Below are 225,433 nucleotides of genomic sequence, written 5' to 3' on the forward strand. Positions count from 1 at the left end.
CCGGGAATTGCGCAACGCTGCGGACCGCTTCGCGCTGGGCCTGGAAACCGACGTGTCCGATGCGTCGCCGGCGTTTCAGGATGATGGCAGGTCGGCTCTTGCCCCGAGGGTCGCGGCATATGAAAAAAGCCTGATTGCGCAGGCCATCGCAGCCCATGGGGGAAATCTGAAATCCGTTTATGAGAACCTCGGCATCTCCCGCAAAACCCTTTACGAGAAGATGCAGAAATACGAGCTTCACCGGCATATGACCGAGATCTGATGGGTGGATTTCCACCCATCTTTAGGCCGTCATGGGTTGAAATCCACCCATTATCTTTGGTTACACGGATAAAACTGCGTTTCATCGCAACAGTGCCGTTGCTGAATGTCACTTCGGGATCGCAAATATCGTCACCCCGGCCGCCATGGAGGAGCATGCGCGGCTGAAGTGGCGATCATTTTCATCCGGGAGGAATCGATGAAAATACTGAAGACAGTTTCCGGCCTTGCTGCCGCCGCTGCCGTTTCCCTTTTCGCGCTGTCCGCATCCGCTCAGACCTATCCCGAGCGTAACATCACCATGGTCGTGCCTTTCTCGGCCGGTGGCCCGACGGACACGGTGGCGCGTCTTGTGGCTGAATCCATGTCGAAGGATCTCGGCCAGCAGATCATCGTGGAAAATGTCGGCGGCGCTGGCGGCACGCTTGGCGCTGGCCGCGTTGCCTCCGCAGATCCCGATGGTTACACCATCCTTCTCCACCACATCGGCATGGCGACCAGCGCCACGCTCTATCGAAAGCTCGCTTACGACACGACCAGTGCTTTCGAATATGTTGGTCTGGTCACGGAAGTGCCGATGACCATCCTGTCGCGCAAGAACCTTGAGACCACGGACCTCAAGGGGCTGATCGATTACGCCAAGGCGAACAAGGACAAGGTCACCGTTGCCAATGCCGGCATCGGCGCGGCCTCTCATCTGTGCGGCATGCTGTTCATGAGCGCCATCGAGACGCCGCTCGTTACCGTTCCCTACAAGGGCACCGGCCCTGCCATGACCGATCTGCTGGGCGGCCAGGTGGACATCATGTGCGACCAGACCACCAACACCACCAAGCAGATCCAGGGCGGCACTGTGAAGGCTTATGCCGTAACCTCGCCGAAGCGGCTGGATGTGCTGAAGGACGTGCCGACAGTTGCCGAAGCTGGCTTGCCCAAACTCGAAGTCGGCATCTGGCACGGCATCTACACGCCGAAGGGCACGCCTGCGGAAATCAACCAGAAGCTCTCCAAGTCGCTGCAGATCGCGCTGAAGGACAAGAATGTCGCGGCGCGTTTTGCGGAGCTCGGCACTACGCCGTCGCCGGAAAGCGATGCGACACCGGCGGCGCTGAAGGCCAAGCTTGAGAGCGAAATCGCCCGCTGGAAGCCGGTGATTGAGGCTGCCGGCCAATATGCCGACTGATGAACGCGGAAAGACCGGCGGTTTCCTGCCGCCGGTCGACCGTGATCAACTTTAACAGGCGAACCGGCTGAATGTCGGGCGCCGTGGAGGGGCATCTTTCATGAAGTCGTTATTTAATGACCCTGCCGAAGCAGTCTGCGGGGCAATTTTTATGGGGCTTGGCGTCTTTTTTGCCTTGCAGTCCTATGGTCTGGAAATCGGAACCGCCTTCCGTATGGGGCCGGGCTACTTCCCGCTGGTACTCGCGATCATCCTGATCCTGCTTGGCGGCGTCATATTCCTGCGCGCAACCCGGCCGGCTGGCGAGGGCATCGGCGCAATCGCCTGGCGCGGCATATTTTTCATCCTGCCTGCACCGATCTTTTTCGGTTTCACTGTTCGGGGCCTGGGTTTTGTGCCGGCGCTGTTTTTCAGCGCGCTCATTGCGTCCTTCGCCTCACACAAGATGAGCCCGTTGATGGCGGTCGTTCTTTCCGCGGCTATCACCGTCTTTTCCGTCGCTGTTTTCAATTATGGTCTTGGCCTGCCTTTCCAGCGCTTCGGCCCCTGGCTCAACTTCTGAGGTATAGCGATGGATTTGCTCGATAATCTTGCGCTCGGTTTCGTCACCGCCTCGTCGCTGGCAAACCTCTTTTTCTGCCTGATCGGCGTGCTGCTTGGCACCCTCATCGGCGTTCTGCCCGGCATCGGCGCGACGGCGACGATCGCCATGTTGCTGCCGATCACCTTCCAGCTTGAGCCCGTCTCGTCGCTGATCATGCTCGCCGGCATCTATTACGGTGCGCAATATGGTGGGTCGACCACGGCGATCCTGATCAATATGCCCGGCGAATCGTCCTCTGCCGTCACCGCCATCGATGGTTACCAGATGGCACGCAAGGGCAAGGCGGGTGCAGCGCTTGCCATCGCCGCCATCGGATCGTTCTTCGCAGGCACGGTGTCCACTTTCCTTGTGGCGATCTTCGCGCCGCCGCTCACGGCAATCGCGCTGGAATTCGGCGCGGCGGAATATTTCTCGCTGATGGTCGTCGGCCTTGTGTCTTCCATCGCGCTCGCCCATGGCTCCATCGTCAAGGCGTTGGCCATGGTCGTGCTTGGCCTGCTACTCGGTCTCGTCGGCACGGATATCTATAGCGGCACGCCGCGCTTCACCCTCGGTATCCGCGAATATGCCGATGGCCTGAATTTCGTGGCTGTGGCTGTGGGTGTCTTCGGTATCGCCGAAATCCTGCGCAACCTCGAAAACGAGCGGACCCGTTCGGTGCTGATCGCCAAGGTTAGCGGCTTGATGCCGACCAAGGATGATTTCAAGCGCATGGTAGGGCCGGTTCTGCGCGGCACGGCCATTGGTTCGGCTCTCGGCATCCTGCCGGGTGGCGGGGCGATCCTTGCCGCCTTTGCCTCCTACACCGTGGAGAAACGTGTCTCCAAGAACCCGGAAGAATTCGGTCATGGTGCGGTCGCCGGTGTGGCCGGTCCGGAATCGGCCAACAATGCCGGTGCCCAGACGTCGTTCATTCCGCTGCTCACGCTCGGCATTCCGGCCAATCCGGTGATGGCGCTGATGATCGGGGCGATGATCATTCAGGGCATCGTCCCCGGTCCGAATGTGGCGACCGAACAGCCGGCGCTGTTCTGGGGCATCATCGCCTCCATGTGGATCGGCAATCTGATGCTGGTCATCCTCAACCTGCCACTGATCGGGCTGTGGGTGAAGCTGCTGACGGTGCCCTATTACGTGCTCTTCCCGATCATCATGGCCTTCTGCGCCATCGGGGTCTACAGCGTCAATTCCAACGTCTTCGATCTCTATGCCGTCGCCTTCTTCGGCTTCATCGGCTATGTGCTGGTGAAACTGCGCTGCGAACCTGCCCCGTTGCTGCTGGGCTTCGTGCTCGGTCCGCTGCTGGAGGAGAACCTGCGGCGCGCCATGATCCTCTCGCGTGGCGATCCGTCGACCTTCGTGACCCGGCCGATCAGCGCAACCCTGCTTTTCATTGCGCTCGCCGTGCTGATCATCGTCTTCCTCCCCAGCGTGAAGAAGAAGCGCGAAGAGGTTTTCGTAGAAGAAGACTGAGAATGCGATAAACTCATGTGGCCGGCGATGGAGACATCGCCGGCTTTTCTGTCTCTGTTTCCGCCATGCCGAATTCGCTTCACGAAAGCGACATATGGTTGACTCGCGAGCCTTTAGGCCCAAGGAAGGGCTGGAAAGAGAGGTCACCATGACGTCGGAAACCGAAGAACGGATCATCGCGCTCGAGGAAACGGTCGCGCATCAGGTGAAGGTGATAGAGGAACTGTCGGACCAGCTGGCGGAGCAGTGGAAGGTTGTTGAACAGACCCGCGCCAAGCTTGATCGCCTGACGGAGCGGTTCCTGAGTCTTGAGGAGCAGTCATTGGACGCGCCCGCCATCACAAGGCCACCGCATTACTGACGGGAGAACAGCATGAAAAACGACACAGCCAAGCTCGCTGAAGAAATCGTCGATTTCTGGAAGAAGGCTGGCCCGGAAAAATGGTTCGACAAGGACGCCGCCTTCGACAGTCACTTTCACGACCGGTTCCGTGACGCTCATTTCGCTGCCGCAAGGCGGGAACTGGATGGCTGGCTGGAGGGTGCAGAAAGCAGCCTCGCCTTGATGCTGCTGCTGGATCAGTTTCCACGCAACTGCTTTCGCGACACGGCCCACATGTATGCGACCGATCCTCTGGCGCGGCTTTTGGCCGATGAAGCCATCCGGCGCGGACATGATCAGGCGGTGAGTGAGGATCTGCGGGTCTTCTTCTATCTACCGTTTTCTCACGCAGAAGATCTGGAGGCGCAGCACCGGGCGTGCCGTCTCAATCAGCCGCTTGGCGGGCTTTATCTGCATCACGCCGAAGAACATCGCGAGATCATCGAACGTTTCGGCCGCTTTCCGCATCGTAACAAGATATTGTTGCGGGAAACGACACCGGAGGAGCGACGATATCTGGAAGAGGGTGGCTTTTCAGGCTGACCCCAAAAAGAAAACGCCGCCAGTCCAAGGGATGGCGGCGTTTCTGATGGTGAAGAACGGCGGCACTCAGCCGTCGAAGAATTCCTTCATCCGGGCGAAGAAGCCCGTCGATTCCGGATTATTCTCCTTGGAAGACAGCTGCTCGAACTCTTGCAGCAGCTCGCGCTGTCGCTTGCTGAGTTTCTGCGGCGTCTCGATCTGAATCTGGATATAGAGATCGCCCGTCTGCGCCGAACGCAGCACCGGCATGCCCTTGCCCTTCAGACGGAACTGCTTGCCCGATTGGGTGCCTTCCGGAACCGTGACGCGCGACTTCGTGCCATCGAGCGTCGTGACATCGAAGGTGCCGCCGAGCGCTGCCGTCGTCATCGAGATCGGCACGGTGCAATAGAGATCGGCACCGTCGCGCTGGAAGAACTCATGCGGACGCACGGACAGGAAGATATAGAGATCGCCCGCCGGACCGCCACGCATGCCGGCTTCGCCTTCGCCCTGCAGACGAATGCGTGTGCCGTCCTCGATGCCCGAGGGAATGTTGACCGAGAGCGAGCGCTCTTCCGTTACGCGGCCCTGACCATGGCACTTGCCGCAGGGGTCGGAGATCGTCTGTCCACGGCCATGGCAGGTGGGGCAGGTGCGCTCCACCGAGAAGAAGCCTTGCGCGGCGCGCACGCGGCCTGAACCCTGGCAGGTGGCGCAGGTCTTCGGCTGCGTGCCGGGCTTGGCGCCCGAGCCGGAACAGACGTCGCAGGTGATCGAGGTCGGAACCCTGATCTGCGCCGTCTTGCCGGTGAAGGCTTCTTCCAGCGTGATTTCCATGTTGTAGCGAAGATCGGCACCGCGTTCGCGACCGCCGGAAGACCGGCGCGCGCGACCGCCGCCCATCATCTCGCCGAAGATGTCTTCGAAAATATCCGAGAAGCCGCCATTGGCGAAACCGCCGCCGCCAAAGCCGCCACCGCCGCCCATACCGCCATTTTCAAAGGCCGCGTGGCCGAAACGGTCGTAGGCCGCGCGCTTCTGCGGATCCTTCAACGTTTCGTATGCTTCGTTGATTTCTTTGAATTTCCGTTCGGAATCGGCATCATCAGGGTTTTTGTCCGGATGGTACTTCATCGCGAGTTTGCGGAAGGCGCTTTTCAGCTCTTTTTCGTCCGCAGTCTTGCTGACGCCGAGTGTTTCGTAAAAGTCTGCTTTCGCCATTCAGTTAACAAGCCCCGCAAATGGATTTCCGGCTGCACGCGGCAGCCGGATGTCTTGCATAATTGTCAGGAGACGGAAAGTCGCGCGATTATGCGGACTTCTTGTCGTCCTTGATTTCTTCGTAGTCAGCGTCGACGACGTCATCCTTGCCGCCTTCGGAAGCATCGCCAGCCTCGGCCTGCTGCGCTTCATAGATGGCCTGACCGAGCTTCATGGAGACTTCCATGAGGGTCTGGGTCTTCGCCTGGATGTCGTCGGCGTCAGGCTCGGAAGCCTCAACCGCGGTCTTCAGGGTGGCAATGGCGTCTTCGATCGCCTTGCGGTCGGTTTCGGAAACCTTGTCACCATATTCCTTCACCGACTTCTCGGTAGAATGGATGAGGCTTTCAGCCTGGTTCTTGGCTTCCACGCCCGCACGACGCTTCTTGTCGGCCTCAGCATTGGCTTCGGCGTCCTTGACCATCTTTTCGATGTCGGCGTCAGAAAGGCCACCGGAGGCCTGGATGCGGATCTGCTGTTCCTTGCCGGTGCCCTTGTCCTTGGCCGAAACCTGCACGATACCGTTGGCGTCGATATCGAAGGTAACTTCGATCTGCGGAACACCACGCGGTGCCGGCGGCAGGCCAACGAGGTCGAACTGACCAAGCAGCTTGTTGTCCTGCGCCATTTCGCGCTCACCCTGCGAGACGCGGATGGTCACGGCCGACTGGTTGTCTTCGGCGGTCGAGAAGGTCTGGCTCTTCTTCGTCGGGATCGTCGTGTTGCGATCGATCAGACGCGTGAAGACGCCACCCAGCGTTTCGATGCCGAGCGACAGCGGGGTCACGTCGAGCAGCAGAACGTCCTTGACGTCGCCCTGCAGAACGCCAGCCTGAATGGCCGCGCCCATGGCAACAACTTCATCAGGGTTCACGCCCTTATGCGGCTCCTTGCCGAACAGCTGCTTGACGACTTCCTGCACCTTCGGCATGCGGCTCATGCCACCGACGAGAACGACTTCGTCGATCTCGGAAGCGGAGACGCCGGCGTCCTTGAGCGCTGCCTTGCAAGGTGCAACGGTGCGCTGCACGAGGTCGTCGACCAGGCTTTCGAACTTCGCACGGGTCAGCTTCAGCGTCAGGTGCTTCGGACCGGAAGCGTCAGCCGTGATGAACGGCAGGTTGATTTCGGTCTGCTGCGAGGACGACAGTTCGATCTTCGCCTTTTCAGCAGCTTCCTTGAGGCGCTGCAGAGCGAGCTTGTCGTTCTTCAGATCGATGCCCTGATCCTTCTTGAACTCGCCGGCCAGATACTCGACCAGACGCATGTCGAAGTCTTCACCGCCAAGGAAGGTATCGCCGTTGGTGGACTTCACTTCGAAGACGCCGTCGCCGATTTCCAGAACGGAAATATCGAAGGTGCCGCCGCCAAGGTCATAAACGGCGATCGTCTTGCCGTCCTTCTTGTCGAGGCCGTAAGCGAGTGCTGCCGCGGTCGGCTCGTTGATGATGCGCAGAACATCAAGACCGGCGATGCGGCCGGCATCCTTGGTTGCCTGGCGCTGCGCGTCGTTGAAGTAGGCGGGAACGGTGATGACGGCCTTCTCGACCTTTTCACCGAGATAGGCTTCAGCGGTTTCCTTCATCTTCTGCAGGATCATCGCGGAAATCTGCGAAGGGGAATAATTCTTGTCCTGCGCCTTCACCCAGGCGTCGCCATTGTCGCCCTTGACGATCTCGAAGGGAACAAGAGCCTTGTCCTTCTCGACGGTCGGGTCTTCATAACGGCGGCCGATCAGGCGCTTTACCGCAAACAGGGTGTTAGTCGGATTGGTGACCGCCTGGCGCTTGGCCGGCTGGCCGACAAGGCGTTCGCCATCATCGGAAAATGCCACCATGGACGGCGTGGTACGTGCGCCTTCCGCGTTTTCAATAACTTTCGTGTCCTTGCCATCCATCACTGCGACGCAGGAGTTGGTTGTGCCAAGGTCGATACCGATTACTTTTGCCATGCTCTTCTCTCCTTGAAGCGCGCTGTCTGAACCCCGTGAGGCATTCCTTTGACAGCACCTTGACTTGGATTTGCAGCCTTCGCTGCTGTTATGCGGCGTATATAAGGAGCGATTTTTGCGGCTGCAAGGCGCAAGAGCAGGGGAAAGGCAGCAAAAAAGCGCCGGAAACTCTTTCTTTGCAGATGCATAGCCATCAAGGCTTGCGTTAGCCGAAAAACGCGACTTTGACGCTATGCTGCGCAGTCATCCGGCGCCGCAGGCACAAGGACTTCCGGGATGCCATTATAATGGTTTGAAGTGGGCGAAATGGCGGACAGGGTGGGATTCGAACCCACGGTACGCTTTCACGCACACACGCGTTCCAGGCGTGCGCCTTAAACCACTCGGCCACCTGTCCTTTTACAAGTCTGCATGTCATGAAGAATGCAAATCACTGGAACGGCGCGATATATACCGATGAATTCGCAGGGATCAACACGAATCTGACAGTTTTTTGAATTGTCGGCAATTTCATGCCTTTCGATGCGATTGCAATCGCGTTTTCCGGCCTTTATCCATGCAGGAAATGTTTCAAAATGTGGCTGCCGTAAGCGGCAGACCGTGAGCGAGGTATCCCAATGAAAGCTTTTTTGCGGTTTTTGAGCTTTCTTTTCCTCGCCGCAGCGATTTTTCTGGGTGTGCTCGATTCGATCCGCTCTGTTTCCACGTCATCAGTCACCATCACCGGCATAATGTCAGTCTGGAACTATCTTCTTCCTGCTTCGCGAACCATGGTGGAAGCGTCTCTGGCTCACTATATTCACCCTGAAGCGTGGCGCTTCATAGAAAATGCCCTGTCGGCACTGCCTGCATTTGCCTTTTTCCTCGCTCTGTCCCTCCTCTGCTGGATGGCCGGTTACAGAAAATACAAGGCGACGAGACGTTTGTCGGTCTGACGGGGCTGGCGCCCGCGGATGTGAACCGTGAGAAGCGGCGGAACTGGCCGCATGGAGGACCGAATGTTCCTGTTCGATACGCTTTCTAAAAAAACGACGATGCCGACCGAAGAGACGGCGTTGCCTGGCCGTGAAGAGGCTCTCGTTGTGCCGGAACTTCACTTCGTCAACGGCAGACCTCTGAAGGGGCCTTATCCGGATGGCTTCGAGACCATCTATCTCGGCATGGGTTGCTTCTGGGGCGCGGAGCGGTTGTTCTGGAAGACGCCCGGCGTTTGGGTGACGGCGGTCGGTTATGCCGGCGGCTTTACCCGCAATCCGACCTATCAGGAAACGACGACGGGTCAGACGGGCCATGCCGAGGTTGTCAAGGTTGTCTACGATCCGGCGACGATCTCGCTCGGGGCGCTCTTGAAGATATTTTTCGAGGAGCACGATCCCACTCAAGGCATGCGGCAAGGCAACGACGTCGGCACGACCTATCGTTCCGCCATTTATGCGACAACGGAAGGGCAGCTGCAGCAGGCACAGAAAGCTCGAGACGCATTTCAGCAGGCTCTGGAAGAGGCTGGCCATGCCGGCGCCATCACCACCGAGATCGGGCCGCTTGAAACGTTTTATTACGCTGAGGACTATCACCAGCAATATCTTGCCAAGAACCCGGGTGGCTACTGCGGCCTCAGGGGAACCGGCGTAAGCTGTAATATCGACTAGTTTTTTTGCAGTTCTGCCCGGTGGAAAGACTAAAAAATCGCCAGATCAAAGTTTTTCCACCGGGTCAAAAAAACCGGATGAATTTTTCATTGAGCCATGCAAGGATATGAGGCAAGCACAGCCGGTATAACGGCTGGCGGTTCCGCAGACATTCCCGGGAAACGGGATTGCGGGAGGACCCTTAAAATATCAATTGCAACAACAGGGCTGCACAATGAAAAAATCCCTTCTGACGCTTTTTGCGCTTGCCGCAATGTCGGCCTCCGCGCTCGCCGCGGATATCAAGCCTGCGCTGGTCTATGGCACGGGCGGCAAGTTCGACAAGTCGTTCAACGAGGCCGCTGCGGCCGGCGCTGAAAAGTTCAAGGCGGAAACGGGCATCGAATTCCGCGACTTCGAACCGACCAGCGACACGCAGGGCGAACAGGCCATCCGCAACTTCGCCAGCAAGGGTTTCAACCCTGTCGTCGCCGTATCCTTCGCCTGGACGTCGGCCATGGAAAAGGTTGCCGCCGAGTTCCCCGACACCAAGTTCGTCATCGTCGATTCCGTCGTTGAACTGCCGAACGTCCGCTCGGTCGTCTACAAGGAGCACGAAGGTTCTTACCTCGTCGGTCTGCTGGCCGGCATGGCTTCCAAGACCGGCAAGGTCGGGTTTATCGGCGGCATGGACATTCCGCTGATCCGCAAGTTCGCCTGTGGTTACGCTCAAGGCGCCAAGGCTGCCAACGACAAGATCGAAGTCTTCCAGAACATGACCGGCACCACCGGCGCTGCCTGGAACGACCCTGTGCGCGGCGGCGAGCTTACCAAAAACCAGATCGATCAGGGCGCGGACGTGATTTACGCGGCAGCCGGTGCGACCGGTATCGGCGTGCTCCAGACTGCCGCCGACAACAAGAAATTCTCGATCGGCGTCGATTCCAACCAGAACCACCTGCATCCCGGTTCGGTTCTGACCTCGATGGTCAAGCGCGTCGATCTGGCCGTTTACAACGCCTATAAGGACGCCAAGGATGACAAGTTCACGCCTGGCATCGTCGCTCTCGGCGTCAAGGAAGACGGCGTTGCCTACGCGCTCGATGATAACAACAAGGCGCTCATCACGCCTGAAATGACTGCTGCCGTGGACAAGGCCAAAGCCGACATCATCTCCGGCGCCGTCAAGGTCCATGATTACATGGCGGACAATTCCTGCCCGAAATGATATGATATGTGGCTGGGGCGCGTGATGTTTTTCATCTTGCGCCCTTTTCATATCCAGCCTTCGGAGAGGTTTCGGTTTGAATATGGACCCTGCAATCGAACTCGTGGGCATCGACAAGAAATTCGGTGCCGTACACGCCAACAAGAACATCAATCTGACAATTGCCAGGGGTACGATCCACGGCATCATCGGGGAAAACGGTGCCGGAAAGTCGACTTTGATGTCGATCCTCTACGGTTTTTACCAGGCGGATGCCGGTGAAATCCGGGTGAACGGCACGCCGGTTTCGATCCGCGACAGTCAGGCCGCCATCAATGCCGGTATCGGCATGGTGCATCAGCACTTCATGCTGGTCGAAAATTTTACCGTGCTGGAAAATGTCATGCTGGGCGCAGAAGGCGGTGCGCTGCTGGCCAATGGCCGGGCTGGTGCACGCAGGGAGCTGAAGCGCCTGGAGGACGATTATGGACTGGAAGTCGATCCCGATGCGGTGATCGAGGAATTGCCAGTCGGCCTCCAGCAGCGCGTCGAAATTCTGAAAGCCATGTATCGTGGCGCGGAAATCCTGATCCTTGACGAGCCGACCGGCGTTCTGACGCCGGCAGAGGCCGATCACCTGTTCAAGATCCTCGGCGTGTTGCGTGATCAGGGCAAGACAGTCATTCTCATCACCCATAAGCTGCGCGAGATCATGGCGATCACGGACTCCGTCTCCGTCATGCGTCGTGGCGAGATGGTGGCGACCCGGAAAACCTCCGAGACGAGCGTCGAGGAACTGGCCGAACTGATGGTCGGCAGACGGGTGCTGCTGCGGGTGGAGAAGGGCGAAACGACGCCGGGCGACGTTCTTCTGTCGATCCGCAATCTCACCGTCAAGGATAGCCGCGGCGTCACCATGGTCGATGACGTTTCGCTGGATGTCCGAGCAGGTGAAATCGTCGGTATAGCCGGTGTCGCAGGCAACGGCCAGTCGGAGCTGCTGGAAGCCATCGCTGGCATCCGAAAGCCCTATTCCGGCGAAATCTGGGTGGACGGAAAGAAGGTGGATCGCCCCGATCCCGCAATTTTACGCAGGCTTGGCCTCGCCCACATCCCGGAAGACCGCCATCATATGGGGCTGGTGCTGAAATTCGAGGAATATGAAAACTCCATCCTTGGTTATCATCACGACGAACGTTACGGCAAAGGGCCGTTCCTCAACCCCGAGGCCATTCGCAGGGATGCGGTCGAGAAGATCGAGAAATACGATATCCGCCCGCCAAACCCGCAGCTGAAGACCGCCAACTTTTCCGGTGGCAACCAGCAGAAGATCGTTGTCGCCCGTGAAATCGAGCGTGACCCCAAGATGCTGATAATCGGCCAGCCGACACGCGGCGTGGATATCGGCGCGATCGAATTCATTCATCGCCGCATCATCGAAATGCGCGATGCTGGCAAGGCGATTTTGCTGGTTTCCGTCGAACTCGATGAAATCCGGTCGCTGTCGGACAGGATCATGGTCATGTTCGCAGGCCGGGTCGTCGGAGAAAAAACGGCGGAAGCCGAAGAACAGACGCTGGGCCTGATGATGGCCGGCATCGCCGCATGAGGCATGAATGAGCACCGCTTCCGTACCGCTGCCAAACTGGATTACTTACGGCCTCCTGCCGTTTCTCAATGTCGTTACCGCCTTTCTGATTTCCGGCCTCGTTGTCTGGTCCATCGGTGAAAACCCGCTGGCGGCGCTGCGCCTGCTGATCGAAGGGGCGCTCGGCCGTGGTGATGCCATCGGCTTCACGCTGTTTTATACGACGAGTTTCATCTTCACCGGCCTCTCCGTCGCCGTCGCCTTCCATGCCGGGCTCTTCAACATCGGCTCCGAAGGTCAGGCCTATGTCGGTGGCCTTGGCGCGGCGCTGGTGGCGCTGGCGCTCGATCGCTATGTGCCATGGTACGTGACGATGCCCTTCGCCGTCATCGGCGCTGCTGTTTTTGGCGCCGCCTGGGCCTTCATTCCGGCCTGGCTGCAGGCAAAACGCGGCAGTCACGTGGTCATCACCACCATCATGTTCAACTTCATTGCTGCGGCCTTGATGGTTTACCTGCTGGTGAACGTGCTGATCGTGCCCGGCAAGATGGCGCCGGAAACCCGCACTTTTCTGCCGGGCGGCCAATTGCCGAAACTCGACTGGCTGATGGCTCTCTTCGGCCTGAAGCTTGGTCCGGCGCCGTTTAACGTCTCCTTCCTGATAGCGTTGGTGATGTGTTTTCTGGTCTGGGTGCTCATCTGGCGCACCAAGCTCGGTTATGAAATGCGCACGCTCGGCATCAGCCCCTCCGCCGCCATTTATGCCGGTATTCCCTATGCACGCACCGTCATCATCGCGATGCTCATCTCAGGCGGTCTGGCGGGCATGATGGCGCTGAACCCGGTTATGGGCGCGTCGGCCCGTCTGCAGGTGGAATTCGTCGCCGGTGCGGGCTTCGTCGGTATCGCCGTGTCGCTGATGGGCCGAAGCCATCCGCTCGGCATCATCTTCGCGGCATTGCTGTTCGGCATTCTCTATCAGGGCGGCGCAGACCTTTCCTTCGAGATGCCCAACATTACCCGCGAGATGATCGTGGTCATTCAGGGTCTTGTGATCCTTTTCGCCGGCGCGCTGGAATATATGTACCGGCCTGCAATCGTCCGCATTTACCAGCGTCTGGCAAAGGGGTGAGCTGACATGGATTTCTTCGATATGCTGGTCAGCATTCTGGGCTCGACCGTTCGTCTCACCATTCCGCTTCTCTTTACCGCACTGGCCGGGCTCTTTTCCGAGCGGGCCGGCGTGTTCGATATCGGCCTTGAGGGCAAGATGCTGGCAGCGGCCTTCGCTTCCGCCTGCGTTGCCTATATCACGGCGAACCCCTGGGCTGGCCTCTTGGCCGGTATTGCCGTCTCGATCCTGTTCTCGCTGATCCACGGCTTTGCTGTCATCACCAATCGCGGCAACCAGATCGTGTCGGGCGTGGCGTTGAACTTCATTGCCGCCGGCCTGACCGTGGTACTGGGACAGGCCTGGTTCGGCCAGGGCGGACGCACACCGCAGCTTCCGGGCGAGGGGCGTTTTGCCCCGATCATCCTGCCCGGTGCTGATGCCATGCGCGAGGTTCCCTTCATCGGCCCGCTCTATGCAAACGTCATTTCCGGCAACAACATCCTCACCTATCTTGCCTTCCTGGCGGTGCCGCTGTCCTGGTGGGTGCTTTACCGAACGCGTTTCGGCCTGCGCCTGCGCGCGGTCGGTGAAAATCCGGGCGCTGTCGATACGGCTGGTATCTCGGTGACGTGGATGCGCTTCCGCGCTGTCATTGTCGCCGGTTTTCTCTGCGGTTTTTCGGGCGCCTATCTTGCTGTGGCTCAATCCGCTGCCTTCATCGCCAACATGTCGGCGGGCAAGGGCTACATCGCGCTCGCGGCGTTGATATTTGCGAAATGGAAGCCGGTGCCGGTCATGTTCGCCTGCCTTCTGTTCGGTTTTCTGGATGCTGTCGCGAACTTCATGCAGGGTAAATCCGTGCCTGGCATCGGCGAAGTGCCGGTGCAGATATTCCAGGCCATGCCCTATATTCTGACCTGCATCCTGCTTGCGGGTTTCATCGGTGTTGCCAAGCCCCCGAAGGCCGGTGGCGTTGCTTATGCGAAGGAGCGTTAACCCCATGTCCTCCGACCCGAAATCCGATCCGCAGGCCCATGCCCTGTTTGAGGCGGCAGTAGAGGCCATGGCCTTCGCCCATGCCCCCTATTCAAAATTTCCGGTCGGTGCGGCAATCCGCGCCGAAGACGGCAAGATCTACAAGGGCGCCAATATCGAGAACATCTCCTTCCCGCAGGGCTGGTGCGCAGAACCATCAGCCATCAGCGCCATGATCATGGGCGGGGCGAAAAAGATCAATGAAGTCGCCGTTATTGCCGAGAAGCTGCCGCTCTGCTCTCCTTGTGGCGGCTGCCGCCAGAAGATCGCCGAGTTCGCCACGCAGGAGACAAAGATCTATCTTTGTGACGAAACCGGCGTCCAGAAGGTCATGACCATGGAAGAGCTGCTACCCTCCGTCTTCAAGACCGAGCTGCCCTGATGACCGACGGTTTGATCGACATTCTGGTGGACCGCCTGAACGGCCTCATGCCGCGCGTCGCCATCGTGCTTGGCTCCGGTCTGGGATCGCTGGTGGAAGAGGTGAGCGAGCCGATCCGCATTCCTTACGCCGAGCTGCCCGGCTTTCCAGCTGGCGGCGTTTCCGGCCATGCGGGCGAACTGGTGGCCGGTTATCTCGGCGGTGAGCCCGTCATGATGCTGTCGGGTCGGGTCCATTTCTACGAAAAGGGTGATCCCGCAGCGATGCGCCCGGTCATCGAAGCGCTCGCCGGCCTGGGCGTGCAGTCGCTCATCCTCACCAATTCGGCGGGCTCGGTCAGGCAGGATATGCCACCCGGCTCCGTCATGCAGATCACCGATCACATCAATTATTCCGGCATGAACCCGCTGATCGGTGAGGAAAGCGACCGCCGCTTCGTCGGCATGACGACGGCTTATGATCCTGATCTTATGCTTGCCATGCGCAATGCCGCCATCCGTGCGACGGTGCCATTGTTCGGCGGTGTCTATATGTGGTTCTCTGGCCCCAGCTTCGAAACACCGGCGGAAATCCGCATGGCGCGGCTGCTGGGGGCGGATGCCGTGGGCATGTCTACCGTGCCGGAAGTCATCCTTGCGCGCTTTTTCGGGATGCGCGTCGCTGCCGCATCGGTTATTACCAATTACGGTGCCGGCATGACCGGCGCGGAACTGAGCCATGAAGAAACCAAGGACATGGCTCCCGTGGGTGGCAAAAGGCTTGCCGCCATTCTGAAGGAAATGATCGCAGGAGGAGCGTGACCATGGAACTCCAGCGTCCGCGCGAAGCGGCTGCCCTCACTTTGTCCTTGCTGGACCTCACCAACCTCAAGGAAGACTGCACGCCACAGCAGATCGCCGCGCTCTGCCAGCGGGCGCATACGGAGTTTGGCAATACGGCCGCCATCTGCATCTGGCCGCGTTTCGTGGCGCAGGCGCGCGCCGCCTTCGGAAAGGACCACGCGATCCGCATTGCAACGGTCGTCAATTTTCCGTCGGGTGATCTTGATGTCGCAACCGTGGTCGCGGAAACCGAGGTGGCGATCCGCGACGGTGCGGATGAAATCGATCTTGTCATTCCCTATCGCAAATTCATCGCGGGCGATGAAACCGCGGTTTCCGACATGGTGGCCGCCGTTCGCAAGGCCTGCGCTACACCCGTGCTGCTCAAGGTCATTCTCGAAACCGGCGAGCTGAAGGACAAGGCCCTGATCCGTCGGGCTTCCGAAATTTCAATTGCCGAAGGCGCCGATTTCATCAAGACCTCGACAGGAAAGGTTGCCGTCAACGCCACGCTGGAGGCGGCTGACATCATGTTGCAGGCGATCCGCGACAGCAAACAGAAGGTGGGCTTCAAGCCGGCCGGCGGGATCGGTACCGTGGAGGACGCGACACTTTACCTGCGGCTGGCGGAAACCATCATGGCGCCGAACTGGGCCATGCCTTCGACGTTCCGTTTCGGCGCTTCAGGTCTCCTTGACGACGTGCTGAACGTTCTGGCCGGCGGAGAGCCCGCCAGGACCGCCAGCGGGTATTGAGCTTGATCCCGCAGGAAACCATCCGCCGCAAACGCGATGGCCTGGCGCTCTCGCCGCAGGAGATCGCCGCATTCATCGAAGCGCTGTCGAAAGACGGCATCTCGGAAGGGCAGGCGGCGGCTTTTGCCATGGCGGTGTTTTTCCGTGGCATGAACCGGGATGAGATGGTGGCATTGACACTTGCCATGCGTGACAGCGGTGATGTCCTGTCCTGGAGCGATATAGGCAGGCCGGTTGCCGACAAGCACTCGACCGGTGGCGTTGGAGACAATGTCTCTCTGATGCTCGCCCCGATCGTAGCCGCCTGTGGTCTCGCTGTGCCGATGATTTCCGGCAGGGGCCTTGGACATACCGGCGGCACGCTGGACAAGCTGGAAGCGATTCCCGGTTACAATGTCATGCCGGACGAGGCTCTGTTTCGCCGGGCGGTGAAGACGGTCGGCTGTGCCATCATCGGTCAGACGGGTGACCTCGCCCCCGCTGACAGACGCCTCTATGCCATTCGCGATGTGACCGCGACGGTCGATTCCATACCGCTGATTACGGCTTCCATCTTGTCGAAGAAGCTGGCGGCCGGGCTGCAGACGCTTGTGCTTGATGTCAAGGTCGGCAACGGCGCCTTTATGCAAAGCATTGACGATGCACGAACGCTCGCCCGCGCGCTGGTCGATGTGGCTGTTGGCGCAGGTTTGCCGACAACGGCGCTGATAACAGATATGAACCAGCCGCTTGGCGATGCCGCCGGCAATGCCGTTGAAATCGTCAATTGTCTCGATTTTCTGGCTGGTCGCAAGGCTGGCAGCCGTCTGGAAAACGTGGTTCTGTCTTTCGCGGCGGAAATGCTCGTGCAGGCTCAAAAAACGGCCACACTGGAAGAAGGCGCAGCACTGGCATCGGCCGCCCTCTCCTCCGGCCGGGCAATGGAAATTTTCGCGCGAATGATTTCGGCATTGGGCGGGCCGACGGATTTCGTTGAAAATCCTTCCCTTTATCTGCCGTCCGCGCCAGTCACTCTTCCGGTCCAGGCCGCGAGCAGCGGCTGGCTGACATCCTGCGCAACGCGCGAACTCGGCATCGCCGTCGTCGGACTTGGCGGCGGCAGACGAAAACCCTCGGACAGGATCAATCCCGCCGTTGGTATTTCGAATATCCTGCCGCTTGGGATGAAGGTGGAAAAGGGAGAACCGATTGCCATTGTCCATGCAGCGTCCGGAGAAGACGCAGCCTACGCCATTAAAGCGATAACGGCCTGCTATGGAATCAGCGACGACGCGCCGGAAGTCGCTGCACCCGTTATCGAGCGGATCACCTGACCAGCCGCATTTCGCCGCCAGAAACCTTGAACGACGATAATTGCTTCAGGAAGCTCATGCCGACCAGCATGTTGCTCAGTGCATTGTCCTTCAGCACCATGGCGTCGACATTCTGCACGCGGATCGTGCCTATCTCCACCCGGTCGAGCTTCACATAGGCGGCCATGGTCTGACCGTTGGCGGTTGAGATCGCGTATTTGAAATCCAGACTGTTGACGCCGTATCCGAGCCGACGTGCAATCGTCTCATTGATGGCAACCGTTGAAGCACCGGTGTCGATAAGTCCGTCGAATGATTTGCCGTTGATACGAAAGGTGGCGTTGAAGTGGCCGCGGGCGTCAGCTTTCAGATTGACTCCGCCCAACGAAGCAGGCTGGGGTTTGGCTGCTTCGGCCACAATTTCGGTTTTTGCTACGCTGCTTTCCGGGCGCGGCTGAAATTTGTCCATCAGAATGGGTATTTGCGTAGCGCCGATGGAAAGGCCAACAAGCAGAAAAATCGCGCGCGCCAGCAAGTCTTCACTCCTCCGAGGGCCGGTTACCCCTGGCAAGAATAGACGCAAAACATGCCGAAATCTTAAAAGAAAAAGCCATCCGCCGCTGATCGGGCGGCGAATGGCGTAAAAGGTTAAGCGATGATGAATGGTTACTTGGTGCCGTACATGCGGTCGCCGGCATCACCGAGGCCGGGAACAATGTAACCCTTCTCGTTCAAATGCCTGTCGATCGCGGCGGTGTAGATCGGCACATCGGGATGTGCCTCACGGAAATTCTTGATGCCTTCGGGGGCTGCCAAAAGACACAGGAAGCGGATGTTCTTCGCACCACGCTCCTTCAGCTTTTCCACGGCGGCGATGGAGGAGTTGCCGGTCGCCAGCATGGGGTCGACAACGATGACCAGACGGGCATCGAGGCTTTCGGGAGCCTTGAAATAATATTCGACGGCCTCGAGCGTATCGTGGTCGCGATAGACGCCGACATGGGCAACGCGCGCCGAAGGCACCAGTTCGAGCATGCCTTCCAGAAGGCCGTTGCCGGCGCGCAGGATGGAGGCGAAAACCAGCTTCTTGCCTTCCAGCACCGGTGCCTGAATGGTCTCGAGCGGCGTATCGATGGTTTCCATCGTCATTTCAAGATCGCGCGTCACTTCATAGCAGAGCAGCGTCGAAATCTCCCTGAGCAGGCGGCGGAAGCCGGCTGTGGAGGTTTCCTTCTTGCGCATGATGGTGAGTTTGTGCCGCACCAGCGGATGTTCGATGACTGTGACGCCGTCCATGAAACTGGCCTTCCTTTTTTCTTGTGCCCCTGTAATTGACCGAAAGTCGGCTTTTCGCAAGCCTTCTTCGTGGTTTTACCCTGCCAACAGCTGCATCAGGCACCGTCGAGTTTTTTAAGCAGCCTTCCGCGCGTTGCCTCGTCAACGAAGGCACATTCCAGTGCGGTGCGGGTCATGCTGTTTATCTCGCCATCGCTGAAGCCGAACTCGTCGGCGGCCAGCGCATATTCCCGTGCAAGTGATGTAAAGAAGAATGGCGGGTCGTCGGAGTTGATGCAGACCCGCACTCCCGCGTCGCTGAGGGCTCTCAGCGGATGGCTGGCGAAGTCGGGATAGACCTTGAGCGCAATATTGGAGCCGGGGCAGACTTCAAGGACTGTTCCGGTTTCGGCGAGCCGTGCAACGAGACCGGCATTCTCGATTGCCCGCACGCCATGCCCGATGCGGGATGGTTTGACGAGATCGAGTGCATCGGCCACGCTTTCCGGCCCGCAAACCTCGCCGGCATGAATGGTCAATCCGAGGCCGGCATCGCGTGCGATATCGAAGGCGCGCGCATAATCGGCGACGCGGCCCATACGCTCCTCGCCCGCCATGTTGAACCCCGTCACCAGCGGATGTTGGGTGCGCGCCGCATATTCGGCCGCGGCGATCACCCGCTCCGGACCGAAGTGCCGTTCGCCGGTGATGATGATGCGGGTTTCGATACCCGTCTTGTCCCTTGCAATCCGGATGCCTTCGGCAATGCCGGCCAGATAAGCGTCGGCGCCAAGCCCGATGCGGTCGCCATGGTCGGGCGAAATGATCAGTTCGCTATAGATCGTATTGGCTTCCGCGAGTTCGGTCAGATAGGCTTCGGTGAGAACGGAATAATCCTCATCCGTCTTGAACACCTGTGCCACCGCATCATAACAACGGATGAATTCGGCGAAATCCGACCATACATATTGGCCGTTCCGCAGAAAGCTGCTGGTGTCGATTCCGTATTTTTCAGCCTGTTTCGCGACGAGGGCGGGCGGGGCCGCACCTTCGATGTGGCAGTGAATTTCCGCCTTCAGCAAATGCGATGTCAAATGAAGCTCCTGCCGTGAGAACCGGCCTCGATACCTAGATGGTGGGCGATGCTTTCGCCGATATCGGCGTAGCTTGAACGAATGCCGACATCGCGCGAGCGAATGCCCGGGCCGAATGCCATGATCGGCGCCCTTTCCCGTGTGTGGTCCGTGCCCCGCCACGTGGGGTCGCAGCCGTGATCGGCGGTCAGAAGAGCGATATCGCCAGGCGCCATCTTGCGGTGGATTTCGGGGATTCGCGCATCGAAAGCCTCAAGGGCGGCGGCGTAACCGGCGACGTCGCGGCGATGGCCATAAAGCATGTCGAAATCGACGAAATTGGTAAAGACGAGATCGCCGTTTTCCGCCTCGTCGATAGCCTGCAGCGTCGCATCCATCAGGGCGGCGTTGCCGTTTGCCTTGATGACGCGTGAAACGCCCTGGTGGGCATAGATATCGCCGATCTTGCCGATGGCGTGCACTTTTCGGCCGGCCTCCACAAGCCGGTCGAGCAGAGTAGGCTCCGGTGGCAGCACGGAAAAATCGCGGCGGTTGCCGGTGCGTTCGAAGGTCGCGACCGTTTCGCCAACGAAGGGGCGCGCGATGACGCGGCCTATGTTCAGCGGATCGAGCAGCTTGCGTACCGTCTCGCAGAGCGCGATGAGCCGCCCCAGGCCAAAATGCGTTTCGTGCGCGGCAATCTGGAACACGGAATCCGAAGATGTGTAACAGATTGGCTTGCCGCTCCGGATATGTTCTTCGCCGAACCGCGCGATGATCTCGGTGCCGGAAGCATGGCAATTGCCAAGAATACCCGGAAGATCCGCCTCCTCGCAGATCGCTGTCACCAGTTCCGGCGAAAACGCATCGCCCTCCGTCGGAAAATATCCCCAGTCGAACGTCACCGGCGTTCCCGCGATCTCCCAGTGACCGGACGGAGTGTCCTTGCCCTTCGAAACTTCGCTGGCGCAGCCATGCAGGCCAAAAATGCGTTCCGGCGCCTCCATGCCGGCGGGAATGTCACCACTTGCCTGCCTGGCGATCTCCAGCAGGCCGAGCGAACACATGTTCGGCAGCTTCAGCGGACCGGACCGTAGTCCCGTTCTGTCAGCTGCACCGGCTGCGCAGAATTCCGCGATGTGACCGAGCGTATTCGCTCCAAGATCGCCATAGTGCTCCGCATCGGGCGCACCGCCGACGCCGAAGGAATCCAGAACGAGAAGAAATGCTCTTGCCATAACTCACCGAAACGAAGCTGCGCCGACGGGCATGTCAGGCCGAACTGTCGTTATAGATCAGCAAAACGTGAAGAAGGAAGGGGTTTTGTGAACCATTCGGTAAAATCGGCCGCTCAATCCTTGCCCTGCTTTGACCTCGGGGCGTTCAGATTGCGCAGCACATACCAGCCCGCCGCGACGACCATGGCCGCGAGAATGTACCAGGTAATGGCGTAGGAGAGATGGTTGTTTGGGAAGGTAAGCATTGTCTTGCCGCCGACCGGCAGACCGCCGGGATTGGGTGCCGCATCGGCATCGACATAAAACGGTGCGACGCCCGAAAGGCCGGAGGCCTGCGATATCTGCGGAATATTGCGGGAGTACCAGCGTCCATTTGTGGGGTCATTGGTGCGGAGGAAAAGCCCGCCTGTCTCGGGGGCACGCATCAGCCCGATGACCTCCGCGCGGCCTGTCGGCTGACCTTCCTGTCGCGATGACGGGTCTCGCCTGTCGGACGGGACAAAGCCGCGATTGACGATGATGCTCGTGCCATCATCTCGTCTCAGCGGTGTCATGATCCAGTAACCCGGGCCGAGATCGGTAACGGTATAGACCTGGACCTCTTTGTCGTTGAGGAAAGTGCCCGAAAGTCTCACACGGCGATATTCGTACTCCGCTGGCTCGCCGAGCGCCGGCCACTGCCCGGCGGCGGGCGCATCGGTGGGTTCCGCGTGCACACGGGCCTCGACACGCTCAATCAGGTCGAGCTTCCAGGAAAGTCTTTTGACCTGCCAGGTTCCAAGAGCCAGCAGCAGCCCTGTCAGGGCGACGGTCAGAAACAGAACGACGATGGCTGCGGGGCGAATGCCGCGCTTGGGGGGCGTTGTTTTGGTCATGTCACGGTCCTTGAGAAGCATGTCTGGCGGAGGTGTCGTCCACCTGACCGGGCCTCATCGCCCCGAATGCGCTTCTTCCAGCAGATAACCCCATAAATCGCGCCACGATTCATGGGGTTATGTGTTGGCGCGGAAGGCGGCCTGCCGGGCTTCCGGCAGGCCGCAATTTCTGGTTAAGGCAGGTTTTTCACATCTTCGATGTGCAGCGGCATCATGTTCTTGTTCATGTTGTACATGACCCACAGCGAACCGGAGAGCGTGATCAGCAGCACCACGACGGTGAAGATCAGCGCCATGAAGGTCCAGCCGCCTTCCGACTTGGTGTCCATGTGCAGGAAATAAATCATGTGCACGAAGATCTGGATGACGCCGAGGCCCATGATGGCGATGACGAGCAGCGTCTTGTTTTCAAGGACGTCGCCCATGACCAGCCAGAAGGGGATCGCCGTCAGAATGACCGAAAGGATGAAGCCGATCATGTAGCTTTTGAACGTGCCGTGGCTCGCGCCATCATGGTGATGATGGTCGTCGCCATGCGCGTCGTGATGTGCGTGTACTTCGGAACTCATCAAAGAACTCCCATGAGGTAAACGAAGGAGAAGACGCCGATCCAGATGACGTCGAGGAAGTGCCAGAACATCGACAGGCACATCAGGCGACGCTTGTTCGCCGCGATCAGGCCATGCTTGGCGACCTGCACCATCAGCGTGACGAGCCAGATGATGCCGAAGGTGACGTGCAAACCGTGGGTGCCGACCAGCGCGAAGAACGACGACAGGAAAGCCGAACGGTGCGGACCGGCTCCTTCTTCGATCAGGTGGTGGAACTCGTAAAGTTCGACGGCAAGGAAGGCGAGGCCGAAGAGACCGGTGATTCCGAGCCAGACCAGGGTCGTCTTCACCTTCTTCTTTTCCATTTCCAGCATGGCAAAGCCATAGGTGATGGAGGAGAAAAGCAGGAAGCCGGTGTTGATGGCGACGAGCTTGAGATCGAACAGATCCGCGCCCGAAGGTCCGGCCGCATAGCTGCGGCCGAGGACGGCGTAGGTGGCGAAGAGCACGGCGAAAATCAGGCAGTCGCTCATCAGGTAGAGCCAGAAGCCGATCGAAGTGCCGTTCTCGGGATGATGGTCTTCCTTCAGGTAAAAGACCGGTGGTTCAGCGCCGTCGACGCTTTGTGCAGGTGTATGAGCCATGTTTCGTTACGCCTGTTTCGCGAGCAGCTTGGTACGCTCCGCCTCAACCGTGGAGACGTCGGAGGCTGGAATGTAGTATTCGCGATTGTAGTTGAAGGTATGGGCGATCGAGACCGCGACGATGCCGATGAATGACAGAACTGCCAGCCACCAGATGTGCCACACCAGGGCAAAGCCCAGCACCACGCTGATGGCGCTGATGATGACGCCCGAGCCGGTATTCTTCGGCATGTGGATTGGGATGAAGCCTTCCAGCGGGCGGCTGTAACCGCGCTTCTTCATGTCCGTCCAGGCGTCAACATCGTGAATGACGGGCGTGAAGGCGAAATTATACTGCGGCGGCGGCGAAGACGTCGACCATTCCAGCGTGCGGCCATTATAGGGGTCGCCGGTGACGTCACGCAGCTTGTCGCGCTTCAGGAAGCTGACGATGAGCTGGATGACGAAGGAGGCGATGCCGAGCGCGATCAGGAAGGCGCCGAAGGCGGCAATCAGGAACCAGATCTGAAGAGAGTTGTCTTCGAACTGGCTGAGGCGGCGGGTAATGCCCATCAGGCCGAGAATATAGAGCGGCATGAAGGCAAAATAGAAGCCGGTGAACCAGAACCAGAAGGACAGCTTGCCCCAGAACGGATCGAGACGATAGCCGAAGGCCTTCGGGAACCAGTAGACGATGCCGGCGAGAACGCCGAACACCACGCCGCCGATGATCGTGTTGTGGAAGTGGGCGATCAGGAACAGCGAGTTATGCAGCACGAAGTCCGCTGGCGGTACGGCGAGAAGGACGCCGGTCATGCCGCCGATGACGAAGGTGATCATGAAGCCGATCGTCCACAGCATCGGCACGTCGAACTTGATGCGGCCCTTATACATGGTGAAGAGCCAGTTGAAGATCTTCGCACCCGTCGGAATCGAGATGATCATCGTCGTGATGCCGAAGAAGGCATTGACGTTTGCGCCAGAACCCATGGTGAAGAAGTGGTGCAGCCAGACGATATAGGACAGGATGGTGATGACGGCAGTGGCGTAGACCATCGACGCGTAACCGAAGAGGCGCTTGCCCGAGAAGGTGGCGACGATTTCGGAGAAGATACCGAAAGCCGGCAGTACCAGAATATAAACTTCGGGATGGCCCCAGATCCAGATGAGGTTGACATACATCATCGGATTGCCGCCGAGGTCGTTGGTGAAGAAATTCGTACCAGCGTAGCGGTCAAGGGTCAGAAGCGCGAGCGTTGCGGTCAGGATCGGGAAGGATGCCACGATCAGGATGTTCGAACACAGCGACGTCCAGACGAAGATCGGCATACGCATCATGGTCATGCCCGGCGCGCGCATCTTGATGATGGTCACGATCAGGTTGATGCCTGACAGCGTCGTTCCGACACCCGCGATCTGCAGACCCCATATATAATAGTCGACCCCCACTCCCGGGCTTCCGTCGATGCCGGAAAGCGGCGGATAGGCAAGCCAGCCCGTCTGCGCATATTCACCGATGAACAGCGAGATCATGGTGATGACGGCGCCAGCCGTGGTCATCCAGAAGGAGAAATTGTTGAGGAACGGGAATGAAACGTCGCGGGCGCCGATCTGCAGCGGCACGACGAAGTTCATGAGACCGGTGATCATCGGCATGGCCATGAAGAAGATCATGATGACGCCGTGGGCGGTGAATATCTGGTCGTAGTGATGCGGCGGAAGATATCCCTCCGATCCGCCGGAGGCGATGGCCTGCTGCACGCGCATCATGATGGCGTCGGCAAAACCGCGCAGAAGCATGATAAGCGCCAGAATGATGTACATGATACCGATCTTCTTGTGATCGATGCTCGTGAACCATTCATTCCAGAGGTAGCCCCACAGCCTGAAATAGGTGATGGCGCCGACGACGGCGATGCCGCCCAGAGCCACGGCCGCGAAGGTGGCGACAAGAATGGGCTCGTGAAGCGGGATTGACTCCCAGGTTAGCCGTCCGAACAGGAACGACGTTTGATCGGAGTTGACGACCATTTTAGCCTCTTGCGATTCAAAGACGTAAATTCGGCGCGGACAGGCCGCGCCGCAGAATGCCGGGACGTATCGTCAGCCAGCGACTTGTTTGGTTTCCGGCAGCGCCGCAGGTTCGAAAGTCTGGCCTTCGATAGCAGCCGGAGTGGATTGTGGACCGCTGGCGACGCCATAAGGCGCAAGCGGGGTGCAGACGACGGAGTTAAGCGCCTTGGCGATGTCGATGCCTTCCTTGCCGCCGCCGCCATTGGCGTCGATATGCATCATGTCGCGCATGCAGAGCTTGTTGGGCTCCACGCAACGGTTGAGGATGGCGCTGTAGAGTTCCGGATCGACCGAAGCGAAATATTGCACCGGCTCGCGCTCCGAAGGCTTGGCGAATTCGAGATATTCCTGGCGCCCGAAGCCCTTGCCGCCTTCCTTTGCCTTGGCCACCCACTGGTCGAAGCCCTGCTGGCTGAGGCCGTGGAATTTGAAGCGCATATGCGAGAAGCCGGGGCCGGAGAAGTTGGCCGAGAAGCCGTCATAGACGCCTTCCTTGTTGATCACGGCATGCAGCTTGGTCTGCATGCCGCCCATGGCATAAATCTGGCCGGCCAGTGCTGGAACGAAGAAGGAGTTCATCGCCGTCGTGCCGGTGATCTTGAAATTGATCGGAACATCGATCGGAGCGGCGAATTCATTGACGCTGCCAATGCCGAGTTCAGGGTAGAAGAACAGCCACTTCCAGTCCATGGCCACAACTTCGACGGTGATCGGCTTGATATCGGCGGTGACCTGACGGTTCTCGTCGATGCGTTCCAGCGGCCGATAAGGGTCGAGTCGGTGGGTGGAAATCCAAGTCACGGTACCGAGCATCAGAATGATCGCGACGGGTGCCGACCAGATCACCATCTCAAGGCGCGTGGAATGGTGCCACTCGGGATCGTAATCCTCGGCCTTGGCCGACTCGCGGTACTTCCATGCGAAGAACAGCGTCAGGGCAATGACGGGAACGATGATCAGCAGCATCAAGACCGTGGACGTGATGATAAGATCGCGCTGCTGGATGGCGACGTCGCCCGAGGGATTCATGACAACAAGGTTACAGCCGCTGAGCAGCAGCATTGCCGGAATTGCCAGGAGGGCGGATGGGAGTTTTTTGATCATGCGCACGTTCTTTGAACTCGTACAGTTTGGATTATGCCGCGAATAATTGCCGAACATCATTTTTCAAATGAGGTATATTGTCGCGGTGCAGCGAAATCGTTGCGATGCACCATGTGGCGGTCAAAGCTGCGTTTACAGGCGGAGCGCGTGCATTATCGCATAGGAAGCCCGTGGGGCAAGCCTTTCTTCTCAAACTTCAATTGACGTTACGTAGGGTGCGTGTGACAATCCGTCGCATCGTAACGCAACGGAAGAGGAGCCTGCGCGTTACATGAAATGGTTCGTCCATGACGCAGGAGGAATATTATGAGTTATACGAATGCTGCTCCATCTTTTGGGCAGGCGCCAGAGGCGAACGGACACGGTGCCGGCCCCGTAAAGGTCGATCCGGATCGCATTACGATTGCAGTCATTCTTGCGAGAATGACGGAGTTTTTTGATTTTTTCATTTACGCCATCGCCTCCGCGCTCGTTTTTCCGCATGTCTTCTTCTCTTATGTGGATCCGCTGACGGCCACGCTTTATTCCTTCGCTGTCTTCTCTCTCGCTTTTATCGCAAGACCGATCGGTTCTCTGATCTTCCTCCAGATCGACCGCAGGTTTGGCCGCGCCGTCAAGCTGATGGCCGCGCTCTTCACGCTCTGCGGTTCCACCATGGCGATCAGCTTCCTTCCATCCTATGCCGAGGCTGGCATGCTGGCTCCCTGCCTGCTGGCGGTTTTCCGTATCGGCCAGGGCCTTGGCCTCGGCGGCGCCTGGGATGGCCTTGTCTCGCTGCTCGCCATGAACGCTCCGCCGAGGCAGCGCGGCTGGTACGCCATGATGCCGCAAATCGGGGCGGCCATGGGTTTTGGTCTCGCCAGCGCCTTCTTCATCGTTTTCGTCACGCAGCTTTCCAGTGCAGAGTTTTTGGCCTGGGGTTGGCGTTTCCCCTTCTTCGTGGCGCTGGCGCTGAACGTGCTTGCGCTCTTTGCCCGCCTTCGCATGATCGTGACGCCGGAATTCCAGGCCATGCTGGAACAGCATGAACTGGAGCCGCGTCCCATGTTCAGAATGCTGCGGTCGCAGTTCCCGGTGGTTGTCACCGGCGCTTTCGTGCCGCTGGCGAGCTTTGCGCTCTTCCATCTCGTCACCGTCTTCCCGCTGAGCTGGGTTTCTCTCAACACCAGCCAGCGCGTGTCGGACTTCCTCTTCGTGCAGTTCGTCAGCGCCATCATTGCCGGCGGCATGATTGTCGTTTCTGGTATTCTGGCGGATCGCATAGGGCGGCGGAAACTTCTCGCCATCGCGGCGGTCCTGATTGGTCTCTTCAGCCTTGTGGCCCCCGTTCTCCTCAGTTCCGGTGATATCGGCCGTTATCTTTTCGTGCTGATCGGCTTCTCGCTGCTGGGCCTGTCCTTCGGTCAGGCGGGTGGCGCGCTCGCCTCCCGCTTCAGCCGCGAGTACCGCTACACCGGCGCATCTTTGACCTCGGACATTTCCTGGCTGATCGGTGCCGGCTTCGCGCCGCTCGTGGCGCTCGGATTTTCGTCCAAATTCGGCCTTTTCGCGGTCGGCATCTACCTCATGTCGGGCGCCCTGTGTACGCTTATTGCCCTCTGGTTTAGCCGCACGCTCGAAATGCCATCTGAGTGATCTGGGCAATTTAAAAAACTCCTGAAGCAGTCACGCCGCGGAATCCTTTCGGATTTCGCGGCTTTTTTGTTTTTTTATTGCGCCGGATCGATTTTAATCTTGACTTTCTTAATCATGAAATATTACGTAAGCAATACTGACGTAATTCGGCGTGTTTTTGCGCTTGAAAATCGACCATCAGGGAACGCGATGCGAACGAACACGATCATTATTTGCGAAAATGCGGCGATTGCTGCCCAGCCGTTTGACGGCCGCAAAACGACCGTTCTCGTCATCAAAAGCCGATAAGCAGAAGAAGAGGAGCAGCCAGGTCGCCTGCGGCTCCGCCCGCAGAGCGCCGGCTGACGCGCCGGATTCGGGAAAAAGGCGATGCCGCGCGAATTGCGCAATGAGAGGAGAGAGCCTTGAGCGTGACGGAGCAAAAATTCGGCCTTTACGATGCCGCCTTTGAAAAAAGCAGCTGTGGCGTTGGTTTCATCACCCGCAAGGACGGCGTGCAAACTCACGATGTGTTGAAGCGCGGCCACGAGGCGCTCTGCGCCGTCCCGCATCGCGGTGGCATGTCGGCAGAAGGTGTCGGCGATGGTGCCGGGGTGTCGCTGGATTTGTCGCTCTCCTTCTTTCGGAAACTGACTGGCGAACACGGTTTGCAGACCGGCCAGTTCGGCGTCGGCAATTTTTTCCTGCCGCAGAACTCCGCGTTCCATGATGAGGCGGTTGGCATCATCGGCAGCGCGCTGCAGGAACAGGGATTTTCGGTCCTCACCGTCCGTGATGTACCGGTAAATGACGCGGCCATCCGTGCTGCCGCCATCCCTTACCAGTTGCCGATCCGCCAATGGGTTTTCTCTGCTCCGGCCGAATGCGCAACTCTGGCGGAATTCGACTGGCGTATCCACAAGGCACTGATTGCCATTGAGGCGCTTGCGTATAGCGTGCCTGATCTCGCCGGCTTTTATCCGCTCTCGCTCAGCGCCCGCACGCAGGTCTTAAAGGGCCGCCTGAACTCCCATGAGGTGATGCCCTATTTCTGCGACCTGACGGATCCGCGCCATGAAGTGCATACGATGTATTTCCACACGCGGTTCTCCACCAATACCGATCCGCACCCATCCATGGCGCAGCCTTTCCGCCTGATGGCGCATAATGGCGAACTCAACACCGACAAGAAGAACCGCCTGTCGGAAGCGGCAGTTGCCCTGGCGAAGAATGCCAGCATCGTCAGGCCGAAAGGCCAGTCGGATAGCTGCCGTCTGGACCAGACCTTGCAGGCGCGGGTTATGGAGGACGGTCTTGACCTCGTTACCGCTGTGGTCTCGATGATGCCGCCAGCCTGGGAAAACGACGACACCCTGTCGCCGGACGTGAGGGCGATGCTGGAATATTTCTCTCTCTATGAGGAGAAAAATGACGGTCCGGCCGCGCTGATCTTCGGCGACGGCACTATCGTTGGCGCGCGCCTCGATCGGCTTGGCCTGCGCCCGCTACGCACCGTCGAGACGGACGAATATCTCTGCGTCATGTCGGAGGCCGGGCAGATCGCCTTTCCGGCGGAGAGCGTTATCCGGCGCGGCCGCATCGAGGCGGGCGGCATGCTTTATTACGACCACGCCGCGCGCCGCGCCTTTTCCACCGTCGAGGCGCTGGAGCTTCTCGCCGCGCGCCGCGACTATTCATCCCTGCTGCGCGAAGCCCGTGTCATGCTGGAGGATCTGCCGGAAGTGCCAGCGGAAAAGCAGGGCTCACCGCTGCGTTATAATGGTGATCTCAAACGTCACCAGCGTTACGTCGCCTATTCGCACAATCAGGAGAGTTTTAAATTCCTGATGGACCCGATGCTGGCTTCCGGTTCCGAAAAAATTTCGGCGATGGGATACGGCAATGCCATCAACGCGCTTTCCGATCAGGAAGGTGGGGTCGCCAAGTATTTTTCGCAGCGTTTCGCGCAGGTCACCAATCCGCCGCTAGACAGTATTCGCGAAGCTGATGGCATGACGCTACGGGTGGCCCTGGGTGCCAAGCCGAACAGCGGCGCTAAGAAGGCCCGCCAGATCGTCGTGCGCTCGCCAATCCTTAGCCACCTGGACATGCTGCGCATCCGCGAGCAGACCGAGACGCCGGTGCGCCGTTTCGAAATGCTCTATGCGCCCGTCTTCGATACAGGGGAGGCCAATGAAGCGGCATTGAGAGAGGCGATAGACGGACTGTGCGCTGAGGTCGCCGCTTTTGCCGCTGGCGAAGGTGGCATTGCCGTGATCACTGACCGGCATGTTTCCGCGCGTCGTGCCGCTTTGCCGATGATCATGGTGGTTTCCGCCATCAATCAGCGGCTGATCGAGGAAGGCCTCAGGCTGCGTGTGTCCCTGATCGTCGAAAGTGGACAATTCTCCTCCTCCCATCACATTGCAGCCGGTCTCGGCTTTGGCGCTTCGGCGGTCTATCCGCTCGCCGTGCAGTTCCGCGCCGAGGAGAAATTCGGCAGCGAAGCCGACAAGGCCTTCAAGCGCTTCGCCAAGGCGGCGGAAAAGTCGCTGATGAAGACCATGGGCAAGGTGGGCCTGTGTACGGCGGAAAGCTATATCGGGGGCGAGTTCTTCGAGCCGAACTTCCTCGATACGGAAGATGACGTGCTGAAGCGTTATTTCCCGAATGTGAAAACGCCGGTCGGCGGCGTGAGCTTCGCCGTCATCGCCCAGGCCGTGGCGGACTGGCACCGCAAGGCGCTGTCTGTAAAGGGAGAAAGCGACATTCCGCTGCTCGGTCTTTTCAAGGAGCGTGCCGAAGGGGCCGGCCATTCCTATGGCACGACGGCCGTGCGCGGTTTCGTGGATATGACGGAGGAAAAGATCGGTTTCGACAAGGGGACCGAAAACGAAGAGGCGTTACGTCTCCTGCCGCTCAACCGCTTGGAAGATGCCTTCGGTCTCGACGACGCGGCCTATTATCACACCAGTTTTGACCGGTTGACCCCGGAGGCGATCGATGCCTTCGAGGTAACGACTGGATACCGCGCATTTGCCCGTATGATGGCGGAAGAAAGAGCACGTCGCCCCGCCGCCCTGCGCGATGTCCTGGAATTGCCAGCTGATGTGACGTTCGCCGGTTCGGCGGAAGAGTTTCGCCGTGAAATGGGTCGGTTTTCCCGCAAGGGCAATAACAGCTTCATGGTACGGGGCTTGCTCTGCGAAGGCGCAGAGGAAGGCGCCTTCCGGCTGCAATTGACCGGCCCGCACGGCCATGAGCTTGCCAAGCTCGCAGCACTTGGCCAATCGCTGATCGATCGCTTCGGCGAGGACATAGTCGGACATTGGCTTGAAGGGGGCGCTCTTCTGGTTCAGGCGAGGGGCGAGGCTTCCGATTACCTCTCGCTTGTTCGCACCGCGCCGGCGAGCATTTCGCTCAATGCCGTGCAAAATGCCAGCGAGATCACCATGACCCTCGCCTCTGGTGCAATGAGCCATGGCGCGCTTGTCGCGGCCGCCCATGAGGCTGTGGCGCACGGTACCAACATGGTTGGCGGCATGTCAAATTCCGGTGAGGGCGGCGAGCATATATCGCGATACGGCACCATTCGCGCCTCGCGCATCAAGCAGTTCGCATCGGGCCGCTTCGGTGTCTGGGCCGGCTATCTTGCCGATCCGATGCTGGAAGAGATCGAGATCAAGATCGGCCAGGGCGCAAAGCCCGGCGAAGGCGGACAATTGCCGTCTCCAAAGGTCACGGTGGAAATCGCCGCCGCGCGTGGCGGTACGCCGGGCGTCGAGCTTGTCTCGCCGCCGCCGCATCATGATACCTATTCCATCGAGGATCTGGCCCAACTCATCCACGATGCCAAGGCAGCGCGCGTGCGGGTCATCGTCAAGCTGGTCTCGTCAGAAGGCATCGGCACGATCGCGGTCGGTGTCGCCAAGGCGGGAGCGGATGTCATCAACGTCGCCGGCAATACCGGCGGCACGGGGGCGGCGGCCGTCACCAGCCTCAAATATACTGGTCGCGCCGCGGAAATCGGCGTTGCCGAGGTGCATCAGGCGCTTTGCGCCACAGGCCTGCGCGCCAAGGTGCTGTTGCGCTGCTCCGGCGCACACCAGACGGCGAGCGATGTCGTGAAATCAGCTCTTCTCGGTGGGGATAGTTTCGAATTCGGCACCACGGCGCTGATGATGTTGAAATGCGTCATGGCGAAGAACTGCAACATCAAATGCCCGGCCGGTCTCACCACCAATCAGGAGGCGTTTAACGGCGATCCGCGGGCGCTGGCGCAATATCTCATGAACATCGCCCATGAAACGCGCGAGATCCTGGCCGCACTCGGGCTGCGTTCGCTGCGGGAAGCGCGGGGCCGCTCAGATCTTCTTCACCTACTCGATCATCCCGCAAGCGTTGGCCAGCTTGACCTCCGGGCAATGCTAACCGTGGTCGAGGAAGTGAAGATCGACAGCCCGGTCTATATGGAAAAGGACTTCGCGCTGGACGATGCCTTCATCGAACTCGTGCGCTCGGCACTGGTCGACGGCGGGCGCGAAAGCATCGAGCTTGGCGGCAACCGTTTCCTTAACAATTGCAACAAGAGCGTCGGCGGCCAGCTCGCCGTCGATATCGAACGTATGCTGAACCATGAGCTTTCCGGCGAAGAGGCGGATGCGCTGCCGGCCGTCAGACGGGACAGCCGTGGCCGTCGATTTCTGGAAGCGGGTTCGGTGCGCATCGATACATCAGGTTCGGCTGGACAATCCTTTGGCGCTTTCTGCAACGACGGCATGATCATGGTCCATACCGGTACCTGCAATGACGGCGTCGGCAAAAGCGCCTGCGGTGGCACCATCGTCGTGCGTTCTCCCGGCGGCGGTTCGCAGGAGGCGGGCGGGAATGTGCTGGTCGGTAATTTCGCACTGTTCGGCGCAACCGGCGGCCGCACCTTTGTGGAAGGGCAGGCAGGCGACCGTTTTGCGGTGCGCAACTCCGGCGCGACCGCCGTTGTGGAAGGCGTGGGGGATTTTGCCTGCGAATACATGACCAACGGTGCGGTGCTTAACCTCGGCAGTTTTGGCAAGGGCTTCGGCAACGGTATGAGTGGCGGTTTCGTCTATCAATACGACCCCTATGGCGACCTGCCGAAGAAAGTCAGCCACGATTCGATCCTGCTTGGCTCCATCACGGGCGAGGACGAGCAGGCGGCGATCCATCGTCACGCCGTTCACCAGCTTCTGAACTGGCACGCGGTGGAGACTGGCTCAGCGAAGGCCACATGGCTGCTGGAAAACTGGGAGAGCGAACAGCACAATTTCGTTTACGGCATGCCACGCGCGCTGCTGCTTTATCAGGACAGTGACGAAATTCTCAAGGCCAAGCCGCGCAAGGAATTGCTGGAGGAACTGGCTTCCGCACTTGCTGCCCATCAGCTGCGGAAGTTCAAGCTGGCCTATCGAGATCGCAAGTCCGTATTGAACGGCACCGTGCCGGCCTATGGCCAAACGGATACGGAAGACATGTACGCACTGATCAACAATTACACTGTGTTGAGCATGGCGCAGGCCATCGCCTTGCAGCGATTGCCGATGGCATCGGGTCCTTCCGACGCCGCCATCGAAAAAGCGGTGCGCAATCTCATTCTTACGGAAGATTATGCCCTGATGCAGCGTCTGCTGAAATATGCGCGCGAGGCTCTTTCCGACCATAGCGACGGACAGCTTGCGGTGATGATCGCCGCCAAGCGACTTGATGACTACAAGCAGGCACTGGCGCGCCGCAACATCTGGTCGGTGGACAGTCCAGGCACCTATGGCTGGATCATTCAGCAGAGCCGCAAAAACATCGAGAAGATCGGTCGTCTGCCGGGCTTCGAAGAGCTTTTCGCGGCCCGCGCCATTCCTGACCTAACCGCCGCATCCAGCCAGAACAGGGCAGCATGATGAAGATACCCTACATTCCCGAAGACGCGCCCTTTAACGGCGACCAGCGCGCCTGGCTTGCAGGTTTTTTAGCCGGGCTCCACTCCCGCGCGGCCATTGGCCTGGAGGCATCTGTCGCCGCTGCCGCTCCCGAGACGGCGGCGAGCGTGCTGAACATCCTCTTCGGCACACAGACCGGCAATGCCGAGGCGCTGGCGATGGATATCGCCGCCGCCGCCCGCACGCAGGGTATGCAGCCGGCGGTGATGGCGCTTGACGACGTGTCCATGGAACGCCTCGGTTCGATGAAACGGGTCATTGTCGTGACCTCGACCTATGGCGAGGGTGAAATGCCCGATAATGCGCAGCTATTCTGGGAAGCGCTTGCCGCTGATGGTGCGCCACGACTGGAGGCGATGAATTTCGCCGTGCTGGCGCTGGGTGATACGGGGTATGACGGATTTTGCCAGGCCGGCAAACTCATCGATACGCGCTTTGAGCAGCTCGGCGGCAAACGTATGAAAACGCGGATTGATTGCGATATCGACTTCGAGGACGCTGCCGCCGCCTGGATCGATGAGACCCTGCCCATTGCACTTGCGCTCGATGGCGACCAGGCGGCGACTGTCGTGATGCCTCGTCCGGCCCAACTCCCCAGGCGGGTGACACAGGAATGGAACCGGAAGAATCCCTATCTGGCGCGGCTAAGCGTCAATCACCGTCTTTCCGGTCCGGCTTCATCGAAGGAAATCAGGCATTACGAATTCGATCTCGGGGAAAGCGGCCTCAGCTATGAGGCGGGTGATGCCCTTGGTGTCGTTCCCGTCAACTGCCCGAAACTGGCTGGTGCGTTGCTCGACCATTTCGAGGCGGAAGCCGATAGCGAAGTGGCCGGGCTGGATCGTTCGGTGGGAGACGCATTTCTCCGCATGTTCGAAATCTCGACGCCCTCGCGTGAACTGGTCGCCGAAATCGGCAAGCGCGCGGGTCATGACGAACTGGCGCATGTTCTTGCGAACGGCGACAGGGAGCAGCTGGCCGCCTTTCTCTGGAGCAAGGATATTCTCGACCTGCTCAATCTTGGCGGCAGGCGTCTTTTCGATCTTGCTGAATTCGTGACTTTCCTGAAACCGCTGCAGCATCGGGCTTACTCCATCTCCTCCAGCCCCCTTGCCGCGGGAAACAGCGTGCATCTGACGATCGCCAGCGTGCGTTATCGCGCTCACGACCGCGAGCGCGGCGGCGTGTGCTCCACCTATCTGGCAGATCGGGTGGAGGCAGGGGCGACTGCCGGGGTTTTCGTTTCGCCCAACAAGGCGTTCCGTGTGCCGCAGAACGACGATGCGCCGGTTATCATGGTGGGTCCGGGCACGGGAATAGCGCCGTTCCGGGCCTTCCTGCAGGAACGGCTGGCGCGGGGCGCCACCGGCCGGAACTGGCTGTTTTTTGGTGACCAGCACCGGCAGTCGGACTTCATTTACGAGAGTGAGCTGGGTGAAATGAGCCGTGCGGGCGTGCTGACGCGTCTCGATCTCGCCTTTTCGCGCGATCAGGCGGAAAAGATCTACGTGCAGACGCGCATGCGGCAGAATGGCAAGGCGCTTTATCAGTGGCTCGAAGAGGGGGGCTATTTTTACGTCTGCGGTGACGCGACCCGCATGGCGAAGGACGTAGACGATGCCCTGCACCGGATCATCATTGACGAGGCCGGCCTCTCTGCGGAAGCAGCAAGCGAATATGTCAGCCAGCTGAAGCGCGAAAAGCGCTATCTTCGCGATGTCTATTAGCCGTCAGCGCGAGGGGATCCGGATGCAACGGTGCATTCAGCAATTGCTGCAGACTGTCTCCGCATCGCGCTGCTTGAAGAAATAATCGCGGCCGATGGTGATCGACTTGACGCCAGAGGAGGAGATGTCGGTCATGAACATCAACAGTTCATGCGGGACAGAAAGTTCGACATGGATGAGGAAGCTGTCAGCAATCAGCAGGCGGGTCGGCACCACCACCGCAGAGCCGACCGCATAGGGCCGCTGGTTCTTCTCATCCCAGGACCAAGTGATTTTCGCCTGTTTCTGGGCATCGATCTTGATACCGCTGATCTTCAGCCGGAGACCCTTCGTGCTATAGGGCGCGAAGACTGCGGATGCTACATCCCCCATGCCTGCAAGATAGGTCTTGTCTACAGAACCCGTTTTCGAAATCAGGTCGTTGATCGTCGCGGCGGCGCTGCTTGCCCGCTTGTAGGTATTGTAGCCGATGGTGAGTTCGAAGGACGTCACATAAAGTGCGAGCAATATCGGGAAAATGATCGCGAATTCCACCGCGCCAACACCGCGGCGATCTCTTGCGAAGCGTGAAGCAAGCGCAATGAAACGCAGCCTGCCTTGCGTCACGGCGGCAATCAGACCTGCCATCAGGAGCCCCCGCTTGTCGTGTATTTTTCGTTCATGAAAGCGTCGGTCGCGACGATCAGGAAGTGAGAAGGCATCGATCCATCGGCCGGGCGAATTTTTGTAAGATAGGGGCGAATGATATCGGCGGTCACGCGCCAGCGATAATAGACACGCAGCATGTTGATCGTTTCCGGCCCACCCGGCTTGAAGCCGAATTGCGCCGTATCAAGATCGTAATATTCTCCGAAGGCCTTCAAAGGTATGGCGGTGGGGATATCCTTGAAGGTGGTGAAGGAGCGAAGATCGATATAGAGCTTCTGTTCCGTTTTGATCTCATCCGCCGAGCAGGTGATTATCACCGAGACTTCGTTGCAGAAGTTCTTTCGGAAATCTTCTTTCGAAATCGAACTGCTGATCTGCCCCGTCCTCAGCCGCCGGGCCATGCTTTCGGTGGCATTGACGACCACCTGCTCCGCGATCATGGCGATGAAGGTTTCGATGATTGCGAAAACAACCAGGAAATAAGGGATGGCGAGGATCGCGAATTCGATGGCTGCGGTCCCGTCGCGCGAAACTCCGAATTTTTCCAGCAATGGCTTCAGTTTGGCCAGTCGCATGAGGCAGTGTCGATCTCTAAGCATATGCGGCAAGCGCAACCGTTGAATTGTTGCGGACCATAATCAACCGATGTTTAAAATCAGTTACCTCGGTGATTTATACTTTAGTGATTTATGAAAATGACACAGACGCCAAATGAAAAAAGCCCGGCACGGTGCCGGGCTTTAATAAACGAGGGACGGTGATTATTCCGCGTCCGCTTTGGACAGAACCTCGAGCGTGGGTGTCGAGGTGATATTATAGCCGCAGTCTACGTAATGGCACTCGCCCGTCACGCCGCGCGAGAGGTTGGACAGAAGGTAGAGCGCAGACCCGCCGATATCGTCGATATCCGCCGTCCGTCTCAGCGGCGCGTTCTTCTGGTTCCATGCGTAAATGGCGCGCGCGTCGGAAATGCCCGCACCTGCGAGCGTGCGGACCGGACCGGCCGAGATGGCGTTGACGCGGATATCGCGCGGGCCGAAATCTGCAGCGAGATAACGCACGGAAGCCTCGAGCGCCGCCTTGGCAACGCCCATGACGTTATAGTTCGGAATGACGCGCTGCGAACCGTTATAAGTCAGTGTCAGCATGGAGCCGCCATTCGTCATCAGCTCGGCGGCGCGCTTGGCGATTTCCGTGAAGGAGAAACAGGAAATGACCATGGTGCGGCTGAAATTCTCGCGCGTCGTATCCGCGTAAAGGCCCTTCAGCTCGTTCTTGTCGGAGAAGCCGATGGCATGCACGACAAAATCCAGCGCGCCCCATTTTTCGCGAATCGTCTGAAACAGCGCGTCCACAGAAGCGATATCTTCGACATCGCAAGGCACGATGAAGTCGGAGCCAAGTTCCGCGGCGAGCGGTTTGACACGCTTGCCGAGCGCTTCACCCTGATAGGTGAAGGCCAGTTCCGCGCCCTGTGCCGCAAGTGCCTTGGAGATACCCCAGGCGATGGAGTGATTGTTAGCGACGCCCATGATGAGGCCGCGTTTACCCTGCATGATGCCGTTCATGGGCAATTATCCGTTATGACGCTGGAAGACGAGCGTGGCGTTGGTACCGCCGAAGCCGAAGGAATTGGATAGGATGGTGTCGATCTTGGCATTGTCGATGCGGCTGCGAACGATCGGAACGCCCGCAAATTCCGGATCGAGTTCGGAAATATGCGCGCTCTCGCCGATGAAACGTTCCTGCATCATCAAGAGGCCGTAGATCGATTCCTGTACACCAGCCGCGCCAAGCGAATGGCCAGTCAGCGACTTGGTCGACTGGATGTGCGGGATCTTATCGCCGAAGACTTCGCGGATCGCGCCGATTTCCTTGCTGTCGCCAACCGGCGTCGAGGTGCCGTGGGTATTGATGTAGTCAATGTCGCCCTTGACGGTGGAAAGAGCCTGCCGCATGCAGCGGATTGCGCCTTCGCCTGAGGGGGCAACCATGTCGTAACCGTCAGAGGTCGCGCCATAACCGACGATTTCGGCATAAATCTTGGCACCGCGTGCCTTTGCGTGTTCCAGCTCTTCGAGAACCAGAACGCCCGCACCGCCGGCGATGACGAAGCCGTCGCGGTTGACGTCATAGGCGCGCGAGGCGACGTCCGGGGTCTCGTTGAATTTGGACGACATGGCGCCCATGGCGTCGAAAAGGTTCGACATCGACCAGTCGAGGTCCTCGTGGCCGCCAGCGAACATCACGTCCTGCTTGCCCCACTGGATCATCTCGGCGGCGTTGCCGATGCAGTGCGCCGAGGTGGAGCAGGCCGAAGAGATGGAGTAGTTGACGCCGTGGATCTTGAACCAGGTCGCGAGCGTGGCCGAAGCGGTGGAGGACATCGCCTTCGGCACGGCAAACGGACCGATGCGCTTCGGGCTGTTGTTCTTCAGCGTAATATCGGCAGCTTCGACGATGGTGCGGGTGGAAGGACCCCCCGAGCCCATGATGATGCCGGTGCGCTCATTGCCGCTGATATCGCTCTCTTCCAGACCGGAATCGGCGATTGCCTGCTTCATGGCAACATGGTTCCACGCGCCGCCCTGCGACAGGAAGCGCATGGCGCGGCGGTCGACCAGATCGGTGGGGTCGAGAGAAGGCTTGCCCCAGACCTGGCACTTGAAACCGTGTTCGGCAAAATCCGGCGAAAAAGAAATGCCGGATTTGGCATTGCGCAGCGACGCGGTGACTTCAGCGGCATCACCGCCGATGGAAGAAACAATACCGAGGCCGGTGACAACAACTCGTCTCATGAAAGGGACCTTTTCTTAAGATTTCGGCTGGACAACCGAAGCCGCCCGGCGTTTGTCTGAACTATTCCGTCTGCCTCAGGCAGCCTTTTCCTTGGACAGGCCGACCCGCAGGTCTGTCGCCTGATAAATGGTTTCGCCGTCCGCCTTCAGCCAGCCGTCCGCAGTTCCAAGCACCAGACGGCCACGCATCACGCGCTTGAAATCAATACCATATTGAAGGAGCTTGGTGTGAGGGCGCACCATGCCCTTGAACTTCACTTCGCCAGTGGAAAGCGCCATGCCGCGGCCTTCTTCGCCCAGCCAGCCGAGGAAGAAGCCGGTCAGCTGCCACATGCCATCAAGGCCGAGGCACCCCGGCATGATCGGGTTGCCCTGGAAATGGCAGGGAAAATACCAGTCATCGGGGCTGACATCATATTCGGCACGGATGAAACCCTTGTCGAACGCGCCGCCGGTTTCTGAAATTTCGGTGATGCGGTGAACCATGAGCATGGGGGGCAATGGGAGCTGTGCATTTCCCGGGCCGAACAATTCGCCGCGACCGCAGGACAGGATCTCCTCGTAATTGTAACTTGATTGCCTCGTTGCCATACCGCTTTCACTTCCCCAATTACTGGTGTTGATCGACTTCACTAGAGCAAGTTAGGTTCAAAATGAAGCGCTGCAAGGGCAGAGGCGGTTCCGCCCCCATTCTTTGTCTTCGAACCTTCTTTGCAGAAGTCATTACCTCAATATGCCGTCCGCATACAGGAACCATCCGGCCGGAACCAGAGGAAATTTGCAGGAATGGCCGGTTTGCGGCCATTTGCGACACTCGGCGGCGCTGAAACTATTGAAAGCATTCCCTGCAAAAGATATATGCTATTGCAATTGACGGGTGGCATACCTCTGTTTGGAATGGGATTGCATGGCATTTGACGCCACATTGGATATCGGAACGAGGCTGCGGCGCTCTGGGCTGAGGCCCACGCGCCAGCGCGTGGCTTTGGGCGATCTTCTCTTCGCGAAAGGTGACCGCCACCTCACCGTCGAGGAACTGCATGATGAGGCTGTGACAGCTGGCGTGCCCGTTTCTCTCGCAACGGTCTACAACACGCTGCATCAGTTCACCGAGGCCGGTCTCATCCGGGTTCTCGCCGTGGAAGGTGCCCGTACCTATTTTGACACCAACGTGTCGGACCACCATCACTTCTTCGTGGAAGGCGAGAACGAGGTTCTCGATATACCTGTCAACAATCTCCAGATCGGCAATCTGCCGGAAGCGCCTGAGGGCATGGAAATCGCCCATGTGGATGTGGTGATCCGCCTCCGCCGCAAGCGCGGCTGAAGTTCTTCGGTTCGACAATGGATGTGCAAATGGCGCCCGCGGGCGCCATTTCTGTTTTCAGCGTCGTTCCATGGGTCACTTCATGACATCTTCCGGGCGTCTGCCGGGCTTGCCTTTATAGGGCGGGAAAGTCCAGCCGAAGATCAGCGCGCCGGACCGGATCCCAAAGGCCATCAGCACGCCCGCTGCCGAAGCGGCGTAAAGCGGCGCGCCGAAGAAATAGACGACAATGAAGGTGGAAGAGCCCAGAAGCGCGCAGGTGATGTAGATTTCCGGCCGCAAGAGCACGGACGGCTCACCGGCGAGAATATCGCGCAAAACCCCACCAAATGTTGCCGTCAGAACGCCGGTGACAATGGCGACAGTTGCCGAACCGCTTGCTGCGAGGCCCTTGGCCGCTCCCATGACGCAATAAGCAGAAAGGCCGAGCGCATCGAGCCAGATCAATACCCGGTAACGGGATTCGAACAGATGTGCCGTGAAGAACAGCAGCACCGCCACCGAGACGCAGACGAGAATATAGGTGGGGTTGATGACCCAGAACACGGGCGTTCTGCCGAGCACGAGATCACGCACCGTGCCACCGCCGATACCGGTGGCCGCCGCAAAAAACAGGAAGCCGATCAGGTCGAGCTGCTTGCGCGAAGCGGCAAGCGCACCGGTTGCGGCAAACACTGCCACGCCGGCGTAGTCGAGAAAACCCAGAAGTGTCATGAAAAGGTTCCCCCCGGAACACGGGCGGCGAACACGTCAGTGTCGCGCAAGCACTAAACTCTAGGCTGGCCGCCCGGATGATCGCAACATCCATAACCCAAACGGATGCAAAGGAAAATGCCGTGCGAATCGCTCTCGTTGCCGCTCTTCAGGCGCTGGTTCTCTTGATGTTCCCGGTGGCGCTCTCGGCGCAGCAGCAGCTGGTGAGCGATCCGGAGATTTACGAGAAGGATCATTTCCGCAACGAGTGCAAGGTGGCAGCATTCGGCGACGATTTCGTCACACGGCTGGATATCAACAATGACGGGTTGATGGATGCCGTCGTCAATCACGGGGTTCTGGATTGCGATGGCGAAAAAGGCCGCGCCTGTGATGACGAGGGATGCCCCTATAATTTTTACGTGCAGGTGAAAGAAGGCGGCTACCTGATGATCGCGACGGCCCGCATCTACGGTTATGACTTCATCAAGCGGTTCGGCAACATGGTCTTCGTGCTGAAGATGCATCCGCGTTATTGCGAGCGTACTGATAAGGAGCCCTGCCTGATGACAGTGCGGGTGCGCGGGACAAAATTCGTCACGATCTCGCGAAAGTGAGCGCAACGGTTGCTACGGCGTAATCCGCCGGATTTTCACCCTCTGATTATAGCGCTGTCGGAGTGAGCGCGGAATGATGAGTGTGGCGATGGCGACAACGAAGACAGCGACCGCCACGACCCAGAGAGCATCCGACTGCATCTTGGCCCCGAGAACGGCACCGCATATCGCACCGCTCAGCATGCCCAGCCACGGCACGATCTGGATGCCCCAATCAAAGCTCCGGTCACCGAGAAGAAAGCGGCCGATGCCTCGGCCGAAACGGGAAAGGGCACCCGTCACATAGGTAAGGCCGATCGGCAGTCCCTCGATATGCTCGACGGCCGCGTTGACCATGCCCATGGCGAAGACCACGAGGTAAAATTGCACGAGGCCCGAGCTCTCGCCACGAAGCAGTGCCGAAATGGCCACAAGCGATCCGACCGCCATGAGGACTGCAAATATACGCCGCTCGAACTTGTGGGCCACCACGATCCCGCCCGCGTTGCCCGCCACAAAGGCAATGATCGCGACAAGGAGTTTCACGGCGTGGGAATAGATGCCCGCTTCCGCTGAAACCGCGGCGCGCGTGGTATTGCCGGTCATGAAGGATACGAAGTCGCCGGAAATATGCAGTCCAACCGCATCCGTCATGCCCGCGATGAAGGAAATGGCGGCAACCAGCGCGATACCCGTGCCGGTCCTTCTGGCCTTGATGATATTACGACGTCTCTGTCTGGTCATGGAGAGCTCGATACGGGAAATCGTTGGGCCTGCTCGCCGGCCGCGTTCTCTATGTCTAGAATGGCTGGCCGTGCATTTGCAATCACTTCAGGGATGTGCGTGCGCTTTCTGTTTTGTCTAGACAAATACAAAATGCCTGCCTACGATGCCTCAAATAAAGCGAAAAACAATGTCGCACAAAAATAAATCAAAAGGGGTTCCGATCATGAAAAAAACCTGGGTTTTCGCCGCTCTGGCGGCACTTTTCTCATCCGCTTCCGCCTATGCCGAAACGTCCGTGACGATAGGCATGTCGGGCTGGACGGGTTTTGCACCACTGACGCTTGCAAAACAGGCCGGCATTTTCGAAAAGAACGGCCTGAAGGTCGAGATCAAGAAAATCCCGCAGGCCAGCCGCCATCTCGCTCTCGCTTCCGGCGACATCCAGTGCGCCGCCACCACGGTGGAAACCTGGATCGCCTGGAACGCCAATGGCGTGAAATCCACCCAGATTTTCCAGATGGACAAATCGCACGGTGCCGATGGCATCGCGGTGCGCAGCGATGTCGCAAAGGTCGCGGACCTCAAGGGCAAGACGGTGGCCGCGTCCGCACCGGGCACCTCTCCTTATTTCTTCCTCGCCTGGATCCTCAAGGAAAACGGCCTGACACTGAAGGATGTGAAGGTCGTCAACCTTGAGCCGGGGCCGGCCGCGCAGGCTTTCGTCGCCGGACAGAACGATGCAGCCATGACCTATGAACCCTATCTCTCTACCGTGCGCGCCGCTCCCGACAAGGGTAAGATTCTTGCCACGACACTGGATTATCCCGCGGTTATGGACACGTTTGGCTGCACGCCAGACTTCCTGAAGGCCAATCCGCAGGCAGCCAAGGCTCTGGCGGACAGCTATTTCCAGGCACTTGATCTTATCAAGGCCGATCCCGAAAAATCCTATGCGACGATGGGCGCGGATGTGAAACAGTCCGGCGAGGCCTTTGCCGCTTCGGCAAAATTCCTCGAATGGCAGGACAAGGCCGCCAACCAGAAATTCTTCGAGGGCGAGTTCAAGACTTTTTCCGAAAAATCGGCTGACCTGCTGCTCGAAATCGGCGTGATCAAGTCGAAGCCCGATCTTTCGACCCTCGCGGACACGTCCTTCATCAAATGACGGAAACAGCCAGCTGCATTTCCCTCTCGGATATTGCAGCCAGTAAGAAGCGCGACAGTGTTCCCGCATCTTGAGTGCGGGAACATGTTGATGGCGTGGCGAAGTGCCGCGCCGGTTCGGGACAGGCGACAGAATGCAACCACTTCAACCCATAAAGAACAGCACGAGGATAGCGCTCGGCATCCTGTTCTTCGTGCTTTTTTTCTCTGCCTGGGGCTTTGCCACGCTGAGCGGTTTCGTGTCGCCGACCTTTCTGGCCGACCCCGTCACCATGCTGAAGGATGGTATCTATCTGCTGACGGATCAGGGTTTTGCCAGCGATATCGGCATGACGATCTGGCGTGTCGTGGGCGGTTTCGTGCTGGCCTCCATAGTCGCCGTCCCCCTCGGTATCGCCATGGGGGCTTATAAGCCCATCGAGGCGCTGCTTGAGCCTTTTGTCTCCTTCGCGCGTTACCTTCCGGCTTCCGCCTTTGTGCCGCTGCTCATTCTCTGGGCCGGCATCGGCGAGATGCAGAAACTGCTGGTGATCTTCATCGGCGCCGTCTTCCAGATCATCCTGATGGTGGCTGTGGCCGTCGCCGGCACGCGGCGGGATCTGGTGGAGGCCGCCTATACGCTGGGCGCGAGGGATCGGGGTGTGGTGCGTCGAGTCCTCATTCCCGCCAATGCGCCCGACATTGCCGAAATCCTCCGTCTCGTCCTCGGCTGGGCCTGGACCTATGTCATCGTCGCGGAACTGATCGGCGCCTCCTCCGGTATCGGCTACATGATCATCAACAGCCAGGCGCTGATGGCGACCGGCCAGATCATCTTTGGCATCATCGTCATCGGTGTTATCGGCCTTATCTCGGATTTCGCGTTCAAATCGCTGAACCGGAAGCTTTTTGCCTGGAGGCTTGCCTGATGAGCGAACTCGTTATCAAGGGCGTCAGCCGCACCTTTCCAGGCGTACAGGGCGGGCAGCCGACGCTGGCCCTGCAGCCCACCAATCTGGAAATCCCACGCAATGATTTCGTTACCATCCTCGGTCCTTCGGGATGCGGAAAATCGACCCTGCTGCGCATCATCGCCGGGCTTGACCGTCCGACAACGGGCGAGGTGCTGTTGTCAGGCGGGGCGGTGACTGGCCCGGGGGCGGACCGCGGCATGGTGTTCCAGTCCTACACGCTGTTCCCTTGGTTGACGATCCGTGAAAACGTCGCTTTCGGCCTGCGCGAACGCGGCGTTGCGGAGAAGGAAAAATGGGAGATCGTTGACAGCTATATCGACAAGGTCGGCCTGCGTGGTTTCGAAAACCATTGGCCGAAACAACTCTCCGGCGGCATGCAGCAGAGAACGGCCATTGCCCGCGCCCTGGCAAATGGCCCGAAAATCCTGCTGCTCGACGAGCCTTTCGGCGCTCTCGACAATCAGACCCGCGGGCTGATGCAGGAATTGTTGCTCGGCATATGGGAGCGTGAGCAGAAGACGGTCATTTTCGTCACGCACGATATTGAGGAGGCGGTTTTCATGGCGTCGCGCGTGGTGACCATGTCTGCGAGGCCGGGCCGTATCAAATCGATCACGCCGGTCGACCTGCCGCATCCGCGCCACTACACCGTCAAGGCCAGCCCGGAATTTTCCGAACTGCGTGCAAGGCTGACGGAAGAAATCCGCAGCGAAGCGATCGCCGCCGCCGCTCACGGATAGCAGCGTATGGAACGGGGAGGATAGAAGCATCGGGATGAGGGGCACAGGCGCCGATCTTCAGGAAAAGTCACTGCACGAGCGAATCCGCAACGATGTGGAGCGCCACATCATGTCAGGCGAATGGCCGCCGGGATATCGTATCCCATTCGAACACGAAATGACCCGCCAATATGCCTGTTCGCGCATGACGGTGAACAAGGCTTTGGGAGAACTGGTGCAGCGGGGTCTTATCGAAAGACGCCGGCGTCTCGGTAGTTTCGTCCGTCAGCCCCACGCGCAATCGGCCGTGCTGGAAATCCATGATATCGAACGCGAGGTGCAGGCACTTGGGCTGACTTACAGGTATCGCCTCGATAAGCGGCGTCTGCGGCCAGCGGGTAGAGACGATGGAGCGGCTATGGCGCTTGCGGCCGATGCGCCCGTGCTGGAACTCACCTGCACGCATTTTGCGGGTGGCGTCCCATTTTGTCTGGAAGAGCGCCTCATCAATGTCACTGCTGTTCCGGAGGCCGAGTTTGCCGATTTTTCGCAGATCGGCCCCGGAACGTGGCTGCTGAAGATGGTGCCCTGGAGCGCTGCCGAACATCGCATCAGCGCCGTCTCGGCCGACCGCAAAAATGCCGCTGCGCTGGGTATCCGATCGGGAGCCGCCTGTCTGGTCATCGATCGCCGGACCTGGCACGGAACGGATTACATCACCCGCGTGTCGGTCACCTATCCCGGTGACCGACACGCGCTCGTTGCGCAGTTTTCGCCTTCGCAGAGCAGCTGAAGACGGTAGATCGGTCAATTTTTTGTAAAGAAGAGTTTACGGGTCGTCTTTTGGCAATATAATAGTTGTCAAAAGAACTCAGGTTTATTATCGGAACGTCAAGCTTTTACGACGGCATCCGTTATGACCCCGGTTTCAAACCGGTCAATCTGCGGATGGGTTCATCGACGGAAATCCGGGATAAAAAACATGTCAGTTGCGACCACCACTTCTTCCGCGTCTCTCAACAAGGCAAGCAGGACACGGCGCATTTCCCTTGCCACGACGGTTACCTTACTGGTTGGATTGAGCGCCGGTGCGGTCTTCGCTCAGACGGCATCCGAACCCCAGATTCAGTCCGCACCGCAAGCGGAAACGGTCCAGCCGGCACAGCCGTCCCCACAAACCCCGGCGGCGCTGGACGCTCCGGTCGTTCAGCCGAACCAGCCTTCCATGCCCGCACAGGAACAGCCGGCAGCCGTGGCGCCTGCACAACCTCAAAACAATGAAGCCGCGCCTGCACAGCCCGCACAATCTTCAGTCGCTCCCGCCCTGACACCCGAAGGTGCCGCGCCGACCAACGAGGTTTCAACCCCGGTAGAGCCCGTCGGCGCCGAACCGGCAAGTGCCGAACATCGCGCGGATATCCCACACAACCTGTCCCCCTGGGGCATGTTCATGGCGGCGGACTGGGTCGTGAAGGGTGTCATGATCGGTCTGGCCTTCGCCTCGCTGGTGACCTGGACGGTGTGGGTTGCAAAGTCGGTTGAACTTGCAGGTGCGCGTGTTCGGGCCGGCGCAACGCTGAAGGTCATTCGCAAGGCGAAAACTCTTAACGAGGCCACCGAGGCTGTCGAGAAGAAGGGCGGACCTGCGGCGCTCATGCTGCGCATGGCAACTCATGAAATGCAGCTTTCCGATGCCGTGGTCGAACATACGGATGGCGGCGGTATCAAGGAACGTGTCTCCTCGGCGCTGTCGCGTATCGAAACCCACGCCGGTCGCCGCATGTCACGCGGGACGGGCGTTCTGGCAACGATCGGTTCCACCGCCCCCTTTGTCGGCCTGTTCGGCACCGTCTGGGGCATCATGAACTCCTTCATCAGCATTTCGGAATCGCAAACCACCAATCTCGCCGTCGTCGCGCCCGGCATTGCCGAAGCGCTTTTGGCCACCGCCATCGGCCTCGTTGCCGCCATTCCCGCAGTGGTGATCTATAACGTCTTCGCGCGCTCGATCACCGGATACCGCCATCTGCTGGCGGATGCCGCAGCGGGCGTGGAGCGCCTCGTCAGCCGCGACCTCGATTTTCGCCGCATTCCGCCGGGCAGCACCAGCAAACCCGCAGTATCGCTGGTTGGACGGTGATCGGACATGGCTGGAGGAATTCGCGAAAACAGCGGTGACGATCTCTCCGAAAACCATGAGATCAATGTCACGCCCTTCATCGATGTGATGCTGGTTCTGCTCATCATCTTCATGGTGGCCGCGCCACTCGCCACCGTCGATGTGAATGTCGATCTTCCCGCATCCACCGCAAAACCCGCGGAGCGACCGGAGGAGCCGCTGTATCTTACGGTCAAAGACGATCTCTCGCTTAATCTGGGCAATGATGCGGTGGCCCGTGAAGCCTTGGCGGCCGCCATCGACCGCCAGACGGGTGGCAAGAAGGATACCCGCATCTTCCTGCGTGCAGACAAGGCGGTTGATTACGGCCACTTCATGGAAATCATGAACCTGCTGAGAGATGCCGGTTATCTGAAGATCGCCCTTGTGGGGCTGGAAAATGCCGCTGCCGTATCGCAGCCTCCGGCTGCTGGCCAGCCCGCCCCGTCGGCGGTGCAGGAAGCGACGCCATGAGTGAAAACGGCTATCCACAGGCCCGACATTCCCGCCTTTGGGAGGTGACGCTGTGGTCCGCCGCGGCGTTGCTGATGCTCAGCGTCCATGCCGGGTTCGCCTATTATCTGATGCAGGAGCCGGATGAGCTTGAGGCCGGCGGGCCGCCCCCCGCCGCCATCATGATCGAAATGGCGGCGATACCGGAAGCCGTCCAAACTGAAGAAACGACGCAGGCACAGGATGTCGAGGACGCCGAAGAAGTGAAGAGCGACAGCAGCGAACCGGTTGAGGAAGCTGCTCCCGAAGAGACCCCTCCACCACCTGAACCGGTTGCCGAAACGCCGCCACCGGAGCCGGTGCAGCCGCCTGAGCCACCGGTCGAGGAGATCGTCGAACCGCAGGAAATTCCCGAGCCGGTTGAGCCTGTCGATCCCGTTCAGGAGCAGATGATGGCGGAACTTGAAAATGTCGAGGTCCCCTTGCCCGTCATGCGGCCTCCGCCTCCGCCCGTCGAAAAGAAGGTGGAAAAGAAAGAGCCTGAAGAGAAAAAGAAGGTCGAGCGCCAGCGCCCCAAACCGCAGCAGGCCTCGGAACTGCGTGAAACTGCGAAGGCGGAAGCCCAGCAATCCGACCGCACGGCCGCATCGCGCAGCAATGCCGGCTTCTTTTCTTCGTCATCCGCCTCCCCGGCAAAATGGGGATCGAAAGTCCGCTCGCATATTCAGCGCCGCAAACCACGTTCACTCCGCAGCGATGCAATGACTGCGACGGTGCGGTTCCGCGTCAATGATGCCGGTGCCATCAGCGGTGTCAGCGTTGTTCAGTCCACCGGCGATTCGTCCGTGGATCAGCAGATCGCCGCCTGGATTCAGAGCGCGTCGCCCGTGCCCGCCCCGCCGCCGGAAGCAAACAGGACGATCACGCTGCCGATCAGCATCCGCTAGCAGCTCCCCTGGCGGGACCGATTTTTTCCGACCTGTCCCGTGGTGTGGCCTCAATGATATTTCGCGAATGTTCTCGATGGTGTAGGTCTTGACGACATCACAAGCAGAGGCATTCCGGAATGAAATTCTCAATCGCAGAGGCGGAGGATCTCGTATCCTCTATCTTTGAGCGCAACGGCGTCCTACCGCAAAACGCCCGCTCGGTGGCAAAGGCGCTCGTCGCCTCCGAGGCCGCCGGGCAGGGTGGTCATGGTTTTCGCCGTATACCCGTTTACGTGCGTCAGGCCCGTGTAGGCAAGGTCGATGGCAAGGCGCGTCCGGTGGCCACACGGGTGAAGCCCGGCGTCCTCTCGGTCGACGCCAATCATGGTTACGCCTATCCGGCGATCGATCTCGCGCTTGAGGAATTGCCTGAAATGGCGCGCCAGCAGGGGATCGCGCTCGCCGCCATCCACCGTTCCCATCACGCCGGCGTCATGGCGCTGACTGTCGAACGTATTGCCGAAACGGGTCTCGTGGCGCTGATGTTCGCCAATGCGCCTGCGTCCATGGCACCCTGGGGCGGCAGCAAGCCGCTTTATGGTACGAACCCGATTGCCTTTGCCACGCCCGTTGGCGGCGCTGATCCACTCGTCATCGATCTGGCTCTCTCTAAGGTCGCACGCGGAAAAATCATGGCGGCGCGCCAGAAGGGGGAGACGATTCCGGGCGACTGGGCGCTTGACAGAAATGGCCGACCGACCACCGATCCGGAGGAGGCCATAGAAGGAACCATGGTTCCTGCGGGCGAAGCCAAGGGCGCAGCGCTGGCGCTGATGGTGGAAATCATGGCCGCTGCAATTACCGGCGGAAACTTCGCCTTCGAGGCTTCCTCCCTTCTGGACGACAAGGGTGCGCCCCCCTCGCTCGGACACACCATTATCGCAATAGACCCTGTATCATCAGGCGGCTCTGCCTTTACCGAAAGGCTGGCTCTCATCGCCCAGGAGATAGAAAAACAGGAAAATGTCCGCCTGCCCGGTCGCCGCAGCCAAGGTATCCGCAAACAGGCGTTGGAAAGCGGTATCGTGATCGAAAGCGATATTCTTGGCGAAATTCAATCGCTTTGACCGGACATTAAAAACCCGGCGGGTCGACCGTGACCCGCCGGGTAAACCGTAAATGGCTGCGTTTATCTGCATCGATGGGACCGGACATCATGTCCAGCCGCCATTTGGTCCGCCGATCCCGCCATTGATATGGAAGGATTTTGACGCAGAAAGCCGCTCATCCGGTTTTCAGCTTCCGGAAAGGACTTTGTCGCGGAAGCTTGAGTTGAGCAGGTGGCGATTATGCCTCCTGTTCGATCAGGCCGCGCAGCAGGGCAATACTGACGGTATTCAGCAGATTGGTCGCACCCAGCCTGTGGCGCACCTTTTCCAGAGTATCCTTGACGTCCGCCTCGTCGGCGCCGACTATCACGGCGACGTGTGAGGGATGTTTGCCCCGCGCGACCAGCCCCAGATATTGCCGCTCACGCTCCGAGAGGACGACTTCATGCATCTGGCGATGTTCATGCGGCGTATTTGAAGACATTTCTTTCAGCCTCAAAAAAGATTGCCCTTCCCGGGCAGGAGCAGGCAGTGTTCATTCTCCGACACCAGCTCGTTGGCCGCTCCGTCCACACGCGAACAGAAACGCCAATTTCGCCAATAGGTTTCATCTGGCCTCAGGAGTTTTGCGGTAAGGGGCCGCTTTCGCAGCCTGTAAATCCGATGCGGACGTTCTATTCCAGCCATTGAGGGCCTGCGACAACGACGCCCAGCGACGACAATCTGTCTGGCGTAAAATGCAGTTTCAAAGCTTTGGAATGTTTTCGTCACACCCGAAGGAGATCGGCGCTCTAATAATCGATGTGTTCCACCGATAAAATAACATGACGCGCCAAGTTTTTCATTTTATTGTTATGTTTCGGCACACATCGCGACAACTGTTGATATATTCATCAACTTTAATGCCTCGTTCCGAAATATTGATGCTGTAGCCATGTATTATCCGGCGGAATGATGCGCGTGTTTCCGGCGAATATCCGTAGGTGTTGCCCCGAACCAGCGGGAAACGGAGCGGGAAAATGCACCTGGGGTCGAATATCCAAGCCGGTAACTGATGTCGGAGACCGGAAGATCACTTTCCACCAGAAGCTTGAATCCGGCATTCTTGCGAATGGCATCCTTTATCTCGTTGAGATTGGTCCCGAGTTCGGCAAGGCGCCGCTGAAAACTGCGTTCCGAAAGGTTGAAATAAGGGGCAATCTCGCTGAGCGAAAGCTCCGCATCGGAAAGCCTCATCTGCATATACCGCTTCACCTGATCGATGAAATGCGTCGCGTCCGCCGATGTCTCCGGTCGGAGCATCCGGCACTGCAAATTCATCAATTCGAACAGGCGTTCATCGGCGTTGGGATTGGCCACCTCGAGGAGAGATAAGGGAAGGCGCATGGTATGGATCGGTTGGGAAAAGCTGATCCGCTTCGTCATTCTTTCTTTAAATAATTGAATATTATCGGGTTTCGGTCGCTCCATCCCAATCTCGATCTGATGGATGCGCTCTCCCAGAATATCGCGGAGTCGCTGTATCAGGATTGCCAGGGACAGATCGACATATTGATCACGCTTGACAATCACCGGTGCAAAAGACCATGACAGCGTCACCCCGGTCGCATCTGCAACCATGGTGAAATTGCTGTTATTGGTCGCATAATAGACGTGATCCTGAAGAAAGCGCAGAAACGCCCGCACCGTCGGGGCGCTGATCAGGCCATATCCGAAAGCACCGGACGCGCCGGCGGGAAAAGTGGAGGCGCACTGCAATCCGAAAGCGTCGTCGCCGGATATCAGGGCGCAGGTTTCCAGCAGACGGCATAATCTATCGAGGCTGATGCGCTCTGTGAGACTTCCGAAATTGTCGGGATCGATCTCAAGAGCCTTGCAGATGGGTGCGATATCGATGCCACGCCCCCGCGCATAATTGTTGACGCCGGCGGCCAGACCGGCCACCACAGTTATTTCGTCGCTGAGCCTCTTTTCGGGCATCCCTAGCCTTGGCGTACCATGTTTGGAAATTGTCGCCTGATGGTAAGCCTCGCGCACCCGTTTGTCGAGCAGCGCGGCCGGGGATTTTATGTACGGTTGCGGACGCTTTGCTCCAGAAGCTGCATCATTGTTTTTCCCGCATCTTCGATCGCGCCGCTGTTGTCCACAGTGATCACGTCAAAATCGCCGTCGACACAGAGAGCACTACGTTCCAGCCGTCGCAGGATATCGTCGCGGCTCTCCCGTCCTCGCTGTTCCAGCCTTCGTGCCAGAACCTCCGGTCGCGCCACGATATTTACGACCTTCAGGCGGGAAAAAGCAATACCGAACTGAGGCAGGGCCGACCGGGAACCGTTGGCGATAACCACGTCCCCGGCGTCCAGCTGACGATAGACAGCGGCCGGAATGCCATATTTCAGCCCATGCGCCTGCCAGGAGACTGCGAAAGCGCCTTCACTCTCAAGCCGGTTGAATTCCTGCATGGAAACTGCGTCGTGGTTTTCACCGCCCGCGTCGCCACTGCGGGTAATGACGCGGCGGGTAAAGTGAAAGCCCGGCCGGCCTGACAGCTGCATTGCCGCATAATCCATCAGCGTATCCTTGCCGGCCCCGCTGGGGCCGACAATGACGATCATGGTTCCGGGCGATCCCTCGCGCCGGCTGTCTTGTCCGTCGCCGGTCATGCCACGCGCTTGCCCAGACGCCAGACGGAACGTGCCACGGGAACGCCATCTTCGCGGTGAACCCGGACCAGATCGGCCCGCAGACCGCCGGCTATGCGGCCGCGGTCGTGAAGACCAACGGTCCGCGCCGGTGTGGCGGTGACCATACGCAGAGCTTCCGGCAGCGTGATGGCTTCCACCTGATCGGCAAGCAGGAACGGCGCGAAGAGCAGGCTGAAGGGCACGTAGTCGGAAGAGAGAACATCCAGAACACCAATTTCGGCCAGATCGCGGGCGGCGATGTTGCCGGAATGGGATTTGCCGCGAACGATGTTCGGGGCGCCCATCAAGACACTCATGCCGGCGCTGTGCGAAGCTTTTGCCGCCTCGACGCTGGTGGGAAATTCCGCCAGCTTCACGCCGTGACCAATCGCTTCGCCGACATGCGCTTCGGTTGCATCGTCGTGGCTCGCAACGGTGATTCCACGCTCGGCGCAGCGGGCAGCCAGATAATCACGATGTTTGGCGGAATATTCCGCCGACGCCGCCTGCCTGCGCCGCACGAATTCGGCGAACGCCTCGTCGCTCAGACCGCGCTTCTTCTGATAATAGAAAATATACTGATCCATCGACTGGAACTGGCGCTGGCCCGGGGAATGATCCATCAGCGAAATCAGCCGCACGCGCGGATCGGTTTCGAAATCTTCAAAATGCTCCAGCACATCGGCGGAAGCGACCTCACAACGCAGATGCAGCAGGTGGTCCGAGCGCAGGCGGTTCTGATCCGCCGCCGCCTCGATGGCGTCAGCCATTTCCCGCATTTCACCTTTTTTGAAACCACCGTCTTCATCCGAGCCAAGTCGCAGGCAATCGAATACGGTGGTGATGCCGGAGGCCGCCACCTGTGCGTCATGGGCCTGAATGGCGGCAATCTTGTCCCAGATGACACCGGGGCGCGGCGAATAATGCTGCTCGAGATGGTCGGTATGCAGTTCCACCAGGCCGGGAATCAGGAAATCGCCTTCAAGATCTTCTCCGGTCTTGGAGGCGCCTTCGCTGATATCGGCGATCTTGCCGTCGCGGATCAGAACGGAGCCCAGAATAATATCGTCTTCCAGAACGATACGGGCGTTGGAAAGGGCGTGCTCAGTCATGGTGTCGCATCTTCCTTTGGCTGCTGGTCAAGCGGGTGCCAGCTGTGAACGGTGAAGGGGGCGCCGCGCGTTTCTTCAATGAACAGGGCGAGGCCGGAAACGGTGAGGGGTTTGTCGGTGAATTCGGCAAATCGTGCGGTGAGAAGCTCACGCACGGCGGGCTGTTCGCTTTCGTCGATCCGGCCGGTCAGCGTCATGTGAAAACGGAAATCATCCATGACATGCGGATAGCCCCAGAGCGAAAGATTTTCCCGCTGGCTTTCGGTCAGCATCTGCGGCCGGCGGCGGGCAATATCTGTTTCGGACAGGGGGGCGCGGAACCGGTCGAAATGATCCACGATCTCCGCCGCAAAGTCTTGCAGCGGCTGGTAAATGCGATCCGGCACCAGGGCGAAGAATGGCCCAAGTGCACCAACCACGATACGCGGAATGTCAAAGGCCGGCTGGCTTGCAGCAAAGTCCGCGACGGCCACCAGCAGCTCTGCTTCGCTGTATTTCTCGGACAGCTCGAAAGGCGCTTTCAGGGTTGCGTGGAAGCCATAACGGCGGGGCTCTTCCGTCATCTCTGCATAGTCGGCATGGTCATCATGCAGTCTGCCGGAAAACGCGTTTCGTCCAAGCCAGCGGGATGCCGTTTCGGTCAGAGGATGATCTTTAGCCGGAGAAAAATAGATGGCATAGCGCACGGCAAGCACTCTTCGGTGTCATGGAAAACCAGGGATGAGAAGCTATTTGGCGTGACTCGCCCGCCTCCCGCAAGGTCAGGAGTGCGAAGTAATCTCTTTCCGTGACAGAATGATGATGCGGATGGAAAAAAGCGCACCCGGAACCTCATAGAGGTTAAGGGTGCGCTTGGGGATAAGTTAGCCCTACGGACGCGGGACGGAGAAAGGATCAGTCGCTTCTCCTGATGTGCGGGGCGGGATGACCAACGCTTGCGGCGTCACGTGAAGTCCCGCCTTGCCGGGTTTAATGCTGCGTTTTTCCGATCAGACGCGAACGCAGCGAGTTAGAAATGTGGTCGAACAGGAAAACGACGAAGAGGATCAGCAGGACCATATAGGCCACCTTGTCCCAGTCGGCATTGGTGCCCATCGCTTCCAGCAATTTCAGGCCGATACCCCCGGCTCCCACCGCACCGATGATGGTGGCGGACCGGGTGTTGCTCTCCCAGAAATAGAGTGACTGTGAAATGAACACCGGCAGAACCTGCGGCAGCACGCCGAAGCGATTGACGGCAATCGGCGAGGCGCCGACCGATTTGACACCCTCGCGCTGCTTGTCGTCGACATTCTCCAGCGCCTCGGCATAGACCTTTCCGAGCGCGCCGGTATCGGTGAAGAAGATCGCGGCAATGCCGGGGATCGGTCCCGGGCCGAAGCTGCGGGTGAAGAACAGTGCCCAGATGAGCATGTCGATCGAGCGCAGAAAATCGAAAAGGCGCTTCATGCCCCAGTTCGCCGCCCTGTTCGCGGTGATGTTGCGTGCGGCGATAAAGGCGAGCGGCAGGGCAACGACGGTGCCGAAAAGCGTACCCACGAAAGCCATGACCAGCGTTTGCATCAGCTTGGACAGGATGTCGGCGTGTTGCCAGACACTGTTGTCGAGAAAATCATCGACCATATGGCTGAGATTGGAGCGCGCGGGATCGAGCCTCTCTTCCCAGAGAGCGAGAGCGGCAAGCTCGCCATAACCCTTGCCCCAGAATTCCGATTTCGTATCGAACAGGAAGTTCGCCCATCCAAGGAAACGGCGCTGCACATAAACCTGACTGGTGCGGATTTCCGCCTGACCGGCGAAACCGTAATGCACCAGCACCTTCTTGCCGTCCTGCTGGATTTCGGCAGGCAGCCCCTGTGGTGCAACAACGCCGTCGTCGTTGATCATGACGGGATAGTTCTTGCCGTCGACATAGACATCCACGCGGGTTGGCGTCACATCGAGGCGGTTTTCCGAACCCACATAAACAACGCTGTAACCGCCATCGGGCAGGGGTTGCAGCCAGTCGATCTTCGCATCGACCGGATATTGACCGCGGCTCGACCATTGCGGTTCAACCTTGCCGGCTTCGAAACGGAGGCGCGGTTGGGCGCGCCAGGAATACCAGTCCTGGATGTAGCTGGAGGCGCGATCCCATCGGCCCTGCATGAAAGCCGGACCAACATTGAAGAGGAAAAAGCAGCCGACGAGGTAGGCGGTGACGGCAAGAAGTCCGACAAGCAGACCATATCGCTGCATGAAACTGCGATTGAATACCTCAGGATGCGCAGCCGTCAGCCTCTCGCGCTCGGCAGTGTTGAGAATGAAGCTGGAAGACATCAGGCCGCTCCCCGTCCGAATTCGAAGGATTGATGGCCGATCAGCCTGCGGCGCAGCCAGCCGGAAAACTGATCGACGGCGATGATGGTGATCAGCAGCAGAATGATGATGGCATAGGTCTTCGACGCATGATCATTGCCGATGGACAGCCGGAACACTTCGCCGATGCCGCCGCCGCCCACGGCGCCGATGATGGTGGAGGCGCGCACGTTGATTTCGGCGCGCAACAGCGCATAAGAAACGAAATTTGGCAGCACCTGCGGCACGATGGCGAAACGCACCCGCTCCAGCCAGTTGGCACCGGCGGCGCGCAGGCCTTCATCCGGCTTCATGTCGGCATTTTCCACCACTTCGAAGAAGAGCTTGCCGAGAGCGCCGATGGTATGGACCGAGATTGCGATGATCGCCGCGATCGGACCGATCGACAGAATGGCTGTCAAAAGCCCGGCGACGACGATTTCAGGAAAGGCGCGCAGCACTTCCATCACCCGGCGCACCAACCAGCGCACAAGGCCGGCGCCAACGAGATTGGTGGAGGCGAAGAAGCAGAGCACGAAGGCGAAGCCGGTGCCGATGATTGTCGAGACCAGCGCAATATTGAGAGTGATGATCAGCTGGTAGATGAAGTGCGGGATGTAGAAACTGCTGGTGATGTAAACGCGATCCGCGACATAGTTGTATTTCAGCGAACCGTCCGCATAGGGCGACGGCAGGTCAAACATGGCCCGGAAGATTTCCAGCGGACTATCGGGTACGAAGGTCTTCATGAAATCGAAGAAATAGGGCAGGCGCTCGAAAAATTTGCCTGAGTTGGCCGCATTGGCGAAATTCAGGGAGACGGCAAGGATGACGAGAAAGATCACGAGCGAAATGACGGTATAGATTCGCCGAGTCGCAAGCTGCTGTTGATAATGACGCATGACCGTCTGGGACGATGCGCTCAATCCTTCTGGCGAGAAGGTACCATGGTGCAGTGTGGTCGCCATGCCGCTTTTCCTTTATTTGCAAAAGCGGCGGCGCCGCAAGGCACCGCCGCTTCCGGATATGATCTGAGGATCAGCCGCCGATAACCGACTTACGGGCGTCGATGATCGTCTGGTAGAAAGACGGATCGACCTTGATGTAGGCGGTGTTCTTGCCCTGGGTGAAGCCCTGGAAGCAGGCGAGGTCCTTCTTCGGCAGTTCCATGAAGAAGTTTTCGACCTTCTGCTTCATCGCGTCGCCGAGCTTGTTGGTGACCATCAGCGGGCCGTTCGGGATCAGTGGCGACTTCCAGACTTCGACGATATCGTCCATGTCAAGGTTGCCCTTCTTGACCATCTGGTAGAGGTTGCCGGCCGTGTAGCCTTCTTCCCACTTGCCCACGCCCGAACCAAAGGTGGTGCCGACATCGAACTTCTTGTCGAGAACGGCGAGAACGAGGTTCTCATGGCCGCCGCCAAAGCCGGTTTCGGAGAAGTATTCCTTGACCGGAACGCCGGTTTCCTTCGGAATAGCGACGTTCGGAACGAGGAAGCCGGAAGTGGAATCCGGGTCCGCGAAGCCGATCTTCTTGCCCTTGGCATCAGCCAGCGTCTTGATGCCGCTGTCCTTGCGGGCAACCATGATCGTGTAGTAACCGGTCGAGCCGTCAGCGCCGGCGGTGGTCAGAATCGGATCAACGGCCTTCGGATCGGCCAGGGCGATCTTGGCGTAGGAAGAAGCGCCCATGGAGGCGATGTCGATGGTGCCGCCGAGCAGACCCTGGATGACGCCGTTATAGTCCGGCGATGGGAAGATCTGAACTTCGGAAACGCCGGTCGCGGCCTTCAGGCCATCGGCTACGCACTTCGTGTTGCGGATCTGGTCCGCTTCGTTTTCGGAACCGTCGAGACCGATGCGCAGGACCTTGACGTCCTGGGCCATGGCGGAACCGGCCAGAACGCCAAGGGCGACTGCCGAAAGAAGGATTTTCTTCAACATGGACTTTCTCCTGTTTCCCGGCAAGCCGGAGTTTGTTGTGAACCATCGGCCCTTGACGCGGGCGCAAACGATGCTGGGCGGTTCCCTCAGAGCCCGGCGAGAGCGAGCGGTTCGGGACCGGCAGATTGCTGCACCGGACGCGCGGCAAGCTGCGCGCCGGGAATATTGATGCTGGTCGAGGTCATGGTCTCGTCGATGCCGGATCCCTGAGAATCGGTTCCGTAAATCTCGGTAACGGCTGCGGCCGTCAGTTCGGCGGGCGTTCCGTCGAAAACGACGCGGCCCTGAGACATGCCGATGATGCGTTCGCAATAGTTGCGCGCGGTATCCAGAGTGTGCAGGTTGGTAATGACGGTGATACCTTCACGCTCATTGATGTCGCGCAGCGCGTCCATCACGATCTTGGCGTTCAGCGGGTCGAGCGAGGCGATCGGCTCGTCGGCAAGGACCATCTTCGGAGACTGCATCAGGGCGCGGGCTATGGCGACGCGCTGCTGCTGACCGCCGGAAAGCGTACCGGCCGCCTGCATGGCCACATGTTCGATACCAAGCCGCTCCAGCGCGGCGATGGCCATCAGGCGCTCTTCATGTGTGAAGATATTTAAAAGGCTCAATGCCGTGGAACGGTGGTTGAGGCGTCCAAGCATGACATTGGTGAGCACGTCGAGGCGCGGAACAAGATTGAATTGCTGGAAGATCATGGCGCAGTCGCGCTGCCAGTTGCGCAGTGCAGCCCCCTTCAGCGACGAGACTTCCGTGTCATTGAAATAAATGGAACCCGAGGACGGATCGACGAGGCGGTTGATCATGCGCAGCAGCGTCGACTTGCCGGCGCCTGAACGTCCAATCACGCCGACCATCTGGCCCTGCGGAATTTCGACATTCACGGAATCGACCGCGGTGTGATTGCCGAAACGGCGCGTGACTTGCTTCAGGTGAAAGCTCATTTCCCCGTCCAATCTTCTTTTGACGGGGTTCGGCGTAACAGCGGGGCGTGAAGTGCGAATGTCAGTTTGATGAAGAAAATATTACAAAGAGCTCAAGTGTTGCGGCCGCATGTTTGCCGGCGAATGTCTGGGAACCGGCCCGCCGCGTCTTCAGGACACCAAACTGAAAAAGCAAACCCCGGGAACTTCCCGGGGTCGATCAGGTCTGTAATGTTTCAGCCGCGATATTTTATGATGAAATCCTCGGCCGCCATGCTGCGAAAATCATCGAGCGCGTCGCGCAGTCTTCTGTGATCCCAATCCCACCAGCGGAGGTCATCCATCTGCCGGCCCAGTTCTGCGGGGAAACGCTCCCGGATCAGTCTTGCGGGTACACCTCCCACGATGGTGTAGGGCGCTACGTCCCTCGAGACGACAGCACCTGCTCCGATCACCGCGCCGTTTCCAACGGCGACCCCAGGCAGGATGGTGGCGCCGTGGCCGATCCAAACATCGTGACCGATCACAACGCGTCTGGCGCGGCGAGCGGCAAAAAAATCGGTCTCGTCTTCCGCATCGTCCCAGTAATTGCGCGCGCGATAGGTGAAATGATGCAAGGTCGCCCGCTGCATGGGATGATTGGTGGCATTGATGCGGACGGAGGCAGCGATGTTGACGAATTTGCCGATGGTCGCGCACCAGATGGCGCCGTCCTGCATGACATAGGAATAGTCGCCCATCTCGACCTCCTCGATGCGGCAACGCTCCGAAATTTCGGTGTAGCGGCCGATCGCGCTGTTGGTGACGCGGGCGGTTTCGTGGATGACGGGCTCAAGGCCGACCTTCACACTCATGCTGCAGCCTTCCGCGGAGAAAACTGCGAAACGTCGAGAATGCGGTCGGCCACGGCTTCCCGCACTTCTTCATCATGAAAGATGCCGAGCAGTGCCGTGCCCTTTTCCTTTTTCTCCCTGATCATCTCAACGACGACACGCCGGTTGGTGGCATCAAGGGAAGCAGTTGGCTCGTCGAGCAGCAGGATCGCATGATCGGTGATGAAGCCGCGGGCGATGTTGACGCGCTGTTGTTCACCACCTGAGAAAGTGGCGGGCGGCAACGACCACAATTCGCGCGGCAGGTTAAGTTTCGAAAGCAGAGCGGCCGCCTGCTCACGTGCCTCTTCAGTGGCAATCCTGCGCGCCAGAAGCGGTTCGGCAACAACGTCTATGGCGGCGACTCGGGGTACCGTGCGGAGGAATTGGCTGACATAACCGATGGTGCGATGGCGAATGTCGAGGATCGTGCGAGGGGAGGCGCTGCCGATGTCGACAACTTCACCCTCATGGCGGATCAGAATCTGTCCGCTGTCTATGGCATAGTTGCCATAGAGCATCTTCAGGATCGAGCTCTTGCCGATGCCGGAGGGCCCGCCGAGCACGACGCATTCGCCGCTGCAGACAGAGAAATTGACATCGCGGACGACAGGCAGTTCGATGCCGTCGCGAAGATGCATGGTGAAGCTTTTGAAGACTTCCGAAACGATGAGAGGCGTCGGCATGGCGTCAAACCTGCAAGATGGAGGAAACAAGCAATTGCGTATAGGGCTCGCGCGGATCGTCCAGCACCCGGTCGGTCAGGCCGTGCTCGATGACGTCGCCGCCCTTCATCACCATCATGCGGTGAGACAGCAGCCGGGCTACCGCGAGGTCGTGGGTGACGACGACGACGGCGAGGCCGAGATCGTTGACGAGGCCACGCACAAGATCAAGCAGACGCGCCTGCACGGACACATCGAGACCACCCGTTGGCTCATCCATGAAAACCAGGCGCGGCGAGGTGACGAGATTGCGGGCGATCTGCAAACGCTGGCGCATGCCGCCTGAGAAGGCGCGCGGCTGATCATCGATACGGTCGGTGCCGATTTCCACCCTCTCCAGCCATTCGCTGGCAGATTGCCTGATATTCCCGTAATGCCGGTTGCCAACTGCCATCAGCCGCTCGCCGACGTTTGCACCGGCCGAAACCGCCATTCGCAACCCGTCTGCCGGGTTCTGATGCACGAAGCCCCAGTCGGTGCGCATCAGGAAACGCCGTTCGGCCTCACCCATATGGTAGAGATCGCGCATAGAGCCGTCGCGCATGCGATATTCCACGCTGCCTGCCGTTGGCATCAGCCGGGTGGAAATGCAGTTGAGGAGCGTGGTTTTGCCGGAACCGGATTCGCCGACTATGGCGAGAACTTCACCTGGATAAAGTTCGAAAGAGACATTGCGGCAACCGGCTCGGTCACCGTAATATTTTGAAACGTCACGGACTTTGAGAAGCGGTGCGTCGCTCATTCTGCGGCCTCCTTCACATCCGCCAGCATATGGCCCTTGTGGCCATGGGCGCGGCGGTCCTCGCAATGATCGGTATCGGAGCAGACGAACATCCGTCCGCCTCTGTCATCAAGCACCACCTCGTCGAGATAGACATTTTCTGCGCCGCACAGGGCGCAGGGCTTGTCGAAGCGCTGGATTTCAAAAGGATGATCCTCGAAATCGAGGCTGACGACGTCGGTGTAGGGCGGTACGGCATAGATGCGCTTCTCGCGCCCGGCGCCGAACAGCTGCAACGCGTCCGACATGTGCATTTTCGGGTTGTCGAATTTCGGGGTTGGCGATGGATCCATCACATAACGCCCGGCCACCTTCACCGGATAGGCGTAGGTGGTGGAGATGCGGCCGTTGCGGGCAATGTCCTCATAGAGCTTGACGTGCATCAGGCCATATTCCTCCAGCGCGTGCATGACGCGCGTTTCGGTCTCGCGCGGCTCGAGGAAACGCAACGGCTCGGGAATGGGTACCTGATAGACAAGCACCTGGCCGGAATGCAGTTCCTCTTCCGGAATGCGGTGCCGCGTCTGGATGATGGTGGCATCCTTCGTTCGGGTCGTGACGGCAACATTCGACACCTTCTGGAAGAAGGCGCGGATGGAAACCGCATTGGTCGTGTCATCGGCGCCCTGGTCAATTACCTTCAGCACGTCGTCGGGGCCAAGAATGGAGGCTGTCAATTGCACACCGCCCGTGCCCCAGCCATAGGGCATGGGCATTTCACGGGAAGCGAAGGGAACCTGATAACCCGGAATCGCGATGGCTTTCAGGATTGCCCGGCGGATCATCCGCTTGGTCTGTTCGTCCAGATAGGCGAAGTTGTAGGCAGCCAGTCCGTCGTCAAATGAAACTTCTTCAAGCATTGCGCGTTAGCCTTGTGAAAAAAGGAGTACAAGCTCATGGAGATTGGAATTCTTGTAGCCGTGTTCTTTGCTGTCTTTGCAGCAACGACCGTCTTTTGTGCTTACTGGTTCGGCGAGCAGCACAGCCGCTGAGTCATTCGGCCGCATCGCCCATCCATTCCGCGCCAGTCGCGTTCGTCGCTTCGAAATCAGCACGCATTTTTCGGACGAGCCCGAGTTCAGCCTGGAAATCCACGTAATGCGGCAGTTTCAGATGTTCGACGAAGCCCGTTGCCTGCACGTTATCGGCGTGTGAGATGACAAATTCTTCGTCCTGCGCTGGCGCGACGACATCTTCGCCGAATTCGCCGGCGCGTAGTGCACGGTCGACCAGCGACATCGCCATCGCCTTGCGCTCGCTCTGACCGAACACCAAGCCATAACCGCGCGTGAATTGCGGAGGGGCCTTGGACGAACCCTTGAACTGGTTCACCATCTGGCATTCGGTAACCTGGATATCGCCCAATGAGACCGCGAAGCCAAGTTCTGGCACGTCTAGCTGGATTTCAACTTCACCGATGCGAATCTCGCCGACAAAAGGATGTGTCCGACCGTAGCCGCGCTGCGTGGAGTAAGCGAGCGCCAGAAGAAAACCCTCATCGCCGCGTGCCAGTGATTGCAGGCGCAGATCGCGCGACATCGGGAATTCCATCGGTTCCCGCGTCAGGTCACCGGCAATATGGTCGTCCGGCAACTCGCCATCGCTTTCGATGAGCCCTTCCTGGGCAAGAATATCGGAAACGCGCATGACATGTTCCGGCTCGCTATCCCGCTGGGTTGCTGCTTCGACCGCTTGGTCTTCGAGAAGAGAGGGGTCGAGCAGGCGGTGGGTATAATCGAAGGTCGGCCCCAGCAATTGTCCGCCCGGCAAGTCCTTGTAAGTCGCGGAAACGCGCCGCTTCACCGTCATATCAGCTGTGTCCACCGGTACCGAGTAACCGAAGCGCGGCAGCGTGGTGCGGTAGGCACGCAGCAAAAAGATGGCTTCGATCATGTCGCCGCGCGCCTGCTTGATGGCAAGGGCCGCGAGCGACTGATCGTAGAGAGACGCTTCCGCCATTACCCTGTCGACAGCGAGCGAAAGCTGTGAAACGATCTGCGCGACCGTCATGGCCGGCAGGTCCCGGTCTCCGCGCCGCTTGTCGGCCAGAAGCCGGTGGGCATTGGCGATGGCGGTTTCACCGCCTTTGACAGCAACATACATCTTATGACTCCACGAGTTTGATGCGCGTCGTGCGCGGCAGGCAGACGAATTTATCGCCAGCCGTCAGGATCACGTCGACGCCGCGCGGGAAGAAGGCGTTGTTCTCCGCCCAGAGCCTCGGGAATATGTCGGGCAGACCAGAAGGACTGATCACGTTGACGTGGCGGATGCCAGGGCCGGAAAGCTGCAATTCCCGACCGCCATCGAGATCAGGCAACTCGATGATGAGCGTGGTGGAACGGTCGGGATATTCCTGGCTTCCCAGGGCGAAGAGACCGAAGGACGAGATGGCGCTGCCGGCCTCGAAGACCGCGAAATGTGCCGCGCCCTTTTCTTCTGTCGCAGCTGCGCCAGTGTGAAAACCGATCCAGCCGGAGACAGCGGTTTTTCGTAGTGCACCGCTCAGCCAAACCGGAGTGTCATGGTCACAGAGCGCCAGCAGAACCGCTCCGGTCGCCGCGGCAAGCGGCAGCGGCGGAAAGACTGCTGTTTCGACCGCCTGTGTGGTGCCCGGACGGGCCATGCCGTCCATCAGTTTTTTGAAAACCCGTTGGGAATCGAAGACGGCGTCGGAGAAGCCGCCCGTCAGTGCTTCGGCCTTCACACCCATCAATCTTCTCCTCGAACCATCGTAAAGAAATCGACCCGTGTGGCGGCAGTCTCTTTCATTGTCCGCTCTTTCTCTGCGGTCAGCCTTGTTTCGAGAGGCGAGAGAAGCTCGGTCTCGATGAAATCCCGTGTCGGGCTTTCCTGCCAGAGCGCATCGAAAACGGCGGCGTACCAAGCTTTTTTGCGACCGGTGCCGAGAACATGCGCATGACCCACGGTGCCGGAGGCCAGCTTGATCGTCGCCCGGGTGACTGTCGTTTCACCGAGGTTGAAAGGAGCGCCGCCACCGCCGATCCGGCCCTTGACCATCACCAGCCCGGTTTCCGGCCCGCGTACGGTTTCCGTTTTGGGGTTCTCACCCTGGCGGTTCCAAGCCGTTTCAAGTTCCTGAACCGTGGCGCGGGCAAGAAGCGCTGCCGCTCTTTTTCTGCCTGCGTGTATGTCTGCCGTATCGTTTGTCATCGCTTGACCTCTAATGTCTATTGATATAGACAACTATACAATATAAGCTACAAGTAATGGCGATGAATGACAAGCGTGTGACATGAGCCCTTCGGCAACGATGAAAAGAAAGAATGGAGTGGCGCTCTGGCGGCAGATCGCCGACCGGATCAGAGGCGAAATCGCCGCTGGTGATCACGACGAAACCGGCATGTTACCGCCGGAAATGACATTGGCGCAAAAATTCGGCGTCAACCGCCATACTGTCCGGAGTGCCATTGCCGCACTGGCGAGCGAGGGCATACTCGAGCCGATGCAGGGACGCGGCACGATCATCGCCCGCAAGGAGCGTCTGAGCTTTCCGATATCGCTACGCACGCGCTTTACGGCTGGCATCGGCGATCAGGTAAAGGAAATGGAGGCGCTGCTGCTTTCCCACATCACCGAGCCGGCCAATGCCGATCTGGCGGCGCGACTACAATTGCCGCTGGGTACGCCGCTCATACGTCTCGAAACGCTCCGCAAGGCGGACACTCGCCCGGTCTCTCGCTCGACCACGTGGTTCCCCGCCGACCGTTTTGCCGGAATAGGAGAGGCCTATCAGAAAAGCGGCTCCATTACGGCTGCGTTCAAGATGCTTGGCGTGGCTGACTACGTGCGCATTTCGACCGTCATTTCCGCTAGTCACGCGGATACGCGCGATCTCGCCGATCTCGAATTGTCGCCAGGCGCCATCTTGCTGATAACCCAGGCGCTGAACGCAGATATGGACGGCGTGCCGGTGCAATACGCCATCAGCCGCTTCTCGGCCGATACGGTCGAATTCACGGTGGAAAACTAGGGTCAAAATCGAGGTGGAAGACTATTCCGCCTGCGACAACCCCAGCACATCCAGCATCGAATAGAAACCGGGCTTCTTGTCGAAGGCCCAAACCGCTGCCGTGATTGCGCCGCGCGCGAAGATGGAGCGGTCGCCGGCGTAATGGGAAAGTTCGACGCGCTCGCCTTCGCCGGCGAAGATGACAGAATGTTCACCGATCACCGAACCACCGCGCAGGGTGGCAAAGCCGATGGTTCCGATCTCACGCGCCCCGGTATGGCCGTCACGCACACGAACGGATGACGTGGAAAGATCGACGTTGCGGCCGGCGGCGGCGGCTTCGCCCAGCAGCAGCGCTGTGCCGGAAGGTGCATCCACCTTGTGCTTGTGGTGCATTTCCAGGATTTCAATATCCCAGTTCTCCGCATCCAGCGCCTGCGCCGCCTGCTGCGTCAAGACGCTGAGCAGGTTGACACCGAGGCTCATATTGCCCGACTTGACGATGCGAGCGTGGCGCGACGCCGCCTTGAATTTTTCCTCATCTTCCTGCGCGCAGCCCGTGGTGCCGATGACATGCACGATGCGGGCCTGTGCAGCGAGACCGGCAAAGGTGACGCTGGTTGCCGGTGAAGTGAAGTCGATCACCCCTTCGGCGTGGAGAAATGCCTGCAGCGGATCGCTGGTGATTTCGACGCCGATGGGGCCGAGACCGGCAATCTCCCCGGCATCGCGGCCGACAAAGGCCGAACCCTCGCGCGCGACCGCAGCATGCAGCTGAACGCCCGGCGTCTGGTGAATGAGGCGGATCAACGCCTGTCCCATGCGGCCCGCCGCGCCGACCACCACCAGTTTCATGCCGCTGCTGCCCATGCTGTCACTCACTTCTCATGTCGGGCGGATCGGAACCCGCCGGTATCGGATGTTTGATGTGTTCCGCATTGACGTTAAAGACCGTCCGCCCGCTTCGCAAGCATCACGTCGGAACGGTTCGGGCGATCAGACCCTCCAGCGCCGCCCGTCCAGCGCCAGGCCGAAATCGGAAGGTGTTCTCGCATAGGTGGCGAGGCCGGAAAGGGCCGCCTGCGGGTGGGTGACGACGAAAGTGGGGATGGTCCGCATCAGCGCACTGTGCGGCGCCTTGTCTTCAAAGGCGGTCCGGAATTCCGGGCTCTTGAGCGCCGGAATGATCTTCTGCGAAATGCCGCCCGCGAGATAAACGCCGCCCTTGGCCATGAAGATTAGCGCGAGGTCGCCCGCCACGCGGCCGAGATAGGTGCTGAAAAGCGAAAGCGTTTCTTTGGCCTGTGCATTCTCACCCGTGAGCCCCTGCGCGGTAATATCGGCCGGATCGGAAAAGACGGCTTCGATGCCATCGGCCTTGCAGACGGCGCGGTAAAGATTGACCAGCCCGCGCCCGCACAGAATCTGTTCGCCAGCGACGCGACCTTCGATGGTTTCGATATGCGGGAAAACCGCGTAATCACGCGCGCTTCTCGGGCCGATATCGATATGGCCGCCTTCGCCCGGAACCGGAAACCACATATGGCGCGCATAAACCAGGCCGGCCACACCAAGTCCCGTGCCCGGTCCAAGAACGACGCGAGAGGCCAGCACGTCTTTTTTGCCGGAGCCGATGGCGTCGCGGTTGTTGTCATCCAGAGCCGCAATCGCGAGCGCCTGCGCCTCGAAGTCATTGATGACGATGACGTCCTTCAGGCCGAGATTGGCGAGCATTCCCTTCGGCTTGACGACCCAATGGCAGTTGGTGAGCGGTATCTCGTCACCTTCGATCGGGCCGGCAATGGCAAGGATGGTCGAGACGGGCTGAAGCGAGGTCTTGTCCAGAACAGCCTGCTGGATGGCGTCGTCAATAGTTGGGTATTCCGCCGTCTTCACCGTTGTAAGGTGCACGGGCTCCGCAAAGGAATCGATCAGGATGGAAAAGCGGGCATTGGTGCCGCCGATGTCGCCAAGAAGGATTGGAAAGGACAGATATTCGGTATCGGACGTCTTCGGCATTGCCTGTTCCATGGTGGGAGGGTCAGTTGGCGACGTGGAAGTCGATGAGATTTTCTGCGGTGGCGCGGTTGAGCGCCATGGGAATATCATAGACCGTGGCAAGCCTCGTCAAAGCCTTCACGTCGACATCATGCGGCATTGCCGTCAGTGGATCGGTAAAGAAGATCAGCATGTCCACTTGGCCAGTGGCGATCATCGCGCCGATCTGCTGGTCGCCGCCGAGAGGGCCGCTTTTGAGGCGAATGACTTCAAGCCCGGGGCAGGCTTCCTGCACCCGTCCACCGGTGGTGCCGGTTGCGACAATCTTGAAATTGGCAAGCGCCTTCTGGTGATGACGGGCGAAATCCGCCATATCGTCCTTTTTCTCGTCGTGAGCGATGAGCGCGATACAGCGTTGTCCTTCCATGGTCCCAGCCCGTCCCCGTAGAATTAAATCGATTTGAAGCCTTCTATAACAGCTTGCCGCCATTTGAAAAGGGAAGCTGTTGAATGCCTCATTTCTGTTTCAGTTCAATGTCGGGCGCTGGGTCGGAAGTGGAATATCCGAAGGCGGCTGCAGGGCGGGGGCCGCCTGAATGACCTGTTCCACGCTTTGCTGGCGTACGGCCTGGGTCGGCGAAGTTGAATAAGCCTGGGCTGCAATCCCCTCGGGGTTGGCGGAAGGAGCGGCGGCCACGGCGGCGCAGGCAGCGGGCAGGTCGGAAACCATGACGGGACGCGGTTTCACCGGCTTGGCAGTGGGGTCCTTTTTCGGCGGCGCCCATGGCTCCTTGGTGAACCACCAGGCAAGAGACTTGTCGCAGCCATCGCCCTTGCCGACGGCGGCCTGCGGCTTGCAGTTCGGCGCGCCGGGCGGGCATTCGAGACGGATGTGGAAATGCTCGTCATGGCCGTAGATCGGCCTGATCTTCCCCATGAAGGTGCGATCGCCGGTCCAGGTCTGGCAGAGCTTCTGCTTGATCGCCGGGTTGACGAAAACACGCTCCACCTGCGGGTAACTTGCCGCCATCATCACCAGCCGTGCATTCAGCGGCGACCACTTGCGGTCGTCAACCGTCAGAAACTTGCTCTTGTCCAGCATGGAGATGAAGGGCACCGTTTCGCGCTGTTCGACAGTGAGCCGGGGAGTGGGCATGGGCCGCCACCAGACATCTACATCGAGGCCGATCTGGTGCGAGGCATGGCCTGTCAGCATCGGACCGCCGCGCGGCTGGGAAATGTCGCCAAGCAGCAGGCCCGGCCAGCCGATTTTCTGGGCGTCCTGCGAAAATTGCTCAAGGAAGGAAATCAACTGCGGCTGGCCCCAGCGCCGGTTGCGCGAAAGGCGCATGGCCTGCCAGCCGGGACCATCCGTTGGCATGGCGACTGCGCCGGACTGGCAACCCTTGGCATAGGAGCCGATCGGCTGCGATGCGGCGGCGGAAGGCAGCGCCATGTGGCCGAACACTTCTTTTGCGGGCCTGTCTTCGGCTGACGCGGTTTCGATCTGCAACTGCAGCGACGAGACGACCGACATCGCCAGCATGGTCGCCTTGAAAATTCTCGATGATCCCGCCGTCATATAGCCGTGCCCGTCCGATCAGTTGATTCTCTTGCCCCAAGAATAAACTGGAACGGGATTTTGTTAAAACCGTGTTTCGTGTTGCCCTTCAGGGCGGGATAACGACGCTGATAAAGAGCTTGTGAGACAGCGCATCTGTTTTTTGCCAATGTTTCTTTTATGCTCTCCGCAACAGGCACAAAAACAGGGACATTGACCCGATGATATTGGCACCACTGAAATCCCGACTTCTTATCGCCCTTATGGCGTCCGCCCTTCTGATGCCGGCGGCGGCTTCCGCCCAGTCGGGCGATGTCTGGCGAAAGGGGATTTCGACGGTCGGGGAGCTGAAGCATCCCGATGGATTTGACCATTTCGATTATGTAAACACCAATGCACCAAAAGGCGGCACGTTGCGCCTCTCCACATCGGGCACCTTCGATACGCTGAACCCGCTGCTGGCGAAGGGCGAGGCGGCGACGGGCCTTTCGCTCGTCTTCGATACGCTGATGAAATCGACGGAAGAGGAACTGTCGGCCTCCTATGGTTTGCTGGCGGAAGGCGTCAGCTATCCCGACGATATCTCCAAAGCGACGTTCCGCCTGCGTCAGGAGGCCAAGTGGGCGGATGGTAAGCCTGTGACGCCTGAGGATGTCGTTTTCAGCTTCGAAAAAGCCAAGGACCTGAGCCCGCAGCTTGCGACCTATTACACCCACGTCACCAAGGCGGAGGTGAGCGGCGACAGGGACATCACCTTCACCTTCGATGAAAAGAACAATCGCGAGCTGCCGCAGATCGTCGGTCAATTGCTGATCGTTCCCAAGCACTGGTGGGAGGGCGCGGGCCCGGACGGCAAACCGCGTGACATATCGCGCGGCACGCTGGAGCCTGTGATGGGTTCCGGCCCCTACAAGATCGCTGCCGTCGCCCCTGGATCGACCATCACTTATGAACGCCGTGACGATTATTGGGGCAAGGACGTCAACGTAAATGTCGGGATGAACAACTTCAAAACCATCGCATACACCTTTTTTGCCGATCAGGACGTGGAATTCCAGGCGTTTAAATCGGGCACGATCGATTTCGCGCGGGAGGCTTCCTCCAGCCGCTGGGTCACGGGTTATGATTTTCCCGCTGTCAAAGACGGCCGGGTGAAGAAGGAGGAGCTGCCGAACATCTACCGTTCCGTCGGCATCATGCAGGCCTTTGTGCCGAACATGCGGCGGGAAAAGTTCCAGAACCCGAAACTGCGCAAGGCGCTGAACTATGCTTTCGATTTTGAGGAACTCAACCGCACGCTGGCTTACGGTCAGTTCCAGCGTATCAACAGCTTCTTCATGGGCAGCGAACTGGCTTCGTCAGGCCTGCCGACGGGTCGCGAACTGGAACTGCTTCAGGAGCTCAAGGATCAGGTCCCGCCTGAGGTCTTCACGACGGAATACAAGAATCCCGTGGCGGGCGATCCGGCCAAGCAACGCGACAATCTGCGCGAAGCCGTCAGGCTGATGAAGGAGGCGGGATATGAACTGCGCGGCAATCGCATGGTCAATGCGAAAACCGGCCAGCAACTCGATATGGAATTCCTGATTGATTCCGCCGGCATGGAACGAACGATACTTCCTTATGTCCAGAGTCTGAAGAAAATCGGCATCAACGCGACCATCCGCACGGTCGATGCCTCGCAATTCACCAACCGCACCCGCAGCTTCGATTACGACATTATCGTCAAGCTCTGGGCGACGTCGGCCAATCCGGGCAACGAGCAAGCCGATTACTGGGGTTCGGCGGCTGCTGATCGTCAGGGATCGAACAACCTCGCCGGCATCAAGAATCCGGCCGTCGATGCTTTGGTGCGCAAAGTCATTTTTGCGCCCAATCGCGATGAGCAGGTCGCTGCTGCCCGCGCGCTCGACCGCGTGCTGCTCGCCAACAGCTATGTCATTCCGCAATTCTACCGCGGCGAGCTGTTCATCGCCTATTGGAACACGATTGTCCGCCCGGAAAACCTGCCCGAATATGGCATCGGTTTTCCTGAAGCCTGGTGGTCCAGCCAGGCCGGAAAATGACGCCGGCCTTGCTTTCGCGATCAAGGCTTGATTCACATAGGCCGAGACGAATCGCTTGAAATGCGCGTGACGCCGCTTTGAGGAAAGGACCGGGCTTGACCGAGACGAAAATCGCTGACCGAACGGCTGGGGGAAGAGGCTGATGGGCGCCTATATCCTCAGACGTCTGGCGCTGATGATCCCGACCATCATCGGCATCATGGGCATTTCGTTTCTTGTCATCCAGTTCGCCCCGGGTGGGCCGGTGGAACAGGTCGTCGCGCAGCTGACGGGTCAGGGCGACAGCGCCTCCGACCGGCTCTCGGGCGGCGGCGATCTCATGGGGCAATCAGGCGGCTTCGATGAAAGCGGTTCGAAATATCGCGGTGCACAGGGGCTCGATCCGGAGCTGATCAAGAAGCTCGAAAAGCAGTTCGGTTTTGACAAACCGCCGCTCACCCGGTTCCTTGAAATGATATGGAATTACATTCGCTTCGACTTCGGCGACAGCTTCTTCCGCAATTCGTCGGTCATCGATCTCATCATTGACAAGCTGCCGGTCTCAGCCTCGCTCGGTTTCTGGATTCTCATCATATCCTATGTGATTTCCATTCCGCTCGGCATCAGGAAGGCCGTTTCCGATGGCTCGACCTTCGATGTCTGGACCTCAGGCATCATCATCATCGGTTACGCGGTGCCAAGCTTCCTGTTCGGCATCCTGCTCATCGTGCTTTTCGCCGGCGGTTCGTTCTTCGACTGGTTTCCGCTGCGCGGCTTGGTCTCGGACAATTTTGACCAGCTGAACTGGTGGCAGAAGATCATCGACTATTTCTGGCATCTTACCCTGCCGTTGATCGCGCTGTCGCTCTCCGCCTTTGCGACAACGACGCTTTTGACCAAAAATTCCTTCATCGACGAGATCAAGAAGCAATATGTCATCACTGCCCGCGCCAAGGGTCTCACCGAGCGCAAGGTCCTTTATGGGCATGTTTTCCGCAACGCGATGCTGATCGTGATCGCCGGCTTTCCGGGTGCTTTCATCTCGGCCTTCTTCACCGGATCGCTGCTCATCGAGAATATCTTCTCGCTGGATGGTCTCGGCCGCCTCGGTTATCTCTCGGTCGTCAACCGGGATTACCCGATCGTCTTCGGCACACTGTTCATCTTCTCGCTGATGGGCCTTGTCGTCGGCCTGCTCTCTGACCTCATCTACACATGGATCGATCCGCGTATCGACTTCGAGCGGAGGGACGTGTGATGTCGCTCGCTCATCCTGCAGGAACCGAGACGCTGGTAAATCCCAAGCGCCCGTGGTTTTCGCCGACGACCAAGCGCCGCTGGCAGAATTTCAAGGCAAACCGCCGTGGATACTGGTCATTCTGGCTGTTCCTGATCCTGTTTTTCCTGAGCCTGATGGCGGAATTTATCGCCAATGACAAACCCATCCTCGCCTCCTACAAGGGCGAGCTGCTGGTGCCGGTCATGGTGGATTATCCGGAGGAGAAATTCGGCGGGTTCCTGGCCCAGACCGACTACAAATCCTCTTTCATTCAGGACGAGATCAACGCCAATGGCTGGATGATCTGGCCACCGATCCGCTACTCCTACCAGACGGTCAATTCCAATATTCCGCATTCCGCGCCCACGGCACCTTTCTGGCTGATGGATAAAAAGGAGCGCTGCTCGGCCTATCCGCAGGGCGATGCCGATCCCGGCTGCACGCTTGGCAATCTGAACTGGCTCGGCACCGACAATCAGGCCCGCGACGTCACGGCGCGGATGATCTACGGCTTCCGCATCTCCGTGCTGTTCGGCCTGACGCTGACCATTGCTTCCGCCATTGTCGGCGTCACCGCCGGCGCCATTCAGGGCTATTTCGGCGGCTGGACGGACCTGCTTTTGCAGCGTTTCATCGAAATCTGGTCGTCCATGCCGGTGCTCTACATCCTGCTCATCATTGCGGCCATTCTGCCGCCCGGCTTCTTCGTGTTGCTTGGGATCATGCTGCTCTTCTCATGGGTCGGCTTCGTCGGTATTGTCCGCGCCGAATTCCTGCGTGCCAGAAACTTCGAATATGTCCGTGCCGCCCGCGCACTTGGCGTCGGCAACTGGACGATCATGTTCAGACACCTTCTGCCCAATGCCATGGTGGCGACGCTGACCTTCCTGCCCTTCATTCTCTCAGGGTCGATCACGACACTCACCTCGCTCGATTTTCTCGGTTTCGGCATGCCGCCGGGATCGCCGTCGCTGGGCGAGATGATTGCGCAGGGCAAGAACAACCTTCAGGCGCCCTGGCTCGGTCTCACAGCCTTCTTCACGATGTCCATCATGCTGTCGCTCCTTATTTTCATCGGCGAGGCCGTTCGCGACGCCTTCGATCCACGCAAGACGTTCCGGTGATCGCCATGACGGAAACAAATATCCAGCCGCTGCTCTCCGTTCGTGATCTCTCTGTCGCCTTCCACCAGGGCGGCGCGACAAGTGTTGCAGTCGATCACGTGTCTTTTGATCTGATGTCGGGCGAAGTCGTTGCCCTTGTCGGCGAATCCGGCTCTGGCAAGTCGGTGACGGCCAATTCCATCTTGAAACTGCTGCCCTATCCGGCAGCAAGCCACCCCTCGGGACAAATCCTGTTTGATGGTAAGGACATGCTGACATTGCCGGAGCGCTCGCTACGTGCGGTGCGCGGCAACGACATCACCATGATCTTCCAGGAGCCGATGACCTCGCTCAATCCGCTTCACACCATCGAGCGACAGATCGGAGAGATTCTTGAGCTGCATCAGGCAATCACGGGGAGCGAGGCGCGTGAACGCACACTGGAGCTTCTGCGCCAGGTCGGTATCCGTGAACCGGAAAAACGCCTGAAAGCCTATCCGCACGAATTGTCCGGCGGCCAGCGACAGCGTGTGATGATCGCCATGGCGCTGGCAAACCGGCCGAAACTGCTGATTGCCGACGAGCCGACGACGGCGTTGGACGTGACGGTTCAGGCCCAGATTCTTGAACTCCTCGGTGATCTGAAAAAGCAACACGGCATGTCCATGCTGTTCATCACCCATGACCTCGGCATCGTCCGTAAATTTGCCGACCGCGTCTGCGTCATGACGAAGGGGAAGATCGTAGAAACCGGGACCGTCGAACAGGTTTTCAACGATCCGCAGCATGCCTATACACGCCACCTGCTGGCGGCGGAGCCCAAGGGCGAGCCACCGGTTTCCGACAGCAGTAAGCCTGTGGTCATGCAGGGCGACGATATCAAGGTCTGGTTTCCCATCAAGGCGGGGCTGATGCGTCGCGTTGTCGACCATGTGAAGGCGGTGGACGGTATCGATATCACGCTGCGTGCCGGCCAGACGGTGGGTGTGGTCGGGGAATCCGGGTCCGGAAAGACAACCCTTGGTCTCGCGCTCTCCAGGTTGATCGCATCTGAAGGACGTATCAGCTTCATCGGCCAGTCGATCGACCACTATTCCTATGAGATGATGAAGCCGCTCAGGAACCGGCTGCAGGTCGTGTTTCAGGACCCCTATGGTTCACTCAGCCCGCGCATGTCGGTGGGTGAGATCGTCGCCGAGGGCTTGAAGGTGCATGAGCGGTCGCTGTCTGCCGACGAACGCGATACGCGCGTCGCCACCGCGCTGGAAGAGGTCGGTCTCGATCCGGCCACCCGCTGGCGATATCCGCATGAATTTTCCGGCGGCCAGCGCCAGCGCATCGCCATTGCCCGTGCCATGGTGCTTAAACCCCGTTTTGTCATGCTGGACGAGCCGACATCGGCACTCGACATGAGTGTGCAGGCGCAGGTGGTCGATCTCTTGCGTGATCTCCAGGCAAAGCATGAACTCGCTTATCTCTTCATCAGCCACGACTTGAAGGTGGTGAAGGCACTTGCCAACGACCTGATCGTCATGCGTCACGGCAAGGTGGTGGAGAGCGGCCCGGCGGCGGAAATCTTCGCCAGTCCACAGCAGGACTATACCCGGGCGCTCTTGGCGGCTGCCTTCCACATCGAGGCCGTGAAAACGAAGGCGATTAGCCAGTAGGCCGCGTGGTGTTTCTGTTAAGGCAATGATTTTTCTGTTGCTTCGCGAAAAATGCCGACCCATGTTGCTGGGTATGTGACGCAAAGACGGATTGATTGCCATGGTAGTGGATGTGATCGTTTTGGGGGCGGGGATCATTGGGGTTTCCACCGCCTTGCAGCTGGCCCGCAGGGGCAGGTCGGTGGTGCTGGTCGACCGGCGCGGACCGGGTGAGGAAACCTCTTTCGGCAATGCCGGGTTGATCCAGAGAGAAGGTGTGGTGCCCTATGCCTTTCCGCAGGATATCGCCCTGCTGCTGCGCTATTCCCTGAATAACAGCATCGATGCCCGTTATCACCTCTCAGCTCTGCCCAAGATCGCGCCTTTTTTGGGCCGCTACTGGTATAATTCCGCAGCCGCGCGCCATGCGGCAATTGCCCGGGCCTATGCACCGCTGATCGAGCACTCGGTATCCGAGCACAACATCCTGATCGAGGAGGCCAAAGCCGGTGACCTGATCGTCAAGAATGGCTGGATGGAAGCCTACCGGACAGCCGCACGGCGGGACGCTGATTTTGCCTTTGCCGAACGTCTGGCGCGAGACCATGGCATTTCCCATACGAAACTTGACGCTGAGGAACTTGCCGCTGCCGAACCGCATCTGAGCCATGATTTCGTCGGCGGCCTGAAATGGAACGATCCCTGGTCGGTGCTCGATCCGCATGCGCTGACGCTCGCTTATGTCCGGCTGTTCGAGAGCCTCGGTGGACGCGTGTCAAGGGGCGATGCGTCCACCCTCAGTCAGACGGCAAGCGGTTGGACGGTGCGCACCGAAACCGGCGCAGTCGAGGCCGAACATGCCGTCGTGGCGTTAGGCCCCTGGGCGGATACCGTCACCGAGCGACTGGGCTACCGTTTTCCGCTCGGCGTGAAGCGCGGTTATCACATGCATTACGCGCCGCAGGAAGGCACTAAGCTCAATAACTGGCTGATCGATGCCGAGCGGGGATATTTCCTTGCGCCGATGCGAAAAGGTATCCGGCTGACGACGGGGGCGGAATTTGCCGAACGCGATGCGCCGAAATCGCCCGTGCAGATTGAACGGGCGGAGCGGGTGGCGCGGACCGTCTTTCCTCTTGGCGGCCGGCTGGATGCGGAACCGTGGATGGGTGCCCGGCCCTGCACGCCGGATATGATGCCGATAATCGGCAAGGCGCCACGTCACCGGACTTTATGGTTTGCCTTCGGCCACGCCCATCACGGGCTGACGCTCGGGCCCATTACCGGTCGTGTTCTGGCTGAAACGATGCTGGGCGAAACGCCTGTTATCGCGATTGACGCGTATCGCCCGGGAAGGTTCAATCCCTGAGAACGAAATCCGCTGGCCTTATGGTAGCAGGCCACGTAACATGGTCCCATGCAAAGGGGAAAAGGGGCAGACGTCATCATGGTGGCGAGGTTTCTCATCTATCAGCAGCAGGATGATTTTCGCTAGCGAAGATTGCTGCGCATGATCAGAGATGGAAACGGCTTGCTGGTGCATGATGGATGATATTGAAAACGCAAAGAAATTTTTCGTCGATAACCCCGATATCGAAATACTCGAAGCCTTTGTCATAGATGCCAACGGCGTGCCGCGCGGCAAATGGATTCCGCGCGAACGGGCAATCGACGTGCTTGAAAAGGGGATGGCCATTCCCCGTTCCGTTTATGCGCTGGATATCTGGGGCCGTGATGTCCACGCTGCGGGCCTCGCGGAGGGCACGGGTGATCCGGACGGCTTCTGCTTTCCCGTTCCCGGCACACTGTCGCGGGTGACATGGCTCGGCCGGCCGACGGCGCAGGTTTTGCTCGCCATGAAGAATCCGGATGGAACCGGTTTTTACGGCGATCCGCGCCATGTTCTGGCGCAGGTTCTCAATGCTTATAAAAAAGCGGGTTTGACCCCTGTCGTGGCCACTGAACTCGAGTTTTACCTGATCGATCCCGTTCGTTCGGCGCTCGATCCCGTGCGTCCGCCGCACAGCCGCGAGGGCCGGTGGCATACGGGCCAGACGCAGGTCCTGTCGATTTCAGAGTTGCAGGATTTCGAAGATGTTTTCCACGACATCGCGACAGCGTGCCGCGCGCAGGGCGTGCTTGCCGATACGACGCTGCGGGAAAATGGTCCCGGCCAATATGAGATCAACCTCAATCACGTGCCTGACGCGTTGCAGGCTGCCGATTTTGCCGTTTTTCTAAAGCGTATCGTTAAAGGAGTGGCGCGTCGGCATGACCTCGACGCCACCTTCATGGCCAAGCCCTATGGGCTGCAGGCAGGCAATGGCATGCATGTGCATTTCTCCGTTCTCGACAGGGATGGCAGGAATATCTACGCGGGAGAAAACGGCCCTTCGGATGCGCTGCTGCATTCGGTCGGCGGCCTCCTTGAAAACATGGGAGAGAGCATGGCGATCTTTGCACCTCATGCCAATTCCTATCGCCGCCTCACACCGAGCGAACATGCGCCGACCTATGCCTCCTGGGGTATCGATAACCGCTCAGCAGCGGTGCGCGTCATTGTTGCCAGCAAGGCGGCGACGCGTATCGAACACCGCGTCGCCGGCGCCGACACCAACCCCTATCTGGTTCTCGCGATGATACTGAGCGCCGCGCTCGCCGGCATGAAGGAGAAGCGCCAGCCCGGCGGCGCGATTTCCGGCGACAGTCACGCGATCAACCATGAGCCGCTGCCCACCAACTGGGACTATGCGCTGCAACGCTTCACGCGCTCCAGCTTCGCCTATGCGACGCTTGGCCAAAAATACCGTACGCTGTTTTCCGCCTGCAAACAGCAGGAGCTTTCCGAATTCTCCCTGCGTGTAACCGACGTCGAATATGACGCCTATATCAGGACGGTGTGAAATGGTTGAGGTCACCAACGTTCCCAATCCCGGCCACACATCGTCATGGTATGCGGCCTCCGCTAATGTCAAAACTGTGCGGCCGACGCTTGAGGGCGCGCTGGAAGCCGACGTCTGCGTGATCGGCGGCGGTTTCACCGGCATTTCCGCCGCCCTTGAACTCAGTGAACGTGGCTACGCGGTCATTGTGCTGGAAGGCGTGCGGGTCGGCTTCGGCGCGTCGGGGCGCAACGGCGGGCAGATCGTCAACGGTTACAGCCGGGATCTCGAAACCATCGCCGGCCGCTATGGGCATGACAAGGCGGTGAAGCTTGGGGAGATGTCGCTTGAAGGCGGCGCGATCATCCGCAACCGCATCGCCAAATATGCCATCGACTGCGATCTGGTCGACGGCGGTTTCTTCGCCGCCTTCACGTCAAAACAGATTCGCGAAATGGAGGCACACAAGGTCCATTGGGAAAAACATGGTCATGGCGGCCTGGAAATGGTCTCCGGAGCGAATGTCGGCCGCTACGTGAAGACCGATCGTTACGCCGGTGGCATGATCGATCGTTTCGGCGGCCATATCCATCCTCTTAATCTCGTGCAGGGCGAGGCGGCGGCTGCCGAAAGCCTGGGCGCTCGGATATTCGAAAATTCGCGGGTCATTGCGGTAGAGCAGGGGGAAAACCCCGTCGTGCGGACGGCAACGGGCAGCGTGAGGGCGAAATATATTCTCGTTTGCGGCAATGCTTATCTCGGCAAATTGCTGCCGGAAATCGGCGAACGGATGATGCCGGTCTCGAGCCAGGTCATGGCAACGGAGCCCCTTAACGCCGATCTGATTGAGGCGCTTCTGCCCGCCAATTACTGCGTCGAAGATGCCAATTACATTCTCGATTATTACCGTCGCACCTCGGACAACCGTCTGCTTTACGGCGGAGGTATCGGTTATGGCGGCAGCGATCCGGCCGACCTGACAGGCGTGATCCGCCCGAACATGCTGAAGACCTTCCCGCAGCTGGAAAAGATAAAGATTGAGTATGCCTGGAGCGGCAACTTCGCCTTGACCCTGACGCGTATTCCGCACATCGGCAAACTGTCGGACAATATCTACTTTTCCCATGGCGACAGCGGTCACGGGGTAACGACCACGCATCTGCTCGGCAAGATATTGGGCGAGGCCGTTGCAGGCCACGCCGAACGTTTCGATATCTGGAGCTCCTTGCCGAACTATCCCTTCCCGGGTGGCAAGACGTTCCGCGTTCCGCTGACCGTACTTGGCGCCTGGTGGTATGGCCTGAGAGACAGGCTCGGGCTTTAAAACACGACCGTTTTCAAAGCGGAAAGCGCGTTCGAAACGATCTCTTCCGGGGTCGTATCGATGCTGACAGCCACGACGCCGGGCTCTCCCGTTGGTACTTCCAGCGTGGCAAGCTGGGTCTGAAGCAGCGAGAGCGGCATGAAATGGCCCTTGCGCTCGCCCATCCGGCGGCTAAGCAGCTCCAGGCTGCCATCCAGATAGACGAAAGCCAGCGGGCCGCCTGTGGCCCGGCGGAGGCGGTCGCGATAGATTTTCTTGAGCGCTGAGCAGGAAACGACGACACCGTTGCTTTCGCTGCCTTTGCGAAGTTCCGCGCCGACGAGATCGAGCCAGGGCCAGCGGTCTTCATCCGTAAGGGGAATACCCTCTGACATCTTGTCGACATTGGATTTGGGGTGGAGTTTATCGCCCTCAATAAAGGCAATGCCCAGTTTCTCCGCCAGACCTTCCGCGACCGTGGACTTGCCAGAACCGCTCACTCCCATCACGACGATTGCCTGTGTCACCCGAACCTCTGAAATTTCTGTTTCGACGGTCTGCCCCTACCATGTGCGGCGAACGCCGGGAATATAAAATGTGATGCATGTCCTGTTCATTACCCGGTTCTGCGGGCCGCGGTTCTTTCCAGGGCGGAAAAGCCGGTGTGGATCAGGATCGCCAGTGCCGCAACGATAAGCCCGCCCTGAAGGATGAAAGCGAGATTGTTGGATTGCAGGCCGGCGATGATAACTTCCCCAAGCGTCCTTGCGGCAACCGTTGAGCCGATGGTGGCGGTGGAAAGGCTGATGACCGCCGAAAGTCGGATCCCGGCGAGGATGGCCGGCAGGGCGAGCGGCAGCTCCACTTTTACGAGCCGTTGCCAGCCGGTCATGCCGCTGCCTCTTGCGGCATCCACCACTGCTGGCGGAAGGGTGGTAAGTCCGGTCAGCGTATTTTCGAAGACAGGCAGCAGGGCATAAAGAAACAGCGCGATCAGAGTGGGTTTTTCGCCAAAACCGATTATCGGCACCGCAAGCGCCAGAACCGCCACAGGGGGAAAGGTCTGGCCGATATTGACGATGCTGCGGGAGAGCGGAAGGAAATCCCTTCCGAAGGGCCGGGTTACGAGAATGGCGAGCGCACCCGCCATCATCGTGGCAAGCCCCGTTGCGATAGCGACAGTGGCGAGATGCGAAAGGGTGAGGGAAAGCAGATTGGCCTGCGTGTAGATGGCTGGCGCATTGGCCTGCACAAGGGGGCTGAACAGGGGCGAGAAGCTCTGGGGCGAGGCAAGAAACGCCATCAGCGCCAGCACCAGAAATCCCAGGGCGAAGAAAGAAGCGGCTTTTCTCATCGGTTTCCGGCGGCGCGCTGGAGGAGAACGTCACGCCGCACCAGGCCCGCGGGCTGTCCGCTGTCTTTTATCACTGGCAGGACATCGCGGCCCGCCCATAACATGGCCGAAAGCGCGTCGCGCTGGCTTGTATGTTCGCTTAGCGGCTCGCCCTCGGCGCTTCCCGGCTCCACGACATCGGCAACCGAGAGGACCGAGAGCAGTTTCAGCGCGCGTTCGTTTTCCCCGATCATGGTGCGCACGAAGTCATTCGCGGGTTTCAGCACCAGTTCTGCCGGCGGACAGTCCTGCACGATACGTCCCCCGTCCATGACTGCGATACGATCAGCCAGATGAAAAGCCTCGTCCATGTCGTGCGTGACGAGAACGATGGTCACGCCAAGCTTCTTCTGTATATCGATGAGGTCTTTCTGGGCCTTGGCCCGGATAACCGGATCGAGAGCGCCGAATGGCTCGTCCATGAGGAGAATGTTCGGTTCAGCGGCCAGCGCCCGCGCCACGCCGACACGCTGCTGCTGGCCTCCGGAAAGTTCATGCGGGAAACGCTCGGCATAAAGCGCAGGTTCGAGTTGGAAGAGGTGCATCAGCGCATCGATCTTCGCAGCGATGCGTTTGCGGTCCCAGCCGATCAGCTGCGGCACGGTCGCGATATTCTCCGCCACCGTTCGATGCGGAAACAGGCCATGGCCCTGAATTGCATAGCCTATCTGGCGGCGAAGCCTGAATCCGGGTATCGCGCTGGCATCTTTTCCGTCTATTCGGATTGCGCCGGAAGTTGGCTCCACCAGCCGGTTTATCATGCGCAGCAGGGTGGTTTTTCCCGACCCCGACGTGCCGACGATGACGGTGACGGTGCGCGGCGCGACCGTTAGTGACACCTGGTCCACAACGGTCGTATCGCCATATCGCTTCGTGATGGTGTCGATCTCGATCATGCCTTTTGCCTTCCGCCTGCGCTGAAGAGATTGCTGTCGATGAGGGCGTCAAGCATGATTGCAGCCGCAAAGCCGAGGAGAACGGTCGGCACGGTACCCAGCAGCACGAGGTCCATCGCCGTCTGCCCGATGCCTTGGAAGACGAAAACGCCAAAACCACCGCCGCCAATCAGCGCCGCGATCGTCGCGAGCCCGATATTCTGCACCAGCACGATGCGGATGCCGGTGAGGATGACCGGCATGGCGAGCGGAAACTCCACCCGCAGCAGGCTTTGCGTCGAAGTCATGCCGAGTCCGCGCGCCGCCTCCCGGACTGCTCGCGAAACGCCGGAAAGGCCAACCACCGTGTTGGAAACCACCGGTAGCAGCGAATAGAGAAATAGCGCCACGAAGGCGGGCGCCATGCCTATGCCGGCGATGCCGATCTTTGCCGCGCCCGGCACCGTCGCTGCGATCCATCCAAGCGGTGCGATCAGCAAACCGAAAAGAGCGATGGAGGGTATGGTCTGGACGATGTTGAGGGTGTTCAGCACGCCCGCCCGCAGCCGCTCCACCTTGTAGCAGAGGAGGCCGAGCGGAATGCCCACGAGCGTCGCCGCAACGAGCGAGCCGATGGCGAGCTGCACGTGCCGCAGTGCCTCGGTCCAGAATGTGTCGGCTCTCCCGGTATATTCCCTGATGATCGAGAGATCGTTCCAGAGACCGCTTGTCAGCACGGCCGCAAGTGCAGCCGCCGCCAGCAGCAACAGCAAAATCCGAACGACCGGCCTGGGCCTGAGACGGGCTATACAATCCGTAGCAAGCAGGGCCAGCCCGGCAAAAATCAGCCAGAAACCACTGGCAGGCGAGACGCGGGCAAAACTATTGCCCTCCGGTGTCAGGAAAGAGGCAGCCTGACCGACGAAAACCGCCAGTACCGCAAGCCCGACCAGCGCAATCGTGAGCTTGAGGCGGGCGGAAAAGCGAAAGAACGCGATGAAAGCGGCAAGAAGAACGACGGTGGTGATAATGGCGGCAGCCGAAGCCGGGAGGGCTTCGAAAACCGTTCGTGTCTCACCCTGAACGATCCGGTTCGCACGGAATGTCATGAAGGGCGCCACGAGAAGGGCATAGAGAAGCAGGCATGAAATCACCACCCCCACCTTGTCAGGCCATTTCGTCAAAATCCCGCTCCCCTGTCTCATCGATCAGGCGAAGGCCGGAAGAACGAATTTTTCCCGACCCGTCGCCCGGAACCACAGACTATTACTTGACGAAGCCGTTCTTGGTCAGGAAGTCGAGCGCGACGGTTTTTGCCTGCTCGCCGCCCACCTGCACACGGGCGTTAAGCTCCTGCAGGGTCGCCAGATCGAGCTTTTCAAACACGGGTTTCAAAAGTTCCTCGATATTCGGATGCTTTTTCAGGACTTCTTCGCGAATGATGGGCGCCGGCTGATAGACAGGCTGCACGTGTTTGTCGTCCTCCAGCACCACGAGACCGGACGGGGCGATGCCGCCATCCGTGCCGTAGACCATGGCAGCATTGGCGTTGTTGGTCTGGTTGGCTGCGGCTGCGATGGTAGCGGCCGTATCGCCGCCGGACAGCGTGATCAACTGGTCCGGCTTCATGGTGAAGCCGTAAGTGGTCTGAAACGCCGGCAGGGCAGCAGCGGAGTTGACGAACTCGGAAGAAGCGGCAAGAACCACTTCACCGCCGTCGGCAACATATTTGCCGAAATCGGAGAGCGTCTTCAGCTTGTTTTTGTCCGCAACATCCTTTCGCAGCGCGATTGCCCAGGTATTGTTGGCCGGGGAGGGCGTCAGCCAGACGATCTTGTTGGCGTCATAGTCGAGCGTCTTTGCTTCCTGGTAGGCCTTGGCAGCGTCCTTCCAGAGAGGGTCATCCGCCTTGGAGAAAAAGAAGGCGGCGTTGCCGGTATATTCGGGGTAGATGTCGATCTCGCCCGCGGTAATCGCCTTTCTGACGACTGGCGTTGCGCCGAGCTGAATGCGATCCGTCGTCTCGATATTGTTCTTGCTGAGAACGGCGAGAATGATGTTGCCGAGAACGCCACCCTCCGTGTCGATTTTCGACGACACGACCACTTGCGCCTGAGCGATCGAAACAGAAAAGGCAAGCGCAAGTCCGGCGCCCGTCAACGTCATCAAGCGGTTCATGAATGGTCCTCCGATGGGTCAGCCTGCCGAGCAGGCGAAAGGTCGCCGCCCGCAATTGCGGCTAAGCCTGAACGTGCCGGAGAGAAAAAGGTTGCAATGCTGCCAGCATTTTTCCGGCAGATGTCAGGTTTCGCCGTCTCGTTTTCGGGCATCCTTTCCCATGACGAGCGGCATAAGAACCGACAGGAACAGAAGCCTGATGACGTGATGCGAGCCGACATAGGCGGTATCTGCGTGCATCATGACCGCCATCGCAGCCATGGTTTCGAGGCCGCCCGGTGAATAGGCGATCATTACCGCATTGAGCGGAACGCCGGTCACGTGGGAAATCATCCAGGCAATACTGCCGGCGATCACCATGACGGCGATGGTGACGACAAAGCCCGCTACAAAGCCCTTGCGCACCTCCATCAGCGAGACATTCGAAAACCGTGTCCCGATCAGGCAGCCGATCAGCACATACACTGGAAGGCTGAGCCAGGTCGGGACGCCGCCTTCAGTGAGGCCGGTAATATGCGTGCCAATGGAGATCGCGACGCCGCCGAGCAGCAGGGCAGCAGGAAACTTCCAGCGCAGGAAAAGCCAGCCGGTCAGCAGGGAAGCGACGATGGTCAGTCCCAAGGTGAGGAGATCCATCGGCGGTTTGGTGAGGAGCGGTTCGGTGCTGACAAGATCGAAATATTCCACGATCAGCGGTACGGAAAGAGTGAGCGCAAGTACCCTGACGCTTTGCACGATGCTGACGGTTGCGAGGTCGCTTTTCGTCTCGGCCCCGAGGCTGATGATATAGCTGAGGTGGCCGGGGGAAGCGCCGAGCATTGCCGTGGTCCGGTCGTAACCGAAACCGTAATGCAGTATCCAGTAAGCGACATAGAGCATGATGACGACAGCGACGAGGACGACGACAAAGCTCACCGGCCAGGTCTTCGCAGCGTCTATCACGGAGGGCGTCACGCTCGTTCCCATCGAAATGCCGACAACGACGAAACAGGCATTGCGGATGAAGGCGGGAATGCCAAGCCTGAGGCCTGCCAGTCCAGAGATCGTCACCGCAAGTGCCGGGCCGGATAGAAAGGGTGCCGGGATATCGATGAGGCTGGCGAGCAGCGCACCTATGCTGCCGATGAGCGCGGTAAGCGCAAATGTATGGAATTCAGGCTTGATGATCATTGCGACGCTGATTGGTTGCTTGAAAAAGCTCGCGACCAAATGCGCCGCTTCCGTTCGCGAGGTCAACACGCGGGATCAAAAATATTCTGTCTCGCGCGGCTTCCTTAAAGAAAAGCCCGTGACCTCATGGGCACGGGCTATGGTGTAATCGCCAGGGAAGCAATAAGACGATCATGCAGCCGGAAGGGCAGCGACCTTCGGCATCGTGGTGTCGAGGCCAAGCAGAAAGTTGATCTGCGGCCGAGCCTTGACGAGATCGTCGATCGAATATTCGGCCAGCACGTCGAAGAAGGCGTTGAGCGCCTTGCGCAGCGCAGAGTTCAGGCCGCAGCTGTCAACAAGAGGACATTCGACGGCGCCGTCCTCGAAACATTCCGCCATGGCGAAGCTGTCTTCGGTGACCCTGACCACATCGAACAGACTGATCTTTTCGGCAGGCTTGCCAAGCCGCACGCCGCCATTGCGGCCGCGAACTGTTTCCACCAGGCCGGCCTTGTTGAGCGGCTGGAGGATCTTGAACAGGAACAGCTCGGAAACGCCATAGGCCTTGGCAATCTCCGGAATGCGGCTCAGATGGCCTTCATTTGCGGCGCAGTACATCAACATGCGCACGGCATAGTTGGTCTGTTTGGTCAAGCGCATGCTGGTCTCCTAACTCTCAATGTGGAGTTATATAGTCTCTTTTTCAGTTTAGAACAATTCCAGAAACCGAAAAAACTGGCATCCATCCGAGATTTCTCAAACAGCCTTGTTGACCGCCTTCATGATTCATGAACAAACAAGTCAAGAATCGGAATGTAATGGAGGCATTCACAATGGCAAGCTTGAAATCATATTTTTCCGCTGCCGTTTTTTCAGGGATGATGATCCTTTCCTGCACACCCAAAGCCTGGGCAGAGGGAGAGGTTAATGTCTATTCCTATCGCCAGCCTGAATTGATCCAGCCGCTGCTCGACGCCTTTACCAAGGAAACGGGAATAGAGACGAATGTTCTTTTTCTCGACAAGGGACTGGTGGAACGCATCCAGGCAGAAGGCGTCAATTCGCCGGCCGATGTGCTGTTGACGGTCGATATCGCCCGTCTGGTCGAGGCCAAGGAGGGCGGTGTCACGCAGCCTGTTCTCAACGATCCCGTCATCGAAAAGGATATCCCCGCCAATCTGCGTGATCCCGAGGGCGAATGGTTCGGCCTGACGACACGCGGCCGGGTTGTCTATGCCTCGAAGGAGCGGGTGAACCAGAAGGATATCACCTATGAGGAACTGGCGGATCCGAAATGGAAGGGCAAGATCTGCATTCGCGACGGCCAGCATTCCTATAATATTGCGCTGATCGCCTCAATGATTGCACATCATGGTGTCGATTATACCCGCACCTGGCTTACCGGCCTGAAGAACAACCTTGCCCGCAAACCTGATGGAACCGACCGCAGCCAGGCGAAATCAATCTTTTCCGGGGAGTGTGATATTGCCCTTGGCAACACCTATTATGTCGGCCTGATGCTGACAAATGACCGCGAGCCGGAAGAAAAGGAATGGGCGGGTTCCGTGCGCGTCATTTTTCCCAATGCGGGCGACCGCGGCACCCATGTGAATATTTCCGGCATGGCCCTGACGAAATACGCCCCCAACAAGGACAATGCCCTGAAACTCATGGAATTCCTGGCATCGCGCGAGGCACAGGAAATCTATGCCAGGCAGGTCTTCGAATATCCGGTGCTGCCCGGCGCCGAGCCATCGGATGTGGTGAAGGGCTTCGGCCCCATCAATCCGGACAGGTTGCCGCTGACGGACATCGCCGCCCATCGCAAGCAGGCATCCGAACTGGTGGACGAAGTGGGCTTTAATGACGGCCCGACCAACTGATCTCAGGCCCTGCTTCCAGCACGGATGAATTCCAGTCAAAAAAGCCCCGCTGCAAAACAGCGGGGCTTTTTTGTATTGCCTGCTTGCGGCTTATTTCATCGTCGGCATGACGAATTCGGCACCCGACTTGATGCCAGACGGCCAGCGCGAGGTGATGGTCTTGGTCTTCGTCCAGAACTTGATCGAATCCGTGCCGTGCTGGTTGAGGTCGCCGAAGCTCGAAGCCTTCCAGCCGCCGAAGGAATGGTAGGCGAGCGGAACCGGGATCGGAACGTTGATGCCGATCATGCCGATATTGACGCGGCTTGCGAAATCGCGGGCTGCATCGCCGTCACGGGTGAAGATGGCGACGCCGTTGCCATATTCATGCTTCATCGGCAGTTCCAGCGCCTCTTCGTAGTTCTTGGCACGAACGACCGACAGAACCGGTCCGAAGATTTCCGTCTTGTAGATGTCCATGTCAGGGGTGACGTGGTCGAACAGGCAGCCGCCGACAAAATAGCCGTCTTCATAGCCCTGCAGCTTGAAGTCGCGGCCGTCGACCAGGAGCTTTGCGCCCTGTTCCACGCCGCTGTCGATCAGGCCCTTGACGCGCGTCTGGGCTTCCTTGGTGACGAGCGGGCCCATATCAGCCTTGTCATCGGTGTAAGGACCGATCTTCAGTGCCTCGATTTGCGGAATGAGCTTTTCAACGAGACGGTTTGCCGTCTCTTCGCCGACAGGAACTGCAACGGAAACAGCCATGCAGCGCTCGCCGGCCGAACCGTAACCGGCGCCCATCAGCGCGTTCACGGCCTGATCGAGATCGGCGTCCGGCATGATGATCATGTGGTTCTTTGCGCCGCCGAAGCACTGCGCGCGCTTGCCGTTCATGGCAGCGGTGCCATAGACGTAACGGGCGATCGGCGTCGAGCCGACGAAGGAAACCGCGCCGATATCGGGATCGGTGAGGATGGCGTCGACGGCACCCTTGTCGCCGTTGACGACGTTCAGGATGCCGGCCGGAAGGCCGGCTTCGATCATCAGTTCCGCGAGGCGGATCGGCAGCGAGGGATCGCGCTCGGAAGGCTTGAGGATGAAGGCGTTACCGCAGGCGATCGCCGGGGCGAACATCCACATCGGGATCATGCCGGGGAAGTTGAACGGGGTGATGCCTGCGCCGATGCCGACCGGCTGGCGGATCGAATACATGTCGATGGCCGGGCCCGCGCCTTCGGTGAACTCACCCTTCTGCAGATGCGGAATGCCGCAGACGAATTCGCAGACTTCAAGCCCGCGGACGATATCGCCCTTGGAATCTTCGACGGTCTTGCCGTGCTCGCTGGAGAGCAGCACCGCCAACTCGTTCATGTCTCGGTTCAGAAGTTCGACGAACTTGAAGAAAACGCGGGCACGACGCTGCGGATTGGTCGCAGCCCATTTCGGCTGTGCCGCCTTGGCGCTTTCGACAGCCGCGCGCAGTTCGGCGTCGCTGGCAAGCGCGACCGTAGCCTGAACTTCGCCCGTGGCCGGATTGTAGACATTCGATGTGCGGCCGCTGGTGCCCGGCACATGTTTGCCATTAATGAAATGACCGATTTCCTTCATGGTGTTCCTCCAGAATGTGATGGCGCAGCATTGCCTTTCGATTTGCACAAATCAATCGCCTGAAATAAGCATCAATTGTGCAAAAATAGACACAAGGAACGTGGCATGAACTGGGATGATGTACGTTTGTTCCTGAGCGTGGCGCGAAGCGGCCAGTTTCTTTCCGCGGCCAGAAAGCTCGGTGTGAACCATGCCACTCTCAGCCGCCGGGTTTCCGCGCTGGAAGCCGCCATCGGCACCCAGCTCTTCCTGCGCAGCACCAATGGCTGCGAACTGACGGAGGAGGGTCAGCGGCTTCTTGCGAGTGCGGAGCGCATGGAAACTGAAATGCTGAATGCCCAGGCTAATCTCGGTCGCGTCGATACGGCGGTTGCGGGAACGGTGCGCATCGGCGCGCCGGACGGCCTCGGCGTATCCTTCCTCGCGCCAAGGCTTGGCAGACTGACGGCGCGGTATCCCGATCTGAAAATCCAGCTTGTTCCGGTGCCGCGTTCCTTTTCGCTGTCGCAACGTGAGGCCGATATCGCCATCACTATCGAAAGGCCGGAACAGGGCAGGCTGATGTTTTCCAAGCTCACCGATTATTCACTCGGCCTCTATGCCTCGGCGAATTATCTGGCTGACTACGGAACGCCTGATGATGTCGAGGCACTGAAACGCCACCGGCGGATCGGTTACGTGGAGGACCTGATCTTTTCGCCTTCGCTGAACTTCACCGGCGAAATCATGCGTGACTGGGACGCCGCCTTTGAAATCTCAAGCGCTACCGGCCAGACGGAAGCAGTACGATCCGGTGCGGGAATCGGCATCCTGCACAATTACATCGCGGGCCAATATCCCGAACTTATACGGATCATCCCGCATCTCACCATCAGCCGGTCCTATTGGACAGCTTATCACGAATCCGCTCGCCAGTTGGTCCGTGTCCGCACAGTGGTCAATTTTCTCCAGGAACTCGTGGCCGAAGAACGACGCATCTTCACCTGATATCCGAAGCCCCGGCGCAATAGTACTATTAATTGTGCAAACCCGTCCGTTCTGGACTTGACAAAGGACGGCTGGTTGGACGACCAATGCAACCATTGGGAGATCGGAACTGACATGTCGACTATGATAAAAAAGCTTTCGCCGACGGGCCTCGGCGTGGCCGTGATGCTGCTTGGAATGCTGCTGTTCGCGTTGAACGACGCCATGGGAAAGTGGCTCGTATCGACCTACAGCCAGGGCCAGGTGATCCTTATCCGAAGCGCCGCGGCGCTGGTCATCCTTGTTCCGATCGTCTGGAGAGCCGGCCTCTCCGGGCTCGTGAAAATCGAGCGGCCCGGCCTTCAGGCGGCGCGCGTCTTTTTCTCCACGGCCGAGCTTTTCTGTTTCTATTTCGCGGTCGCGGCGCTGCCCCTGGCGGACGTCATGACCTATTGGCTCGCGGCGCCGATTTACGTGGCGGCGCTCTCCCCTTTTCTGCTCGGAGAAAAGGTCGGCTGGCGTAGATGGACGGCCATTGGCATCGGTTTTGTCGGCGTTCTCATCGCGCTCAAGCCGAGCTCGGCAAGCCTCACCTCCGCTGCACTCTTTTCTATCCTCGGCAGCGCTGCCTTTGCATTCATGATGTTGTCCGGCCGCCAGCTGCGCAATACGCCCGACACGGTGCTCGCCTTCTGGCAGATCATCGGCGCGGCGCTTGCGGGCATTGTCGCCGTGCTCGTCACGCCATCGGGATGGCTGCCGGTGCAATCCGGTTTTGATCTTGCCTTCCTCGGCCTGCTTGGCGTCGTCGCCATGGCGGCGCATGTGCTGGTCAACCGGGCGCTCAAACTTGCCGATGCTGCAACGGTTGCGCCGCTGCAATATACGCTGCTGCTCTGGGCGGTCATTTTTGGATGGCTGTTCTTCGGCGATGTGCCCCAGACAAGTATCGTGGTCGGCGCGGGCCTGATTGTTCTTTCGGGCCTTTACATCTTCTTTCGCGAAAATACGCTCAAACGCCGTCGCGAAACCGCCGAAGATCTGGCCGCAGAGCAGGTTTGATCTCTGGTTGCAATCACGGGACTTGACGAAGGCGTGATCTTCAGGGAGTAAGAAGGGGCCCTGCGATGATTTGTCTCGCAAGGGCAGAGGAAACAAAGGTGCCGGGCCCCTCTGGCGAGAGTTTTACGGCGCTCTCGTGATGTCGGTACCGCCTGCAAAATTCGCCGGCGGATTAAAAACTATGAAAAACCTGAATGTGCTTCGCGCGCGTGCTTTCTGCGTGCGGCCTGACGCCCCGCGTCGGTCTGCAACCGTCCTCGTAATGAACGGTGACCGGACATGAGCGCTGCCCAGAAAACCACGCTCTCCTACTTCAAGTGGGCTTTTATCGTCACCATCGTCGGTCTCATCCTCGGCGGCTATCTTGGCTGGGAAATGACCGGTACGGTTGGCGGTACCGCGACGATCTTCTTCATCTGCGTCGTTCTGGCGGTGCTGGAAATCTCGCTTTCTTTCGATAACGCCATCGTCAACGCGAACAAGCTGAAGGACATGACGCCGGTCTGGCAGCACCGCTTCCTGACATGGGGCATTCTCATTGCCGTTTTCGGCATGCGTATCGTCTTCCCGCTGCTGATCGTTGTCGTCGCCGCCAATGTCGGTCCCTGGACGGCCATCGTCATGGCGGCAACCCAGCCGGAACGTTATGCGGAAATCATGCAGGATGCCCATCTGCCGATTGCGGCTTTCGGCGGCACCTTCCTGATGATGGTCGGTCTCAACTTCTTCTTTGACCATGAAAAGGACGTGCATTGGGTGCGCTGGATCGAGGAAAAGGCTGCGACCTATTCTTCCGTCAAGGGCATCGAGATCGCCTTCGTGCTTGTTGTCATGCTGATCTTTTCGCGCATCATCGGCGCCAGCGACAACCCGGAACTCGGCCCGGTCGCGGCCAACACGTTCTTCCATTCGGCGATCTGGGGTCTCTTGACCTTCCTGCTGGTAGAAGTTGTTGGCGGCATTCTCGATCGTAGCCAGGAAATGCTGGAAGGCGCAGCAAAGGGCGGTTTCGGTGCGTTTCTTTATCTCGAAGTGCTTGACGCCAGCTTTTCCTTCGATGGCGTGATCGGTGCCTTTGCGCTGACGCAGAACCTGTTCATCATCGCCATCGGCCTCGGCATCGGCGCCATGTACGTGCGCTCGATGACGATCATGCTGGTCGAGAAAGGAACGCTTGCCGAATATCGCTATCTGGAGCACGGCGCCTTTTATGCGATCCTGATCCTGTCGGTCATCATGTATGTGCAGACCATGGTGCATATACCTGAAGTCATCACGGGCCTTGGCGGCGCAACCCTGATCGGTATCTCGCTCTGGTCGTCGATCCGCTATAATCGGCAGCAGAATGCCGATGCAGTCGATGCCGCACGCGGCGCAGAGATTTGATCCACAATACCCCTGTCTTCCGCCGTCACGGCGGGAGACAGTTTTTAAGCATTGAGTTCGTTCCTGCCTCTTTTTATCGCCATTTACGCCTTGCAAACGCCTTCGCCGCGCGCGTCATTTATCCATTAAGTCCCTGATTTAAAATATACTTGTGCGGCGCAGAAAAACTGGCACGATTTCTGCATCTCATCTTGCAAGTCCAGAGGGGACATATGGCCCAAAAATGGGTCAACAATTACCGCCGCGCCGCGCGATCTTTCGGATCTGCGCCGTGCGGCGGTTCTGTTTGTGGGGATGGTTCTTGAGTTTTTCGCGCTGTTGCATGAAAACGATAGGACAACGACTGGAAGGTTTATCGGCTTGCCTGCAGAACTTTCGCCCACGGCCGCCCTCGGGCTCTGGCATCGCGTCTCGATGGCGCAGGTCACGGCCGATGCGCCCGATTTGACCTTGCGTCAGACGGCCATCCTGCTGCAGATTTATCTTGTGCCGCCGCCGCATACCGTGCGCGGCCTCGCCGGCCTGCTGGGCGTGACCAAGCCGGTCATCACCCGCGCGCTCGACAGTCTCGGCGCGCTAGGGCTGGTTGACCGGGCCCGGGATGAGCGGGACAGGCGCAATGTCGTGATAAAGCGCACCGTCGCAGGTGCGCTTTATCTGGAAAAATTCGGCGATCTGATTATTGATCAGGCCCGTAATATCTAACCTCTGGACGTGAACCCCATGATGCTCGACCGCCGCCTGAATATCTTCCGCTCCGATCTCGCCGACGAAAAACTGCAAGGGGCGGTGCAGGCCGATCGTTTCGTCAGCGGATCTCCCGCACAGGTCGTGGTACCTGTCATCGGCCTGCGGCCCACGCCGGACCTTGTCGCCGGTATCGATACCGAACTGCTGTTCGGCGAGACCCTGCGCGTTTTCGACAGGGCGAACGGCTGGGCCTGGGTGCAGGCGGATGCGGATGGTTATGCGGGTTACGTGCCGGAAACGGCCATTGGTGATGTCGTCGCGGCCACTCACCGTATCGTTGCTCCCCGTACCTTTGTTTATCCTTCGGCCGAACTGCGCAAGCCACCGGTGGCGGCGCTGTCCATGGGCAGCCTGATCCGGATCGTCGGTGAAGAGGAGACCCGTGGCACCCGTTATCTCATGACCGAAAATGGCGAAGGCGTCATTGCCGCCCACTGCCGGACCGTCGATGCTGCCCCTGACGACGACTATGTCGCGGTGGCGTTGCGCTTCATCGAAACCCCCTATCTGTGGGGCGGTCGCTCCGGCTTTGGTATCGATTGTTCAGGCCTCGTACAGATTTCCATGGCGATGGCAGGCCGGCGGGTGCTGCGCGATACCGACATGCAGGTGAAATCGCTCGGTGTGGAAATAGAGCGGGACGAGTTGCGGCGCGGCGATCTGGTTTTCTGGAAAGGCCATGTCGGGCTGATGGAAAATGAGGAAACGCTGCTGCACGCCAACGGCCATACCATGAATGTCGCGCGCGAAAATCTTGCTGCAGCCATTGAGCGCATCGGTTGGCTTTATGAAAAGCCGACGGCGTTCCGTCGCATGGAGGACTGATGGAGCGCTTCACGAAATTGTTCCCGTCTTGCCCTTTGTGCGACAGCCGTCGCCGGCCTACATGCTGTCAATAATGGTACGGGACGGACACTGATGAAGACAAGAACGGCGGCACGATTGGCAGCGATCCTCGCGGCGGTCCTATTGAGCACTTCGGCAGAGGCCCAGACGGTGTTCCAGAACGGTTTTGCCCCGGCACCCGACGCCTATGCCAACCTGCCCGGTGTAAAAGACCCTCGAACGCTCCAACCCAAGGTCCGTTATAACTGCCATAGCGAACTGGGAAGTACCGGATATTCACGTGGGCCCTACCGGACCGTCTTCGGCAGTCGCGGACTTCCCGTCCAGGGTTACCGCTGCACCGATGAAAACGGTATTTCCAGCTTCGGCGGACGTAACCCCGTTTCCAAGGATTGGTACCCTGGCATCAATCCCGTTGATCCGACTTTCTGACGCGGCGTGCCCGTAGCCCCTGGCTGAAAACGATAACGAGGTTGCCGGGAAATCAACGCGCGGGCGGGCTGGTGAGGCATTTGCCGGGCCGGTGCTCTGGACTTGTTGTCGCTTTTTCAGATAAATCTTCCGCATGACGGGTTGATACCTGCCGGGGTGCGGATTGACATCGGCTATTCTGACCTTTGGCCGATACTGGGGAATGCAAGTATGACGAAGACCGATATAGCCACCCGTGTCCACAATCATACCTGGAAACTTGACCCGATCGTCCGCAGCCTGATCGATACGGATTTCTACAAGCTGTTGATGTTGCAGATGATCTGGAAGCTTTATCCGGAAGTCGACGCGACGTTTTCGCTGATCAACCGCACCAAGACGGTGCGGCTGGCCGAGGAGATCGACGAGATGGAGCTGCGCGAACAGCTCGATCATGCGCGTACGCTGCGTCTTTCCAAAAAAGAGAATATCTGGCTTGCGGGTAACACGTTTTACGGCCGCTCGCAGATTTTCGAGCCGGAATTTCTCTCCTGGCTATCAAGCTATCAGCTGCCGGAATATGAGCTTTTCAAGCGCGACGGGCAGTACGAGCTGAATTTCCACGGCCGCTGGATGGATACGACGCTCTGGGAAATCCCGGCGCTCGCCATCATCAACGAGTTGCGTTCGCGTAGCGCCATGCGCTCGCTCGGTTATTTCACGCTGGATGTTCTCTATGCCCGCGCAAAGGCCAAGATGTGGGAGAAGGTTGAGCGGCTGCGGGAACTGCCGGGCCTGCGCATTTCCGATTTCGGCACCCGCCGCCGCCATAGCTTTCTGTGGCAGCGCTGGTGCGTCGAGGCGTTGAAGGAAGGCATCGGGCCGGCCTTTACCGGTACGAGCAACGTGCTGCTCGCCATGGATTCGGACCTTGAAGCCGTCGGGACGAACGCGCATGAACTGCCGATGGTGGTCGCGGCGCTGGCGCAGACTGATGAGGAGCTGGCTGCCGCGCCCTATCAGGTTCTGAAGGACTGGAACCGGCTTTATGGTGGCAACCTGCTGATTGTTCTGCCCGACGCCTTCGGCACGGCGGCGTTTCTGCGCAATGCGCCGGAATGGGTGGCTGACTGGACGGGTTTCCGCCCGGACAGCGCACCGCCGATCGAGGGTGGCGAGAAGATCATCGAGTGGTGGCAGAAGATGGGTCGGGACCCGCGCAAGAAGATGCTGATCTTCTCCGATGGCCTCGATGTCGATGCCATCATCGACACTTACAGGCATTTCGAAGGCCGCGTTCGCATGAGCTTCGGCTGGGGCACCAACCTCACAAATGATTTTGCTGGCTGCGCGCCAAAAACCATCGCCAGCCTCAAGCCGATCTCCATCGTCTGCAAGGTCAGCGACGCCAATGGCCGGCCGGCTGTGAAACTCTCGGACAATCCGCAAAAAGCAACCGGTGAACCGGCCGAAGTGGAGCGTTATCTGAAATTCTTCGGCCAGGAAGATCACAAGGAACAGAAGGTTCTGGTTTGATCAAAGCGGGGCGCTCCGGTCGACGAAGCGCCCCTAAAGCCGCTATTTCGTGAACTGATGTGCGATATAATGGAAGAGGGCGCGAATACCCTGCGCTTCTCCACCGATCGATGAGTGGTGCCTTTCACTCAGCGACCAGCCGTAAATATCGAAATGCGCCCAGCGCCGTGTGTTGGTCACGAAACGCTTGAGAAACAGCGCGGCGGTGATCGACCCGCCCATGCCGCCGGAAGGCGCATTGGTAATATCGGCCGCGCGCGAGCGAATGTCCTTGTCGTATCCCATATAGAGCGGCATGCGCCACAGCGGATCGTCGGTATCGATGCTGGCTTCAGCGATGTCGTGGGCCAGATCGTCGTCGTCAGTGTAGAAGGGCGGCAGATCGGGACCGAGCGCGACGCGGGCGGCGCCGGTCAATGTTGCCATGTCGATCATCAGGTCCGGCGCGTCCTCATCGGCATAGGCCAGAGCGTCCGCCAGAACGAGGCGGCCTTCCGCATCGGTATTGTCGATCTGCACCGTCAGCCCCTTGCGGCTCCGGTAAATGTCGCCGGGACGAAAGGCGTTGGAAGAGATGGAGTTTTCGACGGCGGGCACGAGGACGCGCAGGTCGACCGGCAGCTTCGCGTCCATGATCATCAGCGCCAGGCCAAGGACATTGGCCGCGCCGCCCATGTCCTTCTTCATCAGGGCCATGGACGCTGCGGGTTTTATATCGAGACCGCCGGTGTCGAAGCACACGCCCTTGCCAACAAGCGTCAGACGCGGATTACCCTTTTTACCCCAGTTCATTTCCAGAAGGCGTGGTGCGCTTTCGCTGGCGCGGCCGACGGCGTGGATGAGGGGGAAGTTTTCCTTCAGCAGGTCGTCGCCGGTGGTCACCTTCACCTTCGCCTTGTAATGGGCGGCAAGGCCCCGGAAAGCGATCTCCAGCTCATCCGGTCCCATGTCGTTGGCAGGCACATTGATGAGATCGCGCGCGAGGAAGACGCCCGCGAGAATGCGCTTGATCTCGCCGTCTTCGGCATCCTGGGGAATGAGCAGCTTCGCCCCGCTGGTTTTGGTGGTCTTGTATTTGTCGAAGCGGTAGCTTCCGAGACCGAAACCGAGAGCGAGGCGATTGGCCGTCAGTGGTGCGGTCTCGATGTGCCACTCGCCTTCAGGCAGTTCGCGGGCGAGTTTGCCGGTGATGAACGGGATTTCAGAGGGATTGCCGCCAAGGCCGAGAAGCACGCCGCCGAGCGAACCATCGGCAGAGGGAACGAGCAGGATGGCACCGGCCTCCGCCTTGAATCCTGCTTTCTTTGCCCAGTCCAGAGCGACGGGGTCAATGGCGCCCTGCTCGATGTGGGCGGGCGTGACTGCGAAAACCGGCAGTGTACTGCCTGCCTTTGAGCTGAAAGGGGTCGGGCGTTCAATGAACTGATAGGGCGCCATTATATGCTTCCGTAAATGTCGAGAATCGGTGCGATTAACGCTCTGTTAGGGTTAACAGATTATTGCTTAAGCGAAAGTTGCGTCATGTGAGTCTGTCGTTTGTCGGGCGCAAGATTGATCATTCTTGGGCGAGGGCGCTGCCATGACTGCTTTTTCTTTGGCTGAGACAGGCCGGACAGGGTTGCTGCGGGGCGCGTGTTTTGCCGCATTGGTTCTTGCGGTTTCTGGATGTGCAAGCACCAACAAACCGGACCGGATGTCTACCGGCTCCATTCCCGCCGCCCCGCGCTCCTATGATCACATGAACATGGACCAGCTTCGCCAGGCGGAAGAAACCGCCGGCAAAGCCTATGAACGCAATCCCAAGGACAAGTCGGTGGGCATGAATTATGCCAGCGTCTTGATGATGACGGGCAAGAACACGCAGGCTCTTGCAGTCATGCAGCAGATAGCCATCGCCAATCCCGCCGACCGCGACGTGCTTGCCGCGTATGGCAAGGCACAGGCGGCTGCGGGACAGCTGGAGCAGGCGCTTTCAACCATCCAGCGGGCGCAGACACCCGATCGACCCGATTGGCGCCTCTACTCGGCCGAAGGCGCGGTGCTCGACCAGCTTGGACGTTCCAGCGAAGCCCGCTCCCGCTATCGGCAGGCGCTTGACCTGAAGCCGAACGATCCGAGCGTGCTTTCAAATCTGGGCATGTCCTATGTGCTGTCGAGCGATCCGCGCACTGCCGAAACCTACCTGCAATCGGCCATCGCCCAGCCTGGCGCCGACAGCCGCGTTCGCCAGAACCTCGCGCTCGTTGTCGGCCTCCAGGGTCGCTTCGCCGAAGCAGAGCGTATTGCGGTACAGGAACTCTCGCCGCAGCAGGCTCAGGCAAACCTGACTTATCTGCGGGCAATGCTGTCCCAGCAAAATTCCTGGCAGCAGCTCGCAAAAAAAGATGGAAAGCCGGCGGGCTGATGCTTCGCGCGATGCCGCGTCCTTATATCCGGAACTTGACGCGTCGCCGCGAAATTCGGGCGGCATGTTTTTCAGAACGTGTCCAAAACGCGGATGATGGCAGGGCCTAGAATGACGGCGATGAGGACCGGCAGGAAAAATACAATCATCGGCACGGTCAGCTTCGGCGGTAGTGCAGCTGCTTTTTTCTCCGCTTCGTTCATGCGTTCGTCGCGGCCTTCCTGTGCGAGAACGCGCAGCGCCTGAGCGAGCGGCGTTCCGTAACGTTCCGCCTGAATAAGCGCTTGCACCACGCTTTTCACGGCTTCGAGCTGTGTTCGTGTGCCGAAATTCTCGAGAGCGACCCGCCGGTCCTGCAGGAACGACAGTTCCGCCGTCGTTAGCATCATTTCTTCAGCCAGTTCGGGTGACTGCTCGCCCATTTCCTCTGCCACGCGGCGCATCGCGGCCTCCATGGACACGCCGGATTCGATGCAGATCAGCATGAGGTCGAGCGCATCCGGCCAGGCTTTCTTGATCGACGCCTGCCGTTTGTTCATGCGGTTCGACACATAAATATTGGGAGCATAGAAACCGATATAGCCGAACAGCAACACAGCCATCAGCCGGACGATGAAGGCTTTGTCGGAGAGATTGCCGAGCACGAAGATCCAGGTGAAGGCTACGGCCAGAAAAATGAAAGGCAGGATGAAGCGGGCGGCGAGAAACGTGTTGAACGCGTTTTGGGAACGAAGCCCTGCTGCCCGCAGCTTGTTCATCGTGTTCTTGTCCGCAAGCGCTTCCTGGAGGTTGAATTTTTCCACGATGCGCCGGGCGGACTTGTTATTGTTGCCGCGCAAGGAGGTTTTGCCTTCCCTGGTAACGGTCGCAAGCCGCTCGCGCTCGCGGCTGCGGATGAGATCGCGTTCCGACGACACGGCTTTCATGCGTTTGGCGAAATCCTTCCGCTCGAAAACCGGCATGATCAGCGTATAAAGGGTGGCGAAAACCGCCAGCGTCACCAGAACGGCGACGATCGTTTGCGGATTGGTGAGGCTCGAAAGAAAACTCCCGCTCATTCTGCGCCCTCAAATATCGAAATTGATCATTTGGCGCATGATGAATATCCCGATCAACATCCAGACGGCTGACGCCCCAAGAATGATATGGCCGCGAATATCGGTAAAAAGCACCGATAGATATTCGGGCGAGGTAAAGTGCACCAGCATCATGACGACAAAGGGCAGCGAGCCGATGATGACCGCAGACGCCTTTGCCTCCATCGAAAGTGCATTCACCTTGGCACGCATCTTCTTGCGGTCGCGCAGAACTTTTGAAAGGTTCGACAGCGCTTCGGAGAGGTTACCGCCGGCCTGCGCCTGAATGTTGATGACGGTGCTGAAAAAGCTCACTTCGAAAAGCGGCATTGTCAGCATCATGCGCTCGATCGCCTGCGGAATGCCGATGCCGACCTGCTGCGCGTCGACAACCCGCTGGAACTCAGTTTTCACCGGCTCCTGCCCGTCAGATGCGATCAATCGCACCGCGTCGTTCAGCGGCAAGCCGGATTTGATCGAGCGACACATGACATCAAGTGCGTTGGGAAACTCTTCGAGGAATTTTTTCTGCCGGCGCTTGAGGAGGAACGCCAGTGCCCAGCGCGGCAGCCCCAGCGCGATAACGGCGCCTATCGGTAGGGCGATAAGCAATGACAGGCCATAAAGAAGTGCGATGAGGGTGGCAAAGCCCGCCGCGCCGACGCTCAGCAGCTGAAACTGTCGCAGAGACAGCGTCAGCCCTGCCTGAACGAGCTTTTCGCGCAAACCGACATTTTTGGCCTTTTTTGCCCTCTCATTTTGTTTTTTCTCCATTTCCCGCAGGTTGTCCTGCATGGATTTGCGGCGTTTGCTGAGCTCATGCACGCGGTCACGTGCGGCTTTGATGTTGGTGTGGTCCGTCTCCGCGGCCTGGACCCGCTTGAAGCGGCTGGTGGTCTTTTTTTCGACTTCTATCTGCTGGAAAAGAAAAGCGTAAGCGAGCGCGCCCGCCGAAACGGCGACGAGTGCGGCCAATAAGAGGATTGTCGGGTCCATGGCGGTCGCTTTCCCTTAGGAGGTCTTTTCCATTTCATCGAGCGCGGCGGCCAGGCGTTTTTCCTCGCCATAATAGCGTGCACGGTCCCAGAAATGGGGTTTACTGATGCCCGTCGATACATGTCTGCCGATCAGTTTGCCGTTGGCATCCTCACCTTCGATTTCGTATCGCATCAAATCCTGAGTGACGATCACGTCGCCTTCCATGCCGATCACTTCCGTGATCTGGGTTATCCGGCGTGAACCATCACGCAGGCGCTGCGCCTGAATGACGACATCGATCGATCCCGAGATGATTTCACGCACGGTTTTGGCCGGCAGAGTGAAGCCGCCCATGGCGATCATGGATTCGATGCGGCTGAGGCACTCGCGTGGTGTATTGGCGTGCAGCGTTCCCATTGAACCGTCATGGCCGGTATTCATCGCCTGGAGCAGGTCGAATACCTCCGGTCCGCGCACTTCGCCGACGATGATGCGTTCCGGCCGCATGCGAAGGCAGTTCTTGACGAGATCCCTCATCGTGATCTCACCTTCCCCTTCGATGTTCGGAGGCCGCGTTTCGAGTCTGACGACATGCGGTTGCTGCAGCTGCAGTTCGGCGGTGTCTTCGCAGGTAATGACGCGCTCATCCCTGTCGATGAAGCTCGTCAGGCAATTGAGAAGCGTGGTCTTGCCGGAGCCGGTGCCGCCCGAGATGACGACGTTGCAGCGGACACGACCGATGATCTTGAGCAGTGTCGCGCCTTCGGGTGTGATCGCACCGAAACGCACGAGCTGGTCGAGCGTAAGCTTGTCCTTCTTGAATTTTCGGATTGTCAGCGCCGGGCCGTCGATGGCGAGCGGCGGCGCGATGACGTTGACGCGCGAGCCGTCCGGCAGGCGGGCGTCGCATATGGGGCTCGATTCATCCACACGTCGGCCAACCTGGCTGACGATGCGCTGGCAGATGGAAAGCAATTGCGCGTTGTCGCGGAAGCGGATGTCGGATTCAATGGTCTTGCCGCCGACTTCGATGAAGGTCTGGCCAGAACCATTGACCATGATATCGGCGATGTCGTCGCGGGCAAGAAGGGGCTCAAGCGGCCCATAACCGAGAACGTCATTGCAGATGTCTTCAAGCAGTTCTTCCTGCTCGGCAATCGACATTGCGAAATTCTTGATCGTGATGATGTCGTTGACGATATCGCGAATTTCCTCGCGCGCGCTCTCCGCATCAAGTTTGGCGAGCTGCGAAAGGTCGATCGTATCGATGAGCGCGGAAAATACCTGGCTCTTGGTATTGTAATAATCCTCCGTGCGGGCGCGCTTTTTTTGCGCCGGCTGCGTGACCGCCATCTGTCGCGCTACGGGTGATTGGCCCGGCTCGAGCGTGTCGATGGAGAGAGAGCGCGGCTCGGGCGCCGCCACCTGCATGGGGACAGGTGCGACGGGATCCGGCTTCGTGCTTCTGGCTGGGCCCTCGGCCCCGCGTTTTCCGAACATCGGCGTTTCCGTCAATAGGCGCGGAGGGAATCCCTACTTGCGCTTGAGAATATTCTTAAGTCTGTCCAGACCGCCGCGCCGGCTTTTGCGCAGCACCGTGCGACCGGTGATGGTATGGGCAATTTGCGAGAAGGTTTCTGCGATCTGGGATTTTTCATCCATTTCGCTAATCATGCGTCCGCTGTTTGCGGCGTTTCCAAACAATTGCGCCTCGAAGGGAATGATCGCAATCGGCTCGATTTCCAGCGGGTCGAAAAAATCCGCCGGAGCGATTTCGGGTCGCTTCGGCATGCCCACCTGGTTGAGGATGAGATGCGGCAATTTATCGTTGGGGCGCAGTTTTATCAGCGCGTCGAACAGGTTCTTCGTGTTGCGAAGATTCGCAAGATCCGGAACCGCGGTGATGACGACCTCATCCGCTTCCGCAAGCACAGCCCTTGTCCAGTCGCACCATTGGTGGGGAAGGTCGAGGACGGCGACGGGGGCGCTACGCTGCAAAACCTCAAGGATCGGCAGAAAGGCCTGGCGGTCTAGATCGTAAGTCCGGTCAAGAAGCGACGGTGCCGCGAGCAGCGATAGGTGATCGGAGCATTTCGTCAAAAGGCGGTCGAGAAATACCTCATCCAGCCGCTCCGGCGAGAAAACCGCTTCCGCCATGCCCTGGGCCGGATCCTGATCGAAATCGATATTGGCTGTGCCATAAGCCAGATCCATGTCGGCGAGAATGGTTTCCGTCGAAAACAGGGTCGAGATGCCGAAGGCGCAATTATGTGCGACCGTCGAGGAGCCCACCCCACCTTTGGCGCCAATGAAGGCGATGTTGCGGCCAAGCGGCTCCGCTTCGGGGTCGACGAAGATCGCGGCGATCGAAGCCAGAAGATCGGCCATGTTGACCGGGGCGACCAGATATTCGGAAATACCGTTGCGGATGAGGTCGCGATAGAGCGTTATGTCATTGTGGCGGCCGACAATGATGACACGGGTGGAGGGGTCGCAAACCTCCGCGAGAGGAGCAAGATCATCCAGCAGCGAAGCCGGCGCGCTTGCCGTCTCCAGAATGATGAGATTTGGCGTAGGCGAGGCAGAGAACATCGTGGCCGCAGCGTTGATGTCACCCTTCGTCACCCGCAATGTTACCTTGCTCATGCGCCTGTCACCGGACAATGCGTCCATGACGCCCTGCATGTTGTCGCTGACGCAGAAGGCGTGGATGGAGATGCGGGGCAGGGGCCGCAGGCGGTCCATATCGGAGGTGCGCACCGGCTGCAGGGTGTCTGCTCCGTCGCTTGACTTGATGTCGTATTCTACAGCGCTCATCGTCTTTCCTGCCGTGACAATTGTTGGGACCGCATCAGTTTGCGGTGGCCGTGTTCTTGCCGTTACGATACGTATCGATAACCACTGCGCGGCGCTCGGCATCGATGGGGCTCATGCCGCGCGGGCCGACCAGATCCATCGGATTGGCGACTTGAGCCGCGAGATTGCTTTGCGAAGCGCACCCGAAATTGTACCAGTTCTTGTTGGCGAAGGTGTTGTCCGAAAGGTCTTCCGGCCACTGGCCGCATTGCCCGGTCATGGCGGTAATAGCGACATAGCTCAGTCGGATGGGGGCGGAGTCGCCGTTCGGGGAGGCGGCGTAGCGCGTTTCCATGATCTTGCCCGGTGCGACCCCGGCGCCGGACAGCGTAGTGCGGATCTGTTTCGCCATTCTAGCGGCGCTTGCCGAATTGGCTGATCCCGATGGCATCTGGATGTTGATGACACCCGTCGACATCGACGCATAATTCTGGGCGAAACCACGTATATTGTCCGCCATCGCCGTGGTGAGACGGCTATCGCCTGCCGAAACCGGGATATCAAGCGAATGTTCCGCTTCCGACAGGGTGATCGGATGGCGGGTTCGGTAATCGTCGGGAATGGCGTTGGTCGTCAAAGGGTCACGCGCGCAGCCCTGCAGAAGGCCGGCGGTGAGCGCAACCATGGCGACGAGACCGGCGCGTTTGATGGACAAAAAGGAAGAGGTTTCCTGCATGATGTTTCCTGCCCCCGCCGGGCTTGCTCTGAAGAGGGGATTTCGTGCGCGTTTGGTCATTTGTAGATGAACCCCACCGATCCCTGATAAGGAGCCGCCTGAACCTGGTCCTTGCGGCCATAGACCTTGTTGACGCGGTTCATGAAATACATGGCTGCATCGTTTTCCGGATTGAAGTTGTCATCCGGCCGGGCGATCTGGTTGCGCGCGACTGGCCGCACCAGATAGGGCGTCGCGATGATGACCAGTTCCGTTTCGTTGCGGATGAAGTCCTTGCTGCGGAAAAGCGTACCGAAGATCGGAACCTTTGAAATGCCCGGAAGCCCCGACATGGCCTGGCGGATATTATCCTGGACCAAGCCGGCGATGACGATCGAGCCGCCCGATGGGAGTTCGACCGTTGTCGAGGTCTCGCGCTTGCGGATCGACATATAAGTCGAACCTGGGATGTTCCGGCCTGCATTTCCGGTTACCACGTTACCTTCATAGGTAGGCTCGGAAACATTGGTCTCGATCTTGAGGCTGATCCGTCCTGGCGAAAGCACGACCGGCCGGAAATTCAAGGTTATGCCGTAGTCGACCGTGTCGGTCGTGCGCGTTATGGTCTGCTGGCCCGTATCCTTGTCGATGGTGACTTCCTGTTCCGCAGGCAGACGGAAATCGCCCCCGACATAGAACTTTGCCTGCTCGCCGGAAATGGCGGTGAGGCTGGGTTCGGCCAGCGTGCGTACGACACCGGCCTGCTCCATGGCATTGAGATAGGTGGCAAAGTTGAGCGAACCGGAGCCGATCGCGCCGCTGGCGATCCGCGAGGCGCCGCTGATTGCATTTCCAAGATTGGACGGATTTGCGAATTCGAAGCCGTTATTGCTTGTCGAACTGCTGATGGAGCCATTGAAACCCAGCTGTTTCAGCACCTGCCGGCTGACCTCGGCGACGGTAACCTTCAGCGTTACCTGATCTTCGCCTTCGATCGTCAGCATATTGACGATTTGCGATACCTGGCGGTTTTCGGCAAAAATTGCGGCGTCTCCGCCATTGTCGCCACCTGTCAGCGATATGTTACGGGTGGTGGCTTCACCACCCTTCAGAAAGGCTTCGGCAAGCTGTACTGCCCGTGCCGAGTCCTGCGGTGTACGAACCGTTCCCGTCAAAACGATATTGTCTGAAACAATTTCGACCTTGATGTCGGAGTCGGGAATAAAGCGGCGAATATTGGTCTCCAGCCCGACGATATCGCGCTCCACCTCGAGATCGAGGCTGACGATTTCACGGCCACTATCGCCGAAAATGAAAATATTGGTCTGCCCCACCGTTTTTCCGAAGAGATAGATTCGTCTCGACGTGCGGGTCACGGCATCGGCAAGGCTGGGGTCAGCAACGAGAATATCATGGGCGTCCTCGGGCAGGTCGATGACCAAAGCCTTGTTGAGGCCGAGTTTCAGGCGTTTGCGAACGCCCGAGCCACTCTCGGTGATGCGCACGATGCTGGCGCTTTGTGCCGCGGCCTCGCCGAGACGCAGAAATTCGGGCGAATGCGGGCCTGGAATGCCTGAAAAAGCCACGCAGAATGCAAGTCCGCCCAGCATCGATGAACGCAGGTGTTTTTTAACGCGCTTTGCCATGAACCCCCCGGTCATTGTGATGCTCCCTGATTGCCCTTGACGATTGAACCGGATTTGATCACCTGAATTTCCGGTTGGCCGGAGCCACCGTTGAGAAGATAGCCCGCCGAAAGCGTGTCGTTTTCCTGTGCATCGGCGATCGAGCGCAGGGCGAGAGTGAGGCGATCCGCCATCTGCTGCGCCACCGTTATGATCTTCGCCTGCTCAGGCGTCAGTTCCAGTGTGGCCGTTGCGCCCACGACGGCGGAAATCCCGTCTTCGCCTTCCTTGATCTGCTGGTCGATCGCGAGAACCCGGACATTGTTCAAAACATTCTCGGTCAGGAAGTTTCCGTTCTCACCCTTGCGAACCATGATGACGTCGACACGGTCATTGGGCAGTACGAAGCCGCCCGCGCCGGTTGAAACGGAAATTTCCGTGGCGACGGCGCGTTTTCCTGCCGGCAGAAGCGATGACATGATGCGGGTACTGGAATCGACGACTTTTTCCGGCCGCACCGGTTCCCCCTCGAACAGGGGCAACCGCACGACGGCGCCGGTGAGTTCGGTGATTGCGTTGGGGTTTTTGGCTTCGGTTATGAAGCTGTCGACGACATTGCCCTGCGGCCAGGGCGTCCAGCGCACCGAGCTGTCATTCAGACGGCTGCCGACGGGTAAATTGACCGAGGAAACGAGAACGTTGACCGTCGGCTCTTTCTGGATGATCGTTTCCGCCTTTTCGATAACCTGTTTTGCACCGGAAATCTGCATGGCGACAAGACCGGCAAGGCCGGCTGCAACCAGGGCAACGGAGAGAATGACGATACGCGACGGTTTCATGCTCGATCCTTGAGGGAATCAGATTCTTCTCCCGTCAGGATGGCGCGTCATTGGTATAATTATGGTTAATATTATACTTGGGTTTGTGGTTAACGAGCCTTTAATTTCGGTCCTTGAAGTAATTCATTCAAAGAAGACCGGCGATGGCGGCCTTTACCATCGGTGCTTCACCGTATGTCAGAAGTCCGGCAATGGCGATACCGATCCCATAGGGGATCTTCTTTGCCACCATCAGTGAATCTGGGATAGGAATGCCTATCGCCATTATTTCCTGTGAGCGGGATCGCAAAAGCAGGATGCCAAGTGTCAACACACCGCCGATGAAGGTCACTGCGAGCAGAAATTCTATGAGGGAGATGTTGAAGCCGTACCACACGGCAGCGGCCGTCAGAAGCTTGGCATCTCCTCCACCCATGACATTGGCGGCGAAAAGCGCAAAACAGGCAAAAAATACAATAGCGGCGGCCGCGAGGCTCATGGCAAAAGTATGCCAGTCCATTCCGGAAAAAGGGGCTATGACCACAAAAGACGATAGCAGGAAAAGTGTTATCCTGTTCGGTATCGTCATGCTGAAGAGATCATTCAGAGCCGCAAAAGCGAGGCAAAAAGGCAATATCAGGAAAATTGCAGCGACTACCACGACCATCTCCTCGTGCTGCTTTTCACGGCAGCTACTCTATCGAAGGTATTCATAAAAAAGACACGCCGCCTCAAGGGCGGCGTGTCCACTTCTGATTCAGTAACGCTTAGTTTGTTGGGGCAGGCGCATTGGCGTTGATTCTCTGAGAAAGAGCGGTGAAGAAAGCATTGAGCCGCGTACCAACGGCCGAAGCGCCGCCGATGATTGCAACGGAAATAAGCGCGGCAATCAGGCCATATTCAATTGCCGTAGCGCCGGATTCGTCCTTGAGGAAACGAGCGAAAATCTTGGTCATGAGTATCTCCTAACTCTTGTGTAGTTCAGCACGCCGACAACTGTTCTCCGTTGTTCGGTTGCCTTCAAACTACAGACGAGCGATTTCCAAGCGCTTAAAAAAAAGGATTAACTCAAAGTAAACGGCAGGATGAGTTTCCTTTGGTAAATAAATATGAAAAGTATTTAATGTATTTCTATATTTGCTTATAAACAAACTTCTTCTGTCGAAGGGCTGTTCTCATTTCGGGAAAACGGGTTTCTCAATGAGACAAAGATGTTCAGTTATGATGCGGGGCGGCGCAGGTCGGGAATGCCAGGAATTATGCATGGTTACCATGCGCATCACGCATTTTCGTGACTTAACGCTTCATTCACTAAAACCACGCATTCTTTGACGCGGTAAACTGCTGATTAGTGAGCAAGGGCAAAAAGCGTGTCATCCGGAAAACTGACGAAAATTGTGGTCGGCTTGTCGGTCATTCTGGGAGGGGCGTTCCAGTCCGGTTTTGCCGAGGAAGACATATTGCGCGTCTCGATGAATCACGCCCGCGTCCTCCGTCTCGACCGTCCTGTCAGCAAGGTTATCGTCGGCAACTCGAAGGTTGCCGATGCCACGGTTGCCGACGCTACCACGATCGTGCTGACCGGTCGCAGTTTCGGCACGACAAATCTCGTACTTCTCGACGCCGAAGGGAATCCAATCGTCGATGAGCGGATTCTCGTCTCCATTGATGAAGGCAATACGGTCCGTGTTTTCCGCCAGACGGAGCGAACCGTTCTTTCCTGTACGCCCAATTGTGAGCAGCATTCGCAAAACAGTGGCGACAAAGACGCCCAGCCGTAACAAGGCTTGGTCCGCCTCAAATCCGAACGATCGAGCCGCCGTATTCGATGACGTGAAGGCGTGAGCCTTGGCTCGTCATCTGCATCTTTTCCTAAGGGTAAGATTCGCGCTGGACGTCAGCAAAACGAAAAACCGCAACATGTACCCTGCGTTCTGCAGGAGGTCCAAATGTTGCTGTTTTTTCGTCTAAGTATTTGATCTGGCTAAGATCAAAATGGAATGGTGCCCAGAAGAGGACTCGAACCTCCACACCCTTGCGAGTACCAGCACCTGAAGCTGGCGCGTCTACCAATTCCGCCATCTGGGCGACGGAGAGCGATGTACGAGGGCAGCCGCCCGGTGTCAACAGGCTTTTTGAACTTTTATGACGGTCATTGATTTTAAAGGGAAAAAACTTGTCTGATGCCGTTGAAACCCGTCGCCGGGTCAGGTGTCGAGGCCTTCGTGCTTCGTCCTGTCGACATGACCGAGGTCTCGGTCCGGGTCGATGATGTCGCGGATTCTCTGTTTGAGCTCTTTTGGGCCGGGAAAACCGCCGTCACGTTTACGTTCCCATATAATGGTACCGTCCACCCCGATCTCGAACACGCCGCCGGTTGAGGGGACAAGGCTCACTTCGCCGATATCCAAGGCGAAGGTTTGCAGGATTTCCTGCGCCATCCATCCAGCCCGCAGCAACCAGTTGCACTGGGTGCAGTAGCGTATCGTTATGCGCGGTTTGGTGTCGGTCATCATCACGTCTCCTTCGCGGCCGAGTCACGATAATGTTAACTTTAACGCTCATGTTTTTACCCGGCATATGCTTGTTCTTATCACGGGGCTTTGCGAACAGATAAGTCAATCGAATGCTCAAACAGAGAGATCCTATGGCCCAGTTCGACAATAATCGTCAGCGTCTGTTCGTTCCCGCCGTTGCACCGCTTTATAACGGGACACACGATGTGGTGGAGACCATTTTGCGTGTCACGGCGGGACTTCTGCTGGTTACCCATGGGTTCGGCAAGATTCTCAATCCCTTCGGGGCGGTCGGCATGGTGGAGAGCCTCGGTTTTTACCCGGGCGTCTTATGGTCGCCGCTGCTGGCGGCAACGGAATTCTTCGGCGGTATTTTCATCGCCATCGGCCTTTTCACGCGGCCAGCATCCTTCGCCGCCATGATCGTCCTTCTGGTAACGGTCTGGTTCCATGGTGTGGTGAAGGCGGAAGGTCTGGGCGGTGCGGAAAAATCGATTCTCTGGGCGGCGATTTTCCTGTTCTTCACGATTCGGGGCGGCAACCGGCATTCGGTCGACGCGAAGCTCTCGCGGGAATTCTAATATCCAGTGGCGGGGCCCATGCTGTGCCACGCCACTGCTGCCGTACCTCTTGAAAATCCCTTTTCATCATGATGAAGCTTGGATTCAATCGGCGAAACCCGCCGGCTGAATCATCTGTTATCATCAAGAGGTCGCATGCGCGTCGCAATTATCGAAAACATGGCGGGCACGCCGCATGGACAACTCGGCGTGGCATTGGCGGAGGCGAATGCGGAGGTGCGCGTCATTCGCGCCTATGCGGGGGAACCGCTTCCGAAAGATGCGGGCGGTCATGATGCCCTTATCGTTCTGGGCGGAGAGCAGAACGCACTCGACGATGCCCTATATCCCTATCTTCCAGAGCTTGCGCGTTTGATGAAAACCTTTGGCGATGCGGGCAGGGCAGTCATGGGTGTTTGCCTCGGCAGCCAGCTGCTGGCCCGCGCTTATGGTGGCGATAACATTCTTTCCGGTCCACCGGAATTCGGCTGGAAAAAGGTGTCCCTCACGGAAGAGGGCATATCCGATCCGCTTTTGGCCGGGCTGGATAGAGCTTTTCCGATTTTTCAATGGCACTGCGATACATTTACACTACCACCCGGTGCCACCCGGCTTGCGACCAATGCCGCGACACGGAATCAGGCCTTTCGCCTCGGACGGGCGGTCTATGGCACACAGTTCCATTTCGAGGCCTCCGCAGCAGTCGTTGACGGCTGGTGCGAGGCCTTTCCCGCTTCCATCGAAAAAATGGCGCCCGGCTGGCTGGCACAATATCCCGATCATCGCGACCTGCGCGCAGGGATGGCGGATGCAGCGGGTCTGGAGATTGCCCGTGCCTGGGTGCGGCTCATCTGACGGATTTTCTGTTGCGAATATCATGGTGCCAGACCAGAATTGCGTGGAGTTCATTTTTCAGCGCGAAGGAGCCGCAAAGCCCATGTACAAATTCGAGATCTATCAAGACAAAGCCGGAGAATTTCGCTTTCGCTTCAAGGCTTCGAACGGCGAGACGATGTTTGTCTCTGAAGGCTATAAGGCCAAGGCCTCGGCCATTCACGCGATCGAGTCGATCAAGAGAAATTCCCCCGGCGCCGATACCGTTGATCTCAGCACCATGACGGCCTGAGTCGTACAATGAGAACCGGAATGCAATTTACCTGCCAGAAATGAAGGGCGCATTGGTGGGTGCCGGCGTAAAGATAAGATTCAGTCTTTTTTGATAATCTTCCGTTAGCATTTGTATTTCGAGGTCTCCGGGTGGCGCCAGTGCGTCCCCGATTTGTTTTGCGTACGGGTTCTCATGCGTTCTTCGGCTGTGCCAGCACTTCTTTTCGGTTGCCTTCTGATTGGCGGCTGCACGTCCAGTTCCGGTCCGGAAAGCCTGGTTGCCGGCTTGCCGTCGAAGGAAACCACGAGTTCTGTCACGCCATCAGCGCCGGTGCCGCAGGCAAGCGTCGGCTCGCAGCCGATAACGGCTCAACCGCGGCAGGAAGTACTGGCCTGGGGTGGGCCGGTGCCGGAAGAGCCCAAGGCTTTTTCCGCCGTCACGCCGAGGGCGTCGCTGCCGCAGGATGCGCCTGAAATCCGTTTGCCGGTCCCGCCGCAGGCCGGGATGATACGCCCGACCGAACGGCCGATGGAGCGTCCGGTCCAATTGGCCATGGCGGCGGCTCCGGCGGCGAGCGCCGGTGCGCAGATCCGCTCGCGCATTTTCCGTTCCAGCTTCAGCGATGCGAAACCGATCAATTTCGGCCGGGTTCAGCCGCGGCATTTCCAGGTGCACGGCGTGGATGTGTCGCGCTGGCAGGCCAATATCGATTGGCCGTTGCTGCGCACCCGCGGGGCCAACTTCGCCTTCATCAAGGCCACGGATGGCGGCGATCACCTTGATCCGATGTTCCGCACCAACTGGCAGGGTGCAAAGGCCGCGGGCATTCGCCGTGGCGCCTATCACTTCTTCTACTGGTGCCGTTCGGCCAGCGAACAGGCAGACTGGTTCATTCGCAACGTGCCACGCGATCCCGACGCGCTGCCACCGGTGATCGATGTGGAATATAACGGCGAGTCGAGCTGCAAGACGCGCCATTCCCGTGAGCGCGTTCTGGAAAAGATGCGCGTCTTCATGAACAAGCTCGAGCGCCATTACGGGCAGCGGCCAATCATTTATACCGCGCCGGATTTTTACAAGGATAACCTGACCGGCGAGTTCCAGGACTATCCTTTCTGGCTGCGCGCCGTCGCCCAGCACCCATCGGTGGTCTATCCCGGTCGCAAATGGCTGTTCTGGCAATATTCCGGCTCGGGCCTGTCACATGGCGTCGATGGCCGCATCGATCTCAATGTCTTCAACGGCAGCGAAGATGCGTGGCACCGCTGGGTGGATCGCCGTTCCAGCTGAAGGATCGCCCGTGTCAGCGCGCGAATCTTCTGGCGCCCGCGACGCACAGCACCACAACCAGCGTAACGGCAATCATGGCAGGGCTTACCTCTTCGTGCAGCAGGGTTGCGGCAAGCGCGAGGCCGAAGAACGGCTGCAGCAGCTGCAATTGTCCGACTGCCGCAATGCCGCCCTGCGCCAGGCCGCGATACCAGAAGATGAAGCCGATCAGCATGCTGAACAGGGAAACATAGGCAAGGCCGCCCCAAGCCTGGGGATCGATGCCGGCGAGCGTTTGCGGCCCTGTGAAAAACGCGAGCGGCAGCATCACCGGCAGGGAGAGAACCAGCGCCCAGGAAATGACCTGCCAGCCCCCCAGCCTGCGGGAAAGGGCGGCACCCTCTGCATAACCAAGTCCGCAGACGATGATTGCGCCGAGCATCAGGAGATCACCGGTAAGCGAGGCCTCAAGCCCGGTCGAAAATGAATTCCACATCGAAAAGCCCGCCACCAGGGCGCTGCCCGCGCAGGAAAAGAGCCAGAAGGCCGGGCGCGGGCGCTCGCCTCCGCGCAGAACCGCAGAGATTGCGGTGGCCAGCGGCAACAGCCCGACAAAAACAATGGAATGCGCCGAGGTAACGTGTCGGAGGGCAAGCGCCGTCAACAGCGGAAAGCCCACGACAACCCCAAGCGAGACGATGAAGAGCGATGTCAGATCATGGCGCGCCGGGCGCTTTTGCCTGAAAACAAGCAGCAGCACCACCGCCAATAGACCCGCAATGCTGGCGCGGGCCACAGTGAGGAACACGGGATCGAAACCCGTCACCGCAACGCGCGTGGCGGGCAGCGAGCCGCTAAATATCACCACGCCCGTCAGACCGTTCAGCCAGCCGCTTGTCGCCTTGTCCATCGTCATCTCCTGCATTTTGTCCTTCTTCCTCCGGAACTGCTGGCGGCAACAGCGACAGTCATGTACAATTTAAAGAAACTGTTATGGTTGATGTTCCAGTACGGATGGAGAGAGTTGTGGACGGGCGGTTTTCAACCCTCGCGCAGATCGAGCCCGGTACGCGCATAGAAAAGGTCATGGCGAGCATTCGCCAGCGCATTGCTTCGCGCAGCCTCGTTCCAGGCGCGCGCCTGCCTTCGGTGCGCGGGCTGGCGAAAGCCATGCACGTTTCCACCTCCACTGTTGTCGAAGCCTATGACCGGCTGGTGGCCGATGGCACGATAAGCTCGCGGCCGGGCTCCGGATTTTTTGTAGCCGGTCCGCTTGCGCCCCTGTCTCTCGCCGATATCGAGCCCCGGCTGGACAGGGCGGTGGACCCGCTATGGGTATCCCGTCAGGCGCTGGACGAAGGGTCCGTCCTCGCCAAGCCCGGTTGCGGCTGGCTTCCCGCGTCCTGGATGCCGGAAGAGGCAATGCGGCGGGCGATCAGGGGGCTTGCGCGCGCGGATGCCGCCCTGCTGACGGATTATGCGAGCCCGATGGGGCTTCTGCCGCTGCGGCAACTCCTGTCGCGCAGGCTGGCCGATCACGGGGTTCAGGCCGGGGCCAGCCAGATCATGCTGACCGATTCAGGTACCCAGGCAATCGATCTCCTGTGCCGCTTTTTGCTGCAGCCTGGAGATACAGTAATCGTCGACGATCCATGTTATTTCAATTTCCACGCCCTTTTGCGCGCGCACCGCGTCAGGGCCATTGGCGTGCCCTATACACCTACAGGGCCGGACCTGCCGATTTTCGAGCAGGCGCTGAAAGAGCACCGGCCGCGGCTCTATATCACCAATTCCGCGATCCATAATCCCACTGGCGCGCGGCTCTCCGCCGTTCATGCCCACCGCTTGTTGATGTTGGCCGAACAGTCGGGACTGACCATCATTGAGGATGATATTTTCGCCGATTTCGAAACTCAGGCCGCCCCGCGTCTGGCTGCTTTCGACGGCCTGAACCGCGTTGTCCAGATCGGTAGTTTTTCAAAAACACTGTCGGCTTCCGTGCGCTGCGGTTTCATAGCAGCGCCCCTGGCGTGGGTGGAAGCGTTGACCGACCTCAAGATCGCCACCGCTTTTGGCGGAGCGCATTTCTCAGCCGCGCTGGTCCTGTCGCTTCTGACGGATGGCAGTTATCGCAAACATGTCGAGGCGCTTCGTCTGCGGCTTGCGGCGGCGATGCCGGAGGCGGCGGCGCGCCTCGTCTCACTTGGATGCGTACCGTGGATCGAACCGCAGGCGGGCATGTTTTTATGGTGCCGCCTGCCGGAAGGCGTGGATGCTGCCGATGTGGCGCGCCGCGCGCTCGCGCAGCAGTTGGTGCTCGCGCCGGGGAATGTGTTTAGTTCCTCGCAGAGCGCGTCCGGTTTCATGCGTTTCAACGTGTCGCAAATGGGTGGTCCACACGTCATGACCGTGCTTGCAGACGCTCTTCGTCAGCCACCCGTTTCACCTTCGTCCTGACCGCAGGGGCGACTGATCGGAACAAAATCGCGGGAACGTCGTTTTCTCGGCAGAATGAAGAGGAGGAAACACCATGACATTCGATCCCAACAACCCGCGTCCGGACCGCGATCTTCGTCCGGAACTGAATATCAACAACGAACCGCGTGCCCGCACCTCGTCGTCCTGGGTGCCGTGGCTGGCAATCATCGTCGTCGTACTGGTGGGCGTCTTCGCCTGGTCGCAGATGAGCGGCCCGACCACCGATCCGGCCACGACGTCGTCCACTACGCCGCCCGCTGCGACGGACCAGGCGCCGGCACCGATGGCACCGACTACCCCGGCAACGCCGCCGGCAAATAACGCCGCCCCGGCAAGTCCGAACACGGGTGGAACCCAGACCCAGCCTTAATGGCTGACTGGACACGATGAAGCCGCCTGCTTCCGAGCAGGCGGTTTTTTCGTTTGCACAATCGCTAGTTTACTCGCTCAGAGCTGGTCCATGGCGGAAGGATGATTGGAGACTTTTGACCAGCGGGTGATCGATTCTGCCGCCAGCGCCGAAAGCGTAATATTTCCGAAGCGGGATAACAAAATGCTCTCCGCCTCGGTCATGGCCTCGAAAAGTGCAGCATTGACTGCCTGTTCAATAACACAATCCGGATTGTCACCTGCCAGCCCGATAGAGAACAGTTCGGGCGCGCCAAGCGCTCTGTAGATATCGAGTAATGTAATCTCATTGAGTGGGCGCGCCAGAACCCATCCTCCGCCATGTCCTTTTTCGGAAGAAACATATCCCTGCTCGCGCAGGCCCGCCATCGTCCTGCGCACCACCACCGGATTGGTCTGCAACATGGCTGCGATACTTTCCGAAGTCGCCGCGCCCTCATGTTTTTCCATATGGATCAGAATATGCAGCACCCGGGAAAGTCGCGTGTCGTGTCTCATTGTTGAAGCCCGCCTGTTTGCATTCACGCTTACCACCCTCCGGCTGACGTAACAATATAAGTTGCATGACCATTGACTCGATCTTTCATGTAACAATATAAGTAGCATGATGTGGACCGCGGTTACGGTCGGCCTCAAAACATGGGTGCATCATGAAATTCGACGTGATCATAATAGGCGGCAGTTACGCCGGGTTATCCTCCGCCCTGCAGCTGGGCCGCGCAAGGAAGCGGGTTCTGGTTGTGGACGCAGGCGAAAGACGAAATCGCTTTGCCAGCCACTCCCATGGTTTTCTTGGGCAGGACGGCAAGGCGCCCGGCGAAATCGTGAGCGAGGCACGCAGCCAGATCGAGCGTTACCCGACGATCGAGTGGGCGCGGGGCAGCGTAACGGATGCGGAAGGGACTTTTGGTGACTTTGAGGTCGAAATCGATGGCGGTCGCCGTGAAAGCGGCGCCCGTCTCATTCTCGCCATGGGCGTCACCGACGAACTTCCGGATATAGCCGGGCTGAAGGACCGCTGGGGGTCCTCTGTTTTCCACTGCCCTTATTGCCATGGCTACGAACTGGATCAGGGAAAGATCGGCGTTATCGCGGCTTCACCTCTGGCCATACATCATGCACTGATGCTCCCGGACTGGGGGGAGACCACCTTCTTTACCAATGGCGTCTTCGAGCCGGATGCTGATCAGGATGCGCTTCTGTCTGCTCGCGGGGTCCATGTGGAAAAAACGCATATCCGGGAAATCGCCGGACATGCGGATATCGCTCTGGTGGATGGGCGTAATGTTGCACTGGCGGGCCTTTTCACCCAGCCGAAATTGCGTATCGCCTCAGACTGGGTAAAAAAACTCGGCTGCGCCATCGAGGAAGGACCAATGGGATCGACCGTCGTTACCGATCCGATGAAACAGACCACCATTGCCGGCATATTTGCCTGCGGCGATGTGGCAAGGGCTGCCGGCTCTGTGGCCCTTTCGGTTGGCGACGGCGCAATGGCCGGTGCGGCGGCGCATCGGTCGATCCTGTTTCCGCAATGATCAGTGTGAAACGAGGTTGAGCCAGCGCCCCGGTGGCATGCCGAAGGCATTTTTGAAATGCCGCGTGAAATGTGCCTGATCCGCGAACCCGCAGGCGAAGGCTGTTTCCGCAAGGCTGCCACCGGCCCGCATCATCTCCTTGCATTTTTCCAACCGCCGCATGATGAGATAACGGTGCGGGCTCGTTCCGAACAGGAAACGGAAATGCCGAAAAAGCGTAAAGCGGTCGAGTCCGCTTATCTCTTCCAGCTCTTCCGACCCCACGGTTGCGGCGCTGTTCTCCAGCAGGTAATTCCTGCACCGCAGGACGGCGGCCCTGTCAACTCGCTTGATATTCCCAGTTCTTTCATTCGAATGTTTGCAGAGCAGATCCGCAAGTCGCGCCTGCCAGTCTGTCACAAGTAGATTGTCCGGCTCGCTTTCGAGGTTGGCAAGCACTTCGATCAGGCATAGGCGAAAGGCCTCGTCCTCGATAACGGGATGTTTGGAAAAAGGCAGCGACTTATGTCCTGCCTGCATCATCTTTTCAGGCGGAAGGTAAAGCATGCGGTAGCGCAGGCCCTCATCCGTGCCGGCGCCGCCATCGTGAACTTCGTCGGGATGCAGCACGATCACATTTCCGGGCATGCTGAAATGCGATGCGCCACGATAGGAAAAGGTCTGAACGCCTGAGAGCGTGACGCCCAGCGCATAGGTATCATGCCGGTGCGGCGCGTAAGCATTACCGTGAAAGCGCGCTTCTATGCGCTCGAAACCGTCGCTCGCGGGGGCCTGCACGATGCCCTCGAATTTGCACGAACGTTCAAGATCGGTGGCATGCAGAGGCTGTAGGATTGCTTCTCGTTCGTAACCACAGCCAGATTGAGTTCGCATGTTTGATACCAAGATCGCCGTCGTCCTTCGTGACGACCTTGCCGTTTGGCAAAAATTGAACGTCACCGCATTTCTCATGTCCGGGATCGTAGCCCAGACCGGAGAGATCATCGGGGAACCATACCGCGACAGGGCGGGGAACGTCTACAATCCTCTGTCTGTCCAGCCGATTGTCGTGATGGCCGCGGATCAGGAGGCGTTGCGCAAAATCCATCAGCGTTCTCTTGAGCGTGATGTCACGACATCGCTTTATATCGAGGAAATGTTCTCCACCGGACACGACGCGGCGAACCGTCAGGTCTTCTCGGAATTTTCTCCGGAAACCGCAAAGGTTGTCGGAATGGCGCTTAGAGCCGATAAGAAAATCGTCGACAAGATTACAAAAGGCGCGAAGCTGCACGCCTGAGAACGGTGTTTTTGAAAGGAAAAGGGAGGCCGTAAGCCTCCCTTTCAAAAGCAATCGCGGTACTTCGCCGCTTATTCGTCGTTCATCTTCAGAGCGGCGATAAAGGCTTCCTGCGGAATTTCGACCTTGCCGAACTGGCGCATGCGCTTTTTGCCTTCCTTCTGCTTGTCCAGAAGTTTGCGCTTGCGTGTGGCGTCGCCGCCGTAGCACTTCGCCGTCACGTCCTTGCGCAACGCGCGCACGGTTTCGCGGGCGATAACCTTGCCGCCGATGGCGGCCTGGATCGGGATCTGGAACATGTGCGGCGGAATGAGTTCCTTCAGCTTTTCGCACATGCCGCGCCCGCGCCGGTCGGCCGCCGAGCGGTGGACCAGCATGGAAAGCGCATCGACGGGATCGCCATTGACGAGGATTGACATCTTGACGAGATCGCCTTCGCGATAATCGATGATGTTGTAATCGAACGAGGCATAGCCCTTGGAGATGGACTTCAGGCGGTCGTAGAAATCGAACACCACTTCGTTGAGCGGCAATTCATAGGTGATCATGGCGCGGTTGCCGACATAGGTCAGCTCGGTCTGCAGGCCACGCCGGTCCTGACAGAGTTTCAGGATGCCGCCGAGATATTCATCCGGCGTCATGATCGTCGCCTTGATCCAGGGCTCGCGGATTTCCTTGATCTTCACCACGTCGGGCATGTCCGCCGGGTTGTGAAGTTCCTTTTCCGTGCCATCCGTCAGTGTCATTTCGTAGACGACCGAAGGCGCTGTCGCGACGAGATCGAGATTGAATTCGCGCTCGAGGCGTTCCTGAATGATTTCGAGATGAAGCAGGCCCAGGAAGCCGCAGCGGAAACCGAAGCCGAGAGCGGCGGACGATTCCATTTCGAAGGAGAAGGAGGCATCGTTAAGGCGAAGCTTGCCCACCGCCGCGCGCAAATCTTCGAAGTCGGCCGCATCGACCGGGAAGAGGCCGCAGAACACCACGGGCTGCGCGGGCTTGAAGCCGGGCAGGGCCTGCGCCGTCGGACGTTTGTCGTCGGTGATGGTATCGCCAACGCGTGTATCGGCCACCTCCTTGATCGAGGCGGTGATGAAGCCGATCTCGCCGGGGCCGAGACTATCGACATTGACCATCTTCGGGGTTAGGACACCGACGCGCTCGATGCCGTATTTCGCGCCCGAACCCATCATGCGGATCTGCTGGCCCTTGCTCAGCACGCCATCGATGACGCGCACCAGAACCATGACGCCGAGATAGGTGTCGTACCAGCTATCGACCAGCAGCGCTTTCAGCGGCCCGTTTTCGCCGACATCGCTCTTCGGCGGCGGCAGGCGGTGGACGATGGCTTCCAGAACATCGGGAATGCCGAGACCTGTCTTGGCGGAAATCATCACGGCGTCGGAAGCGTCGATGCCAATGACTTCCTCGATCTGTTCCTTGATGCGGTCGGGTTCGGCCGCCGGCAGGTCGATCTTGTTAAGAACCGTGACCAGCTCATGATTATTGTCGATTGCCTGATAGACATTGGCGAGCGTCTGGGCTTCCACACCCTGCGAAGCGTCGACCACCAGCAGCGAACCTTCGCAGGCCGAAAGCGAGCGGGAGACTTCGTAGGCAAAGTCGACATGACCGGGCGTGTCGATAAGGTTCAGCACATAGGTCTCGCCGTTATTCGCCTTGTAATGCAGACGAACGGTCTGAGCCTTGATGGTGATCCCGCGCTCGCGCTCGATATCCATCGAATCGAGCACCTGTTCCGACATGTCGCGTTCGGCGAGGCCGCCTGTCGACTGGATCAACCGGTCGGCCAGCGTCGATTTGCCGTGATCGATGTGGGCAACGATCGAAAAGTTGCGTATATGGTCCAGGGGCGTGCGGGTCGAATTTGTGCTCATGTTCCGCGCTATAGCAGGGGCTTGTCATGCCGCAAAGCGGGAATTTGGTTAAAAGCCCTTTAAAATGGGCTTTCAGACCGCAAATTGCTCCGGCCAGTCGCGGCGGGTGGCAACCTGCCCCTCGGTGCGGAGCCTCGCCACTGCGGCAAGATCGATATCGGCGATCAAAAGGCTGCTTTGCGTCACCGCATCACTTTCGCTTTCCGCGGTGATGCCGGATGCTGGCATGCCGTAGTCCGACGGCACGTAAAGGGCAGCGCGACCACGATTTTCATCGACGGCCGGGGACCATGGCGCTTCCCCGGCGGTGGGCGATGACAGGACGGCATACTGGTTTTCCAGCGCCCGCGCCTGCGCGCCGATGCGGACCCGATAGGCACCCGCGAGGGTATCGGTGCAACTGGGCGCTAGGACCAGTTCGACGCCGAGTTCCGCCAGCCTGCGGCCAAGCATCGGGAACTCGTTGTCGTAACAGATGAGAATGCCCAGCCTGCCGATCGGCGTCTCGAAGGCTTTTAGACCCTCGACGCCGGCATGAATGTTCCATTGCTCCCGTTCGAAGCGGGTCATGATCTGCTTGTCCTGATAACCGATCAGGCCATCCGGACCGAAAAGCCACGCGCGATTGCGGAATTTGCCGTCCGGGTCCTTCACAGGCGCGCTGCCGGGCTGGAACAGAATTTGATGTTGCCGCGCCAGCTCCTCGCATAGCTCTACCCAGGAGGGGATCATCGGCTGTATCTCTTCGATGGAACGGTGCAGATCAGAACGGATGTCGGGTGGCAACTGACCGGTCAGCGTCATAGCCGAATATTCCGGCAGCAGCAGCAGTTCTGCGCCCTCGCTCTTGGCCTCGCGGACAACGGCGGACAGATGGGCGGTATAGGCCTCCCATGTCTCGATCAGCTCGATGGCATATTGGCTGGCGGCGAGGCGTGTCATGTGTCTCCATCTCCGGCAAGGATGGTCTTCATCCAGAATGACAGGGGTTTGGGGCTCTCGGTGCTTTCGTCGAGGTCCTGCCAGATGAAGCTTGTATGCAGCTCGGGGTGGTGGCGATAACCGCGCTTTTCCCAGAAGGCATTGAGCGGCACGTAATCCGTCGGCCGGCGGGGATGGTCGGCAGGCCGCTCGACAGCGCAGAAGGTGCACTGGTTGAAGCCGAGCCGCTTTGCATGTGCCTCCCGCTCCTCGAAGAAGCGCACGCCGACGCCGTGGCCGCGATAGCCGGGAAGCAGCACGCTTTCACCGAAGTAGAATACCCGGTCCGGATCGTAGCCCGCTTCCACGAATGGCGTTTTCACCTCGTCGGTTTCGGCGGCCATCGGCATGCCGGTGGACATGCCGACCACTCTGCCGTCATCGAGCGCCAGCACGAAGATCGCCCCGTCCGTATCGGCATAGGTCGCAAGATATTTGCGCTCATACTCCAGCGAGCCGTCATAGAGATACGGAAAGGCGCGAAACACCTCGATCCGCAGGCGCGCGAGGTCATCGAAATAAGGTGTGGCGTCAATGCCGGAAAGAGACTTGATTTCGACGGTCATGGGCATTTTCACTCTCGGTTGCACTGGTTATACCGTCATGGAACACCCGCGCAAGCATGAACGGAGAAGACGATGACCGCTGCCGAGACCATCCGCGCCTATTACGATGCCTTCAACCGTCAGGATATGGATGCCTTCCTGGCGCTGCTTCACGATGAGGTGGTGCATGACATTAATCAGGGCGAGCGCCAGACCGGCAAGCTCGCCTTTGCCTCCTTCATGGATCATATGAACCGCTGCTATAAGGAAAATCTTACCGATATGGTGATCATGGCGAGCGAGGATGGAAAGCGCGCGTCCGCCGAATTCATTGTCAATGGCGAATATCTCAAGACTGACGAAGGGTTGCCCGAGGCGAACGGTCAGACATATGTGCTGCCGGCCGGCGCCTTTTTTGATCTGAAAGATGGAAAGGTTAGTCGAGTAACGAACTACTATAATCTGAATGACTGGATTGCCCAGGTCGGCGTCTGACGCCTATTTGCCGATAAGCACCCGGCGGAAAAATGACAATTTCCACTATGAAGGATATTGACTCCATCATGTGAGAGTGAAATTCTCATATGATGGAAAACGAAGATCACATTCTCGAACGCTCGATCGGCGAGCGCATCAAAACGTTGCGGGCTGAAAGCGGCCTGACGCTGGACAGGCTTGCATCCGAATCGGGCGTCAGCCGCGCCATGATTTCCCGTATTGAAAGGGGAGAGGCGAGCCCCACCGCGTCGCTGCTCGCCCGCATCTGCGCGGCATTTGGCCTGTCGCTCTCCGGTTTCTTCGCCGAAAATGAAGAGACCGTTTCTCCGCTGGTGAGAAAGCGCGACCAGCAGCTCTGGAAAGATCCCGAGACAGGCTATGTCCGCCGCGCCATTTCCCCGCCGCGTGTGGGATCGGATGTCGATATTGTCGAAGTCGAATTTCCAGCCGGCGCGCGCGTCGGTTTTCCGCCGCATGCGGCAAGCCGGGGCATGACGCAATATGTCTGGCTTTTCGAAGGCGTGCTGGAAATGACGAGCGGCGGAAACGTTCACCGGCTGGAACCGGGCGATTGCCTTTTCATGCCGGTCGGAGAAGGGCACGTCTTCCACAATCCTTCCGAAAAACCTGCTCGTTATGCCGTGGTGCTGGATCAAAGACAGCGCTGATTTCCCCACAGGAGTTTTTATGACCATCATCCGCATGTTGAACGGGCAAGAGACCATCGATGCCCTGCCAGAACTCTGCGAAGTCCTCGCCGCCTGCGTGAACGGCGGCGCCTCCGTCGGCTTCATGTTGCCCTTTTCCCCGCAGGATGCCGAACCCTTCTGGCGATCCGTGGCTGAAGCGGCAGGTCAGGGTGCGACTATTCATGTGGTAGCGGAAGTGGATGGCAAGGTGGTCGGCACCGTGCAGGTAGGCCTTGCCTCAAAGCCCAATCAGCCGCATCGCGGCGATCTGATGAAACTTCTCGTGCACCCATCCGCCCGAGGCCTTGGCGTCGCTCGCAAGCTCATGCAAAGGGTGGAGGAGGAAGCGGCAAAACGTGGCCGTACCCTTCTGGTTCTGGATACGGCAACTGGCAGCGATGCAGAGGCGATTTATCCCCGTCTCGGCTGGGAACGGGTCGGCGTCATTCCGGATTACGCCCTGTTTCCGGATGGACGCTTTTGCAGCACGACCCTGTTCTATAAGCGGATCGGCTAGGCCTTTGAGACTGCAGCCTCACTGGCCCGGCTTCAGCGTGCGGTTGAAAGCTGTAAGGATCATCGTCTCCAATTGTGCGTGAATATCCGCTCGGTCTCGTGGTCCGGCCGGTTCGCAGATCGGATCATGCTCGCCGATGGATTTGAGAAATGCATCGGCATCCGGTTTGCAGAGGGGCAGGAAGCTGAAATGGTTGGCGTCGTCCACCCGCAGGTAGGTCGCGCCGGGCACGTCGTCTGCGAGTTTATCCGCAAGCACGGCCGGCGGAATTTTACCTTTGCTGCCGAGATTGATGAAGGTCAGCGGAATATCGATCGCTTTCAGGCTCTCCGGTTTGAAAGCCAGCGCCAGGCCGGGATCAACCAGCACGGCGGAACGGATGCGGGGATCGCGGTTCTGCTGCTCGAAATGGGCCTTGTCGAGGGTTCTTATATCCAGCTTCGGAACGCTGACCGGCTCGCCTTTGAGGTAACCCCGGCCGCCGGCGAACCACTGGCAATCCATCATCGAAGAATAGTCCTCGCAATAGCGGGCATAGGCATCGAGATCGGCGCGCGCACCCACGATCTCCATCGCCGCGCTGCCGCCCAGCGAGAAGCCGAGAACGCCGATCCTCTTCGTGTCGATCGCATTCGACCACTTGCCTTCTGCCGTCATGACCGTAATGATCGTTGAGAGATCGTCCGTTCGCTCCCAGATTTTCGGCGTATCGGCGGGCGTGGAATCGCCGCTGGTGGTGCCGGGATGGTTGGTGCCGGCGACGATGAAACCCTCACTCGCAAGCTTCGCGGCGATCCATGCCATGCCGGACACTCTTGAACCTGAGCCGTGGGACAGAAGCACGAGTGGCAAACGGCCCGGTTTCACCGCACCATCCTTGAACACGGGCGTGCCCTGAAAAATTCGGTCCTCGCCGGAAGGCGCCTGTGTGCCCTTTCCGTCAGATGGATACCAGACGGTGAGAGCAAGGTCTTTGCCGCGAGCTGGCGAATGAACGGTAGTTTCGCTGATGCCGACGGCGTCCGCCGCAAAAACCGGTTGAGTGACGAAAGCGGAAAATAACATGGTCGCTATGGTGGTGACAGGGCGCATGAAAACCTCGTGTGTTTGGGAAGAACGGTGCTCAATCTGCGCCGCCACGTATTTTTTGCGTCCTTGATCGCGTTAAAGGTCGTACCGAAACGCGATCTGGTCCATGAAGTGCGACAAGGTTTCGCTCCGGGATGGTTATCGTGCTTTTCATTCCCCTGCCTTTCGTCGTGGCGCTGTTGTTGGTGGTCATGTTCATCGTCTTCTTTCGAAGCGGAGACGATGTGCGGACAAACCGCGTATTTTTGGCGCTTATCGCCCTTTGCGCCGTGCAGTCTGTGCTCGTCGGCCTGCGCTGGGGATATGGGGTGAGCCTGGTGCGATACGTGCTGCCGGTTTTGGCCGCCTGCCTTCCGCCACTTGTGTACATTGCCTTTCGCGGCCTGATGAAGGTGGGGCCGGAAAGCAGAAGGGCCATGCTGGCAAGCCTCGCCCTGTCCCCTCTGCTGATCATTCTTCTGGAATTCACACTCCCGGTCGCTATCGATCTTGGCCTGATTGCCCTCTTTGTTGGCCATGCCACCGCCCTGCTGCTGCTCGGAAGAAAAGGGCCTGATGGGCTGGACGAGGCGCAATTCGCCAGCGTCGCTTCGGCACACAAGGCGCTCATCATCGCTGCTGCGGCGCTGTGCGTTTCCGCGATGTTCGATCTTCTGGTGTTTCTCGATTTCGAATGGGCACATGGCGAGAACGTCGCGGCGCTCGTCAGCAACGCCAATCTTTTCGGCCTGTTGCTGATCGGGCTGATGGCGGCCATGGCCGGGAAAAGCAAGGCGTCGCAAGCGGCCGCGGAGCCGCCGGCAGAGGTGCCGCCTCCTTCGGAACCATCACAACAGGACCGCGAGATTGTTGCGGGCCTCGATCGCCTGATGACGTCGCAGGCGCTCTACCGCGACGAAAATCTCAACCTGTCGCGCCTAGCAAGACGCCTCGGCCTGCCAAGCCGGCAGATTTCCGGGGCGATCAATCGTTCGCTCGGCATCAACGTCTCGCAATATGTCAACCAGCTCCGCATTCGCGAAGCCTGCCGGTTGCTGGAGGAGACGGATCAATCGGTGACATCGATCATGTTTTCTTCCGGCTTTCAGACCAAGTCCAACTTCAACCGGGAATTTCGCCGCGTCACCGGCATGAGCCCGATCGACTGGCGCGAGCGGGAAGTCTGGAAGCTGGTCTCGTCTAACAAAACGGCCACCCGGCAGATGCCGGATGACCGTCTGAAGATCGTCGGGAAATGATTGTCTATCAGAGCGTGCCGTTACGCTGCTGGATCATCATGTAGGTGTCATAGGTGTATTCGGCGATCTGTGCCCACAGATAGGCATCCTTCTTGAAGGCCTGCTGGCTCTCGTAGATTTTCTTGAAGCTCTCGTTCTTGGCCGAAATCTCCGCGTAGGTTTCCTGCGCCGCTTTGTGGCAGACATCGAGGATTTCCTGGCTGAAGGGGCGCAGGATCGCGCCCTGCGCTACCAGTTCCTTCAGCGCCTTCGGATTGCGTGCATCGTAGCGTTCCAGCATGCTGGCGCTGCCCGCGGCGCAGGCGTCTTTCAGGATGCGCTTGTAGTTTTCCGGCAGTTCGTTGAACTTCTGCAGGTTGACGAAGGCATGAACGGCCGGGCCGCCTTCCCACCATGCGGGGTAATAGTAATATTTCGCGACCTTGTAGAAGCCGAGCTTCTGGTCATCATAGGGGCCGACGAACTCGGTGGCGTCGATCGTGCCCTTTTCGAGCGCGGCGTAGACATCGCCGCCGGCGATCTGCTGCGGCGTCACGCCAACCTTCTGCATCACCTGGCCGGTGAGGCCGGCGATACGCATCTTCAGACCCTTGAGGTCGTCGATGGTGTTGATTTCCTTGCGGAACCAGCCGCCCATCTGGGCACCGGTGTTGCCGAGCAGGATCGAGTAGATATTGTGCTGGGCAAGGAACTCATTGAGCAGCTCGTTGCCGCCGGCCTGGTTGAACCAGGCATTCGTCTGGCGCGCATTGAGGCCGAAGGGAACCGAGGTCCCGAGCGCGAAGGTCGGGTCCTTGCCAACGTAATAATAGGCGCATGTATGCGCCATTTCGACGGTTCCGGCCGTCACCGCGTCCGCAGCCTGCAGGGCCGGCACGATCTCTCCGCCCGCGAAATGCTGAATGACGAAATTGCCGCCGGAAGCTTCCTTAACGTGATCGGCGACGATCTGGCCCGCGCCGAACAGAATGTCGAGGCCCTTGGTGAAGGACGACGTCATGCGCCAGGTAATCTTGGGATTTTCTTGTGCGATGGCCGGAGCGGCCAGCGCCGTTGCGGTAACACCGGCGCCCACGGCGCCAGCCTTGCGGATAAATGATCTGCGATCCATGTCGATAAGCCCTGCTATGCTTCATATTACAGGCGAACCGCACGGTACGCCTCCCGCCGGCTACTAAACATTTATCCTTGCGGCCATCAAGAGGGAATGTTCGAAACCTGCGCGCTCCTGCGCGGCGCTTCGTCATAGTTCCAACTCTGCAATCAGGTGCCGTACCCAGGCCCCGCGCCTTGCGGTTAAGACGACGATCGCGTCAACGCGGGATCATCGAGCGCCGGATTGTAAAAGAGCGAGAGCGTCAGGCTTCTGGCGATGCGTTCAGCGGTTTCCATAAACCAGTCGTGCGCCTCTCTGCCCGGTGCAATGTCATCGAGTGTGGCGGAAAACAGCGCAAGCCATTGGGGGAAAAGCTCGGCGGTCATACCTTTTACGCCAAGATGGGCTTGGACCGGCTTGCCGCCATAGCCGCCATTCTTGAACGCGACGGCCGCCCAGAACTGCTTCATCCTGGCCATATGTTCCGGCCAGCGGCCTGCAAGCCGCGCATCGAAAACGGACCCGAGCGCGGGGTGCTCCCGCACGCGACCGTAAAATGTTTCCACCAGCAGATCGATGAAACGGGCATCGACACCGATAGCCGCCATCGCTTTTTCTGCCCTGTCCTGAATTTCTGCGCTGTGGGCGGCTCTTGCCGCGGCTGGGTTCTGCATCATCGATCCTTTCCCGACGAATTTACGCCGCTGGGCTGCCATCGGCAATGCGGCGCTTTGACTGGTTAGAATTATTCTAAGATGGCTTGATCGCGGGGTGCAGCGGATGTATTTAGAATTATTCTAAAAAGGTTTCAGCCATGTTCCACAGTCTTTTCTCGCTTTCCAAACGTCCCTTTTCCTCCCTCAGCGAACAGGAAATCCTGGCGCTCGCCATCTCGTCGGAAGAAGATGACTCCCGCATCTACCGCTCCTATGCCGATCACCTGCGCGCGCAATATCCTCAATCGGCGAAGGTTTTTGACGACATGGCCGAGGTCGAGCAGCAGCATCGAAACGTGTTGATCGACATGCATCGCCGCCGCTTCGGAGAAACCATACCGTTGATACGCCGGGAACATGTGCGTGGTTTCTACGAACGCACACCGGACTGGCTGGTGAAGAATCTCTCACTGGAAAAAATTCGCGCCCAGGCGGAATTGATGGAAGCGCAGGCAATCCGTTTTTATGACGAGGCCGTCAAGCGCACCACGGATGCCTCGACGCGCAAGTTGCTCGGTGATCTGGCGGAGGCAGAGCGCGGCCACGAGGATATCGCGCATATGCTCGAGGAAAAACATCTCGATGAAAACGGCAGAACGGAAGAAGAGGAGACCGCCAAGCGTCAGTTCCTCCTGACCTATGTGCAGCCGGGTCTCGCCGGCCTTATGGACGGTTCCGTGTCGACGCTGGCGCCAATCTTTGCAGCGGCCTTTGCCACACAGGATACCTGGCAGACCTTCCTCATCGGTCTTTCCGCCTCCGTCGGCGCGGGCATCTCCATGGGGTTTACGGAAGCCGCTCATGATGACGGCAAGCTTTCCGGTCGAGGCTCGCCACTGAAGCGCGGCCTGGCATCGGGAATCATGACGGCCATTGGCGGCCTCGGCCACGCGCTGCCCTATCTCATCCCGCATTTCTGGACAGCCACGGCTATTGCCGCGATCGTTGTTTTCGTGGAACTCTGGGCTATCGCCTTCATTCAGAACCGCTTCATGGAAACGCCATTCCTGCGCGCCGTCTTTCAGGTGGTCCTCGGTGGCTCATTGGTGCTGGCGGCCGGCATTATCATCGGCAATGGCTAAAGGCAGAAGCCCGCGGCGCGTGCCGCGGGCTTTTCGATATAATCGATTTCATGCAGATCAGCGCAACGCGCCGACCAGAACGTCCCGACCATCCTCGATGGAAACCCAGCGGCCCGTATTAAAGGACGCCTGCCGCTTCAGATAGGTGTAGTTTGTGTCGGTCCAGAGCTTCACGTCGTCGGTGAGATTATCGAGAATATAGTCGCCATCCGTGGTGCGAAGGGTAAGCACCGCATGACCTTCACCATCAGGCTTGCGAACGACTGTTATCAGCAGGTCGGCCACAGAAAATCCGCGCTCGATCAGCTTCTTGCGCTTCAGCAGTACGAAATCTTCGCAATCGCCTGCGGTTGTCGGGTATTCCCAGACCTCGTCCTTGCCATAGATTTCCTGGTCGGTCATCGCCACGATGGTCGTGTTGACGGAGGTGTTGACCTCGCGAATGACGCCCCAGCCATAGTCGGTGACGCGTGGCGGCGGCGTCGCCTTGCTGCGAATGTTGCACTCGTCGGCATATTTCTGACAGAACTCGTAATGGCCGATCGGCTGGGAGGTGATCCCGCCCGTCACCATGGAAGGGCTTCCCTTGGTTTCCGCCATGGCGGAGGCAGCAGTCATTAGCCCGGCGGCAACTGCAGACAGCAGCGCACGCGCCAGCGGTGCGTTCATCATGAAACCCGTCCCTTAATTCTTAATGAAAAGTTAAGAGGGTTGGGGGGCAGGAGTCAATCTTTAGCAATCAATGGCGCGCAAGACTCGTTGAATATGGTTAAGAGCGTTGCGGAAATGCCTATGTTGCAAGGGCTCTCACCGCCGTGAGCATCCTTTCAATGTCCTGTGGCCGGGAGAGCCGGTGGTCGCCGTCGCGGATCAACGTCAGAACCACGTCGTCGGCTGGCAGGTGTTCCAGAAGTTTCAGCGCGTGTTGATAGGGCACGTCGGGATCGCGCATGCCCTGCAGGATGTGAACGGGGCAACCGGTGGTGATGATGCCCTGCAACACGCGGTTCTGCCGGCCGTCTTCCATGAGCGCGCGGGTGAAGATGTTGGGCTCGGGACTGTATTCCGAGTGCTCCTCGAAATATCCCCTCTCCAGCAGCGATGTCTTTTCTGCCTCCGTGAGGCTGGGCTCTATCAGTTCCGCCGTGAAATCAGGCGCAGGCGCGATGAGGATCAGGCCTGCGACGGATGGGGCGCCACCTGTCTTGCGTAGTTCCTCAACCATGCGCAAGGCGATCCATCCACCCATCGAAGAGCCGACGAGAATGACGCTCGACTGTGCCTTTGCACGCACTACGGCGAGAGCCTCTTCCAGCCATCGGGAGATCGTGCCTTTTTTGAAATCTCCGCCGGACGCGCCGTGGCCGGAATAGTCGAACCGAAGGCAGGCAAGGCCGTTTTCCGCTGCAAAGCGATCCAGTTCGACCGCCTTTGTTCCGGTCATGTCTGAACGATAGCCGCCGAGCCACACCAGCATGGGTGCGCTTTTGCCGGAAATCGCCGGACGATGGAGAATGGCAATCTCGCGGCTGTTGTTATCGGGACCTACGCGCAGGAATTCGGCGGCTTGTTCGCTCATGTATATGCAATTCTCCTGATTTTAGTGCAACAACGGCGGCGTATTTGCAAAAACCGTGACAACAGGTGATCTTTTCGGGCAGATATGCTATTGACTTCGCCACGGCAATAACGACATTTCCGCCGCTTGTACCAAACAAGCTGTTTTTTGCCGACGTGATCCAGAAACAGATCAGGAGAATACGACCATTCGCAGACCTTTCAAAGCCGATGCCCCCGTCAAGGAGGGGCCGCGCTCCAACCGGGAAATTCGGGTTCCCAGAGTTCAGCTTATTGATGAAGAGGGCCAGAACCTCGGTAGCATGCCGACGGATCAGGCATTGAAACTGGCGGAGGAGGCCGGTCTCGATCTCGTTGAGATTTCGCCGAACGCTGAACCGCCGGTGTGCAAGATCCTCGATCTCGGCAAACTGAAATACGCGACCCAGAAAAAGGCCGCTGAAGCGCGCAAGAAACAGAAGATCGTCGAAGTCAAAGAAATCAAGATGCGCCCTAACATCGACACGCATGATTATGACGTGAAGATGAAGGCGATGGGCCGTTTCTTTGAAGATGGCGACAAGGTGAAGGTGACGCTGAAGTTCCGTGGCCGTGAAATGGCTCACCAGGAACTGGGCATGAAGCTTCTTCTTCAGGTGAAGGAAGACACTCAGGCGATTGCCAAGGTGGAGGCCGAGCCGAAGCTTGAAGGCCGTCAGATGATGATGGTTCTCGCGCCGAAATAACTTATACCGCCACAGAACTGGCGTAATGAGCCGCACGGGGAAGTTCGCTTTCCCCGTTGCGCTTTTAACCGACTGCGGTTATAAGCGCGCGTCCGAACGGTCCGGCAGGGCATGCCGAGGCCGTTCCTGAATAGCTTGAAATAGGCCTCGTCTGCCTGTTTCGATACAAAAACGGAGTAGCAAAATGCCCAAGATGAAGACGAAGTCCGCTGCAAAGAAGCGGTTCAAGATCACTGCAACCGGCAAGGTTGTTGCAGCCGCCGCCGGTAAGCGCCACGGCATGATCAAGCGTACCAACAAGTTCATTCGCGACGCGCGTGGAACCATGGTTCTCGCCGAAGCTGACGGCAAGAAGGTCGTCAAGAACTACCTGCCGAACGGTCTCTGAGACTTTTCCGCATTTTTGGACACTTTAAGGAGATCATGACATGGCACGCGTAAAACGTGGCGTAACTTCCCGCGCCAAGCACACCAAGACACTCAAGGCAGCCAAGGGTTTCTACGGCCGCCGCAAGAACACCATCCGCGCAGCAAAGGCTGCCGTGGATCGTTCCAAGCAGTACGCTTACCGCGACCGCAAGGTCAACAAGCGCAACTTCCGCGCTCTTTGGATCCAGCGTATCAACGCTGCTGTCCGCGAATTCGGCCTCACCTATGGCCGCTTCATCGACGGCCTGAACAAGGCTGGCATCGAAGTGGACCGCAAGGTTCTGTCCGACATGGCTATCCATGAGCCGGCAGCATTCGGCGCGCTCGTCGAAGCAGCGAAGAAGGCGCTTGAGTACCTCAAGGATGCTGGTACGGCCAACGAGTTTGAAACCGCTGTAAAGTAATTACGGCGCGGACAATCTGTTGTTCATTTGAACCCGCGTCGGGCAACCGGCGCGGGTTTTTTCTTTTCAGCTGCCATACATTTCTATCGGCGTTTTTTAATTTAGAAATTTAGAAGACTTGGAGTATTCACGCCGTTTGAAGCGAAACCTTTGGTGGACGAAATGCAGGTCAATAAAAGTGAGGTTGTGGAAGCGGAAGGTTTCCGCGTTCATCTCGACGACGATGACATCGCAACCGTGATGCGTGTCCTCCTGAAAAGTGACCGTCGCATTCAGAAGGTTGAACTCTCGCAGCTGACGGTGTGGATCAAACGGCAGGGCACGGAGCGTGTGACGTGGTGGATGAAAATTCAGAAGCTGCTGTCAAAACTGCTGCCCTACGCTTTTCTTCGCCCTTCCGAGCCGCTTGATGGCGCGGGCCTCATGCAGCGAGAACTGGAAACCTTGCAGCAGTTCCAGCAGCGCGGCTTCCCGGTTCCGCCGCTGATCTACTCATCCCGCACGGCCGTGGTGCTGGGAGATGTAGGCCCGACGCTCATGGAGCGCATGGATGCCCTGAAGGCCTCCGATCCGATCGAGCATGACGCCCTGCTTGTTAAATCCGCAGAAGCACTTGGCGAGCTGCACGCCGCAGGCCTCTGCCACGGCCGCCCGCATGTACGAGACTTCTTCTTGAAGGATGGCCGTATCGGTTTCATGGATTTCGAGGAGCGCCCTCAGGATGTCATGCCGCTGGAAACGGCGCAGGCTCGTGATATCTGGCTGCTGTTTCTGCAGGTTGCCACGCGCGCCAATGATGCCCCCAAAACCCGCGACGCCGCCTTTTCGCGCTGGCTCGAAAATGCTCCACCCCGCGCACTGGAAGAATTAACCCGCTTGACCCGCATTCTCGGGCGTTTTTTACCGCTTGCCCGGTTGATCGGGCGCGTGCGGATGGGTAGTGATCTGCGACGCTTTATCATGGCGACCGACTATCTGATGAATGCTGTGAACACCGACGCCGCTGTTAAAAAATCCGGCAAGGCAGGAAAAGATGACTGAACTTGATACCTTGAAATCGCAATTGATGTCGGAGATCGCCGCCGCTGCCGATGAACCGGCCATCGAAGCCGTGCGCGTCTCCGCGCTTGGCAAGAAGGGCTCGGTTTCGGAGCTTCTGAAGACGCTTGGCAGCATGAGCCCGGAGGAGCGCCAGACCCGCGGCGCCGCCATTAATCAGCTCAAGACCGAAATTACCGACCTTATCGGCGAGCGCAAGAACGCGCTGAAAGATGCCGCCATCGCCGCGCGTCTCAAGGCCGAAACGGTGGACGTCAGCCTGCCCGTCCGCCAGTCTCCGGCAGAGCGCGGCCGCATTCATCCCATCAGTCAGATCGTCGACGAAATCACTGCCATCTTCGCGGATATGGGTTTCTCCATCGCCGAAGGTCCTGACATCGAGACTGACTATTACAATTTCACGGCACTGAACTTCCCGGAAGGCCACCCGGCCCGCGAGATGCACGATACCTTCTTCTTCCAGCCGGACGAAAAAGGCGAGCGTAAGGTGCTGCGCACCCATACCTCACCGGTGCAGATCCGCACCATGGAGAGCCAGAAGCCGCCGATCCGCATCGTCATCCCCGGCAAGACCTATCGCCAGGATTCCGATGCCACCCATTCGCCGATGTTCCATCAGGTCGAAGGTCTTGTCATCGACAAGAAGGCGCATGTCGGCAATCTGCGCTGGATTCTTGAGGAGTTCTGCAAGGCCTTCTTCGAGGTCGACAGCGTCGTCATGCGCTTCCGCCCGTCCTTCTTCCCCTTCACGGAGCCAAGCTTCGAGGTGGATATCCAGTGCGACCGTTCCGGCCCCATCGTCAAGTTCGGCGAGGGCAAGGACTGGATGGAAATTCTCGGCTGCGGCATGGTGCACCCAAACGTGCTGCGCGCCGGCGGGCTGGATCCGGATGAATATCAGGGCTTTGCCTGGGGCATGGGTCTCGACCGCATCGCCATGCTTAAATACGGCATGCCCGATCTGCGCGATTTCTTCAACGCCGATGTCCGCTGGATGAACCACTACGGGTTCCGCCCGCTCGACATGCCGACGCTGTTCGGCGGTCTGAGCGTTTAGTCCGGTTAGCCAAGGAGCAAAGACATGAAATTCACTCTTTCCTGGCTGAAAGAGCATCTCGATACCGATGCGACGCTGGACGAGATCTGCGCGCGGTTGACGGCGATTGGCCTTGAGGTCGAGGATGTTGACGACAAAGCGGCCTACAAGCCCTTCGTCATTGCCAAGGTTGTTTCCGCTGAAAAGCACCCCGAGGCAGACCGCCTGAAGGTGCTGATGGTCGATGCCGGTGACGGCAAGCCGGTGCAGATCGTCTGCGGTGCACCGAATGCGCGCGCTGGGCTCGTCGGTGCGCTCGCACGTCCCGGCACCTATGTCCCGGGCATCGATGTCACGCTCGCCATCGGGAAGATCCGCGGTGTGGAAAGCCATGGCATGATGTGCTCCGAAAAGGAGCTCAACATTTCCGACGATCACGACGGCATCATTGACCTGCCGGCGGATGCGCCTGTCGGTACTTCCTTCGCATCATATGCCGGCCTCGATGATCCTGTCATCGAGATCAATCTCACGCCCAATCGTCCGGACTGCACCTCGATCTACGGCATTGCGCGTGATCTCGCGGCCTCCGGTCTCGGCAAGCTGAAGACAAAGCCTGCACCCTCCTTCAAGGTGGAAGGCGCAACGCCCGTCGATGTGAAGCTGGAACTGGACGATCCCGCCCTCTGCCCTGGCTTTTCACTACGCATCGTGCGCGGTGTGAAGAACGGCCCCAGCCCGAAATGGATGCAGCAGCGTCTTCTGGCGATCGGCCTGCGTCCGATCAATGCGCTTGTTGATATCACCAACTACATGACCTTCGATCAGGGCCGGCCGATGCACGTCTTCGACGCCGCCAAGGTCAAGGGTGATCTGACCGTTCGCCGCGCAAAGGAGGGTGAGACGATCCTCGCGCTCGATCAGCGTGAATATAAGCTCGGCCCGAACAATGTCGTCATCGCCGATGAAAAGGGCCTCGAGTCTATCGGCGGCGTGATGGGTGGCGAACATTCCGGCTGCGACGAAAACACCGTCGACGTGCTGATCGAATCCGCCCTCTGGGACCCGATCAACATTGCCAAGACCGGCCGTTCGCTCGGCATCATCACCGATGCGCGCTACCGTTTCGAGCGCGGTGTCGATCCGGAATACATGGTTCCGGGCCTGGAGCGGACCACCGAACTGGTTCTGGAGCTCTGCGGCGGCGTTGCCGGCGAAGCCAAGGTCGTTGGTTACAAGGGATATCAGCCCAGGGTCGTGGATTTCCCGCTTGCGGAAGTGAAGCGGCTGACGGGGCTCGAAGTCTCGGCTGAAGAGAGCCTGGCCATCCTCAAGGGCCTGGGTTTTGGGGTCGAGGGAACGGGCGAGCGCGTATCCGTCACTGTGCCGTCCTGGCGCCCGGATGTCGACGGCAAGGCTGATCTGGTTGAAGAGGTCATGCGCATTCATGGCGTTGACAATATCAAGCCGGAACCGCTGGAAAGCTTCGGTGCCGTCAACGGTCGCATCCTGACCACGCTGCAGGTCCGCACGCGCACCGCGCGCCGTGCGCTGGCAAGCCGCGGCATGCTGGAGGCCGTCACATGGTCCTTCATTCCGGAAGCGCAGGCGAAGCTATTCGGCGGCGGCTCGCCGGCGCTGAAGCTCGCCAACCCGATTGCGGCCGATATGTCGGATATGCGGCCCTCGCTGCTGCCGGGCCTGCTGACCGCCGCACAGCGCAATGCCGACAAGGGCTATGGTGACGTCGCAATCTTCGAGGTCTCCGGCACCTATGAAGGCGACACGCCTGAGACGCAGCGCCGTGTTGCTGGCGGTGTTCGCCGTGGCACGGCCTCGCTCGCTGGCAGCGGCCGCATGTGGTCCAATGCGTCCAAGGGCGGCGGCAAGCCCGTGGATGTCTACGACGCAAAGGCGGATGCACTGACGGTGCTGGAAGCCTGCGGCCTCCCCATGGCCAATGTCCAGATCGAGGCAGGCGGGCCTGCCTGGTATCATCCCGGCCGCTCCGGCACCATCAAGATGGGCCCGAAGGTCGTGCTTGGTTACTTCGGTGAATTCCATCCGAAAACACTGTCCGATCTGGATGTGTCGGGTGTCTATTGCGGTTTCGAGATTTATCTCGACGCCATGCAGGAGCCGAAGAAGAAAGCCACCCGCACCAAGCCTGCGCTCGAACTTTCCCCCTTCCAGGCGGTCAAGCGCGACTTCGCCTTCGTGGTCGACAAGGCCGTAGAGGCGGGGGCGATCATCAAGGCTGCAACGAGCGCTGATCGCAAACTGATCACAGGCGTCAATGTCTTCGATATTTTCGAAGGCGCATCGCTCGGAGAAAACCGCAAGTCGGTCGCCATCGAAGTGCAGATTCAACCGGTCGACAAGACTCTGACCGATGAGGATTTCGAAGCCTTGACGGCCAAGATCGTCGGCAATGTCGAGAAATCGACAGGCGGCGTTCTGCGCGCCTGACGTCGGATAACAGATTGAAAAAAGCCGCGGCAACCACCGCGGCTTTCTGTTTTTTAACGATTGGCCATCTGTGACATGCGTTCGGGATAACGTTCGCCCGCAACCTTGGACGGAGCCAGCAACGCGCCAAGGCTTTCGACTTCTTCCGGCGTCAGGGACACATCAGCGGCCGCGACGTTTTTCTCCAGATTGGCAATCTTCGTGGTGCCCGGGATCGGTACGATGAAATCCCCCTGCGCCAACACCCAGGCCAATGCCAGTTGCCCGGCAGTCACACCCTTTTCGGCAGCCATGTCTTCCAGAAGTCTGACCAGCGCCAGGTTCGCGTCGAAGTTTTCACCCTGGAAACGCGGCAGGCCACGCCGGAAATCATCGGCTGCAAGTCCGTCCAGCGATTTCAGCGCTCCGGTCAGCGCACCGCGCCCAAGCGGGCTGAACGGTACGAAACCGATGCCCAGCTCACGGCAGGTATCCAGCACGCCATTTTCTTCCGGGTCGCGGGTCCACAGCGAGTACTCGCTCTGAATGGCGGCAATCGGGTGGGTGGCGTGGGCTTTTCGAAGCGTTTCGGCACTGGCTTCGGAGAGGCCGAGATGTTTTACCTTGCCCTGCTTCACCAGTTCCGCCATAGCCCCCACAGTTTCTTCGATTGGCACATCCGGGTCGACACGGTGCTGGTAAAAGAGGTCGATGGCGTCAACGTCGAGGCGCTTGAGGGAGGCTTCGGCGACGGCACGAACATTTTCCGGTCGACCGTCCGTTCCCACCATCATCTGGCCCGCGGGTTTGCTGCCATCAATCTTGAAGCCGAACTTGGTGGCAATCACCACCTTGTCACGATAAGGCTTCAGGCCCTTGCCGAGGAGAATTTCGTTCGTGTAGGGCCCATAAACTTCCGCCGTATCGAAAAATGTTACGCCGAGGTCAACAGCGCGATGCAGCGTCGCGATCGCACTGCTTTCGTCACCGGTCGGGCTATAGGCATGGGTCATTCCCATGCAACCGAGGCCGAGCGCCGATACGGTCAGATGGTCTCCAAGGGTTCTGCTTTTCATCTGTTCGTCCTTCCATAAGGAACCGCCCGTCATCAGGGCGTGATGGGAACATAGCGAATGAGAACAGCAAAAATAATCACTGCAAATCCGCGTGGGTTGTTCTATAATTTAGAACAATGAACCGTGTGCAACTCTCCCAACTGGCCGTTCTCTCCGCCGTTGCCGAAGGCCGGAGCTTTCGCAAGGCGGCTGCCGAACTCGGCATTGCCCCTTCCGCCGTCAGCCATGCGGTCTCGTCGCTGGAGGCGAGCCTGGGCCTGCGGCTACTTCACCGTACCACCCGCAGCGTTTCTCCGACAGAGGAGGGAAAGCGGCTTCTCGAAACCTTGGGTCCGGCGCTTGCCGATATCGACGCCGTCATCGATACTCTTGCCGAACAGGGCGGTCGACCCGCAGGTCCTTTGCGCATCACTCTCCCCAGACTTGCCGCCGAAGATCTTATTGTGCCCCGGCTGGGGGAATTCCTGCGGCTCTATCCCGAAATCTCCCTCGAAATTTCGACCGATGATCGCTTTGAAGATATTGTCGCAAAAGGTTTCGATGCCGGGCTTCGTCTCGGGGAACATCTCGATGCAGATATGATCGCGGTGAAAGCGAGCGGGGCCTGGCGTGGCGCGATTGTCGGCGCGCCGTCCTATTTTGCGGAAAATCCGCCTCCCCGTGATCCGAGGGACCTCATCCGGCATCGCTGCATCCGCCGGCGTTTTGCGAGTGGATTGATCTATCGCTGGGAGCTGGAGAAAAATGGCAGAGCGCTTGTGGTCGACGTTCAGGGGCCGCTGATCCTGTCGGACCAGAGTCTCATTCGCCGGGCGGCGATAGACGGTGCAGGGCTTGCCTTCGTTTTTGAACAGCGTGTCGAAGACGATATAAGGGAGGGCAGGCTGATCAGCGTTCTCGAGGATTGGTGCGCGCCGTTTGATGGATTTTACATCTATTACCCCTCGCGCCGGCAGATGCGTCCGGCGCTGAGGGCCTTCGTGGATTTCTTCCGCTTCCGGGGATGATCAGAAGGTGATGCGATAGCGGATATGGCCGTCGCTTTTCACGTAGCTGTCGTAGAGCTTCTGGGCGCGGTGATTGTCCTCGCCGGTGTTCCAGTAAAGCCTGGACCAGCCCTTTTCCTTGCAGATAGCGATAAGGTCGTCCATCAGCGCCCGGCCCGTCCCCTTACCGCGGATTTCGCCATCGACAAAAAGGTCTTCCAGATAGCAGTCAGGCGTTTTCACCCAGGTGGAATCATGGAAGTGGTGAATGGCGAAACCGGCCATGCGGTCGCCAAGCATTGCCACCCGCATCGAAACGCGGGAGGCGGGGTCGAGAATGCGCTCCCAGGTATGGTCGGTTACCTCGTCGGCAAGATCGACATCGTAAAAGGCGAGATAGTCGTTCCATAGGCGCAGCCATTCCGCCCGGTCAGCCGGCTGCGCATCGCGAATTACAAGCTCCATTTATGCACCCGCCTTGTCGAGAAGCGTCATCATCTCATCCGTCAAGGTCAACTCAACGGCGCGTTTGAAGCTTTCGAGCTGGGACAGGCTGGTGGCACTGGCGATGGGCGCGGTTATCGCCTTCTTTCTCAACAGCCAGGCCAGTGCAATATCTGCAAGCTTGGCCCCCGTTTCGACTGCCACCGCATCCATGGCCCCCAGGACGGCAAGGCCGCGGGCATTGACATATTCGCCCACGCGATAGCTGCGGGCGACGCCCTCTGTATCAGCCTTGGCACGATATTTCCCGGTCAGAAAGCCGGCCGCTAGGCTGTAATAATTGATGACGCCAATCTCTTCCTTCTGGCAAAGCTCGGCAAGCGGGCCTTCGAAATCCTTGCGGTTATAGAGGTTGTATTCCGGCTGCAGCACGTCGTAACGCGGAAGATTATTTTTTTCTGCCGTGTCCAGCGCATCCTGAAGCTGGCCCGCGGAATAGTTGGAGCAGCCTATGGCGCGAATTTTTCCCTGTTCCTTCAGTTTTGCGAAGGCGGCAAGTGTTTCTTCCAGCGGCACGTCGGCATCCGGCTTATGCGCGAGGTAAAGGTCGATATAATCAGTCTGAAGCCGCTTCAGCGAAGCTTCGACGGCTTCGGCGATCCACTTGGCACTGAGGCCGGTCTTCTGGCCGCGATTGTCGAAACCTACCTTGGTGACGATCACCGCGTCCTCGCGCCTGACGCCGGATTGTTTCAGCCACTTGCCGATGATGGCCTCGGATTCACCGCCCACATGCCCATCCACCCAGGCGGAATAGACATCTGCCGTGTCGATGGCGTTGAACCCCGCATCAAAAAAGGCGTCAAGCAGGGCAAAGGACGTCTTTTCATCCGCTGTCCAGCCAAACACGTTGCCGCCGAAGACGATGGGGGCGATGGAGAGGCCGGTGCGGCCGAGGCTTCGTTTTTCCACGGGGAATGCTCCTGTTGCTGTCTTATCGCAAGGTTAGCAACTGCCCGCCGGCATAACCATTCAATTCCTTTGATGGCAATCATCAGGCTGCGGGAGGTCCGAGATTATCAGGCGTGAAAGCCGCGATAGTGGCTGGGCGGATAACGGTTATGCTGCTGCCAGACCCGTCGCAAATGCCGGGCGGAGGCAAAACCCGCCCGTTCGGCAATGGCCTCCATATCAAGGCGGCTGTTTGCGAGAATATCACGGGCGAGGTTGACCCGCATCAGGTTGACATAATCGATGACGCTGATGCCGGCATGCTCGCGAAACAGACGTGAGAGATGCCTTTCGCTGAGCGCGGCGATATCCGCTAGCCGCTCCAGCGACCAGTCCTGCGCCGGTTCGGCCATTACGCGATCCTGCACCCGGTGAATGGCGGGATGGATGTGGTTGCGGCCTGTGAGCCAGGGGGAGATTTGCGGATCGTTACCGCTACGCCTGAGATAAACCACCATGGTTTTGGCGATGCGTGCCGCAACCGCAGGCGATGTCAGCCGGGAGACCACATGCAGCATCAGGTCGATGCCGGTGGAAATACCGGCGCTGGAGAAACGGTTGCCGTCCTCCACGAAAAGGCGGTTTTCGGCCACCTGTGACAATGGCGCAATGCGGCGTAGCCCCTCTATACAGTCGGCATGGGTCGTGCAGTTGCGTCCATCGAAAAGGCCCGCTTCGCCCGCCAGAAGCGCGCCGGAGCAAATGGAAATCACCGTGGTGTCGGGACGCACTGTACGGCGCAGCCATGTCGCCAGCGCCTGCCGCTCACGCTGCGTTCCCGGATCACAGTCGAAGCGTGTTGTGCTCCCGGAGATCAGTAGAAGAGCATTTTCCGGCAACGTCGCCGGCAAGCTCTCAAGCCGGGCAAGCGCAAGACCAATGGAAGTTTGTTGTTCGTCGCTCTCAGCAATGTACCGGCAGTCAAAATGAATGTCGCGCTGTTCCCCGTTGGCATAACGGATCACCTCGAGCGGGCCGGCTATATCGAGCAACAGCGCATGTGGCGGCACAAGCGTATAAAAGGGAATGACGCGGGTGCCGCCCTCATCCATCAGGTGGCCTCTTTGACGGATGCAAGCACGTCGCTGACAGTTGCGATGCGCGCGAAGCGGCCAGCCAGCACCAGTTCGGTTCGCTTGCGGATATCTTCCGCACTGAAAACGGTGCCGGAAGCATGTGTCATCGGGAAAGTCAGCGTCGCTTCGCTGACGTAGTCGACTTTGTAACCAAGATCGGAAGCGTGCCGGGTCGTGGTTTCGCAGCATTGCTCGGTACGGATGCCGGAGACGATCAATCGGTTGATGCCCTTCTCAGTCAGCCAGATTTCAAGACCGGTGCCGGCAAAGGCCGAATGGCGGTTCTTGTGAAAGGTGACATCTGGGGTAATTCTTACGCCCTCAAGTGCACGGATGTAACCGCTGTCTTTTGAGAAGGCCTTGTCACCATCGACATGGAAGATCTGCACAACGGGAATACCAGCAGCTTTGGCGCCATCGATGAGCGCCTGCTGTTTCTCAAGATAAAGCGTGAGGCCGCTTTCATCAAAGTAGGGGGCGTGACGAAAGGATTCCTGAACGTCGATGACAAGCAGCGCGGTGTTGGAAGAGGACATTTCACGGTTCTCCGTTGGGTTCATGTCTAGCATCATTTCCCTTTTGATGTACGTATAAAAGCAGCCAGACCGACAATGGCCGGACAGATCCGGCCATTCTTTATCAGTCGCGCTGCCGCGGCTTGCCAGAGTGTGTGGCGGTGCTAAGTTTCCAGGAATGACAGAACGGGAGAACGAAATGCTGCGCTTCGGAATAATCTCAACGGCGAAAATCGCTCAGGACCACGTTATTCCGGCAATACAGGATGCACAGAACTGTGTGGTCAGCGCCATCGCCAGCCGCGATCCTGCCAAAGCGCGCGCGGTGGCCGATCGCTTTTCAGTGCCCTACGCTTTCGGCTCCTATGAAGAAATGCTGGCTTCTGATGTCATCGATGCGGTTTATATTCCGCTTCCCACCTCGCAGCATGTGGAATGGACCGTCAGGGCGGCTGATGCCGGCAAGCATGTTCTTTGCGAAAAGCCGATTTCATTAAAGGCCGAGGAGATAGACGCCCTTATTGCCGCGCGCGACCGTAACGGCGTTATCGTATCCGAGGCCTTCATGGTGGCCTACGCTCCGGTCTGGGCGAAAGTGAAAGAACTGCTGGCTTCGGGCGCAATTGGTTCGCTGAAACATGTGCAGGGCGCTTTCACCTACTTCAACCGCGATCCCGGTAATATGCGTAATATTCCCGAACTGGGCGGCGGCGCCCTGCCGGATATCGGCGTCTACCCGACGATCGTGACGCGTTTTGCCACCGGTGCGGAACCAAAACGTGTGCAAGCGACCGTCGAACGCGACAGTGAATTCGGCACGGATATCTACGCTAGCGTCAGGGCCGATTTCGGCGGTTTTGAACTGAGCTTCTATCTGGCGACACAACTCGCCTCCCGCCAGCTCATGGTCTTCCATGGCACGGACGGTTACATCGAGGTAAAGTCGCCCTTCAACGCCAATCGGTGGGGTGCGGAAGAGATCGAGTTAACCAATCAGACGCATAACGTCTCGCAAATCTTCCGGTTTCAGGACAGCCGTCAGTACAAGCTGGAAGCGGAGGCCTTTGCCCGTGCGGCGAAAGGTGAGGACGACGTCGTCACGTTGGAAAGCTCAAAGAAGAACCAGCTTTTCATCGACGCCATCTACCGGGCGGCGGAAAAGGACGGCTGGGAAACGGTTTAGTCTCGCTCTTGCCGTTGCCTTTGAAGCCGCCAATAGCCGTAAAGCGCCAGCACCAGTGCCGCGAATGCTGAAAAGACAAGTGGCACGAGCGGTTGCACGAGGGGGTTGCGCCATTGCAGCAGCGCAAAAAGCCCGACGCTGACAATACGTGAGGTAATAGTTACGGCGTTCATCAAAAAACCGTTCGGCCTAACTGATGCCTCAGCATTGACCCGGTTCAGCCGCCAGCTTGTTGCGAGCCCCGTTGCCGCGCCGGGCACGCGGGCGACGAGCGCATCAACGCCGAGATAGGACATAAGCAGACAGGTAACGATAATGTCGGCGGCCAGCCCGCAAATCTCGGTAAGGGCAAAGCGCGGAAGCCTCAAGGCCGGGGACTTTTAGAGGGTTGGCTGAGTGGAACGCGGGCGCTGCAGCACGAGAAGGCTGATAACGACACCGACGACACCGAAATTGTAACCGGCGAGTGCCAGAAGCAGCGACATCAGCGGTACGGCCGTGGGAGAAAGTGCGATCGCCACGCCATAGGCACCGATAATCATCATGCAAATGAAAACGATGCTGAAAACCGAACGTAACGCAACTGCGGTTACGCCAAGCAATGTGGCGGTAAGAAAAATCATGATGCCGCCTCCTCTTTGGTTGCCGGGCCTGGGACAGACGTAACGCCGTCTTCCCTAAAGAACCCTTGTTTTCTCCTCCATTCCCCATTTTCCTAACTCGGTAGTTGAGGATATGGTTTCATCGCGGTTAAAAAAGCGCTGGCCGGCGCTGGCATTTCCGAATCGACGGCTTTTGGTTACAAACAGGCATGAGCGATATCTTCTCCCACGCCGCATTGAGCAATCTTGCCGAATTCTCGGTCTCCGAACTGTCGGGCTCCATCAAACGCACGGTGGAGACGGCGTTCGAACAGGTGCGGGTGCGGGGCGAAATTTCTGGTTATCGTGGGCCGCATTCGTCAGGACACGCCTATTTCTCACTGAAGGATGATCGTGCCCGCATCGATGCGGTGATCTGGAAGGGCACCTTCTCGCGGCTGAAATTCCGCCCGGAAGAGGGCATGGAAGTCATCGCCACCGGCAAGATCACCACCTTTCCCGGTTCCTCGAAATATCAGATCGTCATCGAAAACCTTGAGCCTGCCGGCGCCGGCGCGCTGATGGCGCTTTTGGAAGATCGCCGCCGGCGGCTGGCGGCGGAAGGGCTGTTCGATCCGGCCCGCAAGCGCCGCCTGCCTTTCATGCCGCGCGTCATTGGAGTTGTGACCTCGCCAACGGGCGCGGTCATCCGCGATATTCTCCACCGCATTTCGGATCGTTTCCCGGTCCATGTCGTCGTCTGGCCGGTCAAAGTGCAGGGCGAAGGCTCGGGTGAGGAGGTGGCGAACGCCATTCGCGGCTTCAACGCGCTTCAGCCCGGCGGCGAGATTGCCCGCCCCGATGTAATGATCGTTGCGCGCGGCGGCGGCAGCCTCGAAGACCTCTGGAGCTTCAATGACGAAATCGTCGTGCGCGCAGCTGCCGAGAGCGAAATCCCGCTGATTTCCGCCGTCGGACACGAGACCGATACGACATTGATCGATTATGCCGCCGACGTGCGCGCCCCGACGCCGACGGGAGCCGCCGAAATGGCGGTGCCGGTGCGGGCGGAACTCGAAGCGCAGCTGTCGGGCCTCGCTGCCCGCCTTTCCGGTTCGGTCTTGCGGCAGATGGACAATCGCCGTCAAGGCGTGCGGGCGCTGGTGCGCGCGCTGCCTTCGCTCGATCAGCTTCTTGCTTTGCCGCGCCGCCGGTTCGACGAGGCCGCGAGCGGTCTCGGTCGCGGATTGGAAATAACAGCCCTCAACAAGCGCCGTGCCTTCGAACGTTCTGCCTCGGGTCTCAGGCCGGAAACCCTGTTGAACGGTCTCAAACACCACAGGCAGGGGATCAGCGAACGTATACACCGGGCCGAGACCCTGGTGGAACGCCGCCTGTTGCAGGGCAAGGGCCGCGTTGATGCTTTCGATTCCGCGTTGCGTTCGCTCCCTGCCCGACTTCTCGGCCAGCTGGAGCGGCAGAAGGAACGCGTCGTCACCGCGTCTCGTCGCGCCGATACCGCCGTGTTGCATCGCATGGCGCAGAACCGTTCCGGTCTCGCCGCCCATGATCGTATCCTGCAATCGCTGTCCTATAAGAACGTGCTGAATCGCGGTTATGCGGTGATCCGCGATGATGAGAACCGGCCGCTGACTCGTGCTGCGGCTATCGCGTCAGGCGCTGTTGTCTCTATGGAATTCGCCGACGGTCGCGTCTCCGCCATCACAACGGGAGAGGGGACGCCGTCCCCGGATGCGCCCGTCGCGTTGAAAAAGAAGCCGGTAAAACCGGCTTCTTCGGACCCTGGCAATCAAGGCAGCCTGTTCTGATCAGATTGATGCCGCATCTGAAAAACGGCGGCTGACGGTGAAGGTTTTTTCGATATCGGGATGCAGCTCCATGCCAAGGCCAGCGCCTGGCGGCACGGTGATCATGCCGTTCTTCACTTCCGGCAATGCGGTCACGAGATCGCGATACCAGGTCTTGTAGAAGGCACGCACGCTTTCCTGCACCAGCGCATTCGGCGCATTGAGCGACAGATGTGTGGAGGCGCAGAGCACCACCGGCCCGGTGCAATCATGCGGGGCGACCGGCAGATGCCAGGCTTCCGCCATCGAGGCAATCTTACGCGCTTCGGAAATCCCGCCGCACCAGCTGATATCAAGCATCACCACACCGGCAGCACCTGTCTCGAGCAGGTCGCGGAAGGCCCAGCGGGAGCCAAGCGTTTCGGACGCGGAAATCGGTGCGGGCGAAACAGCGGCATACCGCGTCAGGCTGGAAAGGCTGTCCATCTTGATCGGGTCTTCATGCCAGAAGGTCTGGTATGGCGTGAGCGCCTTGGCGATCTGCATGGCGGGCAGAAGCTGCCACATGGAGTGAAACTCCACCATGATATCCATCTTGTCGCCCACCGCTTTGCGGATTTTTTCAAACGGCTCAAGCGCTGCCTTCAGGTCCGGCATCGAGATATATTGCCCGCGCGTCTTCTCCGCCGCTGCATCGAAAGGCCAGATCTTCATGGCCGTGATGCCGTCTTCCAGCAGCGAATGGGCAAGCTCGTCCGCGCGATGCAGGAAGCCGTTCAGATCGTCATAATCCTTGCCACCGGAGAGGCCGTAATTGGCCGTCTGCTGGCCGGTGGCTTTCTTGATATATTCCGTGCCCGCGCAGGTATTGTAGGTACGGATTTCCTTGCGGCTGAAACCACCGAGCAGCTGGGCTATCGGCTGGTTGGTGGCCTTGCCGAAAATATCCCAAAGCGCAATATCGAATGCCGAATTGCCGCGCACTTCCGCACCGGATGAGCGGAAGCCGAGATAACCGACGAGATCCTGCGCCAGAAGGTCGATCTGCAGCGGATCGCGGCCGATGACCCTGGGTGCAATATATTCATGCACATAGGTCTCCACCGTCTCGGCGCCATAAAAGGTTTCGCCAAGCCCGGTAATGCCTTCATCCGTATGGACCAGAACCCAGAGCAGGTTTGCCCGTTCCGCCACGCGGACGGTCTCGAGTTTGGTGATTTTCATGAAGTGTCTCCTCCAGAGGCAGTCAGTTTCCGTCTGGGACTGCGTTGAAAAAATCAGGCGATGCCGGCCGCCAGAAGCGCGTGAACGCTTTCATCGAAATGACGCGCCATCAGCGTTGAAGCGGTTTGCGGGTCACCGGCGGCAATGGCCTGTCCGATGGCGATGTGAAGTTCGCCTGCAGCATGTCGCTGTGCATCGGATGTGCGGCTTTTCCAGCCGATCGGCCACGTCTGGCGCGTCACATTCTGAAAGGCGCCGAGAATGAGTTCGAAAACCGGGTTCTTGGAGGCTCTTGCAACAGCAAGGTGAAACGCCAGATCATGTTCCATGACCTTGTCATTGTCGCCAAAGTCCCGCTCCATGTTGTTGGCATGGTCGAGAATGGTGAGCGCTTCCGCATCCGTTCGTCTGAGCGCCGCGAGCGTCACGGTTCTGACCTCGATCGTGCGGCGCACATCGTAGATCTGCTGAATGTTGATCTGCTCAGTGTGAATGCCATGTTCGAACATCAGCGACATCGCACCATGATCCAGCGTCGCCACCGTAGCGCGTTTGCCGGCGCTGACATCGATCAGCCGCATGGCCGATAGGGACCGGAAGGCCTCACGGACGACGGTGCGAGAAACGCCGAGCTGCTGCGAAAGCGAAAGTTCGCTGGGGAGCTTGGCGCCGGGCGCAAGTTCGTTTTCGCGGATATGACGGGTGATCGCGCCGATCGTGCTGCTGACGAGACCGGATTCATGCGGAATGGCACTTAACATTTTTCCTCCAACCTGTAGTACAGGTTTACGGAAAATTGCTTACAGGATTTTTGGGCGCGAAACAAGCGGCATCACGGAGCATTATGTTTGCCAGCGGAAAATGCCTATGCTTCGAAATCCCGCAAGAACCGTTTCAGCAGCTGGTTCAGCGTCGTGCGCTCTTCCTCGCTCAGACTGGCGACCAGACGGTGCTGGTTTTCGACATGTGCACCGACCGCCTCCTCGACAATGGAAAATCCCGGTTCTGTTAACGATATCAGGACGCTGCGCCGGTCATCGGGATTATGTATGCGCTTCACAAACCCAGCTTTTTCGAGCTGGTCGATGCGGTTGGTCATGGTGCCGGAGCTTACCATTGTCATCGCCAGCAGATCGCCGGGGGAAAGCCGGTAGGGTGATCCGGAACGCCGTAATGTCGCGAGAACATCGAAAGCGGAGGAGGAAAGACCGTGCTTCAGCAGCACGGTCTCCACCTCTCGCGCTAGATGGGTGGTGAGACGGTTCAGGCGCCCCAGCAGCGCCATGGGTTCGACATCGAGATCGGGCCGCTCCCTGCGCCATTGCGCCAGAATGTGATCGACGCGGTCAAGTGGTTCTTTGCTCATCATCAAGGCATAACAATTAGTGTCTTGACGTCAAGATAAAATCACTTAGGGTGCATTTGTCTTGATATAGAGATTCTTGAAATGAAGAAAAATACAGCCTATGCCGCCGATGTGCTGACGACTTCTCTTGCTCCCGCTATTTGGGGCACGACCTATTTCGTCACCACCGAGCTTCTGCCTCATGGATACCCTCTGCATGTCGCCATGCTGCGCGCATTGCCGGCTGGCGTGTTGCTGCTGCTTTTCGTGAGAAAACTGCCAAACGGTATCTGGTGGCCGCGCAGCCTCATTCTGGGGGCACTGAATTTCTCGTTCTTCTGGGCGATGCTTTTCGTTTCGGCCTATCGGCTGCCCGGCGGCGTGGCGGCAACGGTGGGCGCGGTCCAGCCCCTGATCGTGATTGGCCTTTCTCGGCTGTTTCTCGCGACACCGGTCCGGCCGCTGGCTATCGCGGCCGGTTTTCTGGGTATTGTCGGTGTGGCGCTTCTGGTTTTGGCGCCGGGGGCTGCGATGGATAGTATCGGTGTGGCGGCAGGCCTCGCCGGTGCCGTGTCCATGGCTTTTGGAACAGTGCTGACCCGCAAATGGCGTCCGCCGGTGTCGAACCTGACGTTTACCGCCTGGCAACTGACAGCCGGTGGTATCCTGCTGCTGCCGGTCGCGTATTTTTTTGAACCCGCACTGCCGACGCCGACGGCCGCCAATATTCTCGGCATGGCCTATCTGGGTCTTATCGGCGCTGCCTTGACCTATTTTCTGTGGTTCCGCGGACTTGCCCGCATCGAACCTTCCGCCGCCGCATCGCTTGGTTTTCTAAGCCCGGTCGTTGCAACCCTGCTCGGCTGGCTGGCGCTCGGCCAAAGCCTCACGCCAGCGCAGATCGCAGGTTTCGTTGCGGTGCTCTTCAGCATCTGGCTCAGTCAGCGCAGCCAGTTGCCGAGATAGGTGTCGTCAGGCCCATTCGCCCTTGCGCATGACAGGAACCGTGGAGCCATCCGGCCTCACGCCATCGATATCCACCTTGTCGGAACCGATCATCCAGTCGATGTGGATCAGGCTGGAATTGCCGCCCTGCGCCTTGATCTGATCCTGCGACAGCGACGCGCCGTCGAGAAAGCACTTCGAATAGCACTGACCGAGCGCGATGTGGCACGAGGCATTTTCATCGAACAGCGTGTTGTAGAACAGGATGCCGCTTGCCGAAATCGGCGAGGAATGCGGCACCAGCGCCACTTCACCGAGGCGCCGCGCACCTTCGTCAGTGTCGAGTACCTTGTTCAATACAGCTTCGCCCTTCGAAGCCTTGGCTTCGACGATACGTCCACCCTCGAACTTCACCTGGATATCGTCGATCAGCGTTCCCTGATGCGACAGGGGCTTGGTGCTGGAGACGTAACCGTCGACGCGCAACGCGTGCGGTGTCGTGAACACTTCTTCGGTCGGGATATTGGGGTTGCAGGTGACCCCATTCTTGGCGGTGGAGGCGCCGCCATGCCATTCGTGGCCGTCCGCCAGGCCGATTTTCACATCCGTGCCAGGGCCGGTGAAATGCAGTGAAGCGAAACGTTCGCCATTCAGCCACGCCGAGCGCTTGGCAAGGTTGGCATTGTGCTCAGCCCATGCGGCGACAGGATCAGCCAGATCCACCCGCGAGGCAGCGAAGATGGCGTCGGCTAGCCTGCGGACCGCTTCGTCTTCCGTCACGTCGGGAAACACCTGCTTTGCCCAGGAGGGGTTCGGATAGGAGATGATGTTCCAGTTGATGTCGAAGTTGGAAATCTTCTCCAGCGCCGGCTTATAGGCGGTGGAGTTTGCTTTATTGGCGCGGGCAACCTTGGCGGGGTCCTGTTCGGCCAGCAGCATGGGGTTATCGCCGGCAATTGCCAGCCGCGCCGCGCCGTTCGAATAGGCCTTTGCCATGCCATCATAAAGCCAGCCGGAAGCCCGGTCGAAATTGGCGTCGCTCGCATGGCGATAGCGGGCAAGCGTGGTTTCTTCGTCGGAGTAAAAGGTGGTAACCAGTCCGCCGCCCGCCATATAGGCATGTTTTGTCAGCAATCGCACCAGCGGCAGCGCTGCCAGCGGCGCGGTAATCACCAGATCCTGATCCTTCTGCAATTGCAGACCGACCTTGATGGCGACTTCGGCCAGTTTTTCGAGTTTGACGGGATCGATGGGGGAAACAGTCATGATCTGCCTTCGTCTATTTCAATCGGAGGCGCCGACCATAGCCCATTCCTCCTGAAAGCCAAACGCTTTCAGGCGCGCCCCTTGCGCCTCAATCGGCGACCAGCGGTGCGGCAATGGCCTTCAGTGCCGTTTGGGCATCTCGGGGAGAAAGCCTCACCTGCAAGCCGCGCTGCCCACCATTCATGTAGACATAATCATTCGTCATCGCTTCGGCCTCGATGGCCGTAGGCACCTGTTTTTTCTGTCCGAAAGGGCTGATGCCGCCGACATGGTAACCGGTGGCACGCTCGGCATCGGCAGGTTTCATCATGCTGGCGGATTTGCCTCCGAAAGCGGCCGCAAGCCTCTTCATGCTGACCTCACGATCCGAAGGAACGACGACACAGACCGGCTTGCCGTCTAGCTCCGCCATCAGCGTTTTCAGCACCAGATGCGGTGGCTCGCCGATCGCCTCGGCCGCCTGCAGGCCAATGCGGTCTGCATTCGGGTCGTAATCATAGGTAACGGTGGTGAAGGCGACGCCCGCCTTGTTCAGCATCTGGGTGGCGCGGGTTGTTTTGGACATGGCAGATTGCAGTCACGCAAAAAGAGTCTGGTAGGTTTCAGGCTTGAAACCGACGGTTATCTTGCCCTTCGCCTCCAGCACCGGACGCTTGATCATAGAGGGCTGCTCCAGCATCATTGCAATGGCCTTCTCGCGGCTCAGGCCAGCCTTCTGGCCGTCATCGAGTTTTTTGAAGGTCGTACCGGCGCGGTTGAGAACCATTTCCCAGCCCGCGGCATCGCACCATGTCTCCAGATGGGCGCGGTCAATGCCCGAGGCCTTGTAGTCATGGAAAGAATATTCGACGCCATGGGTTTCCAGCCAGCTTCTGGCCTTCTTCATCGTGTCGCAGTTCTTGATGCCGTAAATGATGATCGTCATGCTGCCAGCCTCTTTGTGTTCAAGCTTTCCGGCATAACAAAATATCCGCCTTATTCAACCCGCCGGCTGAGGCGCCCTGCGTCCTTTTGAAGACGCCAAGCCTGAGCCATGCGAAATCGCAATGGCTGATATCCGAACGAGCGCGAGCAAAGCTGCATGGCTTCCCTGCTACATCATGAGTTGTAGAACGGTGCGGAAATGCCCATTATCTGGGCATCAAAGATGGAGAAAAAAATGCGTCAGGTTGCAAAGACATCGCGTAACTTCTTCGGTGAAACTTTCGCCGTTCTCGGTGCAGCGCTCTCGGTTTCGGCCGCTGTTCGCGCGCATCGCAAGCCCGCCCGTGCCGATCTCGAAGCCCTCGGCATCGATGGCAAGGCTTTCGACAAGGTTCAGCTCTAAGCTGGTTATCGTTCCCGGCGAGGCGGCACCGCCTCGCTCGCGCCGGATACCGGAACACCCGGTTCTCGGCGGGCGCTACAAACTGCGCTTTTGCTGGCGCATCCTCTGCGTCTACAGCAGTGGGGCAGCTAATGCTAGGCATGTATGCCGTGCTTTTTCACGCAAGCGTTATCGCGCCGCCATCTTGTGCGCCGACCGCTTCTGCGGCCTGAATATTTTTTCCGGCAGATATAATTGACTTTCCGGCTGCTCATAGCGGTCCGCTTTCGCCGAAAGCGGGAAGCGCCCGAGAGATTCGTGCCGCGTCTCTCCATTATGGCTGAAGATGAGTTCGAAGCTGCCCGCCAGCCAGCTATATGGTTTTTCAACAGGCATGATGTCGATTTTCCCGCAGCCATAGACCACGGTGAGATGCGGCGTGAACGACGATGCGGCGACAAAGGGCAGATTGGCCCGCCAAAGCGCGCGCTGCACCATCTTCGCCAATGCTCTGAGCTCCAGCATCTCGCGGCGGCTGCTTAGCGCCAGACAGCTGCGATTGCCGAAAAGCGAGCTGCCATCGAACGTAATCGGAACGGGACGCGCCCTTATTTCCGCCAGTGCCGCCTTCAGCCGGTTTGCGAAACCGCGAGGCACGGTGTCGAAACACCCGACGCAAAGGAGGGTGATATGCAGAAGCTCGGCTGGATGGGCCGCCCGCTTCGTCCGCCCGGCGGCATGGCACGATGCATCGGTGAAAATTCTTTCCGCCAAGGCCACCGGCGGCTTCAGCACGATTAAGACCTTGTTGCCAAATCGCGGATTGACCCGTCGCTGCTTCTCCAGATCGAAGCCTTCGAGGAAAAGCTGCCCTGACCCTCCATTATCCGTCAACTCGAAACTCACGACGATGCTCCACGGCCTTTGCTCAAGGCCGCAATATTATCATCGCCGAGGAAAATTGGAAGAACAAAAAGCGAACAAAACTTCACCATATGCGGGGCAATATCCGATACGGCCTTTCGCGAACGCAATCCGTATGACCCGGCAACTCTGTCTGGAGCATACGATCTTCCCAGCTGGTCCGCGGGACCAGCATTCCGCTAGCCAAGGTGGCGGGAAGCAGGGCCAACCAACAAGCCAATGCGAGTGGCATGTCGATGGGGGCCAGGCAATGACGGGGCAATGGCTGAGGGCATGCCTTTCTTTTATGGTTCTCCGCCTGTGATCGTCGGGGTCGATCCTCGTCCGGATCCCATCGCCGTTGACATTCTACCTACTAGTTGGTAGGTAAAAGCATGAAAAGCTCTAAAACCAAAGCCGATGACATTCTCCAGTGCGCCCGGACCCTGATTGTGAGAGGGGGCTATAATAGTTTTAGCTATGCCGATATTTCCCATGTAGTCGGCATTCGCAACGCGAGTATCCATCACCATTTTCCCAGCAAGGCGGACTTGGTCGCGAAACTGGTGTCACAGTACAGGCACGAGGCCGAAGCCGGTATCGCCGCGCTGGAGCAGCACATTCCAGATCCGCTGGAGCAGCTTCGCGCCTATATCGGCTATTGGGAGCGCTGCATCGCCGATGCAACCCATCCCTTCTGCGTCTGTGCGCTGCTTGCCGGCGAAATACCGATTCTTCCCGAAGCGGTCGTTCTCGAGGTGCGTGCGCATTTTCGGAGTCTCTCGGACTGGCTTACAGCCGTGCTGGAGCGCGGCGCTTCCCAGGGGCGCCTTGCACTAACCGGCACAGCGCGGGTCAATGCTGAGATGTTCATGGCCACCGTGCACGGCGCAATGCTCTCAGCGCGCGCACATGGCGATGCCACAAGCTTTGGCGCCATAACCCGCCCGATGCTGGAGCGCATCACCGCTTGAACTGCATCTTGCGAGGGGCGTCGACGCATGACCCAAACGAGACCGACCGATCAACTAATGACGCTGCTCTGGCAGACATGCCGGCGACAATCTGCGTTCCGGACCACCCCATCTTTCAGGAAGAGAAAGGCAATTTCGCATGTTCGGTATTTCTTCGCTTGGCTGGATCCACACGCTCGGCAGTCTGCCCGCCATTCCCGCGGCCATTTTCATGTTTACCCGTTACGGTCGCATCGTCCCCCGATCCACGCCCGGGGCAATCTACTTTGTGTCCATGCTGATTGGCGCTGCAACTGTCTTTCTTGTGGCGCATCAGCCAATCAGCTACGTCGTTGGCGTCCTGACCATCCTGTTCCTGCTTGCAGGCTACGGTATCGAACGCGTTCTGGGTTCAACGCGTATCGCCAGATATATTGAAACCATCTGTCTCAGCATTACCGCGTTTCTGTTGATGGTCCCGACGGTGAGTGAAATTCTGCGCCGTGTTCCCGACGGTCATCCGATAGTGACAGACCTGAAATCGCCGCTGCTTCTCGGCGCCCAGGCAGGATTGCTGGCGATCCTCGTGGTCGGCCTGACTGCCCAGATGATCTATCTCATCCGACAAAACAAAAACGCCGCGAACTAGTCGCGGCGTCGTCTTTCTTCCTTAGATACGGTGGCGTTGCGGCAGCAACCTCACCGTATCGAGTATGGTCCTATTCCCACTCGATCGTGCCGGGCGGCTTGCTCGTGACATCGTAGACGACACGGTTGATGCCGCGCACTTCGTTGATGATGCGGGTTGCCGCACGGCCGAGGAAGTTCATGTCGTAGGGATAGAAATCCGCAGTCATGCCGTCCACCGAGGTCACCGCGCGCAGCGCACAGACGAAGTCATAGGTTCGGTAGTCGCCCATGACGCCAACAGTCTGGACCGGCAGCAGCACGGCGAAAGCCTGCCAGATGGTGTCGTAAAGACCGGCCTTGCGGATCTCGTCGAGATAGATCGCATCCGCTTTACGCAGGATATCGAGCTTTTCACGGGTAATCGCACCGGGGCATCGGATCGCAAGACCCGGACCGGGGAAGGGATGGCGGCCGATGAAGCTTTCCGGCAGGCCGAGTTCGCGGCCAAGAGCGCGTACTTCGTCCTTGAAGAGTTCACGCAGCGGCTCGACGAGTTGCATGTTCATGCGCTCGGGAAGACCGCCGACATTGTGGTGGCTCTTGATGGTCACCGAAGGGCCACCGGAGAAGGAGACACTTTCGATGACGTCGGGGTAGAGCGTGCCCTGCGCGAGGAAGTTCGGAGCACCCTTGCCATCGGCGGCAATCTTGGCCGCTTCGGCCTCGAAAACCTCGATGAACAGACGGCCGATGGTCTTGCGCTTCACTTCCGGATCGGAAACGCCGGAGAGTTCGCCGAGGAACAGGTCGGATGCGTCCACATGAACAAGCGGAATATTGTAGTGGTCGCGGAACATGCCGACGACCTGTTCGCTTTCCCCAAGCCGCATCAGCCCATGATCGACGTAAACGCAGGTCAGCTGGTCGCCGATAGCCTCATGAATGAGAATAGCTGCAACCGAAGAATCGACGCCACCTGAAAGTGCACAGAGCACCCGGCCGGTGCCGACCTGCTCGCGGATCTTGCGGATCATCTCGGCGCGATAGGCCGCCATCGTCCAGTCGGATTTCAGACCAACGATCTTGTGCACGAAGTTTGACAGCAGCTTGCCGCCATCGGGCGTATGCACCACTTCCGGATGGAACATGGTGGAGTAATAGTGCCGCTTCTCGTCCGCTGCGATGGCGAACGGTGCGTTTTCGGAGGTTGCGATGACCTCGAAGCCTTCCGGCAGCTTCGTCACGCGGTCGCCATGGCTCATCCACACCGGGTAGCTTTTGCCCTGCTCCCAGAAGCCTTCGAACAGCGGGCTAGCCTTCTTGATGTCGATATCGGCGCGGCCGAATTCCGCCGCATGGCCGCCCTCGACAACGCCGCCGAGCTGTGTGCACAGTGTCTGCTGGCCATAGCAGATGCCGAGGATCGGTACCTTGCTGTCGAACACTGCCTGCGGCGCGCGCGGGCTTCCTTCCGCCGTGACAGATGCGGGGCCGCCGGAGAATATCACGCCCTTGGGCTGAAGTTTCTCAAACGCCTCTGCGGCATTCTGGAACGGGTGGATTTCGCAATAGACCCCGGCTTCGCGGATGCGGCGCGCAATCAGCTGCGTCACCTGGCTGCCGAAATCGATGATGAGAATGCTGTCGGGATGGGCTATCTGGGTCATGGCGAGCCTTTAAAGAAAATGGCGGCTTTAGGCAACCCGGAAGCGGGTGGCAAACAGTAGAAAATCGCGAAAATCGCAAGGTTCAGAGGGCTATCGCGCCGTCTTCGATAGCGCGACAGAGCCGGTCAACGGCATCCGCCAGTTTTTCATCGATGATGTGCAGATACTCGGTCCAGTCATTCACGTGTTTCACATCGGCCTTGCCGTCGGAAATACCGCGCAGGCCAATCAGCGGTAAACCGAAACGCTGGCATGCTCTTAAAACTGCATATGTCTCCATTTCCACCATATCGGCGTCGATCAGCCCATAGGCCTCGCCGGAAACGACATTGGCGCCGGTGGAAAGCCGCGCCCCGGCAACGTCGGGTATCCGCAAGGGCAAGGCCACCTCCGCCGGCAGGTCGAGAAACGGTGTGCAACCCTTCGCAAAACCGAAGGGAGAGGCATCCATGTCACGATAAGAAACCGACACTGCCTGGTAGATTGCGGTCTGTTCGAGCGTGCGGGAACCGGCGGAGCCGAGCGACACAACGAGGTCTGGCAGATGGCCCGCCGTATCGAGACCGGCAAGAACGGTCGTGACCGCAATAGCCGCTTCGACGGGTCCAACACCGGTCATCAGCGGTGTGATGCGTGACTGCAGGTGGGGACCGTATTCGGCGGAAGCCGCCATGACGAACAGGAGTGATTTATCCGCGACATGCATAAGCTGGTAGCTCATCCGGTAATATCCTCGCGTCCTTTAACCACCATCATCGTGCCCGTCATTGAGGCGATCAGCTTTGCCGGCCCATCGGACAGGGCATAGGCGCGACCATCGGCGACGATAAGATTATTGCCGGGCTTGATGATCTCGCCGCGAAACAGAAACCGCTCGCCGCGTCCCGGCGACATGAGGTTCACCTTGAACTCGATGGTCAGCAGCGAGGCTTCCGGCTCAATGATCGTATAGGCGGCATAGGTGCAGGCGGTATCCAGACCGGCGGCGATGACACCCGCATGTAGTATGCCGTGCTGCTGCGTCAGCTTTTCATGAAAAGGGAGTTCGATTTCCACCAGCCGGTGTTCGATACGGCTGATTTCGGCGTTAATCGCCTGAACCACGCCCTGCCGCGCAAAGCTTCTTTCTATCCGCTGACGAAAATCGCCGGGATCAGTGATCTCCATGGCCTGCCTGCCTGCTTCTGCCTCATCGCAAACTGACATGGCGCGGGGCGGCAGGCAAGACAAGGGCGATGCGGCAAATTAGAGAAATTAGGAAAAATCCAGCGCGCTTTTCCTTTGGAAATGCGCAAGCACTTTAGTTAAGCATGCCGATGCTTGCGTTGAGCACCGTCGCAAAGGCGACCCATACGGCATAGGGTACGAAAAGCCACATTGATATGCGGTCACGACGATAGGAAAGCGCTATAAAGGCGACGATGCTGATCAGCATCGGGATGATGACAATCAATGCGCCAGCCGGACTTTGCATGCCGAAAAAGATCGGCGACCACAGAAAGTTCAGTACCATCTGGGTGAACCAGAGCCGCATGCGCGTTCCCATCGGCCTGCGAATCCATGTCCGCGCGCCAGCAACGCCGATCAGCACGTAAAGCGCGGTCCAGACAGGCCCGAAAATCCAGTTGGGCGGATTGAAGAAAGGCTTCTGCAGCGATTGATACCATTCGCCGGGTACATTGTTGACGCCGATCAACGCCCCTACGGCAACAACGACAACCACAAAGACAATATAGATCGCAAGATTTCTCATAATCGGTCCAATGCGCCGGCTGGGCTTTTGTTCCCCTGTTTTTTCAATATTTTAGCTGGATAGCCGCACGATGTGCTGGTCCCATGCCACATCGCTGCGCCGGGTTCCGAAAAACCCCTGATAGGACGAAACCGCGATGCCTCTTAAGGCGGGCGCAACACCTGCCGCGTCCCGCACTGTCGTCTCGGAAACCACGCGCCCGGTTTTTGCATCCAGCGTCACGGCGGCGTTGCCGTTGGGCGAGGTCAGGCCAACCAGCTGATCGCGTCGGTTGACGGCGATGGCACCCACATAATTGGCAAGGCGGACCGTTGTTTCTTCCGGTAGATCCACAAAGGTTACTTCCTCACCCCTAGAGAAATGGCCGACAAGTGGCGGAAGATCGTTGCGCGGTCCTTCATACTGGCAGGCGAACCAGATGCGTCCGTCATCCCCGATATCGACATGACGTGTGGATAGCTGCCGCAGTCCGTTCGGCATCGCGTGTTTCTGAATCAAATGGCCGGTTGCTGCGTCCAGCAGCACGAGAGAAGGTTGCATCCTGTCGACGTTGAGCTTGGTGCGGCCGAAATCCGGATGGGTTTCGATACCACCATTTGCGATGATGATCGTTCGCCCGTCGTCGCTCACCGTCATGTCATGCGTGCCGACGCCATGCGCGTCATATTCGCCGATGCGTATGAAGCCGTTTCTGGCGTCATAGAGCCCGATAACGCCACGATTGCCGTCGAAGTCGTTTTCGCTGGCATAGAGGATCGACCCATCTGGCGAAAACTGTCCATGACCGTAGAAATGGCGGTTTTCCGGCGTGTGCATCACGATCGGTTCGCGATGCCCCCCGGGGTCGAAGGCCATAAAGAATGTCCCCGGCCGGCGGGCAAAGGCCACGGTTACGCCGGTCGCGTGGCTCGTCGCCATTCCATGGGCACGGGCAGGAAGCGTGACGCGGTCGATGATCTCGCCGCGCTCGCTCACCGTCGCAATGCCGTAGGACCCGTCACGGGCGCGGAAGGCAGACGCAAAGACCGCATCTGTCCGCTCAAGCGCATAAAGTGAACGGGGAGCCAAGGCGGTGAGGAAGGAAACTCCCGCCGCTTTGATGAAGCTGCGCCGATCTATCAGTGTCCGCCTGGTGCCGGAGATCATCGGCTCAATCCCCATCGGCGAAAGAGAAGCCGGAACTGAGGCCAATCGCGCCGCCATATTGATCGTTTAACCGGTAGATAAGGTCTTTGCCGTTCAGCAGAAGATAATCCACCTTCGCGCGCTGATCGTCCTGATCCAGCGCCTTTTGCACATCTGCATCGATCGTCCCGGCCACGCGGATCATCGATTTGGCGATGAAGTCGATGGAATTTACGATGGAGCGTTGGTCGGGGGGGACGAGTTCGGCCATATCGGCGGTATGCAGCAGTGTCTGAATGGCCTTGATGTTTGCGGAGATGCTTCTCCATGTGAGGCCAGACCGCCAGTAAATGGCGGTGCGGGGAAACGTCGCCTTGTCCGGCCCCTTGTAAAAGGTCTCGATCCGCTGGTCGCGGATCGCCTCGGCGCCGTGCACCAGAATGCCGAGCAGGGCAACCAGCGCCTCTCGTTCGTCGCGGAAGACGGGGTTATCAGGCCCCGGCTGCGTCCAGTTTTTCTGTGCGCCATCGGCCGCGTTCCAGCTATCGGAAAGCTCTGCCGCGACATCGGCGATATTGCCGGCAATGGCGGCTCCGAAACGGCAGCGGAAATCGCCCTTCTTATCAAGAAGTTCGTTCGCGCCGGTGCCGTAGAGAATGAATTCCAGGGCGCCCAGCCCCTGTGCGGCAACGCTCTTGCCACTCAGGCCTTCGGCGGTTGTAACGCTTTCATCCTTGTCGGAAAGGTAACGCTGAACCTGTTTCAGCCCGAGCCCCTTCTTGTCGGGATAATAAAGGACGCGCTCGAAACGGTTCTGTTCGATGACAGGGCCGACACGCACGATCTCGATGGTCGACCAGCTTGAGACGGTATCGGCAAACGCGTCCTTCGCCGTCTTCTCCGTCGTAGCAGAAGGCGCCGCGCAGAAAGCCTTCATGCTGTCCTCCAGCGTCTCTGCCGAGCGTCGGAAGTGGTCGTAGCCGGGTCGGATGAAGCCGTTCACTGCCTTTTCCATGACGCCGCGCACCTGTGCGGGGTTGAGCGGTGGCGGCGGCATCAGTTCCACATCCTGGGCCATGGCCGGCTGTGTGGTCAAAAGCATCAGCATGGATATGAGGCCGGAGATTTTTCGCATGGCTTTTTTCATTAAAGAGACTCCAGAAAGGCCAGCAAAGCCTGCCGGTCGGATTTTTTCAAGACGGCAAAGGCGTCGCGCGCTTTCTGCCCTTCGCCGCCATGCCATAATATCGCTTCCGTCACGCTGCGTGCGCGCCCGTCATGTAGGTAAAAACCATTGCCATTCACGCGTTCTGTCAGACCTATGCCCCAGAGAGGCTGGGTCCGCCAGTGTCGTCCGCTTGCTTCGCCCACCTGTTGGCCATCGGCAAGCTCCTTCCCCATGTCATGCAGCAGAAAATCGGAATAGGGCCAGATAAGCTGAAACGCATGCATCGGATCGGCGGCATCGCGTCGGGTGACGAATTTTGGGGTGTGGCAGGCCGTGCAGCCCGAGGCGTAAAAGAGTTGCTTGCCCCGCAGCACCATCGGCTCACCGACATCACGCCGTTGCGGCACGGCGAGGTTTTCAGTGTAGAAGGTCACGAGATCGAGAACCTGATCCGGCGCCTCCACTGGCCCGAGCCGCGGTTGCACGCCCGTTGGCATGGCGAGACATTTTTTCTGCCTGTCGGTACAGTCGCCATAGGCATTCGGCGCATCCGGTGTGGAGATGCCGATATCGTGGGAGAAAGCGCTTGCGCTCTGGTCGCGTACGCTCGCGTTCTGAGCTTTCCAACCAAACCTCCCGATTTTCGTTTCGCCGGTGCGATGATCCTTGACCCAAGCGGGACGCCCTTGAATGCCGTCCCCATTCTTGTCGTCCGGATCGGCGTTGGCCAGAATATCGGTGTCGCTGATAGCTTCTATCAAGCCAAGCCCAAGGGTCGGCATGGCAATGCGTGCTGACAGCGAAGTATCGGCGCCGAGCGGGCCATATTTCAACTCTGCCACGGCATAATCAGGCTGGCGCAACGTCACCATCTCGCCATCCGCCAGGGACACCCGCTTTTCCGTATAGGTGATGACAGCCTTGCCCTCGGCCTCAAGGCCGGGAATGGCAAGATTCTGAAGCTGACGTCCATAAGTGGCGTCAGGAAAGTTCAACACTTCATGGCGCGCGATCGCCGTCCGTTCCGCCTCGTCTCGAGCCGGCCTTGCCAGCCGTAGAAACAGGGAGACGGCGTCTTCGCCGGCAAGAGGCGGACGGCCCCTGCCATCCTTCACATGGCACGTCTGGCAGGATCGGGCGTTGAAGAGCGGCCCCAAACCGTCTGAAGCCTGCGTGGAAGAAGGAGAAGAGACCCACAATTTCTGAAACAGCGCGTTGCCGAGCTTAAAATCCTGCCTCCGCTTCGGGGGCATGGTGGCTGACGGATGGGAAAACGCGTTGCTGTCAGTTCTGTTGGTATTGGTCGACGCCCCGCCAGACATGGCCTCGAAAGGCTCCGGGTCGGTAAAATCGATCGCCGGAGCGGTTACGGCAAGAACGCGGTTTCTGTCATTTTCCGTCAGATCGTCACGCAAGGATGCGGCAAGCGTCGCCGTCGCCAAAAGACAGGCTGCCCCGGCGAATAAGAACGGCCTACGGATCGGCGACAGAGACATTTCCATGAAAGTCAAACGCGTGCGGGGAGGAACAGGCCGCAGTCTCCCTGCGGCCCGTTCTTGCCGTTTATTTGAAAACGGCGTTCGGATTATCGAGGCTGTCGGATCCTTCGAGGTCGATCTTGCCGAGATCGAGCGCTGCAATGACGCGTTCGACCGACTTCGTCTGGTCGAGGAGGCCATCGATGGCGGCCTGAACCACGGCGTTGCCTTCCTTGTTGCCCTCGCCAATCATCTGATCGTAGGCCTCAACCGTCTGAGCGCGCTTTTCCATCGCGTGCATGGCATTGAGCGTCTTGTCCAGCTTCGCCAGCATCTCGTCGTTCAACGCCTTGTCTTTGGCGCCGACCAGTTCCGAGAGCGACGCGCCAGTCATCTTCGTTCCGTCCACACGGGTATAGTCGCCGGTATAGGCCGAGGCGATGCCGATCGCGTCGTTGAGATGCGAATTATAGGTATTGTCGGAGAAGCAATCATGCTCCTCTTCCGGATCGTGCAGCAAAAGGCCAAGTTTCATGCGTTCGCCGGCCAATTCACCATAGGAGAGCGAGCCCATGCCGGTGAGAATGGCGGTGAGGCCTGCCTTCGGATCGCCTTCCAGCGTTTTGGTTGCTTCGCCTTCCGGCGCCCAGGCGTCGACCATCTCCTGCAGATCCTTGATCAGCAGGGTGGAGGCGGATTTCAGATAATCGGCACGGCGATCGCAATTGCCGTTCGTGCATTTCGCCTTGTCGTAATCGGTGTAAGGGCGGTTGCCTGCGCCCGGCCCGGTGCCGTTCAGATCCTGGCCCCAGAGCAGGAATTCGATGGCGTGGTAACCGGTCGTCACATTGGCTTCGACATCGCCCGCCTCGTGCAGGCTTTCGATGAGTTCCGGGGTGATCTTGGAGGCGTCGACCTCTTCACCACTGATCTTGATCTTCGGGTTGGCGATGATATTCGCAACATAAAGCTCGTTTTCGTCGCTTTCCGTACCATAGGCACCGTCGACGTAGTCGATCAGGCCTTCGTCCAGCGGCCAGGCGTTCACCTTGCCTTCCCAATCGTCAACGATCGGGTTGCCGAAACGATAGACTTCCGACTGTTGATAGGGAACACGTGCCTTGATCCAGGCTTCCCGCGCGGCCTTTAGCGATTCTTCGCTCGGTGTGGCGATCAATGCGTCGACGGCCTTATCCAGCGCCTTCGCTGTGATCAGCGAATCCTCGTATTTCGCATGTGCGACATCAGCATAGTGCTTGACAACAGCGGCCGCGTCGGTGGCAGCCTTTGCAGGAACCGCGATGAAAGCCGCCGATGCGGCAAGAAGCGCGAAAGAAGCGCTGAGAATGGTTTTGCGGATCATGATCCCTCTCCTTGAGCAGGCATGAAATAACTTCACGCTGCGGCAAGCGAGTTCTGACCCAATCACAAACTTGTGTCAAACATTCTAGTTTAGAATGCTTTGAAACAAGCCCGTGCTGTATTTCCCAGGTAAAATCCCTGGATGCAAAATGCTTTTATGCTCTGCGTTTCATCAGGCAGAAGAAGAAACCGTCCGTATCTGTGGTTGCAGGCGTGAGCGTCACTGTCTTGCCGTCGGAAGAATGTGGTTTGCTGGCATTGCTGCCGAAAGTCGTTTGCCACCGCTCCAACGCCGAACCAATGGCAAAATCTGGATTTTGCTCGCAGAAACGACGGACCTGCTGTTCGTTTTCTTCGGGAAGCACCGAACAGGTTACATAGAGCAGCTCTCCGCCCGGGCGCACGAATCCCTTGGCCTGCGAAAGTGCCTCGCCCTGCTGTTGCACGCGCTCTTCCAGATTGCGCGCGGTCAGCCGCCATTTGGTGTCGGGGCGCCGCCGCCATGTTCCGGTTCCGGTGCAGGGGGCATCGACGAGAACGCGGTCGAATTTTTCCTGAAACGGCGTGAGGCCCGATGGACGGTCATGAACCTGCACATTACGCGTGCCAGCCCGCTTCAGCCGTTCGATGATCGGCGCGAGGCGCTTGCGGTCGGCGTCGAAGGCGTGGACCTGACCCTTGTTGTTCATGCTGGCAGCCATGGCCAGCGTCTTGCCGCCGCCGCCTGCGCAATAATCGAGGATCTGATCACCCTCATGCGCGCCGGCGAGATCGGCGACGATCTGCGACCCCTCGTCCTGCACTTCGAACCAGCCCTTCTGAAAGGAGAGTTCGGCGGTGACGTTCGGCAGGCGGGATGGGCCTTCGCCTGCGGCAATGCGAACACCCTGACGGGCGATGTGCGTGGCCTCCGCGCCGCTTTCCTCAAGAACCTTCAAAACCTTTTCACGGGTCGCCTTCAAGGTGTTGGCACGCAGATCGAGAGTAGGGCGCTCATTGAGCGCCTGAGCCTCAGTCAGCCAGCGCTCCCCGAATGCGGTCTCGAAGGAAGATTGCACCCAATCGGGAATGTCGCCCTGAACATGGGCCGGCGCCTCGGCAAGGGAACGGGAGAGAAATGCCTGCTGTCTTTCAGCGTCCGGTGCGGCAGGCGCGAATTTGTCACCATCGAATTCCGCTGCCAGTTCCGTGAAGCTCTTGCCCCATTGACGCAACAGAACAGCGTAGCCGAGTGAGGTGGCGCTGTCGTCATCCATCAGCCAGGCGTGCGACAGTTTCATGCGCAACGCATCATAGACGATGTTGCCGATCGCGGCCCTGTCGCCCGACCCGGCGAAACGATGGGCAAGGCCCCAGTCCTTCAGAGCATCGGCGACGGGACGTCTGCGTCCCTCAATATCCGCCAATACTTCGATTGCTCCGGCCAAACGCCCGCCTAATCGCATTGTCTACCTCGTTTTCCTGATAAGTCCGGTTGGTAGACGCGAATGGCGGCGAGGGCAAGGCTCAATCGGCTTTGACGACCTCGTAGCAGACCTTGGCAGTGCCGGAGTTGATCATGCCGATGTTTTTGGCCGCAGCCTTGGAAAGATCGAGAACGCGACCCTTGATAAATGGCCCGCGGTCATTGATGCGAACGACAACGGCCTTGCCGTTGCGCGCGTTGGTAACCTTGACCTTGGTGCCGAACCGCAGGGAGCGGTGAGCGGCGGTCAGGTTGGCGGCGTTCATACGCTCGCCAGAAGCAGTCTTGGAGGTCAACGCATACCACGATGCGCCTCCACAACCATTTGCCGCATTCGCCTGAAGAGGCGCGATGATGGAACAGGCGGCGATAGTTGCAGCGGTGAAAGTTATACGACGGATATTCAAAACAGTGCTTCCCTGAAAATCGGCCCCGCGCCGATTGATTGTGCCCTTGCTAAACGGCCATGAACTGGCCTGAACGCCTTTTGATGCGAGATTGTAGGGCGAGGGAAAAATGGCGAAAAAAAGCTGATCTCAAATCACGAACTGTTACAGACTGTAACATTCGTGATCATCGGCCGGAAGCTGCCATTGCCGCGCCCGTTTGAAGAAGCGGAAAAAATAACGCAGAATCAATGCTCAATGGAAATGCTGTTGCAAGTCACGGCTTCGTGAATCCACTTCACGAAATGTGAGTGAAATATTTTTCTAATGACTACGATTTTAGTCATTTCGGCTTGGTTAATAAAATCCTAATTGGCTGAAATAAGACGAAAACCATCCGCAAAAGCGGGATTGGAAGGATTTTTCATCGCTTTTGGAGATGGCATTTTTCAGCATCGCCAGAGGCCGTTTTCCCATAATTGTCGAAGCGAGACCCTGTACTCCGGGAAGCGAAAATCGAAGCCCAGATCGCGAATTCTGGCGTTGGAAACGCGCTTGTTCTCGCCATAAAAAGAGCGCGCCATCGGTGTTAGATCGGCAGTTTCAAAGGCCTGTTCGGGTGGTGGTTCCACTCCCATCAGCGCTGCGGCGAAGCTTACCACATCCTGCGGGGGGCAGGGTTCATCATCGGTCACGTTGAAGATGCCGCCTTCGTGTTTTTGTGCCAGGAAGGCAACCGCCGCGCCGATATCCTCCACGCGGATGCGATTGAATACCTGGTCCTTCTTCACCAGCCGCCGCGCCGTTCCCTTCTCGAAATTCATGAAAGCATTGCGCCCCGGGCCATAAATTCCGGATAGACGCAGGATGGAAAGCGGCGCGTCGGCGTCGCGGGCCGCTTCAGTCCATGCGGCCTCAGCCGCTACCCGCTCAACAGAACGTGGGGAAACGGGGCGGCAGGGTGTTGTCTCGTCCACCCAAGCGCCGCCGTGGTCGCCATAAACACCCACGGTAGAAAGATAAGCGATCCATGCCAGATTGGGCAGGAGCTTTTTCAAGTCGCCGCCCAGAAGCGGAAGCAGAGGATCGCCATCCTTGCCCGGCGCGACGGATTGTATGAGATGCGTGACATTGCCCATCGCAGCGACGAGCTCATCATTGAGCTGGACGCCGTCAAAGAGCAAGGGCGTCATGTGTGCGCTGGCGAGGCCAGAGAATTTGTCCTGACTGCGCGTGGTGCCGGAGATCCCTGCTGCTTGGGATTTCAGCGCGTTGGCAATGGCTTTCCCCGAATAACCCGCGCCAAAAATCATCACATGCATGGTTCACGCCTCTGCCAATTGCCATTCCATTTCCGCCTCCGGATCAGTCTCCGGTGCGCGCGTGGCAGAGTATGTACGGAATTCCTGCCTGTCCATAAGCCGCGATAAAGCCCACGCGGCCATGCCGCGTACCTCCGGCGAAGGGTCCATTTCGGCAAGAGCCTTGCATCGTTCCACGAACTGCCGGTTTCCGGAGTTGCCGGCCGCAATCAGCACATTGCGGATAAATCGGCTACGGCCGATGCGTTTGACGGGAGAGCCACTGAAAAAGCTGCGGAAGGCAGCATCATCCAATGTCAGGAGGAAATCGATGGACGGTTCTTTCAGATCCTCGCGCGCCTGCAATTTCATTTCCGAGGCGCTGGCCGCGAACTTGTTCCATGGGCAGGCGGCGAGGCAATCGTCACAGCCGTAGATGCGATTGCCCATCATCGGCCGGAACTCATGCGGAATTGGCCCCTTGTGTTCGATGGTGAGATAGGAGATGCAGCGACGGGCGTCGAGTTGATAGGGGGCGGGAAAGGCCGCCGTTGGACAGGCATCAAGACAGGCCCGGCAGGAGCCGCAATGATCCTTCTCCGCCTCATCGAGACAGAGATCAGCGGTGGTGAACATGCTGCCGAGGAACAGCCAGGAACCATGGCTGCGGCTGACGAGGTTCGTGTGTTTGCCCTGCCAGCCGAGACCGGCGGCGGCGGCGAGCGGTTTTTCCATCACCGGGGCGGTGTCGACGAAGACCTTCACATCCTCGCCGGCGCGTGCGGCAAAGCGCGTGGCGATTTCCTTCAGCCGCCCCTTGATGACGTCGTGGTAATCGCGATTGCGGGCATAGACCGAAATGGCTGCCTTGTCCGGTTTCGAGAGTAGATTGCGTGGGTCTTCGTCGGGACCATAATTGAGGCCGAACATGACGATGGAGCGTACATCGCTCCACAGCGTTTTCGGCTCCGCCCGCCGGGCCTCGGTTTCTTCCATCCACGCCATCGTGCCGTGATAACCTTTGCCGAGAAATTCTCTCAGCCGTTCCGGTGCGAGCGGAATGCTGTCCGGCGCTGTGACGCGACATAGATCGAAGCCAAGCGAAAGGGCTTCCTGACGAATGAAATCCGTCAGTTTGCGCGCGCGTATCCGCTGCTTCTCGTCGGCAACGTCGATGGTAGTCTCTCCTGCGGGTTGTTGCGCGTCATATATAGGCGCAGTCCCGGGCCGCAGCAAATAACCGAAAGGCTGAACTTAAAAGTCCAGATCGGCATAATGGGAGGAGGGGGCGAGGCGCGGAATACGCTCGCTCAGGAACGGCCGGAAGGACGGACGGGATTTCACCCGCTGGTACCATTCCTTGGCGATGGGCGCCTCGAGCCAGTTGATCTCGCCGAGATAATCCAGAACCGAAACCGCGGCTGCGGCGGCAAGATCGGCATAGCTCAGCCGATCACCCGCCAGCCATGTGCGCGAACCGGCCAGCCATTCCAGATACTTTATATGCTGGCGGATATTGTTGCGGGCTGTGCGCAGCAATTTGGAATCCGGCGGGCCGCCGCCTTGCGCGGTCGTCATCTGCAATTTGTAAACACGCTCCCGTACCAGCGGCCGGGTCACGTCATTTTCCATCTTCTGCAGAAACCATTCCGTCAGGCGGCGAATTTCCGCCCGCTGAAACGGGTCTTCCGCCAGAAGACGCCTGTCACGCTTCAAAACCCCATGGGTTTCATCGAGAAATTCCGCAAGCACGTAAGGCCCGCTGAGGGAGCGCATATTGTCGTCGAGATAGACCGGCAGGGTGCCGGCCGGATTGAGCGCCAGAAACTCCCGCCGTCTTTCCCACGGTTGCTCCTCCACGAGATCGGTCTGGAACCCGTATTCCGCAAGGATCAGACGAACGAACCGGGATGCGGTCGACATCGGAGAGTGATAGAGAGTTGGCATCGGTACTCAATTTTTACGATTGGTTGTCATGATCGGCATCTGCCGGAAAACTTTTTCAGTTTCGCTTCATCAAGACGCTATAAGAGCTTGGCTACTTTAAAACAAGTTTAACGCAATTGCCGTCCATTGCCACTTCCCCCTGAAAAGAAGGATTCCCCATGGGTGACCAATCGATCATCAGCGCGCTTCTGCTGGGTATCATCGAGGGTCTGACGGAGTTCATTCCCGTTTCCTCAACGGCGCATGTGCTGCTGGCCGGGCACTTCCTCGGCTTCAAATCACCCGGCAACACCTTTGCGGTTCTCATCCAGCTCGGTGCGATCCTTGCGATACTTCTTGTTTATTTCCAAAAGCTTGTATCGATAGCGCTCGCTCTGCCGACAAGCGCGAAAGCGCGCCGCTTCGTGCTGGCCGTCGCTCTCGCCTTCCTGCCGGCGGCCATCATCGGCGCCTTGGCGCATGACTTCATCAAGACCGTGCTGTTTGAAACGCCCATGCTCATCTGCGTGGTGCTGATCATCGGCGGGGTCATTTTGCTTGCCGTCGACCGCATGCCGCTGAACCCGAAATATACCGACATCATGGATTATCCGCCATCGCTTGCATTCAAGATCGGCCTCTTCCAGTGCCTCGCGATGATTCCCGGCACATCGCGTTCCGGTGCCACGATCGTCGGCTCGTTGCTGATGGGCACGGACAAGCGCTCCGCCGCCGAATTTTCGTTCTTCCTGGCGATGCCGACCATGCTCGGCGCGTTTACGCTCGATCTTTACAAGAACCGCGATGCCCTGAGTTTCGATGACGGCGCTCTGATCGCCGTCGGCTTCATCGCCGCTTTCGTCTCGGGTCTATTTGTCGTTCGCTCGCTCCTGGATTTCGTCTCGCGACGGGGCTTCGCGCCCTTCGCCTGGTGGCGCATCGCCATCGGGTCTCTGGGACTTATCGCGCTTCTGGTCTTGGGCTGAGGCTTTGATTTATATGGTCTGAAAAAGAAAAAGCGCCCCGGAAAACCGGCGGCGCTTTTTTTTAAAACTTCTAAAGGCTGGTCAGTTGGTGCTGATCGAAGCCGTCGCGCAGGGGTCCACGCCATAAGCCGGAGCACAACCGCTCTTGCCCGCTGCAACCGTGCCCGGTGCCATGAATGAACCCGCCAGAACCACCAAAGCCGCACACGCAAAAAAGAGTGCGATAGATCTGCCCATTTTATGATTGCCTTTCAGACGTTCGTTCGCGCGGATCGTGCCGCCGTGTGTGAATTGAGGGTTCGGGATATGTTTGGAATGTGGCGAATATCAATAAAGCAGCTTGTTGAATACCGGGTTAATGCGAAGTCTTTTCCACAGTTGCGCTTGTGCCACGCTTGCCTGCGGAGACCTTTCCGCCGTTAACCTTTTCCAGCGGCTCGCCCGCTCCGATATTGATGTCGTCTCCTTCCCGTTATCGAAGGAGAAATGCACCGAAAGCGGTTTGGTTGCGATGAAGAATGCACAAAAAAAGCGGGAACAAGTCCCGCCTTTCAAGTAGGTGCTGCATGGCGGCAGAACTCAGGCCGCCTTGCCCGCATTCGAGAACTGGCCGTGCGGGCGATATTGCACCATGTAGGACGGCAGAACAGACGCAACACGAACGGGCGTAATGCCGATGCCTTCCAGCGTCAGGCCGTTTTTTTCCGCCTCAGCGGAAACGACGTTGTCTTTTTTCAGCATGGTCACCTGATCGGATGTCAGCGGTGGCGTGATCAGCGGCACCATCGAAGCAACCTTGCCGATCATTGAGGCGACGCCGAAAGGCAGATTGACGAACGGACGTTCGCGATAGGTGGCGGCAAGAACGGCCTCAAGACAGTCGCGGAACGTCATCACATCCTGGCCGCCGAGCTCATGGATGGCGCCGGGTTTCAGCTTGCCGTCAACGCTACGGGCGACGGCCTCCGCGACATCCTCGACATAAACCGGCTGGAACCTGGTTTTTCCGCCACCGATCAACGGCAGGAAGGGCATGCCGCGGGCCATCTTCGCGAACTTGTTGAAGAAATCATCTTCCGGTCCGAAAATGATCGAAGGACGCAGGATAACGGCGGCGGGCAGAACGGAATGGATAGCAGCTTCGGCGCGGCCCTTGGTGCGGCCGTAACCCGTGGGCGAACTGGCTTCCGCGCCGATGGCGGAAATATGCGTCAGCGTGGCGCCGGCATCGCGGGCGGCCTCGGCGATGGCTTTCGCGCCGAATTCCTGCACGGCGTCAAAGGTGTTGCGGCCACTTTCGGTCAGGATGCCGACGCAATTGACCACATGATCCGCATCTTCCACGGCTTTGACGATGGAATCGCGGTAACGCAGGTTGGCCTGCGCAAAGGAAATCTGGCCGACATTGCCAAGCGGCTGCAAAAAGCCGGCGAGATCGGGTCGGCGCACGGCGACACGAATGCGATAACCGCGCTTGGCGAGCAGTCTCACCACATGCCGCCCGACAAAACCCGAACCGCCGAATACGGTGACGAGGGGTGGAAGGTTGGCCAAGGTCATGGGAGGCTCCTCAGAAGCTGTCGATAAAGCGTTTTTCAGTCTCTTAGCCCAAAGCCGCGCGCACGGGAAGAGATGTTCTCGCCGGGAAGAGGCGGGTTTGGGACATAGGGTTGACGACGGTCAAATTCCCTCGACGATCACCATTTCCGCATCCGCGACTTCCTGGCGGATTTTGGCGGCTGCCTGGTATTCTGGGGAATTATAGCAATCGATGGCGTGTTGCACCGAAGGAAACTCGATGACGACGTTGCGCGCCCGTGCCTTGCCCTCAAGCTCGGTCAAAGCACCGCCTCGAGCGAGGAAATTTGCACCGAACCGCTCGAAGGCGGGTTTTGCCGTTGAGACGTAGTCCTTGTAACGCTCGCTGTCGCGAACATCGACGCGGGCGATCCAATATCCCTTTGCCATTTCATCTCCTCCCGTCGTCATTATTGATTGGCTGGAAAGCTGGCGCGCAGCATGTCATCGAGAATGGCGCGGGCCGCCGCTTTCGGATCTTCCGCCCTGACGATCGGTCGGGCGACGACCAGGTGGCTCGAACCAGCCTTGATGGCGTCGTAAGGCGTCATCACCCGTTTCTGATCGCCGAGATCGGCGCCCGCGGGGCGAATGCCAGGGGTAACGACGGCAAGATCGGGGCCGAGGATTTCGCGCACGGCGGTCGATTCTTCCGCCGAGCAGACGATGCCGCCCATGCCCGCCTCGCGCGCCTGTTCCGCGCGGCGCAGCACCAGCGAACGGGCATCCGCGGCGTAACCGGCTTCGGCCAGATCGCTGTCATCCATCGACGTCAGCACCGTGACACCGAGCAGGCAGAGGCCGGAACCTTCCGCTGCCTTGACGGCAGCACGCATGGCTTTGGGATATGCATGCAGCGTCAGCATCGACATGCCCATCCGGGCGATGTTTTCGACACCGGAGGCGACGGTGTTGTCGATATCGAGCAGCTTCATGTCGAGGAAGACCTTCTTGCCGCTTTGGACAAGGTCGCGCGCGAATTCCAGACCGCCGGCGAAGACGAGCTGATAACCGATCTTGTAGAAAAGAACCTCGTCGCCGATTTTTGAAACGATGTCTTCGGCCTGCTGCACAGTCGGAACATCGAGCCCGACGATGAGTTTTTCGCGCGCGGTCATTGTCTTATCCCTGCCATGTTTCCATTGCCGTCCAGTCGCATGCGGGGGAGGCGGCTGCAAGTGAAAAGTCGGCGATGGAGAAGCGAAAGAGATTGCCGCCGCCGGGTGGCTGGTCCTCGCTGCGGCTGATGCGGCGGCCTTCTATATGGCATTTCAGAAGTGTGCCCACACCGCCATGGCCGACAAAGGCGATAGGCCGCTGTGTATCGTGCCGGTCAAGAATAGCTCTGACGGCATTGACAATCCGCGCCTGCGCATCGATTGCCCGCTCCCAGCCGCGAAAACTTTCCTGCGGGTGAGCGAAGAACCAGTCCGCCGCCTTCTCGAATTCCGGTGGCGTCAGGAAACCGATGGAGGACCGGTCGTTTTCATGCATCTCCTCGACGATTTCTATCTCCGCTCCGGATGTCTCGGCAAGGATACGGGCGGTTTCAATCGCCTTCGTCTCGGCGCTGCAAACGATATGGCGCAATGCCAGCGCCCAAGACAGGCGGCCTGCCTCTCGCGCCCGCTCGGCACCTCTTTCCGAAAGCCCCCATTGAGGAACGGGAACAGCCGGATCTATTCTGACCTGGGGGTGGGTAATGTAGAGAGCATGCACGGCAATCGGTCCCCAAAAGGCCATGGAAAGGGCATCGACACCCTAACCATGCGCTACGACCGGGAAATGACGGATTTTCTCGATCTGCCGGACGTCAGGCCCGAGTATAGGTCCACAGTTGCGCCGGCGGAATATTGCGCACGATGAAATCGAAATGACGAATGTGGTAAAGATGCGGCTGTGCGACGATCGGCGAGATCGGGCCGTAGGATATCTGCACCACGGGGCGGCCATGCGGCACGCGCTTCAGCAATTCGTCGAGAAGCTTGATGCGGGCGGCCATCGGAAAATTCAGCATGGGCACGGCTGAAATGACACTGTCGAACATCTGATGCCCGTGTTCGCCGAGCGTTGCATCAAGATCGAAGGCATCCCCATTGACGAAGTTGACGCCGGGGTAGCTTTTGAGCAGCTGATTATAGAAATCGGTCGAATATTCGATGGCGGTCAAATTCTCCGGCTTGATGCCGCGCGCCAGGATGGCCTTGGTGATGACACCCGTGCCTGGGCCGAGTTCAAGAACCGGGAGGCCGGAATGGGGATTGATGACACTCGCCATCTTTTTCGCTGTGATGGCCGATGTCGGTACGATGGCGCCGACTTTTTTCGGCTGGCTGACCATGCCCTTGAAAAAGCGGATTTCTTCCTCGAATTTCTGTTCAAGGCGTTGCTTCAGGTTAAGTGCCATAATTCCCCTCAGATGCATTTGGTCATTGTCAAAAAACTGTTACGCAATGTTGATCCCATTTGGCGCAAAAACAAGGCAAAATGTCGTAACTGGGAAAATTCGCCTCTGGGCCCAAGGTGGCGATAATCGAATCAAAAAACGCCGGCGGAGCGATCCACCGGCGTTTTTGTTGAAATGGAAAGGAATCAGCGTACTCACACGCGCATCGGCATCAAAACATACAGGGCATCGTCGCCGGCGGTGTCACGAACCAGCGTCGGCGACCCTGCATCTGCCAGAAGGAAAATCGCGTCGTCACCGGAAAGCTGTGAGGTGATGTCGAGCAGATATTTCGCGTTGAAGCCGATTTCCATCGAATCATTGTCATAGCCGACGGCAACTTCTTCCGTCGCGCTGCCCGAATCGGGATTGTTGACGGTAAGAGTGAGCTGTCCATTGGTGAGGGCGAGTTTCACGGCGCGGCCACGTTCGGACGAAATGGTCGAAACGCGATCGACAGCCTGGGCGAAAGACTGGCAGTCGACCCGCATTTCCTTGTCGTTGCCGGTGGGGATCACGCGCTGGTAATCCGGGAAAGTCCCATCGATCAGCTTCGAGGTCAGAACGACCGAGCCGATGGTCAGGCGGATTTTCGCATCCGAGACTTCGACGGTGACTTCAAGCTCGGGGTTGTCCATCAGCTTCTGCAATTCGCCGACAGTCTTGCGCGGAATGATGATGCCAGGCATGCCTTCGGAACCGGACGGCGCATCCACATCGGCGCGTGCCAGACGGTGACCATCGGTTGCGACAGCGCGCAGCTTCAGCTCGCCATTGCTTTCGATGGTGTGGAAGAAGATGCCGTTCAGGTAATAGCGTGTCTCTTCCGTCGAAATCGCGAATTGCGTGCGGTCGATCAACATCTTCAGATCGGTCGCCTTCAGCTTGAAGGTGTGGCTGAAGGTGCCGGCGGTCAGGTCAGGGAAATCCGCCTCGGGCAGGCATTGCAGCGAGAACTTCGAGCGGCCGGACGCAACGGTCATGGAGGAACCGTCCGGATTGGTCGCCAAAAGCACCTCGGAACCATCCGGCAGCTTGCGCACGATTTCATAAAGCAGGTGTGCCGGCACGGTGGTGGCGCCCGCCTGCTCCACCATGGCCGGGGTCGCTTCGGTGATTTCGAGATCGAGGTCGGTCGCCTTCATGTCAAGATTGGCGCCGGAAGCGCGCAGCAGAACGTTCGACAGGATCGGGATCGTGTTGCGACGCTCGACGACCCGGTGGACGTGGTTCAGCGATTTCAGAAGGTTCGACCGCTCAAGAGTAATACGCATGGACACTACCGCTTTCAACCGTTGCGAACCGGCCACCGCCGGATCGGCAAGAAGAGTCTTCACCGGCAAATGCCGGATAATGTGGACGGGCAAAATGGCAGAGTTATTGCGGAGAATGCAAGAGCCGAGTTCGTCTGCCGCGGGTCATTTTGCTGCTATACAACATGATCCACAGGCTGGCGCCGCCCGTTGCCCTTGTTCGCCGGTTTTCAATTGCCCATAAAGAGGAATAACTGGAGCGACCGGCCGGAAATGATCGGCAAGAATGATTGGAAGCCGTGTGACGGAAGAAACATCGAAGATTGACGCCAGACAGGCGGTGAAGGAATTCAGGATCGGGGCGGCCACAATTCCCGCGCGTCCGCTGGAGTGCGCGCTTTATCTCGTCGCCACCCCCATCGGCAATCTGGGCGACATCACCATTCGCGCGCTGGAGACGTTGGCTTCTGCTGATGTTCTCGCCTGCGAGGATACCCGCGTCACGCGCATCCTGCTCGAGCGTTACGGTATCCGTACCCGTCCGTTTGCGTATCACGAGCACAATTCGAACGAAGTGGGGCCAAAGCTCATCGCGGCGCTGGAAGCAGGAAAATCCGTGGCGCTGGTGTCGGATGCGGGAACGCCGCTTGTTTCCGATCCCGGTTACCGGCTCGGCCAGCTTGCACTCGAGGCCGGGCATCGCGTCGTGCCGGTGCCGGGCGCCTCGGCGCCGTTAGCCGCGCTGGTCGGTTCGGGCATGCCAAGCGACGCCTTCCTGTTTGCTGGTTTCCTGCCGGTAAAGGACCGCGGTAAGCGCGACCGTTTTGCCGAACTGGCGAAAATCCCCGCGACCCTCATTTTTTTTGAATCACCGCATCGCATCAGCGCTTCCATCAAGGTCGCATCGGAAGTGCTTGGCAGTGAGCGCCGTGCCGTGGTCTGCCGCGAGCTGACCAAGACGTTCGAGGAATTCCGCCGCGGCACGCTCGGTGAGCTTGCGGATTACTATGACGGTGACCGTGTGGTGAAGGGCGAGATCGTGCTTCTGGTGGAGCCGCCTTCCTATGACGAGATTCCCGATATCGAGGATGTCGAGAAACTGCTGAAGGATCTGGTCGCCACCATGCCCGCTGCAAGGGCTGCAGGCGAAGCGGCGAAGCTGACGGGCCTGCCGCGCAAGGAGCTTTATCAAAGGCTGCTGGACATGAAGGAAGCGGATGGCCGCTAACTGGCGAAACGATAAAAGGCGAAAAGCCGAGCGGCGTGGTCATGCTGCGGAATATTGGGCGGCACTTTTTCTGCTGCTGAAGGGATATCGCATTCTCGCCATTCGTTATCGCACCCGGCTGGGGGAGATTGACCTTGTCGCCCGCAAGGCGGACGTCGTCGCGTTTGTGGAGGTCAAGGCCCGGCCGTCCGGCATCAGCGCGATCGATGCCGTCGGCTTTCATTCGCAGCAACGCATCCGGGCGGCTGCGGACCTGTGGCTGGCCCGCCACGGCGATGCCGGGCGGCTTTCACTGCGCTTCGATATCGTCGCCATTCTGCCGCGAGGTCTGCCGCAGCATTTTATCGATGCCTTTTGAAGGGGAGACGATGTCCACCGAGCGTGAAAAAATGGCCGCGGGCGAATGGTACAGCTGCATGGATGGCGAGCTGGATATATTGCGCCGGCGCGCACGAGGGGCCGTCCACCAGCACAATACGATGCCGCCGGATGAGCGCGGGGCAATTGCACCGCTGCTGCGAGCGCTGTTTAATTCTGTCGGGGAAGGCGCGTTTCTCGAAGCGCCGTTTCATTGCGCTTACGGCTTTAATATCGCGCTGGGAAAGAATGTATATCTCAACGCGGGCTGCACCATTCTCGATTCCGCTAAGGTAACGATAGGCGATGGCGCGATGCTGGGGCCTGCGGTGCAGATTTACTGTGCGGAACACCATCTCGACCCGGTGCCGCGTGCGCAAGGCATTGAAATCGCAAAACCCGTGGCCATCGGTCGCGACGTCTGGATCGGCGGCGGAGCGATTCTGCTTGCGGGTGTGACAGTGGCTGACGGTGCGATTGTCGGTGCCGGTTCGGTCGTCACACGCGACGTCGCTGCAGGCGTGACGGTGGTCGGGAACCCGGCGCGGCCCCTGAAACGCATATCCGACTGAGATTTTCATCCGCCGCTGTAATAAATCTGACATGAAACTGTCAAAGAGGCGTCATTGAACCTCTCTATTCGCATCCTCACCCCAATAAATGGTGGAGAGGATTTGATATGTTCAAGAAGATTTCCATGGCCGCTGTGGCTGTCAGCATCTCCGCGACCTCTTCCATGGCTGCGACCAACATCACCTGGTGGCATGGCATGGGCGGCCGTAACGGCGAAGTCATCAACGAAGTCGCCCAGAAATTCAACGAAGCCCAGAAAGAATGCGCGCTGACGCCGGTTTCCAAGGGCTCCTATGAAGAAGCTCTCGCCAGCGGCATCGCAGCTTTCCGTTCGGGCGAACAGCCGAACATTCTTCAGGTTTTCGATGCAGGTGCTGCCACCATCATCAACGCCAAGGGCGCGGTCATTCCTGCCGAAGACCTGATCACCAAGGCCGGTTACAAGTTCGATCGCGACGCCTTTATCAATGGCGTGCGCTACTTCTACGCTGCCGCTGACGGCAAGTTCGTCGGCATGCCGTTCAATTCCTCCGCTCCCATCATGTACATCAACGACGAGGCCCTGAAGAAGGCCGGCGTCGAAGCTCCGAAGACGTGGGAAGACTTTGAAAAGGTCGCCCCGAAGCTGAAGGAAGCCGGCTATATTCCGCTCGTCCAGTCGCAGCTGACCTGGCAGTTCACGGAGAACTTCTTCTCGCGTAACAACATCCAGTTCGCCACGAACAACAATGGTTACGACAGCGTCACCGACACCAAGCTCAAGGTCACCGACCCGAACCTCGTCATGATGTTCGAGAAGCTGAAGGACTGGAAGGACAAGGGCCTGTTTGCCTATTATGGCGCAGGCTGGAACGACAACCAGAAGCCCTTCGAAGAAGGTAAGGTAGCACTCTGGATCGGTTCGTCGGGTTCCTTTGGCGGCCTTCAGAAGACGGCCACAATGCCATTCTCGGCAACTTTCCTCCCTTACTGGGGCTCCATCAAGGGCGCGGGCACCAACTCCTTCATCGGCGGCGCCGCCCTCTTTGCAATGTCGGGCAAGTCCGAAGCCGAAAACAAATGCGTGGCCGACTTCTTCCAGTTCCTGACCTCGCCGGAAATCCAGGTCTTCTATCACAAGGCAACCGGTTACGTCGCCATCACCAAGGCCGCTTATGAAAAGGCCAAGGCTGAAGGCTACTACAAGGAAAAGCCGGTCGCCGAAGTCGGCATCCAGCAGCTGTCACTGCAGGGTGGCGACTGGTCCAAGGGTTATCGCCTCGGCTTCTACCCGCAGATCCGCGCCGTGATGGAACGCGAATATAACCGCATCTTCTCCGGCGAAGTCACGCCGAAGGCTGCTTTCGAAATCATCGAGAAGGAAGGCAACGACCTTCTGGCCCGCTTCGCCAAGACGGCCGGCTGATCGATCTCTTCGAAACCGTTGATCTTGTCGAGCCTCCTTTCTGACGGAAGGGAGGCTCACTTCTGGATAAGGAGGCGCAAGCGTGGCCTATACATCGTCTCAACCGCGCCGGTTTTTCTCCGGTCGGTCCGCAAAGGCTGGAAAACCCGCCAAGCCCGCAGAAGCCGGCATGAAGCGCGTGCAGTTCTCTTCGTCCTTTGTGCCCTATCTGTTTCTGGCACCGCAGCTTGCGGTGATTTTCATTTTCTTCTATTGGCCATCCGTTCAGGCCATCCATTCGTCTTTCTATATCGAAGACCCGTTCGGGTTCGGCGCTTCCTTCGTTGGACTCGCCAATTATTCGGATGCGATCTTCAGCCCCGAATATCTCAGCATCGCGAAATTCACGGTAGTCTTCACCGTGCTCGTCACCTTCTTTTCGCTGGCGCTCGGCCTGCTGCTCGCCGTCAAGGCGGATGCGGTCATTCGCGGCAGTTCGACATACAAGACGCTGCTGATTTCCGTTTACGCCATTGCGCCGCCGGTCGCCGGCCTTATCGGCATGATGTTTTTCGACCAGCATATCGGCCCCTTCGTGAAGATGGCCGCGTTTCTCGGTTGGGACATGAAGGTCGGCCTCAATTATTTCGATACGGCCTTTGCCATGATCGTTGTCGCGGTCTGGAAGCAGATTCCTTACAACTTCATCTTCTTCCTCTCCGGTCTCCAGGGCGTTCCGGTGTCCGTGCGGGAAGCCGCGTCCATCGATTGCCGTTCGGGCTTTCGCCGGTTCTGGACCGTCATCATGCCGCTCCTGGCGCCCACGGCCTTCTTTCTGCTGATCATCAACATCACCTATGCGCTCTTCGACACCTTCGGCGTCATTGACGTGATGGTGAAGGATAAGGCCGCCAACAACCCGATTACGCTGGTCTACAAGGTGTTCCTCGACGGTTTCCGCGGCAATGACATCGGCGGTTCCTCGGCCCAGTCCGTCATCCTCATGCTGGTCGTTTTCGTCCTCACCATCATCCAGTTCCGCTTCATTGAGAAGCGTATCCATTACAATTGAGGGAAAAGACGATGTACAAGACCAAACCCCTCGATCATCTGGTGCTGATCATTGGCGCATTGTTTCTGATCCTGCCTGTTGTCGTGGCCTTCATGACGTCCACCCACACGGCGGCTGAAATTCACCGCAGCGGCCTTGCGATCATTCCCGGCGACAATTTCATCGAAACCTATGAGAAGGTCCTTACCCAGAAGGGTGGTTTCACCGGACAGGTTACAGGCCTGAACATGGTGTTGAATTCGCTGATCCTCGGCATCGGCTTTGCCGTCGGCAAAATCGTCCTGTCGATGACGGCGGCCTATGCGATCGTCTATTTCCGCTTCCGTTTTGCGACGCTCGCCTTCTGGATCATTTTCACCACGCTGCTTCTGCCGCTCGAAGTGCGCATCATGCCGTCCTACGAGGTAATGAGCAAACTGGGACTGTTGAACTCCTATACCGGTCTGATCGTGCCGCTTCTCGCTTCGGCGACGGGCACCTTCTATTTCCGGCAGTTCTTCAAATCCGTGCCTGAGGAGCTGCTGGAGGCTGCCCGTATCGATGGTGCGGGGCCAGTGAAATTTTTCATCGACGTTCTCATTCCGCTGTCGCGCACCATGATGGCGGCGATCTTCATCATCATGTTCGTCTATGGCTGGAATCAGTATCTCTGGCCCATGCTGATGACGACGGATGAGAGTTTCTTCACCCTGATGCGTGGCATCAAGTCGATCCTGCAGGTCTGGGTCGGTTCGCAAATCCCCGATTACAACGAAGCTTTCGCGCTCGCCGTGCTGGCCATGCTGCCACCCGTGCTGATCGTCGTTATTTTCCAGCGCTGGTTCATCAAGGGCCTGACCGAGAGCGATAAATAAGGAGACCGAAATGGCCGCGATAGAAATCAGTCAGGTCTGCAAGGATTATCATGGCGGCGTGCGCGCCGTGCATCATGTCGATATTGATATCAAGGACGGCGAGTTCATCGTTCTCGTCGGTCCCTCCGGCTGCGGCAAGTCCACGCTTTTGCGTATGGTCGCCGGGCTTGAGGATATTTCAGAAGGCACGGTGAAGATCGGCGACCGGGTGGTCAACCAGACCGATCCGGCCGACCGCGATATCGCCATGGTCTTCCAGAACTACGCGCTTTACCCGCATATGTCGGTACGCGAGAACCTGGAGTACGGGCTGAAGAACCGCAGGACACCCAAGGCGGAAATTGACGCCCGTGTGGCTGAAGCGGCGCGTATGCTGCAACTCGAACCCTATCTGGACCGCAAGCCACGCGCCCTTTCCGGTGGTCAGCGTCAGCGCGTCGCCATGGGGCGCGCGATCGTTCGCAAGCCTGCTGCCTTCCTGTTCGACGAACCCTTGTCCAATCTCGATGCCAAGCTGCGTGTTTCCATGCGCGGCGAAATCAAGCGGCTGCAAAAACGTCTCGGCACGACATCGATCTACGTGACCCATGACCAGTTGGAAGCCATGACGCTGGCCGACCGTCTCGTCGTGCTGAATGGCGGCCGTATCGAGCAGATCGGTGCGCCGCTGGATGTCTATCACACGCCTGCCTCAACCTTCGTCGCAAGTTTCATCGGCTCTCCGGCCATGAATCTTCTCAGCGCCGAATTGCACGGCGATAGCCTTGCCATCGGGCCGTCGCTGTTTGCGCTCAATGGCTTCGCCCCCACGTCCGGCCCGGTGACTGTTGGAATGCGGGCGGAAGATTTTCGTCTCGCTGCTGCTGACGCCCAGGGTTTCGCACTTCGCGTGGATTATATTGAGGAGCTGGGTTCGCAACGCCTTATACACGGCATGATCGGCGATCAGAGCCTGACCGTGGCCTTTCCGCCTGATGTCGAGGTTCCGTCCGCGCTTTCGGTGACGATTGCTCCGGAAAAACTGCACTTCTTCTCCAGCGAAACTGGCAAGCGTATCGCCAGCAGAGCAGAACAAACGATGGCGCAGGACGCTCAACTGGCGACGGCCTGAGTTCGTCACCTGAAATCGGCGCGATGGCTAAAATTGCGCCGATTGTCAAAACTGGTTTGTTACGATCCCGATGATAAAAGGCCTCCAATATTTCACGGGGGTTTTCTCATATGTCGTTCAAAATGATGTTCGCGGCGGCCGCAACCATGGCTATCCGTACGGTGCCGATATTGCCGGCCTATCTGCGTCGGAAAAAAGACGACGCCGTGGTCAGCGCATCCTGCACCGATCTACGGCTTCAGCCGGCGCCTATCAATCCTGAATGGATCATTGCCGGCAACCCGCAGGCACGTGCTGCGGATCATTCCCGAAGCGGCGACCGTGCCTCAAGCACTGCCATGTGGGATTGCACTGCAGGCGAATTCCGCTGGTTCTTCGGCTGGGATGAGACCGTCTATATTCTGGAAGGCGAGGTGCATGTGACGGCCGAGGACGGCTCGGTCAGCATCCTGCGGGTCGGTGACGTCGCTTATTTCAGGGCCGGAACATGGGCCACCTGGCGTGTTGATCATTATGTGCGCAAGGTTGCCTTCATGCGTCGTCCGTTCCCCAAGGCGCTGGCATTTGCCTATCGCGTCAAGAACAAGCTGTTCGCCGGTCGCTCCTACAAGCTGGCAGCCTGAGCCGTCGCCCATGCCGTTGGCGGGCGCGGGTGTGCCTTCGCCGTGGGAATTATGAAGGTTCAATAAAACTCACAGAAACCACGGCTCGCAGCAGTTGCGTTTGAATGGTCGCTGCCCTACATCTTTCAAGTTTTCTGAAGCATTTCCGGGTCTCTTCCGGTCCTGCCGGAACGCTTGAAAGATGAGACACGGCATGGCGGATCGCAGGCGTCCGTATGCTGCGAGAGGAACATGCGCATGGCGAAGATCAAGAACGTCGCGATCCAGATGGATCATGTCTCCGGCATCAACATCGGCGGTGATTCCACCTTCGCCATGAGCCTTGAAGCGCAGGCGCGTGGATATCGGCTGTTCCATTACACGCCCGACCGCCTTTCCATGCGCGATGGCAAGATTTACGCGACCGTCGAGCAGATGGAGCTGCGCGACATCAAGGGTGACCATTTCTCGCTTTCCGAACCGGAGCGCGTTGATCTGTCCACGATGGATGTCATCCATCTGCGTCAGGATCCACCATTCGACATGGCCTATATCACCTCCACCCATCTGCTGGAGCGCATTCATCCGAGGACCCTGGTGGTCAATGATCCCGCCTGGGTGCGCAATTCGCCGGAGAAGATCTTCGTCACTGAATTCGCGGATCTCATGCCGAAGACGCTGATCACGAAGGATGTTGCGGAAATCGCGCGCTTCCGTAACGAAATGGGCGATATCATTCTCAAGCCGCTTTATGGCAATGGCGGTGCGGGCGTCTTCCATTCAGCGCGGGACGACCGCAATTTCTCATCGCTGCTGGAAATGTTCGGTCAGATGTTCCGCGAACCTTACATTGCTCAGGAATATCTGCCCGACGTCCGCAAGGGCGATAAACGCATCCTGCTGGTGGATGGAGAGCCGGTGGGTGCGATCAACCGCGTTCCAGCGGAAAACGATGCCCGTTCCAACATGCACGCTGGCGGCCGGCCTGAGCCTACGGAACTGACCGCGCGCGAAAAGGAAATCTGCCGCCGTATCGGCCCCGCCCTGCGCGAGCGTGGTTTCCTGTTCGTTGGAATTGATGTCATTGGCGATTACCTCACCGAAATCAACGTCACCTCGCCGACCGGCATTCGAGAGGTGCGGAAATTCGGCGGCGCCGATGTGGCGAGCCTGCTGTGGGACGCCATCGAGAAAAAGCGCGAAGCTCAGGATTTTTGACGAGACATAAATCGCTCTCGGTTTGTTCCGGCTATACAACTCGATACAACTAAAATACAGCGGATGCGATAAATTGTTCGCTGGATGTTCTTGTTTTATTCTTTGAGCTGTGGCACGTTGCTTGGCAATGGTCGTGGATGGGGCATAAGGCTCTGAAAGCGCGGCGGTTTGCGGGGGCAGGCCATGGTGGCACGGGTCAATACGGTGGCATTTCAGGGCATAGAGGGTGTGCCTGTTGAGGTGCAGGTCATGGTCGCACCGGGAAGGGTCGGCATCCAGATTGTCGGTCTGCCGGATAAAGCCGTCGCCGAAAGCCGGGAGCGCGTGCAGGCGGCATTACATGCCTCAGGCTTGGCGCTGCCGGCAAAGAAGGTCACGGTCAATCTTGCCCCTGCCGATCTGCCGAAGGAAGGATCGCATTTCGATCTTCCCATTGCCCTTGGCCTCATGGCTGCCCTGGGAGCCATACCGGCCGAAGCGCTGGGGCGTTACGTGGTCCTTGGCGAACTCAATCTCGATGGTACTATCGGCTTGGTTGCGGGCGCGCTTCCGGCAGCGATCGGGGCCAATGCGCTTGGCAAGGGACTGATTTGCCCGGCTGATAGCGGCCCGGAGGCGGCATGGGCCGGAGCCGGGATCGATATTCTCGCCCCGCGCAGCCTGATTGCGCTCGCTAATCACTTTCGTGGCACGCAGATCCTCTCGCGCCCGACGCCCGCCATTCGCGCCAATCCGGTCAATCTGCCTGATCTAGCTGACATAAAGGGGCAGGAGAGCGCCCGGCGGGCGCTGGAGGTGGCAGCCGCCGGCGGCCATAATCTGCTGATGGTCGGCCCGCCCGGCTCGGGAAAATCCATGCTCGCCGCCCGCTTGCCTTCGATCCTGCCGCCGCTGGAGGCGGCAGAACTGCTGGAAGTGTCCATGGTCCATTCCATTGCCGGCCAATTGTCGGGTGGCAAGCTTTCGGATCGCAGGCCTTTCCGCACGCCGCATCATTCCGCCACCATGGCGGCCCTGATCGGCGGCGGGCTGCGGGCCAAACCGGGTGAGGCTTCGCTTGCTCACCATGGCGTTCTTTTTCTGGATGAGTTCCCGGAATTTTCGCCGCAGGTGCTGGATGCCCTGCGTCAGCCGCTCGAAACCGGCGAATGCATTATCGCGCGTGCCAATCACCGTGTCAGCTATCCCGCGCAAATCCAGCTTGTCGCGGCAATGAATCCCTGCCGTTGCGGTATGGCGGGAGAGCCGGGTTTTACCTGTGCCAGAGGCCCACGTTGTGTGGCAGACTATCAGGCTCGCATTTCTGGCCCGCTGCTCGATCGCATCGACATCCGTATCGACGTTCCCGCCGTTTCCGCCGCCGATCTCATTCGGCCCGTGACGGCCGAACCGAGCGCCGTGGTCGCGGCGCGCGTCGCCGAAGCGCGCCTTGCCCAGCAGGAACGTTATGCGGCAGCGGGCTTCCCTGCCATCCGCACCAACGCCCGCTGCACGACAGCAATGATCGAAAAATACGCCGAACCGGACCAGTCCGGGCTGCAATTGCTGCGTGATGCGGCGGAGCGCATGAAGTTTTCCGCGCGCGGTTACCATCGCATTCTCAAGGTGGCCCGCACCCTGGCGGATCTGGATGGCAGGCAAACGGTTGGACGTATCCATATTGCTGAAGCAGTGTCCTATCGTATCGCCGGCGAAAGGCTAACCGCCGCGGCGTAAAACCAGCTACGGGCACTTTGTCTGGAAAGGACGCTCATGCCTGCCGGTCAATCAGGCGGTTCCGGGAATGAACAGGTAAAATGCTGTCTGGACAGCTCGGTAGGTGATGGGCCGAATGAGGGGGCCTTGAAACAGAAGTGCCGCCGGCAAACCGGCGGCACGTCAAATATTCGCTTTTCCGCAACCGGGTGCCGAGAAGGGGCTAGAGCCCAAGCCCTTCGAAAAGTGCTGTCGAAAGATAACGTTCCGCGAAGGAGGGAATGATGATGACAATGTTCTTGCCGGCATTTTCCTCACGCGCACCGACCTTGATTGCCGCCGCCAGCGCCGCACCCGAGGAGATGCCAACGGGCACGCCTTCCAGCCTCGCCGCCAGACGTGCGGTTTCGAAAGCCTCATCATTGGTGACGGTGACGATCTCGTCATAAATGCCGGTGTCGAGAATGGCGGGGGCAAAACCGGCGCCGATGCCCTGAATTTTGTGGGGGCCGGGGTTGCCACCGGAAAGAACGGGGCTGTCGGCGGGCTCCACCGCAATCACCTTCACCTCGGGCTTGCGGGATTTCAGAACCTGACCCGTGCCGGTGATCGTGCCGCCGGTGCCGATACCCGAGACCAAAATATCAACCGTGCCTTCGGTGTCGTTCCAGATTTCTTCAGCCGTCGTCTTGCGGTGGATCTCCGGATTGGCGGGGTTTTCAAACTGCTGCGGAATGATGGCGTCAGGCAGGGTTTCTGCCAGTTCCTGCGCCTTGGCGATGGCGCCCTTCATGCCCTTCGGGCCTTCGGTCAGCACCAGTTCTGCGCCCAGGAGAGCCAGCATTTTCCGACGCTCGACCGACATGGTTTCAGGCATGGTCAGGATCAGCTTGTAGCCTTTCGCGGCGGCAGCGAAGGCGAGCGCAATCCCCGTATTACCGGAGGTCGGTTCCACCAGCGTCGTCTTTCCGGGCGTAATCTTGCCCTGGGCTTCCAGAGCTTCAATCATGGCGACGCCGATGCGGTCCTTCACCGAAGCGATGGGATTGAAAAATTCGAGCTTGGCAAGAAGGTTGGCCTTCACGCCTTTTTCCTTCGCCAGCTTGTCGAGCCGCACGATCGGTGTATCGCCGATTGTTTCCGTAATCGAGGAATAGACGCGTCCGCGTCCGGGCTTTCTGGCTTCCGGCATGTTGCTCTCCTGTGTAAAGACCGCAAGATTTGAGCGGCAGAATAGGATCAATAACCTCCGCAAGCTAGCGAACGTTCGTCCTAATATCCGTGAATTGCGGGAATAATTTCACGCCAGATCGCGGAAATGCACGAATTTGTTTTACGTGCTGCGGATGGCGATCATCGTCGCGGTTCCGGCCAGAATACCCGCCGCGGTGCGGTTGAGAATTGTCAGGGCGCTCGGTCTTTTCAGGAGGTTGCGCGCTTTGGCCGCAAGCAGGATGTAAGGCAGGAGAACCGCCATCAGCACGACAAAGGTGATGGCAAGAAGCGTCGCATATTCCGAAGGGCCGATCATGCGGATGTCGATCAGCGTCGGCACCAGCGCCACATAAAAAAGCATGGTTTTGGGATTGCCGAGGGTGATCAGCAGGCCGGACAGGAAGGACATGGACATGCTGGTGCTCTTCTTCGCCTTCAGGTCCTGCGGCAAGAGACCGGCGGTCCAGAGCTTCCAGGCGATATAGAGAAGATAGGCCGCACCTGCAAATTTCAGGACCATGAAAGCCTCCTGAAAGGTCTGCGCGACGAAGGCCAGCCCCAGGATCACAGCGGTCAGATAGATCATGTCGCCAAGCACCAGCCCGAGACCCATGAAAAAGGTTTCCCGAAAGCCCGAACCCAGCGCCCGCGCCACGATTGCCGTCATGCCGGGGCCGGGAATGGCGGCAGCGATGAAGAGGGCGGTGGCATAAGCGAATAGGGTGGTCAGCGTCATGATCGTGTTTCCCTGAAAATCCGCCAGATCCATAGCGAAAATGCCGGGCAAAGACAATCAGTCCGCTCCTCTGCACCAGCGGTGTCGCTAAACGCCGGTAGAGCCGAAACCGCCGACGCCCCGTGCCGTCTGCGAAGTCTCCATCACTTCGACAACAGTCACCTGCGTCACGGGCGCGACGACCATCTGTGCAATGCGCATGCCACGCTCGATGACGAAGTCGTCCTGACCGAGATTGGCGAGGATGACTTTCACCTCGCCGCGATAATCGCTGTCCACCGTGCCCGGGGAATTAAGGCAGGTGATGCCGTTCTTGATGGCAAGGCCGGAGCGGGGGCGGATTTGCGCCTCATATCCGGCGGGAACTTCGAACACGAAGCCGGTCGGCACCAGCGCCCGTTCACCGGGTTTCAGGGTCAACGGCTCACCCACGGACACAGCTGCACGCAGGTCCATGCCGGCGGCGCCGCCGGTCTCGTAAGAGGGGAGTTCAAGGCCCGCGCCGTGGGCGAGGCGGGCGAGACGAAGAGGAGGCAGATTGTTGTTTTGAACGGTCATGCGGCATTAGTTTGCCGAGATCGCGGCAAGGTCAATTGCAAAACCGGCCCTGAAACGCTAGATACCCCGCAATTCCACAGGATTTGTCAGATGGCCGAAACACTTGCCGAGGCGGTCTCCCGCCGCCGCACCTTTGCTATTATCGCGCACCCGGATGCGGGTAAAACCACGCTCACCGAAAAGCTGCTGCTGTTCGGCGGAGCGATCCAGCTTGCCGGTGAGGTGAAGGCGAAAAAGGACCGCATCCAGACCCGTTCGGACTGGATGAAGATCGAGCGCGAGCGCGGCATTTCGGTCGTCACGTCGGTCATGACTTTCGAATATAACGACCGCGTCTTCAATATCCTCGATACGCCCGGCCACGAAGATTTCGCCGACGATACCTATCGTACGCTGACGGCCGTGGATGCGGCGATCATGGTCATCGACGCCGCCAAGGGTATCGAGCCGCGCACGCTGAAGCTGTTCGAAGTCTGCCGCATGCGCGATATTCCGATCATTACCTTCATCAACAAGATGGACCGCGAAAGCCGCGACCCCTTTGAGATACTGGACGAGGTGGAGGAGAAGCTCGCGCTCGATACGGCGCCGATCACCTGGCCGGTGGGCCGCGCCAAAACCTTCTGCGGCGCCTATCATCTTGCCGACAGCACGTTCCGCGGCGTCGACACGCAGGTGGAGGCCATGAAGGTTAACGGCCCGCAGGCGGTCGCGGATCGACTGCCGGAAAATGAGCGCGATGCTTTCATCGAAGAAACGGAACTGGCGATGGAAGCCTGCCGTCCCTTCGATCGGCAGGCTTTCCTCGAAGGTCATATGACGCCGGTCTTCTTCGGTTCGGCGCTGCGCAATTTCGGTGTGCGTGACCTTATCAATGCGCTCGGCGATTTCGCACCGCCACCGCGCGATCAGGTGGCGGATACCCGCACCGTGCATGCGGCCGAAGACAAAATGACTGCCTTCGTCTTCAAGATTCAGGCCAATATGGACCCGAACCACCGCGACCGTATCGCCTTTGCCCGCATCTGCTCCGGCAAGCTGGAGCGCGGCATGAAGGCGCGCCTGTCACGCACCGGCAAGCAGATGGGACTCACCGCGCCGCAATTCTTCTTCGCCTCGCAACGCCAGCTGGCCGACACAGCCTTTGCAGGTGATGTGGTCGGCATTCCGAACCACGGCACGCTCCGCATCGGCGATACGCTGACCGAGGGTGAAAACCTCGTGTTCCAGGGTGTGCCGAACTTCTCGCCGGAAATCCTGCGCCGTGTGCGTCTGGAAGATGCGATGAAGGCGAAGAAGCTGAAGGAAGCCCTGCAGCAAATGGCGGAAGAGGGCGTCGTGCAGCTCTTTTCGCCGGAAGACGGCTCGCCAGCCATCGTCGGCGTCGTTGGTGCGCTGCAGCTTGACGTGTTGAAGGAACGGCTGATGGGCGAATATGGCCTGCCGGTTTCCTTCGAAATGTCGCGCTTCTCGGTCTGCCGCTGGATTTCGTCCGATCAGCTGGCAGAAATGGACAAGTTCCTCAACGTCAAGCGTGGCGATATCGCCCGCGACCTGGATGGCGATCCGGTATTTCTGGCGCAGGATGCCTTTTCGCTGCGTTATGAATCCGAGCGTTTCCCCGCTATCAAGATGGTTGCGATCAAGGAATATCACGTCGCCAAGGCGGCGTGATATCGGCCGGGTTGCACTTTGTATGCCAAGGGCCGAGCATTTCAGGAAAAATGCGCAAGCGTCTTTCCGTCCAGAAATGTGGAAAAACAAAGAGCTAGAGCATTGAAGGTGATTACGTTTTCACTGAAAATGCTCTAGTTTCCCGGTGAAACGGGAAACTGGTCCGGCATCATGGCGCTTTCAGACAAACATATTCTCCTCATCATATCAGGCGGCATCGCGGCCTATAAGAGCCTCGACCTCATCCGCCGTCTGAAAGAGCGAGGCGCAAAGGTTACGCCTGTCATGACGAAAGGCGCGCAGGAATTTATCACCCCGCTCGCCGTTGGTGCATTGTCTGCCACCCATGTTTTCACGGAGCTTTTTTCACGGCAGGACGAGCAGGATGTTGGCCATATCAGGCTGGCGCGCGATTGCGATCTCGTGCTGGTGGCGCCCGCCACCGCCGATCTCATGGCGAAGATGGCACATGGTTTGGCCGATGATCTAGCTTCGGCGGTCCTTCTTGCGACCGACCGCAAGGTGCTGGTTGCGCCGGCGATGAACCCAAAAATGTGGTCGGCAAAGCCAACAATGCGCAATGTCGATACGCTGAAGAAAGACGGTGTGTTTTTCGTCGGACCAATGGCCGGCGAGATGGCTGAGAAGGGGGAGGCTGGTCTCGGCCGAATGGCGGAGCCTTTACAGATCGTCCAAGCCGTTGAAGCGCTGCTGGATGGGGAGACGAAGCCCCTGAAGGGCAAGACGGCGATCGTGACCTCCGGCCCTACGCATGAGCCGATCGATCCCGTGCGCTACATCGCCAACCGTTCATCGGGCAAGCAGGGCCATGCGATTGCAGCGGCTCTCGCGGAACTCGGTGCAGACGTAACGCTGGTTTCCGGGCCGGTGACCATTGCTGATCCCGCCGGTGTGACGGTAATCCATGTCGAGCGCGCCGAAGAAATGCGGGACGCGGTGATCTCAAGGCTGCCGTCGGATATCGCCGTCATGGTTGCCGCCGTCGCCGACTGGCGGGTGGCGGGTTCATCAGAACAAAAGATCAAGAAACAGCCAGGTGATGCGCCGCCGGCGCTCCAGCTGACAGAAAATCCCGATATTCTCAAAACCGTCGGCCACCATGAAAACCGTCCGAAGCTAGTGGTGGGCTTCGCTGCCGAAACGCAGGACGTGGAAAAAAACGGTCGCGCCAAACTGGAACGCAAGGGCGCGGATTACATCGTCGCCAACGACGTCTCGGCGCAAACCGGAATCATGGGTGGAGACCGCAACAGCGTGAAAATCATTTCGGCTGAGGGTGTTGAGGCATGGCCGGATCTCGATAAGGCCGAAGTGGCAAAACGTCTGGCAGCCTTTGTCGCGGAGAAACTCACATGACCATCTTTGATCGCAAGACATTCGACAGGATGCTTGGCGAATGGCCGGGCGTGCGTTTCGTCGATCAATGGGATTCGCATGTTGCCAAGGTGGGCGACAAGGTCTTTGCCGTGCTGGGCGAACGGGAAGACTGGCGGCTGGTGGTGAAATGCTCGGAGGAGAGCTTTGAAATCCTCACTGCGCTCGAAGGTATCGCCCAGGCGCCGTATTTTGCCAAACGCAAATGGATATCGATTGCCGATCATTCTCCGCTCGAACGGGAAGAAGTGGAGCACTATGTTCGCCGCTCCTATGAGCTTGTGGCAGCCGGCCTGACAAAAAAACTGCGAGGCGAGCTGGGCATCGTGATCGATCCCGCACCCGCCCTATAATTTCCGCTTCAATTGACCTTTTTGTCTTTGCCGATGATCTGGCGGACGCCTTCTTTGGTGAAGGGCTGCACGAGCTGTGGCAAAAACCCCTTGGCGATCTCACCCTTGATGCCGATATCAGTTGATGAGGGTCGGTCAGGGTTATGGTAGGAGCCAAAGAGAATATCGAAGATGACGAGGTTTTCGCCGTAATTGGTATTGCCTTCCGGAAGCTGTTTTGAATGGTGCCAACGATGTAGGCGCGGCGTGCTGAAGACATAGTCGAGCACACCCGTTTTCATGTCGACATTGCAATGGGTCAAGATACCGATGAATGCGGTCACAGCACCCAGCCACCAGAACACCTGCAGCGGCGCCCCCATGAAATAAAGCGGAATCTGGCTGAGCGCGATCTTGAATAGGGAATCGGCCACATGGAACCGCCCGGTATTAACGACCCATAGCCGTACGACGCTGTGATGCAGGGCATGGAACCGCCAGAAAAAAACGGTTTCATGCGCGATGCGATGGGCCCAGTAGAGACCGAATTCGGCAATCGTTACCGCAAGCGAGACCTGCACCACCATTGGCAGATGCGATGACCACAGGTCAAAGCGCATTGCCGCGAGCGGCTGGAGCACGTTCGCGGCCAGCATCGGGAAGATGGCCGATGCTGCGGCGGCAAGTTGCACCAGCCCCTTGGTCAAAAGCGTGTGGCCGATGCTCGTCATTGTCTCGCCATCCCCTTCGAGCCATTCTACTTCATAGGGAATATAGCGTTCGAGAAGAAAGAGAGTGATAACCGCGCAGGCATAGACACTGAGAAACGCCGCGATCGGATGGCTGCTCGAGAAGGCGAAATATGACCCCACGAGGCCGCCAACAAAGACGAGTGGCCAGGAGGAATAGGAGAGGGTCTGTTTCAGTATCTGCGCTTTAGCCATCACAATCAAATCCCGACCGGCATCATCCGTCTCTAACACCCGCGCACTATCGCGGCTTCAAAGCAGCCCTTTACCCGCACAACTGCCTGACCCGAGGAAAGGCCAGGTCTTTATTACCTCGAGACGTTACACAAACATGGCACGAAAACGTGCCGAGATGTTCAGCTTACCTTGATGGCAATAAAGACAAGCGTCAGCGCAATAACCCACAGCGCTATCCGCCCCCATCTGGTATGGCGCGCTTCTGCCCTGCCGATGGCTTCTGCGGTCTGGGCGTCGAAACGCAAGCCGTGCTCGCTCATATACATCAGTTCGGAATGCAGCTTCTCCGTCTTGGCGGCGATCTCCGGCGCTGCCTCGGCGAGCTTCAGGGCGGCCTTCACGCCGTCTTTCAGATCGGTTACGATACGTTTCGGGCCAAGATTGTCCCTTATCCAGCCACTGACAACAGGGTCAGCCGCCTTCCACATGTTGAAGCGCGGATTGAGCATACGCGACACGCCTTCCACCACCACCATCGTCTTTTGCAGCATCACGAGTTCCGGCCGGGTTTCCATGTCGAAAAGCTCAGTGACTTCAAAGAGAAGGGTCAGGAGCTTGCCCATGGAGATCGTCTCGGCCGGCTGGCCGTGAATTGGCTCGCCGATGGCGCGGATCGCCTGCGCGAAACTCGCTATGTCGTGATGGCCCGGCACGTAACCGGCCTCGAAATGTACTTCCGCCACCCGCATGTAATCGCGCGTGATGAAGCCGTAGAGGATTTCAGCGAGAAACCGCCGCTCCTTTTTCCCGAGCCGTCCGGCGATGCCCATATCGACCGCGACTATCATGCCCTGCGGATCGACGAAAAGATTGCCGGGATGCATGTCGGCATGGAAAAAACCGTCGCGCAGGGTGTGCCGCAGGAAGGACTGAATCAGTGTGTCGGCGAGCTTGTTCAGGTCGTGACCGGCGGCCTTCAGGCCTTCAATGTCCGACATCTTGACGCCGTCGATCCACTCCATGGTGACGACGTCACGACCGGTGCGTTCCCAGTCGACTTCGGGAACACGAAAACCGGGATCTTGCCTGGTGTTTTCCGCAAGCTCGGAAAGGGCGGCGGCCTCAAGCCGCAGATCCATCTCGATCTTGGTGGTCTGCTCCAGCGTGCGCGTCACTTCGACCGGGCGCAGACGACGGGCCGAGCGGACAAAGCGCTGTTGCAGGTCGGCGATCAGATACATCGCCTCGAGATCGTTCTGGAAGCGTTGTCGCACGCCGGGACGGATCACCTTCACGGCAACCTTGCGTGGCCCCTTTGGCGTATCCACAATCGCCGGATGGACCTGGGCGATGGAGGCGGCGGCGATCGGGTCGCCAAATTCCCTGTAGAGTTCCGAAACCAGCCGTCCGAGCGATCCCTCGATATTCGCTTTGGCGGCTGCGGCTGGGAAAAAGGCCATGCGGTCCTGAAGGCTTGCGAGATCGTCCGCGAACTCCGCGCCCACCACATCCGGACGGGTGGCCAGAAACTGACCCATCTTCACATAGGACGGTCCAAGCCGCTCGACGGCCACCGCCAGCCGATCGCTACGCTGCGCTCTTTTCGCCTTGCTACGGGCGAATGGCTTCAGCAGGGCTTTTAACACCTGCGCGGGAGCGGGCAGGTCATCGGACGGCAGGGCCAGCACGACGCCTTCGCGCACGAGAACCCAGCCAACCCTTGCGAGGCGGAAATATGCGCCCAAAGTGCTCATGCTTATGCTTGTCTCCTGCCTATGCCGGCCATGGTCTTAGAGCTTCCAGCCGGAATGCAGGGCGGCGATGCCGCCGGTGTAATTGGTATAGGTCACGCGGGAGAAGCCAGCGGTGCGGATCATCGTCGCAAAATCCTCCTGATTGGGGAATTTACGGATCGATTCGACCAGATACTGATAGGGTTCGGCGTCGCCGGTGATCATCTTGCCGAATTGCGGAATGGCATTGAACGACCACGCGTCGTAGACGCGATCAAGCAGCGGCATCTCAACTTCGGAAAACTCCAGCACCAGAAGCCGCCCGCCGCGCTTCAGCACACGGTGCGCTTCCTTCAGCGCAACGTTGATGCGCGGAACATTGCGAATGCCAAAGGCGATCGTATAGGCGTCGAAGCTGTTCGCCTCAAAAGGTAGTTCCTCGGCATTGGCCTCCACGAAGGTCAAATTGTCCGAAAGCTTCTTTTTCGCCGCGCGCTCTTCGCCGACGGCAAGCATCGAGCCGTTGATATCGAGAACGGTGGCATGCGCCAGACGGTTGGAAGCTTCGATGATCCGGAAGGCAATATCCCCGGTACCACCAGCCACGTCCAGAACCTTGTAGGAGGGATCCTTGCGCGGCGAAAGCGAGGACACCATGGCGTCCTTCCACAGCCGGTGCAGGCCGGCCGACATCACGTCGTTCATGATATCGTAGCGCTTGGCCACCTTGTGGAAGACCTCGTTGACCATCCCCTGCTTCTGGCCTTCGTCCACCTTGTGGAAGCCATAGGACGTTTCCATGCCGCCTTGGGCGGTGGTACGGGCGTCGGTCATCGTCTGTCTCCATATTTATTGCGTGGCGGACCATAGCGGAAACGCCATGGCGACGCTATCTGTTGCCGCATCGCCTGGGCGCGACATTTCGCGTGCACTTTATAGACCACATGGTCCTAACGAAAAACTGCCGGATAAGCCAGATGCCAGAATTGCCAGAAGTCGAAACCGTCAGACGCGGCCTTGCTCCCGCCATGGAAGGGGCAAGGGTTCGCAAGCTCCATCTCGGCCGCCCCGACCTGCGGTTTCCGTTTCCAGAGGATTTCGCGGAGCTTATCGAGGGGAAGACAATCATCTCGCTCGGAAGGCGGGCAAAATATCTTCTGATCGAGCTGGAGGACGGGCTGACAATCGTGTCCCATCTCGGCATGTCCGGCTCTTTCCGCGTGGAAGCGGAGGCCGATGCAGAAGGCAGCATACCCGGCGTGTTCCACCATCCCCGCTCGAAGGACGGCAAGCACGACCACGTCGTCTTTCATCTGGATAAAGGCGAAGAGCGCATCTGCATTATCTATAATGATCCGCGTCGCTTCGGCTTCATGCATCTGGTGGAGCGCAGCAAGCTCGATCTTTATCCCGCCTTTGCGGAACTTGGCCCGGAGCCAACAGGCAATACGCTGAGCGCGGATTATCTCGCGAGCCGGTTCGACGGTAAAAGCCAACCGCTGAAAAGCACGCTGCTGGACCAGAAGGTTATTGCCGGCCTCGGCAATATCTATGTCTGCGAGGCGCTGTGGCGCGCCCATCTTTCCCCCCTGCGTGCCGCCGGAACGCTGGTAACGAAAGGCGGCAAGCCCACAGCGAAGCTTGTCGATCTCACGGAGAAAATCCGCGACGTCATCGCCGATGCCATCGCCGCCGGGGGCTCATCATTGCGCGACCACATACAGACGGATGGAACGCTTGGTTATTTCCAGCATTCCTTTTCGGTCTACGATCAGGAGGGGCAGCCTTGCCGTACCCCCGGCTGCAGGGGTACGGTTGAAAGGGTGGTGCAGGCTGGCCGCTCCACCTTTTATTGCGCCGCCTGCCAGAAATGAACCAACGACGGAGAAGGGGAGACTGCCGTGGATTATGAAACGATATTGGTCGAAAAGCGCGACGAGGTAGGGGTCATCACGCTCAATCGTCCAAAGGCGCTAAACGCTCTCAATTCCGTGCTTCTGAAAGAGCTGCGACACATCCTGTCTTCATTTTCCGTGGACGATTCCATCGGTGCGGTCGTTATCACCGGCTCTGAGAAGGCATTTGCGGCGGGTGCCGATATCAAGGAAATGCAGGGGCTGGATTTCGTCGATGCCTATGTCGGCGATTTTCTTGGCGGCTGGGACGAGGTTGCGGCCACCCGCAAACCCGTCATCGCCGCCGTTTCCGGTTTTGCCCTCGGGGGCGGGTGCGAACTCGCCATGATGTGCGACTTCATAATAGCATCCGATACGGCAAAGTTCGGCCAGCCGGAGATCACGCTGGGTGTCATTCCAGGCATGGGCGGCTCCCAGCGGCTGACGCGTGCGGTGGGTAAGGCAAAGGCGATGGACCTCGTTCTGACTGGCCGCATGATGGATGCGGCGGAAGCCGAGCGCGCCGGTCTCGTATCGAGAATCGTACCGGCCGCGAACCTGATGGACGAGGCGGTGGAGGCCGCCACCCGCATCGCGTCGCTGTCGCGTGCCTCCGTGCTCATGGCCAAGGAAAGTGTCAATCGTTCCTTCGAAGTGCCGCTTTCGGAAGGTCTGCGATATGAAAGACGGTCCTTTCAGTCGCTTTTCGCCACGGCAGATCAGAAGGAGGGCATGGCGGCCTTCGTCGAAAAGCGCAAACCTGCTTTCCGGAATCGCTAAGGATTCGGAATATCGGCGCTTTTGAGCGTTTTGCGCGTTGACGGGCGTAAGCTTTAGCGGTATATGCCCGCCCACGGTTAAGGAAAGCCATCCGGCTTGTCCGAAATTACTCCCGCATTCTTGGGTTACGTGAGGTCTTCGAAAGACCCGATCCTCTGGTTGCGGAATTTGGTTTGAATTCGAAGAGAGGCATACATGGCCAATACAACTTCGGCGAAAAAGGCGACCCGCAAGATCGCTCGCCGTACCGCAGTCAACAAGGCTCGCCGTTCGCGCGTTCGCGGCTTCATCCGCAAGGTCGAGGAAGCAATCGCTACCGGTGATCTCGCTGTCGCTACCGAAGCTCTGAAGGCAGCTCAGCCCGAGATCCAGCGCGCCGCCACGAAGGGCGTTCTGCATGGCAACACGGCATCCCGTAAGGTGTCGCGTCTTGCACAGCGCGTGAAGGCTCTTTCCGCCTAATCCGGCTAATTACAAATAATTATTCAAAAAGCCTGGTCTTTGACCGGGCTTTTTCTGATTCTAACCGCCTGTTAATCATTCCTCCCGTAACGTGACAAATGCGTGTCAACTGAACGACAGGAAAAACTAAGCAAAAACAAATACTTGCTGGAGGTCTTCTCCAAAATGGGAAGCTTGCTCTACGGAAGTCGGGGCAAGTTTTGAGTCAAGAAGATTTTTATTTTTTTGCCAAAACAGGCTCTCAAAAAACGCCAAAATTGAATCTCATTGATTCATAAGCGATTCTGCTTTGAACCTTGACGGTGATGCAAAACGGCCATTGCGAGTCAATGGCCGATCTACGTTTTTGCAGAAAAAACGCCATTGATCTCTCCCCACGATCCTGCCTAAATGCATTCCAACAAGGGGTGCGGATCTCAGTCCACAGATTATCTCGATGTTCGTATCGACGATATTCACCTTCTTGCTGACGGGTCTTTCGAGGTCCGTTTTTTCAGGTCATGGAGCTTTTTGTACCGTTTCGGTCTCGGAACGGGCGGGAGCTTTTTGTCCTCAAAAATGCGCCTTAAGGTTGTGGCGAAAGGAGCGTTTTGAGCGTGTCGCAGGCCTCTCCATGAGGGAGAGGGAAATGGGAAACCGGCTCGCAAACGAGAATAGTCTTTGACGTTCTTTCGAGGGGAACGCTGAGGGCGGGAATAAACGAGGGGGATCTCTGGCGATCTATTTTGGTCGTCAGGCTATGATTGGCAATTTGAAAGGCGGCAATATGCAATTGAATTTGGCGATGGGTGCGGTGGCTGATGGGGACCGCGCACCAAAGGCATGTGATGCAGCTTGCTCAGAGGCGGCAGGGGACAAATCGGCAATGAAGCATGATGCGCTGTTTGAACGTTTTAGCGCGCGGCTCAAGGCACAGGTTGGTCCGGAAGTCTATGCGAGCTGGTTTGCACGGCTGAAACTCCATTCCGTTTCGAAAAGCGTCGTTCGTTTTACCGTTCCGACGACCTTTCTGAAGTCCTGGATCAATAACCGTTATATGGACCTGATCACCAGCCTCGTGCAGAGCGAGGATCCGGATGTGCTGAAGGTGGAGATTCTGGTCCGCTCGGCCAGCCGCCCGGTGCGCCCGGCCCAGGCTGAGGAACGGACACAGCCCGCTCAGGAAATCGGGGCGGTTCAGCGCAACAAGCCTTTTGTCCCGCAGCAGCCCGCGGCGGCGCCTTCTGCGCAGCCCGTGGCCGCGCAGGCAACGCTGCGTCAGGGCGGCTCCGGTCCGCTGTTCGGGTCACCGCTGGATACGCGTTTCACCTTCGAGACGTTTGTGGAAGGTTCGTCCAACCGTGTTGCGCTTGCAGCCGCAAAGACGATAGCAGAAGCCGGCGCTGGTGCCGTGCGTTTTAATCCGCTGTTCATCCATGCGGGTGTGGGCCTCGGCAAGACACATCTTCTGCAGGCCATCGCGAATGCGGCCATCGACAGCCCGCGCAATCCGCGCGTGGTTTATCTGACGGCCGAATATTTCATGTGGCGTTTCGCAACCGCGATCCGTGACAATGACGCTCTGACGCTGAAGGATACGCTGCGCAATATCGATCTGCTCGTCATCGATGACATGCAGTTTCTGCAGGGCAAGATGATCCAGCACGAATTCTGCCACCTGCTGAACATGCTGCTCGACAGCGCCAAGCAGGTCGTGGTTGCGGCTGACCGCGCTCCATGGGAACTGGAATCGCTCGATCCGCGCGTGCGCTCCCGCCTTCAGGGCGGCATGGCCATCGAGATCGAAGGGCCCGATTACGACATGCGTTATGAAATGCTCAACCGCCGCCTCGGTTCGGCCCGTCAGGAAGATCCTTCCTTTGATATTTCGGACGAAATCCTGACCCATGTCGCCAAAAGCGTTACGGCGAGCGGTCGCGAACTTGAGGGTGCGTTCAACCAGCTGATGTTCCGGCGCTCTTTCGAACCGAATCTGTCGGTCGATCGGGTCGATGAACTACTGTCGCATCTCGTCGGCACGGGCGAGGCCAAGCGCGTGCGTATTGAGGATATTCAGCGGATCGTCGCCAAGCATTACAACGTGTCGCGGCAGGAACTGGTGTCCAACCGCCGCACCCGAGTCATCGTCAAGCCACGCCAGATCGCCATGTATCTGGCGAAGATGCTGACGCCGCGGTCTTTCCCGGAGATCGGCCGCCGTTTTGGCGGACGTGACCATACCACGGTTCTGCATGCGGTGCGCAAGATCGAGGAGCTGATCTCCGGCGATACCAAGCTCGGTCATGAGGTCGAGCTGCTGAAGCGCCTGATCAACGAAAACAACGCATGAAAAAAGCGGCCTCCGGGCCGCTTTTTTATTCTCTTCTTGTTTGAGGACTAAAGCCGGATGCGCGGGTGTCAGCAGGCGAGGTCGGCGACGACGGCGTCCAGAATGAGCATGCCCGATGGGGTGCAGCGCAGCCGGGAGTTTCCGAGCCGCTCCACAAAGCCGTGCTGGAGAAGAAACTCTTCCTTTTCCGGGTCGAGGTCGCGTCCGGAAAGATCGCTCCAGCGGGCGAGATCGATGCCTTCCCGCAGGCGAAGGCCCATCAGCAGCAATTCGTCGGCCTGTTCATCGACGCCGAGGAGTTCCTGATCGATCATGCCGTGGCCTTCCCGCTCAACGGTTTCCAGCCAGGTCTCAGGGTGGCGTTCGGTCGCCGTTGCGAGCTTGGAGGAGCCGCGCGTCAGACGCCCATGCGCGCCAGGACCGATGCCCGCGTAATCGCCATAACGCCAGTAGGTGAGGTTGTGGCGACTTTCAGCACCGGGCCGGGCATGGTTGGAAACCTCGTAGGCCGGCATGCCGTAACGCTCGGTGATTTCCTGAGTGGCTTCATAAAGCACGGCCGAATGCTCGCCATCTGGCACGATGAGTTTGCCGGCCTTGTGCAGGCCGTAGAAGGGCGTGCCTTCTTCTATCGTCAGCTGATAGAGCGACAGATGGTCAACGGCATAGGAGACTGCTTCCTTCAGCTCGGCGTCCCATTCGGCCACCGTCTGGTTCGGGCGGGCATAGATGAGGTCGAAGGACATACGCGGGAAAATCTCACGCGCCAGCCTGATGGCTTTCAGGGCGTCAGCGACATCATGCAGCCGTCCGAGGAATTTCAGGTCGCGGTCATTCAGCGCCTGCACACCGAGAGAGACGCGGTTGACGCCCGCCGCCCGGTAACCGCGAAACCGCTCTGCCTCGACGCTCGAAGGATTGGCTTCCATGGTGATCTCGATACCATCCGGCACATGCCAGAAGCGCGAGACGCCATCAAGAAGTGCTGCGACTGTCTGCGGGTCCATCAGCGATGGCGTGCCGCCGCCCATGAAGATGCTGGTGACGACGCGCGGGCCGCTCAACGACCGCATATGTTCCATTTCACGCAGGAAGGCAGCCGTAAACCGCTCCTGATCTACCGGCCGGTGGCGGACATGGCTGTTGAAATCGCAATAGGGGCATTTGGCCGCGCAGAAGGGCCAATGCAGATAAATCCCGAAACCGGGATCGCCCGTATCCGGCAGAAGCGATGCGCCGGGGGCAGAAAGTTGGTGCTCCCCGACCATCGGGTTCATGCCTCCAGGCAGGTTTCTACGAATTTTTTAAACGCACGGGCACGGTGCGATAGCGCAAAGCTGTCGCCATGTTTCCAGCCGTGTTTTTCGTCCGCGGTCATCTCACCGAATGTGGTGTCGTAACCCTCGGGTTTGAAGATCGGATCATAGCCAAATCCGCTCGTTCCGCGCGGTGGCCAGACGACAGTGCCTTCCACCTCGCCACGGAAATACTCGACATGACCGTCGGGCCAGGCCAGGCACAGCACGCTGACAAAGCGGGCCGTGCGATCTTCCGGTTTCGATGCGCCGTGCTCGGCCAGTGCATCTTCAACTTTCCGCATCGCCATGGCGAAGTCGCGTGTGCCGTCAGCCGTCTCCGCCCAATTGGCGGTGTAGACACCGGGCGCACCGTCAAGCGCGTCGATAACCAGACCGGAATCGTCGGACAAAGCCGGAAGACCGGATGCCTTAGCAGAGGCAAGCGCCTTGATGGCGGCATTTTCTTCGAAGGTCGTACCTGTCTCGTCCGGCTCTTCGAAGTTGAGCTCAGCCGCCGACTTGGCGGAAAAGCCGAAAGGGCCGATCAGATCGGCAATTTCGGCAATCTTGCCTTTGTTGTGGCTGGCGACGACGATGGTTCTGGTATCGAGCTTGCGCATCACGCTTTCCTGTCGGCTCAGGCGATGGCCTGTTTCTGAAGGGCGACCAATTCGCTGCAGCCGGCTTTGGCCAGGCCGAGCAGCGTCAGGAATTCTTCTTCGGAGAAGGGCGCGCCTTCAGCAGTACCCTGAACCTCGACGATGCCGCCCGAGCCGGTGATGACGAAATTCGCATCGGTCTCGGCGGAGGAATCTTCGAGATAGTCGAGATCGATAACCGGCTGGTTGGCGAATATACCGCAGGAGATCGCCGCGATATGATCCTTCAGGACTTTCTCGACCTTGATCATGTTGCGGGTTTCCATCCACTTCAGGCAATCGTGCAGCGCGATCCACGCGCCGGTAATGGAGGCGGTGCGGGTACCGCCATCGGCCTGGATGACGTCGCAGTCGATGCTGATCTGGCGTTCGCCGAGCGCCTGCAGGTCAACGACGGCGCGCAGCGAGCGGCCGATGAGGCGCTGGATTTCCTGCGTACGGCCGCCCTGCTTGCCGGAAGCAGCTTCGCGCTTCATGCGTTCATGGGTGGAGCGCGGCAGCATGCCATATTCTGCGGTAACCCAGCCCTTGCCGCTGTTGCGCAGCCACGGCGGCGTCTTTTCTTCGAGGCTTGCGGTGACGAGCACATGCGTGTCGCCGAATTTCACGAGACAGGAGCCTTCGGCATGTTTCGAGAAATTGCGCTCGAAGGAAACCCTGCGCATCTGGTCGGTTTTTCTGCCTGAAGGCCGCATATGATCCACTCTCCATGTTGGTCCCTGCCTTCTAAGGCGAGGTCCTGGCTTTTGCAAAGCCAATTTCCATTTTGCCGCGGCCGCGCGACGCATTATATTGATGACAGACAGGATATGGACGACAAAGAACGGACGAATGGGCTTTTCTGCACCGCTTTCAAAAGATCAGGCATCGCTTCTCGATGAACGGTCGCGGGAAATTTTCCGGCGCATCGTCGAAGGTTATCTCGATACCGGCGAACCGTTGGGCTCACGCAGCCTGTCGCGGCTGCTGCCGATGTCGCTTTCACCGGCCTCCGTCCGGAACGTCATGAGCGATCTGGAGGAACTGGGCCTCATCTATTCCCCTCACATCAGCGCGGGGCGCCTTCCCACCCAGACCGGGTTGCGCTTTTTCGTCGATGCCTTCATGCAGGTAGGCGATCTGCCGGCGGAGGAACGCGCAAGCATCGATCGTCAGATCGGGCCGGTCGCCGGTCACGAGCAATCGCTGGAAGGGCTGCTGACGGAGGCGAGCCGCATGTTGTCCGGGATGTCGCGGGGCGCAGGCCTGGTGCTGACGGCCAAGAACGATGTGGTGCTCAAGCATGTCGAATTCATCAGGCTGGAACCGACCAAGGCGCTCGCCGTGCTGGTGGGTGATCATAATCAGGTCGAAAATCGCATCATCGAGTTACCGACTGGCATTTCTTCGTCACAGTTGACCGAGGCTGCGAATTTCATCAATGCCCATCTGTCCGGCCAGACGCTGCAGGAATTGCGCGGCCAGTTCCAGAAGCAGCAGGCGGAGCTGCAGTCCGAACTCGGCAAGCTGGCACAGGATCTCATCGAACGCGGTCTGGCTGTCTGGGCGGGCGATAGCGAGGACGGCAAGCTTGGTCGTCTCATCGTTCGCGGGCGGTCCAATCTGCTGGAGGGACTGGCCGGCGAGGAAGACATCGATCGTGTTCGCCTGCTCTTTGACGATCTGGAGCGTAAGGAAAACCTCATTGAAATCCTCAACCTCGCGGAAAGTGGGTCGGGAGTGAGGATTTTTATCGGTTCGGAAAACAAGCTCTTTTCGCTGTCGGGTTCCTCGCTCATCGTCGCGCCGTATCGTGACGAGGACAATCGTGTCGTTGGTGCGGTCGGCGTCATCGGGCCCACCAGGCTGAATTATGCCCGTATCGTGCCCATGGTGGATTACACCGCGCAGATCATGGCCCGCCTTTCCCGCAAACAGAGATAGACAAGCCGGCAAGGAAGGAGAATGCGGCAAGCTTTTCGCCGCAAGCCTTGATTTTTGCCCGCCAAAGCTCGATATCGGGCGCAACCACTAACAGTCTAATCTGGAGAACGTCATGACCGACGATACAAAAAAGCCCGGACCTGACGCGGACGTCGCGGAAGAGTTTGTCGAACCTGTTCAGGCAGGCGAAGAACAGGCTGAAACGGCGGAGCCTGATCCGGTCGAAGCGCTCAAGGCGGAAAATGCCGACCTGCGCGACAAGTTCCTGCGCCTTGCCGCGGAAATGGACAATCTTCGTCGTCGCACGGAACGCGACGTAAAAGATGCCAAGACCTATTCCATGGCCGCTTTTGCCCGCGACATGCTGGCGGTTTCAGACAATCTTCGCCGCGCTCTCGAGGCCATTCCCGCTGAGCTCAAGACCAATGGCGAAGCCGGTCTGAACGGCTTGATTGAAGGTGTCGAAATGACCGAGCGCTCGATGCTGTCGACGCTGGAACGCCATGGCGTGAAGAAGATCGATGCCGAAGGCCAGAAGTTCGACCCGAATTTCCATCAGGCCATGTTTGAAATTCCCAACACGACGGTTCCCAACAATACCGTATTGCAGGTAATTCAGGCCGGTTTCACCATTGGCGACCGCGTTCTGCGCCCCGCCATGGTCGGTGTCTCCAAGGGCGGCCCGAAGGCGGAAACCGCTGCCTCGGCCGAACCGGGCACCGCGTCGGTCAATGAAAAAGACGCTTGAGGCCATCTGTGCCGACGTAACGAAAAACGCGCCTTCAGGGCGCGTTTTTTATTACCATTAACTGGGAAAGGAAGGCCTGCCGTCAGGCAGCCGTTGCCTGTTCCTGATTAAGGAAGGCGTAGATCGCCGTATCGGAATCTGTAGCCCGCAGCTTGGCCACCAGTTCAGGGTCGCGCAGGGCACGCGCAATGCGTGAAAGTGCCTTCAGATGGTCGGCGCCGGCACCTTCTGGCGCCAGCAGCAGGAAAACCAGATCAACAGGCTGATCGTCCAGCGCTTCGAAATCGACCGGCGTTTCAAGACGTGCGAAAACACCGGTGATCTGCTGGATGCTGTTGAGCTTGCCATGGGGAATGGCAATGCCGTGCCCCACACCGGTGGAACCGAGCTTTTCACGCTGGAGGATGACGTCGAACACTTCCCGTTCCGAGACTCCGGTAATTCTGGCTGCCTTTGCGGCCAGCTCCTGAAGCAGCTGCTTTTTGGAATTCACCTTGAGGGCGGGAATAATCGCATCTTGTTGCAGCAAATCTGCCAACGCCATTCTCTTTTTCCTTCATGCCATCGAGACGAGGCGGAAGGCAGATGCACTTTCGCGTTCTGCCTTCCACGTCTTGTCAGACTGTTCAGCTCTTGATCGTTTCCGCGTCGATCCAGCCAATATTGCCGTCGTGACGCCGGTAGACGATGTTGAGATATTCCTTGCCCGGGCTGCGGAACAGCAGAACCGGTTCGTCGGTCATGTCGAGCGCCATCACGGCACTGGCAACAGACATGGTCTTAATCTGTTTCGAACTCTCGGCCACAATGGTGGGTGCGTAATCTTCGGGGACCTCGTGGTCCTCATCGGGAATAGCATCCATCACCGTATAGGCGATTTCCTGCGACACGCCGTTCGCACCATTGTGATGGTCCTTGAGCTTGCGCTTGTAGCGACGCAGGCGCTTTTCGATCCGCTCGGCGGCGGCATCGAAGCTCGCTTGCGGATCATTCGCCTGACCCGCCGCATGCAATACAACGCCCGTATCGAGATGCAGCTTGCAATCGGCCGCAAAACGCGATCCGGACTTCTCTACGGTCACTTGGCCTGAATACCCCCCATCGAAGTATTTGGTAACCGCCAGACCTATATTGTCCTCAATCCGCTGACGGAAAGATTCACCGATCTCCATATGTTTACCAGATACACGCACACTCATGGAAATTTTCCTTTTTGTAGTGATTTGCGAGTACCAGCTTACGTCAAGCCGCGCGCGCATCCAAGCGTTTCGAAGACCTTAAAAAGCCCTCATTCGAATTTTACGCCCATGGACGGTGGAGATGAATCCGTTACAAATGACCTTGCTTACGTGTGCGGCGGGCTTCTAGCCCTTGCCGCGACAAGAGTCAATGGTGCGGCAAAAAACCGCCATAAACGTGATCGGGTTCATCGCTCAGAAGGCGGACAACCTGGCAAGAGCCTTCTTTTCCCGGCGTCTCTGCACGGAGGAGGGGATGTTCATCGCCTCCCGATATTTGGCGACGGTGCGGCGGGCGAGATCGATACCGTTCTTCTTTAGATTGTCTACGATATCGTCGTCGGAAAGCACCGCATCAGCCGCTTCCTGCGCAATCATGGCCTTGATGCGGTGACGAACTGCTTCCGCTGAGTGGCTGTCACCGCCTTCCACAGCGCTGATCGATACGCTGAAGAAATATTTGAGCTCGAACAGCCCGCGTGGCGTCAGCATGTATTTCTTTGATGTCACGCGGCTGACGGTGGATTCGTGCATCTTGATGGCGTCCGCAACCGTCTTCAGGTTCAGCGGCCGCAGGTGATCCACGCCATTGAGGAGAAAGGCATCCTGCTGACGCACGATCTCCGTCGCAACCTTCATGATCGTCCGGGCGCGCTGGTCGAGGCTGCGGGTCAGCCAATGGGCGGTCTGCATGCATTCAGCCAGAAAGTCCTGGTCCTCTCCTGCGCGAGCCTTGTGTTTCGAGACTTCGGCGAAATAGCTCTGGTTGATGAGCACGCGTGGCAGGGTCTCGGGATTGATTTCCACCAGCCAGCCGCCGGAAGAGGAGGGACGAACGATGATGTCGGGAACGATGGTCTCCGAAACCGCTGAATCGTAGCCTGCACCGGGGCGTGGATTGAGCGTGCGGATTTCCGCCAGCATGTCGAGCAGGTCTTCCTCATCGACCCCACAGAGTTTCTTTAAGGAGGCGAAATCCCGCTTCGCCAGAAGCTCGAGATTGTCGATGAAAGCCCGCATGGCCGGGTCGAGCCGGTCCTTCTGCGCGAGCTGGATCGCCAGACACTCGCTCAGTGAACGTGAAAATACGCCGGGAGGATCGAAGCCCTGGAGTGTCTTCAAGACCCGCTCGACAGTCGAAGGAGCCGCTCCCAGCCGCTCGGCGACCTCGTCGACAGCGTCTGCGGCGATATAGCCGGTCTCATCGAGTTGGCCGATAAGCACATCGGCGATCATCCTGTCTTCGGGGGAAGAGATGGAGAGCGGCAATTGCTGACTGAGATGGTCGCCCAGGCTCTGTTTTGCAGCGACGAAGTCATCGAGATCGTAACTTTCGCCGGATTCCTGCCCCGGCATCGATTTCCACTGGCTCGCCAGTTCGGGCGCATCGGCCTTTCTCGGCTCGCCATCGTCGGGAAAGACGTTTTCGAAGCTCGTGTCGAGTTGCTCGCCAAGATTGGCGGCGCGATCCCCGTACCAGTCTTCACTATCCGCGGTCACGCTGGGGGATTTTCCCGCGCCGTCACCATCGCTGTCGCCGAAATTGTCGGCTTCCGCCGGCATGTCATTGCTCAAATCGCCATCGTTTGCCGCAATTTCCAGCAGCGGATTACGTTCCACCTCCTGCGCGATAAACTGCGTCAACTCAAAATGCGTCATCTGAAGCAGCTGGATGGACTGCATCAGTTGCGGTGTCATCACGAGAGACTGGTTTTGACGCAGCAAAAGGCTGGCAGACAATGCCATGGCGAACGCGAAACTCCCTTTACAGCTTCTCCGTCGCCAGATTTTCCAGAAATTTTACCGAGACGACAGAACTTGGCCCAAAAATTGCTTTTTTATTTTGTTTGGTCAAGCGTCAGGGCAGGGCGCGATGAAAAATCTTTCGCGCCCTACAGCTTACAGGCTGAAATTATTGCCGAGATAGAGGCGACGCACATCCGGATTGTTGACGATATCGTCGGGACGTCCATGCGTCAGCACCTCGCCTGCATGGATGATGTAAGCGCGGTCGATGAGGCCAAGCGTTTCTCGGACATTATGATCAGTGACGAGAACGCCGATGCCGCGCGCTGTCAGATGCCTTACCAGATTCTGGATGTCGCTGACCGAAATCGGATCGACGCCTGCGAAGGGCTCGTCGAGCAGCATGAAGGTCGGATCTGTCGCAAGCGCGCGTGCGATTTCCAGACGGCGGCGCTCGCCACCCGAAAGCGCCACGGCGGGCGACTTGCGCAGTTGCGCGATATGGAATTCTTCCAGCAGCTCATCGAGCTTGCGGTTGCGCTTGGCTGCGTCCGGCTCATGCACTTCCAGCACGGCGCGGATGTTCTCCTCCACGGTCAACCCGCGGAAGATCGAGGCTTCCTGCGGCAGATAACCGACGCCTAGACGCGCGCGCCGATACATCGGCATGGTGGTGACATCGTTTCCGTTGATGGCGATCTTGCCGGTATCGACCGGAACCAGGCCCGTGATCATATAAAAACAGGTGGTTTTGCCGGCGCCGTTCGGCCCGAGCAGGCCCACAGCCTCGCCGCGACGAACGACCAGCGAAACACCGTTGACCACGCGACGCGTATTATAGGTCTTGGTCAAACCATGCGCGATCAGCGTGCCCTGATAGGGGGTCTTGTCCGCCGGTGAGGCGGAGTCCGCGGATCGGTGGCGCCCGCCGCCGAATATTTTTGAGATCGAGGGTATCTTCACGAGGAAAGACTACTGTTTCTTCTGCGATTTCGGATCGAGCATGATCCGGACAGGACCGCCGCAGCTTTCGAGCTTGGCCTGTCCCGTATTCATCAGAACAGTGAGCTTGCAGCCGGTGAAGACATTGGTACCTTCGGACAGCACGACCTGCTTGCCCGTCAGAATGAAGGTCTGCGCCGCCATGTCGAATTCGCCGTGATCGGCCGTCGCCTTCTGGGTCTCGGACGTCAGATAGACATTATTGTCCACGAAGATTTTTTCGATGTTGGCGTCGCCACTGGTGAGCGAGGAACCCTCGCCCTTGTAATTCACCGTCATCTTGCCGGCCTGCAGGGTGGTCGTTCCCTGCACAACCTTCACGTTGCCGGTAAAATATGCCTTGCGCTCCTGATCGCGAATCTCGAGCTGGTCACTTTCAATCGCAATCGGCTGATCGCCGGAAAGCTTGACGCCCTGCATGTTGCTGGTGGTGTTCTGGGCGAAAGCCACAGTTGCAAGACACGAAAAAACAAGACCTGCGGCTGTTAAGCCTGCGGATTTGCCAAGGAAAACGGGACGGGAAATTTGCATCATCTGGACCGGGCTCTCACTTGCCTTCATTTTTGATATTGGATGCAGCGATACGTGCCCGTACCTGCCCCGAAAATGTAATTGTCTTGCCATTATCGGCGATGTCAATCGATTGCGCAACAATCGAGCCGTCGTTTGTTTTGATTGAAACCGGCTGCTGGCTGCTCATTTTCCCGGCCTTCAGATCGACTTCCGCAGACTGGAATTTCGCTTGTATGCCATTGCTGAGATTGATGTCAAAAGGGGCGGTCATCTTTAGTTTGTTCGTGGCGCGGTCGAAAATGCCTTCCTGGGCGATCACCTGCGCGACACTGTCGTTTACCGGAACCGCCGCCAGAACCTTTTCGAGCGTCATCAGATTGGGGTTGGCAATGTCCTGCAACGCGCGGTCGGCGTTCATGGAGTAATCGATTCCCTTCTCGTTGCGGCCCGCAACGGCAGGTTTTTCCATCACGATCTTGCCGTCTTCTATCCTCGCGCTTTCGAGGGAGACTTCTTCAGGCGCCCAGGTTCGGATAACCGAGACAGCGATGAAGGCAAGCGAAACGATTGCCGCCCCGAGCGGCAGAATGATTTTCAGCCGTTTCACACGCGCTGAATGCCGGAGCGCACGCCCGTAAGCGCCGTTCTGGTCATTGGGCAGCGGAAATGCTGGCGCGGGTTCGCGGAGTCTTTCGAGCATAAGAGCGGGTCCGGAATGCTTCTCCGGCGCCTTTCAGGCGCACAATTGAAGCTTGTGTCTCTATCTAAATGTCTTTGGCACGAGTGCTTTGTCCTGCCAATATGGTTTTTGTCTGGAAAGGTGCAAGGGAAATGCGAATTTTATCGTAATTCTGGTTTCCTTATTGTTTCCTTGCGGCTTCGCGTTAGAAGAACCATATGGCCTGAAGCGCAAGAGCGGATGACAGAGGTTTTTATGGACAATATGGCGATAGCGGATCGCAGGCGGTTGCGCCGCAAGCTGACTTTCTGGCGGATTGCCGCCGTTCTTCTGCTCGTTGCCGGTTTCTTCGGCCTCTACCGTTTTTTCTGGGATGGACCGCAGCAGAGTGCGAAGCCCCATATTGCCCGCGTCGAGGTCTCTGGCCTGATCACCGACAATACCGAACTTCTCGAGCGGCTCGACAGGATCGCCAAGAGCGACAATGTCAAAGGACTGATCGTGTCGATTTCTTCGCCAGGCGGCACCACCTATGGCGGTGAGCGCATCTTTAAGGCCATTCGAGGGGTCGCAGAAAAGAAGCCGGTCGTTTCGGATGTGCGCACGCTCGCTGCCTCCGCAGGTTACATGATCGCATCGGCGGGCGATGTCATCGTTGCCGGCGAAACCTCGATCACCGGTTCGATCGGCGTGATCTTCCAATATCCCCAACTTGGCCAGTTGATGGACAAGCTCGGCGTCTCGTTGCAGGAAATCAAGTCGTCGCCGATGAAGGCGGAGCCTTCACCGTTCCACGAGGCGCCGGAAGAAGCAAAGACGATGATCCGCGCCATGGTAATGGACAGCTATGGCTGGTTTGTGGACCTTGTGGCAGATCGCCGCAAACTGCCACGCGAGGATGTGCTGAAACTGGCTGATGGATCGATCTATACCGGCCGTCAGGCTCTTGCCAACAGGCTGGTCGACACGCTCGGCGGCGAAAAGGAAATTCGCGCTTATTTCGAAACCCGCGGTGTGGCAAAGGATTTGCCGATTGTCGAATGGCGTGCGCCGTCCTCCAATTCGCCTTTCGCGCTTTTCAGTGTTGCGCAAATAGCGAAGTTTCTGGGATATGACGATTTAATTCCCTTCGCAGGGCCTGGCCAGCTCGGTACGGACAAGTTGTTTCTTGACGGTCTTGTTTCCGTTTGGCAGGTTGAGCCGCGTTAAAAATCCAATTCTTTCAGGGGGCAACCGTGATCAAATCTGAACTGGTGCAGATCGTTGCTGCGCGTAACCCGCACCTTTATCACCGTGACGTGGAAAACATCGTCAATGCGGTGCTGGATGAAATCACCGACGCTCTGGCGGCAGGCAATCGTGTTGAGCTCCGCGGTTTTGGCGCGTTTTCGGTGAAAAACCGTCCGTCGCGCTCGGGCCGGAACCCGCGCACGGGTGAATCGGTTTTCGTCGAGGAAAAATGGGTGCCCTTCTTCAAGACGGGTAAGGAACTGCGTGAACGCCTGAACCCCGGAATGGGTGACGAAGAGGACGATTGATCGTTCTTGACGCCGGCGACTGAAACGGAGCCGGCCTTCCTCGCGGCGATGGAGTATTTTCGGATGTCAAAAAAAATCATCAACCTCATCATCCTGCTTCCGCTGGCGATCATCCTCGTCATCCTGTGTGTCGCCAATCGTCAGTCCGTGACGTTGGCGCTCAACCCCTTCCGACCGGAAGACGGCGTTCTGTCCTTCACCGCGCCATTTTTCGTTTTCCTGTTTCTGGCGGTCATTTTTGGTGTGCTGCTGGGGTCTGCGGCCACCTGGTTCGCTCAGGGCAAACATCGCAAACGCGCCCGTATCGAGGCGAAGGAAGCCGTTCGCTGGCACGACGAGGCCAACCGTCAAAAGGCTGCCGCGGCTGGCCAGCTTCCACAGGCGGGACAACTCCCGGCAAAGTGATGGCGCCAGCATTGGTCCCGGCTCTAGTCGAGCGGCCTACGGAATGTTATTTGCTGGCGCGATAAGACGCGGGCAAAAGCGGAAAGATTTCCATTGAAGAAAAAAGACAGCCGGCCGGGCAATCGCGCGCGAGCCGGAAACGAGAAAAAACAGGCTCATGCCGTAAAGCCGGCGCGCCGCGCGGATGCCGCGCCGAAAAAGCGCGAGCCGGATGCGGTGCGCAGCGTGCAGAAGGCCGCACCGAAGGAAAAAACCGTTGTAGCCGCCGCTATCGAACAGGTTCCTGCGCGCGCACTGATGCAGCGCACCGGCGCACTGCCTGCGGAACAGGTTCCCGTCATTCTGGAATCGAGCGGCGCCGGTGATTTTCACCTCATCGATAGCGGCAACGGCCTGAAGCTCGAGCAATATGGCGACTATCGCATCGTCCGTCCCGAGGCGCAGGCGCTCTGGAGACCGTCGATCCCCGACCGCGTATGGCAGAATGCCGATGCCGTCTTTACCGGCGATACGGACGAGGACGGCATGGGCCGCTGGCGGTTTCCCAAGGAAGCGCTCGGAGAAACCTGGCCCCTGTCGCTCTTGGGCGTCGATTTTCTTGGTCGCTTCACGGCTTTCCGGCATGTTGGCGTCTTTCCCGAGCAGATCGTTCATTGGGAGTGGCTGAAACATTCCATCGAGAAGGCTGACCGGCCGCTGAAGGTGCTCAATCTGTTCGGTTATACAGGCGTCGCCTCGCTGGTTGCGGCGGCTGCGGGCGCTGAAGTCACCCACGTCGATGCCTCCAAGAAGGCGATCGGCTGGGCCAAGGAAAATCAGGCCCTTGCCCGGCTCGAGCACGCGCCGATCCGCTGGATCTGCGAAGACGCCATGAAGTTCATCCAGCGTGAGGAACGCCGCGGCAACAGCTACGATATCATCCTCACCGACCCGCCGAAGTTCGGCCGCGGGACCCACGGCGAGGTCTGGCAATTGTTCGACCATCTGCCTCTGATGCTGGACATCTGCCGGGAAATCCTGTCGCCCAAGGCGCTCGGCCTGGTGCTGACAGCCTATTCGATCAGGGCGAGCTTCTATTCAATGCATGAGCTGATGCGTGAAACCATGCGCGGCGCCGGTGGCGTCGTCACGTCCGGCGAACTTGTCATCCGTGAAGCCGGGCTGGACGGCAAGACGCCGGGCCGCGTGCTTTCCACATCGCTGTTCAGCCGCTGGGAGCCGAAATGAAGGATATGCGCGAAAATACAACGCGCCGGGTTGGTCAGGTCAAGGAAGTGACCAGCCTCGCCAATCCCATCATCAAGGACATTAAGGCGCTCACCCAGAAAAAGGGCAGGGAGGAGACCGGCACTTTCATGGCGGAAGGCCTGAAGCTGGTCATCGATGCCCTCGAACTCGGCTGGACGATAAAGACGCTGGTTTACGCCAAGGCCGCCAAGGGCAAGCCGCTGGTGGAGCAGGCGGCGGTGAAGACGGTCGCATCCGGCGGGCTGGTGCTCGAAGTCAGCGAAAAGGTCATCGCCTCGATCACCCGCCGCGACAATCCGCAAATGGTCGTCGGCATTTTCGAGCAGAAATGGAAGCCGCTGAAGGATATCCGGCCGGAAAAGGGCGAGACCTATATCGCACTCGACCGGGTTCGTGATCCCGGCAATCTCGGCACCATCATCCGCACAGCGGACGCGGCTGGTGCCTCGGGGGTCATTCTGGTCGGGGACTGCACGGACCCATTTTCGCTGGAAACGGTACGCGCCACCATGGGTTCGGTCTTCGCCACGCCCGTTGCGCGCGCCTCGGTCGAGGAATTCCTGTCCTGGAAAAAATCGGCACATGTCAGCGTCGTCGCCACCCATCTTGCCGGTTCTGTGGATTATCGAAAGATCGATTATGCCGGCAAGCCGGTCGTGATCCTGATGGGCAATGAACAATCCGGCCTTCCGCCGGAGCTTGCCGGCAAGGCCGACCAGCTGGCGCGCATTCCCCAGCAGGGTCGCGCAGACAGCCTTAATCTCGCCATCGCAACCGCCGTCATGCTGTTCGAAGCACGGCGACATCTCCTCGAACTCGCACCGGTGACGTAATGGCCAAGGCGGCATTGTTCTCGAAATTCGGCCCGGCCTTTGCCCTGATCGTCGCCGCGCTGGTGCTGGATCAAATCGTCAAGCAGCTGGTCGAGGCCTATCTGCCGCTGCAGGAGATGGTGCCTGTCGCGCCGTTTCTGGCGCTTTACCGCACCTACAATCTTGGTGTCGCCTTTTCCATGCTCGAAGACATGCACGGGTGGTTCATCGTCAGCATGCGGCTCGTCATCGTTGTCTTCGTTCTTTGGCTATGGCGCAAGACGGCTGCCGATCGCACCTTCGCCCATCTCGGTTTTGCCTTCATCATCGCCGGAGCAGCGGGTAATCTTCTCGACCGCTTCTTTTACGGGCACGTCATCGACTATATCCTGTTCCACACCCAGACATGGTCCTTCGCTGTTTTCAACCTTGCTGACAGTTTCATAACCATCGGTGCAGGCTGCGTCATTCTCGACGAGTTTTTGCACGCCCGGGCGGCTAAAAAGTAAAATTTTACCGTTTCGGCCAAACATATCAAAACCGCTGCCGTGGTAGCGGTTGCCTATGAGCGAACTGGCAAAACTTCGGCAAAAAGTCTCGGATGGCCTTGGCCTGGCTGCCACGGCGGTGCAGCCTGCGGATCGTCTCGATACGACGGCACGCCCTGCAGATGAAGGACATGCGACCGGTACCGGGTCGATTGCGCTCTATGTCGCCGTGTCGTTATCGGTGGGGGCTTTTTCCGCTGCCCTTATCGCGCTTGCAGTGCCTTATGCTGTCACTGTTGCGATGGCGATCTTCTTCGGCGCAGTGCTCGTCGGTGTCCTTTTCCATGCGCTCTTTGATGAGTCTTTGCATCGGCCCGGTGCCCTGGCTGCAGAAGCAGATCTCCGGCTGCGCCAGACGCAAAACCGGTCTCTGATTGCCGAAATGCAGGAGTTCATGGGCGATATAGTCGTGATCCGCGACATGAACCGGCGTATTGTCGAGGCGAATAGAGTGTTTCGCGAAATGACCGGCTGCACGGCCCCGGAAGGGTTGAGCTGCGAGGAAATCGGCATCGCTTTCCGCCCGGGCGAAAAGGTCCACGCTTATGATGTGGAGATCGCGACCCCGTTCGGCCAGCGCATCTTCTCCTGGCATGATGTCGTGACCCGCGATCTGGCAAGCAGCCGTCTTCACATCAGCAGCATCGCCCGAGATGTGACTGAGGAGCGGCTTGCACTTGCCGAAAGGGAAGATGCCCGCCTGCGCGCCGAAAAGGCCGAGGCGGAAAAGGCGAGGCTGCTTGCCACGGTAAGTCATGAAATCCGCCTGCCGCTTTCCGGCATGCTCGGCATGAACCATCTTCTGTCGCAGACGAAACTCAGCGACGAGCAGCGCAACTATCTCGATGGCATGCGGCAATCCGGCCAGTCACTGGTGCAGCTGGTCGAGGATCTGCTGGATTATTCGACCATGGAGGCTGGCCGCTTCAGGCTCAATCCGCGCGCGGAGAACCTGCGGCGGCTGATTGAGAGTATCGTTGAGATGCTCGCCCATCGCGCCCATGAAAAAGGTATAGAGATTACATCCTTCGTTGCGCCTGAAGTACCCGATCATCTCGATTTCGATCCGGCGAGGCTGCGTCAGGTCCTCTTCAATCTCCTCGGCAATGCCGTCAAATTCACGCGGGAAGGCGGCGTCGTCATCCGGGCGCGCATGATCGGTGACGAATTGCACATCGCCGTCGAAGACACCGGCCCGGGCATGAGCCGGGCGGAACAGGCCCGTATTTTTGGGGAATTCGAACAGGCTGGCCCGTTGTCGCAGCGAAGCGCAGGCACGGGCCTTGGACTTGCGATCTCCGCCCGTATCGTGCGGGAATTCGGCGGCCGTCTCACGGTTTCCAGCCGCAAGGGCAAGGGTAGCACTTTCAGGCTGGCGTTTCGCCCGGGAGGCGCGCCTGCCGAAATGGCGGATCCGGCGCGGCGCCATTGCCTGCGACATACAAATGTCCTGCTCGTCGCACCAAGGGGTGTGGCGGCAGCGGTCACGATGGAGGCGATCGAGGCCTTCGGCGGGCAATGCACACTTATCCATCAGCCTGAAGATCTGGAAAAGCTGAGGAAGAGTTCCGCCATCGGGACCGCCCCCCTTACCGATGTCATCGTCGACCGGCGCATTTCGCCGTTGTTCAAAGATGCACTGAAGGATTGGCCGGACGGCAATGTCCGCCGCACGCTGCTCGTCAGCCCCGAAGAGCGGCCGTCGACAATGCATGTGGCCTTCGACGCGTGGTTGATCCGGCCGCTGCGGGAAAAATCCCTGATCGACGTATTGTGCGGTCGTCTGCGCGGCATAGAGCGACGGGACGCCATCAACGACAACCACCCGGATGTGGGATTTTCCTCGCGGGTGGTGGAGGGAGCGAGCGGTATCGAGATACTCGTGGCGGAAGACGATGCTGTTAATCAGCGCATCATCCGCGCCGTTCTGGAAAAAAGCGGCTATATCGTCCGCGCCGTCGGGGATTTTGCGGCGTTGCGGCAATCTCTGGAGCAGGGCGTATCCCGCTTGCCTGATCTCATAGTCTCCGACCTCAACATGCCGGGCGGCGACGGGCTCCAAGCGCTCCCTGACCTCCTCCATATGCTGCAGGGCGAAAGAAATATTCCTGTCATCGTGCTCAGCGGCGATACCAGTGACGCGACCGCCGAAATCCTGCTGAAGGCTGGTGTTGGCGCGATTCTGACGAAACCTGCCGACCCGCGACGGCTGGTTGAGGAAATCCGTCGTCTGCTGGAGGCGAAACGCCTGTCGCTATCGTAAATTGACAGACTCGCTCTGGCTGCATTTTGTCACTATTCTGTCGTTAAATAGTGATTTATGACAGGAAAATTCTTTGGTGGCGGAGCGATTCCCCATGGTTGCCGAAATCCTCAATCACGACATTTGTGAAAACAATGTTGTCATTACTCCTCGTCCGGAGACAGCTCAGGACAATGAGGGCCTTTTCGGTCGCATCGGCACGCTGGAAACCCGGCTTGCCAGAAATGAACGCGAGATTGATGCTGCGCAGTCCGTGCGGTACCGGGTGTTCGTCGAGGAGATGAAGGCAAGGCTTCCGGCAGAAGCGATGCGGCGCCAGCGCGACTTCGACGCCTGGGACAGTGTGTGTGACCATCTGCTCGTGCTCGACAAGTCGATCGAGGGTGACAGCGAAGATCAGATCGTCGGCACCTATCGCCTGCTGCGTCAGGAAGTCGCGCTCGCCAATAATGGCTTTTATTCCGCCAGCGAATTCGACATCGCCGGTCTCGTTGCGCGCCACCCGGGCAAGCGCTTCATGGAGCTTGGCCGCTCCTGCGTGCTGCCGGAATATCGTACCAAGCGCACCGTCGAGCTTCTGTGGCAGGGCAACTGGTCCTACGCCGTCAAACACCGGATGGACGCCATGATCGGCTGCGCCTCCTTCCCGGGTGTGCAGCCGGAAGCACATGCGCTCGCCTTGTCTTTCCTGCACCATAACTGCCTTGCGAAGGGGGAGTGGGAGGCGGTTGCTCTTCCTGAGCTCTACCATGAAATGGACCTCGTTCCGGCAGAAGCCCTGAACGCCCGCAAGGCGCTGAACGCCATGCCGCCTCTGATCAAGGGTTATATGCGCCTCGGCGCCATGTTCGGCTCCGGCGCAGTGGTAGACCACGCCTTCAACACGACCGACGTGCTGGTGGTGCTGCCGGTTTCGTCGATCGCCGGCCGATACATCAGCTATTATGGCGGCGAGACCGAACGTATCAACGGCTGAGCGGGTTCTGCGTAGCCGGAGGGGATGTTCCTGTGGGCAGCGGTGCCGTGCGTGTTGTCTTGGGGTAGCCATTCCCGTTAGTGTCAGCGCTCCTTTTCCGCAACACGATATGACATCGGCAGGCCATTGACGGACGTTCTGACAACCGCTTCCCTGATCTCGGAAGAGAGCCGTGCGACGGCCACTCCGATGATGGAGCAATATATCGAAATCAAGGCGAACAATCCCGGTTCGCTGCTGTTCTACCGCATGGGCGATTTTTACGAATTGTTCTTTGACGATGCGGTGGAAGCTTCCCGCGCTCTCGGTATCACGCTGACGAAACGTGGCCAGCATATGGGTCACGATATTCCCATGTGCGGCGTTCCCGTCCATGCTGCGGATGATTATCTCCAGAAGCTCATCATGCGCGGCTATCGCGTTGCCGTCTGCGAGCAGGTCGAAGACCCGGCCGAGGCGAAGAAGCGCGGATCGAAATCCGTGGTAAAACGCGATGTGGTGCGGCTTGTCACGCCTGGCACGCTCACCGAAGAAAAGCTGCTTTCGCCAACGGAATCCAACTATCTGATGGCGCTTGCTCGTATTCGCGGCAGTGCGGAGGCACAGTTCGCGCTTGCCTGGATTGATATTTCCACCGGCGTCTTCCGTCTGGCGGAAACGACGCTGACGCGGCTTCTTGCCGATATCTGGCGTATCGACCCGCGCGAGCTGATCGTTGCCGACAGCCTGTTCCACGACGAGGAATTGCGGCCGGTGTTCGATATGCTGGGCCGCGTGGCGGTGCCGCAGCCGGCCATTCTGTTCGACAGCGCTACGGCTGAAGGGCGGATCGCGCGTTACTTCAACGTCTCGACGCTCGATGGTTTCGGCACGTTTTCGCGCGTGGAAATGGCCGCTGCCGCTGCCGCCGTTGCCTATGTCGAAAAAACGCAGATCGCCGAGCGCCCGCCGCTCGGCGCGCCGGAACGCGAAAGTGCTGCCTCCACGCTCTTCATCGATCCCGCGACCCGTGCCAATCTGGAGCTGGTGAAGACGCTCTCGGGTGAGAGGGACGGCTCGTTGCTGCATGCGCTGAACCGCACGGTCACTGGCGGCGGTGCGCGGCTTCTCGCCGAGCGGCTGATGTCACCCTTGACCGATCCGGAGAGGATCAACGCCCGTCTCGACGCGGTTGCTTATCTGATTGACGATGTCTCCCTCTGCGACGATCTGCGCGATGCGCTGAAGCAGGTGGCCGATATGCCGCGCGCGCTTTCCCGCCTTGCGCTGGAGCGCGGCGGCCCGCGCGATCTCGGCGCGATCCGGCAGGGCTTGGCGTCGGCCGAGAGAATTGCCGCCATTCTCGATCAGGGGCTGTTGCCGGAGGAGCTTGCCTCAGCCCTTGCGGATCTGAAAGCCTTGCCGAGCGGGCTGGAAGCGATGCTCGGCTCGATGCTGGCCGACGATCTGCCGCTTCTGAAGCGCGATGGCGGCTTCCTGCGTGAGGGCGCCAATCCCGAACTCGATCAGGTGCGCGCGTTGCGTGACCAGTCGCGCCGGGTGATCGCCGGGCTGCAACTGCAATATGCCGAGGAGACCGGCATCAAGTCGCTCAAGATCAAGCATAACAATGTGCTTGGCTATTTCATCGAGGTGACGGCGGGCAATGCCGATGTGATGACGGCGACCGACGAGGCGAAGGCCCGCTTCATCCACCGCCAGACGATGGCCGGTGCCATGCGTTTCACCACCACCGAGCTTGCCGATCTCGAAAGCCGCATCGCCAATGCTGCTGCCGAAGCCCTGACCATGGAGCTGGAAGCCTTCGAACGGATGGTCAAGGCGGTGGTGCAGCAGGCCGACGCGATCAAGGCCGGCGCGCTGGCGCTAGCGGTCATCGATGTCGCCTCGAGCCTGGCCTATCTCGCAACCGAACAGGCCTATTGCCGGCCGATCGTCGACGCCTCCATGACCTTTTCGATCAAGGGTGGGCGTCACCCGGTTGTAGAACAGGCGCTGAGGCGGCAGTCAGCTGGGCCCTTCATCGCCAACAATTGCGATCTGTCGGCGGTCAATGGCGGCAAGAACGGCGCGATCTGGCTGCTCACCGGTCCCAACATGGGCGGTAAATCGACCTTCCTGCGCCAGAATGCGCTGATCGCCATCCTTGCGCAGATCGGTTCCTTCGTGCCGGCGGAAGCTGCCCATATCGGCGTTGTGGACCGGTTGTTCTCACGTGTCGGCGCGTCTGACGATCTGGCGCGTGGCCGCTCGACCTTCATGGTGGAGATGGTGGAAACTGCCGCCATCCTCAATCAGGCGACGGACCGCTCGCTGGTCATTCTGGACGAGATCGGCCGGGGTACGGCGACCTTCGACGGACTTTCCATCGCCTGGGCGTCGGTGGAGCACCTGCATGAGGTCAATCGCTGTCGTGGCCTCTTCGCGACGCATTTTCATGAGCTGACGGTGTTGTCGGAAAAACTTGGCCGCCTTTCCAATGCCACGATGCGGGTGAAGGAGTGGGAAGGTGACGTCATCTTCCTGCACGAAGTCGGACCGGGCGCTGCGGATCGTTCCTATGGCATTCAGGTCGCACGGCTTGCGGGCTTGCCGGCTTCGGTGGTGGAACGCGCCCGCGAGGTGCTGACGAAGCTCGAAGATGCCGACCGCAAGAACCCGGCAAGCCAGCTGATTGATGATCTCCCGCTGTTCCAGATCGCGGTTCGCCGCGAGGAAACGCGCAAGGCAGGACCATCAAAGGTGGAGGAAGCCCTGAAAAGCTTCAATCCGGACGAAATGACACCGCGTGAGGCATTGGACGCTCTCTATGCGTTGAAGAAAGAACTTGGCAAGGCTTGAAGGCATAGAGTGCCTGTCCATAGCCTCTGAAACTCTTTATAGGACACTCCCATCGCAAGCGGTGGGGTTTCCCACAGGACATGGATAACGGCATAGATGGCCATCAAGGACCTGGATTTTTCCGACATTCTCGATGTATCGGCGCTGAAGCGAGACTGCGACGTCATCTTCAGGGAAGACGGCAAACGCATAGCCGATATCAAGTCCGATTTACTGCCGATCTTCCGCAAGGCCAGTACGGAAGGACGGGAAAAGGCCAGGGAACTGCTCAAAGCCGATGGCAGCGGTATTGATTGCGCCCGTCGCATCTCCTGGCTGCAGGATCGGCTGATCGAAACGCTCTATGATCTCTCCTGCCAATACGTCTATCCGAAAGATGCGCCGCAGATCGCGGTCGCCGCGGTTGGCGGTTATGGACGCGGCACACTGGCGCCGGGATCGGATATCGACCTCCTGTTCCTGCTTCCCACCAAGAACACGCCTGACATGCACAAGGCCGTGGAGTTCGTGCTCTATCTCCTCTGGGATCTCGGCTTCAAGGTCGGCCACGCCACCCGCACGGTGGATGAGTGCATTCGGCTTTCCAAATCCGACATGACGATCCGCACCGCTATTTTGGAAGTGCGGGCGATCTGCGGCAAGAAATCCCTGACCGACGATCTCGAAAAACGCTTCGAGTCAGAAGTCGTCACCGGAACTGGCCCGGAATTCATCGCCGCCAAGCTCGCCGAGCGTGACCAGCGCCACCGCAAGGCTGGCGATACGCGTTATCTGGTGGAGCCGAACGTCAAGGAAGGCAAGGGCGGCTTGCGTGACCTGCACACGCTGTTCTGGATCGCCAAATATTACTACCACGTTCGCGACACGGCCGATCTGGTGAAGCTCGGTGTCCTGTCGAGATCCGAACTGAAGCTGTTCGAAAAGGCCGATGATTTTCTCTGGGCGGTGCGCTGCCAGATGCATTTCATTACCAATAAAGCGGAAGAGCGCCTTTCCTTCGATATTCAGCGTGAGATTGCCGATGCGCTGAACTATCAGCCGCGCCCCGGCCTTTCCGCCGTCGAGCGCTTCATGAAGCATTATTTCCTCGTGGCGAAGGATGTCGGTGATCTGACCCGCATCGTCTGCGCCGGGCTGGAAGACAGGCAGGCGAAGGACGTGCCGGGCCTTTCCGGCGTGCTCAGCCGCTTCGCCCACCGCGTTCGCAAGATTCCGGGTTCCGTGGAATTCGTCGAGGACCGGGGGCGCATCGCGCTCGCGAAACCCGACGTCTTCAAGAACGACCCGGTCAATCTCATCCGGCTCTTCCATATCGCCGATATCAACAATCTCGAACTGCACCCCGATGCCTTGCGCGTGGTCACCCGTTCGCTTTCGCTCATCAATGACGAGCTGCGGGAAAACGAGGAAGCAAACCGGCTTTTCCTGTCGATCCTCACCTCGCGGCGCGATCCGGCGCTGACATTACGGCGCATGAACGAGGCCGGCGTGCTCGGCAAATTCATCCCCGAATTCGGCAAGATCGTCGCGATGATGCAGTTCAACATGTACCATCATTACACTGTCGATGAGCATCTCATTCGTTCTGTCGGCGTGCTGTCGGAAGTGGATAAGGGAACGGCTGTCGATGCCCATCCGCTCGCCAATCAGTTGATGCCCGGCGTCGAGGAACGCGAGGCGCTTTATGTGGCGGTACTGCTGCACGATGTCGCCAAGGGCCGGCAGGAAGATCATTCGATCGCCGGTGCCCGCGTCGCCCGCAAGCTCTGCCAGCGCTTCCGTCTCACCGGCAAGCAGACCGAAACCGTCGTTTGGCTTATCGAGCAGCATCTTCTGATGTCCATGGTTGCCCAGACGCGTGACCTGCACGACCGCAAGACCATCACCGATTTCGCCGACAAGGTGCAATCCATGGAGCGGCTGAAGATGCTGCTCATCCTGACCGTCTGCGATATCAGGGCTGTCGGTCCGGGTGTGTGGAACGGCTGGAAGGGCCAGCTGCTGCGCTCGCTCTATTATGAGACGGAACTGCTTCTCTCCGGCGGTTTCTCGGAAGTTTCGCGCAAGGAGCGCGCGCAGATTGCCCGGCAGGCGCTCTACGACGCCCTTGATGACTGGGGCCAGAAGGCGCGGCGCAAATACACCAAGCTGCATTACGAGCCTTATCTCCTGACGGTGGCGCTGGAAGATCAGGTGCGACACACCCGCTTCATCCGCGAGGCGGACAAGCAGGAAAAGGCACTCTCGACCATGGTGCGCACCCATTCCTTCCACGCCATCACGGAAATCACCGTTCTGGCGCCCGACCATCCGCGCCTGCTTTCGATCATAACCGGCGCCTGCGCCGCGGCCGGCGCCAACATTGCCGATGCGCAGATTTTCACCACCTCAGACGGGCGGGCGCTCGATACGATCCTCATCAACCGCGAATTTCCGATCGACGAGGACGAGACGCGGCGTGGCAACAATGTCGGCAAACTGATCGAGGAAGTTCTCTCCGGCAAGCAGCGCCTGCCGGAAATGATCGCCACGCGCACCAAGAGCCGGAAGAAAAAGAGCGCCTTCACCATTCCGCCTTCGGTGACGATCTCGAATGGCTTGTCCAACAAGTTCACCGTCATCGAGGTCGAGTGCCTCGACCGGCCGGGGCTTCTGGCCGACATGACGGCTGTCATCGCCGACCTGTCACTCGACATTCACTCCGCCCGCATCACGACATTTGGTGAAAAAGTCATCGATACCTTCTACGTCACTGATCTCTTCGGTCAGAAGGTGACGAACGACAACCGGCAGGCCAGCATCGCGCAACGTTTGAAGGCGGTCATGAGCGAGCAGGAAGACGAATTGCGCGACCGCATGCCAAACGGCATCATCGCCCATCCAGACGTGGCGGCGCTGCCGGCCGCGCGCACGGCAAAGGCTTGAAAGTCCCATGAGTCTCATCGGCAAGTTCGCCACAGTCGGCACAGCCACGCTCGGCAGCCGCATCTTCGGCTTCCTGCGCGAAACGCTGATGGCAGCCGCCGTCGGCACCGGGCCGGTGGCGGATGCTTTCAACGCCGCTTTCCGCTTTCCCAATACCTTCCGGCGGCTTTTCGCCGAGGGTGCATTCAACTCTGCCTTCGTGCCGCTTTTCGCCAAGGAAATCGAAGCGAATGGCATGGAAGGCGCAAGGCGCTTTTCGGAAGAGGTCTTCGGCGTCCTGTTCACGGTGCTGCTGGCCTTGACGATCCTGATGGAACTGTCGATGCCTTTCATCGTGCGCACGGTGATTGCTCCCGGTTTCGTCGATGACCCGGTGAAGTTCGAAAACACCATCCACCTTGCCACCATCATGTTCCCCTATCTCGCCTGCATGTCGCTGGCGGCGATGATGGGCGGCATGCTGAACTCTCTGCACCGTTATTTTGCGGCTGCTATTGCTCCCGTTTTCCTCAACATCATTCTCATCGGTGTGCTCGCGCTGGCATGGTGGAAAAATTACGATCCGCTTCAGGTCGGTTACGCGCTCTCATGGGGCGTTATGGCGGCAGGTCTTGTGCAGCTCGCCATCGTCTGGATTGCGGTGCGCAATGCCGGCATGCGCATTGGTTTCCGCAGACCACGGCTGACCAAGAACGTGCAGCGGCTTCTGGTCCTTGCCCTGCCGGCAGCCATCACCGGCGGCATTACCCAGATCAATCTGCTTATCAACACCAACATCGCTTCCGGCGGCGAAGGCGTCATATCCTCGCTTGCCTATGCGGACCGAATCTATCAACTGCCGCTCGGCGTCGTCGGCATTGCCGTTGCCACGGTGCTCCTGCCGGAACTGGCGCGGGCGCTGCGCGGCGGCCATATGGTGGAGGCCGGAAGCCTGCAGAACCGCTCGGTCGAGTTCGTGCTGTTCCTAACCCTGCCCGCTGCCGCGGCACTTCTCGTCATGGCCGAACCCATCGTTCGTTTCCTTTACGAGCGCGGCAATTTCTCGCCCTCGGCCACCTTCACCGTTGCGCAAATTCTTGGCATCTACGGTCTGGGCCTGCCGGCTTTCGTGCTCATCAAGGCCTTTATTCCGGGCTTCTTCGCGCGCGAGGATACCCGCACGCCAATGATTTTCGCGGCGATTTCGGTTGTCGTGAACGTCTCGCTGGCACTCACGCTCTTCCCGCGCCTCGGCGGTCCCGGCATTGCCATTGCCGAAATCACCGCCGGCTGGGTGAATGCCGCCCTGCTGTTCGGCATGCTTTTGTGGCGCGGTCACTGGCACCTGGATATTCCGCTACTCACCCGTATCCCGCGTCTGCTCCTGGCTGCGGCACTGATGGCCGTATTTGTGCATTATGCGCTGACGTGGCTGACCTTCGAGCTGTCTTCCGCCTCGTCCATTTTCGTGCGGGCCGGCACGATCATGGGCCTCGTCTTTGCCGCCATGCTGGTTTATTTCGTCCTGGCTTTCGTGTCTGGAGGTGCCGACATCGGCATGGTGAAGCGGGCCGCCCGCAAGCGCGGAAAAAAGAACGTCGAGACGGAGGCTGGCTGATGTCCTTTGCTGAAAACCGCCGCATCGCCCTCGTTACCCTCGTGGTTGATGATTACGATCGGGCGAAGGCGTTTTATTGCGATGTTCTCGGCTTCGAGTGCCTCTCCGATCAGCCACTGGACGACGGCAAGAGGTGGCTGGTGGTCAAGCCGCGGGGCGCTGACGGTGGCGCCCTTCTGCTCGCCGAGGCCGATGGTGAAGAGCAGCGCCTTGCCATCGGCAACCAGACCGGCGGCCGTGTCGGATTTTTCCTGCATACCGACAATTTCCAACGCGATTATGAGACGATGCTTGCCCGCGGCGTGCGCTTTCTGGAACAGCCTCGCCATGAGGTTTACGGTTCCGTTGCGGTCTTTGTCGATCCCTATGGAAATCGTTGGGATCTTCTGGAGCCGCGCGGCTGACAGGCCCTGAAAGCGCTTGATTGCGAGGGGCTGCGGGTGCATAAGCGCGCGTGCAATTCCAATCACGGGGCGGGGCCCTCCACAAGCCTTTTCGAGGACGACAATGAACGCATTCAAGCCGCTGGTTTTCTCGGGCGTCCAGCCGACCGGCAATCTGCATCTCGGCAATTATCTCGGTGCGATCCGCAAATTCGTGGCGCTGCAGGAAGATAATGATTGCATCTATTGCGTCGTCGACATGCACGCCATCACCGCCCAGCTCGTTCACTCGGACCTGAAGGCGCAGACCCGCTCTATCGCGGCCGCCTTCATCGCCTCGGGCATTGATCCGGTGAAGCATATCGTCTTCAACCAGTCGGCCGTGCCGCAGCACGCGGAACTGGCCTGGGTGTTCAACTGCGTGGCGCGCATCGGCTGGATGGAGCGCATGACGCAGTTCAAGGACAAGTCCGGCAAGAATGCCGAACAGGTGTCGCTCGGCCTCCTTGCGTATCCGAGCCTGATGGCTGCCGACATTCTCGTTTATCGTGCCACCCATGTTCCTGTTGGTGACGACCAGAAACAGCATCTGGAACTCGCCCGCGACATCGCCCAGAAATTCAACATCGATTTCAGCGGCCATATCCGCAAGGCGGGCCTCGGGCTTGATATAACGGTCGGCGATGAGCCGGTGCACGCCTATTTCCCGATGGTGGAGCCGTTGATCGGCGGTCCGGCCCCGCGCGTGATGTCGTTGAAGGACGGCACCAAGAAGATGTCGAAGTCCGACCCGTCCGATCTGTCGCGCATCAACCTGATGGATGATGTCGATGCCATCTCGAAGAAGATCAAGAAGGCAAAGACCGATCCTGATGCGCTGCCGAGCGAAGTGGAAGGCCTCAAAGGTCGCCCCGAGGCCGACAACCTCGTTGGCATCTATGCCGCGCTTTCCGACAAGACGAAGGCCGACGTTCTTTCCGAATTTGGCGGACAACAGTTCTCGGCTTTCAAGCCGGCTCTGGTCGAGCTCGCGGTGAATGTGCTGGCCCCCGTCAACAATGAGATGCGCCGCCTTCTCGATGACCCGACCCATATCGACGCCATCCTCAAGCAGGGCGGCGAACGGGCGGGCGCCATTGCCGAAAAAACCATGAACGAGGTGCGCGACATCATTGGCTTCCTGCGCTGACAGGTCGCTGCTGCTCGAATGCGTCGGGCGGTTTGCGCCTGTCGTGATTTGATATAATCTCCGCCCGAACCGTCGGGCGGTTTACGGATCACGGCGGACCTAGGGAGTGCAGAATGGTTTCAAAACGGCTGTCGCGTCTGGAAGGGCATCGGCGCAAGTTTCTTGCAGTTATCGATGACACGCCGGAATGCGAGAGGGCCGTGCACTATGCCGGTCGTCGCGCCAAGAACTCCAATGGCGGACTGGTGCTGCTTTACATGATCCCGGAAGGCGATTTCCAGCAATGGCTTGGCGTCGAGCAGATCATGCGGGCCGAGGCGCGCGAGGAGGCGGAAGCCACGCTTGCCAAGATCGCTCAGAAGGTGCGCGAGACGATCGGCATCGAGCCGGAAGCGGTGATCCGCGAAGGCAGCGCCACCGAGCAGATCCACGGGCTGATCGAGGAAGACCGCGATATCGCCATTCTCGTTCTGGCGGCGGGATCGACGAAGGAAGGTCCGGGACCGCTCGTTTCCTCCATCGCCGGGCGAGGGGCAGCCTTCCCGATCCCCGTCACCGTGTTGCCGGATACTTTGTCCGATGAGGAAATCGACGCTCTCTGCTGATCCGGTTTCGGGCGAGATTCAGGGCCTGACGATTTCTTGAATGTAATTATCATGTCAGGGCTTGAAGTGTAGCTTCGCCGGGCGTATTTTTTGGAAGAATTCTAAATTGCGGGGCGTGAACGGCGACCTCGAAGGAGACAGACGATGTTCATTCAGACGGAAGCCACGCCGAACCCGACAACGCTGAAGTTCCTGCCGGGCAAGGTCGTGCTCGAAAGCGGAACGGTGGAGTTCCTCAACCCGTCGCAGGCCCAAGCTTCGCCGCTGGCAGAGCGCCTCTTCATGATACCGGGTGTGACCGGCGTTTATTTCGGTTTCGATTTCATCACCGTCACCAAGGACGGCGCGGAATGGCAGCACCTGAAGCCCGCCATTCTGGGCGCGATCATGGAACACTTCATGTCCGGACGCCCGATCATGGGCACTGCCATTGCGGCCGAAGTATCGGATGAGGAAGGCGAGTTCTTCGAAGAGGGTGATGAAACCATCGTCGCCACCATCAAGGAACTGCTGGAAACCCGCGTCCGTCCCGCCGTGGCGCAGGACGGCGGCGACATCACCTTCCGCGGCTTCCGCGACGGCACTGTGTTCCTGAACATGAAGGGCGCGTGCTCGGGCTGCCCATCCTCCACCGCCACGCTGAAGCATGGTGTTCAGAATTTGCTTCGCCATTTCGTGCCGGAAGTGCGCGAAGTCGAAGCGGTATAATGCTGTAAAGCCAGATCATGATTGTTCTCGCACTCGACACCGCAGGTGTGGATTGTTCCGCCTGTATCTATGACAGCACCTCAGACAGGGTGCTTGGAGAAGTCTGCGAAACAATTGGCAAGGGCCATGCCGAAAGGCTGATGGCCGTGATCGATGGGGCTCTGGAGCAGGCGCAACTGTCGCTGCGGAATGTCGGGCGTATTGCCGTGACCATCGGCCCCGGGTCCTTCACGGGCATCCGGGTCGGTGTTGCCGCGGCGCGCGGTTTTGCCCTGTCGCTCGGCGTCGAGGCCGTCGGCGTCACCACGCTAGAAACGCTTGCCCTGCATCATCTGCTGCAAAACCCTGACCGGCCAGTGGCGGTCGGTCTGGATGCCAAACGTGGCGAAACCTATCTCCAGACATTCGGCATGGACGGATTACCACTCAACGAGGCGGCGCTTCTGTCTCTGGATGACGCCAAGAGTGTTCTTTCCCATTTTAATGGTTCCGTCATCGGCTCCGCCGCGCCGCTGTTTGCAGGAGAGGAAAGCGGGTCCGGGCCGGACCACTTTCCGATTGCCTCCGTTGCCTGTGCTGGCGCGCGCAAGCCGGAAGGGCAGCCGAAACCGGCACCGCTTTATCTGCGTGGGCCGGATGCCCGGCCACAAACCGGTTTTGCGCTGGCACGTCAGGACGTTGCCTGATACGGCATGCATGAGTGCATGTTTCTGATTCCCGATTCCTGTTATGTTTGACGAATATCTAAGCTGGAAGCCCTATTTCGAGATCGTGCCGATGCAGCATGAGGATTGCGCCGCGGTTGCGGAACTGCATGCGCTGCGCTTTCCGCGCCCGTGGAACGACGGGGAGTTTTCGGGACTGCTGACGCAGGGATCGGTTTTCGGTGCCGTTGCCCGGCAGACAAACGCCTTTTTCAGCAAGCCGCTCGGTGGATTCGTGCTGGCGAGGGAAGTGGCGGGCGAAGCTGAAATCCTGACCGTGGCCGTTGCCGACAAGTTCGCACGTGCGGGTCTCGGCTGGCGTTTGATGCAGTCGGCCATCCGCGAGGCGATGATGCGCGGCGCAGAAACCATGTTCCTTGAAGTTGATAATAACAACGCGTCCGCTCTGGGTCTTTACAGGAAGCTCGGGTTCAAAACCGTCGCGGAACGCAAGGCCTATTACACCGCCAAGGATGGAACGAAGTCGACGGCGCTTGTCATGCGCCGCGATCTTCGCTAGTTCCCTGCGACAGGCATTTTTTCGGCGAAAGCCGCAAACCGGAATTCTCAAAAGGCCATAAGACGTGACAGACCTTTCGAAAACGCTGGAGGAGCTTTGTGCCGAACGCGGTATGCGGATGACCGATCAACGCCGTGTCATCGCCCGCGTCCTTCAGGAATCGGCCGACCATCCAGATGTCGAGGAGCTTTACCGCCGTTCCTCCGCCGTGGACCCGCGCATCTCGATTTCCACCGTTTATAGAACGGTGAAGCTGTTCGAGGATGCCGGCATCATCGAGCGTCACGATTTTCGCGACGGCCGTTCACGCTACGAGACCGTGCCTGAAGAGCATCACGATCACCTGATCGACCTGAAGAATGGCGTCGTCATTGAATTTCACTCGGCCGAGATCGAAGCTCTGCAGGAGAAGATCGCCCGCGAACACGGCTTCAGGCTCGTG

General features: G+C 58.8%; 227 protein-coding genes and 2 tRNA genes (2 of these 229 only partly in view). 111 read left to right on the forward strand and 118 right to left on the reverse strand.

Annotated elements, in window-relative coordinates; genetic code table 11:
- The 6 genes from K7A42_RS15495 to K7A42_RS15520 all read left to right on the forward strand — a co-directional run.
- Positions 1–262, forward strand: the 3' portion of a protein-coding gene (locus K7A42_RS15495; RefSeq protein WP_004439142.1) for a sigma-54-dependent transcriptional regulator. Its footprint begins 1,085 nt before the window's first position; the window shows 262 of its 1,347 coding nt (coding positions 1,086–1,347); its start codon lies off the left edge, out of view; its stop codon occupies positions 260–262.
- 198 nt (positions 263–460) lie between these two features.
- Positions 461–1,444 (forward strand): tripartite tricarboxylate transporter substrate-binding protein, encoded by a 984-nt coding sequence (locus K7A42_RS15500; RefSeq protein ID WP_173614935.1) that lies wholly within the window; start codon positions 461–463, stop codon positions 1,442–1,444.
- A gap of 100 nt (positions 1,445–1,544) precedes the next feature.
- Positions 1,545–2,006, forward strand: coding sequence for a tripartite tricarboxylate transporter TctB family protein (locus K7A42_RS15505; RefSeq protein ID WP_004439147.1), 462 nt, complete (start codon positions 1,545–1,547; stop codon positions 2,004–2,006).
- Positions 2,007–2,015: 9 nt separating this feature from the next.
- On the forward strand, positions 2,016–3,521 hold the full coding sequence (locus K7A42_RS15510) for a tripartite tricarboxylate transporter permease (RefSeq protein ID WP_004439149.1): 1,506 nt from the start codon (positions 2,016–2,018) through the stop codon (positions 3,519–3,521).
- Positions 3,522–3,669: 148 nt separating this feature from the next.
- Complete coding sequence (locus tag K7A42_RS15515; RefSeq protein ID WP_006699817.1) at positions 3,670–3,882, forward strand: SlyX family protein; 213 nt, start codon at positions 3,670–3,672, stop codon at positions 3,880–3,882.
- Positions 3,883–3,894: 12 nt separating this feature from the next.
- Entirely contained in the window at positions 3,895–4,446 is a 552-nt protein-coding gene (locus tag K7A42_RS15520) for a DUF924 family protein (protein ID WP_077986533.1), read from the forward strand.
- Between the two features lie 66 nt (positions 4,447–4,512).
- Here K7A42_RS15520 and dnaJ read toward each other — a convergent pair whose 3' ends face one another.
- The 3 genes from dnaJ to K7A42_RS15535 form a co-directional block, all read right to left on the reverse strand.
- Positions 4,513–5,649, reverse strand: a complete 1,137-nt coding sequence (dnaJ, locus tag K7A42_RS15525; RefSeq protein WP_282455515.1) for a molecular chaperone DnaJ — start codon at positions 5,647–5,649, stop codon at positions 4,513–4,515.
- 88 nt (positions 5,650–5,737) lie between these two features.
- A complete protein-coding gene (gene dnaK, locus K7A42_RS15530; RefSeq protein WP_004439158.1) occupies positions 5,738–7,639 on the reverse strand; it encodes a molecular chaperone DnaK in 1,902 nt (633 codons plus the stop codon).
- Between the two features lie 307 nt (positions 7,640–7,946).
- Positions 7,947–8,036, reverse strand: a tRNA-Ser gene (locus tag K7A42_RS15535).
- 220 nt (positions 8,037–8,256) lie between these two features.
- On the opposite strand from K7A42_RS15535, the gene K7A42_RS15540 reads away from it, so the two are divergent.
- The 10 genes from K7A42_RS15540 (at position 8,257) to deoA (ending at position 17,482) form a co-directional block, all read left to right on the forward strand.
- Positions 8,257–8,574, forward strand: a complete 318-nt coding sequence (locus K7A42_RS15540; RefSeq protein WP_037089548.1) for a hypothetical protein — start codon at positions 8,257–8,259, stop codon at positions 8,572–8,574.
- 63 nt (positions 8,575–8,637) lie between these two features.
- Entirely contained in the window at positions 8,638–9,288 is a 651-nt protein-coding gene (gene msrA / locus K7A42_RS15545) for a peptide-methionine (S)-S-oxide reductase MsrA (protein ID WP_004439163.1), read from the forward strand.
- A gap of 214 nt (positions 9,289–9,502) precedes the next feature.
- Positions 9,503–10,495: a BMP family lipoprotein gene (locus K7A42_RS15550; protein ID WP_004439166.1), complete on the forward strand. Its 993-nt coding sequence runs from the start codon at positions 9,503–9,505 to the stop codon at positions 10,493–10,495.
- A gap of 82 nt (positions 10,496–10,577) precedes the next feature.
- Entirely contained in the window at positions 10,578–12,083 is a 1,506-nt protein-coding gene (locus K7A42_RS15555) for an ABC transporter ATP-binding protein (RefSeq protein ID WP_034496172.1), read from the forward strand.
- Positions 12,084–12,090: 7 nt separating this feature from the next.
- A complete protein-coding gene (locus K7A42_RS15560) occupies positions 12,091–13,194 on the forward strand; it encodes an ABC transporter permease (RefSeq protein WP_004439171.1) in 1,104 nt (367 codons plus the stop codon).
- A gap of 6 nt (positions 13,195–13,200) precedes the next feature.
- The gene (locus tag K7A42_RS15565) at positions 13,201–14,172 is read left to right on the forward strand and encodes an ABC transporter permease (protein WP_004439173.1); all 972 of its coding nucleotides are present in this window, start codon (positions 13,201–13,203) and stop codon (positions 14,170–14,172) included.
- Between the two features lie 4 nt (positions 14,173–14,176).
- The gene (locus K7A42_RS15570) at positions 14,177–14,593 is read left to right on the forward strand and encodes a cytidine deaminase (RefSeq protein WP_282455516.1); all 417 of its coding nucleotides are present in this window, start codon (positions 14,177–14,179) and stop codon (positions 14,591–14,593) included.
- Entirely contained in the window at positions 14,593–15,393 is an 801-nt protein-coding gene (locus K7A42_RS15575; RefSeq protein ID WP_006699811.1) for a purine-nucleoside phosphorylase, read from the forward strand. The genes K7A42_RS15570 and K7A42_RS15575 overlap by 1 nt, the downstream gene beginning before the upstream one ends.
- 2 nt (positions 15,394–15,395) lie before the next feature.
- Positions 15,396–16,169: a deoxyribose-phosphate aldolase gene (deoC, locus tag K7A42_RS15580; protein WP_282455517.1), complete on the forward strand. Its 774-nt coding sequence runs from the start codon at positions 15,396–15,398 to the stop codon at positions 16,167–16,169.
- Positions 16,166–17,482, forward strand: a complete 1,317-nt coding sequence (deoA, locus tag K7A42_RS15585) for a thymidine phosphorylase (RefSeq protein ID WP_282455518.1) — start codon at positions 16,166–16,168, stop codon at positions 17,480–17,482. Before deoC ends, deoA begins: the two co-directional genes overlap by 4 nt.
- On the opposite strand, the gene K7A42_RS15590 is transcribed toward deoA, so the two are convergent.
- The 9 genes from K7A42_RS15590 to cyoA all read right to left on the reverse strand — a co-directional run bounded on the left by K7A42_RS15590 (position 17,475) and on the right by cyoA (position 26,273).
- Complete coding sequence (locus tag K7A42_RS15590) at positions 17,475–17,996, reverse strand: TIGR02281 family clan AA aspartic protease (RefSeq protein WP_045533136.1); 522 nt, start codon at positions 17,994–17,996, stop codon at positions 17,475–17,477. The genes deoA and K7A42_RS15590 overlap by 8 nt on opposite strands.
- Positions 17,997–18,127: 131 nt before the next feature.
- On the reverse strand, positions 18,128–18,757 hold the full coding sequence (gene upp, locus K7A42_RS15595; protein ID WP_004439188.1) for a uracil phosphoribosyltransferase: 630 nt from the start codon (positions 18,755–18,757) through the stop codon (positions 18,128–18,130).
- 95 nt (positions 18,758–18,852) lie between these two features.
- Positions 18,853–19,830, reverse strand: coding sequence for an adenosine deaminase (locus K7A42_RS15600; RefSeq protein ID WP_282455519.1), 978 nt, complete (start codon positions 19,828–19,830; stop codon positions 18,853–18,855).
- Positions 19,827–21,047 (reverse strand): phosphopentomutase, encoded by a 1,221-nt coding sequence (locus tag K7A42_RS15605; RefSeq protein WP_282455520.1) that lies wholly within the window; start codon positions 21,045–21,047, stop codon positions 19,827–19,829. Before K7A42_RS15605 ends, K7A42_RS15600 begins: the two co-directional genes overlap by 4 nt.
- Before the next feature lie 113 nt (positions 21,048–21,160).
- The gene (locus K7A42_RS15610) at positions 21,161–21,922 is read right to left on the reverse strand and encodes an SURF1 family protein (RefSeq protein WP_282455521.1); all 762 of its coding nucleotides are present in this window, start codon (positions 21,920–21,922) and stop codon (positions 21,161–21,163) included.
- Between the two features lie 173 nt (positions 21,923–22,095).
- A complete protein-coding gene (gene cyoD / locus K7A42_RS15615) occupies positions 22,096–22,491 on the reverse strand; it encodes a cytochrome o ubiquinol oxidase subunit IV (protein ID WP_282455522.1) in 396 nt (131 codons plus the stop codon).
- Positions 22,491–23,117 carry a cytochrome o ubiquinol oxidase subunit III gene (gene cyoC / locus K7A42_RS15620; RefSeq protein WP_282455523.1) on the reverse strand — a complete coding sequence of 209 codons (627 nt, stop codon included), beginning with the start codon at positions 23,115–23,117 and terminating at the stop codon, positions 22,491–22,493. The genes cyoD and cyoC overlap by 1 nt, the downstream gene beginning before the upstream one ends.
- Positions 23,118–23,123: 6 nt before the next feature.
- Entirely contained in the window at positions 23,124–25,127 is a 2,004-nt protein-coding gene (cyoB, locus tag K7A42_RS15625; RefSeq protein WP_004439200.1) for a cytochrome o ubiquinol oxidase subunit I, read from the reverse strand.
- A 72-nt stretch (positions 25,128–25,199) separates the two neighbouring features.
- Positions 25,200–26,273, reverse strand: a complete 1,074-nt coding sequence (gene cyoA / locus K7A42_RS15630; protein WP_112766150.1) for a ubiquinol oxidase subunit II — start codon at positions 26,271–26,273, stop codon at positions 25,200–25,202.
- Between the two features lie 306 nt (positions 26,274–26,579).
- On the opposite strand from cyoA, the gene K7A42_RS15635 reads away from it, so the two are divergent.
- The 3 genes from K7A42_RS15635 to K7A42_RS15645 all read left to right on the forward strand — a co-directional run bounded on the left by K7A42_RS15635 (position 26,580) and on the right by K7A42_RS15645 (position 35,583).
- Entirely contained in the window at positions 26,580–27,908 is a 1,329-nt protein-coding gene (locus K7A42_RS15635; protein ID WP_004439203.1) for an MFS transporter, read from the forward strand.
- A 404-nt stretch (positions 27,909–28,312) separates the two neighbouring features.
- Positions 28,313–33,817 carry a glutamate synthase-related protein gene (locus tag K7A42_RS15640; RefSeq protein WP_322784280.1) on the forward strand — a complete coding sequence of 1,835 codons (5,505 nt, stop codon included), beginning with the start codon at positions 28,313–28,315 and terminating at the stop codon, positions 33,815–33,817.
- Positions 33,814–35,583, forward strand: coding sequence for a diflavin oxidoreductase (locus K7A42_RS15645; protein WP_135856011.1), 1,770 nt, complete (start codon positions 33,814–33,816; stop codon positions 35,581–35,583). The genes K7A42_RS15640 and K7A42_RS15645 overlap by 4 nt, the downstream gene beginning before the upstream one ends.
- Positions 35,584–35,619: 36 nt before the next feature.
- Here K7A42_RS15645 and K7A42_RS15650 read toward each other — a convergent pair whose 3' ends face one another.
- From K7A42_RS15650 to fabA, 5 genes are all read right to left on the reverse strand, one after another.
- On the reverse strand, positions 35,620–36,213 hold the full coding sequence (locus tag K7A42_RS15650) for a TadE/TadG family type IV pilus assembly protein (protein WP_037089524.1): 594 nt from the start codon (positions 36,211–36,213) through the stop codon (positions 35,620–35,622).
- Positions 36,210–36,806 (reverse strand): TadE/TadG family type IV pilus assembly protein, encoded by a 597-nt coding sequence (locus K7A42_RS15655; protein WP_004439213.1) that lies wholly within the window; start codon positions 36,804–36,806, stop codon positions 36,210–36,212. Before K7A42_RS15655 ends, K7A42_RS15650 begins: the two co-directional genes overlap by 4 nt.
- A 186-nt stretch (positions 36,807–36,992) precedes the next feature.
- Positions 36,993–37,799, reverse strand: a complete 807-nt coding sequence (gene fabI, locus K7A42_RS15660) for an enoyl-ACP reductase FabI (protein WP_022555382.1) — start codon at positions 37,797–37,799, stop codon at positions 36,993–36,995.
- A 6-nt stretch (positions 37,800–37,805) separates the two neighbouring features.
- A complete protein-coding gene (gene fabB / locus K7A42_RS15665) occupies positions 37,806–39,029 on the reverse strand; it encodes a beta-ketoacyl-ACP synthase I (RefSeq protein ID WP_006699799.1) in 1,224 nt (407 codons plus the stop codon).
- Positions 39,030–39,104: 75 nt separating this feature from the next.
- Positions 39,105–39,620, reverse strand: coding sequence for a 3-hydroxyacyl-[acyl-carrier-protein] dehydratase FabA (fabA, locus tag K7A42_RS15670; RefSeq protein ID WP_003507274.1), 516 nt, complete (start codon positions 39,618–39,620; stop codon positions 39,105–39,107).
- Between the two features lie 316 nt (positions 39,621–39,936).
- Between fabA and irrA the strand changes: the two genes are divergently transcribed.
- Positions 39,937–40,356, forward strand: a complete 420-nt coding sequence (irrA, locus tag K7A42_RS15675; protein ID WP_003493135.1) for an iron response transcriptional regulator IrrA — start codon at positions 39,937–39,939, stop codon at positions 40,354–40,356.
- A gap of 75 nt (positions 40,357–40,431) precedes the next feature.
- Here irrA and K7A42_RS15680 read toward each other — a convergent pair whose 3' ends face one another.
- Positions 40,432–41,070 carry a trimeric intracellular cation channel family protein gene (locus K7A42_RS15680; RefSeq protein WP_004439220.1) on the reverse strand — a complete coding sequence of 213 codons (639 nt, stop codon included), beginning with the start codon at positions 41,068–41,070 and terminating at the stop codon, positions 40,432–40,434.
- A 77-nt stretch (positions 41,071–41,147) separates the two neighbouring features.
- Here K7A42_RS15680 and K7A42_RS15685 point away from each other — a divergent pair, with 77 nt between their 5' ends.
- Positions 41,148–41,666 (forward strand): hypothetical protein, encoded by a 519-nt coding sequence (locus K7A42_RS15685; protein ID WP_006699798.1) that lies wholly within the window; start codon positions 41,148–41,150, stop codon positions 41,664–41,666.
- A 12-nt stretch (positions 41,667–41,678) separates the two neighbouring features.
- Here the strand turns inward: K7A42_RS15685 and K7A42_RS15690 are convergent, their stop codons facing one another.
- The gene (locus K7A42_RS15690; RefSeq protein ID WP_112766038.1) at positions 41,679–42,389 is read right to left on the reverse strand and encodes a YoaK family protein; all 711 of its coding nucleotides are present in this window, start codon (positions 42,387–42,389) and stop codon (positions 41,679–41,681) included.
- A gap of 205 nt (positions 42,390–42,594) precedes the next feature.
- Here K7A42_RS15690 and K7A42_RS15695 point away from each other — a divergent pair, with 205 nt between their 5' ends.
- The 8 genes from K7A42_RS15695 (at position 42,595) to K7A42_RS15730 (ending at position 49,874) form a co-directional block, all read left to right on the forward strand.
- Positions 42,595–43,536, forward strand: coding sequence for an ABC transporter substrate-binding protein (locus K7A42_RS15695; RefSeq protein WP_072493808.1), 942 nt, complete (start codon positions 42,595–42,597; stop codon positions 43,534–43,536).
- Positions 43,537–43,669: 133 nt separating this feature from the next.
- Positions 43,670–44,443: an ABC transporter permease gene (locus K7A42_RS15700; RefSeq protein ID WP_282455525.1), complete on the forward strand. Its 774-nt coding sequence runs from the start codon at positions 43,670–43,672 to the stop codon at positions 44,441–44,443.
- A complete protein-coding gene (locus K7A42_RS15705; protein WP_282455526.1) occupies positions 44,443–45,228 on the forward strand; it encodes an ABC transporter ATP-binding protein in 786 nt (261 codons plus the stop codon). The genes K7A42_RS15700 and K7A42_RS15705 overlap by 1 nt, the downstream gene beginning before the upstream one ends.
- A gap of 34 nt (positions 45,229–45,262) precedes the next feature.
- Complete coding sequence (gene hutC, locus K7A42_RS15710) at positions 45,263–46,000, forward strand: histidine utilization repressor (RefSeq protein WP_142182072.1); 738 nt, start codon at positions 45,263–45,265, stop codon at positions 45,998–46,000.
- Between the two features lie 189 nt (positions 46,001–46,189).
- Positions 46,190–47,347: a tonB-system energizer ExbB gene (gene exbB, locus K7A42_RS15715; RefSeq protein WP_282455527.1), complete on the forward strand. Its 1,158-nt coding sequence runs from the start codon at positions 46,190–46,192 to the stop codon at positions 47,345–47,347.
- A gap of 6 nt (positions 47,348–47,353) precedes the next feature.
- Entirely contained in the window at positions 47,354–47,839 is a 486-nt protein-coding gene (exbD, locus tag K7A42_RS15720; RefSeq protein ID WP_006699793.1) for a TonB system transport protein ExbD, read from the forward strand.
- Positions 47,836–48,765, forward strand: a complete 930-nt coding sequence (locus K7A42_RS15725) for a TonB family protein (RefSeq protein ID WP_006699792.1) — start codon at positions 47,836–47,838, stop codon at positions 48,763–48,765. The genes exbD and K7A42_RS15725 overlap by 4 nt, the downstream gene beginning before the upstream one ends.
- A 119-nt stretch (positions 48,766–48,884) precedes the next feature.
- Positions 48,885–49,874 carry an Ldh family oxidoreductase gene (locus K7A42_RS15730; protein WP_022555390.1) on the forward strand — a complete coding sequence of 330 codons (990 nt, stop codon included), beginning with the start codon at positions 48,885–48,887 and terminating at the stop codon, positions 49,872–49,874.
- Between the two features lie 220 nt (positions 49,875–50,094).
- Here K7A42_RS15730 and K7A42_RS15735 read toward each other — a convergent pair whose 3' ends face one another.
- The 16 genes from K7A42_RS15735 to phnG all read right to left on the reverse strand — a co-directional run bounded on the left by K7A42_RS15735 (position 50,095) and on the right by phnG (position 64,411).
- Complete coding sequence (locus K7A42_RS15735; protein ID WP_037089505.1) at positions 50,095–50,340, reverse strand: LuxR C-terminal-related transcriptional regulator; 246 nt, start codon at positions 50,338–50,340, stop codon at positions 50,095–50,097.
- A 455-nt stretch (positions 50,341–50,795) separates the two neighbouring features.
- On the reverse strand, positions 50,796–51,836 hold the full coding sequence (locus tag K7A42_RS15740; RefSeq protein ID WP_037089502.1) for an AraC family transcriptional regulator: 1,041 nt from the start codon (positions 51,834–51,836) through the stop codon (positions 50,796–50,798).
- An 86-nt stretch (positions 51,837–51,922) separates the two neighbouring features.
- On the reverse strand, positions 51,923–52,519 hold the full coding sequence (phnN, locus tag K7A42_RS15745; RefSeq protein ID WP_037089499.1) for a phosphonate metabolism protein/1,5-bisphosphokinase (PRPP-forming) PhnN: 597 nt from the start codon (positions 52,517–52,519) through the stop codon (positions 51,923–51,925).
- Positions 52,516–53,652 carry an alpha-D-ribose 1-methylphosphonate 5-triphosphate diphosphatase gene (locus K7A42_RS15750; protein ID WP_004439239.1) on the reverse strand — a complete coding sequence of 379 codons (1,137 nt, stop codon included), beginning with the start codon at positions 53,650–53,652 and terminating at the stop codon, positions 52,516–52,518. The genes phnN and K7A42_RS15750 overlap by 4 nt, the downstream gene beginning before the upstream one ends.
- Positions 53,649–54,347 carry a DUF1045 domain-containing protein gene (locus K7A42_RS15755; protein WP_282455528.1) on the reverse strand — a complete coding sequence of 233 codons (699 nt, stop codon included), beginning with the start codon at positions 54,345–54,347 and terminating at the stop codon, positions 53,649–53,651. The genes K7A42_RS15750 and K7A42_RS15755 overlap by 4 nt, the downstream gene beginning before the upstream one ends.
- Before the next feature lie 274 nt (positions 54,348–54,621).
- The gene (gene phnE, locus K7A42_RS15760) at positions 54,622–55,971 is read right to left on the reverse strand and encodes a phosphonate ABC transporter, permease protein PhnE (RefSeq protein WP_037089497.1); all 1,350 of its coding nucleotides are present in this window, start codon (positions 55,969–55,971) and stop codon (positions 54,622–54,624) included.
- Positions 55,971–56,957, reverse strand: a complete 987-nt coding sequence (gene phnE / locus K7A42_RS15765; RefSeq protein ID WP_282455529.1) for a phosphonate ABC transporter, permease protein PhnE — start codon at positions 56,955–56,957, stop codon at positions 55,971–55,973. The genes phnE (K7A42_RS15760) and phnE (K7A42_RS15765) overlap by 1 nt, the downstream gene beginning before the upstream one ends.
- Before the next feature lie 70 nt (positions 56,958–57,027).
- Positions 57,028–57,933 (reverse strand): phosphonate ABC transporter substrate-binding protein, encoded by a 906-nt coding sequence (gene phnD / locus K7A42_RS15770; RefSeq protein WP_004439243.1) that lies wholly within the window; start codon positions 57,931–57,933, stop codon positions 57,028–57,030.
- 86 nt (positions 57,934–58,019) lie between these two features.
- Complete coding sequence (phnC, locus tag K7A42_RS15775; protein WP_282455530.1) at positions 58,020–58,880, reverse strand: phosphonate ABC transporter ATP-binding protein; 861 nt, start codon at positions 58,878–58,880, stop codon at positions 58,020–58,022.
- Positions 58,881–59,095: 215 nt separating this feature from the next.
- Complete coding sequence (locus tag K7A42_RS15780) at positions 59,096–59,713, reverse strand: DapH/DapD/GlmU-related protein (RefSeq protein WP_035206552.1); 618 nt, start codon at positions 59,711–59,713, stop codon at positions 59,096–59,098.
- The gene (phnL, locus tag K7A42_RS15785) at positions 59,710–60,417 is read right to left on the reverse strand and encodes a phosphonate C-P lyase system protein PhnL (protein ID WP_004439247.1); all 708 of its coding nucleotides are present in this window, start codon (positions 60,415–60,417) and stop codon (positions 59,710–59,712) included. Before phnL ends, K7A42_RS15780 begins: the two co-directional genes overlap by 4 nt.
- Positions 60,418–60,421: 4 nt before the next feature.
- The gene (gene phnK / locus K7A42_RS15790; protein WP_004439249.1) at positions 60,422–61,198 is read right to left on the reverse strand and encodes a phosphonate C-P lyase system protein PhnK; all 777 of its coding nucleotides are present in this window, start codon (positions 61,196–61,198) and stop codon (positions 60,422–60,424) included.
- A complete protein-coding gene (locus K7A42_RS15795; RefSeq protein ID WP_004439252.1) occupies positions 61,195–62,097 on the reverse strand; it encodes an alpha-D-ribose 1-methylphosphonate 5-phosphate C-P-lyase PhnJ in 903 nt (300 codons plus the stop codon). The genes phnK and K7A42_RS15795 overlap by 4 nt, the downstream gene beginning before the upstream one ends.
- A gap of 133 nt (positions 62,098–62,230) precedes the next feature.
- Complete coding sequence (locus tag K7A42_RS15800) at positions 62,231–63,340, reverse strand: carbon-phosphorus lyase complex subunit PhnI (RefSeq protein ID WP_282455531.1); 1,110 nt, start codon at positions 63,338–63,340, stop codon at positions 62,231–62,233.
- Between the two features lies 1 nt (position 63,341).
- Entirely contained in the window at positions 63,342–63,950 is a 609-nt protein-coding gene (phnH, locus tag K7A42_RS15805; protein WP_282455532.1) for a phosphonate C-P lyase system protein PhnH, read from the reverse strand.
- Positions 63,950–64,411 (reverse strand): phosphonate C-P lyase system protein PhnG, encoded by a 462-nt coding sequence (phnG, locus tag K7A42_RS15810; RefSeq protein WP_282455533.1) that lies wholly within the window; start codon positions 64,409–64,411, stop codon positions 63,950–63,952. The genes phnH and phnG overlap by 1 nt, the downstream gene beginning before the upstream one ends.
- Positions 64,412–64,493: 82 nt before the next feature.
- Here phnG and phnF point away from each other — a divergent pair, with 82 nt between their 5' ends.
- Positions 64,494–65,231: a phosphonate metabolism transcriptional regulator PhnF gene (gene phnF, locus K7A42_RS15815; RefSeq protein WP_004439262.1), complete on the forward strand. Its 738-nt coding sequence runs from the start codon at positions 64,494–64,496 to the stop codon at positions 65,229–65,231.
- Between the two features lie 21 nt (positions 65,232–65,252).
- On the opposite strand, the gene dapB is transcribed toward phnF, so the two are convergent.
- From dapB to mepA, 4 genes are all read right to left on the reverse strand, one after another.
- Positions 65,253–66,080 (reverse strand): 4-hydroxy-tetrahydrodipicolinate reductase, encoded by an 828-nt coding sequence (gene dapB, locus K7A42_RS15820; protein WP_004439263.1) that lies wholly within the window; start codon positions 66,078–66,080, stop codon positions 65,253–65,255.
- Between the two features lie 126 nt (positions 66,081–66,206).
- Entirely contained in the window at positions 66,207–67,229 is a 1,023-nt protein-coding gene (locus K7A42_RS15825; protein ID WP_035206560.1) for a glucokinase, read from the reverse strand.
- A 22-nt stretch (positions 67,230–67,251) separates the two neighbouring features.
- Positions 67,252–67,635, reverse strand: a complete 384-nt coding sequence (locus tag K7A42_RS15830; protein WP_004439265.1) for a methylglyoxal synthase — start codon at positions 67,633–67,635, stop codon at positions 67,252–67,254.
- 99 nt (positions 67,636–67,734) lie between these two features.
- Positions 67,735–68,790: a penicillin-insensitive murein endopeptidase gene (mepA, locus tag K7A42_RS15835; RefSeq protein ID WP_174150581.1), complete on the reverse strand. Its 1,056-nt coding sequence runs from the start codon at positions 68,788–68,790 to the stop codon at positions 67,735–67,737.
- A 200-nt stretch (positions 68,791–68,990) separates the two neighbouring features.
- On the opposite strand from mepA, the gene K7A42_RS15840 reads away from it, so the two are divergent.
- The 7 genes from K7A42_RS15840 to K7A42_RS15870 all read left to right on the forward strand — a co-directional run bounded on the left by K7A42_RS15840 (position 68,991) and on the right by K7A42_RS15870 (position 79,048).
- A complete protein-coding gene (locus K7A42_RS15840) occupies positions 68,991–70,835 on the forward strand; it encodes an extracellular solute-binding protein (protein ID WP_282455534.1) in 1,845 nt (614 codons plus the stop codon).
- A gap of 142 nt (positions 70,836–70,977) precedes the next feature.
- The gene (locus K7A42_RS15845) at positions 70,978–72,072 is read left to right on the forward strand and encodes a microcin C ABC transporter permease YejB (RefSeq protein ID WP_282455535.1); all 1,095 of its coding nucleotides are present in this window, start codon (positions 70,978–70,980) and stop codon (positions 72,070–72,072) included.
- Positions 72,072–73,217: an ABC transporter permease gene (locus K7A42_RS15850; protein WP_004439269.1), complete on the forward strand. Its 1,146-nt coding sequence runs from the start codon at positions 72,072–72,074 to the stop codon at positions 73,215–73,217. The genes K7A42_RS15845 and K7A42_RS15850 overlap by 1 nt, the downstream gene beginning before the upstream one ends.
- Before the next feature lie 5 nt (positions 73,218–73,222).
- Positions 73,223–74,863, forward strand: coding sequence for an ABC transporter ATP-binding protein (locus tag K7A42_RS15855; RefSeq protein ID WP_045533224.1), 1,641 nt, complete (start codon positions 73,223–73,225; stop codon positions 74,861–74,863).
- Between the two features lie 100 nt (positions 74,864–74,963).
- Complete coding sequence (locus K7A42_RS15860; protein WP_282455536.1) at positions 74,964–76,211, forward strand: NAD(P)/FAD-dependent oxidoreductase; 1,248 nt, start codon at positions 74,964–74,966, stop codon at positions 76,209–76,211.
- Between the two features lie 172 nt (positions 76,212–76,383).
- Positions 76,384–77,745 (forward strand): glutamine synthetase family protein, encoded by a 1,362-nt coding sequence (locus K7A42_RS15865; RefSeq protein ID WP_004439273.1) that lies wholly within the window; start codon positions 76,384–76,386, stop codon positions 77,743–77,745.
- Position 77,746: 1 nt separating this feature from the next.
- Entirely contained in the window at positions 77,747–79,048 is a 1,302-nt protein-coding gene (locus K7A42_RS15870; RefSeq protein ID WP_282455537.1) for an NAD(P)/FAD-dependent oxidoreductase, read from the forward strand.
- On the opposite strand, the gene K7A42_RS15875 is transcribed toward K7A42_RS15870, so the two are convergent.
- The 7 genes from K7A42_RS15875 to rirA all read right to left on the reverse strand — a co-directional run bounded on the left by K7A42_RS15875 (position 79,045) and on the right by rirA (position 85,285).
- A complete protein-coding gene (locus K7A42_RS15875; protein ID WP_045533089.1) occupies positions 79,045–79,533 on the reverse strand; it encodes a gluconokinase in 489 nt (162 codons plus the stop codon). The genes K7A42_RS15870 and K7A42_RS15875 overlap by 4 nt on opposite strands.
- A gap of 110 nt (positions 79,534–79,643) precedes the next feature.
- Positions 79,644–80,381 carry an ABC transporter permease gene (locus tag K7A42_RS15880; RefSeq protein WP_282455538.1) on the reverse strand — a complete coding sequence of 246 codons (738 nt, stop codon included), beginning with the start codon at positions 80,379–80,381 and terminating at the stop codon, positions 79,644–79,646.
- Positions 80,378–81,316 carry an ABC transporter ATP-binding protein gene (locus K7A42_RS15885; protein WP_282455539.1) on the reverse strand — a complete coding sequence of 313 codons (939 nt, stop codon included), beginning with the start codon at positions 81,314–81,316 and terminating at the stop codon, positions 80,378–80,380. The genes K7A42_RS15880 and K7A42_RS15885 overlap by 4 nt, the downstream gene beginning before the upstream one ends.
- Positions 81,313–82,479 carry an ABC transporter permease gene (locus K7A42_RS15890; RefSeq protein ID WP_174150586.1) on the reverse strand — a complete coding sequence of 389 codons (1,167 nt, stop codon included), beginning with the start codon at positions 82,477–82,479 and terminating at the stop codon, positions 81,313–81,315. Before K7A42_RS15890 ends, K7A42_RS15885 begins: the two co-directional genes overlap by 4 nt.
- Before the next feature lie 82 nt (positions 82,480–82,561).
- Entirely contained in the window at positions 82,562–83,473 is a 912-nt protein-coding gene (locus K7A42_RS15895; RefSeq protein WP_006699768.1) for an ABC transporter substrate-binding protein, read from the reverse strand.
- A gap of 123 nt (positions 83,474–83,596) precedes the next feature.
- Positions 83,597–84,643, reverse strand: coding sequence for an AbrB family transcriptional regulator (locus K7A42_RS15900; RefSeq protein ID WP_035206796.1), 1,047 nt, complete (start codon positions 84,641–84,643; stop codon positions 83,597–83,599).
- Positions 84,644–84,814: 171 nt separating this feature from the next.
- Entirely contained in the window at positions 84,815–85,285 is a 471-nt protein-coding gene (gene rirA, locus K7A42_RS15905) for an iron-responsive transcriptional regulator RirA (RefSeq protein ID WP_004439283.1), read from the reverse strand.
- A 218-nt stretch (positions 85,286–85,503) separates the two neighbouring features.
- Between rirA and K7A42_RS15910 the strand changes: the two genes are divergently transcribed.
- Positions 85,504–86,508 carry a Fe(3+) ABC transporter substrate-binding protein gene (locus tag K7A42_RS15910; protein ID WP_282455623.1) on the forward strand — a complete coding sequence of 335 codons (1,005 nt, stop codon included), beginning with the start codon at positions 85,504–85,506 and terminating at the stop codon, positions 86,506–86,508.
- A gap of 90 nt (positions 86,509–86,598) precedes the next feature.
- On the opposite strand, the gene K7A42_RS15915 is transcribed toward K7A42_RS15910, so the two are convergent.
- A complete protein-coding gene (locus K7A42_RS15915) occupies positions 86,599–88,095 on the reverse strand; it encodes a CoA-acylating methylmalonate-semialdehyde dehydrogenase (RefSeq protein WP_004439286.1) in 1,497 nt (498 codons plus the stop codon).
- Positions 88,096–88,200: 105 nt separating this feature from the next.
- On the opposite strand from K7A42_RS15915, the gene K7A42_RS15920 reads away from it, so the two are divergent.
- The 7 genes from K7A42_RS15920 (at position 88,201) to pncB (ending at position 95,052) form a co-directional block, all read left to right on the forward strand.
- Positions 88,201–89,082, forward strand: coding sequence for a LysR family transcriptional regulator (locus tag K7A42_RS15920; RefSeq protein ID WP_004439288.1), 882 nt, complete (start codon positions 88,201–88,203; stop codon positions 89,080–89,082).
- A gap of 123 nt (positions 89,083–89,205) precedes the next feature.
- Positions 89,206–90,123: a DMT family transporter gene (locus K7A42_RS15925; protein ID WP_006699764.1), complete on the forward strand. Its 918-nt coding sequence runs from the start codon at positions 89,206–89,208 to the stop codon at positions 90,121–90,123.
- Positions 90,124–90,402: 279 nt separating this feature from the next.
- Positions 90,403–91,509 carry a DUF475 domain-containing protein gene (locus K7A42_RS15930; protein ID WP_004439293.1) on the forward strand — a complete coding sequence of 369 codons (1,107 nt, stop codon included), beginning with the start codon at positions 90,403–90,405 and terminating at the stop codon, positions 91,507–91,509.
- A 360-nt stretch (positions 91,510–91,869) separates the two neighbouring features.
- A complete protein-coding gene (locus K7A42_RS15935) occupies positions 91,870–92,214 on the forward strand; it encodes a MarR family transcriptional regulator (protein WP_035206798.1) in 345 nt (114 codons plus the stop codon).
- 18 nt (positions 92,215–92,232) lie between these two features.
- On the forward strand, positions 92,233–93,084 hold the full coding sequence (locus K7A42_RS15940; RefSeq protein ID WP_153776409.1) for a C40 family peptidase: 852 nt from the start codon (positions 92,233–92,235) through the stop codon (positions 93,082–93,084).
- Between the two features lie 93 nt (positions 93,085–93,177).
- The gene (locus K7A42_RS15945) at positions 93,178–93,537 is read left to right on the forward strand and encodes a hypothetical protein (protein ID WP_072493832.1); all 360 of its coding nucleotides are present in this window, start codon (positions 93,178–93,180) and stop codon (positions 93,535–93,537) included.
- A gap of 210 nt (positions 93,538–93,747) precedes the next feature.
- The gene (gene pncB / locus K7A42_RS15950; RefSeq protein ID WP_004439297.1) at positions 93,748–95,052 is read left to right on the forward strand and encodes a nicotinate phosphoribosyltransferase; all 1,305 of its coding nucleotides are present in this window, start codon (positions 93,748–93,750) and stop codon (positions 95,050–95,052) included.
- A 42-nt stretch (positions 95,053–95,094) separates the two neighbouring features.
- Here the strand turns inward: pncB and K7A42_RS15955 are convergent, their stop codons facing one another.
- A complete protein-coding gene (locus K7A42_RS15955) occupies positions 95,095–96,489 on the reverse strand; it encodes a leucyl aminopeptidase family protein (RefSeq protein WP_022555424.1) in 1,395 nt (464 codons plus the stop codon).
- Positions 96,490–96,631: 142 nt separating this feature from the next.
- Here K7A42_RS15955 and K7A42_RS15960 point away from each other — a divergent pair, with 142 nt between their 5' ends.
- The gene (locus K7A42_RS15960) at positions 96,632–97,456 is read left to right on the forward strand and encodes a tetratricopeptide repeat protein (protein WP_045533218.1); all 825 of its coding nucleotides are present in this window, start codon (positions 96,632–96,634) and stop codon (positions 97,454–97,456) included.
- A gap of 71 nt (positions 97,457–97,527) precedes the next feature.
- Here K7A42_RS15960 and K7A42_RS15965 read toward each other — a convergent pair whose 3' ends face one another.
- The 9 genes from K7A42_RS15965 to K7A42_RS16005 all read right to left on the reverse strand — a co-directional run bounded on the left by K7A42_RS15965 (position 97,528) and on the right by K7A42_RS16005 (position 106,420).
- Positions 97,528–98,514 (reverse strand): type II secretion system F family protein, encoded by a 987-nt coding sequence (locus tag K7A42_RS15965; RefSeq protein WP_004439300.1) that lies wholly within the window; start codon positions 98,512–98,514, stop codon positions 97,528–97,530.
- Between the two features lie 9 nt (positions 98,515–98,523).
- Positions 98,524–99,528: a type II secretion system F family protein gene (locus K7A42_RS15970; protein ID WP_004439301.1), complete on the reverse strand. Its 1,005-nt coding sequence runs from the start codon at positions 99,526–99,528 to the stop codon at positions 98,524–98,526.
- 15 nt (positions 99,529–99,543) lie between these two features.
- Positions 99,544–101,010, reverse strand: a complete 1,467-nt coding sequence (locus tag K7A42_RS15975) for a CpaF family protein (protein ID WP_035206587.1) — start codon at positions 101,008–101,010, stop codon at positions 99,544–99,546.
- Between the two features lie 33 nt (positions 101,011–101,043).
- Positions 101,044–102,327 carry an AAA family ATPase gene (locus K7A42_RS15980; RefSeq protein WP_022555427.1) on the reverse strand — a complete coding sequence of 428 codons (1,284 nt, stop codon included), beginning with the start codon at positions 102,325–102,327 and terminating at the stop codon, positions 101,044–101,046.
- A gap of 34 nt (positions 102,328–102,361) precedes the next feature.
- A complete protein-coding gene (locus K7A42_RS15985; protein ID WP_006699756.1) occupies positions 102,362–103,042 on the reverse strand; it encodes a CpaD family pilus assembly protein in 681 nt (226 codons plus the stop codon).
- A 56-nt stretch (positions 103,043–103,098) separates the two neighbouring features.
- Positions 103,099–104,682 (reverse strand): type II and III secretion system protein family protein, encoded by a 1,584-nt coding sequence (locus tag K7A42_RS15990; protein ID WP_006699755.1) that lies wholly within the window; start codon positions 104,680–104,682, stop codon positions 103,099–103,101.
- Positions 104,679–105,485, reverse strand: coding sequence for a Flp pilus assembly protein CpaB (cpaB, locus tag K7A42_RS15995; RefSeq protein ID WP_006699754.1), 807 nt, complete (start codon positions 105,483–105,485; stop codon positions 104,679–104,681). Before cpaB ends, K7A42_RS15990 begins: the two co-directional genes overlap by 4 nt.
- A 127-nt stretch (positions 105,486–105,612) precedes the next feature.
- A complete protein-coding gene (locus K7A42_RS16000; protein ID WP_244405382.1) occupies positions 105,613–106,125 on the reverse strand; it encodes an A24 family peptidase in 513 nt (170 codons plus the stop codon).
- 106 nt (positions 106,126–106,231) lie between these two features.
- Positions 106,232–106,420, reverse strand: coding sequence for a Flp family type IVb pilin (locus tag K7A42_RS16005; RefSeq protein WP_207588376.1), 189 nt, complete (start codon positions 106,418–106,420; stop codon positions 106,232–106,234).
- A 414-nt stretch (positions 106,421–106,834) separates the two neighbouring features.
- Here K7A42_RS16005 and K7A42_RS16010 point away from each other — a divergent pair, with 414 nt between their 5' ends.
- Positions 106,835–107,245: a pilus assembly protein N-terminal domain-containing protein gene (locus K7A42_RS16010; protein WP_416220915.1), complete on the forward strand. Its 411-nt coding sequence runs from the start codon at positions 106,835–106,837 to the stop codon at positions 107,243–107,245.
- Positions 107,246–107,465: 220 nt separating this feature from the next.
- Here the strand turns inward: K7A42_RS16010 and K7A42_RS16015 are convergent.
- Together K7A42_RS16015 and K7A42_RS16020 are read right to left on the reverse strand one after the other, a co-directional pair.
- A tRNA-Leu gene (locus K7A42_RS16015) sits at positions 107,466–107,552 on the reverse strand.
- 119 nt (positions 107,553–107,671) lie between these two features.
- Positions 107,672–107,977 carry a SelT/SelW/SelH family protein gene (locus K7A42_RS16020; RefSeq protein WP_037089622.1) on the reverse strand — a complete coding sequence of 102 codons (306 nt, stop codon included), beginning with the start codon at positions 107,975–107,977 and terminating at the stop codon, positions 107,672–107,674.
- A gap of 134 nt (positions 107,978–108,111) precedes the next feature.
- Here K7A42_RS16020 and K7A42_RS16025 point away from each other — a divergent pair, with 134 nt between their 5' ends.
- The 4 genes from K7A42_RS16025 to K7A42_RS16040 all read left to right on the forward strand — a co-directional run bounded on the left by K7A42_RS16025 (position 108,112) and on the right by K7A42_RS16040 (position 110,938).
- Positions 108,112–108,561: a DoxX family protein gene (locus tag K7A42_RS16025; RefSeq protein ID WP_037089470.1), complete on the forward strand. Its 450-nt coding sequence runs from the start codon at positions 108,112–108,114 to the stop codon at positions 108,559–108,561.
- A 135-nt stretch (positions 108,562–108,696) separates the two neighbouring features.
- Positions 108,697–109,395, forward strand: a complete 699-nt coding sequence (locus K7A42_RS16030) for a type 1 glutamine amidotransferase (RefSeq protein ID WP_282455540.1) — start codon at positions 108,697–108,699, stop codon at positions 109,393–109,395.
- A gap of 82 nt (positions 109,396–109,477) precedes the next feature.
- Positions 109,478–109,666 (forward strand): YegP family protein, encoded by a 189-nt coding sequence (locus K7A42_RS16035; protein WP_004439314.1) that lies wholly within the window; start codon positions 109,478–109,480, stop codon positions 109,664–109,666.
- A 174-nt stretch (positions 109,667–109,840) separates the two neighbouring features.
- Entirely contained in the window at positions 109,841–110,938 is a 1,098-nt protein-coding gene (locus K7A42_RS16040; RefSeq protein ID WP_282455541.1) for a GH25 family lysozyme, read from the forward strand.
- Positions 110,939–110,951: 13 nt separating this feature from the next.
- Here K7A42_RS16040 and K7A42_RS16045 read toward each other — a convergent pair whose 3' ends face one another.
- On the reverse strand, positions 110,952–111,827 hold the full coding sequence (locus tag K7A42_RS16045; RefSeq protein WP_282455625.1) for a DMT family transporter: 876 nt from the start codon (positions 111,825–111,827) through the stop codon (positions 110,952–110,954).
- A 104-nt stretch (positions 111,828–111,931) separates the two neighbouring features.
- Between K7A42_RS16045 and K7A42_RS16050 the strand changes: the two genes are divergently transcribed.
- Both K7A42_RS16050 and K7A42_RS16055 read left to right on the forward strand, forming a co-directional pair.
- A complete protein-coding gene (locus tag K7A42_RS16050; RefSeq protein WP_045533054.1) occupies positions 111,932–113,374 on the forward strand; it encodes a PLP-dependent aminotransferase family protein in 1,443 nt (480 codons plus the stop codon).
- 73 nt (positions 113,375–113,447) lie between these two features.
- Positions 113,448–113,765, forward strand: a complete 318-nt coding sequence (locus K7A42_RS16055; protein WP_004439319.1) for a hypothetical protein — start codon at positions 113,448–113,450, stop codon at positions 113,763–113,765.
- A gap of 77 nt (positions 113,766–113,842) precedes the next feature.
- Here K7A42_RS16055 and K7A42_RS16060 read toward each other — a convergent pair whose 3' ends face one another.
- Positions 113,843–114,301 (reverse strand): Rrf2 family transcriptional regulator, encoded by a 459-nt coding sequence (locus K7A42_RS16060; protein WP_006699744.1) that lies wholly within the window; start codon positions 114,299–114,301, stop codon positions 113,843–113,845.
- 152 nt (positions 114,302–114,453) lie between these two features.
- Here K7A42_RS16060 and K7A42_RS16065 point away from each other — a divergent pair, with 152 nt between their 5' ends.
- Positions 114,454–115,341: an NAD(P)/FAD-dependent oxidoreductase gene (locus K7A42_RS16065; RefSeq protein ID WP_035206602.1), complete on the forward strand. Its 888-nt coding sequence runs from the start codon at positions 114,454–114,456 to the stop codon at positions 115,339–115,341.
- Here the strand turns inward: K7A42_RS16065 and K7A42_RS16070 are convergent, their stop codons facing one another.
- On the reverse strand, positions 115,342–116,118 hold the full coding sequence (locus K7A42_RS16070; RefSeq protein WP_034496341.1) for an AraC family transcriptional regulator: 777 nt from the start codon (positions 116,116–116,118) through the stop codon (positions 115,342–115,344). It abuts the gene before it with no gap.
- Positions 116,119–116,212: 94 nt separating this feature from the next.
- Here K7A42_RS16070 and K7A42_RS16075 point away from each other — a divergent pair, with 94 nt between their 5' ends.
- Entirely contained in the window at positions 116,213–116,620 is a 408-nt protein-coding gene (locus K7A42_RS16075; RefSeq protein WP_006699741.1) for a DUF2000 family protein, read from the forward strand.
- Positions 116,621–116,691: 71 nt separating this feature from the next.
- Here K7A42_RS16075 and lepA read toward each other — a convergent pair whose 3' ends face one another.
- The 3 genes from lepA to K7A42_RS16090 form a co-directional block, all read right to left on the reverse strand.
- On the reverse strand, positions 116,692–118,518 hold the full coding sequence (lepA, locus tag K7A42_RS16080; protein WP_004439328.1) for a translation elongation factor 4: 1,827 nt from the start codon (positions 118,516–118,518) through the stop codon (positions 116,692–116,694).
- Positions 118,519–118,590: 72 nt separating this feature from the next.
- Complete coding sequence (locus tag K7A42_RS16085; RefSeq protein WP_282455542.1) at positions 118,591–119,460, reverse strand: carbon-nitrogen hydrolase family protein; 870 nt, start codon at positions 119,458–119,460, stop codon at positions 118,591–118,593.
- Complete coding sequence (locus tag K7A42_RS16090) at positions 119,457–120,065, reverse strand: GNAT family N-acetyltransferase (RefSeq protein ID WP_162719259.1); 609 nt, start codon at positions 120,063–120,065, stop codon at positions 119,457–119,459. The genes K7A42_RS16085 and K7A42_RS16090 overlap by 4 nt, the downstream gene beginning before the upstream one ends.
- A 72-nt stretch (positions 120,066–120,137) precedes the next feature.
- On the opposite strand from K7A42_RS16090, the gene K7A42_RS16095 reads away from it, so the two are divergent.
- The 3 genes from K7A42_RS16095 (at position 120,138) to K7A42_RS16105 (ending at position 121,748) form a co-directional block, all read left to right on the forward strand.
- Positions 120,138–120,539 carry a ketosteroid isomerase-related protein gene (locus K7A42_RS16095; RefSeq protein ID WP_282455543.1) on the forward strand — a complete coding sequence of 134 codons (402 nt, stop codon included), beginning with the start codon at positions 120,138–120,140 and terminating at the stop codon, positions 120,537–120,539.
- An 89-nt stretch (positions 120,540–120,628) separates the two neighbouring features.
- Positions 120,629–121,210 (forward strand): helix-turn-helix domain-containing protein, encoded by a 582-nt coding sequence (locus K7A42_RS16100; protein WP_004439336.1) that lies wholly within the window; start codon positions 120,629–120,631, stop codon positions 121,208–121,210.
- A 19-nt stretch (positions 121,211–121,229) separates the two neighbouring features.
- Entirely contained in the window at positions 121,230–121,748 is a 519-nt protein-coding gene (locus K7A42_RS16105) for a GNAT family N-acetyltransferase (RefSeq protein WP_022555450.1), read from the forward strand.
- A gap of 18 nt (positions 121,749–121,766) precedes the next feature.
- Here the strand turns inward: K7A42_RS16105 and K7A42_RS16110 are convergent, their stop codons facing one another.
- Positions 121,767–122,840, reverse strand: a complete 1,074-nt coding sequence (locus tag K7A42_RS16110; protein ID WP_282455544.1) for an alpha/beta hydrolase family protein — start codon at positions 122,838–122,840, stop codon at positions 121,767–121,769.
- Positions 122,841–122,980: 140 nt separating this feature from the next.
- On the opposite strand from K7A42_RS16110, the gene K7A42_RS16115 reads away from it, so the two are divergent.
- Positions 122,981–124,075, forward strand: a complete 1,095-nt coding sequence (locus K7A42_RS16115) for a helix-turn-helix domain-containing protein (protein WP_282455545.1) — start codon at positions 122,981–122,983, stop codon at positions 124,073–124,075.
- Between the two features lie 7 nt (positions 124,076–124,082).
- Here K7A42_RS16115 and K7A42_RS16120 read toward each other — a convergent pair whose 3' ends face one another.
- Complete coding sequence (locus K7A42_RS16120; protein WP_004439343.1) at positions 124,083–125,186, reverse strand: TRAP transporter substrate-binding protein; 1,104 nt, start codon at positions 125,184–125,186, stop codon at positions 124,083–124,085.
- Positions 125,187–125,371: 185 nt separating this feature from the next.
- The gene (locus K7A42_RS16125; protein ID WP_282455626.1) at positions 125,372–125,845 is read right to left on the reverse strand and encodes a group III truncated hemoglobin; all 474 of its coding nucleotides are present in this window, start codon (positions 125,843–125,845) and stop codon (positions 125,372–125,374) included.
- Between the two features lie 140 nt (positions 125,846–125,985).
- On the opposite strand from K7A42_RS16125, the gene mbfA reads away from it, so the two are divergent.
- Positions 125,986–126,969, forward strand: coding sequence for an iron exporter MbfA (mbfA, locus tag K7A42_RS16130; RefSeq protein WP_006699734.1), 984 nt, complete (start codon positions 125,986–125,988; stop codon positions 126,967–126,969).
- A 57-nt stretch (positions 126,970–127,026) separates the two neighbouring features.
- Here the strand turns inward: mbfA and K7A42_RS16135 are convergent, their stop codons facing one another.
- On the reverse strand, positions 127,027–127,641 hold the full coding sequence (locus K7A42_RS16135) for a transglutaminase-like cysteine peptidase (RefSeq protein ID WP_004439350.1): 615 nt from the start codon (positions 127,639–127,641) through the stop codon (positions 127,027–127,029).
- Positions 127,642–127,759: 118 nt separating this feature from the next.
- Complete coding sequence (locus K7A42_RS16140; RefSeq protein WP_153776395.1) at positions 127,760–128,548, reverse strand: alpha/beta hydrolase; 789 nt, start codon at positions 128,546–128,548, stop codon at positions 127,760–127,762.
- Positions 128,549–128,735: 187 nt separating this feature from the next.
- Here K7A42_RS16140 and infC point away from each other — a divergent pair, with 187 nt between their 5' ends.
- The 6 genes from infC to pheT all read left to right on the forward strand — a co-directional run bounded on the left by infC (position 128,736) and on the right by pheT (position 134,669).
- Positions 128,736–129,272 (forward strand): translation initiation factor IF-3, encoded by a 537-nt coding sequence (gene infC / locus K7A42_RS16145; protein WP_004439353.1) that lies wholly within the window; start codon positions 128,736–128,738, stop codon positions 129,270–129,272.
- Positions 129,273–129,456: 184 nt separating this feature from the next.
- The gene (gene rpmI, locus K7A42_RS16150) at positions 129,457–129,660 is read left to right on the forward strand and encodes a 50S ribosomal protein L35 (RefSeq protein ID WP_003493355.1); all 204 of its coding nucleotides are present in this window, start codon (positions 129,457–129,459) and stop codon (positions 129,658–129,660) included.
- A gap of 40 nt (positions 129,661–129,700) precedes the next feature.
- Positions 129,701–130,105 (forward strand): 50S ribosomal protein L20, encoded by a 405-nt coding sequence (gene rplT, locus K7A42_RS16155; RefSeq protein ID WP_003493358.1) that lies wholly within the window; start codon positions 129,701–129,703, stop codon positions 130,103–130,105.
- Between the two features lie 162 nt (positions 130,106–130,267).
- Positions 130,268–131,146: a lipopolysaccharide kinase InaA family protein gene (locus K7A42_RS16160; protein ID WP_035206809.1), complete on the forward strand. Its 879-nt coding sequence runs from the start codon at positions 130,268–130,270 to the stop codon at positions 131,144–131,146.
- Positions 131,139–132,221 (forward strand): phenylalanine--tRNA ligase subunit alpha, encoded by a 1,083-nt coding sequence (gene pheS / locus K7A42_RS16165; RefSeq protein WP_004439367.1) that lies wholly within the window; start codon positions 131,139–131,141, stop codon positions 132,219–132,221. Before K7A42_RS16160 ends, pheS begins: the two co-directional genes overlap by 8 nt.
- Before the next feature lie 24 nt (positions 132,222–132,245).
- Positions 132,246–134,669 carry a phenylalanine--tRNA ligase subunit beta gene (gene pheT, locus K7A42_RS16170; protein WP_282455546.1) on the forward strand — a complete coding sequence of 808 codons (2,424 nt, stop codon included), beginning with the start codon at positions 132,246–132,248 and terminating at the stop codon, positions 134,667–134,669.
- Between the two features lie 53 nt (positions 134,670–134,722).
- Here pheT and K7A42_RS16175 read toward each other — a convergent pair whose 3' ends face one another.
- Positions 134,723–135,724 (reverse strand): aldo/keto reductase, encoded by a 1,002-nt coding sequence (locus K7A42_RS16175; RefSeq protein ID WP_282455547.1) that lies wholly within the window; start codon positions 135,722–135,724, stop codon positions 134,723–134,725.
- A 116-nt stretch (positions 135,725–135,840) separates the two neighbouring features.
- Between K7A42_RS16175 and K7A42_RS16180 the strand changes: the two genes are divergently transcribed.
- The gene (locus K7A42_RS16180) at positions 135,841–136,731 is read left to right on the forward strand and encodes a LysR family transcriptional regulator (RefSeq protein ID WP_282455548.1); all 891 of its coding nucleotides are present in this window, start codon (positions 135,841–135,843) and stop codon (positions 136,729–136,731) included.
- Here K7A42_RS16180 and K7A42_RS16185 read toward each other — a convergent pair whose 3' ends face one another.
- From K7A42_RS16185 to K7A42_RS16200, 4 genes are all read right to left on the reverse strand, one after another.
- On the reverse strand, positions 136,732–137,175 hold the full coding sequence (locus K7A42_RS16185; RefSeq protein WP_006699727.1) for a GNAT family N-acetyltransferase: 444 nt from the start codon (positions 137,173–137,175) through the stop codon (positions 136,732–136,734).
- Positions 137,176–138,126 (reverse strand): aldo/keto reductase, encoded by a 951-nt coding sequence (locus K7A42_RS16190; protein WP_112766063.1) that lies wholly within the window; start codon positions 138,124–138,126, stop codon positions 137,176–137,178.
- 107 nt (positions 138,127–138,233) lie between these two features.
- The gene (locus K7A42_RS16195) at positions 138,234–139,217 is read right to left on the reverse strand and encodes a GlxA family transcriptional regulator (RefSeq protein ID WP_035206631.1); all 984 of its coding nucleotides are present in this window, start codon (positions 139,215–139,217) and stop codon (positions 138,234–138,236) included.
- Positions 139,217–139,777, reverse strand: a complete 561-nt coding sequence (locus tag K7A42_RS16200; protein ID WP_282455549.1) for an isochorismatase family protein — start codon at positions 139,775–139,777, stop codon at positions 139,217–139,219. Before K7A42_RS16200 ends, K7A42_RS16195 begins: the two co-directional genes overlap by 1 nt.
- Before the next feature lie 178 nt (positions 139,778–139,955).
- On the opposite strand from K7A42_RS16200, the gene K7A42_RS16205 reads away from it, so the two are divergent.
- On the forward strand, positions 139,956–140,939 hold the full coding sequence (locus K7A42_RS16205; RefSeq protein ID WP_282455550.1) for a Gfo/Idh/MocA family protein: 984 nt from the start codon (positions 139,956–139,958) through the stop codon (positions 140,937–140,939).
- Here the strand turns inward: K7A42_RS16205 and K7A42_RS16210 are convergent.
- Complete coding sequence (locus tag K7A42_RS16210) at positions 140,936–141,307, reverse strand: hypothetical protein (RefSeq protein WP_282455551.1); 372 nt, start codon at positions 141,305–141,307, stop codon at positions 140,936–140,938. The genes K7A42_RS16205 and K7A42_RS16210 overlap by 4 nt on opposite strands.
- Before the next feature lie 12 nt (positions 141,308–141,319).
- Complete coding sequence (locus K7A42_RS16215) at positions 141,320–141,562, reverse strand: hypothetical protein (RefSeq protein ID WP_004439396.1); 243 nt, start codon at positions 141,560–141,562, stop codon at positions 141,320–141,322.
- Between the two features lie 188 nt (positions 141,563–141,750).
- On the opposite strand from K7A42_RS16215, the gene xseA reads away from it, so the two are divergent.
- A complete protein-coding gene (xseA, locus tag K7A42_RS16220; RefSeq protein ID WP_282455552.1) occupies positions 141,751–143,349 on the forward strand; it encodes an exodeoxyribonuclease VII large subunit in 1,599 nt (532 codons plus the stop codon).
- Here xseA and K7A42_RS16225 read toward each other — a convergent pair whose 3' ends face one another.
- From K7A42_RS16225 to K7A42_RS16235, 3 genes are all read right to left on the reverse strand, one after another.
- Positions 143,350–144,552: a mandelate racemase/muconate lactonizing enzyme family protein gene (locus tag K7A42_RS16225; protein WP_072493847.1), complete on the reverse strand. Its 1,203-nt coding sequence runs from the start codon at positions 144,550–144,552 to the stop codon at positions 143,350–143,352.
- A gap of 53 nt (positions 144,553–144,605) precedes the next feature.
- Positions 144,606–145,313 carry a FadR/GntR family transcriptional regulator gene (locus K7A42_RS16230; protein ID WP_020011124.1) on the reverse strand — a complete coding sequence of 236 codons (708 nt, stop codon included), beginning with the start codon at positions 145,311–145,313 and terminating at the stop codon, positions 144,606–144,608.
- 104 nt (positions 145,314–145,417) lie between these two features.
- Positions 145,418–145,918, reverse strand: coding sequence for a MarR family winged helix-turn-helix transcriptional regulator (locus K7A42_RS16235; protein ID WP_282455553.1), 501 nt, complete (start codon positions 145,916–145,918; stop codon positions 145,418–145,420).
- Between the two features lie 81 nt (positions 145,919–145,999).
- Here K7A42_RS16235 and K7A42_RS16240 point away from each other — a divergent pair, with 81 nt between their 5' ends.
- Positions 146,000–146,863: an EamA family transporter gene (locus tag K7A42_RS16240; protein WP_282455554.1), complete on the forward strand. Its 864-nt coding sequence runs from the start codon at positions 146,000–146,002 to the stop codon at positions 146,861–146,863.
- A gap of 6 nt (positions 146,864–146,869) precedes the next feature.
- On the opposite strand, the gene K7A42_RS16245 is transcribed toward K7A42_RS16240, so the two are convergent.
- The 3 genes from K7A42_RS16245 to K7A42_RS16255 all read right to left on the reverse strand — a co-directional run bounded on the left by K7A42_RS16245 (position 146,870) and on the right by K7A42_RS16255 (position 149,033).
- Positions 146,870–148,108 carry an aminopeptidase gene (locus K7A42_RS16245; protein WP_035206643.1) on the reverse strand — a complete coding sequence of 413 codons (1,239 nt, stop codon included), beginning with the start codon at positions 148,106–148,108 and terminating at the stop codon, positions 146,870–146,872.
- An 88-nt stretch (positions 148,109–148,196) separates the two neighbouring features.
- Complete coding sequence (gene ybaK, locus K7A42_RS16250; RefSeq protein WP_282455555.1) at positions 148,197–148,673, reverse strand: Cys-tRNA(Pro) deacylase; 477 nt, start codon at positions 148,671–148,673, stop codon at positions 148,197–148,199.
- 12 nt (positions 148,674–148,685) lie between these two features.
- Positions 148,686–149,033, reverse strand: coding sequence for an ArsC family reductase (locus tag K7A42_RS16255; RefSeq protein WP_282455556.1), 348 nt, complete (start codon positions 149,031–149,033; stop codon positions 148,686–148,688).
- A gap of 234 nt (positions 149,034–149,267) precedes the next feature.
- Between K7A42_RS16255 and K7A42_RS16260 the strand changes: the two genes are divergently transcribed.
- A complete protein-coding gene (locus K7A42_RS16260) occupies positions 149,268–149,435 on the forward strand; it encodes a hypothetical protein (RefSeq protein ID WP_003503889.1) in 168 nt (55 codons plus the stop codon).
- A 168-nt stretch (positions 149,436–149,603) separates the two neighbouring features.
- Here the strand turns inward: K7A42_RS16260 and K7A42_RS16265 are convergent, their stop codons facing one another.
- Positions 149,604–150,320, reverse strand: a complete 717-nt coding sequence (locus K7A42_RS16265; RefSeq protein ID WP_077986565.1) for a 2'-5' RNA ligase family protein — start codon at positions 150,318–150,320, stop codon at positions 149,604–149,606.
- A 392-nt stretch (positions 150,321–150,712) separates the two neighbouring features.
- Between K7A42_RS16265 and K7A42_RS16270 the strand changes: the two genes are divergently transcribed.
- Together K7A42_RS16270 and K7A42_RS16275 are read left to right on the forward strand one after the other, a co-directional pair.
- Positions 150,713–151,291, forward strand: a complete 579-nt coding sequence (locus K7A42_RS16270; protein ID WP_022555470.1) for a TetR/AcrR family transcriptional regulator — start codon at positions 150,713–150,715, stop codon at positions 151,289–151,291.
- A gap of 139 nt (positions 151,292–151,430) precedes the next feature.
- Positions 151,431–151,919 (forward strand): hypothetical protein, encoded by a 489-nt coding sequence (locus K7A42_RS16275; protein ID WP_006699713.1) that lies wholly within the window; start codon positions 151,431–151,433, stop codon positions 151,917–151,919.
- A 70-nt stretch (positions 151,920–151,989) separates the two neighbouring features.
- Here the strand turns inward: K7A42_RS16275 and guaA are convergent, their stop codons facing one another.
- From guaA to K7A42_RS16340, 13 genes are all read right to left on the reverse strand, one after another.
- Entirely contained in the window at positions 151,990–153,567 is a 1,578-nt protein-coding gene (gene guaA / locus K7A42_RS16280) for a glutamine-hydrolyzing GMP synthase (protein WP_022555471.1), read from the reverse strand.
- 82 nt (positions 153,568–153,649) lie between these two features.
- A complete protein-coding gene (locus K7A42_RS16285) occupies positions 153,650–154,288 on the reverse strand; it encodes a 5'-methylthioadenosine/S-adenosylhomocysteine nucleosidase (RefSeq protein ID WP_037089430.1) in 639 nt (212 codons plus the stop codon).
- Positions 154,285–154,734, reverse strand: coding sequence for a PaaI family thioesterase (locus tag K7A42_RS16290; protein WP_003520131.1), 450 nt, complete (start codon positions 154,732–154,734; stop codon positions 154,285–154,287). The genes K7A42_RS16285 and K7A42_RS16290 overlap by 4 nt, the downstream gene beginning before the upstream one ends.
- Positions 154,735–154,867: 133 nt before the next feature.
- Positions 154,868–155,320 carry a TspO/MBR family protein gene (locus K7A42_RS16295; RefSeq protein WP_004439437.1) on the reverse strand — a complete coding sequence of 151 codons (453 nt, stop codon included), beginning with the start codon at positions 155,318–155,320 and terminating at the stop codon, positions 154,868–154,870.
- 51 nt (positions 155,321–155,371) lie between these two features.
- Positions 155,372–156,466: a DUF1513 domain-containing protein gene (locus tag K7A42_RS16300; protein ID WP_107340013.1), complete on the reverse strand. Its 1,095-nt coding sequence runs from the start codon at positions 156,464–156,466 to the stop codon at positions 155,372–155,374.
- 4 nt (positions 156,467–156,470) lie between these two features.
- Positions 156,471–157,592: an imelysin family protein gene (locus K7A42_RS16305; RefSeq protein WP_282455557.1), complete on the reverse strand. Its 1,122-nt coding sequence runs from the start codon at positions 157,590–157,592 to the stop codon at positions 156,471–156,473.
- Positions 157,592–159,115 carry a di-heme oxidoredictase family protein gene (locus tag K7A42_RS16310; protein WP_282455558.1) on the reverse strand — a complete coding sequence of 508 codons (1,524 nt, stop codon included), beginning with the start codon at positions 159,113–159,115 and terminating at the stop codon, positions 157,592–157,594. The genes K7A42_RS16305 and K7A42_RS16310 overlap by 1 nt, the downstream gene beginning before the upstream one ends.
- A 61-nt stretch (positions 159,116–159,176) precedes the next feature.
- Positions 159,177–160,454, reverse strand: coding sequence for an imelysin family protein (locus K7A42_RS16315; RefSeq protein ID WP_004439448.1), 1,278 nt, complete (start codon positions 160,452–160,454; stop codon positions 159,177–159,179).
- 154 nt (positions 160,455–160,608) lie between these two features.
- Positions 160,609–161,898 (reverse strand): RsmB/NOP family class I SAM-dependent RNA methyltransferase, encoded by a 1,290-nt coding sequence (locus tag K7A42_RS16320; RefSeq protein ID WP_282455559.1) that lies wholly within the window; start codon positions 161,896–161,898, stop codon positions 160,609–160,611.
- 61 nt (positions 161,899–161,959) lie between these two features.
- Complete coding sequence (locus tag K7A42_RS16325; protein ID WP_004439454.1) at positions 161,960–162,325, reverse strand: septal ring lytic transglycosylase RlpA family protein; 366 nt, start codon at positions 162,323–162,325, stop codon at positions 161,960–161,962.
- Between the two features lie 428 nt (positions 162,326–162,753).
- Positions 162,754–163,626, reverse strand: a complete 873-nt coding sequence (locus K7A42_RS16330; protein WP_282455560.1) for an SDR family oxidoreductase — start codon at positions 163,624–163,626, stop codon at positions 162,754–162,756.
- A gap of 3 nt (positions 163,627–163,629) precedes the next feature.
- Positions 163,630–164,781: a tRNA epoxyqueuosine(34) reductase QueG gene (gene queG / locus K7A42_RS16335; RefSeq protein ID WP_282455627.1), complete on the reverse strand. Its 1,152-nt coding sequence runs from the start codon at positions 164,779–164,781 to the stop codon at positions 163,630–163,632.
- Positions 164,782–164,859: 78 nt separating this feature from the next.
- A complete protein-coding gene (locus K7A42_RS16340) occupies positions 164,860–165,552 on the reverse strand; it encodes a glutathione S-transferase family protein (protein ID WP_006699702.1) in 693 nt (230 codons plus the stop codon).
- 158 nt (positions 165,553–165,710) lie between these two features.
- Between K7A42_RS16340 and K7A42_RS16345 the strand changes: the two genes are divergently transcribed.
- On the forward strand, positions 165,711–166,517 hold the full coding sequence (locus tag K7A42_RS16345; protein ID WP_037089424.1) for an undecaprenyl-diphosphate phosphatase: 807 nt from the start codon (positions 165,711–165,713) through the stop codon (positions 166,515–166,517).
- 579 nt (positions 166,518–167,096) lie between these two features.
- On the opposite strand, the gene K7A42_RS16350 is transcribed toward K7A42_RS16345, so the two are convergent.
- The 6 genes from K7A42_RS16350 to dnaN form a co-directional block, all read right to left on the reverse strand.
- Positions 167,097–168,077, reverse strand: a complete 981-nt coding sequence (locus tag K7A42_RS16350; protein ID WP_282455561.1) for a complex I NDUFA9 subunit family protein — start codon at positions 168,075–168,077, stop codon at positions 167,097–167,099.
- Positions 168,078–168,197: 120 nt separating this feature from the next.
- Entirely contained in the window at positions 168,198–168,485 is a 288-nt protein-coding gene (locus tag K7A42_RS16355; protein ID WP_004439466.1) for a DUF1330 domain-containing protein, read from the reverse strand.
- Between the two features lie 20 nt (positions 168,486–168,505).
- Positions 168,506–169,213: an orotidine-5'-phosphate decarboxylase gene (pyrF, locus tag K7A42_RS16360; protein WP_004439469.1), complete on the reverse strand. Its 708-nt coding sequence runs from the start codon at positions 169,211–169,213 to the stop codon at positions 168,506–168,508.
- A 4-nt stretch (positions 169,214–169,217) separates the two neighbouring features.
- Entirely contained in the window at positions 169,218–169,814 is a 597-nt protein-coding gene (locus tag K7A42_RS16365; protein WP_282455628.1) for a histidine phosphatase family protein, read from the reverse strand.
- 94 nt (positions 169,815–169,908) lie between these two features.
- Positions 169,909–170,502, reverse strand: a complete 594-nt coding sequence (gene pmtA / locus K7A42_RS16370) for a phospholipid N-methyltransferase PmtA (protein WP_006699699.1) — start codon at positions 170,500–170,502, stop codon at positions 169,909–169,911.
- Positions 170,503–170,696: 194 nt separating this feature from the next.
- Positions 170,697–171,815 carry a DNA polymerase III subunit beta gene (gene dnaN / locus K7A42_RS16375; protein WP_006699698.1) on the reverse strand — a complete coding sequence of 373 codons (1,119 nt, stop codon included), beginning with the start codon at positions 171,813–171,815 and terminating at the stop codon, positions 170,697–170,699.
- A 265-nt stretch (positions 171,816–172,080) separates the two neighbouring features.
- Here dnaN and rsmI point away from each other — a divergent pair, with 265 nt between their 5' ends.
- The 10 genes from rsmI to K7A42_RS16425 all read left to right on the forward strand — a co-directional run bounded on the left by rsmI (position 172,081) and on the right by K7A42_RS16425 (position 181,909).
- Positions 172,081–173,022 carry a 16S rRNA (cytidine(1402)-2'-O)-methyltransferase gene (gene rsmI / locus K7A42_RS16380; protein ID WP_137069158.1) on the forward strand — a complete coding sequence of 314 codons (942 nt, stop codon included), beginning with the start codon at positions 172,081–172,083 and terminating at the stop codon, positions 173,020–173,022.
- Positions 173,012–173,380, forward strand: coding sequence for a YraN family protein (locus tag K7A42_RS16385; protein ID WP_004439484.1), 369 nt, complete (start codon positions 173,012–173,014; stop codon positions 173,378–173,380). Before rsmI ends, K7A42_RS16385 begins: the two co-directional genes overlap by 11 nt.
- 10 nt (positions 173,381–173,390) lie before the next feature.
- The gene (locus K7A42_RS16390) at positions 173,391–173,951 is read left to right on the forward strand and encodes a sugar O-acetyltransferase (protein ID WP_045532989.1); all 561 of its coding nucleotides are present in this window, start codon (positions 173,391–173,393) and stop codon (positions 173,949–173,951) included.
- Positions 173,952–174,058: 107 nt separating this feature from the next.
- The gene (locus K7A42_RS16395; RefSeq protein ID WP_022555483.1) at positions 174,059–175,357 is read left to right on the forward strand and encodes an extracellular solute-binding protein; all 1,299 of its coding nucleotides are present in this window, start codon (positions 174,059–174,061) and stop codon (positions 175,355–175,357) included.
- A gap of 82 nt (positions 175,358–175,439) precedes the next feature.
- Positions 175,440–176,408, forward strand: coding sequence for an ABC transporter permease subunit (locus K7A42_RS16400; protein WP_020011090.1), 969 nt, complete (start codon positions 175,440–175,442; stop codon positions 176,406–176,408).
- 11 nt (positions 176,409–176,419) lie between these two features.
- Positions 176,420–177,262 carry a sn-glycerol-3-phosphate ABC transporter permease UgpE gene (gene ugpE, locus K7A42_RS16405; RefSeq protein WP_035206675.1) on the forward strand — a complete coding sequence of 281 codons (843 nt, stop codon included), beginning with the start codon at positions 176,420–176,422 and terminating at the stop codon, positions 177,260–177,262.
- Positions 177,263–177,272: 10 nt separating this feature from the next.
- Positions 177,273–178,373, forward strand: a complete 1,101-nt coding sequence (locus tag K7A42_RS16410; protein ID WP_107339920.1) for a sn-glycerol-3-phosphate import ATP-binding protein UgpC — start codon at positions 177,273–177,275, stop codon at positions 178,371–178,373.
- 110 nt (positions 178,374–178,483) lie between these two features.
- Positions 178,484–178,996 carry a cupin domain-containing protein gene (locus K7A42_RS16415; protein ID WP_174150611.1) on the forward strand — a complete coding sequence of 171 codons (513 nt, stop codon included), beginning with the start codon at positions 178,484–178,486 and terminating at the stop codon, positions 178,994–178,996.
- A 237-nt stretch (positions 178,997–179,233) separates the two neighbouring features.
- Positions 179,234–180,193 carry a glutathione synthase gene (gshB, locus tag K7A42_RS16420; RefSeq protein ID WP_022555488.1) on the forward strand — a complete coding sequence of 320 codons (960 nt, stop codon included), beginning with the start codon at positions 179,234–179,236 and terminating at the stop codon, positions 180,191–180,193.
- Between the two features lie 183 nt (positions 180,194–180,376).
- A complete protein-coding gene (locus K7A42_RS16425) occupies positions 180,377–181,909 on the forward strand; it encodes a YifB family Mg chelatase-like AAA ATPase (protein ID WP_112555983.1) in 1,533 nt (510 codons plus the stop codon).
- A 202-nt stretch (positions 181,910–182,111) separates the two neighbouring features.
- Here K7A42_RS16425 and cysK read toward each other — a convergent pair whose 3' ends face one another.
- The 3 genes from cysK to dut all read right to left on the reverse strand — a co-directional run bounded on the left by cysK (position 182,112) and on the right by dut (position 184,397).
- Positions 182,112–183,080 (reverse strand): cysteine synthase A, encoded by a 969-nt coding sequence (gene cysK / locus K7A42_RS16430; protein ID WP_006699690.1) that lies wholly within the window; start codon positions 183,078–183,080, stop codon positions 182,112–182,114.
- Between the two features lie 141 nt (positions 183,081–183,221).
- Positions 183,222–183,839 carry a LysE family translocator gene (locus K7A42_RS16435; protein ID WP_006699689.1) on the reverse strand — a complete coding sequence of 206 codons (618 nt, stop codon included), beginning with the start codon at positions 183,837–183,839 and terminating at the stop codon, positions 183,222–183,224.
- 87 nt (positions 183,840–183,926) lie between these two features.
- On the reverse strand, positions 183,927–184,397 hold the full coding sequence (dut, locus tag K7A42_RS16440) for a dUTP diphosphatase (protein WP_035206679.1): 471 nt from the start codon (positions 184,395–184,397) through the stop codon (positions 183,927–183,929).
- A gap of 90 nt (positions 184,398–184,487) precedes the next feature.
- On the opposite strand from dut, the gene K7A42_RS16445 reads away from it, so the two are divergent.
- The 3 genes from K7A42_RS16445 (at position 184,488) to K7A42_RS16455 (ending at position 187,819) form a co-directional block, all read left to right on the forward strand.
- Complete coding sequence (locus tag K7A42_RS16445) at positions 184,488–186,071, forward strand: peptide chain release factor 3 (RefSeq protein WP_282455562.1); 1,584 nt, start codon at positions 184,488–184,490, stop codon at positions 186,069–186,071.
- A 171-nt stretch (positions 186,072–186,242) separates the two neighbouring features.
- The gene (coaBC, locus tag K7A42_RS16450; protein WP_282455563.1) at positions 186,243–187,448 is read left to right on the forward strand and encodes a bifunctional phosphopantothenoylcysteine decarboxylase/phosphopantothenate--cysteine ligase CoaBC; all 1,206 of its coding nucleotides are present in this window, start codon (positions 186,243–186,245) and stop codon (positions 187,446–187,448) included.
- Positions 187,445–187,819 carry an MmcQ/YjbR family DNA-binding protein gene (locus tag K7A42_RS16455; RefSeq protein ID WP_004439515.1) on the forward strand — a complete coding sequence of 125 codons (375 nt, stop codon included), beginning with the start codon at positions 187,445–187,447 and terminating at the stop codon, positions 187,817–187,819. The genes coaBC and K7A42_RS16455 overlap by 4 nt, the downstream gene beginning before the upstream one ends.
- Before the next feature lie 8 nt (positions 187,820–187,827).
- Here K7A42_RS16455 and K7A42_RS16460 read toward each other — a convergent pair whose 3' ends face one another.
- The 3 genes from K7A42_RS16460 to ubiE all read right to left on the reverse strand — a co-directional run bounded on the left by K7A42_RS16460 (position 187,828) and on the right by ubiE (position 191,291).
- Positions 187,828–188,742 carry a sterol desaturase family protein gene (locus K7A42_RS16460; protein ID WP_282455564.1) on the reverse strand — a complete coding sequence of 305 codons (915 nt, stop codon included), beginning with the start codon at positions 188,740–188,742 and terminating at the stop codon, positions 187,828–187,830.
- Positions 188,743–188,903: 161 nt separating this feature from the next.
- Positions 188,904–190,478, reverse strand: coding sequence for a 2-polyprenylphenol 6-hydroxylase (gene ubiB, locus K7A42_RS16465; RefSeq protein ID WP_282455565.1), 1,575 nt, complete (start codon positions 190,476–190,478; stop codon positions 188,904–188,906).
- A gap of 36 nt (positions 190,479–190,514) precedes the next feature.
- A complete protein-coding gene (ubiE, locus tag K7A42_RS16470) occupies positions 190,515–191,291 on the reverse strand; it encodes a bifunctional demethylmenaquinone methyltransferase/2-methoxy-6-polyprenyl-1,4-benzoquinol methylase UbiE (protein ID WP_077986581.1) in 777 nt (258 codons plus the stop codon).
- Between the two features lie 143 nt (positions 191,292–191,434).
- Between ubiE and mutM the strand changes: the two genes are divergently transcribed.
- From mutM to dnaA, 4 genes are all read left to right on the forward strand, one after another.
- The gene (gene mutM, locus K7A42_RS16475; RefSeq protein ID WP_282455566.1) at positions 191,435–192,331 is read left to right on the forward strand and encodes a bifunctional DNA-formamidopyrimidine glycosylase/DNA-(apurinic or apyrimidinic site) lyase; all 897 of its coding nucleotides are present in this window, start codon (positions 191,435–191,437) and stop codon (positions 192,329–192,331) included.
- A gap of 27 nt (positions 192,332–192,358) precedes the next feature.
- The gene (locus K7A42_RS16480; protein ID WP_004439522.1) at positions 192,359–193,132 is read left to right on the forward strand and encodes an enoyl-CoA hydratase; all 774 of its coding nucleotides are present in this window, start codon (positions 192,359–192,361) and stop codon (positions 193,130–193,132) included.
- Between the two features lie 195 nt (positions 193,133–193,327).
- Positions 193,328–193,594, forward strand: coding sequence for a 30S ribosomal protein S20 (gene rpsT, locus K7A42_RS16485; protein ID WP_004439523.1), 267 nt, complete (start codon positions 193,328–193,330; stop codon positions 193,592–193,594).
- Positions 193,595–194,459: 865 nt separating this feature from the next.
- The gene (gene dnaA / locus K7A42_RS16490) at positions 194,460–195,923 is read left to right on the forward strand and encodes a chromosomal replication initiator protein DnaA (protein ID WP_006699682.1); all 1,464 of its coding nucleotides are present in this window, start codon (positions 194,460–194,462) and stop codon (positions 195,921–195,923) included.
- A gap of 68 nt (positions 195,924–195,991) precedes the next feature.
- On the opposite strand, the gene hemW is transcribed toward dnaA, so the two are convergent.
- From hemW to rph, 3 genes are read right to left on the reverse strand one after another with little or no spacing between them, the layout of a single operon-like run.
- Positions 195,992–197,191, reverse strand: a complete 1,200-nt coding sequence (hemW, locus tag K7A42_RS16495; RefSeq protein ID WP_035206815.1) for a radical SAM family heme chaperone HemW — start codon at positions 197,189–197,191, stop codon at positions 195,992–195,994.
- A gap of 5 nt (positions 197,192–197,196) precedes the next feature.
- Positions 197,197–197,841: an RdgB/HAM1 family non-canonical purine NTP pyrophosphatase gene (rdgB, locus tag K7A42_RS16500; RefSeq protein ID WP_004439530.1), complete on the reverse strand. Its 645-nt coding sequence runs from the start codon at positions 197,839–197,841 to the stop codon at positions 197,197–197,199.
- A 17-nt stretch (positions 197,842–197,858) separates the two neighbouring features.
- Positions 197,859–198,575: a ribonuclease PH gene (rph, locus tag K7A42_RS16505; protein WP_107339947.1), complete on the reverse strand. Its 717-nt coding sequence runs from the start codon at positions 198,573–198,575 to the stop codon at positions 197,859–197,861.
- Between the two features lie 136 nt (positions 198,576–198,711).
- Between rph and hrcA the strand changes: the two genes are divergently transcribed.
- Entirely contained in the window at positions 198,712–199,803 is a 1,092-nt protein-coding gene (gene hrcA, locus K7A42_RS16510; RefSeq protein WP_004439533.1) for a heat-inducible transcriptional repressor HrcA, read from the forward strand.
- Positions 199,804–199,915: 112 nt separating this feature from the next.
- Positions 199,916–200,551 (forward strand): nucleotide exchange factor GrpE, encoded by a 636-nt coding sequence (grpE, locus tag K7A42_RS16515; RefSeq protein ID WP_022555501.1) that lies wholly within the window; start codon positions 199,916–199,918, stop codon positions 200,549–200,551.
- A gap of 82 nt (positions 200,552–200,633) precedes the next feature.
- On the opposite strand, the gene ptsN is transcribed toward grpE, so the two are convergent.
- The 6 genes from ptsN to lptC form a co-directional block, all read right to left on the reverse strand.
- Positions 200,634–201,095: a PTS IIA-like nitrogen regulatory protein PtsN gene (gene ptsN, locus K7A42_RS16520; protein ID WP_004439537.1), complete on the reverse strand. Its 462-nt coding sequence runs from the start codon at positions 201,093–201,095 to the stop codon at positions 200,634–200,636.
- 82 nt (positions 201,096–201,177) lie between these two features.
- The gene (gene hpf, locus K7A42_RS16525) at positions 201,178–201,750 is read right to left on the reverse strand and encodes a ribosome hibernation-promoting factor, HPF/YfiA family (protein ID WP_003520085.1); all 573 of its coding nucleotides are present in this window, start codon (positions 201,748–201,750) and stop codon (positions 201,178–201,180) included.
- A 234-nt stretch (positions 201,751–201,984) separates the two neighbouring features.
- On the reverse strand, positions 201,985–203,535 hold the full coding sequence (gene rpoN / locus K7A42_RS16530; RefSeq protein WP_072493870.1) for an RNA polymerase factor sigma-54: 1,551 nt from the start codon (positions 203,533–203,535) through the stop codon (positions 201,985–201,987).
- Between the two features lie 153 nt (positions 203,536–203,688).
- The gene (gene lptB, locus K7A42_RS16535) at positions 203,689–204,498 is read right to left on the reverse strand and encodes an LPS export ABC transporter ATP-binding protein (RefSeq protein WP_006698893.1); all 810 of its coding nucleotides are present in this window, start codon (positions 204,496–204,498) and stop codon (positions 203,689–203,691) included.
- A gap of 9 nt (positions 204,499–204,507) precedes the next feature.
- Positions 204,508–205,071, reverse strand: coding sequence for an LptA/OstA family protein (locus K7A42_RS16540; RefSeq protein WP_004439544.1), 564 nt, complete (start codon positions 205,069–205,071; stop codon positions 204,508–204,510).
- A gap of 13 nt (positions 205,072–205,084) precedes the next feature.
- Positions 205,085–205,750: an LPS export ABC transporter periplasmic protein LptC gene (lptC, locus tag K7A42_RS16545; protein WP_006698894.1), complete on the reverse strand. Its 666-nt coding sequence runs from the start codon at positions 205,748–205,750 to the stop codon at positions 205,085–205,087.
- 234 nt (positions 205,751–205,984) lie between these two features.
- On the opposite strand from lptC, the gene sppA reads away from it, so the two are divergent.
- From sppA to K7A42_RS16635, 18 genes are all read left to right on the forward strand, one after another.
- Positions 205,985–206,938, forward strand: coding sequence for a signal peptide peptidase SppA (gene sppA / locus K7A42_RS16550; RefSeq protein ID WP_037089595.1), 954 nt, complete (start codon positions 205,985–205,987; stop codon positions 206,936–206,938).
- A gap of 2 nt (positions 206,939–206,940) precedes the next feature.
- Positions 206,941–207,267 carry an integration host factor subunit beta gene (locus K7A42_RS16555; RefSeq protein WP_219256707.1) on the forward strand — a complete coding sequence of 109 codons (327 nt, stop codon included), beginning with the start codon at positions 206,941–206,943 and terminating at the stop codon, positions 207,265–207,267.
- A 63-nt stretch (positions 207,268–207,330) separates the two neighbouring features.
- Entirely contained in the window at positions 207,331–207,672 is a 342-nt protein-coding gene (locus tag K7A42_RS16560; RefSeq protein WP_004439562.1) for a LapA family protein, read from the forward strand.
- A 93-nt stretch (positions 207,673–207,765) separates the two neighbouring features.
- The gene (locus K7A42_RS16565; RefSeq protein WP_282455567.1) at positions 207,766–208,899 is read left to right on the forward strand and encodes a class I SAM-dependent methyltransferase; all 1,134 of its coding nucleotides are present in this window, start codon (positions 207,766–207,768) and stop codon (positions 208,897–208,899) included.
- Positions 208,896–209,753, forward strand: coding sequence for a TrmH family RNA methyltransferase (locus K7A42_RS16570; RefSeq protein ID WP_004439569.1), 858 nt, complete (start codon positions 208,896–208,898; stop codon positions 209,751–209,753). Before K7A42_RS16565 ends, K7A42_RS16570 begins: the two co-directional genes overlap by 4 nt.
- A complete protein-coding gene (lspA, locus tag K7A42_RS16575) occupies positions 209,753–210,241 on the forward strand; it encodes a signal peptidase II (RefSeq protein WP_004439571.1) in 489 nt (162 codons plus the stop codon). The genes K7A42_RS16570 and lspA overlap by 1 nt, the downstream gene beginning before the upstream one ends.
- 55 nt (positions 210,242–210,296) lie before the next feature.
- A complete protein-coding gene (locus K7A42_RS16580) occupies positions 210,297–212,543 on the forward strand; it encodes a hybrid sensor histidine kinase/response regulator (protein WP_282455568.1) in 2,247 nt (748 codons plus the stop codon).
- Positions 212,544–212,637: 94 nt separating this feature from the next.
- The gene (locus K7A42_RS16585) at positions 212,638–213,519 is read left to right on the forward strand and encodes a GNAT family N-acetyltransferase (RefSeq protein WP_004439575.1); all 882 of its coding nucleotides are present in this window, start codon (positions 212,638–212,640) and stop codon (positions 213,517–213,519) included.
- Between the two features lie 189 nt (positions 213,520–213,708).
- Positions 213,709–216,360 (forward strand): DNA mismatch repair protein MutS, encoded by a 2,652-nt coding sequence (gene mutS, locus K7A42_RS16590; protein ID WP_282455629.1) that lies wholly within the window; start codon positions 213,709–213,711, stop codon positions 216,358–216,360.
- Positions 216,361–216,456: 96 nt separating this feature from the next.
- Positions 216,457–219,285: a [protein-PII] uridylyltransferase gene (locus K7A42_RS16595; RefSeq protein WP_004439578.1), complete on the forward strand. Its 2,829-nt coding sequence runs from the start codon at positions 216,457–216,459 to the stop codon at positions 219,283–219,285.
- Between the two features lie 7 nt (positions 219,286–219,292).
- Positions 219,293–220,882: a murein biosynthesis integral membrane protein MurJ gene (murJ, locus tag K7A42_RS16600; protein ID WP_282455569.1), complete on the forward strand. Its 1,590-nt coding sequence runs from the start codon at positions 219,293–219,295 to the stop codon at positions 220,880–220,882.
- Positions 220,882–221,286, forward strand: coding sequence for a VOC family protein (locus tag K7A42_RS16605; protein WP_004439584.1), 405 nt, complete (start codon positions 220,882–220,884; stop codon positions 221,284–221,286). Before murJ ends, K7A42_RS16605 begins: the two co-directional genes overlap by 1 nt.
- Before the next feature lie 103 nt (positions 221,287–221,389).
- Positions 221,390–222,454 carry a tryptophan--tRNA ligase gene (gene trpS / locus K7A42_RS16610; RefSeq protein ID WP_282455570.1) on the forward strand — a complete coding sequence of 355 codons (1,065 nt, stop codon included), beginning with the start codon at positions 221,390–221,392 and terminating at the stop codon, positions 222,452–222,454.
- 113 nt (positions 222,455–222,567) lie between these two features.
- A complete protein-coding gene (locus tag K7A42_RS16615) occupies positions 222,568–223,059 on the forward strand; it encodes a universal stress protein (protein ID WP_003503758.1) in 492 nt (163 codons plus the stop codon).
- Positions 223,060–223,203: 144 nt separating this feature from the next.
- Complete coding sequence (locus tag K7A42_RS16620; RefSeq protein ID WP_006698903.1) at positions 223,204–223,767, forward strand: NifU family protein; 564 nt, start codon at positions 223,204–223,206, stop codon at positions 223,765–223,767.
- Between the two features lie 17 nt (positions 223,768–223,784).
- Positions 223,785–224,453, forward strand: coding sequence for a tRNA (adenosine(37)-N6)-threonylcarbamoyltransferase complex dimerization subunit type 1 TsaB (gene tsaB, locus K7A42_RS16625; protein WP_282455571.1), 669 nt, complete (start codon positions 223,785–223,787; stop codon positions 224,451–224,453).
- A gap of 43 nt (positions 224,454–224,496) precedes the next feature.
- Positions 224,497–224,991 (forward strand): GNAT family N-acetyltransferase, encoded by a 495-nt coding sequence (locus K7A42_RS16630; protein WP_006698905.1) that lies wholly within the window; start codon positions 224,497–224,499, stop codon positions 224,989–224,991.
- A gap of 64 nt (positions 224,992–225,055) precedes the next feature.
- Positions 225,056–225,433 carry the 5' portion of a Fur family transcriptional regulator gene (locus tag K7A42_RS16635; RefSeq protein WP_004439602.1) on the forward strand. It continues 51 nt past the right edge of the window, so 378 of the gene's 429 nt are visible here — the first part of the coding sequence; it begins with the start codon at positions 225,056–225,058; the stop codon falls past the right edge of the window.

The organism is Agrobacterium sp. InxBP2 (assembly GCF_026191755.1).
GTDB classification, from domain to species: domain Bacteria; phylum Pseudomonadota; class Alphaproteobacteria; order Rhizobiales; family Rhizobiaceae; genus Agrobacterium; species Agrobacterium pusense.

Bases quoted from the DNA above. Each gene is read 5' to 3' on its own strand.
- K7A42_RS15500 (WP_173614935.1), top strand. From the start codon at position 461: ATGAAAATACTGAAGACAGTTTCCGGCCTTGCTGCCGCCGCTGCCGTT.
- K7A42_RS15505 (WP_004439147.1), top strand. From the start codon at position 1,545: ATGAAGTCGTTATTTAATGACCCTGCCGAAGCAGTCTGCGGGGCAATT.
- K7A42_RS15510 (WP_004439149.1), top strand. From the start codon at position 2,016: ATGGATTTGCTCGATAATCTTGCGCTCGGTTTCGTCACCGCCTCGTCG.
- K7A42_RS15515 (WP_006699817.1), top strand. From the start codon at position 3,670: ATGACGTCGGAAACCGAAGAACGGATCATCGCGCTCGAGGAAACGGTC.
- K7A42_RS15520 (WP_077986533.1), top strand. From the start codon at position 3,895: ATGAAAAACGACACAGCCAAGCTCGCTGAAGAAATCGTCGATTTCTGG.
- dnaJ (WP_282455515.1), bottom strand. From the start codon at position 5,649: ATGGCGAAAGCAGACTTTTACGAAACACTCGGCGTCAGCAAGACTGCG.
- dnaK (WP_004439158.1), bottom strand. From the start codon at position 7,639: ATGGCAAAAGTAATCGGTATCGACCTTGGCACAACCAACTCCTGCGTC.
- K7A42_RS15540 (WP_037089548.1), top strand. From the start codon at position 8,257: ATGAAAGCTTTTTTGCGGTTTTTGAGCTTTCTTTTCCTCGCCGCAGCG.
- msrA (WP_004439163.1), top strand. From the start codon at position 8,638: ATGTTCCTGTTCGATACGCTTTCTAAAAAAACGACGATGCCGACCGAA.
- K7A42_RS15550 (WP_004439166.1), top strand. From the start codon at position 9,503: ATGAAAAAATCCCTTCTGACGCTTTTTGCGCTTGCCGCAATGTCGGCC.
- K7A42_RS15555 (WP_034496172.1), top strand. From the start codon at position 10,578: ATGGACCCTGCAATCGAACTCGTGGGCATCGACAAGAAATTCGGTGCC.
- K7A42_RS15560 (WP_004439171.1), top strand. From the start codon at position 12,091: ATGAGCACCGCTTCCGTACCGCTGCCAAACTGGATTACTTACGGCCTC.
- K7A42_RS15565 (WP_004439173.1), top strand. From the start codon at position 13,201: ATGGATTTCTTCGATATGCTGGTCAGCATTCTGGGCTCGACCGTTCGT.
- K7A42_RS15570 (WP_282455516.1), top strand. From the start codon at position 14,177: ATGTCCTCCGACCCGAAATCCGATCCGCAGGCCCATGCCCTGTTTGAG.
- K7A42_RS15575 (WP_006699811.1), top strand. From the start codon at position 14,593: ATGACCGACGGTTTGATCGACATTCTGGTGGACCGCCTGAACGGCCTC.
- deoC (WP_282455517.1), top strand. From the start codon at position 15,396: ATGGAACTCCAGCGTCCGCGCGAAGCGGCTGCCCTCACTTTGTCCTTG.
- upp (WP_004439188.1), bottom strand. From the start codon at position 18,757: ATGGACGGCGTCACAGTCATCGAACATCCGCTGGTGCGGCACAAACTC.
- K7A42_RS15605 (WP_282455520.1), bottom strand. From the start codon at position 21,047: ATGGCAAGAGCATTTCTTCTCGTTCTGGATTCCTTCGGCGTCGGCGGT.
- K7A42_RS15610 (WP_282455521.1), bottom strand. From the start codon at position 21,922: ATGACCAAAACAACGCCCCCCAAGCGCGGCATTCGCCCCGCAGCCATC.
- cyoD (WP_282455522.1), bottom strand. From the start codon at position 22,491: ATGAGTTCCGAAGTACACGCACATCACGACGCGCATGGCGACGACCAT.
- cyoC (WP_282455523.1), bottom strand. From the start codon at position 23,117: ATGGCTCATACACCTGCACAAAGCGTCGACGGCGCTGAACCACCGGTC.
- cyoB (WP_004439200.1), bottom strand. From the start codon at position 25,127: ATGGTCGTCAACTCCGATCAAACGTCGTTCCTGTTCGGACGGCTAACC.
- cyoA (WP_112766150.1), bottom strand. From the start codon at position 26,273: ATGATCAAAAAACTCCCATCCGCCCTCCTGGCAATTCCGGCAATGCTG.
- K7A42_RS15635 (WP_004439203.1), top strand. From the start codon at position 26,580: ATGAGTTATACGAATGCTGCTCCATCTTTTGGGCAGGCGCCAGAGGCG.
- K7A42_RS15645 (WP_135856011.1), top strand. From the start codon at position 33,814: ATGATGAAGATACCCTACATTCCCGAAGACGCGCCCTTTAACGGCGAC.
- K7A42_RS15655 (WP_004439213.1), bottom strand. From the start codon at position 36,806: ATGCGACTGGCCAAACTGAAGCCATTGCTGGAAAAATTCGGAGTTTCG.
- fabI (WP_022555382.1), bottom strand. From the start codon at position 37,799: ATGAACGGCATCATGCAGGGTAAACGCGGCCTCATCATGGGCGTCGCT.
- fabB (WP_006699799.1), bottom strand. From the start codon at position 39,029: ATGAGACGAGTTGTTGTCACCGGCCTCGGTATTGTTTCTTCCATCGGC.
- fabA (WP_003507274.1), bottom strand. From the start codon at position 39,620: ATGGCAACGAGGCAATCAAGTTACAATTACGAGGAGATCCTGTCCTGC.
- irrA (WP_003493135.1), top strand. From the start codon at position 39,937: ATGGCATTTGACGCCACATTGGATATCGGAACGAGGCTGCGGCGCTCT.
- K7A42_RS15680 (WP_004439220.1), bottom strand. From the start codon at position 41,070: ATGACACTTCTGGGTTTTCTCGACTACGCCGGCGTGGCAGTGTTTGCC.
- K7A42_RS15685 (WP_006699798.1), top strand. From the start codon at position 41,148: ATGATCGCAACATCCATAACCCAAACGGATGCAAAGGAAAATGCCGTG.
- K7A42_RS15690 (WP_112766038.1), bottom strand. From the start codon at position 42,389: ATGACCAGACAGAGACGTCGTAATATCATCAAGGCCAGAAGGACCGGC.
- K7A42_RS15695 (WP_072493808.1), top strand. From the start codon at position 42,595: ATGAAAAAAACCTGGGTTTTCGCCGCTCTGGCGGCACTTTTCTCATCC.
- K7A42_RS15700 (WP_282455525.1), top strand. From the start codon at position 43,670: ATGCAACCACTTCAACCCATAAAGAACAGCACGAGGATAGCGCTCGGC.
- K7A42_RS15705 (WP_282455526.1), top strand. From the start codon at position 44,443: ATGAGCGAACTCGTTATCAAGGGCGTCAGCCGCACCTTTCCAGGCGTA.
- hutC (WP_142182072.1), top strand. From the start codon at position 45,263: ATGAGGGGCACAGGCGCCGATCTTCAGGAAAAGTCACTGCACGAGCGA.
- exbB (WP_282455527.1), top strand. From the start codon at position 46,190: ATGTCAGTTGCGACCACCACTTCTTCCGCGTCTCTCAACAAGGCAAGC.
- exbD (WP_006699793.1), top strand. From the start codon at position 47,354: ATGGCTGGAGGAATTCGCGAAAACAGCGGTGACGATCTCTCCGAAAAC.
- K7A42_RS15725 (WP_006699792.1), top strand. From the start codon at position 47,836: ATGAGTGAAAACGGCTATCCACAGGCCCGACATTCCCGCCTTTGGGAG.
- K7A42_RS15730 (WP_022555390.1), top strand. From the start codon at position 48,885: ATGAAATTCTCAATCGCAGAGGCGGAGGATCTCGTATCCTCTATCTTT.
- K7A42_RS15735 (WP_037089505.1), bottom strand. From the start codon at position 50,340: ATGTCTTCAAATACGCCGCATGAACATCGCCAGATGCATGAAGTCGTC.
- K7A42_RS15740 (WP_037089502.1), bottom strand. From the start codon at position 51,836: ATGCCCGAAAAGAGGCTCAGCGACGAAATAACTGTGGTGGCCGGTCTG.
- phnN (WP_037089499.1), bottom strand. From the start codon at position 52,519: ATGACCGGCGACGGACAAGACAGCCGGCGCGAGGGATCGCCCGGAACC.
- K7A42_RS15750 (WP_004439239.1), bottom strand. From the start codon at position 53,652: ATGACTGAGCACGCCCTTTCCAACGCCCGTATCGTTCTGGAAGACGAT.
- phnE (WP_037089497.1), bottom strand. From the start codon at position 55,971: ATGTCTTCCAGCTTCATTCTCAACACTGCCGAGCGCGAGAGGCTGACG.
- phnE (WP_282455529.1), bottom strand. From the start codon at position 56,957: ATGGCGACCACACTGCACCATGGTACCTTCTCGCCAGAAGGATTGAGC.
- phnD (WP_004439243.1), bottom strand. From the start codon at position 57,933: ATGTTGAAGAAAATCCTTCTTTCGGCAGTCGCCCTTGGCGTTCTGGCC.
- phnC (WP_282455530.1), bottom strand. From the start codon at position 58,880: ATGAGCTTTCACCTGAAGCAAGTCACGCGCCGTTTCGGCAATCACACC.
- K7A42_RS15780 (WP_035206552.1), bottom strand. From the start codon at position 59,713: ATGAGTGTGAAGGTCGGCCTTGAGCCCGTCATCCACGAAACCGCCCGC.
- phnL (WP_004439247.1), bottom strand. From the start codon at position 60,417: ATGCCGACGCCTCTCATCGTTTCGGAAGTCTTCAAAAGCTTCACCATG.
- phnK (WP_004439249.1), bottom strand. From the start codon at position 61,198: ATGAGCGACGCACCGCTTCTCAAAGTCCGTGACGTTTCAAAATATTAC.
- K7A42_RS15795 (WP_004439252.1), bottom strand. From the start codon at position 62,097: ATGCTTGAAGAAGTTTCATTTGACGACGGACTGGCTGCCTACAACTTC.
- K7A42_RS15800 (WP_282455531.1), bottom strand. From the start codon at position 63,340: ATGTATGTTGCTGTCAAAGGCGGTGAAACCGCCATCGCCAATGCCCAC.
- phnH (WP_282455532.1), bottom strand. From the start codon at position 63,950: ATGGGTGTGAAGGCCGAAGCACTGACGGGCGGCTTCTCCGACGCCGTC.
- phnG (WP_282455533.1), bottom strand. From the start codon at position 64,411: ATGACAAACGATACGGCAGACATACACGCAGGCAGAAAAAGAGCGGCA.
- phnF (WP_004439262.1), top strand. From the start codon at position 64,494: ATGAGCCCTTCGGCAACGATGAAAAGAAAGAATGGAGTGGCGCTCTGG.
- dapB (WP_004439263.1), bottom strand. From the start codon at position 66,080: ATGGGCAGCAGCGGCATGAAACTGGTGGTGGTCGGCGCGGCGGGCCGC.
- K7A42_RS15825 (WP_035206560.1), bottom strand. From the start codon at position 67,229: ATGCCGAAGACGTCCGATACCGAATATCTGTCCTTTCCAATCCTTCTT.
- K7A42_RS15830 (WP_004439265.1), bottom strand. From the start codon at position 67,635: ATGGAAGGACAACGCTGTATCGCGCTCATCGCTCACGACGAGAAAAAG.
- mepA (WP_174150581.1), bottom strand. From the start codon at position 68,790: ATGACGGCGGGATCATCGAGAATTTTCAAGGCGACCATGCTGGCGATG.
- K7A42_RS15840 (WP_282455534.1), top strand. From the start codon at position 68,991: ATGATATTGGCACCACTGAAATCCCGACTTCTTATCGCCCTTATGGCG.
- K7A42_RS15845 (WP_282455535.1), top strand. From the start codon at position 70,978: ATGGGCGCCTATATCCTCAGACGTCTGGCGCTGATGATCCCGACCATC.
- K7A42_RS15850 (WP_004439269.1), top strand. From the start codon at position 72,072: ATGTCGCTCGCTCATCCTGCAGGAACCGAGACGCTGGTAAATCCCAAG.
- K7A42_RS15855 (WP_045533224.1), top strand. From the start codon at position 73,223: ATGACGGAAACAAATATCCAGCCGCTGCTCTCCGTTCGTGATCTCTCT.
- K7A42_RS15860 (WP_282455536.1), top strand. From the start codon at position 74,964: ATGGTAGTGGATGTGATCGTTTTGGGGGCGGGGATCATTGGGGTTTCC.
- K7A42_RS15865 (WP_004439273.1), top strand. From the start codon at position 76,384: ATGATGGATGATATTGAAAACGCAAAGAAATTTTTCGTCGATAACCCC.
- K7A42_RS15870 (WP_282455537.1), top strand. From the start codon at position 77,747: ATGGTTGAGGTCACCAACGTTCCCAATCCCGGCCACACATCGTCATGG.
- K7A42_RS15875 (WP_045533089.1), bottom strand. From the start codon at position 79,533: ATGGGAGTGAGCGGTTCTGGCAAGTCCACGGTCGCGGAAGGTCTGGCG.
- K7A42_RS15880 (WP_282455538.1), bottom strand. From the start codon at position 80,381: ATGAGAAAAGCCGCTTCTTTCTTCGCCCTGGGATTTCTGGTGCTGGCG.
- K7A42_RS15885 (WP_282455539.1), bottom strand. From the start codon at position 81,316: ATGATCGAGATCGACACCATCACGAAGCGATATGGCGATACGACCGTT.
- K7A42_RS15895 (WP_006699768.1), bottom strand. From the start codon at position 83,473: ATGAACCGCTTGATGACGTTGACGGGCGCCGGACTTGCGCTTGCCTTT.
- K7A42_RS15900 (WP_035206796.1), bottom strand. From the start codon at position 84,643: ATGATCATCAAGCCTGAATTCCATACATTTGCGCTTACCGCGCTCATC.
- rirA (WP_004439283.1), bottom strand. From the start codon at position 85,285: ATGCGCTTGACCAAACAGACCAACTATGCCGTGCGCATGTTGATGTAC.
- K7A42_RS15910 (WP_282455623.1), top strand. From the start codon at position 85,504: ATGATGATCCTTTCCTGCACACCCAAAGCCTGGGCAGAGGGAGAGGTT.
- K7A42_RS15915 (WP_004439286.1), bottom strand. From the start codon at position 88,095: ATGAAGGAAATCGGTCATTTCATTAATGGCAAACATGTGCCGGGCACC.
- K7A42_RS15920 (WP_004439288.1), top strand. From the start codon at position 88,201: ATGAACTGGGATGATGTACGTTTGTTCCTGAGCGTGGCGCGAAGCGGC.
- K7A42_RS15925 (WP_006699764.1), top strand. From the start codon at position 89,206: ATGATAAAAAAGCTTTCGCCGACGGGCCTCGGCGTGGCCGTGATGCTG.
- K7A42_RS15930 (WP_004439293.1), top strand. From the start codon at position 90,403: ATGAGCGCTGCCCAGAAAACCACGCTCTCCTACTTCAAGTGGGCTTTT.
- K7A42_RS15940 (WP_153776409.1), top strand. From the start codon at position 92,233: ATGATGCTCGACCGCCGCCTGAATATCTTCCGCTCCGATCTCGCCGAC.
- K7A42_RS15945 (WP_072493832.1), top strand. From the start codon at position 93,178: ATGAAGACAAGAACGGCGGCACGATTGGCAGCGATCCTCGCGGCGGTC.
- pncB (WP_004439297.1), top strand. From the start codon at position 93,748: ATGACGAAGACCGATATAGCCACCCGTGTCCACAATCATACCTGGAAA.
- K7A42_RS15955 (WP_022555424.1), bottom strand. From the start codon at position 96,489: ATGGCGCCCTATCAGTTCATTGAACGCCCGACCCCTTTCAGCTCAAAG.
- K7A42_RS15960 (WP_045533218.1), top strand. From the start codon at position 96,632: ATGACTGCTTTTTCTTTGGCTGAGACAGGCCGGACAGGGTTGCTGCGG.
- K7A42_RS15965 (WP_004439300.1), bottom strand. From the start codon at position 98,514: ATGAGCGGGAGTTTTCTTTCGAGCCTCACCAATCCGCAAACGATCGTC.
- K7A42_RS15970 (WP_004439301.1), bottom strand. From the start codon at position 99,528: ATGGACCCGACAATCCTCTTATTGGCCGCACTCGTCGCCGTTTCGGCG.
- K7A42_RS15975 (WP_035206587.1), bottom strand. From the start codon at position 101,010: ATGTTCGGAAAACGCGGGGCCGAGGGCCCAGCCAGAAGCACGAAGCCG.
- K7A42_RS15980 (WP_022555427.1), bottom strand. From the start codon at position 102,327: ATGAGCGCTGTAGAATACGACATCAAGTCAAGCGACGGAGCAGACACC.
- K7A42_RS15985 (WP_006699756.1), bottom strand. From the start codon at position 103,042: ATGCAGGAAACCTCTTCCTTTTTGTCCATCAAACGCGCCGGTCTCGTC.
- K7A42_RS15990 (WP_006699755.1), bottom strand. From the start codon at position 104,682: ATGACCGGGGGGTTCATGGCAAAGCGCGTTAAAAAACACCTGCGTTCA.
- cpaB (WP_006699754.1), bottom strand. From the start codon at position 105,485: ATGAAACCGTCGCGTATCGTCATTCTCTCCGTTGCCCTGGTTGCAGCC.
- K7A42_RS16005 (WP_207588376.1), bottom strand. From the start codon at position 106,420: ATGACCAAGATTTTCGCTCGTTTCCTCAAGGACGAATCCGGCGCTACG.
- K7A42_RS16020 (WP_037089622.1), bottom strand. From the start codon at position 107,977: ATGACCGACACCAAACCGCGCATAACGATACGCTACTGCACCCAGTGC.
- K7A42_RS16025 (WP_037089470.1), top strand. From the start codon at position 108,112: ATGGCCCAGTTCGACAATAATCGTCAGCGTCTGTTCGTTCCCGCCGTT.
- K7A42_RS16030 (WP_282455540.1), top strand. From the start codon at position 108,697: ATGCGCGTCGCAATTATCGAAAACATGGCGGGCACGCCGCATGGACAA.
- K7A42_RS16035 (WP_004439314.1), top strand. From the start codon at position 109,478: ATGTACAAATTCGAGATCTATCAAGACAAAGCCGGAGAATTTCGCTTT.
- K7A42_RS16040 (WP_282455541.1), top strand. From the start codon at position 109,841: ATGCGTTCTTCGGCTGTGCCAGCACTTCTTTTCGGTTGCCTTCTGATT.
- K7A42_RS16045 (WP_282455625.1), bottom strand. From the start codon at position 111,827: ATGGACAAGGCGACAAGCGGCTGGCTGAACGGTCTGACGGGCGTGGTG.
- K7A42_RS16050 (WP_045533054.1), top strand. From the start codon at position 111,932: ATGGAGAGAGTTGTGGACGGGCGGTTTTCAACCCTCGCGCAGATCGAG.
- K7A42_RS16055 (WP_004439319.1), top strand. From the start codon at position 113,448: ATGACATTCGATCCCAACAACCCGCGTCCGGACCGCGATCTTCGTCCG.
- K7A42_RS16060 (WP_006699744.1), bottom strand. From the start codon at position 114,301: ATGAGACACGACACGCGACTTTCCCGGGTGCTGCATATTCTGATCCAT.
- K7A42_RS16065 (WP_035206602.1), top strand. From the start codon at position 114,454: ATGAAATTCGACGTGATCATAATAGGCGGCAGTTACGCCGGGTTATCC.
- K7A42_RS16075 (WP_006699741.1), top strand. From the start codon at position 116,213: ATGTTTGATACCAAGATCGCCGTCGTCCTTCGTGACGACCTTGCCGTT.
- lepA (WP_004439328.1), bottom strand. From the start codon at position 118,518: ATGAGCACAAATTCGACCCGCACGCCCCTGGACCATATACGCAACTTT.
- K7A42_RS16085 (WP_282455542.1), bottom strand. From the start codon at position 119,460: ATGACACGCCTCGCCGCCAGCCAATATGCCATCGAGCTGATCGAGACA.
- K7A42_RS16090 (WP_162719259.1), bottom strand. From the start codon at position 120,065: ATGACCGTCGAAATCAAGTCTCTTTCCGGCATTGACGCCACACCTTAT.
- K7A42_RS16095 (WP_282455543.1), top strand. From the start codon at position 120,138: ATGACCGCTGCCGAGACCATCCGCGCCTATTACGATGCCTTCAACCGT.
- K7A42_RS16100 (WP_004439336.1), top strand. From the start codon at position 120,629: ATGATGGAAAACGAAGATCACATTCTCGAACGCTCGATCGGCGAGCGC.
- K7A42_RS16105 (WP_022555450.1), top strand. From the start codon at position 121,230: ATGACCATCATCCGCATGTTGAACGGGCAAGAGACCATCGATGCCCTG.
- K7A42_RS16110 (WP_282455544.1), bottom strand. From the start codon at position 122,840: ATGCGCCCTGTCACCACCATAGCGACCATGTTATTTTCCGCTTTCGTC.
- K7A42_RS16120 (WP_004439343.1), bottom strand. From the start codon at position 125,186: ATGGATCGCAGATCATTTATCCGCAAGGCTGGCGCCGTGGGCGCCGGT.
- K7A42_RS16125 (WP_282455626.1), bottom strand. From the start codon at position 125,845: ATGCAGAACCCAGCCGCGGCAAGAGCCGCCCACAGCGCAGAAATTCAG.
- mbfA (WP_006699734.1), top strand. From the start codon at position 125,986: ATGTTCCACAGTCTTTTCTCGCTTTCCAAACGTCCCTTTTCCTCCCTC.
- K7A42_RS16135 (WP_004439350.1), bottom strand. From the start codon at position 127,641: ATGATGAACGCACCGCTGGCGCGTGCGCTGCTGTCTGCAGTTGCCGCC.
- K7A42_RS16140 (WP_153776395.1), bottom strand. From the start codon at position 128,548: ATGAGCGAACAAGCCGCCGAATTCCTGCGCGTAGGTCCCGATAACAAC.
- rpmI (WP_003493355.1), top strand. From the start codon at position 129,457: ATGCCCAAGATGAAGACGAAGTCCGCTGCAAAGAAGCGGTTCAAGATC.
- rplT (WP_003493358.1), top strand. From the start codon at position 129,701: ATGGCACGCGTAAAACGTGGCGTAACTTCCCGCGCCAAGCACACCAAG.
- K7A42_RS16160 (WP_035206809.1), top strand. From the start codon at position 130,268: ATGCAGGTCAATAAAAGTGAGGTTGTGGAAGCGGAAGGTTTCCGCGTT.
- pheS (WP_004439367.1), top strand. From the start codon at position 131,139: ATGACTGAACTTGATACCTTGAAATCGCAATTGATGTCGGAGATCGCC.
- pheT (WP_282455546.1), top strand. From the start codon at position 132,246: ATGAAATTCACTCTTTCCTGGCTGAAAGAGCATCTCGATACCGATGCG.
- K7A42_RS16175 (WP_282455547.1), bottom strand. From the start codon at position 135,724: ATGAAAAGCAGAACCCTTGGAGACCATCTGACCGTATCGGCGCTCGGC.
- K7A42_RS16180 (WP_282455548.1), top strand. From the start codon at position 135,841: ATGAACCGTGTGCAACTCTCCCAACTGGCCGTTCTCTCCGCCGTTGCC.
- K7A42_RS16185 (WP_006699727.1), bottom strand. From the start codon at position 137,175: ATGGAGCTTGTAATTCGCGATGCGCAGCCGGCTGACCGGGCGGAATGG.
- K7A42_RS16195 (WP_035206631.1), bottom strand. From the start codon at position 139,217: ATGGATGAGGGCGGCACCCGCGTCATTCCCTTTTATACGCTTGTGCCG.
- K7A42_RS16200 (WP_282455549.1), bottom strand. From the start codon at position 139,777: ATGTCCTCTTCCAACACCGCGCTGCTTGTCATCGACGTTCAGGAATCC.
- K7A42_RS16205 (WP_282455550.1), top strand. From the start codon at position 139,956: ATGCTGCGCTTCGGAATAATCTCAACGGCGAAAATCGCTCAGGACCAC.
- K7A42_RS16215 (WP_004439396.1), bottom strand. From the start codon at position 141,562: ATGATTTTTCTTACCGCCACATTGCTTGGCGTAACCGCAGTTGCGTTA.
- xseA (WP_282455552.1), top strand. From the start codon at position 141,751: ATGAGCGATATCTTCTCCCACGCCGCATTGAGCAATCTTGCCGAATTC.
- K7A42_RS16225 (WP_072493847.1), bottom strand. From the start codon at position 144,552: ATGAAAATCACCAAACTCGAGACCGTCCGCGTGGCGGAACGGGCAAAC.
- K7A42_RS16230 (WP_020011124.1), bottom strand. From the start codon at position 145,313: ATGTTAAGTGCCATTCCGCATGAATCCGGTCTCGTCAGCAGCACGATC.
- K7A42_RS16235 (WP_282455553.1), bottom strand. From the start codon at position 145,918: ATGAGCAAAGAACCACTTGACCGCGTCGATCACATTCTGGCGCAATGG.
- K7A42_RS16240 (WP_282455554.1), top strand. From the start codon at position 146,000: ATGAAGAAAAATACAGCCTATGCCGCCGATGTGCTGACGACTTCTCTT.
- K7A42_RS16245 (WP_035206643.1), bottom strand. From the start codon at position 148,108: ATGACTGTTTCCCCCATCGATCCCGTCAAACTCGAAAAACTGGCCGAA.
- ybaK (WP_282455555.1), bottom strand. From the start codon at position 148,673: ATGTCCAAAACAACCCGCGCCACCCAGATGCTGAACAAGGCGGGCGTC.
- K7A42_RS16255 (WP_282455556.1), bottom strand. From the start codon at position 149,033: ATGACGATCATCATTTACGGCATCAAGAACTGCGACACGATGAAGAAG.
- K7A42_RS16260 (WP_003503889.1), top strand. From the start codon at position 149,268: ATGCGTCAGGTTGCAAAGACATCGCGTAACTTCTTCGGTGAAACTTTC.
- K7A42_RS16270 (WP_022555470.1), top strand. From the start codon at position 150,713: ATGAAAAGCTCTAAAACCAAAGCCGATGACATTCTCCAGTGCGCCCGG.
- K7A42_RS16275 (WP_006699713.1), top strand. From the start codon at position 151,431: ATGTTCGGTATTTCTTCGCTTGGCTGGATCCACACGCTCGGCAGTCTG.
- guaA (WP_022555471.1), bottom strand. From the start codon at position 153,567: ATGACCCAGATAGCCCATCCCGACAGCATTCTCATCATCGATTTCGGC.
- K7A42_RS16285 (WP_037089430.1), bottom strand. From the start codon at position 154,288: ATGAGCTACCAGCTTATGCATGTCGCGGATAAATCACTCCTGTTCGTC.
- K7A42_RS16290 (WP_003520131.1), bottom strand. From the start codon at position 154,734: ATGGAGATCACTGATCCCGGCGATTTTCGTCAGCGGATAGAAAGAAGC.
- K7A42_RS16295 (WP_004439437.1), bottom strand. From the start codon at position 155,320: ATGAGAAATCTTGCGATCTATATTGTCTTTGTGGTTGTCGTTGTTGCC.
- K7A42_RS16300 (WP_107340013.1), bottom strand. From the start codon at position 156,466: ATGATCTCCGGCACCAGGCGGACACTGATAGATCGGCGCAGCTTCATC.
- K7A42_RS16305 (WP_282455557.1), bottom strand. From the start codon at position 157,592: ATGAAAAAAGCCATGCGAAAAATCTCCGGCCTCATATCCATGCTGATG.
- K7A42_RS16310 (WP_282455558.1), bottom strand. From the start codon at position 159,115: ATGGAAATGTCTCTGTCGCCGATCCGTAGGCCGTTCTTATTCGCCGGG.
- K7A42_RS16315 (WP_004439448.1), bottom strand. From the start codon at position 160,454: ATGATCCGCAAAACCATTCTCAGCGCTTCTTTCGCGCTTCTTGCCGCA.
- K7A42_RS16320 (WP_282455559.1), bottom strand. From the start codon at position 161,898: ATGCGATTAGGCGGGCGTTTGGCCGGAGCAATCGAAGTATTGGCGGAT.
- K7A42_RS16330 (WP_282455560.1), bottom strand. From the start codon at position 163,626: ATGCATGTGATGATTTTTGGCGCGGGTTATTCGGGGAAAGCCATTGCC.
- K7A42_RS16340 (WP_006699702.1), bottom strand. From the start codon at position 165,552: ATGCCAACTCTCTATCACTCTCCGATGTCGACCGCATCCCGGTTCGTT.
- K7A42_RS16345 (WP_037089424.1), top strand. From the start codon at position 165,711: ATGGGTGACCAATCGATCATCAGCGCGCTTCTGCTGGGTATCATCGAG.
- K7A42_RS16350 (WP_282455561.1), bottom strand. From the start codon at position 168,077: ATGACCTTGGCCAACCTTCCACCCCTCGTCACCGTATTCGGCGGTTCG.
- K7A42_RS16355 (WP_004439466.1), bottom strand. From the start codon at position 168,485: ATGGCAAAGGGATATTGGATCGCCCGCGTCGATGTTCGCGACAGCGAG.
- pyrF (WP_004439469.1), bottom strand. From the start codon at position 169,213: ATGACCGCGCGCGAAAAACTCATCGTCGGGCTCGATGTTCCGACTGTG.
- pmtA (WP_006699699.1), bottom strand. From the start codon at position 170,502: ATGGCACTTAACCTGAAGCAACGCCTTGAACAGAAATTCGAGGAAGAA.
- dnaN (WP_006699698.1), bottom strand. From the start codon at position 171,815: ATGCGTATTACTCTTGAGCGGTCGAACCTTCTGAAATCGCTGAACCAC.
- rsmI (WP_137069158.1), top strand. From the start codon at position 172,081: ATGATTGGAAGCCGTGTGACGGAAGAAACATCGAAGATTGACGCCAGA.
- K7A42_RS16385 (WP_004439484.1), top strand. From the start codon at position 173,012: ATGGCCGCTAACTGGCGAAACGATAAAAGGCGAAAAGCCGAGCGGCGT.
- K7A42_RS16390 (WP_045532989.1), top strand. From the start codon at position 173,391: ATGTCCACCGAGCGTGAAAAAATGGCCGCGGGCGAATGGTACAGCTGC.
- K7A42_RS16395 (WP_022555483.1), top strand. From the start codon at position 174,059: ATGTTCAAGAAGATTTCCATGGCCGCTGTGGCTGTCAGCATCTCCGCG.
- ugpE (WP_035206675.1), top strand. From the start codon at position 176,420: ATGTACAAGACCAAACCCCTCGATCATCTGGTGCTGATCATTGGCGCA.
- K7A42_RS16410 (WP_107339920.1), top strand. From the start codon at position 177,273: ATGGCCGCGATAGAAATCAGTCAGGTCTGCAAGGATTATCATGGCGGC.
- K7A42_RS16415 (WP_174150611.1), top strand. From the start codon at position 178,484: ATGTCGTTCAAAATGATGTTCGCGGCGGCCGCAACCATGGCTATCCGT.
- gshB (WP_022555488.1), top strand. From the start codon at position 179,234: ATGGCGAAGATCAAGAACGTCGCGATCCAGATGGATCATGTCTCCGGC.
- K7A42_RS16425 (WP_112555983.1), top strand. From the start codon at position 180,377: ATGGTGGCACGGGTCAATACGGTGGCATTTCAGGGCATAGAGGGTGTG.
- cysK (WP_006699690.1), bottom strand. From the start codon at position 183,080: ATGCCGGAAGCCAGAAAGCCCGGACGCGGACGCGTCTATTCCTCGATT.
- K7A42_RS16435 (WP_006699689.1), bottom strand. From the start codon at position 183,839: ATGACGCTGACCACCCTATTCGCTTATGCCACCGCCCTCTTCATCGCT.
- dut (WP_035206679.1), bottom strand. From the start codon at position 184,397: ATGACCGTTCAAAACAACAATCTGCCTCCTCTTCGTCTCGCCCGCCTC.
- K7A42_RS16445 (WP_282455562.1), top strand. From the start codon at position 184,488: ATGGCCGAAACACTTGCCGAGGCGGTCTCCCGCCGCCGCACCTTTGCT.
- coaBC (WP_282455563.1), top strand. From the start codon at position 186,243: ATGGCGCTTTCAGACAAACATATTCTCCTCATCATATCAGGCGGCATC.
- K7A42_RS16455 (WP_004439515.1), top strand. From the start codon at position 187,445: ATGACCATCTTTGATCGCAAGACATTCGACAGGATGCTTGGCGAATGG.
- K7A42_RS16460 (WP_282455564.1), bottom strand. From the start codon at position 188,742: ATGGCTAAAGCGCAGATACTGAAACAGACCCTCTCCTATTCCTCCTGG.
- ubiB (WP_282455565.1), bottom strand. From the start codon at position 190,478: ATGAGCACTTTGGGCGCATATTTCCGCCTCGCAAGGGTTGGCTGGGTT.
- ubiE (WP_077986581.1), bottom strand. From the start codon at position 191,291: ATGACCGACGCCCGTACCACCGCCCAAGGCGGCATGGAAACGTCCTAT.
- mutM (WP_282455566.1), top strand. From the start codon at position 191,435: ATGCCAGAATTGCCAGAAGTCGAAACCGTCAGACGCGGCCTTGCTCCC.
- rpsT (WP_004439523.1), top strand. From the start codon at position 193,328: ATGGCCAATACAACTTCGGCGAAAAAGGCGACCCGCAAGATCGCTCGC.
- dnaA (WP_006699682.1), top strand. From the start codon at position 194,460: ATGAAGCATGATGCGCTGTTTGAACGTTTTAGCGCGCGGCTCAAGGCA.
- hemW (WP_035206815.1), bottom strand. From the start codon at position 197,191: ATGGTCGGGGAGCACCAACTTTCTGCCCCCGGCGCATCGCTTCTGCCG.
- rdgB (WP_004439530.1), bottom strand. From the start codon at position 197,841: ATGCGCAAGCTCGATACCAGAACCATCGTCGTCGCCAGCCACAACAAA.
- rph (WP_107339947.1), bottom strand. From the start codon at position 198,575: ATGCGGCCTTCAGGCAGAAAAACCGACCAGATGCGCAGGGTTTCCTTC.
- hrcA (WP_004439533.1), top strand. From the start codon at position 198,712: ATGGGCTTTTCTGCACCGCTTTCAAAAGATCAGGCATCGCTTCTCGAT.
- grpE (WP_022555501.1), top strand. From the start codon at position 199,916: ATGACCGACGATACAAAAAAGCCCGGACCTGACGCGGACGTCGCGGAA.
- ptsN (WP_004439537.1), bottom strand. From the start codon at position 201,095: ATGGCGTTGGCAGATTTGCTGCAACAAGATGCGATTATTCCCGCCCTC.
- hpf (WP_003520085.1), bottom strand. From the start codon at position 201,750: ATGAGTGTGCGTGTATCTGGTAAACATATGGAGATCGGTGAATCTTTC.
- rpoN (WP_072493870.1), bottom strand. From the start codon at position 203,535: ATGGCATTGTCTGCCAGCCTTTTGCTGCGTCAAAACCAGTCTCTCGTG.
- K7A42_RS16540 (WP_004439544.1), bottom strand. From the start codon at position 205,071: ATGATGCAAATTTCCCGTCCCGTTTTCCTTGGCAAATCCGCAGGCTTA.
- lptC (WP_006698894.1), bottom strand. From the start codon at position 205,750: ATGCTCGAAAGACTCCGCGAACCCGCGCCAGCATTTCCGCTGCCCAAT.
- sppA (WP_037089595.1), top strand. From the start codon at position 205,985: ATGGACAATATGGCGATAGCGGATCGCAGGCGGTTGCGCCGCAAGCTG.
- K7A42_RS16560 (WP_004439562.1), top strand. From the start codon at position 207,331: ATGTCAAAAAAAATCATCAACCTCATCATCCTGCTTCCGCTGGCGATC.
- K7A42_RS16570 (WP_004439569.1), top strand. From the start codon at position 208,896: ATGAAGGATATGCGCGAAAATACAACGCGCCGGGTTGGTCAGGTCAAG.
- lspA (WP_004439571.1), top strand. From the start codon at position 209,753: ATGGCCAAGGCGGCATTGTTCTCGAAATTCGGCCCGGCCTTTGCCCTG.
- K7A42_RS16580 (WP_282455568.1), top strand. From the start codon at position 210,297: ATGAGCGAACTGGCAAAACTTCGGCAAAAAGTCTCGGATGGCCTTGGC.
- K7A42_RS16585 (WP_004439575.1), top strand. From the start codon at position 212,638: ATGGTTGCCGAAATCCTCAATCACGACATTTGTGAAAACAATGTTGTC.
- mutS (WP_282455629.1), top strand. From the start codon at position 213,709: ATGATGGAGCAATATATCGAAATCAAGGCGAACAATCCCGGTTCGCTG.
- K7A42_RS16595 (WP_004439578.1), top strand. From the start codon at position 216,457: ATGGCCATCAAGGACCTGGATTTTTCCGACATTCTCGATGTATCGGCG.
- murJ (WP_282455569.1), top strand. From the start codon at position 219,293: ATGAGTCTCATCGGCAAGTTCGCCACAGTCGGCACAGCCACGCTCGGC.
- K7A42_RS16605 (WP_004439584.1), top strand. From the start codon at position 220,882: ATGTCCTTTGCTGAAAACCGCCGCATCGCCCTCGTTACCCTCGTGGTT.
- trpS (WP_282455570.1), top strand. From the start codon at position 221,390: ATGAACGCATTCAAGCCGCTGGTTTTCTCGGGCGTCCAGCCGACCGGC.
- K7A42_RS16615 (WP_003503758.1), top strand. From the start codon at position 222,568: ATGGTTTCAAAACGGCTGTCGCGTCTGGAAGGGCATCGGCGCAAGTTT.
- K7A42_RS16620 (WP_006698903.1), top strand. From the start codon at position 223,204: ATGTTCATTCAGACGGAAGCCACGCCGAACCCGACAACGCTGAAGTTC.
- tsaB (WP_282455571.1), top strand. From the start codon at position 223,785: ATGATTGTTCTCGCACTCGACACCGCAGGTGTGGATTGTTCCGCCTGT.
- K7A42_RS16630 (WP_006698905.1), top strand. From the start codon at position 224,497: ATGTTTGACGAATATCTAAGCTGGAAGCCCTATTTCGAGATCGTGCCG.